200 protein-coding genes, 2 tRNA genes, 4 pseudogenes and 3 riboswitches (2 of these 209 running past the window's edge) are annotated in these 226,580 nt (G+C 67.6%); of the genes and pseudogenes, 112 read left to right on the top strand and 94 right to left on the bottom strand.

What is annotated here, in order from left to right:
- Together ACOQFL_RS14490 and ACOQFL_RS14485 are read right to left on the bottom strand one after the other, a co-directional pair.
- Positions 1 to 754: the 5' portion of a hypothetical protein gene (locus tag ACOQFL_RS14490; RefSeq protein WP_435544667.1), read on the bottom strand. 437 nt of this gene lie to the left of the window's left edge; only the first 754 of its 1,191 coding nucleotides appear in the window; its start codon is at positions 752 to 754; the stop codon falls past the left edge of the window.
- A gap of 558 nt (positions 755 to 1,312) precedes the next feature.
- Complete coding sequence (locus ACOQFL_RS14485) at positions 1,313 to 2,584, bottom strand: SatS C-terminal domain-containing protein (protein ID WP_435544666.1); 1,272 nt, start codon at positions 2,582 to 2,584, stop codon at positions 1,313 to 1,315.
- Between the two features lie 451 nt (positions 2,585 to 3,035).
- Between ACOQFL_RS14485 and ACOQFL_RS14480 the strand changes: the two genes are divergently transcribed.
- Entirely contained in the window at positions 3,036 to 3,617 is a 582-nt protein-coding gene (locus ACOQFL_RS14480; protein ID WP_435544665.1) for an SMI1/KNR4 family protein, read from the top strand.
- Between the two features lie 77 nt (positions 3,618 to 3,694).
- On the opposite strand, the gene ACOQFL_RS14475 is transcribed toward ACOQFL_RS14480, so the two are convergent.
- The 4 genes from ACOQFL_RS14475 to ACOQFL_RS14460 are packed head-to-tail and all read right to left on the bottom strand — an operon-like array spanning position 3,695 to position 6,337.
- Positions 3,695 to 4,438 carry an ABC transporter permease gene (locus tag ACOQFL_RS14475; RefSeq protein ID WP_435544664.1) on the bottom strand — a complete coding sequence of 248 codons (744 nt, stop codon included), beginning with the start codon at positions 4,436 to 4,438 and terminating at the stop codon, positions 3,695 to 3,697.
- Complete coding sequence (locus ACOQFL_RS14470) at positions 4,435 to 5,340, bottom strand: ABC transporter ATP-binding protein (RefSeq protein ID WP_435544663.1); 906 nt, start codon at positions 5,338 to 5,340, stop codon at positions 4,435 to 4,437. Before ACOQFL_RS14470 ends, ACOQFL_RS14475 begins: the two co-directional genes overlap by 4 nt.
- On the bottom strand, positions 5,337 to 5,657 hold the full coding sequence (locus ACOQFL_RS14465; protein WP_435544662.1) for a transcriptional regulator: 321 nt from the start codon (positions 5,655 to 5,657) through the stop codon (positions 5,337 to 5,339). The genes ACOQFL_RS14470 and ACOQFL_RS14465 overlap by 4 nt, the downstream gene beginning before the upstream one ends.
- Positions 5,654 to 6,337 (bottom strand): hypothetical protein, encoded by a 684-nt coding sequence (locus ACOQFL_RS14460; RefSeq protein ID WP_435544661.1) that lies wholly within the window; start codon positions 6,335 to 6,337, stop codon positions 5,654 to 5,656. The genes ACOQFL_RS14465 and ACOQFL_RS14460 overlap by 4 nt, the downstream gene beginning before the upstream one ends.
- 131 nt (positions 6,338 to 6,468) lie before the next feature.
- Here ACOQFL_RS14460 and ACOQFL_RS14455 point away from each other — a divergent pair, with 131 nt between their 5' ends.
- Both ACOQFL_RS14455 and ACOQFL_RS14450 read left to right on the top strand, forming a co-directional pair.
- Positions 6,469 to 6,822 carry a PadR family transcriptional regulator gene (locus tag ACOQFL_RS14455; protein ID WP_435544660.1) on the top strand — a complete coding sequence of 118 codons (354 nt, stop codon included), beginning with the start codon at positions 6,469 to 6,471 and terminating at the stop codon, positions 6,820 to 6,822.
- Positions 6,819 to 7,460, top strand: a complete 642-nt coding sequence (locus ACOQFL_RS14450; protein ID WP_435544659.1) for an HAAS signaling domain-containing protein — start codon at positions 6,819 to 6,821, stop codon at positions 7,458 to 7,460. Before ACOQFL_RS14455 ends, ACOQFL_RS14450 begins: the two co-directional genes overlap by 4 nt.
- A gap of 70 nt (positions 7,461 to 7,530) precedes the next feature.
- Here the strand turns inward: ACOQFL_RS14450 and ACOQFL_RS14445 are convergent, their stop codons facing one another.
- The 3 genes from ACOQFL_RS14445 to deoC are packed head-to-tail and all read right to left on the bottom strand — an operon-like array spanning position 7,531 to position 10,842.
- The gene (locus ACOQFL_RS14445; RefSeq protein WP_435544658.1) at positions 7,531 to 8,424 is read right to left on the bottom strand and encodes an aldehyde dehydrogenase family protein; all 894 of its coding nucleotides are present in this window, start codon (positions 8,422 to 8,424) and stop codon (positions 7,531 to 7,533) included.
- Positions 8,417 to 9,865 (bottom strand): aldehyde dehydrogenase family protein, encoded by a 1,449-nt coding sequence (locus ACOQFL_RS14440; protein WP_435544657.1) that lies wholly within the window; start codon positions 9,863 to 9,865, stop codon positions 8,417 to 8,419. The genes ACOQFL_RS14445 and ACOQFL_RS14440 overlap by 8 nt, the downstream gene beginning before the upstream one ends.
- Positions 9,862 to 10,842, bottom strand: a complete 981-nt coding sequence (deoC, locus tag ACOQFL_RS14435; protein WP_435544656.1) for a deoxyribose-phosphate aldolase — start codon at positions 10,840 to 10,842, stop codon at positions 9,862 to 9,864. The genes ACOQFL_RS14440 and deoC overlap by 4 nt, the downstream gene beginning before the upstream one ends.
- A 238-nt stretch (positions 10,843 to 11,080) precedes the next feature.
- Here deoC and metG point away from each other — a divergent pair, with 238 nt between their 5' ends.
- The 11 genes and pseudogenes from metG (at position 11,081) to ACOQFL_RS14380 (ending at position 25,952) form a co-directional block, all read left to right on the top strand.
- Positions 11,081 to 12,874: a methionine--tRNA ligase gene (metG, locus tag ACOQFL_RS14430; protein WP_435544655.1), complete on the top strand. Its 1,794-nt coding sequence runs from the start codon at positions 11,081 to 11,083 to the stop codon at positions 12,872 to 12,874.
- 133 nt (positions 12,875 to 13,007) lie between these two features.
- Positions 13,008 to 13,853: a TatD family hydrolase gene (locus tag ACOQFL_RS14425; protein WP_435544654.1), complete on the top strand. Its 846-nt coding sequence runs from the start codon at positions 13,008 to 13,010 to the stop codon at positions 13,851 to 13,853.
- 362 nt (positions 13,854 to 14,215) lie between these two features.
- A pseudogene (locus ACOQFL_RS14420) lies at positions 14,216 to 14,467 on the top strand (transglycosylase family protein); the annotation flags it as partial.
- A 548-nt stretch (positions 14,468 to 15,015) separates the two neighbouring features.
- Positions 15,016 to 16,518, top strand: coding sequence for a resuscitation-promoting factor (locus ACOQFL_RS14415; RefSeq protein WP_435544653.1), 1,503 nt, complete (start codon positions 15,016 to 15,018; stop codon positions 16,516 to 16,518).
- A gap of 419 nt (positions 16,519 to 16,937) precedes the next feature.
- Positions 16,938 to 17,816: a 16S rRNA (adenine(1518)-N(6)/adenine(1519)-N(6))-dimethyltransferase RsmA gene (rsmA, locus tag ACOQFL_RS14410; RefSeq protein WP_435544652.1), complete on the top strand. Its 879-nt coding sequence runs from the start codon at positions 16,938 to 16,940 to the stop codon at positions 17,814 to 17,816.
- 203 nt (positions 17,817 to 18,019) lie between these two features.
- Positions 18,020 to 18,109: riboswitch (SAM riboswitch) on the top strand.
- A 217-nt stretch (positions 18,110 to 18,326) separates the two neighbouring features.
- A complete protein-coding gene (locus ACOQFL_RS14405) occupies positions 18,327 to 19,346 on the top strand; it encodes a methionine ABC transporter ATP-binding protein (RefSeq protein WP_092625386.1) in 1,020 nt (339 codons plus the stop codon).
- On the top strand, positions 19,343 to 20,029 hold the full coding sequence (locus ACOQFL_RS14400; protein WP_435544651.1) for a methionine ABC transporter permease: 687 nt from the start codon (positions 19,343 to 19,345) through the stop codon (positions 20,027 to 20,029). The genes ACOQFL_RS14405 and ACOQFL_RS14400 overlap by 4 nt, the downstream gene beginning before the upstream one ends.
- 200 nt (positions 20,030 to 20,229) lie before the next feature.
- Positions 20,230 to 21,039, top strand: coding sequence for a MetQ/NlpA family ABC transporter substrate-binding protein (locus tag ACOQFL_RS14395; protein ID WP_435544650.1), 810 nt, complete (start codon positions 20,230 to 20,232; stop codon positions 21,037 to 21,039).
- A gap of 81 nt (positions 21,040 to 21,120) precedes the next feature.
- Complete coding sequence (locus tag ACOQFL_RS14390; RefSeq protein WP_435544699.1) at positions 21,121 to 22,077, top strand: 4-(cytidine 5'-diphospho)-2-C-methyl-D-erythritol kinase; 957 nt, start codon at positions 21,121 to 21,123, stop codon at positions 22,075 to 22,077.
- 201 nt (positions 22,078 to 22,278) lie between these two features.
- Positions 22,279 to 24,081, top strand: a complete 1,803-nt coding sequence (locus ACOQFL_RS14385) for an ABC-F family ATP-binding cassette domain-containing protein (RefSeq protein ID WP_435544649.1) — start codon at positions 22,279 to 22,281, stop codon at positions 24,079 to 24,081.
- 197 nt (positions 24,082 to 24,278) lie between these two features.
- Complete coding sequence (locus ACOQFL_RS14380) at positions 24,279 to 25,952, top strand: fatty acyl-AMP ligase (protein ID WP_435544648.1); 1,674 nt, start codon at positions 24,279 to 24,281, stop codon at positions 25,950 to 25,952.
- Positions 25,953 to 26,109: 157 nt separating this feature from the next.
- Here ACOQFL_RS14380 and pth read toward each other — a convergent pair whose 3' ends face one another.
- Positions 26,110 to 26,700 carry an aminoacyl-tRNA hydrolase gene (pth, locus tag ACOQFL_RS14375; RefSeq protein WP_435544647.1) on the bottom strand — a complete coding sequence of 197 codons (591 nt, stop codon included), beginning with the start codon at positions 26,698 to 26,700 and terminating at the stop codon, positions 26,110 to 26,112.
- 324 nt (positions 26,701 to 27,024) lie between these two features.
- Positions 27,025 to 27,654: a 50S ribosomal protein L25/general stress protein Ctc gene (locus ACOQFL_RS14370; protein ID WP_435544646.1), complete on the bottom strand. Its 630-nt coding sequence runs from the start codon at positions 27,652 to 27,654 to the stop codon at positions 27,025 to 27,027.
- A 330-nt stretch (positions 27,655 to 27,984) separates the two neighbouring features.
- Here ACOQFL_RS14370 and ACOQFL_RS14365 point away from each other — a divergent pair, with 330 nt between their 5' ends.
- Entirely contained in the window at positions 27,985 to 29,268 is a 1,284-nt protein-coding gene (locus ACOQFL_RS14365) for an Nramp family divalent metal transporter (protein ID WP_435544645.1), read from the top strand.
- Positions 29,269 to 29,389: 121 nt separating this feature from the next.
- On the opposite strand, the gene ACOQFL_RS14360 is transcribed toward ACOQFL_RS14365, so the two are convergent.
- From ACOQFL_RS14360 to ACOQFL_RS14345, 4 genes are all read right to left on the bottom strand, one after another.
- Positions 29,390 to 30,370 carry a ribose-phosphate diphosphokinase gene (locus ACOQFL_RS14360; RefSeq protein ID WP_165400790.1) on the bottom strand — a complete coding sequence of 327 codons (981 nt, stop codon included), beginning with the start codon at positions 30,368 to 30,370 and terminating at the stop codon, positions 29,390 to 29,392.
- A gap of 41 nt (positions 30,371 to 30,411) precedes the next feature.
- Positions 30,412 to 31,911, bottom strand: coding sequence for a bifunctional UDP-N-acetylglucosamine diphosphorylase/glucosamine-1-phosphate N-acetyltransferase GlmU (gene glmU, locus ACOQFL_RS14355; protein ID WP_435544643.1), 1,500 nt, complete (start codon positions 31,909 to 31,911; stop codon positions 30,412 to 30,414).
- A 417-nt stretch (positions 31,912 to 32,328) separates the two neighbouring features.
- Entirely contained in the window at positions 32,329 to 34,065 is a 1,737-nt protein-coding gene (locus tag ACOQFL_RS14350) for a GGDEF domain-containing protein (RefSeq protein WP_435544642.1), read from the bottom strand.
- Positions 34,066 to 34,127: 62 nt separating this feature from the next.
- A tRNA-Gln gene (locus tag ACOQFL_RS14345) sits at positions 34,128 to 34,198 on the bottom strand.
- A 450-nt stretch (positions 34,199 to 34,648) separates the two neighbouring features.
- Here ACOQFL_RS14345 and ACOQFL_RS14340 point away from each other — a divergent pair.
- Positions 34,649 to 35,617, top strand: a complete 969-nt coding sequence (locus ACOQFL_RS14340) for an acyl-CoA desaturase (RefSeq protein WP_435544641.1) — start codon at positions 34,649 to 34,651, stop codon at positions 35,615 to 35,617.
- 358 nt (positions 35,618 to 35,975) lie between these two features.
- The gene (locus ACOQFL_RS14335) at positions 35,976 to 36,584 is read left to right on the top strand and encodes a TetR/AcrR family transcriptional regulator (RefSeq protein ID WP_435544640.1); all 609 of its coding nucleotides are present in this window, start codon (positions 35,976 to 35,978) and stop codon (positions 36,582 to 36,584) included.
- 309 nt (positions 36,585 to 36,893) lie between these two features.
- Here ACOQFL_RS14335 and ACOQFL_RS14330 read toward each other — a convergent pair whose 3' ends face one another.
- Both ACOQFL_RS14330 and ACOQFL_RS14325 read right to left on the bottom strand, forming a co-directional pair.
- The gene (locus ACOQFL_RS14330; RefSeq protein ID WP_435544639.1) at positions 36,894 to 37,433 is read right to left on the bottom strand and encodes an acyl-CoA thioesterase; all 540 of its coding nucleotides are present in this window, start codon (positions 37,431 to 37,433) and stop codon (positions 36,894 to 36,896) included.
- 197 nt (positions 37,434 to 37,630) lie between these two features.
- Complete coding sequence (locus ACOQFL_RS14325) at positions 37,631 to 38,842, bottom strand: PQQ-dependent sugar dehydrogenase (RefSeq protein ID WP_435544638.1); 1,212 nt, start codon at positions 38,840 to 38,842, stop codon at positions 37,631 to 37,633.
- A 282-nt stretch (positions 38,843 to 39,124) separates the two neighbouring features.
- Between ACOQFL_RS14325 and mfd the strand changes: the two genes are divergently transcribed.
- The 5 genes from mfd (at position 39,125) to ACOQFL_RS14300 (ending at position 46,818) form a co-directional block, all read left to right on the top strand.
- Entirely contained in the window at positions 39,125 to 42,736 is a 3,612-nt protein-coding gene (gene mfd, locus ACOQFL_RS14320) for a transcription-repair coupling factor (protein WP_435544637.1), read from the top strand.
- A 278-nt stretch (positions 42,737 to 43,014) separates the two neighbouring features.
- Complete coding sequence (locus ACOQFL_RS14315; protein ID WP_435544636.1) at positions 43,015 to 43,488, top strand: hypothetical protein; 474 nt, start codon at positions 43,015 to 43,017, stop codon at positions 43,486 to 43,488.
- Positions 43,485 to 43,976, top strand: coding sequence for a hypothetical protein (locus ACOQFL_RS14310; protein ID WP_435544635.1), 492 nt, complete (start codon positions 43,485 to 43,487; stop codon positions 43,974 to 43,976). Before ACOQFL_RS14315 ends, ACOQFL_RS14310 begins: the two co-directional genes overlap by 4 nt.
- A 9-nt stretch (positions 43,977 to 43,985) precedes the next feature.
- Entirely contained in the window at positions 43,986 to 46,235 is a 2,250-nt protein-coding gene (locus tag ACOQFL_RS14305; RefSeq protein ID WP_435544634.1) for a putative T7SS-secreted protein, read from the top strand.
- Positions 46,228 to 46,818 (top strand): type VII secretion system-associated protein, encoded by a 591-nt coding sequence (locus ACOQFL_RS14300; protein WP_435544633.1) that lies wholly within the window; start codon positions 46,228 to 46,230, stop codon positions 46,816 to 46,818. The genes ACOQFL_RS14305 and ACOQFL_RS14300 overlap by 8 nt, the downstream gene beginning before the upstream one ends.
- Before the next feature lie 154 nt (positions 46,819 to 46,972).
- Here ACOQFL_RS14300 and ACOQFL_RS14295 read toward each other — a convergent pair whose 3' ends face one another.
- Together ACOQFL_RS14295 and ACOQFL_RS14290 are read right to left on the bottom strand one after the other, a co-directional pair.
- Positions 46,973 to 48,523 carry a glycerol-3-phosphate dehydrogenase/oxidase gene (locus ACOQFL_RS14295; protein WP_435544632.1) on the bottom strand — a complete coding sequence of 517 codons (1,551 nt, stop codon included), beginning with the start codon at positions 48,521 to 48,523 and terminating at the stop codon, positions 46,973 to 46,975.
- 113 nt (positions 48,524 to 48,636) lie between these two features.
- Positions 48,637 to 49,215, bottom strand: coding sequence for a TetR/AcrR family transcriptional regulator (locus tag ACOQFL_RS14290; protein ID WP_435544631.1), 579 nt, complete (start codon positions 49,213 to 49,215; stop codon positions 48,637 to 48,639).
- 17 nt (positions 49,216 to 49,232) lie between these two features.
- Between ACOQFL_RS14290 and ACOQFL_RS14285 the strand changes: the two genes are divergently transcribed.
- Positions 49,233 to 50,846, top strand: a complete 1,614-nt coding sequence (locus ACOQFL_RS14285; protein ID WP_435544630.1) for an FAD-binding oxidoreductase — start codon at positions 49,233 to 49,235, stop codon at positions 50,844 to 50,846.
- 225 nt (positions 50,847 to 51,071) lie between these two features.
- Positions 51,072 to 51,965, top strand: a complete 894-nt coding sequence (locus tag ACOQFL_RS14280; protein WP_435544629.1) for a diacylglycerol kinase — start codon at positions 51,072 to 51,074, stop codon at positions 51,963 to 51,965.
- A gap of 456 nt (positions 51,966 to 52,421) precedes the next feature.
- On the opposite strand, the gene ACOQFL_RS14275 is transcribed toward ACOQFL_RS14280, so the two are convergent.
- Genes ACOQFL_RS14275 through ACOQFL_RS14265 form a run of 3 tightly spaced genes read right to left on the bottom strand, consistent with a single transcriptional unit; the run spans position 52,422 to position 53,298 of the window.
- A complete protein-coding gene (locus tag ACOQFL_RS14275; protein WP_435544628.1) occupies positions 52,422 to 52,829 on the bottom strand; it encodes a hypothetical protein in 408 nt (135 codons plus the stop codon).
- Positions 52,826 to 53,074, bottom strand: a complete 249-nt coding sequence (locus ACOQFL_RS14270) for a hypothetical protein (protein ID WP_435544627.1) — start codon at positions 53,072 to 53,074, stop codon at positions 52,826 to 52,828. The genes ACOQFL_RS14275 and ACOQFL_RS14270 overlap by 4 nt, the downstream gene beginning before the upstream one ends.
- Positions 53,071 to 53,298: a hypothetical protein gene (locus ACOQFL_RS14265; protein ID WP_435544626.1), complete on the bottom strand. Its 228-nt coding sequence runs from the start codon at positions 53,296 to 53,298 to the stop codon at positions 53,071 to 53,073. Before ACOQFL_RS14265 ends, ACOQFL_RS14270 begins: the two co-directional genes overlap by 4 nt.
- A 122-nt stretch (positions 53,299 to 53,420) precedes the next feature.
- Here ACOQFL_RS14265 and ACOQFL_RS14260 point away from each other — a divergent pair, with 122 nt between their 5' ends.
- From ACOQFL_RS14260 to ACOQFL_RS14235, 6 genes are all read left to right on the top strand, one after another.
- Positions 53,421 to 54,275, top strand: a complete 855-nt coding sequence (locus ACOQFL_RS14260) for a helix-turn-helix domain-containing protein (RefSeq protein ID WP_435544625.1) — start codon at positions 53,421 to 53,423, stop codon at positions 54,273 to 54,275.
- Positions 54,272 to 54,469, top strand: coding sequence for a DUF397 domain-containing protein (locus ACOQFL_RS14255; protein ID WP_435544624.1), 198 nt, complete (start codon positions 54,272 to 54,274; stop codon positions 54,467 to 54,469). The genes ACOQFL_RS14260 and ACOQFL_RS14255 overlap by 4 nt, the downstream gene beginning before the upstream one ends.
- Before the next feature lie 684 nt (positions 54,470 to 55,153).
- The gene (locus ACOQFL_RS14250) at positions 55,154 to 56,242 is read left to right on the top strand and encodes an ESX secretion-associated protein EspG (RefSeq protein WP_435544623.1); all 1,089 of its coding nucleotides are present in this window, start codon (positions 55,154 to 55,156) and stop codon (positions 56,240 to 56,242) included.
- An 87-nt stretch (positions 56,243 to 56,329) separates the two neighbouring features.
- On the top strand, positions 56,330 to 57,277 hold the full coding sequence (locus ACOQFL_RS14245) for a SurA N-terminal domain-containing protein (protein WP_435544622.1): 948 nt from the start codon (positions 56,330 to 56,332) through the stop codon (positions 57,275 to 57,277).
- A 61-nt stretch (positions 57,278 to 57,338) separates the two neighbouring features.
- Positions 57,339 to 58,373: a nucleoside triphosphate pyrophosphohydrolase gene (locus ACOQFL_RS14240; protein ID WP_435544621.1), complete on the top strand. Its 1,035-nt coding sequence runs from the start codon at positions 57,339 to 57,341 to the stop codon at positions 58,371 to 58,373.
- A 137-nt stretch (positions 58,374 to 58,510) separates the two neighbouring features.
- On the top strand, positions 58,511 to 59,254 hold the full coding sequence (locus tag ACOQFL_RS14235) for a lytic transglycosylase domain-containing protein (RefSeq protein ID WP_435544698.1): 744 nt from the start codon (positions 58,511 to 58,513) through the stop codon (positions 59,252 to 59,254).
- Between the two features lie 124 nt (positions 59,255 to 59,378).
- On the opposite strand, the gene ACOQFL_RS14230 is transcribed toward ACOQFL_RS14235, so the two are convergent.
- Positions 59,379 to 60,056: a hypothetical protein gene (locus ACOQFL_RS14230; RefSeq protein WP_435544620.1), complete on the bottom strand. Its 678-nt coding sequence runs from the start codon at positions 60,054 to 60,056 to the stop codon at positions 59,379 to 59,381.
- Positions 60,057 to 60,227: 171 nt separating this feature from the next.
- Between ACOQFL_RS14230 and ACOQFL_RS14225 the strand changes: the two genes are divergently transcribed.
- The gene (locus ACOQFL_RS14225) at positions 60,228 to 61,079 is read left to right on the top strand and encodes a lytic transglycosylase domain-containing protein (protein ID WP_435544619.1); all 852 of its coding nucleotides are present in this window, start codon (positions 60,228 to 60,230) and stop codon (positions 61,077 to 61,079) included.
- A gap of 305 nt (positions 61,080 to 61,384) precedes the next feature.
- Here the strand turns inward: ACOQFL_RS14225 and ACOQFL_RS14220 are convergent, their stop codons facing one another.
- Positions 61,385 to 61,768 (bottom strand): tetratricopeptide repeat protein, encoded by a 384-nt coding sequence (locus ACOQFL_RS14220; RefSeq protein ID WP_435544618.1) that lies wholly within the window; start codon positions 61,766 to 61,768, stop codon positions 61,385 to 61,387.
- A gap of 269 nt (positions 61,769 to 62,037) precedes the next feature.
- On the opposite strand from ACOQFL_RS14220, the gene eno reads away from it, so the two are divergent.
- The 3 genes from eno to ACOQFL_RS14205 are packed head-to-tail and all read left to right on the top strand — an operon-like array spanning position 62,038 to position 64,391.
- Positions 62,038 to 63,324, top strand: a complete 1,287-nt coding sequence (gene eno, locus ACOQFL_RS14215; RefSeq protein ID WP_435544617.1) for a phosphopyruvate hydratase — start codon at positions 62,038 to 62,040, stop codon at positions 63,322 to 63,324.
- Positions 63,325 to 63,327: 3 nt separating this feature from the next.
- Entirely contained in the window at positions 63,328 to 63,855 is a 528-nt protein-coding gene (locus ACOQFL_RS14210; RefSeq protein ID WP_435544616.1) for an FtsB family cell division protein, read from the top strand.
- Positions 63,856 to 63,869: 14 nt separating this feature from the next.
- Entirely contained in the window at positions 63,870 to 64,391 is a 522-nt protein-coding gene (locus tag ACOQFL_RS14205) for a DUF501 domain-containing protein (protein WP_435544615.1), read from the top strand.
- Positions 64,392 to 64,806: 415 nt separating this feature from the next.
- Here the strand turns inward: ACOQFL_RS14205 and ACOQFL_RS14200 are convergent, their stop codons facing one another.
- Positions 64,807 to 66,468: an isovaleryl-CoA dehydrogenase gene (locus ACOQFL_RS14200; RefSeq protein ID WP_435544614.1), complete on the bottom strand. Its 1,662-nt coding sequence runs from the start codon at positions 66,466 to 66,468 to the stop codon at positions 64,807 to 64,809.
- A gap of 417 nt (positions 66,469 to 66,885) precedes the next feature.
- Between ACOQFL_RS14200 and ACOQFL_RS14195 the strand changes: the two genes are divergently transcribed.
- Entirely contained in the window at positions 66,886 to 68,208 is a 1,323-nt protein-coding gene (locus ACOQFL_RS14195) for a lytic transglycosylase domain-containing protein (protein WP_435544613.1), read from the top strand.
- A 47-nt stretch (positions 68,209 to 68,255) separates the two neighbouring features.
- Here the strand turns inward: ACOQFL_RS14195 and ACOQFL_RS14190 are convergent, their stop codons facing one another.
- Entirely contained in the window at positions 68,256 to 68,609 is a 354-nt protein-coding gene (locus ACOQFL_RS14190) for a hypothetical protein (protein ID WP_435544612.1), read from the bottom strand.
- Between the two features lie 584 nt (positions 68,610 to 69,193).
- On the opposite strand from ACOQFL_RS14190, the gene ACOQFL_RS14185 reads away from it, so the two are divergent.
- The 6 genes from ACOQFL_RS14185 to ACOQFL_RS14160 all read left to right on the top strand — a co-directional run bounded on the left by ACOQFL_RS14185 (position 69,194) and on the right by ACOQFL_RS14160 (position 76,036).
- Positions 69,194 to 70,147, top strand: coding sequence for a Ppx/GppA phosphatase family protein (locus ACOQFL_RS14185; RefSeq protein ID WP_435544611.1), 954 nt, complete (start codon positions 69,194 to 69,196; stop codon positions 70,145 to 70,147).
- Between the two features lie 207 nt (positions 70,148 to 70,354).
- Positions 70,355 to 72,013: a peptide ABC transporter substrate-binding protein gene (locus ACOQFL_RS14180; protein WP_435544610.1), complete on the top strand. Its 1,659-nt coding sequence runs from the start codon at positions 70,355 to 70,357 to the stop codon at positions 72,011 to 72,013.
- An 83-nt stretch (positions 72,014 to 72,096) separates the two neighbouring features.
- Positions 72,097 to 73,023, top strand: coding sequence for an ABC transporter permease (locus tag ACOQFL_RS14175; RefSeq protein WP_435544609.1), 927 nt, complete (start codon positions 72,097 to 72,099; stop codon positions 73,021 to 73,023).
- Entirely contained in the window at positions 73,016 to 73,975 is a 960-nt protein-coding gene (locus tag ACOQFL_RS14170; protein ID WP_435544608.1) for an ABC transporter permease, read from the top strand. Before ACOQFL_RS14175 ends, ACOQFL_RS14170 begins: the two co-directional genes overlap by 8 nt.
- A gap of 14 nt (positions 73,976 to 73,989) precedes the next feature.
- Positions 73,990 to 75,009 carry an ABC transporter ATP-binding protein gene (locus tag ACOQFL_RS14165; protein ID WP_435544607.1) on the top strand — a complete coding sequence of 340 codons (1,020 nt, stop codon included), beginning with the start codon at positions 73,990 to 73,992 and terminating at the stop codon, positions 75,007 to 75,009.
- Positions 75,002 to 76,036: an ABC transporter ATP-binding protein gene (locus ACOQFL_RS14160; protein WP_435544606.1), complete on the top strand. Its 1,035-nt coding sequence runs from the start codon at positions 75,002 to 75,004 to the stop codon at positions 76,034 to 76,036. Before ACOQFL_RS14165 ends, ACOQFL_RS14160 begins: the two co-directional genes overlap by 8 nt.
- A gap of 202 nt (positions 76,037 to 76,238) precedes the next feature.
- On the opposite strand, the gene ACOQFL_RS14155 is transcribed toward ACOQFL_RS14160, so the two are convergent.
- Positions 76,239 to 77,717: a S10 family peptidase gene (locus ACOQFL_RS14155; protein WP_435544605.1), complete on the bottom strand. Its 1,479-nt coding sequence runs from the start codon at positions 77,715 to 77,717 to the stop codon at positions 76,239 to 76,241.
- 164 nt (positions 77,718 to 77,881) lie between these two features.
- Here ACOQFL_RS14155 and ACOQFL_RS14150 point away from each other — a divergent pair, with 164 nt between their 5' ends.
- From ACOQFL_RS14150 to ACOQFL_RS14125, 6 genes are all read left to right on the top strand, one after another.
- A complete protein-coding gene (locus ACOQFL_RS14150) occupies positions 77,882 to 78,565 on the top strand; it encodes a uracil-DNA glycosylase (protein ID WP_435544697.1) in 684 nt (227 codons plus the stop codon).
- 93 nt (positions 78,566 to 78,658) lie between these two features.
- Positions 78,659 to 79,084: a hypothetical protein gene (locus ACOQFL_RS14145; protein WP_435544604.1), complete on the top strand. Its 426-nt coding sequence runs from the start codon at positions 78,659 to 78,661 to the stop codon at positions 79,082 to 79,084.
- Positions 79,081 to 79,347 (top strand): HepT-like ribonuclease domain-containing protein, encoded by a 267-nt coding sequence (locus ACOQFL_RS14140; protein WP_435544603.1) that lies wholly within the window; start codon positions 79,081 to 79,083, stop codon positions 79,345 to 79,347. The genes ACOQFL_RS14145 and ACOQFL_RS14140 overlap by 4 nt, the downstream gene beginning before the upstream one ends.
- Complete coding sequence (locus ACOQFL_RS14135) at positions 79,341 to 79,523, top strand: HepT-like ribonuclease domain-containing protein (protein WP_435544602.1); 183 nt, start codon at positions 79,341 to 79,343, stop codon at positions 79,521 to 79,523. The genes ACOQFL_RS14140 and ACOQFL_RS14135 overlap by 7 nt, the downstream gene beginning before the upstream one ends.
- 437 nt (positions 79,524 to 79,960) lie before the next feature.
- Entirely contained in the window at positions 79,961 to 81,283 is a 1,323-nt protein-coding gene (locus ACOQFL_RS14130; protein WP_435544601.1) for an NAD(P)/FAD-dependent oxidoreductase, read from the top strand.
- Positions 81,284 to 81,612: 329 nt separating this feature from the next.
- Positions 81,613 to 81,686, top strand: a tRNA-Leu gene (locus ACOQFL_RS14125).
- A gap of 198 nt (positions 81,687 to 81,884) precedes the next feature.
- Here ACOQFL_RS14125 and ACOQFL_RS14120 read toward each other — a convergent pair.
- On the bottom strand, positions 81,885 to 82,574 hold the full coding sequence (locus tag ACOQFL_RS14120) for an endonuclease V (protein WP_435544600.1): 690 nt from the start codon (positions 82,572 to 82,574) through the stop codon (positions 81,885 to 81,887).
- Positions 82,575 to 82,831: 257 nt separating this feature from the next.
- Between ACOQFL_RS14120 and ACOQFL_RS14115 the strand changes: the two genes are divergently transcribed.
- The 4 genes from ACOQFL_RS14115 (at position 82,832) to ACOQFL_RS14100 (ending at position 87,486) form a co-directional block, all read left to right on the top strand.
- On the top strand, positions 82,832 to 83,593 hold the full coding sequence (locus ACOQFL_RS14115) for a DUF3800 domain-containing protein (protein ID WP_435544599.1): 762 nt from the start codon (positions 82,832 to 82,834) through the stop codon (positions 83,591 to 83,593).
- A 509-nt stretch (positions 83,594 to 84,102) separates the two neighbouring features.
- Positions 84,103 to 84,296, top strand: a riboswitch (cobalamin riboswitch).
- A gap of 62 nt (positions 84,297 to 84,358) precedes the next feature.
- Positions 84,359 to 85,387 carry an ABC transporter substrate-binding protein gene (locus ACOQFL_RS14110; protein WP_435544598.1) on the top strand — a complete coding sequence of 343 codons (1,029 nt, stop codon included), beginning with the start codon at positions 84,359 to 84,361 and terminating at the stop codon, positions 85,385 to 85,387.
- Positions 85,384 to 86,421, top strand: coding sequence for a FecCD family ABC transporter permease (locus ACOQFL_RS14105; RefSeq protein WP_435544597.1), 1,038 nt, complete (start codon positions 85,384 to 85,386; stop codon positions 86,419 to 86,421). The genes ACOQFL_RS14110 and ACOQFL_RS14105 overlap by 4 nt, the downstream gene beginning before the upstream one ends.
- A 300-nt stretch (positions 86,422 to 86,721) precedes the next feature.
- The gene (locus tag ACOQFL_RS14100; protein WP_435544596.1) at positions 86,722 to 87,486 is read left to right on the top strand and encodes an ABC transporter ATP-binding protein; all 765 of its coding nucleotides are present in this window, start codon (positions 86,722 to 86,724) and stop codon (positions 87,484 to 87,486) included.
- Positions 87,487 to 87,625: 139 nt separating this feature from the next.
- On the opposite strand, the gene ACOQFL_RS14095 is transcribed toward ACOQFL_RS14100, so the two are convergent.
- Positions 87,626 to 88,225, bottom strand: a complete 600-nt coding sequence (locus ACOQFL_RS14095; RefSeq protein ID WP_435544595.1) for an NADPH-dependent FMN reductase — start codon at positions 88,223 to 88,225, stop codon at positions 87,626 to 87,628.
- 463 nt (positions 88,226 to 88,688) lie between these two features.
- On the opposite strand from ACOQFL_RS14095, the gene yidC reads away from it, so the two are divergent.
- Together yidC and ACOQFL_RS14085 are read left to right on the top strand one after the other, a co-directional pair.
- A complete protein-coding gene (gene yidC / locus ACOQFL_RS14090; RefSeq protein ID WP_435544594.1) occupies positions 88,689 to 90,005 on the top strand; it encodes a membrane protein insertase YidC in 1,317 nt (438 codons plus the stop codon).
- Positions 90,006 to 90,146: 141 nt separating this feature from the next.
- A complete protein-coding gene (locus ACOQFL_RS14085; RefSeq protein WP_435544593.1) occupies positions 90,147 to 90,941 on the top strand; it encodes a Bax inhibitor-1/YccA family protein in 795 nt (264 codons plus the stop codon).
- Between the two features lie 268 nt (positions 90,942 to 91,209).
- Here ACOQFL_RS14085 and ACOQFL_RS14080 read toward each other — a convergent pair whose 3' ends face one another.
- A complete protein-coding gene (locus ACOQFL_RS14080; RefSeq protein WP_435544592.1) occupies positions 91,210 to 92,430 on the bottom strand; it encodes an acetyl-CoA C-acetyltransferase in 1,221 nt (406 codons plus the stop codon).
- 496 nt (positions 92,431 to 92,926) lie between these two features.
- Positions 92,927 to 93,841 (bottom strand): SGNH/GDSL hydrolase family protein, encoded by a 915-nt coding sequence (locus ACOQFL_RS14075; RefSeq protein WP_435544591.1) that lies wholly within the window; start codon positions 93,839 to 93,841, stop codon positions 92,927 to 92,929.
- Between the two features lie 361 nt (positions 93,842 to 94,202).
- Between ACOQFL_RS14075 and ACOQFL_RS14070 the strand changes: the two genes are divergently transcribed.
- The 3 genes from ACOQFL_RS14070 (at position 94,203) to ACOQFL_RS14060 (ending at position 98,599) form a co-directional block, all read left to right on the top strand.
- Positions 94,203 to 95,570, top strand: a complete 1,368-nt coding sequence (locus ACOQFL_RS14070) for a cystathionine beta-synthase (protein WP_435544590.1) — start codon at positions 94,203 to 94,205, stop codon at positions 95,568 to 95,570.
- 222 nt (positions 95,571 to 95,792) lie between these two features.
- The gene (locus ACOQFL_RS14065; protein WP_435544589.1) at positions 95,793 to 97,268 is read left to right on the top strand and encodes an RDD family protein; all 1,476 of its coding nucleotides are present in this window, start codon (positions 95,793 to 95,795) and stop codon (positions 97,266 to 97,268) included.
- Positions 97,269 to 97,459: 191 nt separating this feature from the next.
- Entirely contained in the window at positions 97,460 to 98,599 is a 1,140-nt protein-coding gene (locus tag ACOQFL_RS14060; RefSeq protein WP_435544588.1) for a cystathionine gamma-synthase, read from the top strand.
- A 266-nt stretch (positions 98,600 to 98,865) separates the two neighbouring features.
- On the opposite strand, the gene ACOQFL_RS14055 is transcribed toward ACOQFL_RS14060, so the two are convergent.
- Both ACOQFL_RS14055 and hppD read right to left on the bottom strand, forming a co-directional pair.
- Entirely contained in the window at positions 98,866 to 99,147 is a 282-nt protein-coding gene (locus tag ACOQFL_RS14055) for a hypothetical protein (protein WP_435544587.1), read from the bottom strand.
- Positions 99,148 to 99,745: 598 nt separating this feature from the next.
- Positions 99,746 to 100,891, bottom strand: a complete 1,146-nt coding sequence (gene hppD / locus ACOQFL_RS14050; protein ID WP_435544696.1) for a 4-hydroxyphenylpyruvate dioxygenase — start codon at positions 100,889 to 100,891, stop codon at positions 99,746 to 99,748.
- Between the two features lie 228 nt (positions 100,892 to 101,119).
- Here hppD and ACOQFL_RS14045 point away from each other — a divergent pair, with 228 nt between their 5' ends.
- Positions 101,120 to 101,611, top strand: coding sequence for an Lrp/AsnC family transcriptional regulator (locus tag ACOQFL_RS14045; protein ID WP_435544586.1), 492 nt, complete (start codon positions 101,120 to 101,122; stop codon positions 101,609 to 101,611).
- Between the two features lie 296 nt (positions 101,612 to 101,907).
- Here ACOQFL_RS14045 and greA read toward each other — a convergent pair whose 3' ends face one another.
- Positions 101,908 to 102,396: a transcription elongation factor GreA gene (greA, locus tag ACOQFL_RS14040; RefSeq protein WP_175496626.1), complete on the bottom strand. Its 489-nt coding sequence runs from the start codon at positions 102,394 to 102,396 to the stop codon at positions 101,908 to 101,910.
- A gap of 177 nt (positions 102,397 to 102,573) precedes the next feature.
- Entirely contained in the window at positions 102,574 to 103,041 is a 468-nt protein-coding gene (locus tag ACOQFL_RS14035; protein WP_435544585.1) for a DUF4307 domain-containing protein, read from the bottom strand.
- Between the two features lie 181 nt (positions 103,042 to 103,222).
- Here ACOQFL_RS14035 and mca point away from each other — a divergent pair, with 181 nt between their 5' ends.
- A complete protein-coding gene (gene mca, locus ACOQFL_RS14030; RefSeq protein ID WP_435544584.1) occupies positions 103,223 to 104,104 on the top strand; it encodes a mycothiol conjugate amidase Mca in 882 nt (293 codons plus the stop codon).
- On the top strand, positions 104,101 to 104,604 hold the full coding sequence (locus ACOQFL_RS14025) for a hypothetical protein (RefSeq protein WP_435544583.1): 504 nt from the start codon (positions 104,101 to 104,103) through the stop codon (positions 104,602 to 104,604). The genes mca and ACOQFL_RS14025 overlap by 4 nt, the downstream gene beginning before the upstream one ends.
- A gap of 87 nt (positions 104,605 to 104,691) precedes the next feature.
- Here ACOQFL_RS14025 and ACOQFL_RS14020 read toward each other — a convergent pair whose 3' ends face one another.
- Together ACOQFL_RS14020 and ACOQFL_RS14015 are read right to left on the bottom strand one after the other, a co-directional pair.
- Entirely contained in the window at positions 104,692 to 107,322 is a 2,631-nt protein-coding gene (locus ACOQFL_RS14020) for a polynucleotide kinase-phosphatase (RefSeq protein ID WP_435544582.1), read from the bottom strand.
- The gene (locus tag ACOQFL_RS14015; RefSeq protein WP_435544581.1) at positions 107,319 to 108,698 is read right to left on the bottom strand and encodes a 3' terminal RNA ribose 2'-O-methyltransferase Hen1; all 1,380 of its coding nucleotides are present in this window, start codon (positions 108,696 to 108,698) and stop codon (positions 107,319 to 107,321) included. Before ACOQFL_RS14015 ends, ACOQFL_RS14020 begins: the two co-directional genes overlap by 4 nt.
- A gap of 172 nt (positions 108,699 to 108,870) precedes the next feature.
- Between ACOQFL_RS14015 and ACOQFL_RS14010 the strand changes: the two genes are divergently transcribed.
- Together ACOQFL_RS14010 and ACOQFL_RS14005 are read left to right on the top strand one after the other, a co-directional pair.
- Positions 108,871 to 109,920 carry an endonuclease/exonuclease/phosphatase family protein gene (locus ACOQFL_RS14010; protein ID WP_435544580.1) on the top strand — a complete coding sequence of 350 codons (1,050 nt, stop codon included), beginning with the start codon at positions 108,871 to 108,873 and terminating at the stop codon, positions 109,918 to 109,920.
- A 183-nt stretch (positions 109,921 to 110,103) separates the two neighbouring features.
- Positions 110,104 to 112,149 carry a thioredoxin domain-containing protein gene (locus ACOQFL_RS14005; RefSeq protein ID WP_435544579.1) on the top strand — a complete coding sequence of 682 codons (2,046 nt, stop codon included), beginning with the start codon at positions 110,104 to 110,106 and terminating at the stop codon, positions 112,147 to 112,149.
- Positions 112,150 to 112,234: 85 nt separating this feature from the next.
- Here the strand turns inward: ACOQFL_RS14005 and trhA are convergent, their stop codons facing one another.
- Complete coding sequence (gene trhA / locus ACOQFL_RS14000; RefSeq protein ID WP_435544578.1) at positions 112,235 to 112,918, bottom strand: PAQR family membrane homeostasis protein TrhA; 684 nt, start codon at positions 112,916 to 112,918, stop codon at positions 112,235 to 112,237.
- 174 nt (positions 112,919 to 113,092) lie between these two features.
- On the opposite strand from trhA, the gene ACOQFL_RS13995 reads away from it, so the two are divergent.
- A complete protein-coding gene (locus tag ACOQFL_RS13995; protein WP_435544577.1) occupies positions 113,093 to 113,869 on the top strand; it encodes an isoprenyl transferase in 777 nt (258 codons plus the stop codon).
- A gap of 199 nt (positions 113,870 to 114,068) precedes the next feature.
- Here ACOQFL_RS13995 and ACOQFL_RS13990 read toward each other — a convergent pair whose 3' ends face one another.
- Both ACOQFL_RS13990 and ACOQFL_RS13985 read right to left on the bottom strand, forming a co-directional pair.
- Positions 114,069 to 114,329 (bottom strand): hypothetical protein, encoded by a 261-nt coding sequence (locus tag ACOQFL_RS13990; RefSeq protein WP_435544576.1) that lies wholly within the window; start codon positions 114,327 to 114,329, stop codon positions 114,069 to 114,071.
- Between the two features lie 277 nt (positions 114,330 to 114,606).
- Positions 114,607 to 114,858, bottom strand: coding sequence for a hypothetical protein (locus ACOQFL_RS13985; RefSeq protein ID WP_435544575.1), 252 nt, complete (start codon positions 114,856 to 114,858; stop codon positions 114,607 to 114,609).
- Between the two features lie 313 nt (positions 114,859 to 115,171).
- Here ACOQFL_RS13985 and ACOQFL_RS13980 point away from each other — a divergent pair, with 313 nt between their 5' ends.
- The 3 genes from ACOQFL_RS13980 to phoH2 all read left to right on the top strand — a co-directional run bounded on the left by ACOQFL_RS13980 (position 115,172) and on the right by phoH2 (position 118,986).
- Positions 115,172 to 116,470, top strand: a complete 1,299-nt coding sequence (locus tag ACOQFL_RS13980) for a DUF2268 domain-containing putative Zn-dependent protease (protein ID WP_435544574.1) — start codon at positions 115,172 to 115,174, stop codon at positions 116,468 to 116,470.
- Positions 116,359 to 117,231, top strand: coding sequence for a PfkB family carbohydrate kinase (locus tag ACOQFL_RS13975; RefSeq protein ID WP_435544573.1), 873 nt, complete (start codon positions 116,359 to 116,361; stop codon positions 117,229 to 117,231). The genes ACOQFL_RS13980 and ACOQFL_RS13975 overlap by 112 nt, the downstream gene beginning before the upstream one ends.
- 363 nt (positions 117,232 to 117,594) lie before the next feature.
- Positions 117,595 to 118,986 (top strand): RNA 5'-3' helicase PhoH2, encoded by a 1,392-nt coding sequence (gene phoH2 / locus ACOQFL_RS13970; protein ID WP_435544572.1) that lies wholly within the window; start codon positions 117,595 to 117,597, stop codon positions 118,984 to 118,986.
- 159 nt (positions 118,987 to 119,145) lie between these two features.
- Here the strand turns inward: phoH2 and ACOQFL_RS13965 are convergent, their stop codons facing one another.
- The 3 genes from ACOQFL_RS13965 to ACOQFL_RS13955 all read right to left on the bottom strand — a co-directional run bounded on the left by ACOQFL_RS13965 (position 119,146) and on the right by ACOQFL_RS13955 (position 121,047).
- Positions 119,146 to 119,790, bottom strand: coding sequence for a hypothetical protein (locus ACOQFL_RS13965; protein WP_435544571.1), 645 nt, complete (start codon positions 119,788 to 119,790; stop codon positions 119,146 to 119,148).
- Positions 119,791 to 119,986: 196 nt separating this feature from the next.
- Complete coding sequence (locus tag ACOQFL_RS13960) at positions 119,987 to 120,181, bottom strand: DUF397 domain-containing protein (RefSeq protein ID WP_435544570.1); 195 nt, start codon at positions 120,179 to 120,181, stop codon at positions 119,987 to 119,989.
- Positions 120,181 to 121,047 (bottom strand): helix-turn-helix domain-containing protein, encoded by an 867-nt coding sequence (locus ACOQFL_RS13955; RefSeq protein WP_435544569.1) that lies wholly within the window; start codon positions 121,045 to 121,047, stop codon positions 120,181 to 120,183. Before ACOQFL_RS13955 ends, ACOQFL_RS13960 begins: the two co-directional genes overlap by 1 nt.
- Before the next feature lie 128 nt (positions 121,048 to 121,175).
- Here ACOQFL_RS13955 and ACOQFL_RS13950 point away from each other — a divergent pair, with 128 nt between their 5' ends.
- Positions 121,176 to 121,409: a hypothetical protein gene (locus ACOQFL_RS13950; protein WP_435544568.1), complete on the top strand. Its 234-nt coding sequence runs from the start codon at positions 121,176 to 121,178 to the stop codon at positions 121,407 to 121,409.
- Between the two features lie 98 nt (positions 121,410 to 121,507).
- On the opposite strand, the gene ACOQFL_RS13945 is transcribed toward ACOQFL_RS13950, so the two are convergent.
- Entirely contained in the window at positions 121,508 to 121,714 is a 207-nt protein-coding gene (locus tag ACOQFL_RS13945; RefSeq protein WP_435544567.1) for a DUF397 domain-containing protein, read from the bottom strand.
- Positions 121,715 to 121,718: 4 nt separating this feature from the next.
- On the bottom strand, positions 121,719 to 122,546 hold the full coding sequence (locus tag ACOQFL_RS13940) for a helix-turn-helix domain-containing protein (protein WP_435544566.1): 828 nt from the start codon (positions 122,544 to 122,546) through the stop codon (positions 121,719 to 121,721).
- Positions 122,547 to 122,733: 187 nt separating this feature from the next.
- Here ACOQFL_RS13940 and ACOQFL_RS13935 point away from each other — a divergent pair, with 187 nt between their 5' ends.
- Positions 122,734 to 122,967, top strand: a complete 234-nt coding sequence (locus ACOQFL_RS13935) for a hypothetical protein (protein WP_435544565.1) — start codon at positions 122,734 to 122,736, stop codon at positions 122,965 to 122,967.
- 126 nt (positions 122,968 to 123,093) lie between these two features.
- On the opposite strand, the gene ACOQFL_RS13930 is transcribed toward ACOQFL_RS13935, so the two are convergent.
- Positions 123,094 to 123,573: a MarR family winged helix-turn-helix transcriptional regulator gene (locus ACOQFL_RS13930; RefSeq protein ID WP_435544564.1), complete on the bottom strand. Its 480-nt coding sequence runs from the start codon at positions 123,571 to 123,573 to the stop codon at positions 123,094 to 123,096.
- A 125-nt stretch (positions 123,574 to 123,698) separates the two neighbouring features.
- On the opposite strand from ACOQFL_RS13930, the gene ACOQFL_RS13925 reads away from it, so the two are divergent.
- Positions 123,699 to 124,787, top strand: coding sequence for an FAD-dependent oxidoreductase (locus ACOQFL_RS13925; RefSeq protein ID WP_435544563.1), 1,089 nt, complete (start codon positions 123,699 to 123,701; stop codon positions 124,785 to 124,787).
- A 147-nt stretch (positions 124,788 to 124,934) separates the two neighbouring features.
- Here the strand turns inward: ACOQFL_RS13925 and ACOQFL_RS13920 are convergent, their stop codons facing one another.
- The 4 genes from ACOQFL_RS13920 to kdgD form a co-directional block, all read right to left on the bottom strand.
- Complete coding sequence (locus tag ACOQFL_RS13920) at positions 124,935 to 126,227, bottom strand: Nramp family divalent metal transporter (protein WP_435544562.1); 1,293 nt, start codon at positions 126,225 to 126,227, stop codon at positions 124,935 to 124,937.
- A gap of 365 nt (positions 126,228 to 126,592) precedes the next feature.
- A complete protein-coding gene (locus tag ACOQFL_RS13915) occupies positions 126,593 to 127,942 on the bottom strand; it encodes an enolase C-terminal domain-like protein (RefSeq protein ID WP_435544561.1) in 1,350 nt (449 codons plus the stop codon).
- A 17-nt stretch (positions 127,943 to 127,959) separates the two neighbouring features.
- Positions 127,960 to 129,543, bottom strand: coding sequence for an aldehyde dehydrogenase (NADP(+)) (locus ACOQFL_RS13910; RefSeq protein WP_435544560.1), 1,584 nt, complete (start codon positions 129,541 to 129,543; stop codon positions 127,960 to 127,962).
- A 5-nt stretch (positions 129,544 to 129,548) separates the two neighbouring features.
- On the bottom strand, positions 129,549 to 130,469 hold the full coding sequence (kdgD, locus tag ACOQFL_RS13905) for a 5-dehydro-4-deoxyglucarate dehydratase (protein WP_435544559.1): 921 nt from the start codon (positions 130,467 to 130,469) through the stop codon (positions 129,549 to 129,551).
- Between the two features lie 108 nt (positions 130,470 to 130,577).
- On the opposite strand from kdgD, the gene ACOQFL_RS13900 reads away from it, so the two are divergent.
- Complete coding sequence (locus tag ACOQFL_RS13900; protein ID WP_435544558.1) at positions 130,578 to 131,450, top strand: LysR substrate-binding domain-containing protein; 873 nt, start codon at positions 130,578 to 130,580, stop codon at positions 131,448 to 131,450.
- Between the two features lie 192 nt (positions 131,451 to 131,642).
- Positions 131,643 to 134,255 carry a helix-turn-helix transcriptional regulator gene (locus tag ACOQFL_RS13895; RefSeq protein ID WP_435544557.1) on the top strand — a complete coding sequence of 871 codons (2,613 nt, stop codon included), beginning with the start codon at positions 131,643 to 131,645 and terminating at the stop codon, positions 134,253 to 134,255.
- A gap of 123 nt (positions 134,256 to 134,378) precedes the next feature.
- Here ACOQFL_RS13895 and ACOQFL_RS13890 read toward each other — a convergent pair whose 3' ends face one another.
- The 5 genes from ACOQFL_RS13890 to ACOQFL_RS13870 all read right to left on the bottom strand — a co-directional run bounded on the left by ACOQFL_RS13890 (position 134,379) and on the right by ACOQFL_RS13870 (position 140,862).
- Complete coding sequence (locus ACOQFL_RS13890; protein WP_435544556.1) at positions 134,379 to 134,795, bottom strand: LysR family transcriptional regulator; 417 nt, start codon at positions 134,793 to 134,795, stop codon at positions 134,379 to 134,381.
- 647 nt (positions 134,796 to 135,442) lie between these two features.
- Positions 135,443 to 136,882 carry a GuaB1 family IMP dehydrogenase-related protein gene (locus ACOQFL_RS13885; RefSeq protein ID WP_435544555.1) on the bottom strand — a complete coding sequence of 480 codons (1,440 nt, stop codon included), beginning with the start codon at positions 136,880 to 136,882 and terminating at the stop codon, positions 135,443 to 135,445.
- A gap of 155 nt (positions 136,883 to 137,037) precedes the next feature.
- A complete protein-coding gene (locus tag ACOQFL_RS13880; RefSeq protein WP_435544554.1) occupies positions 137,038 to 137,523 on the bottom strand; it encodes a DUF4288 domain-containing protein in 486 nt (161 codons plus the stop codon).
- A gap of 46 nt (positions 137,524 to 137,569) precedes the next feature.
- Positions 137,570 to 139,105, bottom strand: a complete 1,536-nt coding sequence (locus ACOQFL_RS13875; protein WP_435544553.1) for a diguanylate cyclase domain-containing protein — start codon at positions 139,103 to 139,105, stop codon at positions 137,570 to 137,572.
- 359 nt (positions 139,106 to 139,464) lie between these two features.
- The gene (locus tag ACOQFL_RS13870; protein WP_435544552.1) at positions 139,465 to 140,862 is read right to left on the bottom strand and encodes a class II fumarate hydratase; all 1,398 of its coding nucleotides are present in this window, start codon (positions 140,860 to 140,862) and stop codon (positions 139,465 to 139,467) included.
- Positions 140,863 to 141,002: 140 nt separating this feature from the next.
- Between ACOQFL_RS13870 and ACOQFL_RS13865 the strand changes: the two genes are divergently transcribed.
- Complete coding sequence (locus tag ACOQFL_RS13865) at positions 141,003 to 142,007, top strand: NAD(P)/FAD-dependent oxidoreductase (RefSeq protein WP_435544695.1); 1,005 nt, start codon at positions 141,003 to 141,005, stop codon at positions 142,005 to 142,007.
- Positions 142,008 to 142,409: 402 nt separating this feature from the next.
- Here the strand turns inward: ACOQFL_RS13865 and glpX are convergent, their stop codons facing one another.
- The gene (gene glpX, locus ACOQFL_RS13860; RefSeq protein WP_435544551.1) at positions 142,410 to 143,471 is read right to left on the bottom strand and encodes a class II fructose-bisphosphatase; all 1,062 of its coding nucleotides are present in this window, start codon (positions 143,469 to 143,471) and stop codon (positions 142,410 to 142,412) included.
- 246 nt (positions 143,472 to 143,717) lie between these two features.
- Between glpX and ACOQFL_RS13855 the strand changes: the two genes are divergently transcribed.
- On the top strand, positions 143,718 to 144,341 hold the full coding sequence (locus ACOQFL_RS13855) for a DUF4245 domain-containing protein (protein ID WP_435544550.1): 624 nt from the start codon (positions 143,718 to 143,720) through the stop codon (positions 144,339 to 144,341).
- 11 nt (positions 144,342 to 144,352) lie between these two features.
- Here the strand turns inward: ACOQFL_RS13855 and ACOQFL_RS13850 are convergent, their stop codons facing one another.
- The 4 genes from ACOQFL_RS13850 to ACOQFL_RS13835 form a co-directional block, all read right to left on the bottom strand.
- Positions 144,353 to 144,601, bottom strand: a complete 249-nt coding sequence (locus tag ACOQFL_RS13850; protein WP_435544694.1) for an exodeoxyribonuclease VII small subunit — start codon at positions 144,599 to 144,601, stop codon at positions 144,353 to 144,355.
- A 68-nt stretch (positions 144,602 to 144,669) separates the two neighbouring features.
- The gene (locus ACOQFL_RS13845; RefSeq protein WP_435544549.1) at positions 144,670 to 145,101 is read right to left on the bottom strand and encodes a hypothetical protein; all 432 of its coding nucleotides are present in this window, start codon (positions 145,099 to 145,101) and stop codon (positions 144,670 to 144,672) included.
- Positions 145,102 to 145,221: 120 nt separating this feature from the next.
- Positions 145,222 to 146,445 carry an exodeoxyribonuclease VII large subunit gene (gene xseA, locus ACOQFL_RS13840; RefSeq protein WP_435544693.1) on the bottom strand — a complete coding sequence of 408 codons (1,224 nt, stop codon included), beginning with the start codon at positions 146,443 to 146,445 and terminating at the stop codon, positions 145,222 to 145,224.
- A gap of 148 nt (positions 146,446 to 146,593) precedes the next feature.
- A complete protein-coding gene (locus ACOQFL_RS13835) occupies positions 146,594 to 147,154 on the bottom strand; it encodes a lipid droplet-associated protein (protein ID WP_435544548.1) in 561 nt (186 codons plus the stop codon).
- A 218-nt stretch (positions 147,155 to 147,372) separates the two neighbouring features.
- Here ACOQFL_RS13835 and ACOQFL_RS13830 point away from each other — a divergent pair, with 218 nt between their 5' ends.
- Positions 147,373 to 148,407 carry a 4-hydroxy-3-methylbut-2-enyl diphosphate reductase gene (locus ACOQFL_RS13830; protein WP_435544547.1) on the top strand — a complete coding sequence of 345 codons (1,035 nt, stop codon included), beginning with the start codon at positions 147,373 to 147,375 and terminating at the stop codon, positions 148,405 to 148,407.
- A gap of 132 nt (positions 148,408 to 148,539) precedes the next feature.
- Here ACOQFL_RS13830 and ACOQFL_RS13825 read toward each other — a convergent pair whose 3' ends face one another.
- Positions 148,540 to 149,613: a DUF6542 domain-containing protein gene (locus tag ACOQFL_RS13825; protein ID WP_435544546.1), complete on the bottom strand. Its 1,074-nt coding sequence runs from the start codon at positions 149,611 to 149,613 to the stop codon at positions 148,540 to 148,542.
- Between the two features lie 257 nt (positions 149,614 to 149,870).
- On the opposite strand from ACOQFL_RS13825, the gene ACOQFL_RS13820 reads away from it, so the two are divergent.
- From ACOQFL_RS13820 to ACOQFL_RS13800, 5 genes and pseudogenes are all read left to right on the top strand, one after another.
- Complete coding sequence (locus ACOQFL_RS13820) at positions 149,871 to 151,442, top strand: sugar ABC transporter ATP-binding protein (protein WP_435544692.1); 1,572 nt, start codon at positions 149,871 to 149,873, stop codon at positions 151,440 to 151,442.
- Positions 151,439 to 152,605: an ABC transporter permease gene (locus ACOQFL_RS13815; RefSeq protein ID WP_435544545.1), complete on the top strand. Its 1,167-nt coding sequence runs from the start codon at positions 151,439 to 151,441 to the stop codon at positions 152,603 to 152,605. The genes ACOQFL_RS13820 and ACOQFL_RS13815 overlap by 4 nt, the downstream gene beginning before the upstream one ends.
- A gap of 30 nt (positions 152,606 to 152,635) precedes the next feature.
- Positions 152,636 to 153,646: a substrate-binding domain-containing protein gene (locus ACOQFL_RS13810; RefSeq protein WP_435544544.1), complete on the top strand. Its 1,011-nt coding sequence runs from the start codon at positions 152,636 to 152,638 to the stop codon at positions 153,644 to 153,646.
- Positions 153,647 to 153,872: 226 nt separating this feature from the next.
- Complete coding sequence (locus ACOQFL_RS13805) at positions 153,873 to 156,467, top strand: glycoside hydrolase family 172 protein (protein ID WP_435544543.1); 2,595 nt, start codon at positions 153,873 to 153,875, stop codon at positions 156,465 to 156,467.
- A 144-nt stretch (positions 156,468 to 156,611) separates the two neighbouring features.
- Positions 156,612 to 157,184, top strand: a pseudogene (locus ACOQFL_RS13800) (L-fucose/L-arabinose isomerase family protein); the annotation flags it as partial.
- A gap of 46 nt (positions 157,185 to 157,230) precedes the next feature.
- Here the strand turns inward: ACOQFL_RS13800 and ACOQFL_RS13795 are convergent.
- Positions 157,231 to 158,439: an RNA-guided endonuclease InsQ/TnpB family protein gene (locus ACOQFL_RS13795; protein WP_435544542.1), complete on the bottom strand. Its 1,209-nt coding sequence runs from the start codon at positions 158,437 to 158,439 to the stop codon at positions 157,231 to 157,233.
- 47 nt (positions 158,440 to 158,486) lie between these two features.
- Between ACOQFL_RS13795 and tnpA the strand changes: the two genes are divergently transcribed.
- The 3 genes and pseudogenes from tnpA (at position 158,487) to ACOQFL_RS13780 (ending at position 161,625) form a co-directional block, all read left to right on the top strand.
- Positions 158,487 to 158,906 carry an IS200/IS605 family transposase gene (gene tnpA, locus ACOQFL_RS13790; protein ID WP_435544541.1) on the top strand — a complete coding sequence of 140 codons (420 nt, stop codon included), beginning with the start codon at positions 158,487 to 158,489 and terminating at the stop codon, positions 158,904 to 158,906.
- A gap of 87 nt (positions 158,907 to 158,993) precedes the next feature.
- Positions 158,994 to 159,752 (top strand): annotated as a pseudogene (locus ACOQFL_RS13785) (L-fucose/L-arabinose isomerase family protein); the annotation flags it as partial.
- 370 nt (positions 159,753 to 160,122) lie between these two features.
- Positions 160,123 to 161,625, top strand: a complete 1,503-nt coding sequence (locus ACOQFL_RS13780; protein WP_435544540.1) for an FGGY-family carbohydrate kinase — start codon at positions 160,123 to 160,125, stop codon at positions 161,623 to 161,625.
- 72 nt (positions 161,626 to 161,697) lie between these two features.
- On the opposite strand, the gene ACOQFL_RS13775 is transcribed toward ACOQFL_RS13780, so the two are convergent.
- Positions 161,698 to 162,774 carry a DNA recombination protein RmuC gene (locus ACOQFL_RS13775; protein WP_435544539.1) on the bottom strand — a complete coding sequence of 359 codons (1,077 nt, stop codon included), beginning with the start codon at positions 162,772 to 162,774 and terminating at the stop codon, positions 161,698 to 161,700.
- A gap of 176 nt (positions 162,775 to 162,950) precedes the next feature.
- Between ACOQFL_RS13775 and ACOQFL_RS13770 the strand changes: the two genes are divergently transcribed.
- The 3 genes from ACOQFL_RS13770 to ACOQFL_RS13760 all read left to right on the top strand — a co-directional run bounded on the left by ACOQFL_RS13770 (position 162,951) and on the right by ACOQFL_RS13760 (position 168,607).
- The gene (locus ACOQFL_RS13770) at positions 162,951 to 164,129 is read left to right on the top strand and encodes an exonuclease SbcCD subunit D (protein WP_435544538.1); all 1,179 of its coding nucleotides are present in this window, start codon (positions 162,951 to 162,953) and stop codon (positions 164,127 to 164,129) included.
- Positions 164,126 to 167,131, top strand: coding sequence for an AAA family ATPase (locus ACOQFL_RS13765; RefSeq protein ID WP_435544537.1), 3,006 nt, complete (start codon positions 164,126 to 164,128; stop codon positions 167,129 to 167,131). The genes ACOQFL_RS13770 and ACOQFL_RS13765 overlap by 4 nt, the downstream gene beginning before the upstream one ends.
- 129 nt (positions 167,132 to 167,260) lie before the next feature.
- Positions 167,261 to 168,607: a DUF2252 domain-containing protein gene (locus ACOQFL_RS13760; protein ID WP_435544536.1), complete on the top strand. Its 1,347-nt coding sequence runs from the start codon at positions 167,261 to 167,263 to the stop codon at positions 168,605 to 168,607.
- Between the two features lie 650 nt (positions 168,608 to 169,257).
- On the opposite strand, the gene ACOQFL_RS13755 is transcribed toward ACOQFL_RS13760, so the two are convergent.
- The 3 genes from ACOQFL_RS13755 to ACOQFL_RS13745 all read right to left on the bottom strand — a co-directional run bounded on the left by ACOQFL_RS13755 (position 169,258) and on the right by ACOQFL_RS13745 (position 171,913).
- A complete protein-coding gene (locus ACOQFL_RS13755) occupies positions 169,258 to 169,755 on the bottom strand; it encodes a methylated-DNA--[protein]-cysteine S-methyltransferase (protein ID WP_435544535.1) in 498 nt (165 codons plus the stop codon).
- Complete coding sequence (locus tag ACOQFL_RS13750; RefSeq protein WP_435544534.1) at positions 169,752 to 171,260, bottom strand: DNA-3-methyladenine glycosylase 2 family protein; 1,509 nt, start codon at positions 171,258 to 171,260, stop codon at positions 169,752 to 169,754. Before ACOQFL_RS13750 ends, ACOQFL_RS13755 begins: the two co-directional genes overlap by 4 nt.
- A 299-nt stretch (positions 171,261 to 171,559) precedes the next feature.
- Positions 171,560 to 171,913 (bottom strand): alpha-amylase inhibitor, encoded by a 354-nt coding sequence (locus ACOQFL_RS13745; protein WP_435544533.1) that lies wholly within the window; start codon positions 171,911 to 171,913, stop codon positions 171,560 to 171,562.
- A 305-nt stretch (positions 171,914 to 172,218) separates the two neighbouring features.
- Here ACOQFL_RS13745 and ACOQFL_RS13740 point away from each other — a divergent pair, with 305 nt between their 5' ends.
- The 3 genes from ACOQFL_RS13740 to ychF all read left to right on the top strand — a co-directional run bounded on the left by ACOQFL_RS13740 (position 172,219) and on the right by ychF (position 174,498).
- Positions 172,219 to 172,404: a hypothetical protein gene (locus tag ACOQFL_RS13740; protein ID WP_435544532.1), complete on the top strand. Its 186-nt coding sequence runs from the start codon at positions 172,219 to 172,221 to the stop codon at positions 172,402 to 172,404.
- 106 nt (positions 172,405 to 172,510) lie between these two features.
- Entirely contained in the window at positions 172,511 to 173,344 is an 834-nt protein-coding gene (locus ACOQFL_RS13735; RefSeq protein ID WP_435544531.1) for a pyrroline-5-carboxylate reductase dimerization domain-containing protein, read from the top strand.
- Between the two features lie 74 nt (positions 173,345 to 173,418).
- Positions 173,419 to 174,498, top strand: coding sequence for a redox-regulated ATPase YchF (gene ychF, locus ACOQFL_RS13730; RefSeq protein WP_435544530.1), 1,080 nt, complete (start codon positions 173,419 to 173,421; stop codon positions 174,496 to 174,498).
- A gap of 27 nt (positions 174,499 to 174,525) precedes the next feature.
- Here ychF and ACOQFL_RS13725 read toward each other — a convergent pair whose 3' ends face one another.
- Entirely contained in the window at positions 174,526 to 174,795 is a 270-nt protein-coding gene (locus tag ACOQFL_RS13725; RefSeq protein ID WP_435544529.1) for a tyrosine-type recombinase/integrase, read from the bottom strand.
- 56 nt (positions 174,796 to 174,851) lie between these two features.
- On the opposite strand from ACOQFL_RS13725, the gene ACOQFL_RS13720 reads away from it, so the two are divergent.
- The gene (locus tag ACOQFL_RS13720) at positions 174,852 to 175,322 is read left to right on the top strand and encodes an NUDIX domain-containing protein (protein WP_435544528.1); all 471 of its coding nucleotides are present in this window, start codon (positions 174,852 to 174,854) and stop codon (positions 175,320 to 175,322) included.
- A gap of 406 nt (positions 175,323 to 175,728) precedes the next feature.
- Here the strand turns inward: ACOQFL_RS13720 and ACOQFL_RS13715 are convergent, their stop codons facing one another.
- The 4 genes and pseudogenes from ACOQFL_RS13715 to ACOQFL_RS13700 all read right to left on the bottom strand — a co-directional run bounded on the left by ACOQFL_RS13715 (position 175,729) and on the right by ACOQFL_RS13700 (position 180,725).
- The gene (locus ACOQFL_RS13715; protein WP_435544527.1) at positions 175,729 to 176,565 is read right to left on the bottom strand and encodes a hypothetical protein; all 837 of its coding nucleotides are present in this window, start codon (positions 176,563 to 176,565) and stop codon (positions 175,729 to 175,731) included.
- The gene (locus ACOQFL_RS13710; protein ID WP_435544526.1) at positions 176,562 to 177,680 is read right to left on the bottom strand and encodes a hypothetical protein; all 1,119 of its coding nucleotides are present in this window, start codon (positions 177,678 to 177,680) and stop codon (positions 176,562 to 176,564) included. The genes ACOQFL_RS13715 and ACOQFL_RS13710 overlap by 4 nt, the downstream gene beginning before the upstream one ends.
- A 212-nt stretch (positions 177,681 to 177,892) precedes the next feature.
- Positions 177,893 to 178,657: pseudogene (locus ACOQFL_RS13705) on the bottom strand (transposase).
- A gap of 970 nt (positions 178,658 to 179,627) precedes the next feature.
- Positions 179,628 to 180,725, bottom strand: coding sequence for a helix-turn-helix domain-containing protein (locus ACOQFL_RS13700; protein ID WP_435544525.1), 1,098 nt, complete (start codon positions 180,723 to 180,725; stop codon positions 179,628 to 179,630).
- Between the two features lie 825 nt (positions 180,726 to 181,550).
- On the opposite strand from ACOQFL_RS13700, the gene ACOQFL_RS13695 reads away from it, so the two are divergent.
- The 4 genes from ACOQFL_RS13695 to ACOQFL_RS13680 all read left to right on the top strand — a co-directional run bounded on the left by ACOQFL_RS13695 (position 181,551) and on the right by ACOQFL_RS13680 (position 184,357).
- Positions 181,551 to 181,808 (top strand): hypothetical protein, encoded by a 258-nt coding sequence (locus tag ACOQFL_RS13695; protein WP_435544524.1) that lies wholly within the window; start codon positions 181,551 to 181,553, stop codon positions 181,806 to 181,808.
- 40 nt (positions 181,809 to 181,848) lie between these two features.
- Complete coding sequence (locus ACOQFL_RS13690; RefSeq protein ID WP_435544523.1) at positions 181,849 to 182,286, top strand: DddA-like double-stranded DNA deaminase toxin; 438 nt, start codon at positions 181,849 to 181,851, stop codon at positions 182,284 to 182,286.
- Positions 182,283 to 182,726, top strand: coding sequence for an Imm1 family immunity protein (locus ACOQFL_RS13685; protein ID WP_435544522.1), 444 nt, complete (start codon positions 182,283 to 182,285; stop codon positions 182,724 to 182,726). The genes ACOQFL_RS13690 and ACOQFL_RS13685 overlap by 4 nt, the downstream gene beginning before the upstream one ends.
- A 1,313-nt stretch (positions 182,727 to 184,039) precedes the next feature.
- Entirely contained in the window at positions 184,040 to 184,357 is a 318-nt protein-coding gene (locus ACOQFL_RS13680) for a hypothetical protein (protein WP_435544521.1), read from the top strand.
- 70 nt (positions 184,358 to 184,427) lie between these two features.
- Here ACOQFL_RS13680 and ACOQFL_RS13675 read toward each other — a convergent pair whose 3' ends face one another.
- The 3 genes from ACOQFL_RS13675 to ACOQFL_RS13665 form a co-directional block, all read right to left on the bottom strand.
- Complete coding sequence (locus tag ACOQFL_RS13675) at positions 184,428 to 185,354, bottom strand: erythromycin esterase family protein (RefSeq protein WP_435544520.1); 927 nt, start codon at positions 185,352 to 185,354, stop codon at positions 184,428 to 184,430.
- Between the two features lie 803 nt (positions 185,355 to 186,157).
- Positions 186,158 to 186,535, bottom strand: coding sequence for a VOC family protein (locus ACOQFL_RS13670; protein WP_435544519.1), 378 nt, complete (start codon positions 186,533 to 186,535; stop codon positions 186,158 to 186,160).
- Between the two features lie 188 nt (positions 186,536 to 186,723).
- Complete coding sequence (locus ACOQFL_RS13665; protein ID WP_435544518.1) at positions 186,724 to 186,915, bottom strand: helix-turn-helix domain-containing protein; 192 nt, start codon at positions 186,913 to 186,915, stop codon at positions 186,724 to 186,726.
- 116 nt (positions 186,916 to 187,031) lie between these two features.
- Between ACOQFL_RS13665 and ACOQFL_RS13660 the strand changes: the two genes are divergently transcribed.
- The 3 genes from ACOQFL_RS13660 (at position 187,032) to ACOQFL_RS13650 (ending at position 188,918) form a co-directional block, all read left to right on the top strand.
- Entirely contained in the window at positions 187,032 to 187,334 is a 303-nt protein-coding gene (locus ACOQFL_RS13660; protein ID WP_435544517.1) for a hypothetical protein, read from the top strand.
- A 137-nt stretch (positions 187,335 to 187,471) separates the two neighbouring features.
- Positions 187,472 to 187,708, top strand: a complete 237-nt coding sequence (locus tag ACOQFL_RS13655) for a hypothetical protein (protein ID WP_435544516.1) — start codon at positions 187,472 to 187,474, stop codon at positions 187,706 to 187,708.
- Positions 187,709 to 188,093: 385 nt separating this feature from the next.
- On the top strand, positions 188,094 to 188,918 hold the full coding sequence (locus ACOQFL_RS13650) for an alpha/beta fold hydrolase (protein WP_435544515.1): 825 nt from the start codon (positions 188,094 to 188,096) through the stop codon (positions 188,916 to 188,918).
- A 171-nt stretch (positions 188,919 to 189,089) separates the two neighbouring features.
- On the opposite strand, the gene ACOQFL_RS13645 is transcribed toward ACOQFL_RS13650, so the two are convergent.
- Genes ACOQFL_RS13645 through ACOQFL_RS13635 form a run of 3 tightly spaced genes read right to left on the bottom strand, consistent with a single transcriptional unit; the run spans position 189,090 to position 191,821 of the window.
- Positions 189,090 to 189,863 (bottom strand): SDR family oxidoreductase, encoded by a 774-nt coding sequence (locus ACOQFL_RS13645; protein ID WP_435544514.1) that lies wholly within the window; start codon positions 189,861 to 189,863, stop codon positions 189,090 to 189,092.
- 12 nt (positions 189,864 to 189,875) lie between these two features.
- Entirely contained in the window at positions 189,876 to 191,261 is a 1,386-nt protein-coding gene (locus ACOQFL_RS13640; protein WP_435544513.1) for a GntP family permease, read from the bottom strand.
- Positions 191,262 to 191,296: 35 nt separating this feature from the next.
- Positions 191,297 to 191,821, bottom strand: coding sequence for a gluconokinase (locus ACOQFL_RS13635; protein WP_435544512.1), 525 nt, complete (start codon positions 191,819 to 191,821; stop codon positions 191,297 to 191,299).
- Positions 191,822 to 192,054: 233 nt separating this feature from the next.
- Between ACOQFL_RS13635 and ACOQFL_RS13630 the strand changes: the two genes are divergently transcribed.
- Positions 192,055 to 192,813 carry a FadR/GntR family transcriptional regulator gene (locus tag ACOQFL_RS13630; RefSeq protein ID WP_435544691.1) on the top strand — a complete coding sequence of 253 codons (759 nt, stop codon included), beginning with the start codon at positions 192,055 to 192,057 and terminating at the stop codon, positions 192,811 to 192,813.
- 76 nt (positions 192,814 to 192,889) lie between these two features.
- Here the strand turns inward: ACOQFL_RS13630 and ACOQFL_RS13625 are convergent, their stop codons facing one another.
- From ACOQFL_RS13625 to kduI, 3 genes are read right to left on the bottom strand one after another with little or no spacing between them, the layout of a single operon-like run.
- Complete coding sequence (locus ACOQFL_RS13625) at positions 192,890 to 193,654, bottom strand: IclR family transcriptional regulator (RefSeq protein ID WP_435544511.1); 765 nt, start codon at positions 193,652 to 193,654, stop codon at positions 192,890 to 192,892.
- The gene (locus ACOQFL_RS13620) at positions 193,651 to 194,412 is read right to left on the bottom strand and encodes a glucose 1-dehydrogenase (protein WP_435544510.1); all 762 of its coding nucleotides are present in this window, start codon (positions 194,410 to 194,412) and stop codon (positions 193,651 to 193,653) included. The genes ACOQFL_RS13625 and ACOQFL_RS13620 overlap by 4 nt, the downstream gene beginning before the upstream one ends.
- 17 nt (positions 194,413 to 194,429) lie before the next feature.
- On the bottom strand, positions 194,430 to 195,287 hold the full coding sequence (kduI, locus tag ACOQFL_RS13615) for a 5-dehydro-4-deoxy-D-glucuronate isomerase (protein WP_435544509.1): 858 nt from the start codon (positions 195,285 to 195,287) through the stop codon (positions 194,430 to 194,432).
- Between the two features lie 107 nt (positions 195,288 to 195,394).
- Between kduI and ACOQFL_RS13610 the strand changes: the two genes are divergently transcribed.
- Positions 195,395 to 197,014, top strand: coding sequence for an L-lactate permease (locus ACOQFL_RS13610; RefSeq protein WP_435544508.1), 1,620 nt, complete (start codon positions 195,395 to 195,397; stop codon positions 197,012 to 197,014).
- Positions 197,015 to 197,031: 17 nt separating this feature from the next.
- Positions 197,032 to 198,258 (top strand): glycoside hydrolase family 88 protein, encoded by a 1,227-nt coding sequence (locus ACOQFL_RS13605; protein ID WP_435544507.1) that lies wholly within the window; start codon positions 197,032 to 197,034, stop codon positions 198,256 to 198,258.
- A gap of 169 nt (positions 198,259 to 198,427) precedes the next feature.
- On the opposite strand, the gene ACOQFL_RS13600 is transcribed toward ACOQFL_RS13605, so the two are convergent.
- Both ACOQFL_RS13600 and ACOQFL_RS13595 read right to left on the bottom strand, forming a co-directional pair.
- Positions 198,428 to 198,712, bottom strand: a complete 285-nt coding sequence (locus ACOQFL_RS13600; protein ID WP_435544506.1) for a TM2 domain-containing protein — start codon at positions 198,710 to 198,712, stop codon at positions 198,428 to 198,430.
- 341 nt (positions 198,713 to 199,053) lie between these two features.
- Positions 199,054 to 199,881 (bottom strand): SAM-dependent methyltransferase, encoded by an 828-nt coding sequence (locus ACOQFL_RS13595; RefSeq protein ID WP_435544505.1) that lies wholly within the window; start codon positions 199,879 to 199,881, stop codon positions 199,054 to 199,056.
- A gap of 230 nt (positions 199,882 to 200,111) precedes the next feature.
- Between ACOQFL_RS13595 and ACOQFL_RS13590 the strand changes: the two genes are divergently transcribed.
- From ACOQFL_RS13590 to ACOQFL_RS13575, 4 genes are all read left to right on the top strand, one after another.
- A complete protein-coding gene (locus ACOQFL_RS13590; protein ID WP_435544504.1) occupies positions 200,112 to 200,984 on the top strand; it encodes an AraC family transcriptional regulator in 873 nt (290 codons plus the stop codon).
- 238 nt (positions 200,985 to 201,222) lie between these two features.
- The gene (locus tag ACOQFL_RS13585) at positions 201,223 to 201,726 is read left to right on the top strand and encodes a 2Fe-2S iron-sulfur cluster-binding protein (RefSeq protein WP_435544503.1); all 504 of its coding nucleotides are present in this window, start codon (positions 201,223 to 201,225) and stop codon (positions 201,724 to 201,726) included.
- Positions 201,723 to 202,715 carry an FAD binding domain-containing protein gene (locus tag ACOQFL_RS13580; protein ID WP_435544502.1) on the top strand — a complete coding sequence of 331 codons (993 nt, stop codon included), beginning with the start codon at positions 201,723 to 201,725 and terminating at the stop codon, positions 202,713 to 202,715. The genes ACOQFL_RS13585 and ACOQFL_RS13580 overlap by 4 nt, the downstream gene beginning before the upstream one ends.
- Positions 202,712 to 204,793, top strand: coding sequence for a xanthine dehydrogenase family protein molybdopterin-binding subunit (locus ACOQFL_RS13575; protein WP_435544501.1), 2,082 nt, complete (start codon positions 202,712 to 202,714; stop codon positions 204,791 to 204,793). The genes ACOQFL_RS13580 and ACOQFL_RS13575 overlap by 4 nt, the downstream gene beginning before the upstream one ends.
- A 103-nt stretch (positions 204,794 to 204,896) precedes the next feature.
- Here the strand turns inward: ACOQFL_RS13575 and ACOQFL_RS13570 are convergent, their stop codons facing one another.
- Positions 204,897 to 205,283, bottom strand: a complete 387-nt coding sequence (locus ACOQFL_RS13570) for a hypothetical protein (RefSeq protein ID WP_435544500.1) — start codon at positions 205,281 to 205,283, stop codon at positions 204,897 to 204,899.
- 345 nt (positions 205,284 to 205,628) lie between these two features.
- Here ACOQFL_RS13570 and ACOQFL_RS13565 point away from each other — a divergent pair, with 345 nt between their 5' ends.
- On the top strand, positions 205,629 to 205,844 hold the full coding sequence (locus ACOQFL_RS13565; RefSeq protein ID WP_435544499.1) for a hypothetical protein: 216 nt from the start codon (positions 205,629 to 205,631) through the stop codon (positions 205,842 to 205,844).
- Positions 205,845 to 205,917: 73 nt separating this feature from the next.
- On the opposite strand, the gene ACOQFL_RS13560 is transcribed toward ACOQFL_RS13565, so the two are convergent.
- The 6 genes from ACOQFL_RS13560 to ACOQFL_RS13535 all read right to left on the bottom strand — a co-directional run bounded on the left by ACOQFL_RS13560 (position 205,918) and on the right by ACOQFL_RS13535 (position 209,684).
- Positions 205,918 to 206,334: an excalibur calcium-binding domain-containing protein gene (locus ACOQFL_RS13560; protein WP_435544498.1), complete on the bottom strand. Its 417-nt coding sequence runs from the start codon at positions 206,332 to 206,334 to the stop codon at positions 205,918 to 205,920.
- 33 nt (positions 206,335 to 206,367) lie between these two features.
- Positions 206,368 to 206,676, bottom strand: a complete 309-nt coding sequence (locus ACOQFL_RS13555; protein ID WP_435544497.1) for a hypothetical protein — start codon at positions 206,674 to 206,676, stop codon at positions 206,368 to 206,370.
- A gap of 184 nt (positions 206,677 to 206,860) precedes the next feature.
- On the bottom strand, positions 206,861 to 207,523 hold the full coding sequence (locus ACOQFL_RS13550) for a pyridoxamine 5'-phosphate oxidase family protein (protein WP_435544496.1): 663 nt from the start codon (positions 207,521 to 207,523) through the stop codon (positions 206,861 to 206,863).
- 196 nt (positions 207,524 to 207,719) lie between these two features.
- Positions 207,720 to 208,052, bottom strand: a complete 333-nt coding sequence (locus ACOQFL_RS13545) for a hypothetical protein (protein ID WP_435544495.1) — start codon at positions 208,050 to 208,052, stop codon at positions 207,720 to 207,722.
- Positions 208,036 to 208,275 (bottom strand): DUF397 domain-containing protein, encoded by a 240-nt coding sequence (locus ACOQFL_RS13540; RefSeq protein WP_435544494.1) that lies wholly within the window; start codon positions 208,273 to 208,275, stop codon positions 208,036 to 208,038. The genes ACOQFL_RS13545 and ACOQFL_RS13540 overlap by 17 nt, the downstream gene beginning before the upstream one ends.
- A gap of 515 nt (positions 208,276 to 208,790) precedes the next feature.
- Positions 208,791 to 209,684 carry a Sco1979 family transcriptional regulator gene (locus ACOQFL_RS13535; protein WP_435544493.1) on the bottom strand — a complete coding sequence of 298 codons (894 nt, stop codon included), beginning with the start codon at positions 209,682 to 209,684 and terminating at the stop codon, positions 208,791 to 208,793.
- 223 nt (positions 209,685 to 209,907) lie between these two features.
- On the opposite strand from ACOQFL_RS13535, the gene ACOQFL_RS13530 reads away from it, so the two are divergent.
- Positions 209,908 to 210,747: an SAM-dependent methyltransferase gene (locus ACOQFL_RS13530; RefSeq protein WP_435544492.1), complete on the top strand. Its 840-nt coding sequence runs from the start codon at positions 209,908 to 209,910 to the stop codon at positions 210,745 to 210,747.
- A 222-nt stretch (positions 210,748 to 210,969) separates the two neighbouring features.
- Here the strand turns inward: ACOQFL_RS13530 and ACOQFL_RS13525 are convergent, their stop codons facing one another.
- Positions 210,970 to 212,151: an 8-amino-7-oxononanoate synthase gene (locus tag ACOQFL_RS13525; RefSeq protein WP_435544491.1), complete on the bottom strand. Its 1,182-nt coding sequence runs from the start codon at positions 212,149 to 212,151 to the stop codon at positions 210,970 to 210,972.
- A gap of 85 nt (positions 212,152 to 212,236) precedes the next feature.
- Here ACOQFL_RS13525 and ACOQFL_RS13520 point away from each other — a divergent pair, with 85 nt between their 5' ends.
- The 6 genes from ACOQFL_RS13520 to ACOQFL_RS13495 all read left to right on the top strand — a co-directional run bounded on the left by ACOQFL_RS13520 (position 212,237) and on the right by ACOQFL_RS13495 (position 219,549).
- Entirely contained in the window at positions 212,237 to 213,592 is a 1,356-nt protein-coding gene (locus ACOQFL_RS13520) for an adenosylmethionine--8-amino-7-oxononanoate transaminase (RefSeq protein WP_435544490.1), read from the top strand.
- A 14-nt stretch (positions 213,593 to 213,606) separates the two neighbouring features.
- Positions 213,607 to 214,311: a dethiobiotin synthase gene (gene bioD / locus ACOQFL_RS13515; RefSeq protein WP_435544690.1), complete on the top strand. Its 705-nt coding sequence runs from the start codon at positions 213,607 to 213,609 to the stop codon at positions 214,309 to 214,311.
- Positions 214,312 to 214,452: 141 nt separating this feature from the next.
- Positions 214,453 to 215,415 (top strand): FAD-dependent oxidoreductase, encoded by a 963-nt coding sequence (locus ACOQFL_RS13510; RefSeq protein WP_435544489.1) that lies wholly within the window; start codon positions 214,453 to 214,455, stop codon positions 215,413 to 215,415.
- 119 nt (positions 215,416 to 215,534) lie between these two features.
- Positions 215,535 to 215,644: riboswitch (TPP riboswitch) on the top strand.
- Positions 215,645 to 215,678: 34 nt separating this feature from the next.
- The gene (locus ACOQFL_RS13505) at positions 215,679 to 216,734 is read left to right on the top strand and encodes a thiamine ABC transporter substrate-binding protein (RefSeq protein WP_435544488.1); all 1,056 of its coding nucleotides are present in this window, start codon (positions 215,679 to 215,681) and stop codon (positions 216,732 to 216,734) included.
- A gap of 77 nt (positions 216,735 to 216,811) precedes the next feature.
- Positions 216,812 to 218,437, top strand: coding sequence for an ABC transporter permease (locus ACOQFL_RS13500; protein ID WP_435544487.1), 1,626 nt, complete (start codon positions 216,812 to 216,814; stop codon positions 218,435 to 218,437).
- Complete coding sequence (locus tag ACOQFL_RS13495) at positions 218,437 to 219,549, top strand: ABC transporter ATP-binding protein (protein ID WP_435544486.1); 1,113 nt, start codon at positions 218,437 to 218,439, stop codon at positions 219,547 to 219,549. Before ACOQFL_RS13500 ends, ACOQFL_RS13495 begins: the two co-directional genes overlap by 1 nt.
- A 146-nt stretch (positions 219,550 to 219,695) precedes the next feature.
- Here ACOQFL_RS13495 and ACOQFL_RS13490 read toward each other — a convergent pair whose 3' ends face one another.
- The 4 genes from ACOQFL_RS13490 to ACOQFL_RS13475 form a co-directional block, all read right to left on the bottom strand.
- Positions 219,696 to 221,918, bottom strand: a complete 2,223-nt coding sequence (locus ACOQFL_RS13490) for a terpene synthase family protein (protein ID WP_435544485.1) — start codon at positions 221,916 to 221,918, stop codon at positions 219,696 to 219,698.
- Positions 221,919 to 222,248: 330 nt separating this feature from the next.
- A complete protein-coding gene (locus ACOQFL_RS13485; RefSeq protein ID WP_435544484.1) occupies positions 222,249 to 223,109 on the bottom strand; it encodes an ABC transporter permease subunit in 861 nt (286 codons plus the stop codon).
- The gene (locus ACOQFL_RS13480) at positions 223,106 to 224,089 is read right to left on the bottom strand and encodes an ABC transporter ATP-binding protein (protein ID WP_435544483.1); all 984 of its coding nucleotides are present in this window, start codon (positions 224,087 to 224,089) and stop codon (positions 223,106 to 223,108) included. Before ACOQFL_RS13480 ends, ACOQFL_RS13485 begins: the two co-directional genes overlap by 4 nt.
- Entirely contained in the window at positions 224,089 to 225,219 is a 1,131-nt protein-coding gene (locus ACOQFL_RS13475; protein WP_435544482.1) for a LolA family protein, read from the bottom strand. The genes ACOQFL_RS13480 and ACOQFL_RS13475 overlap by 1 nt, the downstream gene beginning before the upstream one ends.
- Before the next feature lie 267 nt (positions 225,220 to 225,486).
- Between ACOQFL_RS13475 and ACOQFL_RS13470 the strand changes: the two genes are divergently transcribed.
- Together ACOQFL_RS13470 and ACOQFL_RS13465 are read left to right on the top strand one after the other, a co-directional pair.
- Positions 225,487 to 226,194: a response regulator transcription factor gene (locus ACOQFL_RS13470; RefSeq protein WP_435544481.1), complete on the top strand. Its 708-nt coding sequence runs from the start codon at positions 225,487 to 225,489 to the stop codon at positions 226,192 to 226,194.
- Positions 226,195 to 226,356: 162 nt separating this feature from the next.
- On the top strand, positions 226,357 to 226,580 hold the beginning of the coding sequence (locus ACOQFL_RS13465) for a sensor histidine kinase (RefSeq protein ID WP_435544480.1). 1,090 nt of this gene lie beyond the right edge of the window; only the first 224 of its 1,314 coding nucleotides appear in the window; it begins with the start codon at positions 226,357 to 226,359; its stop codon lies beyond the right edge, outside the window.

Below are 226,580 nucleotides of genomic sequence, written 5' to 3'. Positions count from 1 at the left end.
GCGATTCCAGTCGGTCGGCGAGCTGTTGCAGCCGTTCGGTCGGGTCCACAGCCGGACGCTCCGCGAGCGCGTCGAGCTTGCCGTTGACCTTCTCGGCGTTCTCGGACAGGGTCTCGCCGATACCGTTGCGGACTTCCTGAGCCGCGTCGTTCACCGAGCGCTGCAGTGATTCCCTGGTGCCGTCGAGGTGTTCGTGGACACCCTCGTCGATCTCGGCGAATCGACCGCGCAGGCTGGTCTCCATCTGGTCGAGACGCTCTTTGAGCGGTTCCTGAACCGAGCCGGGAACCTCCTGCAGGCGGGAGTCCTGCTGGTCCAGGTGCTGCCCCAGCTCTTCGAGTCGATTGTGGACGTGGGAGAGCCTGTCCTCCAAGCCGTCCATGCGGCCCGTGACGCCGTCGAAACGTCCCGCCATGCCGTCCAGCCTGCCGTCCAGTTGCGCGAACGGCTTGGCCAGCTTGTCGGCGAGACCTTCGACCTGGCTGTTCAGGCCGGAGATCGCGTTCTCCTGGGCTTCCAGTTTGGACAGTGCCTCGTCGAGTCGTTCGGCGAGCACGCTGACTTCGGTGCGATCCGGCAGCTCGGACAGCCGTTTGCGTACGGAGCCGAGGGACTCCAGCGGCGACATCCGGGCGTTGATCTCGTCGAGAGCGTCGAAGATCTGCTGCTGTTCGCTTTCGCGGATCTCCGCTGCCCGCGTCAGCATGTTCCGCATACGGTCGAACGACACCGTGTCTTGGCTGTTCTCGTTCACGGCAAAGGTCGTCCTTCGTCGAGGGGGAGGGAGAGGACTATTGGAGCGTAGCGAGTAGGGGGTCCGTTGGGCATATGCCCCCCGGCATTTTCCACGAATACGGTGGTGATTGTTCCCTCGAACGGAGTAATTACGCCAGTTCTGCGGCTTCCAGCGAGGGACATCGTGCACCCGTATCGCACTGTACGATCCCCTGTACCGGCGTTTCCAACGAGCTGTGATCGCGCAGCGTGATCAATTTTTGCACGAAAGTGGCCGCGGGTTCAACAGTTGGACGGACACGCGGTGCCGACGAGCCGGCGACGAACCGGGCCGCCCGGCTCGAAAGTATGGTGCGGCGCCATTCGTGTGGTGAGAGCTGCTCGTCGAGCGAGGTGCCTCCCGGCCGGCCCGCCGGTGCCGGGACGAGCAAGCTCGCGCTCGCCCCGGGAGGCCGCGGCGCACTCCGGCGGTGGAGGCACGCCGCGGCGCGAGGGTCCATTCACACCTCACCAGCACGAGAACCGACTGAGGGGTTCGACGACAGCGTCTCGGCTCGAGCGGGTCGCGGAACTCCGCTCAGTGCACCCGCAGTCTCGCCTCGAAGCTCTCCACCAACTCGCGCCACGCAGCTACCTCGTCGTCGAACGGCGGGGTGGGAGGCAGCCGGTTCGGGTCGGGGCGCAGCACGTAGGACAGCATCCACCCCAGGCGTTCCGAGGAGCCCAGCGCGTTCTCCACGCTCTCGTCTTCGGCCCAGGAGGCCGCGTCGGTCAGCAGCTCCTCGGCCAGGTCGAGCTGGTTCGGGTCGATCTCGGACGGTCCCTCGGCCAGATCCTCGTCCAGTCCGGTCAGCACGTAGGTGTTGTCCGGCTCGACGTCGATCTCCAGCTCACCCGCGGTGGCCGCGTTCTTGACCGTCTGCCACGTCGCGACCCGTGCCAGATCGGTGTTGTCCACTTTGTCCTCGGCCAGGTAGCGCGCCAGTGCCCTCGGTGAGGTGCAGGCGTCGATGCTGCCGTCCGAGCCGAGAAAGACCGGGTCCTCGCCCAGGAAGCAGCGTAGTGAGTAGTACTCCCGGCCACCGGTGACGATCTTGATCGGATCGATACCGATCTCACGCCAGAAGCCCTGCTCCTGTTCGTCGTTCTCGGTCTCGTCGCCGTCCTCGGTGGTTTCGCCGTCCTCGGTCGCACCAGGCTCCTCGTGCTCGGAGTCCGTGCCCGATTCCGACTCGGCGTCCTCGTCCGGTAGTTCCTCGGCCAGCTCGTTCTCGGCCTCGGAAACGGCGGTGGCATCCACTTCGGGACTCGCCACGACCCCGTCGATCGCGTCCAGCAGCTCGTCCCACCGGTCGGCCACCACGCGGCAGATCCGGTTCCAGCGGCGCTGGCCCTCCTTGCCGCTGAACGGCAGGGTGCCCTCCCCGAGGAGATCGAATCCCTCCGCGTCCTGCAACACCTCGGTCACCGTGTCGAGCTCGCAGACCTCGGCCAGCGAACGCGCCATCTCCACGATCTCGGAGAGCTCGTTGATGGTCCAGGTGTCCGGGGGCTCGGCGATGAGTTCCGGAACACCGACCAGGTCGTACTGATGGTCCTCGTCCGGGCTGAGGTCGACGGCCGAGAGGGCGGGGACGACGTGCCAGGCCGGATGATCGTCCAGGTCGTTGGCCGCGCCGGATCGCACGAAGGCGGCCAGGTGGGCCGGGTCGGAAAACGCGTACAGATTCTCTTCGTGGCCGAGGAAGGCTTCCCACTCCTCGCCGTCCTCGCGCCATCGGGGAGCCCAGAGGGTGACCAGATCGCCCTGCGGCAGCCCGAGCTCGATCGGGACGATGTCCTGCGCCATCTTGCTACCTCCGGTCGCCGTAGCGGACGCTGCCGAAGCCTACGGGATGGGGATTCGATTGCCGATACGGTGTCGTACCGTGTGTAGCCGGCTCGCACCAGGGCCCTTGTTCAATGGCTCGCCCTGGTGGCACCCGAACACTCGGCGAACCGAGTACCCGAGTCGGGACGCATCGAAGCAAGGAACCCCAAGCTACCTCATCGAAGTTCTCCCGTCGGGGCGTCGGGGTGCTCGCTCGGCGGAACCTCCAGCCGGCTCTCGCGCCGGGGCCCGACAACGGGTGGCGACCTCGCGCCTTCCTCCGGCAGGTGGCACGGCGGAGCCGCTCGGCTCATCACCCTTTCCCGCATCGAGTGGTGGGTTCCCTCGCGAGCGAACACGCCAAACGGACCGCTCCCCACCTCACTGTTGGCGGTACCGTTCAGCGGTTTCCGCGTCGACCATGAGGTGAATGGATGTCACGCTGCTGTGGACCAAAATCACGCTTTGGCTCGCCGAGTACGCGCCGACGACCGCCGCCGAACTCAAGCAGGCACTGCCGCCTCCGGAGATGGCCGACCTCGAATCGGAGTTCGAGCTCACGCTTCCCCAGCAGCTCAAGGAGTGGTGGGCCTGCTGCGGTGGGACCGAATCCGGCTCGTTGACCGATGTGCTGCCGCCGTTCTACACGCCCTACGGCGCGTCGGGGGCGCGGCGTGTCTGGTGCGAGTTACGTGAGAGCTGGGCGGCCAACTGGCAGCGGCCCGCCTGTGACTACTACGCCGGTTCGGCGGGAAGAAGCTTCCACCCGGCCTGGATTCCGATCGCGGGGGACGGGTTCGCCGACGAACTGGTGGTGGACCTGCGTCCCGGACCGTTGCGTGGCTGCGTACTGGAGTGGGAGCAGGAGATGAGCCGTGTCGGGCCGCCGCTGTGGGCCGATCTGGCCTCGATGCTGGCCGACGTGCACCGCGCGCTCACCGAGGGCGGTTCCGCCGGTTACAGCAGACCGACGGTGACCGAGGACGGCAGACTGGACTGGCAGATTCGCTGAACTGATCGAACCGCCCACCCGGGGCGCGGCGATTTCGCGCGAAATTCACGCACCCGGGTGGGCGGAGCCGAGCAGGCTCAGCGGAACCGCCTGCCCTCGTCCCGGCGGAAGGTGAACACCGCCAGCGCTCCGAGCGCGGCCGTCCATCCCACGGCGATCGACAACGCGGTCAGCGGTGGCCCGCCTCCGGTCAGCGCGCCGAGTACGAGTTCGCGGGCGGCCCTGGTCGGCAGCGCGGTGGAGACCCCGTCCAGCCAGTCCGGGAACAGGCTCGGCGGGAGGAACAGGCCACCCGCGAACGCCAGCGGGAAAAGTATCAGCTGGACAGTGGGGATGGCCGCCTTCAGCGGCAGGGCATACCCCACCGCGAGTCCCAGGAAGGCGAACGGTATGCCCGCGAGGATCAGTGCGAACACCGTCGTGCCCACCTCGATCACCGAGGCCTCGGCCGCGGTGAACAGTACCGCCGTCAACCCCACCGGTACCAGTGACAGCAGCGCGAAGCACAGCGCGTTGCACAGCCTGCCCCCGAGCTGCGCCATCGGGCCGGTGGGCAGCGTCCGCAGGTAGCTGTGCCACGCCTTGGCGCGGTCCTCGGCGACCCCCGCGCCGAGGTTGAACACGAAAGCACTGATCACCGCGAACATCGACATCTGTCCCGCCGCTTCGGTGGCCGCCACGGTGTTGCCGGAGACCGAGCGGTTGGAGACGACGAACAGCAGCATGAAAAGTGTGGGAAACGCCAGGGTGCCCAGCGCTGCCATCGGGATCCGGACGGTTTCGCGGAACTGGTAACGCGTGTAGAGCGTAACGGCGCTCATGCTCTTCTCCCGGCGTGCTCGTCGATCGGGTTCGTCTCGGCGGTCAACGCGGTGAACGCCTCCTCCAGGGAGGCCCCCGTCACGGTCAGGTCCTCGAAGTCCGCTCCGCTGCGCACCAGATCGCGGACCAGTTGGTCGGAGTCGCGGGTGAACAGCCGATGTGCTCCGTCGTCGAGCTCGGAGCGCACCACCCCCGGCAACTCCGGCAGGTTCGTTCCCCGCACGGTCACGGTCCGGGTGTGCACCCGCGACTTGATCTCCCGCTGCGGCCCGTCGGCCAGTACCCTGCCGCGGTCCATCACCACGATCCGTTCCGCCAGGGCCTCTATCTCGGCCAGGTAGTGACTGGTCAGCAGCAGCGTGGTTCCGCGTTGGTGGTGATGGCGCAGCGCCTCCCACAGTGAGTTGCGCGCGGCCACGTCCAGCCCGGTGGTCGGTTCGTCGAGCACCACCAGTCCGGGGTCGCCCACGAAGGCCAGTGCCACGCTCAACCGTCGTTGCTGGCCCCCGGACAGCGAACCGGCCTGTCTGCGCGCGAGTTCGCTGAGTCCGAACTGTTCCAGCAGTTCACCGACCGGCAGCGGCTTCGGGTAGTGCTTGGCGACGAATTCCACGATTTCGCCCACGCGCAGCGTGTCCGGCATGCCGGTTTCCTGCGGGGTGGTGCCCAGCCGTCTGCGGTTGCGCGGTTGTCGGGGGTCACCGCCGAACAGCTCGACGCGGCCCGCGTCGGGACGGCGAAGTCCGGTGAGCAGGCTCAGCAGGGTGGTCTTGCCCGCCCCGTTGGGGCCCAGCAGCCCCAGGAGTTCCCCGGAGGAGATGTCGAGGTCGATGTTGTCCAGTGCGTTCAGCGAACCGAACCGGCGTGACACGCCGATGGCACGTGCGTGGTGTCGCGTCATGAGTCCCCCTCGTCGCTGACCGGCTCCAACAAGGCCCGCAGCTGCCGCATGTACCGGTCGAAGGCCGTGCGTCCCGCGTCGGTGAGGTACACGTAGGTGGTGCCGCGGCCGGTTCCCGTCTTGGTGCTGTCGGTGTAACCCGCTTCGTCGAGCTTGCGTAGGTGAGTGATCAGGTTTCCCGGTGTCATGTCCAGCAGTTCCCGCAGCCGACCGAAAGCGATCCGGTCCTCGGTGGGCAGCGCCGCAAGAGTGGTCATCACCCGCAACCTGGCCTGGGCGTGGATGACCGGATCGAGTTGGACGTCGGCAGGGTTCATTCCGGTTCTCCGGGCAGGCGTTCGTGACTGGGGGAAGGGTCGGTGCGCGCGTGTCCGCGCAGCGTCAACACCGTTCCCGCCACCAGAAAACCACCGCCGCCCGCCAGCGACATGACCAGGTAGTGGTTCGGGATGCCGGTGAAGGCTCCGGCCGCGTTGATCGCCAGGATCCACAGGCCCACGCCGTACTGGGCCCAGCTCCCGGTCAGTGCGCCGCCGCTGAGGTAGAGCAGCCCCACCAGCAGGCCGGAGCCGCTGGCCCAGAGCATGGCGTAGACCTCCTCGGAGATGCCCATCCGCGAGGTGGCGGCGATCAGCGACCCCAGTCCGACGAAGGCCAGCATCCAGGACCAACCGTGCATCGCCCCCGATTGCTGCGAGGGTCCGCGCAGGCCGCGCAGGCTGTTGGCCAGGTGCCAGGCGGTGATGATGCTCGCCACGGCCAGGCAGCCGAAGAAGATGCCCAGTGCCTGCCAGAGCGGGACGAGCAGCACCGGCTCGTCTCCGATGGTCAGATACAGCTCACCGAATCCCAGTACCCAGGCCGCTCCCCACACGCCGAAAAGCAGTCCGGGATTGATGTCGAGGGCTCGTTCGGCGCGTTGTTGCTGTTGCTCGGTGATGGCCAACATCTCCGCCGGCGAGGGAGTCGGGGTGTCGGTGGTGTGTTCCTCGTCCATTTCCTGCCCCCTGTAGTCGAACTTTGTGACGCAAAGTTTCACTTACTTTGCGTCACAAAGTCAAGACTCGCTCGGTGTCCTTCGTGGATTACTACTTTGCGAGGAAGACTAGTCAGTGTTAGTTTCTAGTCGTGTCGGAGAAGAAACCGGTGGAACGACAGACGCAGTGGCTGCGCGGTGTGCTCGATCTGGCCGTGCTCGCACTGCTGGCCGAGAGCGGGGAGGACTACGGGTACACGCTGGTTCGGCGGCTTGAGGAGGCCGGGCTGCCCGGTATGAAGCCGGGGACGCTGTACCCGCTGCTGAACCGCCTGGACTCGGAAGGACTGGTGCGCAGCGAGTGGCGTGCGGGAGCCGGCGGTCCGGGCCGGAAGTTCTTCCTGCTCACCGAACAGGGCCGTGCGGTGCTGACCGAACACGGGCCGCTGTGGACCGAGTTCGCCAAGAACGCCACCGCCGTACTCGAACGGGGAATGAGCTCATGACCACGGAATCGTCGGAGAAGTACCGCAACGAATTGATGTTCGCGCTGCGAATGCGCGAGGTGCCGGGTGACCGGGTCGGGGATGTACTGGCCGAGGTGGAGACCCACGTGGCCGAAACGGGCCAGGACCCGGTGGAGGCGTTCGGCACGCCGGGGGAGTACGCGGCGCGTGTGGCCGAGGAGTTCGGCGCGTTCGCCGGTTCCCCTCGGCGGGCCGTGCTGCGCCCGAGTGTGCTGCTGGTCGCCGCGTTGGCGCTGTGCGCGGCGGAGTTGGCGGTTCCCGCCGTCACCACGAGTGAGGTCACGCTGACCACCGGCAGCCTCGTCGGGCTCGTCGCCCTGCTGGCGCTGTTGCTGGTGCCGCTGTTGCTGGCGATGCGTGCGGCGACCGAACTTCACGGCGCCGGTCGGCGAGTGTGGTTCGGGCTGGGGGCGCTGGCGACGCTGGTACTGGCACCGTTCGTGGCCAACCGGCTCGAGGGGGTGGTCGGCGCGGAACCGGTGCTGTTCACCATGCCGCGCTGGTCCGCCTTCGCGCTCGCGGGGGTGTTCCTGCTCGGCACGGTGGCCGTGTTGGCCCGGACCATCCGTGGTAACCGGATCGTGGATCCCAGGCCCGGTGGCGTCGGGAGTCGGTGAGTCCGTTGGGTGGTCTTCCCGAAAGACCGCCCGGCCGTCAATTTCTCGCGAAATCGCCGGGCGGCTGGGGTTACTCCCCGATGGGGTGCCATACCGTTTTCAGCTCGGTGAAGGCACGCAACCGTTTCGTGCCGGGGGCGGTGCTCCAGTCCGGCTCCACGAGCGGAGCGTCGAGTACCCGCTTGACGCTCCCGGCGGCGGTCTCTTCCAGCTCACCCCGCAGGGATTCGTCCGTTCCGCTCGGATCCAGGGCGTCCACATCGGAGTGTGATGCCAGCCGCGAAGTCAGTTCGGCGGGATCCCCGGTGAGCACGTTGACCACCCCGTCGGGCACGTCCGAAGTCGCCAGTGTCTCGCACAGGCTCACGGCGGGCACCGCCACTTTCGTGTCCACCAGCACCACCGCGCAGTTGCCCGCTGCCAGCACCGGTGCGAGCACACTGACCAGGCCCAACAGCGAGGACCGCCTGGGCGCCGCCACACCCACCACGCCCACGGGTTCCGGAGAGCTGTGCGCGGTGTACGGACCGGCCACCTGATCGACACCGCCTCGCAGGACGCCGAGCTTGTCGGTCCAGCCCGCGTACCAGAACATCCGGTCCACGGCGGTGTCCACCGCGTGTTCCGCCTCCGGGGTGGCCAGGCCCTCGGTCGCCGCCACCTCGGCGGCGAACCGGGCCCGCGTCCCCTCGAGCATCTCGGCGACCCGGAACAGCACCTGCCCCCGGTTGTGGGCACTGGCACCGGACCAGCCGTCGAACGCCTTGCGGGCCGCGGCCACGGCGTCGCGCACATCCTTGCGCGAGGCCTTCGCCGCGTTCGCCCGGAACGTCCCGTCCGCGTCGGCGACCGCCGCGACCCGGCCCGATTCGGATCTGGCGAAGGAGCCGCCAACGTAGAGCTTGTAGGTCTTGGGCACCGTCACCCTCTTCCGCGTGCTCAATCGCGCCTCGTCGTCAGACATCGAGATAGGCCTCCAGACCCGCTGTGCCGCCCACACGGCCGTTCCCGGACTCGCCGCGCCCGCCGAACGGCGCGGTCGGGTCGAACCGGTGGAACGTGTTGGCCCACACCACACCGGTACGCAGCCTGCGCGCGGTCCACAACGCCCGGGAGCCCTTCTCGCTCCACACGCCCGCGGCCAGCCCGTACGGTGTGTTGTCGGCCTTGGTGACGGCTTCCCGCGCGGTACGGAAGGTCAGCACCGAAAGCACCGGCCCGAAGACCTCCTCCCGCGCCACGCTCATGGACTGCTGCACGTCGGTCAGCAGTGTGGGAGCCATGAAGTCACCGTGCCGCGGCGGCGTCGCCGGGACGGTCCAGCGAGTCGCCCCCTCCGCGACGCCACGCTCCACCAGCTCGGAGAGCCGCTCCACCTCGGCCGAGGAGCCGAGTGCCCCCACATCGGTGTTGCGATCCATCGGATCGCCCACCCGCAACTCCGCCATGCGGTCGCGCAGCCGTGCCACGAACTCCTCGGCCACGGACTCCTCCACCAGCAGTCGCGATCCCGCACAGCGAACCCGCCCCTGGTTGAAGAAGGCGCCCTCGACCACGCCCCGCACCGCCTCCTCGGGCGCCGCGTCGGCGAACACGATGTTGACCCCGTTGCCGCCCAGTTCGGACGTGACTCGCTTGCCCCGGCCCGCGAGGTCGCGCCGCACCTGTTCGCCCACCCCGGTGGAACCGGTGAAGACCGCGTGCCGAACCTCGCGGTGCGCCAGCAGACTCGCCCCGGTCTCAGAGCCGCCGGGCAGAATGTTGACCGTCCCCGGTGGTAGACCGGCCTGCTCGCAGATCTCGCCGAACACCAACGCCGTCAGCGGTGTCCGTTCGGCCGGCTTGACGACCACGGTGGACCCGCAGGCGAGGGCAGGCGCGACTCGCTGTGCCAGCAGCAGCAGCGGGAAGTTCGACGGGACCACCTGTCCGGTCACCCCCAGCGGAGCGGGGGAGGGGCCGAAACCCGCGTGGTCCAGCTTGTCCGCCCAGCCCGCGTAGTGCAGGAACCACGCCGCCGCGTTGGGTAGGTCGAACTCCATCGCCTGCCTGACGGGCTTGCCGGTGTCCAGCGTTTCCAGCACCGCCAGTTCCCGGGAACGTTCTTGCAGTAGCCGGGAGATCCGGAACAGGTACTTGGCCCGGTCGGTACCGTTGACCGCGCCCCAGTGGCGCCGGAAGGCGTCCTCGGCCGCGGCCACCGCTCGGTCCACATCGGACTCCGCGCTGCCCGCTATCTCGGCCAGCGGTTCTCCGGTCGCCGGATTCACGCTGGAAAACACCGTGCCGCTGCCGTCGGTGAACCGCCCGCCGATGAACGGGCGGTAGCGCTCCCGAAGTGCGGCGACCGTCGCGGATTCGAGAGCGGGCGCGTACTCCAGGGGATTCGGGTCGGGCTCCGTCAAAGATCCACCGTCACCTGGTCGGGGCCACTGTAGTGGCCGTGAAGTTGCGTTTCGCGCTGCATCAGCAGGTCGTTGAGCAGTCCGGATGCCCCGAACCGGAACAGGCCGGGAGTCAACCAGTCCGCTCCGGCCACCTCTTGGACCGCCACGAGGTAGCGGATCGCGTCCTTGGTGGTGCGGATTCCGCCCGCGGGTTTGACACCGCGCGCCTGCCCGGTTCGCTCCCGCCACTCGCGTACCGCCCGCAACAGCACGTGGGTCACCGGCAGGGTCGCGGCGGGGGAGACCTTGCCGGTGGAAGTCTTGACGAAATCGGCCCCCGCCAGCAGCGCCAGCCAGCTCGCCCGCCACACGTTGTCGTAGCCGCCCAGCTCGCCGGTTTCCAGGATCACCTTCAGGTGGGCGGGTCCGCACGCGGCGCGGACCTGTTCGATCTCGTCGAACACCCGGCCGTACTCACCCGCGAGGAAAGCACCGCGGTCGATGACCATGTCCACCTCGTCGGCACCCGACTCCACCGCCAGCTCCACCTCGGCCAGCTTGGCGCGCGGCGTGGAGCGGCCGGAGGGGAACGCGGTCGCCACCGAGGCGACCCCCACCCCGGAACCGCGCAGTGCCGTCACCGCCTCGGTGACCAGATCCGGGTAGACGCACAGCGCGGCGACCCGGGGGACGTCCGGGAACCGCGAGTCCGGCGTGCGGGCCTTGGCCGCCAGCGCACGCACCTTGCTCGCGTTGTCCGCACCCTCCAGCGTGGTCAGGTCCACCATGCCCACCGCGCGGTCGATGGCGCGCAGCTTGGCCTCCCCCTTCACGGCGCGCCCGGCCAGCGCGGCGGCCCGCTGTTCGAGTCCCACCGGGTCGATCCCGGGCAGCCCGCGCAGGAAACGCGTCAGTGCCGCTTCGTCGCGGGTGGCCTCGGCCAGCTCGCCCGGCGGTCGCGTTTCCGGTGGGCTGGATGACGGCGAATCGGCCATGCGGGGCAGTCTACGGTGCCGTTCCGCCGTGACCAACGTTCACCACGCTGTCCGCGTCCGGCCCTGGTGGGGGCCGCGTCGTCGTCACCGACAAGCTCGACGACACGCCCGACGGTACGGCGAGCCGATCCGGCGGCGACGCGTTCCGGTTGCCCTGCCGTGATTTCGTAGGGTGTCGAGTTCGTCACGCGACAAACCCGCTCGAGTTCCCGATGCCGGTTTACGTAGGCTGTGAACCATGAGTACCCCCGTCCTTACCGCAGTGGCCTGGCCCTACACCAACGGGCCGCGACACATCGGTCACGTCTCCGGAATCGGTGTCCCCTCGGACGTCTTCTCGCGGTACCACCGAATGGCCGGGAACAAGGTGCTCATGGTCTCCGGCAGCGACGAGCACGGGACCCCGATCCAGGTCCAGGCGGAGAAGGAGGGCATCACCCCGCGTGAGCTGGTGGACAAGTACCACCGGGTGATCGCCGAGGACATGGGCTCGCTCGGGGTCAGTTACGACCTCTACACCCGCACCACCACCGGCAATCACTACCAGGTGGTGCGGCAGATCTTCCTGGCCCTGTACCGCAACGGCTACATCATTCCCAAGAGCACCACTGGGGCGGTCAGCCCCTCCACCGGCCGTACCCTGCCCGACCGCTACATCGAGGGCACCTGCCCGATCTGCGACCACGACGGTGCCCGCGGGGACCAGTGCGACAACTGCGGCAACCAGCTCGACGCGGCCGAGCTGCGCAATCCCGTCTCCCGGATCAACGGGGAAGTGCCGCGCTTCGTGGAGACCGAGCACCTCTTCCTGGACCTGCCCGCCTTCACCGAGTCGCTCGGCAAGTGGCTCTCCACACGTACCGACTGGCGTTCCAACGTCCTGAACTTCACCCGCAACCTCGTCGAGGACATGCGGCCCAGGCCGATCACCCGCGATCTCGACTGGGGAGTTCCGGTCCCGCTGGAGGGGTGGGACGAGCAGTCGATGAAACGACTCTACGTCTGGTTCGACGCGGTGATCGGCTACTTCTCGGCCAGCGTCGAGTGGGCCAGGCGTTCCGGTGATCCCGAGGCATGGCGTGCCTGGTGGAACGATCCGGAAGCGCTGCGGGTGTACTTCATGGGCAAGGACAACATCACTTTCCACGCCCAGATCTGGCCCGCCCTGCTGATGGGACACAACGGAGCCGGGGACCGAGGCGGGAACGCGGGGCCCTACGGCGAGTTGAACCTGCCCACCGAGATCGCCTCCAGCGAGTTCCTGACCATGACCGGCTCCAAGTTCTCCACCTCGCGGGGAACGGTGATCTACGTACGCGACTTCGTGCGCGAGTTCGGGCCGGACGCGCTGCGCTACTTCATCTCGGCGGCGGGCCCTGAGACCCAGGACGTCGACTTCACCTGGGACGAGTTCGTCCGCAGGATCAACTTCGAACTCGCCAACGAGTGGGGGAACCTGGTCAACCGGGCGGTTTCGCTGGCTGCCAAGAACGTCGGCGCCGTTCCCGAACCCCGCGTTCCGGAGGCGGCCGACGAGGAGCTCAAGACGATGGCCCGCGACGCCTTCGACGTGGTCGGCGGACACCTGCGGCGTTCCAGGTTCCGCGCCGCCACCCAGGAGGCGATGCGGGTGGTCTCGGCGGCCAACAAGTACCTGTCCGAGCAGGAACCCTGGAAGCGCAAGGACGACCCGGAACGCCGCGACACCATCCTGCACACCGCGTTGCAGCTGGTCTCGGACGCCAACACGCTGCTCACGCCCTTCCTGCCGCACTCGGCGCAGCAGGTGCACGAGCTGCTCGGCGGTACCGGGACCTGGGCCGCGCAGCCGCAGCTGCAGGAGGTCTCGGATCTGGACGTCGCCGACCGCTCCTATCCGATCCTGACCGGTGACTACGCTTCCGAGCAGGCCAGCTGGCAGTCCCGGCCGATCGGGGTCGGCACACCGTTGAGCAAGCCGACGCCGCTGTTCGGCAAGCTCGACCCCGAGCTGGCCGAGACCGGTCCGGAATGGGCGCCGATCCAGAGCTGACCCGGCGGTGGACTCTCCGCACGCACTTTCCCGACCCGGTCGTTCCCACCGGAGCGGCCGGGCTTTTCGTCTCCGCACGCCCGGCTCGCCGGGGGCCGGGTTGTGACGACCGTCTCACCAGCAGAATGGTGGCGTGAGCAAGGGCGACAAACGAACTCCGCCGCCGGAACCGGAAGCGTTGCCGGCCCCGGTGGTGGACGCGCACACCCATCTCGACGCCTGTGGCGCCACCGAGGCGGCGGACGTTCGCCGCATGGTGGACCGGGCCGAGGCCGCCGGGGTCGGCCGGGTGGTGACGGTGGCCGATGACATCGAGTCGGCGAAGTGGACGGTCTCCGCCGCGGGCTGGGACGAGCGGGTCTACGCCGCGGTCGCGCTGCATCCCACCAGGGCCAAGGATTTCGGCGAGTACGAGCGGGAAACGCTGGCCGAGCTGGTGCGTGATCCCAGGGTGGTCGCGGTCGGGGAGACCGGGCTCGACTACTACTGGGACTACTCCCCACCGGAGCCGCAGCAGGAGGCCTTCCGCTGGCACATCGACCTCGCCAAGCGGATCGGCAAGCCGCTCATGATCCACGACCGCGACGCGCACGAGGACATCCTGCGCATCCTGGACGAGGAAGGCGCTCCCGAAACGGTGATCTTCCACTGTTTCTCCGGTGACGCCGATTTCGCCCGCCGCTGCGTGGCAGCCGGTTACGTGCTCTCCTTCGCCGGTACGGCCACTTTCCGCAACGCGAACGCGCGTGGTCTTCGGGAAGCGGCGGCCCTCGTGCCGGTGGAGCAGATGCTCGTCGAGACCGACGCGCCGTTCCTGACGCCGCACCCGTTTCGCGGCAGGCCCAACGAACCGTACTGCGTAAACTACACCGTTCGTGACCTCGCCGAACTGCGTGAGACGAGTGTCGCGGAACTGGCGGCCGCTCTGACGACCACTACCGAGCGAGTTTTCCAACTCGATCGTGTAGCGGCTTCCTGAGTCTCGGTAACTCTCCGGCCACCTTCTCGATCAGCCGCGGTGATGTCGGCTTGCGCCCACTCCGCGTCCTCCTACCGTCCGAAGTGGAAGCCGGGATGGGAGTCCGACGGCGCTCGCCGGTTCGATCGGTACGCCGTGAACCCCGTTCGGGAACTCCAACAGGAGTTCGTTCGGACCGCTCGGGCGAGCTCTGTCACGGGGTCTCGACGGGCGATGCTCCGCTGCCCGGAACCACGGCCGAGAAGGTGGTCATGACAGCTCGACACGTTCCACGCGGCGCGATCCTGTTGGCGGCGGCCCTGACCGCGACCCTGGGGGCCGGTTCCCCCGCTGTCGCCGCCGAGCACCAGCACACCGCCCCGGGAAAGGTGTGGGACCGGTTGGCACGGTGCGAATCGGGCGGCAACTGGCACATCAACACCGGAAACGGTTATTACGGTGGGTTGCAGTTCCTGCGCAGCACCTGGGCCGCCTACGGCGGTGAGCGTTACGCCCACTACCCGCACCGGGCCGCACGCGCCGAACAGATCGAGATCGCGAGTCGGTTGCGCGACGCCCGTGGCGGTTACGGAGCCTGGCCCTCCTGCGCTCGCCGGCTGGGACTGCCGCGCTAGTCGGGAGGTCACGGCGAGGTACGACCCGTTCCCGGCCCGCTCGGGCCGGGAAACCGCTGTACGGGTATCCGATAACCCTCGATAGTGCGAGGAACCCGATATCGACGAACACGCGCGGTGTCGAGATCTGCGCGTTATGGCACATGGTGGTCAATGGTCGAACATATTTCGGTTCGATCGTGTGAATTTCACCGATGCCCTGTGCGCTGGGGAAGTCAATTTCGCCCCGGTAACTCAGGTCACAGCGATTTCGTGATCCTTGGCAGCACGCGGATCATCACGCTAGAGTCTCGAACTCGTAAACCGATGACCACGGTCACGGATTACGCCCGCAGTCTTCGCCGGTGTACGTCGGGGTAGCCTGCCTTCGCCGCTCGAAACGCGGATCACGGGCGCGAGGGTCGGCTGGCGGCGCTGGCTACGGGAGTCGGATACGGACACGAAGCACGAAGGTAACGTGCTCGCGCGTGTCGGGCGGAAGCCGAAGGGGCGGCTTCCCTCCGGACGGAGCGGGCCCGTCTTTCCCGCCTTCGGGAGGTAACGACCCTGTGAACGAACGCGGCTATTTCGGTGAGCAGCCCCCGGGCCATGGGCAGTACGCCCGCCGGGAGAACACACTCGACGGGACGGACTGGTTCACCCCGGCGGTTCCCGGCGAGCGGCACACCGCCGTCGGCGTGCTGGAGCCCCCCGAGGAACGGACCGGGAACGCACAGCCCTACCCGGCGCACGATCACCCGAGCTTTCCCCCCGGTGCACTGAGCATCACCCCGCAGGACCTCTACGAGATCCTCGGCCCCGACGTCGAGGACCTGATGGCCGACGCCGACCTCGAGGTCAACGAGCTGATCGGGCTGCTCAACGCCGAGACGACGGTGATGCCGCCGTTGCCGTTGTCCGACTCGATCTCCTCCGAGGACCTGGAAGCGCCATCGCCGGAGCTGTCCGAGGCGATCGGCACCTGGAAGCGCCGCTTCCTCAAGAGCGCGGTGGCGGCCGTGATCCTGTCCATCACCGGTGCCGGCGGTGCGGCCGCCGCGATGGACAAGTCGGTCACCGTCGAGGTGGACGGCAAGGAACGCGAGGTCAGCACCTACGAGTCCACTGTGGGCGAGGTGCTCGAGGACGAGGGCATCGAGGTCGACAAGCACGACGCCCTCAGTCCTTCGCTCGGCTCCAAGGTCGAGCACGGCGAGACCATCTCGCTCGACCGCGGCAGGAAGATCGAACTCACCGTCGACGGGCAGACCCGGGAGGAGTGGGTTCGTTCGGTCACGGTGGGCCAGGCGCTGCGTCAGCTCGGCGTTCCCACCGACGGTGCCTCGGTCTCCGCCAAGCGCACCATGCCCGTGCCCGAGGAGGGCATGAGCCTGGAGGTCAAGACCGCCAAGTCGATCACGATCGTCGACGGCGGCAACAAGCCCAGGCAGCTGACCACCACCGCCGTCACGATCGAGGAACTGCTCAACAAGCAGGGCCTGCAGGTCGACGAGAACGACAAGGTCACGCCCGGTTCCGGAAAGCGGATCAGCGACGGCGCCGAGGTGCGCATCGACCGCACCGGTATCTCGACCGTCAACGTTCGGGAGAAGATCGAGCCGCCGGTCAAGGAGATCGTCGACGACTCGATGTTCAAGGGCGAGCGCAAGGTCGAGAAGCAGGGCAGCGCCGGGGAGAAGATCGTCTTCACCCGGGTGACCACCCGCAACGGCGAAGAGGTCAAGCGGGAGACCGTCGGCGAGAAGGTGGTCACCGAGGCCGAGCCCAAGGTCGTGCGTGTCGGTGGCAAACAGCCGCCGAACAGCGGTGTCTGGGACAAGCTCGCCGAGTGCGAGTCCGGTGGCAACTGGCACATCAACACCGGAAACGGCTACTACGGCGGTGTCCAGTTCAACAAGTCGACCTGGGACGCCTACGGCGGCGACCAGTACGCCGCGTACCCGCACCAGGCCACCAGGGAGCAGCAGATCGCCATCGCCACCAAGGTGCGCGACGAGCGAGGGGGTTATGGGGCCTGGCCCTCCTGCTCCTCACAACTCGGCCTTTCCTGATTCGGCACCGCTTCCGGCGCGGTTGCCGGGGTGGTTACGTGGCGGAACCTCTCGCACGGCTCTCGCTGCGGCTCCGGAGACATCGGGTAGTAGCTACACAACGTCTCCGGCGTCCTCGCGAGAGCCGTACGGGAGAACCCGCGGGTGGTCGGTCTGCGAGGGTGGTCGGAGTTCGGTCTGCGAGGGTGGTCGGAGTTCGGTCTGCGAGGGTGGTCGGAGTTCGGTCTGCGAGGGTGGTCGGAGTTCGGTCTGCGAGGGTGGTCGGAGTTCGACCTGGCTCGAAGTGCCGCGGCGATTTCGCGGGAAATTGACGCCCACCTCCGCCGTGCCGCCCCGGAGGACCGGCGATTTCGCGGGAAATTGACGGCGTCCGCCGTCCCGGCGCGGCCGAGGGAATTCGGCCTGCTAGTTTCGACGGCGTGGAGCAACAGCCGTCCGCAGTCCGCCTGCTCGGTCCGGCCGAGGTTCGAGGACTGGCCGAGCGGCTCGAATTTCGTCCCACCAAGAAACTGGGACAGAATTTCGTACACGATCCCAACACCGTGCGACGCATCGTCGACACCGCCGGTATCGACTCCGACGACGTGGTACTCGAGGTCGGTCCCGGCATCGGCTCACTGACTCTGGCACTGCTCGGCACGGCAGGTGCGGTAACCGCGGTGGAGATCGATTCCGTGCTCGCCGACCGCCTCTCTGCCACTGTCGCCGACCACGCGCCCGCGCTCGCCGAACGGTTGCGGGTGATCAACGGTGACGCGTTGCGGCTGGGTGCGGCCGAGTTCGGCGGCCCGGAACGCGAGCCCACGGCCCTTGTGGCGAACCTGCCCTACAACGTGGCGGTTCCCGTGGTGCTGCGGTTGCTGGCCGAGCTGCCCTCGTTGCGGCACGGCCTGGTGATGGTGCAGGCCGAGGTGGCCGACCGGATGGCCGCCGAGCCGGGCAGTCGTCGTTACGGTGCCCCCAGCGCGAAGTGCGCCTGGTTCGCCGAGGTGCGGCGGGCGGGTTCGGTCTCGCGCAACGTGTTCTGGCCGGTGCCGAACGTGGATTCCGGACTGGTGGCTTTCACGCGCCACGAACCACCCGCCGAGATCGACCGCGACCGTGTCTTCGCCGTGGTGGAGGCGGCCTTCGCACAGCGCCGCAAGACGCTTCGTTCGGCGCTGTCGGGTTGGGCGGGCTCTTCGGAACGCGCTGAGCGGTTGCTGCGTGCGGCCGGGATCGATCCGGCCGCCAGGGGAGAGCAACTCCACATCACCGAGTTCGCCGCTCTGGCCGAGATCGCGGAAACCGAACCCTGATCGACAATTCCACGTTTCTCGCCGAACCGGAGTGCGCCGTCGCTCGATTCCGGTCGCGGTTTTCGTATTCGTCCGGCCACCGGTCGTAGCCATTCTTTTCGTTTCGTGCCACCGCAAGGGGGAGTGACGAATACGACAAACGGTGGAAAGTGACTCACATCAACTTGCGTCCAGCGGAATCGATGATGTTTACTCTTCCGCGGAGTCCATCCCGAGCGGCTGAGAGATCTGGCTCGACGACGCCGCAGCAACCACCCGGATCGGGCAGGTGCTACCGCCAGGAACGATGGAGTTGATTTGTCTCTGAGTTCCACCGCAAGCGCCAAGACGCTGCCCGTGGCTATCCGCCTCGGCCTGACGGAGCGTCGTGTTGTCGATCTCGGGCGGCGTACCACGACCGCCTGTCGGCGCCACGTCTGATCCCGTACTGGCCCCTGGTTACTTTCCACCCGGTCTTCGCGTGCGCCCTCGCACGTCCACGGCCGAGGCGAGCTGAAGCGGAGTTCGATCGTGATCACAGTCGAAAACCTGACCAAGACCTTCACCCAGAGCAACACCTCGGTGGCGGCGCTCGACGATGTGAGCCTGCAGGTGCCGGACGGTTCCGTCTGCGGAGTCGTGGGAACCAGCGGGGCGGGTAAGTCCACTCTCGCGCGCTGCATCGCCCTGTTGGAGAAACCGGACAGTGGGGCCATCCGCGTGGACGGGACCGATCTCGTCTCGCTGGAGGGCAGCAAGCTCCGCGCGGCGCGTCGTCGGATCGGTGTGGTTCCGCAGGGCGACTCGCTGCTGCGGCAGCGCACCGCGGCGGGCAACGTTGCCCTGCCGCTGGAGTCGGCGAAGGTGCCTGCCGCCCAGCGCCGCAGTAGGGTAGCCGAGCTGCTCGACCTGGTGGGGTTGGCCGACAAGTCCTCGGTTTATCCGGACCACCTCTCGGGTGGGCAGCGGCAGCGGGTCGCTGTCGCGCGTGCGCTGGCGGCGAAGCCCTCGGTGCTGCTCGCCGACGAGCCGACCTCGGCGCTGGATCCCGGTACCACCGACTCGGTGCTGACCGTGTTGGAGCGCGCTCGTTCCGAGCTGGGTGTGACGGTGCTGGTGGTCACGCACGACATGGCAGTGGTTCGACGTATCGCCGACGACGTCGCCGTTCTCGAAGAGGGCAGGGTGGTCGAGCACGGCAAGGTGCTGGACCTCGTTTCCGAACCGGGCAGCCGGATCGGTTCGACCCTGTTGCCCGAGACCGACCAGGCGAGCACGCTGCAGCTCGATTCCGGCGGGCACGACGTCGTCGCCGAGGTGGTGCTGGTCGGTTTCGCGGCCGTGGGTGCGTTGCTGCCCGAGGCTTCGAGCCGATTCGGGGTGGAGCTGTCCATTCTCGGCGGTGGACTGACGCGGCTCGGGGACACGCCTGTCGCCAAATTCCGTGTCGGGCTGTCCGGTGAACGTTCCGAGTCCGCGCTGAAGTGGATGATCGAGCGCGATGCGCATGTGCGCCGCGCTCCCGTGAGCGTTGATGGAGTTGCCGCGTGAGTGACGTGACCCCCTGGTCGGAGGTCTTGGAACTGGTACGTCCCGCGACCGTCGAGACCCTCTACATGGTCCTGATGTCGACCTTGGTGGGTGTGGTCGGTGGTCTGCCGTTGGGGGTGTGGTTGCACCTGACCTCACCCGTGGGACTGACCCCCAAACCGCTGTTGCACCGAGTGCTCGGCGCGATCGTGGACGTGACGCGTTCGATCCCGTTCGTGGTGCTGCTGGTGGTGGTCGGTTCGTTGACACGGCTGCTGATGGGGCAGGCTTTCGGCAGCAGCGCCGCGATCGTGCCGCTTGCCATCGCCGCGGTGCCGTTCTTCGCGCGGTTGACCTCCAACGCGCTGCGCGAAGTGGATTCCGCGATCGTGGAGGCCGCGGTCACCACCGGAGCGGGCAAGTTCCGGATCGTGTGGACAGTGCTGCTCAGCGAGGCGCGAGCGGCGTTGGTCGGCGCGGTCGGGGTGACCATGCTCGCGTTGATCGGCTATGCCGCGATGGCGGGCGCCATCGCGGGTGGCGGACTGGGTGCCACCGCGATCCTGGACGGTTACAACGCCTATGACGATCGTGTGCTCTACGTCTCGGTGGTGCTGCTCGGAATCCTGGCCTGGGGAATGCAGCTGCTCACCGACTGGGTGACCAAGTTGGTCGACCGCAGGCGTGCCGTCACCAATGTCTGAGCCCGCGGTCCCCGTGGCGTGAGACACGGCGGTTCTCGTTTCTCCCGGTGATTCCCGAGGCTCGACGTGTCGAGCCTGCCCACCGCATCGAGAACTGCCCGAAATAAACCGACAAAACCGAAGAAACCGACAAAGCCGACCGGCCTCACGGGCCGGTAAGGCGGCGAACGCCGCCGAACCGAGATCCGAAAGGACCTTCGATGCGTACCAAACTTCTCGCCTCCGTGCTCGCCGCCTGCACACTCGCGTTAGCGGGTTGCGGTGGCGGCTCGGCCGCGCAGGACGACCCGAACGCGGCGATCAAGGTCGGTGCCACCGCGCAGCCGCACGGCGAGATCCTGCGGTTCGTCAAGGAGAACCTCGCCGCCGAGCAGGACCTGAAGATCGAGATCGAGACGTTCAGCGACTACAACAGACCCAACGCGGCCACGGCCAACGGGTCGCTGGACGCCAACTACTACCAGCACAAGCCGTTCCTCGAGGAGTACAAGGAGGAGCGCGGTGGTGACCTGCACTGGGTCGCCCCCGTGCACCTGGAGCCGCTGGGCATCTACTCCAAGAAGATCGACTCGCTGGACGAGGTCTCCGACGGCGCCACCGTGATGATCCCCAATGATCCCTCCAACCGGGGGCGGGCGCTCAAGCTGCTCCAGTCCAAGGGGCTGATCGAGCTCAAGCAGGGTGCGGCCGAGGAGACCGATGTCCGCGACATCGTCAACAACCCGAAGAACCTACAGATCGAGGAGCTCAAGGCCGCCCAGATCCCGCGCTCGCTGCAGGACGTGCGGTTCGCCGTGGTCAACGGCAACTACGCGCTCAAGGCCAATCTGGACGACCCGCTGGCACTGGAGTCGACCGAGAACAACCCCTACGTCAACGGGGTGGTCACCAACTCCGAGATGCGGGGTGATCCGCGTGTGGACAAGCTTGTCGACATGCTGCAGTCCCAGGAGGTCAAGGACTTCATCAACGAGCAGTACGGCGGCAAGTCCGTTATCCCCGCGACCTGATCGCACGCCCGCCCGGGACCCGGTCGCACGCACACCTGAACGTGCGCGGCACGAACACGTACCCTGGGGGGTGTGCTGTCCGTGGTACCGACCCCGATCACCGTCCGGGTCCCGGCGAAGGTGAACCTGCATCTCTCGGTCGGTGACAGTCGCCAGGACGGTTATCACGAGCTGGTGACCGTTTTCCAGGCGCTGTCGCTGACCGACGAGATCACGGTACGCAGTTCCGACGAGCCTGGCATCGAGGTGCACGGCGAAGGTTCGGAAAGCGTGCCGTTGGATTCCGACAACCTGGCATGGCGAGCCGTACTCGAACTCGCCCGTGCCAGTGGCAGGGATCCCGACGAGACCGGTGTTCACATCTCGATCAACAAGGGAATACCGGTCGCGGGCGGCATGGCGGGGGGTAGCGCCGACGCCGCCGCCACGTTGTTCGCCCTGAACGCGCTGTGGAAGCTCGAACTCGGTCGTGACGAGCTCTCCGAGATAGCGGGGCGACTCGGCAGCGACGTACCGTTCGCCCTGCAGGGCGGTACCGCGCTCGGCACCGGCCGCGGCGAGCGGCTGGTGCCCGTGCTGGCCCGACACACTTATCACTGGGTGATCGCGCTGCACGGTGAAGGCCTCGGGACACCGGAGGTGTACACCGAGCTGGACCGGTTGCGGCGGAACTCGGACAATCGCGTGGGCGAGGTCGAACCGCTACTGGAGGCACTGGCCTCTGGTGACCCGCGCGAACTCGCCCTGCTGCTGGGCAACGATCTGCAGGCCGCTGCTGTCTCACTGCGGCCGGTACTGCGGCGCACGCTGCGCGCCGGGGTGGACGCGGGAGCGCTGGCCGGCATCGTGTCCGGCTCCGGTCCGACCTGTGCCTTTCTGTGCACCGACGGGGAGGAGGCGGTGCGCGTCGCCGCCGAGCTCTCCGGTGCGGGGGTCTGCCGGACGGTGCGAGTGGCGCAGGGACCCGTTCCGGGCGCACGGTTGATCGGCGACGAGCACGTCGATCGTCCTCCCACCCCGCCGCAGGTGCACGCGTGAGTTCGGGGCGGACGTGGCGCCGAGCGTGACCGCGACGCGGTCACCGGGACCCCGTTCGTCGGGAGCCCTTCCTCGGGAGCCCCGGTCGCCGGTGGTCTCAGCCGCACACCGACCCGCCCGCGCAATGAAATCGATGGTCCGGACGCGATGTCCGCGGCCTGTTCCGCGCATACTCGAAGTCGACGGAGTGACCAACACTCGATGGCCAACCTGATCAACCTGGAATCGGTCGAGAAGAGCCACGGGGTCCGACCGCTGCTGGACGGAGTCTCGCTCGGCGTGACCGAGACCGACCGCATCGGGGTCGTCGGTCTCAACGGTGGTGGCAAGACGACCCTGCTGGAGATACTGACCGGCATCGAAGAACCCGACGCGGGGCGGGTCAACCACACCCGCGATCTGCGCAGCGCGGTCGTGACCCAGCGCACCGAGCTGCCCGCCGACGCCACCGTGCGCAACGCTGTGCTCGACCCGCAGGGCTTCACCGCCGAACACGAGTGGGCCGCCGACCCGAAGGTGCGTTCGGTGCTCAATGGGCTCGGCATGACCGGGCTGGGGCTGGAGACCAGGGTCGCCGAGTTCTCCGGCGGTGAGCGACGTCGCGTGGCGCTGGCCGCCGCGTTGGTACGCGAGCTCGACCTGCTGGTGCTGGACGAGCCGACCAACCACCTCGACGTCGAAGGGGTGCGCTGGCTGGCCGACCATCTGCTCTCGCGGCGCTGCGCACTGGTGATCGTCACCCACGACAGGTGGTTCCTCGACGAGGTGTGCAACCGCACCTGGGAGGTCGTCGACGGCCGGGTCGAGCAGTACGAGGGCGGTTACGCCGACTGGGTCTACGCCAGGGCGGAGCGGGCCAGGATCGCGCAGCAGACCGAGGAGAAGCGCCGCAACCTGGCCCGCAAGGAACTCGCCTGGTTGCAGCGCGGCGCCAAGGCGCGAACCTCCAAGCCGAAGTTCCGCGTGGAGGCGGCCGAAGCGCTGATCTCCGATGTCCCCGAACCCAGGGACACCGTGGAGCTCGTCTCGTTCGCCAAGCGCCGGTTGGGCAACACTGTCGTCGAGCTGGAGGACGTCGACCTCCGGGTCGCCGACCGCAAGCTGCTGGACAACGTGACCTGGCGGCTCGGTCCGGGTGAACGGGTCGGCGTGGTCGGGGTGAACGGTTCCGGCAAGACGACACTGCTGCGGCTGCTCGCGGGGGAGCGGGAGCCCGACGGCGGCAAGCGGATCGAGGGCAAGACGGTCCGGCTGGCGCACCTCACCCAGGAGCTGCACGACCTGCCCGGCCAGTGGCGCGTGCTGGAGGCGATCGAGGACGTCGCCAAGCAGGTCACGCTCGGCAAGTACGAGCTGACCGCCTCCCAGCTGGGTGAGCGGTTCGGTTTCGGCAAGGGCAGGCAGTGGACCAGGGTCGAGGACCTCTCCGGCGGCGAGCGCCGCAGGTTGCAGCTTGCCAGGCTGCTGATGGACGAGCCCAACGTGCTCGTGCTCGACGAGCCCACCAACGATCTCGACATCGACACCCTGCAGCAGCTGGAGGACCTGCTGGACGGCTGGCCCGGAACCCTGGTGGTCGTCTCGCACGACCGCTACCTGGTGGAGCGGGTCTGCGACAACGTGGTCGCGCTGTTCGGCGACGGCAACATCACCCACCTGCCGGGCGGGATCGACGAGTACCTGAACAGGCGTCGCTCGCTGCTGGAGAGCGGGGATCAGTCCCTCGGCAGGCAGCAGGACTCCACCGATTCCGAGCAGGGCGGAAAGGCCAAGTCGAGTGGCTTGTCCGGTGCGCAGGACCGCGCCGCGCGCAAGGAGCTCTCCCGGCTGGAGCGCCAGCTCGACAAACTTTCCGACCGGGAGCAGGAGCTGCACAACCAGCTGGCCGAGGCCGCCACCGAACCGGAGCGGCTGCAGGAGTTGAACTCGCGGCTGCGCGAACTGCGGGAGCAGAAGGACGACATCGAGTCCCGCTGGATGGAGCTGGCCGACAGCCTGGGGTGATCCCACCGGAACGGCTGCATGGCATCGGCGCCGGGCTCGGCGTGCGTGGTCGGGCTCGGCTCGCCGCCCCCGGGGCGGCGATTTCGCGAGAAATCGACGCCCGTCTCGCGTCAGAAGCGAGGATGACCGGGGCTTTCGCAGCGCTGTCCGCCAACAGGAGTAGCGGGATTCGGCCCGGCACGAAGTAGGCTGGAAGTGTGAGCCGCTTCACGAAAATGGTGGCCGCCGCGGCCGCCGCGGACCACGGCCCCGCCACTCGAGGCCTGGTTACCGGTGAGCCGCACGCGCCCCGCTGCCGAAGCTGGTGGCAGGTGCGCGAGTGTGCGCTGCGGATGTCGACCACGCTGCGCTTCCCCGGGGAATCCGAGGAGGTGCCGCCGGTGCGCCGTGGTGACGCGGTGGCGGTCCTCGCCGCGAGGCCGGACTCCGTGGTTCCCGCGGTGCAGGCGGTCTGGCTGGCCGGGGCTTCGGTGACGATGCTGCACCAGCCAACGCCCCGCACCGATCTCGAGGTCTGGGCCACCGACACGCTGCGCGTCACCCGGATGATCGGGGCCGACCTGGTGCTGCTCGGTGAGCCGTTCCACGAGTTCGCCCCCGTGTTGGCCGAGCAGGGCATCCGATTCCGCGACCTGGACGAGCTGTCGCGGACGGAGACCGCGCCGAGCGAAGAGGTTCCCACCGGCGAGGACGCCCTCGCGCTGCTGCAGCTGACCAGCGGCTCCTCCGCCGAGCCCAAGGCGGTGCGGATCACGCACGGCAATCTCCACCACAACACCCGGGCGATCACGGCCGCCGCACGGCTGTCCCCCGAGCACGACGTGGCGGTCTCGTGGCTGCCGCTGTTCCACGACATGGGGATGGTCGGCTGCCTGGCCGTACCGATGGCGCTGGGGATGCGGCTGGTCAAGGTCACCCCGGCCGACTTCCTGGCGCGACCCTCGCTGTGGCCGGAGCTGATCGGGCGGTACGGCGGTACCGTCACCGCCGCGCCGAACTTCGCCTACGCCATCACCGCGCGGGGGTTGGAACGGGCGGGGCAGCGGGAGTTCGACCTGTCCACGCTGCGGTTCGCCCTCAACGGTGCCGAGCCGGTGGATCCCGGCACGGTGGAGCGGTTCCTCGCGGCGGGAGCCGGGTTCGGGCTGCGTCCGGAGTGCGTGGTGTGCGCGTTCGGCATGGCCGAGGCCACCCTGGCTGTCACGTTCGCGCCCGCGCACAGCGGCTTGAGCGTGGACACCGTGGATGCGGAGGAGCTTCGGACCTCGCGACGGTCCGTCCCCGTGGAGCCGGCGGAAGAGGGGGCACGCGGGTTCGCGATGCTCGGTCCGCCACTGCCGGGGATGGAGGTCCTGGTGGTCGACGAGTCCGGTGCGCCGCTGCCGGAACGCAGCGTGGGGAGAGTTCTGATCCGCGGTGCCGCCGTCACACCCGGCTATCTGACGGTGCACGGACCGGTCTCGGCCACCGACGGGAACGGCTGGCTGGACACCGGGGACGAGGGGTACCTGGTGGACGGGCAATTGGTGGTGTGCGGGCGCCGGAAGGAAGTGATCGTGCTCGGCGGCCGCAACGTGTACCCCGCCGACATCGAACGGGCGGCCTGCACGGTGGAGGGGGTGCGTGCCGGGAACGCCGCTGCGGTGCGCAGGGACGCCGACACGCGGCGCGAGCACTTCGCCGTGATCGTGGAGTCCCGTTCGGTGGGCGACGAGACCGAGGAACGCCGCCTGCGTAAGGAAGTCGCCGCGAAGGTTTTCGGCGAGGTAGGAGCCCGGCCTTCCACCGTGCTGGTGGTCGCACCGGGTTCGCTGCCCAAAACGCCCTCCGGCAAGCTCCGGCGAGGTGCCGGTGCCGAATTGCTGGCTTGACCATCCAGGTGGTGTTCGTCCCGGTAACCGGAGTCGGTCGATTCCTACTCGGACGGAGCGCGACTCGTGTCGACCCCCACGGCGGCGTCGATTTCTCGCGAAATGTTGTGGGGCTCGGATCGCAGTGCGCCTCCGAAGGCGTGAACCGGGGGCACCCTCAGTGGAACTCGTTCTGCGCCGCCTCCAGGCCCTTGGCCGCCAGGGTCGACACCGCGTCCGCGCAGCGATCGACGAAGAACCCGAGTTCGGACCGCTCGGTGCGCGAGAAGTCGCGCAGCACGTAGTCGGCCGGGTCCATCCTTCCCGGCGGGCGGTCCACCCCGAACCGAACTCGCAGGTAGTCGCGGGTGCCGAGTGACTTGCTGATGGAACGGAGTCCGTTGTGGCCGTTCTCGCCGCCGCCCCGTTTGAGCCGGACGGTGCCGTACGCCAGGTCCAGCTCGTCGTGGATCACGATCACCGACTCGGGCGTGACCTTGTAGAATCGGGCCGCTCCCGCGACGGGGCCACCGGACAGGTTCATCAACGAGCGGGACTTGGCCAGCGCCACACGGGTGCCGTCCAGTCCGCCCTCGGCGATGTCGGCCCCGGACTTGTGCCGTTTGAACTTGCCGCCGACGCGTTCAGCCAGCTCGTCGGCCACCAGGAACCCCACGTTGTGGCGGTTGCCCGCGTAGCGCGGTCCCGGATTCCCCAGCCCGACGATCAGTGCGAGCCCGGTTGTGTCTTCACTGTCCCGTGTAGTCACGACATCCTCGGATCAGCCAATACCGGGGGTGTGGTCACACGAGTCGACCCGAGCGGCCCCACCCGTTGTTCCGTTGGAACTTGTTACGCCTCGACATGCTTGGCGAAAACGGCGTCTCACCCGCGTGCTGCGGCGTGGCAGTGCCGAAACGACCACTGTCAGCTCGATCACCCGCGGGGCCTCCCGTGCGGCTCTCGCGAGGAAGGCCCGACGTGGTGTAGTACCTACCCGATGTCGGGCCTTCCCGCAGCGAGAGCCGCACGAGAGGTTCCGCCACTGAACCGGCTACGAAAACCGGACCGACGAAGTGTCACCCGGAGGTGATCATTCGTTCGAGGTCTCCTCCTCGGAGGCTTCCTCGACAACCCCGGCACCGCTGGTGTCGATCTCGGACTCCATGTCGGCCTCGGTCGGTGCCTCGGAGATGTTGACGACCAGGACGTCCTCGCCGCTCTGCAGCGTGACGCCGCGCGGCAGGGTCACGTCGGGGGCGTGGAACTGGGTACCGGCCTCGGCGTCCTGGATCGAGAGCTCCAGCTGCTCCGGAATGTGCGTGGCCTCGGCCTCGATCTGGATCTCGTTCGCGTCCTGGGTGACCAGGGTGCCGGGAGCGGCCTCGCCGTTGACCACGACCGGCACGTTGACGGTGACCTTCTCGCCGCGCTTGACCAGCAGCAGGTCCACGTGCTCGATGTAGTTCTTGATCGGGTGCGAGGTGATTTCCTTGCACAGGGCGAGCTCGCTCTTGTCACCCGCCACGTCGAGGGTCAGTACGGCGTTACGGCCGTTCTCGCGGACCAAGCGAGCGAAATCCACGGTGGGCAGCGCGAGGTGCTTCGGGTCGGAACCGTGACCGTAGAGCACCGCGGGGATCTTGCCCGCCCGGCGGTACCTGCGGGCGGCTCCCTTGCCGAACTCGTGGCGCTGTTCCGCTGCGAGACGTACTTCGGACACGGTGGCGTACTCCTTGGCTCAGGGATGGTGTGCATCAGTCGCTGTCCTGCGGCGGAGCGACGCGCGACTGGTATGGCGAAGGGGGCGCCGAACGCTCTGCCGAAACCCTGGGAGCCGGAGCGGTGCACAGGTGTTCCACCGGTGACCACCAGCCGCCACGCCGATAACGCCGGGTTCGCGAACCCGACCTCGCCGAGGCAACCATGTCATTGTATGTGGCGACCGTTCCGGCTGGTTAACCGGCCGGGGCGAAGGCCGGGGGAGCGGATCCGGGCGGGTTTCGCCGTCAATGTCTTTCCTGTCCGGCCACGCGATACTAGGTTGACCCGCATGACTGCCGAGACCACCGCGAGTGAGCCAGCGAGCACGGACTGGCGCAGCAGGCTCCGGCGCGTCGGGCCGGGCATCATGGCAGCCGCCACCGGCGTCGGCGCGGGCGACTTGGTCGCCACGCTGGTAGCGGGATCGCGTTTCGGTTATGCGCTGTTCTGGGCGATCCTGCTCGGAACAATTTTCAAGATGGGTATCGGCGAGGCGGTGGGGCGCTGGCACCTCGGTTCCGGCAGCACCATCCTCGCCGGGTGGCGCTCGCTCGGACGCTGGGCCACCGGGTTCTTCGGCGTCTACATCGTGCTGTGGGGATTCGTCTACGGCGCTACCGCCATGTCGGCCACCGGCCTGCCGCTGAACGCGCTGTTCCCGGGGTTGTCGGTGCGCTACTGGGGGATGATCTGCGGCCTCGTCGGTCTGGTGCTGGTGTGGCTGGGTCGGTACCGGCTATTGGAACGGCTGATGACGATCCTGGTCGGCGTCATGTTCGTGGCCGTGGTGGGAACCGCCGTGCTGGTCGGTCCGAACCTCGTCGCGCTCGGCGGCGGGCTCGTCCCCCGGCTGCCGGAGGGATCACTGGCCTATGTGCTGGGGCTGATGGGTGGTGTCGGCGGCACGATCACGATGGCCGCCTACGGCTACTGGACGATGGCGAAGGGGTGGCGGACCCCGCGTTGGATCCCGTTCATGCGCACCGACAACGCGGTCGGCTACATCACCACCGGCATCTTCGTGGTGGCGATGCTGATCGTGGGCTCCGAACTGCTGTTGGGACAGGGCATGGCCGATGGTGACCGCGGTCTGCTCGAACTCGGGCAGCGGCTGGCCGCGGATTACGGGCAGTGGGCGCGGCTGCCGTTCCTGGTCGGATTCCTGGCGGTGACGTTCACGTCCCTGCTGGGTGTGTGGAACGGAGTGAGCCTGCTGTTCGCCGACTGGTGGCGTACCTGGTGGTCACGCGGGGAAACCGGTTCGGCCTCCGGTACGGCTCACGAGAACACGGCAGGGATGCGCAGTTGGCCGTTCCGCGGGTACGTGCTGTGGTTGACCGTTCCACCGATGTCGCTGTTGTTCCTGGACAAGCCGTTCCAGCTCACCATCGCCTACGGGGTGTTGGGCGCGCTGTTCATGCCGTTCTTGGCCGGGACGCTGCTGGTGCTGCTGAACTCGGGACGGATGCCCGCCGCCCACCGCTCGCGATGGCTGTCCAACACCGTGTTGACCCTGTGCCTGGTGCTGTTCGTCGTGCTGGCCGGGGACAAGCTGATCGGCTACGTGTCCTGACGGGGCTTCGTCGCCCCGGTTGTCCGCCGCGCCCTGGTCGCGGCGATTTCGCGGGAAAACGCCGCGACCAGGGCGGAGGATCGGGGTTCGCTCACCCCGGGGCTGGTCAGGCCGGGGCTGGTCAGGCTTGGCCGTTGAACAGCCCGGTCACCGAGCCGTCCTCGAACACCTGGTGCACCGCCTTGGCGATCAGCGGAGCGATCGAGAGCACCGTGAGCTTCTCGAACCGCTTCTCCTCGGGGATGGGCAGGGTGTTGGTGAGCACCACCTGCTTGGCTCCGCTGTTGGAGAGCCGTTCCACGGCCGGGCCGGACAGCACGCCGTGCGTCGCGGCGATGATCACGTCCTTGGCGCCCGCCTCCAGCAGCTGTTCGGTGGCCTTCACGATCGTCCCGCCGGTGTCGATCATGTCGTCGACCAGCACGCACAGCCGGTTCTCCACGTCACCCACCACGCGGTTGGCCACCACCTCGTTGGGTTTGGTCGGGTCGCGGGTCTTGTGGATGAAGGCCAGCGGTGTTCCACCGAGGTTGTCCGCCCACTTCTCGGCCACGCGCACCCGGCCGGAGTCCGGGGAGACGACCGTGATCCGCTCCTCGGAGTAGGCGTCCCTGACGTAGTCGGACAGCACGGTCTGGGCCAGCAGGTGGTCCACCGGGCCGTCGAAGAAGCCCTGAATCTGGTCCGTGTGCAGATCCACGGTCAGGATGCGGTCGGCACCCGCGGTCTTGAACAGATCGGCCATCAACCGTGCCGAGATGGGCTCGCGACCCTTGTGCTTCTTGTCCTGCCTGGCGTATCCGTAGAACGGCAGGACCACCGTGATGCGCTTGGCGCTACCGCGCTTGAGCGCGTCCACCATGACCAGCTGCTCCATCACGGCCTCATTGATGGGGCTGCTGTGCGACTGGATCACGAACGCGTCGCACCCGCGTACCGACTCGTCGTAGCGGACGAATATCTCGCCGTTGGCGAACTCGTAGGCCGCCTGCGGTGTGACCGTAACGTCCAGATGCTTGGCGACCTCCTCGGCCAGTTCCGGATGACTGCGGCCGGAAAAGAGTTTGAGACTCTTCTTCGGAGTCGCAGACATTGCACTCACGGTCATCGTCCCCTCCCGTTGACGGCTGAAAAACTCGAGTGTCACTCGTCGTGCTCGGTGGAGTGCTCACGGTCGGCCAGCGCACGCTGGGCGGCCTCGTCGGCGGCTGTACCGGGCCGTCGTTTGGCGACCCAGCCTTCGATGTTGCGTTGTTTTCCTCGGGCGACCGCCATCGCACCAGGGGGAACATCATCCGTGATGACCGAGCCCGCGGCGGTGTAGGCGCCGTCGTCCACCCGAACCGGAGCCACGAACATGTTGTCGGCACCAGTACGTGCGTGAGAACCGATTACCGTGTGGTGCTTGGCCACGCCGTCGTAGTTGACGAAAACCGTGGCAGCTCCGATATTACTGTTCGTGCCAACCGTGGCGTCCCCGACGTAGCTCAGGTGGGGAACCTTGGTTCCCGCGCCGATGTCGGCGTTCTTCACCTCGACAAAAGTACCTACCTTGCCTTCCTCGCCGAGACGGGTGCCCGAACGGAGGTAGGCGAACGGCCCCACCGATGCCCCAGCCGCGACCTCGGCGTGCTCGCCGTGGGTGGACACGACCTCGGCGCCCGCCCCGATCGAGCAGCCGGTCAGCGTCGTTTCCGGGCCGATGCTCGCGCCGTCCCCCACGGTCGTGCCCGCACGCAGTCGTACGTTCGGTTCCAGCACGACGTCCCGACCGAGCCGCACGTCGCAGTCCAACCACACGCTGCTCGGATCGGTGATCGTGACGCCCTCGCGCATCCAGTGCAGCAGTAACCTGCGGTTGAGCTCGGCCCCCACCGAGGCGAGCTGGACGCGGTCGTTGACCCCCTCGACCAGCCAGTTGTCCGAGCACACCAGGGCGCCCACGCCACGGTCCTCGCCGCGGGCTATCGCCACCACGTCGGTGAGGTACAACTCACCCTGCGAATTGTCGGTGGAAAGTCGCCGCAGCGCGGTGTCGAGGAAACTCGCGTCGAAGGCGTAGACCCCGGAATTGATCTCGTCGATCGCGGCCTGCTCGGGCGTGGCGTCCTTCTGCTCCACAATGGAGGTGACCTCGCCCGCCGCGTCGCGCACGATTCGCCCGTACCCGGCCGGATTCTCCACCACGGCGGTCAACAGGGTTACCGCGTTGCCGGAGCGGCGGTGTTCACTCAGCAGTGTCCGCATCGTGGTGGAATCGAGCAGCGGAATATCACCGTAGGTGACCAGCACGGTCCCGGTGGACTCCCGCTGCTGTCGCCCGCAGCGCACCGCGTGGCCGGTGCCGAGTTGTTCCTGCTGCACCACCGTCTCGATGCGGCGACCGAGTCCGTCCTGCAGCGTTGCGAGATGTTCGTCGACGGCCTGCCTGCCGTGCCCGATGACCACACTCAACTCGTCCGGTTCCGCGCCCGCGGCGGCGCGGACGGAATGCTCGAGCAGCGGCCTCCCCGCGATCCGGTGCAGCACCTTCGGAGTCGCGGATTTCATTCGAGTGCCTTCGCCCGCGGCCAACACGAGCACACTCACGGGGTCGGAGGACATGCCGTCCGAAGGCGGCTGGGCCGAAACGCCCTCGAGCATCGATGCTCTCCCTCGGAGTCCAGCGGTTTCGACGCCGACTCACCGCCACTCGTGGTTACTGCCGGACTCCGCGAGACCGAACCCTTAGCAGCCCCGGTAAGGACGGTGCCTGTACGTCCAATCGGGTGAAGGGTAACTGTCCGGACGCTGTATCGGATCGCTGCCCCGGTATGTACTGACGTGTCGGTGTGCCGGTGGGAGGAATGTTACCGCGCGTGTCCGTTCCGTGCGCGGTTTCGTGTGGTTTCTCGCGTGTTCATCTTCCGCTCGTCCGGGCGTGGACCGCGCTCTCCGGGGCGGAACAGAGGTGTCCCGGAGAGCCCCGACGAAACCGAGGTCTCACGACTCGCTCGCCGCTCCTCCGACGGAGCGAGCCCTGTCCCGGATTTCGGGCACCTCGGCGAACCGGGACGACGACTACTGCTCCGACTCGGGTGGAATCCAGGCAGGCGGTTCGGTGGGATCACCGTGGTGCGCGTCCCCGGACATCGCCGCGACCTGATTACCGCCCCGCCGTTTCGACTGGTACATCGCGGTGTCGGAACGGGCCAGCACCTCGCTGCCGCTCTCCTGCGGCAGCATCGCCACCACCCCGATGGACAGCGTCACCCCCCGGGACAGCGAACCGGGCAACCGGGAAACGGCGTTGACCGTACGGGTCAGCGCGCTCTCGGCGGCCTCCAGTTCCACCCCGGGCAGCAGGACCACGAACTCGTCACCGCCGTAGCGCGAGACGAGGTCGTCGGCGCGGAGCGTGTCGCTGAGCGTGCGCGCGATGACCCGGAGAACCTCGTCGCCCTCGGCGTGTGAGAGCTGGTCGTTGACCTCCTTGAAACCGTCCAGATCGACCAGTGCCACCGACAGCGGCTGCGCGTCGGGTTCACGCAGCATGCTCTCCAGCTTCGCGTCCAGCGCTCTGCGGTTGGGCAGTCCGGTGAGCGGGTCGTGCATGGCCTGCCTGGTGATCGCGTGGTGCTGCCGGTTCAGCCGCTGCCGATCCAGGCGGGCCATCAGCGTGGCGCTGCGCGAGGCGCGCATGGTCCACAGCTCCGATTCGAGCTCCTGGGCGTACTCCTCGACGGCGACGGCGGCGTTGTCCGGATCGAGCCTGGCGCGTCTGGCGTACTCGCGCACCAGCGAGATCCGCAGACTGGGTTCGGAAATGTCCTCGCAGACCCGCTGCCGCGTCTCGAAAAGCACTTTGGTCGCCTCGTCCGGACGTTCCGCGCTGTCGTAGCACCGGGCCAACGCGATCGCTATGATGATCGTTTCCTGCACAGGCAGTTCCAGCCCGGGATCGGAAACCTCCTCCAGCTTGTCGATGTGCGAACCGTCCGGCTCCGCCAGTGCGCAGGCGGCCGCCAGCACGGGCATCTGCTCCGCGGCCTTCCTGCCGGGAACCCGCGGGAACAACGACTCCTGCCACGGCCCGTCCACCGCGACCGCTATCTGCGCCGCGGTGCTGAACCTGCCGTCGGCGTCGTCCTGCTTGCCGATCCGTTCCAGCCGCAGGCCCCAGCCGAGCAGCATCCGGCACCGGTTGATCAGGTGGGTGGCGATCTCGTGCGGCCCGCCGCTCTCGCGGATTCGGTGGTGCGCCCGGGCCATCACCTCGTCGGCGATGTCGAACACGCCCAGTTGGGTGAGTACGAGACCGATGTCGATCAGCGAGGTGGCCAGTAGCCGTTCCCAGGAGCGCCTGCCCAGCGCCGCGTCCGGCACCAGGTCGTCGTCCAGGATCACCAGGGCTTCCGCGGCCTGGTTCAGGGCGTTGTCCTCGTTGCCGTCCAGCAGGGCCAGCCTGCCGCGCAGGGCGTGCGCGTCGGCACGAAGCACGTCGAGTCGGTGTCTTCGTGCGTGTGTCAGCAGCTCATCCAGCAGCGGGACGGCTTGCTCGGCCATGCCCGGCGTGCACAGGCGCAGTGTCGCGCAGCAGCACAGCAGTTGTCCGAGCATTCTCGGATGCCCTCGTCTGCGGGCCTCGGTGAGGAGGTTGTCCGCTTCCCGACGAGTGGCGTCCCGCCCCTGTGGATCACTGTGCTGACCGACGACCTGCAGTTCGCGCGCACGTCCGACCAACCACGCGTCGGACAGTTCACCGAGCGAGGTTGCCGCTCCCTCCCGCGCGTCAACCACGTCGTCGCGCAGCGGCACACACCCCCTGCCAAATCCGGCCGGGCCAGGCCGGTGCGTGTTGTCAACCGGGGTGCCGGTCGCTCCGCCGCCAGGATTCGAACCTGGACTATCGGAACCAAAATCCGAGGTGCTGCCTTTACACTACGGCGGACCGCACGACACGACATCACTTTCCCGCTGACGCGGCGTCGCGTCACCGATGTCCACACCGCAGCCTACCGACTACGCGTCGCGCTGGCGATGTCCGACTGTCCGCTGTCGTATCCGAGCATATGATGTCATGTCCGGTTTCGTTGTTCGTAGCCGGATGGATGTTGTGGGGGCGGCTCGGTCGGCCCCATCCTGTGTGTGGCCCGCCACGTCTCCCGAGTGATCGTTTTCGGTCGGTCCGGGTGGCCGTGGGACACCGCCGGTGTGAGGCTTGGGGATGCGGTGGAAGCCGGGAACTTACGCCGACGTAGGTTACGGTGTCGTAGGCTGAATGGTGCATTCCGGTCGCGCCGGGGCGTCACCCGCGCGGCCGTGGGGTGTGCACGCGGTAGCGGGCCGCTCCGAACGACCGGTAAAACCTCTGTTTCCCGACCCCAGTTGAGGTAGCGATATGACCGCACCAACCGAGAGCGCGGCCGCGGAGCAGCCGCCCCGGCGCGCTGCTCCGAAACCCCTTACCGCGGGAGATCGCCCGCGCATCGCCCAAGCGCTGGTCTACGTGTTCGTGATAGTTCCACTGCTCGCCCTCGTGGCCGCCGTTCCCTTCGCCTGGGGGTGGGGACTCGGTGCGGTGGACATCTCGCTGGCCGTCTTCTTCTACGCACTCAGCGGCCTCGGCGTCACCGTCGGTTTCCACCGGCTGTTCACGCACAGGTCGTTCAAGACCAACCGGGCCGTCCAGGTGGTGCTGGCCATCTCGGGCATGGGCGCGGTGCAGGGGCCGGTGATCAACTGGGTCGCCGACCACCGCAGGCATCACGCCTACTCCGACCGGGAGGGCGACCCGCACTCGCCCTGGCGTTTCGGCGGTTCCGCCGCCGCGCTGGCCAAGGGCTTCTGGCACGCCCACATGGGCTGGCTGTTCGAACGGGACGTGACCAACGCCGACCGGTTCGCTCCCGACCTGCTCAAGGACCGCGTCCTCGAACGGATCAACAGGCTCTTCCCGCTGTGGACCGTGGCCAGCTTCGTGCTCCCCGCCGTGCTCGGCGGGCTGATCACCTGGTCCTGGTGGGGAGCGCTCACCGCGTTCTTCTGGGCCGGACTGGTCCGGGTCTCGGTGCTGCACCACATCACCTGGTCGGTGAACTCCATCTGCCACATGATCGGTGAGCGTCCGTTCAAGAGCCGCGACAAGGCCGCCAACTTCTGGCCGCTGGCGCTGATCTCGTTCGGCGAGTCCTGGCACAACTCGCACCACGCCGACCCGACCTGCGCGCGGCACGGGGTGCTCAAGGGGCAGCTCGACATCTCGGCACGGTTGATCTGGATGTTGGAGAAGCTCGGCTGGGCCTGGAAGGTCCGCTGGCCCAATGAGCAGCGGCTCGCCCGCATCTCGGTGACCGAGGAGCAAGGCTGAGGCCCGCGTTCCGGTAGGAGGGCGTCGGCCCGGTTCGCCGGGGTGATCACGTCGCGGAATCTCTCGCGGGCTCTCGCGCGGCAAGGACCGACATGGTGTGGGATCCCCGCTCGATGTCGGTCTCACCAGCGGTGAGAGCCCGCGGGGGAGCCGGTGGCCGTGAACACGGCCGTTCGGTGCGCGGGCCGCGGAACACCCCGGTGCGAGACCACTGGGTTCGACACCATTGGGAAGGCGTGTTCACGGGCGGGCGTTCCGGTACGTAGGGTGATCTGTCATGGCGGTGCGGCGACGTGGACGGGGCCGATCCGACAGTGCTCCCGGTGGCAACGGTGCGCGGAGTACCGGCCGGGTGCGGATGACCGGCAAGGAACGTCGACAACAGCTGTTGGACGTCGCCAGGGCACTGTTCGCGGAGAGGGGCTTCGACGGTGCCTCCATCGAGGAGATCGCCCATCGCGCCGACGTCTCCAAGCCGGTGGTCTACGAGCACTTCGGTGGCAAGGAAGGCATCTACGCCGTGGTCGTGGACCGCGAGATGCAGACGCTGCTCGACATGGTCGTCTCCGCGCTCTCGGCGGGGCACCCGCGTGAGCTGCTGGAGCAGGCGGCCTGCGCCCTGCTGGACTACATCGACAATTCCACGGACGGTTTCCGGATTCTGGTCCGTGATTCTCCGGTGGCCAGTACCACCGGAACGTTCTCCGGGCTGCTCAACGACATAGCCAGCCAGGTGGAGCACATCTTCGGGCTCCAGTTCAGTGCTCGCGGCTACGATCCCGAACTGGCCCCGCTCTACAGCCAGGCGCTGGTGGGGATGGTGGCACTGACCGGGCAGTGGTGGCTTGAGGTGCACCGTCCCGGCAGGGACGAGGTCGCGGCCCACCTGGTCAACCTCGCCTGGAACGGTCTCTCGCACCTGGAACACGAGCCCCGGCTGCGCAGCCGCGACCACGACACCGAGTGAGAGCCCACGGCCTCGTGCGCGTCGATTTCTCGCGAAATTGACATCCCGATTCGGCGATGCGGCCCCGGCGCCGTCAATTTCCCACGAAATCGCCGCGCCCGAACGACCCAGGCCGAGCCCCGACCACCCTTCGCAAGCCGAACTCGGACCACCCTCGCGGCCGGCACCGCCGCGGGTTCTCCCGTGCGGCTCTCGCGAGGACGGCCCCGACGTTGTGTAGGTCGCTACCCGATGTCGGGGCCCCCGCAGCGAGAGCCGTGCGAGAGGTTCCGCCACCCGCACCGCCACGAAGAACGAGCCGACGACCACTCACTTTTCCCGTTCGAGTTCGCGGGTGTGCTCGTATCCTGCCTTGCTCCACTGCGCCACCCATTCGGGCAGCTCCGGACGCTCCACGGGGCCGGGCAGCAGGTTCGCCACCTGTTCGGGGGTGACTCGCTCACCGGTCTTGGAGAGGAACCGGAGCTGGATCACCGCCGTGGTGGTGAGCTTTCCGCCGCTGACCGCCCGGTGCTCCATGAACAGGTGTCGTTCGTCCCAGCCGATGATCCTGGTGCGCAGCGTGAATGCCCGGAAGGGGCGCAGCGGGCGGCGGAACGATCCGGTCTCGTTGGTGACCACGGCGTACCACCCCTGCGGGCGCAGCTTGCGCAGCAGGCCGGACCGCAGCATCAGGTCGATACGCCCGAGATCGAAGATCGAGAAGTAGACACCGTTGTTCATGTGCCCCAGCAGGTCCAGATCGGTGGGTGCCACCCGGAGGTTCGTGTAGCAGGGGCCGAGCGGGTGCACCCTGCGGCCGAACGCGGTCTTGACCGCGAGCACGACCAGGCGCAGCAGCATGTTCATCGGTGTGTTCCTTCCGTGCCGCGCCGGGAACGCGGTGGGATGAGCGGCAAAAGTTACTGTCGAGTAGACAACGTTAGGTTCGGCGGTCCGCCCGCCACAACAGCCCGTGAACACCGACACACCGTGCTTCGCTCACCGCCGCCCCGCTCGGTGGAACCGACGCCATACCGTCGGAGGCTGGTCAGGACCGCCGAAGGTCAGCCCGGGGTGACCCGCAGCAGTTGATCGCCGGAACCGTTCGACGTGGTCAGGTACAGCGCGTCGTCCGGACCGAGTGTGGCTGCTCGTAACCTGCCGTGGGTGCCGTCCAGTTCCTGCGGCACCCACCGCCGTACCGAGCGACCGTTGTCGGAGAGTCGGAACAGCAGCAGCTTGCTGCCCTTCAACGTCGTCACGGCGAGAGCCCCTTCCAGCGATCCCCAGCGCGAACCGCGCAGGAAGGTCGCGTCGCAGACCGCCACGGTCTCCTCGCCCGAGGTCCACACGGCGGGTACCGCGTCCGGGAACCGCTCCCGGTCGGTCATCGGCACCGACTCGTCGTAGTACCCGCTCCGCCCGCCCCGCGATGGGTCCCAGCCGTAGTTGCCGCCCGGAACCAGCCGGTTCAGCTCGTCGTCCACATCGGGGCCGTGCTCGGCAACGAACACCGCACCGTCGTCGCGCACGGCCACGCCCTGCGGATTGCGGTGTCCGAAAGTGTAGATCAACCGGGTGGCGGGATCCGAGGCGTCGAGCATCGGGTTGCCCGGTGCGGGATCACCGGTGTCCGGCCGCAGCCGCAGCACCTTGCCACCCAGTGACCCCCGGTCCTGTGCAACCCCGGGGCGGGCGGTGTCCCCGGTGCTGACCAGCAGATTCCCGGAGTTGTCCAGGGCGGGCCTGCACCCCGAGTGCCTGCCGCTGGGATTGAGCGGCAGTCCGGTCAGCAGCGTGCCGGTTCGTTCGGCCCGCCGCCCGTCCTCGGACAACCGCCACTCGACCAGTCGGATGTCGCTCACTTCGCCGGGCCGCTGGTGCGTCTGGCACGTCAGGAACCGCCGGTTGTCGCCGAAGTCGGGGTCCACCAGCAGCCCCATGAGGCCGCCCTCCCCGCGCACGAGCAGGTCGTCGAAGTTCGCCCGCACTGTGCTGGTTCTCGAATCGCCCACCACGGCCAGTCGCCCGGGACGCTGCGTGACGAGTGCCGAACCGTCCGGCAGAAAACCCACGTCCCAACCGTGCTCCAACCGGTCGGAGAGCACCTCCACCCGCAGCGACGGCGCGGGATCCGGTGCCGTGGTGCGTTCACCGTCGGTGCCCCCGCCGCCACCGCAACCTCCCAGCAACAACGTGCCCGCCATGCCGGAGAGCGCCGCACGGCGGGAGATCACCGGCCGGTTCGGAAGGGGTGAACGATCAGGTGTGACCATGCCCACATACTGGCATCGTTTTCGGGGCGGGCGCTCCGGAAGAAAGCGCACTTTCGGCGCGATGTCTTGCCGGAGCGGGTAGTGGCCCTACCGGAATGGGGCGGCATCCCACACGGAGTGGGGCGGGCCGCCGGGGAGACACCGTCCGCGAGTCGTACGCTGGTCCGGGTGCCCGCGGGCCGGAGGCAGTGCCCTGCGGCGGGCGAGGCCGCTTTCACGGCGTTCCCACTGTTCGCGGGATCGTGTGTCGACGTTCCCTTCGTCGCGGTGCGAGGTTGTTCCATGACCCAGGCTGGTCCGCTGGCCGGACTGTTCCAAACCCTTTCGCGTGATCCGGCTCTGCGGCGGGTCGCGGCCGTGGCCGATTCGCCACGACTGTCGATGGAGGGTCCCGCCGCGGCACGCCCCCTGGTCGCCACCGCGTTGGCGGCCGGCAGTCGCCTCGACGGCAGCGACCGGCCGGTACTGCTGGTCACCGCGACCGGTCGGGAAGCCGACGAGATCGCGGCGGCCGTATCCTCGCTGCTCGGCCCCGAGGGGGTCGAGGTGATGCCCTCCTGGGAAACCCTGCCGCACGAGCGCCTGTCCCCGCGCGCGGACACCGTCGGGCGGCGACTCGCGGTGCTGCGCAGGCTCGCGCATCCCGAGGAACACCCGCACGGTGCCCCGCGGGTGCTGGTCACCACCGTGCGCAGCCTGATCCAGCCGGTCGCGCCCGGTCTGGGGGAACTGCCGCCGGTGCTGCTCGGGGTGGGCGAGGAGCACGAGTTCGAACAGCTCGCCACCCGCCTGACCGAACTCGCCTACAACCGCGTGGACATGGTCGAGAAGCGCGGTGAGTTCGCGGTGCGCGGCGGTATCGTCGACGTCTTCCCGCCGACCGAGGAACACCCGCTGCGGTTGGAGTTCTTCGGTGACGAGGTCACCGCCATCCGCCCCTTCTCGGTCTCCGACCAGCGCTCGCTGTCCGACGGCGCCGATGAGCAGGATCCACCCCGGCTGCACGCCCCGCCGTGCCGCGAGCTGCTGCTCACCGAGGAGGTGCGCGACAGGGCTCGCCGGCTGTCCGAACACCACTCGGGTGATGCGCAGCTCGGCGAGATGCTCAACAGCATCGCCGAGGGGATCGCCACCGAAGGCATGGAGGCGCTGATACCGGCGCTGTGCGCGGGCAGGATGGAACTGCTGACCGATCTGCTGCCCGCGGGCACCCACGTGGTGCTCGCCGACCCGGAGAAGGTCCGGGCGCGGGCGGCCGATCTGGTGCGAACCGGTGAGGAGTTCCTGGAAGCCTCCTGGATGGTCGCCGCCGACGGTGGCAAGGCCCCGATCGACCTGGGCGCCTCCGCCTACCGTGACCTGGCGGAGGTGGCCGAGTACACCCGTGAACTGGGGCTGCCGTGGTGGACCCTGAGTCAGTTCAGCAGCGTCGAGGACGGCAACGACGAGGCCCTGCGGCTCGGACTCAAGCAGGTCGAGCAGTACCGCGGTGACGTGTCGCGGGCATTCGACGACCTGCGCGCCCACACTGCCGGTGGCGGTGCCACGCTGCTGGTGGTGCCCGGCACCGGGACCGCGCAGCGCGCCGTCCAGCAGCTGGGCGAGGTCGACCTGCCCGCCCGACACGCCGAGCACGGACTCGTCGAAGCCCCGGAGGCCGGTGTGGTCACGGTGGTGCGCGCCGACCTGGAGGACGGCTTCGCCGCCCCCGACGTGGGGCTGGTGGTGCTCACCGAGACCGATCTGACCGGTGGTCGCGGCGGTACCTCCACCAAGGACATGCGGCGGATGCCCTCGCGGCGGCGCAACGGGGTCGATCCGCTCGCGCTCAAACCGGGCGACCACGTGGTGCACGAGCAGCACGGCATCGGCAAGTACGTCGAGATGGTGCAGCGCACCATCGGCGGCGCCACCCGCGAGTACCTGGTGCTGGAGTACGCCTCCAGCAAGCGGGGGCAGTCGGGCGACCGGCTGTTCGTGCCGACCGACCAGCTCGACGAGGTCTCGCGCTACGTCGGCGGCGAAGTCCCCACGCTGAACAAGCTCGGCGGTTCGGACTGGAAGAACACCAAGGCCAAGGCCCGCAAGGCGGTCAAGGAGATCGCCTCGGAGCTGGTCCAGCTCTACGCGGCCAGGCAGTCCGCGCCCGGTCACGCCTTCGGCGACGATTCACCGTGGCAGCGCGAGCTCGAGGACGCCTTCCCCTACACCGAGACCGGCGATCAGCTCGCCGCCATCGAGGAGGTCAAGACCGACATGCGGAACTCGGTCCCGATGGACCGGGTCATCTGCGGTGACGTCGGCTACGGCAAGACCGAGATCGCGGTGCGCGCCGCGTTCAAGGCCGTCCAGGACGGCAAGCAGGTGGCGGTGCTGGTGCCGACCACCCTGCTGGCGCAGCAGCACCTGAACACCTTCACCGACCGGATGCACTCGTTCCCGGTCAACATCAGGGGGCTCTCCCGGTTCACCGACCCCTACGAGTCCGAGCAGACGGTCAACGGGCTGCTCACCGGTGAGGTGGACATCGTCATCGGCACCCACCGGCTGCTGCAGACCGGGGTGCGCTACAAGGACCTCGGGATGGTGATCGTCGACGAGGAGCAGCGCTTCGGTGTGGAGCACAAGGAGCACATCAAGCAGCTGCGCACCCACGTGGACGTGCTGACCATGTCGGCCACCCCCATTCCGCGCACGCTGGAGATGAGCATGGCGGGCATCCGCGAGATGTCCAACATCCTCACCCCGCCGGAGGAGCGCCACCCGGTGTTGACCTACGTCGGCGTCTACGACGAGAAGCAGGTCGCCGCGGCGGTGCGACGGGAGCTGCTGCGGGACGGTCAGGTGTTCTTCGTGCACAACCGGGTGCACGACATCGAGAAGACCGCCCGGCACCTGCGCGAACTCGTCCCGGAGGCGCGGGTGGTCACCGCGCACGGGCAGATGAACGAGGACCGGCTGGAAAAGATCATCCAGGGGTTCTGGGAACGCGAGTACGACGTACTGGTGTGCACCACGATCGTGGAGACCGGGCTGGACATCTCGAACGCCAACACGCTGATCGTGGACCGCTCCGACGCGTTGGGGCTGGCGCAGCTGCACCAGCTGCGCGGCCGGGTCGGCCGGGCCAGGGAACGCGGCTACGCCTACTTCCTGTACCCGCCGGAGAAGCCGCTGACCGACACCGCGCACGACAGGTTGGCCACCATCGCGCAGAACTCCGAGCTCGGGGCGGGGATGGCAGTGGCCATGAAGGACCTGGAGATCCGGGGCGCGGGCAACATCCTCGGCGCCGAGCAGTCCGGGCACATCGCCGGGGTCGGCTTCGACCTGTACATGCGGTTGGTCGGCGAGGCGGTGCAGGCCTACCGCGAGGACGCCGGTGCCGAGCCGGAGGAGCAGGAGGAACTCACCGACGTGCGGGTGGACCTGCCGGTCGACGCGCACATCCCGCACGACTACGTGCCGGGGGAGCGGTTGCGGCTGGAGGCCTACCGCAAGATCGCGGCCTCCTCCGGCCAGTCCGATCTGGACGCCGTGCGCAACGAGCTCACCGACCGGTACGGCACGCCGCCGCAGTCGGTGGAACGGCTGCTCCGGGTCACCGCGTTCCGCCAGCTGTGCCGCGAGTACGGCGTGACCGAGGTGACGCTGCAGGGAACCTCGATCCGGTTCGCACCGCTGGAACTGTCCGATTCGGCCCAGATGCGCATGAAGCGGCTCTACCCGAAGGCGGTCTACAAGTCCGCTGTGCGCACCGTTTCGGTGGCCCGGCCGACCGAGGGCGCGGCGGGCGGCAACATCGGGGCGCCGCAGCTGCGCGACGAGGCGTTGCTGGAGTGGTGCGGCAAGCTGGTGGAGTCGCTGGCCGCAGCGCCCGTCGCGGCCGGGTGAGGTGGGGGCCTCTTCCGATGTGGGGATTCCGTCCGATGTGACGTGCGATCCCGTTCCTGACTCCGCCGAGTCCTGCCCGAGTGATATCTCTCGTCGTGACCCCGTGGGGTGGCGGCTGGAGCACCTGTTTTGTGATCATGGTTTTTCCGCGGTGATCACGACTCCGCCTCACGGGATTCAGGGGATCGGCGGTCGGCCGGAGCGTGTCGCGGGGAGCAGGGGACTTCTTTCCGTGATGAGCACGAAACGGGTCGCAGTTCATGGATCAATCCCGGACAGTGACGTTGCGTGGAACGCTGCCGCTGTCGGTGGCCGACGGGACGGCGGAAGAGGAGCGCGACGATGCCTCGGCCGAGCTGCTAGCGGCCGTCGACGCCGCCCGCGCCGGTAACGTTGACCTCGAGGGGCTGATGAGGGCGTTCCGACGTGCGGTTCTCGCCGTGGAGGTGATCCCCGCGGCAGCGGGGCACACGCTTCGCCAGGTCTGGTACGAGGGACTGTGCTGGTTGCCCGTGTTCTCCGACCTTCGGCAGTTGGCGGGCTTCTTCCACGAGGCGGGCTGGACCGAGGAGGTCGACTACGGGTTGCTGTCCGGTGCGGAGCTCATCGACGAGTGCCTGCCCCAGCTTCCCCACGGTACCGCGATCATGCTCGACGCGGTGGGTGAGCGCCCGTTCTCCCTTCCGCCCGTGGCGGGCATGGTTCCCGAGTCGTTGGCCGTCGCGACACCCGAGGAGGAGCGGAGCAGGTGAGTCAGGAGCAGAACAAGTTCGGAGTGGATCTGGATGCCCTGGCCGATGCGGAGAAGGGCGTCGAGAAGGTCGTGAGCGAACTCCGCGAGATGCTCGGTTGGGGATCGGGGCACCTGGCCGAGCAGGGAGTCGGGCTGCTCAACGGGGTTTCGCTGGATGCTTCCACCGAGGTCGGGCACGAAGGGCTAGGGGAAGCACTTCGCACCTTCGGCGGGAAGTGGCAGTGGGGGTTGCGTCACCTCGTCGACGACGGTGCGGGGGCCGCCGAGGCGCTGGGGGACACCAGGAGCACCTACGAGAAGGTCGAGGACGCCGTCAACGGAACCCTCAAAGGCATCGTGGGAACCGCGGTGGGGGACCCTTCGACGAGTACCACCGCTTGGCAGGACAGGTCCTGGGGACAGATCGGCAGCGGCTTGGTTCCCGGCTCGACAACCTTCGAGATGCTTCAGGGGTCCGACAACAACGGTGACGGCGAGGTCGGCTAGGTGTCCGGGGTGAGTAACCAGAGTTCGATCGGGCAGGACGCCGTCTGGCTCGCCGGCAATTTAGACGATGCCGTGGAGTGGGTTCCGGGGGGCGGTGAGACCACCGCCGACTGGTTGCGTTCGCAGCGGCAAGGCCCCATACCCGGTGAACCGGCCACCCTGCGCGAGACGGCCGATCACCTGAGCACGCTCGGCAAGGCGTGCGAGCGCGCCGGTGAGGGGTTCAGGGCCATCGACGACGGCGGCTGGTACGGCAAGGCCGCCGACGGTTTCCACGCGTACCTGGACCAGGCCGCTCCGAAATGGTTTCGTGCCGCCGACGCGTTGACCGAGGCCGGGAAGGCCGTAACCGACTACGCCGAGACGTTGGAGTCCGCACAACGACGGGCCCACCGGGCACAACAGGACCTGGAGTCGGCCGAGCAGCGCACCGAACAAGCCCGGCAGCGGCACAACGCCGAGGTGGAGAACTACAACGCGCAGGTCCGGCGTGCCAACGGTGGTGGACCGGCACCCGATATGGCACGTCCCGGCGAGTTCGTCGATCCCGCAGCGGACGACAAGCGTGCCGCGAAGGAGACCATCGAACAGGCCAAGACCGAGGTGAACGCGGCGGGCGACCGTGCTGCCGGGAGCCTGAAGCGCGCCTGCGCGGATGCCCCGGACGAGCCCGGTGTGCTCGCCAGGTGGCGCGACAACATGGTCGACTCCTTCCAGGCGAGTACGGACCTGATCCAGGATTTCGGGGGTGGTGTGCTCTCCGGTACGGCCGAGATGCTCAAGGGTATCCGGATGATCAATCCGGTCGACCCGTACAACCTCACCCATCCGGCCTCCTACGGCGAGAACCTTTTCACCATGGGAAAAGGCGTGGTCGGAGCGGTGACGCATCCGTACCAGGCCGTGAAGACCACCCTCAACGTCGAGGGATGGCAGAACAATCCCGCGCAGGCCCTCGGCAAGTCGGTGCCGAGTGCGCTGGCCTCGTTGGCCGGTGGCAGCGGTGCCGCGGCCAAGCTCAGCAGCATGGCCGGGAAGTTCGGCAGGTTCGGCGATGAGCTCGCCGGTTTGGGCAAGCGTGCCTCGGATCTGCCTTCCACGGTGAAGCGTGCCAAGCCCGACGAGGCCGATGCCGGGGCCTCGTCCCCGTCGAAAGACGGCTCGGGTGGATCGCAACAACGGCCGAGTCAGCCATCCCACCCCGGTCAGCACCAGCAGAACCAGCCGAATCAGCCGAGCAATCAGGGGCAGCAGCCGGGAGGTCATGGCCAATCGGCGGGGAATCCGACTCCGCCGCAGCAGCACCCAGCGCAACCGAACGTGCCACAACCCGAGGTGTCGAGCTCGACGCCTCCGTGGGCGAATCAGGACCTGCCGCCGCAGCCGGCCCAACCGCCGCAGCCGGAACCACCCTCCCCAGGATCGGGAGGTTTCGGCGATCCTGCCGGACAGCATGCGGGGACGCATCCTTTCGGGCCGGGCAGTGCGCCTCAACAGGATTTCGGCCCCGGTCCTCGCCCGGACGGCGGGTTCGGCCCGCAGCCCGACGGCGGAAGTTCTCCTGAGTCTCACGGAAGTTTTGGCGCACGAGAGGCGGAGTCGGTCTCTCGTTCCGAGCCGGGTTCCAGGGAGGGTATCCAGGGCGAAAAATCGGCTACCCACCGAGAAGTCTCGGGTGGGAGTGACGATGTTCGCTCCCGAGGTGAATCCGACCGGGAAGACGAAAATTCGGATGTGGCGAAGCGACCCGGGAATGATGTCGACGAGTTGGAAGGGAGCAGGATAGCTGAAGACATAAGCCACACCGCGATTGATCCGGTCGATCCGGCTCAGCTTCCCGATAATACGGTGTGGCGCCAGAGTAACGAGTTGTTGTACCGTGTCGATGATCGTTCCGATGTTTTCGATAATGGGTTCGAGGCGAGAGATACGCGAAATCTGGACCTCGATGACTACGTTGAGAACAATACGGAATCGGGGTATGTTTCTTGGTCTCGCGACAAAGACATTTGGTTGCAGTTTGCCGACAGGAAGTATGTTTACGTGACGGATGCCCCTGGTGGTATTGATGTAAATGCCAGCGTACCGGGGCATCAGTACCAGGCTCAGGAAGAGATAGCCCATGTCGGTGGTACTTCTCCTGAGCGGATAGTTGGTCGTTACGAGATAATTAAAGACCCCGAGTCCGGTCTTCCCGTTCGTTCCGACGTCTTCGAACCGAATCCGAACTACAGTCCGTTGAGGGGAAACAATGAGTAACCATCAAATTCCGGTTCCCGCTGTTACAGAAGGTATGAGGCAGCAAGCTCTCGCCAACCCCGGGAAGCGTGTTTACGTTGTAGATCCGGAATTCGATGCGAACGGAAATGTTCCTGGTTGGGGTGTTCGTGGTGCTTTTCCAGTCTCGGAGGCGGGTGAGATTTTGACGAACGATTACATCGCGAACCCAAAATACTTCCCCGGGCCGAAGGTTCGGGGGTTTCCCGAGCCTCGGAATGCTGTTGAACGAGCGTTGGAGCTGGCTGCCAGCGGGTACGGCTCGGAGGAAGGGCTCGTAGCGGAGCTTGCGGGAAGTGGTGTGGAACTACTGTTTTCGGTCGATACTGAGGATCCGGGCCGTATTCCTGTGATGGCTGATCAGTCGGGAAACCGCCTTGTTCATGCCTGCACTTCCGAGGAGCGTAATGCTTCTGGAGAGCGGTTGATCTCGATTCAGGTAGCCGCGATTCGTGACATGCTCTCTGAAGTGTACCTGGTGCTCAACGCGGGAAGTGTTCCCTCGGTTACTCTTCCTGGTCGAGATATCGTGGCCGCGATGTCCGCCGAATCGGGCAATGGGTGACGAGTCCCATCAGTGATGGCAAGGCTGTTCGATCAAATCTTCACTTTCCGGGGTTGAGTTCCCTTCACGCGTCCTGCCGGTGACTCACTTTTCCACGTCAGTGCTCGCCGGCGCGGAGCTGAGCACCCGCTGATGGCTTTCGGCGGGATCGCCCTCATCCCAGCGCCTGCCGCGCGGCGGGCAGCGCGGCCTCGCGGTCACGTGCCACCACGCCCACGCGGGTTCTGCGGTCGAGCAGGTCGTCGGTGTCCAGTGCGCCCTCGTGCCGCACGGCGAACCGCAGCTCGGCGGGGGTGGTCGACACGCTCCCGGTGATCGGTTCCAGCGCGGCTCGGTCCCCTTCCGTCTGTTCGAGCACGGCCGGAGCCTCCGTGCCGTAGCGCGCGACGAGCTCGCGCGGCGCGCGCACCCGGGACAGCCGCGCCCGGTCGGCCGCTCCCACCAGTGGCAGCCGCCTGGTGCGGCACGGCCCCGCGCTCAGTCCGGCGTGTCGGACAGCCGCGTCCACCGCGTCCTCGGCCATGCGGCGGTAGGTGGTCAGTTTGCCGCCCACCACGCTGATCACACCGTTCTCGCCGGTCAGCACCGTGTGGCTCCGGGACAGGTCGGCGCTGCCGCCCGAGCCCGCGCTGCCGTTGGAGCCGTCGCCGGTGCCGCCGTCCAGCAGCGGACGGAGCCCGGAGTAGGTGTCCAGCACGTCCTCCGAACGTAGCGGTTCGGTGAGCACGGTGTTGATGGTTTGCAGCAGGAAGTCCACTTCGTGCCGCGACGCCTCCGGAACGTCCGGCACGTCTCCGGGCGCCTCCTCGTCGGTGAGTCCGATGTGGATTCTTCCGTTGTCAGCGGGTAGCGCGAACACGAACCGGTTGGTGGTCCCCGGGATCGGCACCGTCAGTCCCGCGTGCAGGCCGGGCAGCGACTCGGCCGCGACCACCAGGTGCGTCCCGCGGCTGGGGCGCAGCTTCAGGTCCCCGGCGATCTCACCGGCCCACACACCCGCCGCGTTGACCACGGCCCGCGCCCGCACCGGCACCGTCCCGCCGCCGAGCCGATCGCGCAGCACGGCCCCCTCGCCGGTCACGTCCTCGGCGGCGCACCTGGTGAGCACCTTGGCGCCGTGTCCGGCCGCGGTGCGGGCGAGGGCGGTGACCAGTCTGGCGTCGTCGGTCAACTGACCGTCCCAGGCCAGCAACCCGCCGCGCAGCCCGTCGTGCTTGACCGGAGGTGCCATGCGCAGCGTCTCGGCGGTGCTGATCCCCCGGGAGTGGGGCAGCGAGCTCGAACCGGTCCGTGCCGCGAGTCGAAGCGCGTCCCCGGCCAGGAAACCCGTCCGCACCAACGCCGCCTGTCGTGTGTTCGTCCCCGGCAGCAGCGGTACCAGCTGCGGCAACGGCGCCGTCAGGTGCGGGGCGGTGTCGCGCAGCAGAATCCCGCGCTCCACCGCGCTCTCGTACGCGATGCCGACATTGCCGGAGGCCAGGTAGCGCAACCCGCCGTGCACGAGCTTGGAACTCCAACGGCTGGTGCCGAACGCCAGGTCGTGCTTCTCGGCCAGCACCACCGACAGCCCTCGGGAGGCCGCGTCGAGCGCGACTCCGGTGCCGGTGACGCCACCGCCGATCACCAGCAGATCCACCCGCTCGGTCTCGACCAGTTCGGACAGTTCGCGGTTCCTGCGGGCGGCGTTCAGCGAGGTGTCGCGCATGGGTCACTCCTTGTCGAGGTTCGATACCGCTGCTCGATGTCGGGCCGCACGGAGCGAGAGCCCGCGAGAGGTTCCGCCAACCGAGCGTTCACGAGAACCGAGTTGACGAACTCCTACTGCGGGGAGTCGGGGCGCAGGTAGTTCTCCAGCATCGTGCGCAGCTGCTGGTCCAGTCGTTCGGCGGGCAGCCGCTCAGCCACCACGCGCGAGGAGAGCGCGGCGGACTGGGTGACCAACAGCAGCATCGCCGCGAGTTCCTCGGGATCGCCGTCGGTGATCGAGCCGTCCCGCTGGCCCTCCCGGATCGCGGCGGCGAAAACCTCCAGTATCTCGCGCTGGCTGGTGCCGAGCCGGTCGAAGGTGTAGGTGATCAGCAGTTCCGGATCGGTCTCCAGGATCTTGCGCAGCAGCGGGTGCTCGCGTATCGCCGCCACGGTGCTGATGATCCGGTCCAGCCCGCGCTCGCGGGCGCTGCCACCGGCCTCGTCGTCGCTCGGCAGCAGCGAACGGAGCTCTCTGGTCAGCAGGTCGGCTGCCAGTGAGCGCATGTCCTGCCAGTGGCGGTAGACGGTCGGTCGGCTCACCCCGGCGCGACGTGCCACCTCGGTCAGCGTCGTACGGCGCATCCCGACGGCGAGGACGCACTCGCGCGCGGCGTCCAGTATGCCGTCTTCATTACGACTTGACGTCATGTGTAAAACTGTAGCGCATGACCGCACCGCAGCACCGCACCCCGGAACCGATGTGGAACGCGTGGGGGACCGCGTCCGAGGCCGAGCCGCTGCCCGAACACCTGCGCGCGCTGCTGACCGACGCGCTCGGAGTGCCCCGCCGCGACACCCCTTCGGTACCCCGTGATCAGGTGCGGATCCGCGAATCGGCGCTGCCGGACGTGGCTCGCGCGTCGATCGAGGACGCGGTCGGTGCCGAACACCTGCACACCGACGAGCACACGCGACTGCTGCACACCGGCGGCAAGAGCACCCCGGATCTGCTGCGCCGCCGTGCCGGTGACGCGGACGAGGCGCCCGATGCGGTGGTGCGGCCCGGCAGCCACGAGGAGGTCGAGCAGGTGCTGCGGGCCTGCGCCCGGCACCGGGTCGCGGTGATCGCGTTCGGCGGCGGCACCAGCGTGGTCGGCGGGGTGAGCCCGGACCGCTCGGCGCTGTCGGTCGTGGCGGCCCTGGATCTTGCCAGGCTGGACCGACTGCTCGAACTGGACACCGAGTCCGGCACCGCCACGTTGCAGGCCGGGTTGCGTGGCCCGGAGGCCGAGCGGCTGCTGCGGGAGCGGGGCTTCTCGCTGGGGCACTTTCCGCAGAGCTTCGAGTACGCCAGCATCGGCGGTTTCGCCGCGACCAGATCCTCCGGGCAGGCGTCGGCCGGCTACGGCCGGTTCGACGAGATGGTGCTGGACCTCCGGGTGGCGACCCCGCGCGGCACGATTCACCCCGGGCGCGCGCCCGCCTCGGCCGCGGGGCCGGACCTGCGGCAGCTCTTCCTGGGCTCCGAAGGCGTGTTCGGCGTGGTCACCGAGGTGACCGTGCGGGTCGTTCCGGCACCCGCCGAGACGCGGCGTGAGGCGTGGTCCTTTCCCGACTTCGCGACCGGCGCGGCGGCGCTGCGGCAGCTGGCTCAGACCGGTTCGCTGCCGACCGTGGCGCGGCTCTCCGACGAGACCGAGACCGGACTGAACCTCGCCTCATCCGAGGTGGGGGAGAGCGCGCACGCCGGTGGTTGTCTGGCCGTGACCACCTACGAGGGCACCGCCGAGCACGTCGAGGCCAGGCAGTCCGAGGTCGCCGAGCTGCTGCGCGCGGCGGGCGGCACCTCGCTCGGTGCGGAACCGGCGGACTCCTGGGATCGGGCACGGTTCCACGCCCCGTACCTGCGCGACGCGCTGCTCGACGTCAACACCCTCGCCGAGACCCTGGAAACCGCCACCACCTGGTCCAATCTGGACCGAACGTACCGGGCCGTGCACGGGGCGCTCACCGAATCGCTGGGGCAGCAGGGGACTCCGCCGCTGGTGATGTGCCACGTCTCGCACATCTACCCGACCGGCACGTCGCTGTACTTCACCGTGGCCTGCGCCCGCGCCGAGGAGCCGGTGGCGCAGTGGCAGCGCGCCAAGCGGGCGGCGGGTGATGCGATCGCCTCGGTCGGCGCGACCATCACGCACCACCACGCGGTCGGCACGGAACACCGCGACTGGATGGTTGAGGAGGTCGGCGAACTCGGCCTCGACGTGCTGCGGGCCGTCAAGGAAACGGTGGACCCCGAAGGGGTGCTCAACCCGGGGAAACTGCTCCCGCCGAAGTGATTACCCCACCCGGGTTCCCGGCGATTTCTTGGGAAATTGACGCGGCACCGGGCCGTGCCGCCTCACCGGCGCGGCGATTTCGCGAGAAATTGACGCTCGGGGTGACCCCGCTCGGTGTGGTGAGGGAGGAAGCGGCCCGGCGGAGGTTCCGCCGACCGTACCCCCGGAAACCCTGAGGGAACACTTCGGTCGGGCAGGTCGGCCGGGCAACCGTTGTAACAGTGAATGAGGGAGCGGCCGGTGCGCGACATCTCCTTACTCGTCAATCCGACCTCCGGGAAGGGCCGGGCGCGCGAGGCGGCCCGCCGCGCCGCCGAACGGCTGCGTCGCGAGGGTGCGTCCGTCACCGCACTGGTGGGCAATGACGCCGCGCACTCCGCGCGGTTGGCCGAACGGGCGGTGGCTTCCGGGACGGACGCGCTGGTCGCCTGCGGCGGTGACGGCATCATGAACCTCGCGCTGCGGGCCGCGGTCGGCACCGCCACGCCGATCGGGCTGATCCCGGCGGGCACCGGGAACGACTACGCGCGGATGTTGGGGCTGCACGGCAGCGGCCCCGAGGACGCCGCGCGGGTGGTGCTCGCGGGTGTCACCAGTGCCATCGACGCCGGTCGATGCGGTGAGCAGTGGTTCGGCACCGTGCTGTCGTGCGGGTTCGACGCCAAGGTCAACGAGCGCACCAACCGCATGTCCTGGCCGCGCGGCAAGTGGCGCTACAACCTGGCGGTGGTCGCGGAGCTCGCCAAGCTGCGGCCGTTGGACTACCGCCTCGAACTCGACGGCGAGTCGTGGGAGACCAGCGCGGTGCTGGTGGCGATCGGCAACGGTCCCAGTTACGGCGGCGGGATGCGGATCTGCCCCGAAGCGTCCTGTGTGGATGGTTTGTTCGACGTCACCGTGATCGGGCCGGTGGCGGCGCGGCGGTTGATACGGTTGCTACCCACCGTATACGACGGCAGGCACGTGGAGTATTCGCAGGTGACCACGTTTCGGGCCCGGCGGGTTTCGGTCGCCACGCCTGGCGTCACCGCCTACGGCGACGGCGAACCGCTGGCCCCGCTGCCGCTTACCGCCGAGTGCGTTCCCCAGGCGGTGAACGTACTGGTGCCCGCCGAGTAGGGCTGCGTGCGGAATTCGTCGGGCGTGGTGCGCCGGGTGGGCGAGCGTGTCCGCTCAGCAGTGGGCAGTGTTCATCAACGCGGTCAAGGCCAACCAGCTCGGCTGAGCCCCAGAGACTGACATAGCGGCTTCGGGCGGGTCGCTCTGGAGGCTGGATCGTCGATGATTCCGGTAGCGGTTCCCGCCATTGTGGATTGCCATACGGGGTCCCCGCCCGGCCGGGTGGGAGCGGGGAGGGAGGCCCGGCCGGGCGGGGTTTTGGTGGTGGCGGTGCGTACATTTCGCGCGAAATTGACGCCGCTGCGTGGGGTGCGCGGCGATTTCGTGGGAAATTGGCGCCCCGCCACCGGGCCCGGGGTGTCTCGGCAGTGTCGGGGTTGGCCGAGTACACGGTTCCGGGCCGGTCTGGGGTGGGGAGATGGATCGTGGGCCACGGACGCTGGCGGATGGTGAGTTCTAGAGGCGGTGTAGCCCGTCGAGGACGCGGCGCATGAGTGCCAGCTCGGGATGCTCCGGTGGCGATACGGGTTCAGGAGAGAAAGCTGAAGCTGCGGGCTGGCTAGTCGGATGCGGCGTTGCCGGTGCCGGTTTCAAAGACGGAGCCACCGGGGCCGGTGGGTCGAGCCGGAACAAATGTGGGTGTTCGTCGGGGTCGCAGAGTGGCCAGCCGATGAGCTCGGTGGTGGGTTGTTCGTCGCGGAAATAGTGCTCCAGCCGGAGTGCGGCCAGCCGTCGGGCGGCCGGGCCGCTGCCGCCCGCGTGCCGGTGCCGATAACTCACCCGGTTGCCCCAGCCACCCAGCACGATCGCGGTTGCGGCCAGCACCACGGCGGTGGTCAGCAGCATCGCCGGATGGGTACTCATTCCGCCTCACCCCGCCTACGGAACTCGTCGGGGTCGATCGAACCGGATTCCGGGGGATTGCCGCCGCCGAAGGCCAGCCCGGCGGCGTAGTCACGGAGTTCATCGGAGAGCCGCTGCAATATTCCGGCCAGTTCGGCGCACTGTCTGGGGGTGGCCTGCCGGGCCGGAATGTCGTAGGAGGCCTGTTCCAGCTTCCACTGCTCGTGAGCCAGCCACATGCCCAACCTGCCCGCATAACTGGTCACCGCGACCCACCCCCGGCCCACCGCACCGCAGCGTGCAGCACATCCCGCAACTCAATGGCCTGCTCGACCGTCCACACCGTCCGGTTGAACACCGTGGGCGTCTCGATCCGAATCACTTCCGGCGTCCACCGCGAGATCCACACCCGCAGCGACGACGACCACCCCGACTCGTTGCCACACCACACCCGCACCCCCCGATGACGCACGTTGTATTTGCTTGGCATGTCACAGATCCCCTTCTGTTGTTTGGTCCCGGTACCAAATAATTCATGTACCGGGACCACAAGATCAATCGCTCGTTCGAGTGATCTGTTTGCGCAGCCTGGGTGCATTAGAGTTTGGTGACATGGCCGAGACCACGAACCCGGCGCCGCGTGCTTACTTGCTCGGATCCGAACTTCGATACGCGCGCACGCAAGCACGTATGACCATGCGTGATCTGGCCGAGCGATTGGATTTGTCCCACTCGGTGCTTGTCAGGTGGGAGAACGGGGCGCGGATCCCCTCCTCGGATTCGGTATCGGCGATCTGTGCTGTGCTCGGACTCTCCAGCTCGGAGCGGGACCGGTTGGCCGAGATGGCACGTGAAGCAGCCGCAGAACCGCCGAACTCGGTGTCTGTGGGCTCGACCGGTGAGCAGGACCAACTCGCCGCCCTGTTGGAGTACGAACGTAATGCGGCCACGATCACCAACGTGTCACCGGTCTTGATGCCCGGACTCACACAAACTTCCGCTTACGTTCGGGCAATCGTCGGGACCGAGACCGAAAACGTGGACAAGTGGGTCAGCATGCGACTGGGCCGCAAGGACATCATCACTCGTCGACGCTCGCCTGCCAACTACGTCGCGTTCATCCTCGAATCCGTACTCCATCAGCGGATCGGCGATCTCGAAACCCAAATAGATCAGCTTTATCATCTCGCTGAACTGGGCAAACTGGAGAACGTCGAGATTCGTTTGATCGCTGCGGAGGCTGGTTGGACTCCGGCGCACACCGGGCCGTTCGTGTTGTTGGAGTTCACCAAGGCCGATCCTGTGGTTCATCTGGAACACCACAGGTCAAGTGCCACACTGCGAGACAAGGAAGACGTCGCAGCGTTCCGCGATGCGAGAGATCATCTTGGTCGGGTGGCAATGAGCCCGGCGGGCTCAGTCGAGCACATCACCACGGTCGCAAACCGATTGGAGAGTACAGCGTGACTTTACCGAAGATTCCACACAGTTGGCGGAAGTCCAGCCGTTCCAGTAACCAAACTGATTGCGTCGAAGTCGGCCGCGTCCGCGACGGTGCCGCCGTCCGCGACACCAAGAACCGCGCCGCCGGACACTTCACCACCACCGGCCAGCAGTGGACCACGTTCATCAACGCGGTAAAGACCGACCGTTTCGACTGAACCCCAGCGCACAACACAGCGCCTCCGGAACATTCCGGAGGCGCTTTTGCTGTCTTCATCCCCGTGCGTGCGGGGCCTACTACCGTGCGGCTGCTGACGGCACCAGCGGCGATGGGTCCATCCCCGCGTGCGCGGGGCCTACGAGGACGGTGAGTGGGACGCGGACACCCCGCTGTGGTCTATCCCCGCGTGCGCGGGGCCTACCGGGACCGAGGGGCGCGAGGAATGGGGCGGGGGGTCTATCCCCGCGTGCGCGGGGCCTACTAGAACCGCAGGTCACACCGCGTGATCCACTCGGGTCTATCCCCGCGTGCGCGGGACCTACACTCACTGCGCTGGGATTCTAGCGTAGCGAAAGCGCTGTGAACACCACTCCGTCAAACCTCATTGGACGCACCCGTCTTATCGAGTCTCGTGCGGTCTCCGCCCTTGCCCTCGCTGCCGACGACCACCGCACCAGAACCGACGGTACCGGCCGGGCCGACCTCGTGTTCCCGCCGAATCCGAGTCTTACCCCATCGAACCTGGTACCGAACCGGGACCAGCGGTGGGGACGGCCCGGGGTGGGCGGAGCGTAAATTTCCCAAGAAATCGCCGGGCCGCCGGGCCGTAAGGGGAGGGGAGCGGAGGTAGCGCCGCTACGGCACCGCTCCATCCTCGTTGCGGCCCCGCTAGGCGTCGTGAATGGCACAATCGTGGGAGTGGGGGCGGCAGGTCGGCAGCGATGAGGTGAGTGTGTCCAGTCCCCGTTCCGAAGGTCCCCGGCCCGGTGGTTTCCCGCCCGGCACCCCCGGCCCCGGTGCCGGTAGTTCCAGGGTCGGTAACTCCCGTGCTGGTAACCCCCGTGCCGGTAACCCTCGTACCGACAACCCCCGGTTCGACGACACCGGTTCCGACGAGCAGGACTTCGAGAGTTCCCGCTTCGACCGGGTCATCACCGAACCGGTCATGCTCAGCTACGCCGCCTACGACGTGCTGCACCACGACGAGTTCGGCGCGGGCACCGCCAAACCGGCCGGGCTGGAGGGCGCTTCCCCCGGTGTTACGCACCGCGAACGCGCGGCGATCGTCGAGGCGGTCACCGCCGAGCTGCGCCGGGCCGGGCTGGCCAAGGGTGACACCCCGACATCGGCCCTGCGCGACACGCTCCGCCTGCTGCGCACGCCGCAGCGCCGCATCTACGGCTGGTACTCCATCCGCACCGACAACGGTGCGACACGTGGCGGCTTCCAAGTCGCCGAGGCCGACGACTTCGCCGTACTCGCCGCCGTGGAGCAGGACCGCGTGCTGCTCGAGCCGGTCGAGCCCGACGCCCTGCCATCCACAGTGGCCGGACTGCTGCCCGACGCGCCGCCGGTGGGCGAGGCACCGACCACCATGCCGCCCCCGCCGCCCCACCAATCCGCACCGGAGCGCGACCGCCGTTCCCGGCCCGAGGAGTCCGGCCCACCCGAGCCGAACGAATCGAACGAATCGAACGAGCCGGATGAGGAGCAGCCGTCCCGGACGCGCTCGACCCCACCGGGCCACCGACTGCTGAACCGGTTGACCGCGCCGCCGCTGGACTTCGCGCTGCGCGCCGTGCGTTCGCAGTACGTCTCGCGCGGCACCGAGCGGGAGTGCGAGTACCCGCTGAACTACTACGCGGGGCCCGAGGGTGCACTGCTCACGGTGATCAAACGCGACGAGGACGACGAGCCGCTGCTGCACCTTCACCCGGCGACCACCGAAGTCTTCCTGCGGGAGCTGCGTGAGCTGGGCCGGTTCCGCTGAATCCCCGGAGATTGTACGGAGGGTGAGTAAGCATGATCACAGCGGGCTTACGGACAGCACCCGGGTGCTCGTGAGAAAGTGGCCCTTGTGAGATCAGTCATCGCCCGCCCACGGTTGATTATCGCGCTGCTCGCGGCCTGCCTGCTGGCCGGTTGTGGTTCCCAGCCGTCCAGGATCGGCTCGGCAGCGCTCGTCGGCGACCAGGCCATTCCGGTGAGCACGGTGCAGCAGCGGTTCGAGGCGGTCGTCGGTGAGCGCCCGCAACTGCGCGAGCAGCTCGAGGACCAGGGCCGCAAGGACGAGCTGGCGCGCCAGATCGCCGCGTTCACCGTTCGGCAGAAGCTCGCCGAAGTGGCCGCGCGGCGCCAGAACCTGCGGGTCTCCGAGCAGGAGATAACCCAGTGGGTGCAGCAGCGGGGCGGTGCGGAGGCCGCCACCGAGGGAACCATCTTCACGGCCGACGAGGTCCGCTCCGTGGCGCGTTCCCTGGTGCTGATGCGCAAGCTCGGCAGTAAGCACCTGGCGAGCACCTCGGTTGTCTTCGACTACACCAGCGCCACCAGTCGCGCCGAGGCCGAGCGCAAGGCGAACCGCATGGCCCGTGGCCAGGAGCGGGCCGCCGAGCTGATCCGGCAGGACAAGTCCGACGGGGTTCCGGCGGGCTCTGGACGCGAGCTCAGCGCGTCGCGCGCGCTCAGCTTCGCCGCCCAGACGCCGCTGTTCGCGGCCGACGAGGGCACGGTGTTGGCCTTCCCCGCCCCCGGTAGGCAGAGCGGCGGGCAGTGGCTCGTCGCGCGGATCACCGAACGCAGCACCGGAAACGGTGAAGGCGAGTCGAGCACACCTTCGCTGGGTAGTCAGGGCGAGCAACTCACGCAGGCTTTCGGTGCGCGGCTGCTGGGTCTGACCGCGCAGCGCGTCGGTGTCGAGCTCAGCCCGCGCTACGGCGTGTGGGACCCGCTGGAACTCACCGCCGCACCCGACAAGGGACAGACCAGCGGATTCCGTATCCCCGAGCGGGAGAGCCAAGCCTGATCGAGGTTTCCGGTCGGCCGAGGGCACACCATGATCGAGTAATGGCTGGAACAATCGGGGTATGAGTGCCGTCGGTGAATCCCGCCCCGCCGTCGTCGACGGCTGCGCGGTGGTGCTGGTGGACGACCGCCTCGGGGACGTCGTGCCCGCCGAGGCGGTTTCCTGGCTGCGCGGTGCCGGGGAGGTCTACGCCGATCCCGGCCTGGCCGAATCCACCCGTGACTCGTTGGGCGCCGCCGCGCCGCCCGAGCATGTCGAGCTGCTGCGCCGGGCTGCCGGTGAGCCGATCGTGCTGGTCGCTCCCGACGATCACTCGGTAGCGGTGCGGGAGCTGCTGGCGGCGGGAGCCCGCGAGGTGCGGGCTGCTACTCCTCCGGGAGTCGAGCTGCTGGACGCGGTGACGGTGATGGACCGGCTGCGTTCCCCCGGCGGCTGCCCGTGGGACGCGCGGCAGACGCACGAGTCGCTGCGCACCTATCTGGTCGAGGAGACCTACGAGCTGCTGGAGGCGCTGGAGGGTGCCGACCGAGGTGCCATGCGGGAGGAACTCGGTGACGTGCTGCTGCAGGTGCTGTTCCACGCCCGCGTGGCGGCCGAGCACGAGGCCGATCCGTTCGACGTCGACACCGTCGCGGCCGAGCTGGTGAGCAAGCTCGTCTCGCGTCACCCGCACGTGTTCGCCACCGACGACTCGGTGCACGATGCCGAGTCGCAGCACGCGCGGTGGGAGGAGCTCAAGCAGCGCGAGAAGCAACGCGAGTCCGCTGTGGACGGTGTGGCGCACGGGCAACCCGCGGCCGCGTTGGCGGCCAAGCTCGTGCAGCGCGCCGAACGGGCCGGGATACCGAGCGAGCTGATCGGCGAAAACTCCCATCCGGGAGCCGAGCTGTTCGACGCGGTGGCGCGCGCGAAACGACACGGCGCCGACCCGGAGGACGCGCTGCGCGCTGCCTCGCTGGCATTCGACCAACGCATCCGGACGGCCGAGGCACGCGCGCGCACGGCGAGAGTCGATCCCGCCCGGCTGTCCGAATCCGATTGGCGCGAATACTGGCCAAAAGCCGACGAAACCGGTGAAATCGACGAACCGGGCTGAGGTCTTTCAACCGTGACCGGCGACTTCACCGGCTCCGGTGGGTCGGGTAACAGTTCAGTGACCTAGGGAGGTCCGCGACCGTGCCGCGACGACGGAAAGCATCCGACTCGCCGCTCGTGCTGTTGAGCGGACTGGCGATGCTCGCAGTGCTCGTGCTGTTGGCCGGACTGCTGGACGGCGGCGGGCCTCGGGACCAGTCCCGGCTGCCCAGCGCCACGGCGCCGCCGCGCGCCGGGGTGCAGCCGCCCGAGGTGCGACCGTTACCCGGGGGCGCCGACCCCGCCACAACTTCCCGACCCCAGCGACAGCTCGCTGACTGGGCCGAGAACTTCTCCGATGAGCTCAACATCCCGATGGCGGCGCTGCAGGCCTATGGCTACGCCGAACTGGCTCTGGAACGAACCAGGCCGGACTGCGGGCTGAGCTGGTCGGTGCTCGCCGGGATCGGCGCCGTCGAGTCCGGCCACGGCCGTTACGGCGGCTCGGATCTGGACAGCACCGCCCGACCCGAGCCGCCCATCAGGGGGATCCCGCTGGACGGTAGCGAGGGCGTGCGGCTCATCCGCGACACGGACGAGGGAAAGCTGGACGGCGACACGGTCTACGACCGCGCAGTGGGCCCGCTGCAGTTCATCCCGAGCACTTGGCGGGACTGGGGACGTGACGGCGACGCCGATGGGGTGGCGGACCCCGACGATCTCGACGACGCGGCGCTCGCCGCCGGTTACTACCTCTGTGACGAGGGCGGTGACCTGCGCCGTGCCGAGCAGTTCCGCGAGGCCGTGCTGCGGTACAACGCCAGCGGCGAGTACGTGCAGCAGGTGCTCGACCACGCCGACGACTACGGCAAGCGCAGCCGCGAACTACTGCGGACAAAGTGAGATTTTCGCCCGGCTTACCGGGTGGCCGCGCGGTGGAGTTCTCGCGGCGGTGATTCGCGTGAGTTGTTCGGCGCCGGGAGTGCCGCCGGAGAGTCCCTCCCCGATGGTTCGCTTCCCGCTCCAGTCAGAGCGTCATGCCCTGCAGCAGATCGGGAGCCGCGACGAGGACGAAACCGGCCACCAGCAGCGGCGGCGTCAGCACGCCGATACGTTTCAGCCGTTCACCCCGCGTGTCAGCCAGGTGGAGCGTGAGCAGCACGGCGCAGCCGCAGCAGAGCAGCAGTAGCAGCTCGCTGCCCGCGAACCCGAACCTCGTCTCCTCGAGCGTGGCCGCGACCAGCAGTGCGATCGCGGCGGCGGTGGCCGCCGAACCCGACCACGCGGGACCGCCGATGGCGGAGAAGACGCCTCCCACCACGGCCCCGGCGAACACCGCGAGCACACACCACATGGCCAGGTTGCTCACCTGGATCCCGATGTCGGGCGCCTCGGGGTAGTAGACGGTGTTGTAGAGCAGCGGTTTGCCGACGTAGAAGGCCACCACCGCGCCGAGCAGGCAGACGACGGTGCGCGGCACGGCCACGCGAGGAGCTCGGCGAGCGCTGACCAGCACGGCCAGCAGTACCCAAAGGGTCAGCGCGTGTGCGAACGGGTTCAGCATGCGGTGGTAGAACCCGAAGGCGGCGAACGCGCCGGAGAGCACCCCGATAGAGCCGACGAGCAGCAGTATCCCGCTGTTCCACATCGGACGGACCTCGCGGCTCCGCGCAGCCGTGTTCGCAGCGGACAGGTCATCCGACACGCGGACTCCTCGGGGGTCGTGGCCGTAAGGTTTTCGTGCTCCGAGTCCCGGGCGCCGAGCACGCTTCAGTCTCCCACACCAAGATCGCCTTCCGGGGTGGTGCGAACAAAGACCCGGACCGCCGCGAGTAGAGCTCGGATACGGTCTGGACAGGTCGCCTAGCCTGTTGCAGTGACCGAATCCGCTTCGTCGAAGCACCCGCGTTCCCGATCGGTGCCGCGTGCGGTGCTGGCCGTCGCCGGACGCGGCGCCCTCGCCCTGGGCACAGTGGTGAGCACCTTGCTCGGTGTGGGTGCTGTGGCGGTGCTCGGGGAACCCGCCGCCGCTCCGCAGGCACCCCCACTCGCGCGGCAGAACGTCGAACCCGCCCCCGTGGAACCGGGGTCGAGCGCGCCCGGCCGGTCCGCGACCGGCTCCGAACCCGGCGGCGACTCCGGCAGCGAATCGGGCGACGATCCGGTGCGCGACTGGGCCAACGAGGTGGCCGCCGTCGTCGACGTTCCCGCCCGGGCGCTGGTGTCCTATGTGAACGCCGATCTGGCCATGCGCAGCCGAGCTCCGAATTGTGGCGTGGACTGGGCGACCCTGGCCGGCATCGGGCGGGTCGAGTCGGACCACGGCCGCTACAGTGGACGCAGGCTCGGTGCCGACGCCGTTCCCTCCAGCCCCATCATCGGAGTGCCGCTGGACGGCGGCGAGGACGTGCGTGCCATCACCGACACCGACGACGGCGTGCTCGACGGCGACACCGTCCACGACCGAGCCGTCGGGCCCATGCAGTTCATTCCCTCCACCTGGGCGAAGTGGAGCACCGACGGCAGCGGTGACGGGGTGGGCGATCCGCACAACCTCGACGACGCGGCGATGGCCGCCGCGCGCTACCTGTGCGCGGGTGGACGCGACATGCGCAGCGGTGACGGTTGGTGGTCCGGCGTGATGTCCTACAACAACTCGGTTTCCTACGCCAGGAAGGTGTTCAGCTTGGCCGAACGCTACGCCCAAGCGGGTAGCCGCGACGAATGACGTATCAGGAGTGCGGCTCGGTCTGCTTGGCGGCGCGGGTGGCGGAACCTCTCGCGGGCTCTCGCTGCGGGTGCCCCGACATCGGGTAGCGGCCTACACAACGTCGGGGCCGTCCTCGCGAGAGCACCACGAGAGAACCCGCGGCGGTGCCGGACGCGGGGTGGTGGGGGTTCGGCTCGGGTGCGCCGAACGTTTGGAGGGCACTTCACGCCCAAGCCGATACAGCGGGATTCCCGGAACACTGCTCGACACGGGGTGGAGCGCTACTCGACGCGGGACTGTCGTGTTGTTGGTGGTGGGATACGTCACTCGGTCGCGTTGACTCGTGCGATGTGCGCTCGGATCTCTCCCAGTACTTCCTGATAGGCGGGATCGGGGTACATGGTCGTGGCCAGCCGCACCTGGGTGTGCGCCTCGTTCAGCCTGCCCTGCCGTTGCAGGGTTCTTCCCAGTACGAGTCGGGCATAGTGGTCGGACGGGTCCAGTTCGATGACTCGCAGGAACGCCAGTTCGGCGCGCTGGAACTGCGCCGAGAACAGATACGCGCGTCCTGCCAGCAGCTGCACACTCGGCTTGTCCGGATCCTCGGCGAGCACCGGACCGAGCGCGCGTAACGCCTCCAGCGGGCGTCGCTGCGACACAAGGGTTTCCGCTTTGCGGAACGCTTCTACGGTACCTTCAGCCCTCATTACCATACCCACGGTACGACTAGATCGACGGTTCCGCCATAGTGCCGAACGGGTGCTTCGCCCGCTCGGTTCTCGTGCTCACGCGTCGGGTCGGCTCCTCCGTCGCACATGCCGGGAGCCCGACCGCGAGCCTGCGGCGGACGATCAGAGCGCCCGGTTAGGCTCGGAGGCAGTCGTCGGGCGTCCGGCCTCCCCCGAACGGGACCGCCGGTGGAAGCATCGCGGCGGGCCGTGGCGTCTCGGATTCACAAAGCTTGTTAGGAGCACACGTGGCGATCATCGAGCAGGTCGGCGCTCGCGAGATCCTGGACTCGCGGGGCAACCCCACCGTCGAGGTCGAGGTGGCCCTGGATGACGGCACGCTGACCCGCGCTGCCGTTCCCTCCGGAGCCTCGACCGGCGAACACGAGGCCGTCGAGCTGCGCGACGGTGCCGCCGACCGCTACGGCGGCAAGGGCGTGGAGAAGGCAGTGGCAGGCGTGCTGGACGAGGTGGGCCCGGAGCTGGTCGGCGTGGAGGCCATCGAACAGCGCGTGGTCGACCAGAAACTCGTCGACCTGGACGGCACCCCGACCAAGTCCAGGCTGGGGGCCAACGCGATGCTCGGCGCTTCGCTGGCCACCGCCAAGGCGGCAGCCGAGTCGACCGGGCTCGAACTCTTCCGGTATGTGGGCGGCCCCAACGCCCACGTGCTGCCGGTGCCGATGATGAACATCCTCAACGGCGGCGCGCACGCCGACACCGGGGTGGACATGCAGGAGTTCATGATCGCGCCCATCGGGGCCGACTCGTTCTCGGAGGCGCTGCGCTGGGGCGCCGAGATCTACCAGGCGCTGAAGTCGGTCCTCAAGAGCAAGGGCATGGCCACCGGCCTCGGTGACGAGGGCGGTTTCGCACCCGACCTGCCCAACAACCGTGAGGCGCTCGACCTGATCGCCACCGCGGTGGACAAGGCGGGTTACAAGCTGGGCAGGGACGTCGCGCTGGCGCTCGACGTCGCCGCGACCGAGTTCTTCTCGGACGGCGTCTACCAGTTCGAGGGCTCCAAGCGCAGCGCCGAGCAGATGATCGGCTACTACACCGAGCTGCTCAACTCCTACCCGCTGGTCTCGATCGAGGACCCGCTCTCGGAGGACGACTGGGACGGCTGGTCCCGAATGACCTCCGAGATCGGCGAGAAGGTCCAGCTCGTCGGCGACGACCTGTTCGTGACCAACCCGGAGCGGTTGGAGGAGGGCATCAACCGGCGTGCGGCCAACGCGCTGCTGGTCAAGGTCAACCAGATCGGCACGCTGTCCGAGACCCTCGACGCGGTGAACCTGGCGAACTCCTGCGGCTACCGCAGCATGATGAGCCACCGTTCCGGCGAGACCGAGGACACCACCATCGCCGATCTCGCGGTGGCCACCGGCTGCGGCCAGATCAAGACCGGTGCGCCCGCCCGCAGCGAGCGGGTGGCCAAGTACAACCAGCTGCTGCGCATCGAGGAGAACCTCGGCGACGCCGCCCGCTATGCGGGCGAGCTGGCCTTCCCCAGGTTCAGCGCGGAGGTGTGATCCATGCCGACCGGGCGACCGGCACAACGCGATCGACGGAACGAGTCGGACGGTACGAGCCGTACCCGGCAGTCGACGCGTGCGCGGCGCCCGCGCGGTGACTCGGACGGCAGGACCGCACCACACCGGAGGTCCGGGTCCCCAGGGGCCCGGACCCCGGCGGGCACCGGTGGCGCGTTCAAGCTCTCCTCCACCAGACGGGCCGCCGTGCTGGCCACCCTCGTGTGCGCCATGGCGCTGAGCGTCTCGGTCCCGCTGCGCACCTATCTCGGGCAGCTCGACGAGCTGTCCGACATGGAGCAGCGGGAGCAGCAGCTGAGCGAGGAGGTTCAGCGGCTGTCGGAGCGGAAGGCGGAGCTGTCGGATCCGAGTCGGCTGGAGGCCGAGGCGCGGGAACGCCTCGGCTACGTCCGGCCGGGCGAAACGCCCTACATCGTCGAGCTGCCCTCCGAGGAGAAGCAGCAGACCGCGGAGAAGGCCGCTCCGGAGCCGAAACCGTGGTACCAGCAGCTGTGGAACACGTTCACGTGAGAAGGGAAGGGACAGTGTCGGGCGTGGACCCGAGCGGTGAGCCCACCGCGACCGAGGACGACCGGCTGGTCGTGCGGCGCCAACTGGGGCGTCCGCCGAGAGGAATGCGCGACGTGGTCACCCGCGACGTCTCGGGCGAACCCACCGTGGTGCGCACCAGCCCCCGGCTGCCGGACGGGACCCCGTTCCCCACGCTGTACTACCTCACCGCGCCGCGGCTGGTGACTTTGGTGTCCACGCTGGAGTCCGAGGGGCTGATGCGCGAGATGACCGAGCGGTTGGCCACCGACACCGAGCTGGCCGAGCGGTATCGCCGTGCGCACCAGGAGTACCTCGCCGAACGCGACGCGCTCGAACCGCTCGGCACCGAGGTCAGCGCGGGTGGGATGCCCGGCAGGGTGAAGTGCCTGCACGTGCATGTGGCCCACTCGCTCGCCAAGGGACGCGGGGTTAACCCGTTCGGGGACGAGACGCTCGACGTGATCGCCCAACGGTGGCCCAACGAAGCACCGGAGCTTTTCCCTTCCTTCGGTTGAGGGGTGCGGCTCGGTTGTCATACGTGGTCGCTTGGCGGAACCTCTCGCACGGCTCTCGCTGCGGGTCCGGCGACATCGGGTAGCGACCTACACAACGTCTCCGGCGTCCTCGCGAGAGCCGCACGGGAGAACCCGCGGCGGTGCCGATTGCGGGCATGGTCGGAGTTCGGCCCGCGGGAGTGCTCGAAGTTCGGCCTGCGGGGGTGGTCGGAGTTCGCCCCTGCGTCGAGGGCGCGGCGATTTCTTGGGAAATTGACGGCAGCCGGGGCCGCGCCGCCGCACTGCGGTGACGATTTCGCGAGAAATTGACGCCGCGCCGAAGTCGGGTGGCGAGCCCTCCCGCACGGCTTTCGTCGTGGTCAGGCCAGGCATCGCGGCGGTGCCCGCTGCGTAGGTGGTGGTAGTTCGGCGGGGCTCAGTCCTTCCGGGGAGTGACCCGGTCCAGCAGGACGTCGGAGCGGGTGCCGGTGGCGCCGAGGGTGTGGCCGTCACCGTCCAGCCGGGTAGCCAGGAAGGTTTCGGCGACCTCAGTCGGCGCGGTACGCAGTAGCAGGCTCGCCTGCAGCGTCAGCACGAGCCGTTCCGCCAGCGCACGGGCCCGTTCCTCGCGCGGTTCGCCCAGTTCTGCCCGCAACCGTCGAAGCGAGCGGTCGTAGCGTTCGTCACTGCCGGCTGTTCGGTCCAGCTCGGTCAGCAGCGTCTCGGCCGTGTCGGGCTGCTTGTGCAGCGCGCGCAGCGTGTCCAGCGCGGTCACGTTGCCCGAGCCCTCCCAGATGGACAACAGCGGCGCTTCCCGGTAGAGCCTGGGCATCCCGGACTCCTCGACGTAGCCGTTGCCTCCCAGGCATTCCAGCGCCTCGCCGATCATCGTGGGGGCGCGTTTGCAGACGTAGTACTTCGTGGCGGGTAGTGCCAACCGCAGCAGGTCCAGCTCGGCCCGGTCACCGCGCTGTCCCCGGTCGATCCCGCTGGCCAATCGCATCGCCAGGCCCACGGCCGCCTCCGACTCCACCGCCAGATCCGAGAGGACGGCGCGCATCAGCGGGGTCCGGTTCAGCGTGCTGCCGAAGGCCTCGCGGTGCGCCGTGTGGTGCGCCGCCTCCGAGAGCGCGATGCGCATGTTGGCCGTGGAACCGAGCACGCAGTCCATCCTGGTCATCGACACCATGTCGATGATGCTGCGCACCCCGCGTCCCTCCTCTCCGATCAGCCAGCCGATCGCGCCCTCGTACTCCAGCTCGGCCGAGGCGTTGGACTTGTTGCCCAGCTTGTCCTTGAGTCGCTGTAGCCGTACCGCGTTGCGCGTGCCGTCCGGCAGCACCCGGGGGACCAGCAGGCAGCTCAGCCCGGCAGGGGTTTGTGCCAGCGTGAGGAACAGGTCGTTCATCGGCGCCGAGGTGAACCACTTGTGGCCGACGATCCGGTAGCTGCCGTCGGCCAGCGGCTCGGCCGTGGTGGTGTTGGCGCGGACGTCCGAGCCGCCCTGCTTCTCGGTCATCGACATCCCGGCCAGCAGACCGCGCTTGTTCGCGGCAGGACGGAGACCGAAGTCGTAGTTCGTGGCGCGCAGCCCCGGCTCGTAGAACTCGGCGAGCTCGGGACTGTGCCGCAGGGCGGGGACCGAGGCGAAGGTCATCGAGATCGGGCAGCCGTGGCCCGCCTCGGCCTGCGACCAGAGGTAGAACCCGGCGGCGCGGTGCAGGTGCGCCCCTTCCGGGGCGTCCGGCGCCCACGGCGCCGCGTGCAGCCCCTCGGAGACCGCGCGTTCCATCAGCCAGTGCCAGGATGGGTGGAACTCCACCTCGTCGATGCGGTGGCCGTAGCGGTCGTGGCTGTGCAGCACCGGCGGGTGCTCGTTGGCGAGCCTGCCGTGTTCGCGTGCCGTTGCCGAGCCCGCCTGCCGCGCCAGCGGACGCAGTTCCTCGATCCGTTCCGACTGCCCGTGCTCGGCCAGTGCCTCCCGCAGGGCGGGATCACAGTCCAGCGGATCGAAGTCGTCCAGCGGGGGCGGTTGGTTGCTGACCCGATGGCTCGCCGGGCTCACGAAGTCGGCTGCGGACTCTCCGGGCTGCGTCATGCCCGCAGCGTAGGACATACCGGTTACCGAACAGTAGTAGCCGCCGCTCTCAGATCGAGCGACGCAACCGCGCGCGAGGGGCCCGGACCGAGTGGCCGTCAATTTCTCGCGAAATCGCCGCGTTGCTACGACGCGGAGCCGAGCCCCCACCCCCCGCGGGCCGCGCTCCGACCACCCTCGCAATCGGCACCGCCGCGGGTTCTCCCGTGCGGCTCTCGCGAGGACGGTCCCGACGTGGCGTAGGTGGCTACTCGATGTCGGGGCACCCGCAGCGAGAGCCGTGCGGGAGGTTTCGCCACAGCACCACCCCGGCAACCCGCACCGGGAAACCACTGCTCATCGGGCGATCTTCACGCCGATGGTGTGCAATCCGGGAGGAGTCGGCGATGCCGCGAGGACCAACTGGGGAGGGCGATCGTGCCGCGTCGGAGCAGAACCTCGCCGTGGCGGCGGCAGGCCCAACCGTCCTGGTGGCCCGGGCATTCCGAATCCGAAACACTTCCGAAACCGGCCGTCCGTCGCGGTCCGCGCAGACCACCGGTCGGTTCGCTGCTGGCGCTGTTGGCGCTGCTCCTGCCGTTCGTGCTGGTCGGTGGTGCCAACGCGCTCACGACCGCGATGTTCGGGGTTCCGGGTGTGGGTGACCGCCCCGGAACCCCGCCGAGACACCTGGGGGTCACCGGGGAGCTGCCCGAACAGCGGGAACCCGGCGTGCGACTGATCCGGGACAGTCGCTCGATGCGGGCAGCTTCCGAACCGGACACCGGCGCGGGGTCCGCCATCCGAGTGCCGGACGGACCCGCCGGGATTCCGGAGCCGATGCTGCGGGCCTATCGGAACGCCGCGGACCGGCTTTCGGAGACCGACTCGTCCTGCGGGCTGCACTGGTCGGTGCTCGCGGCGATCGGGCGTGTCGAGTCCGGCCACGGCAACTCCGGCCGGGTGGACGCTTCCGGAACGACCGTGACCGCGATCCTCGGACCACGGCTCAACGGTGGCGCTGGCTTCGCCGCCGTGCCGGACACGGATGCCGGTGAGCTGGACGGGGACACGGTCTGGGACCGCGCGGTGGGTGCGATGCAGTTCCTGCCCGCCACCTGGGACCGCTACGGCGTGGACGGCAACGACGACGGGATCGCCAGCCCACACAACGCGCACGACGCGGCGCTGGCGGCGGGGAAGTACCTGTGCGCGGCGGGTGGGGATCTGAGCCGCGAGGAGGAGTTGGCCCGCGCGGTGTTCGAGTACAACCACTCGGAGCGTTACGTGCGTGACGTACTCGGCTGGGCCACCGCCTACCGCACCGGCGGGCACCCCACGCCCGCCCCGGACATTCCCGATCTCGGACCGGCGGCACCCGAACGAACCGGCGAGGCGGTGCATCCGCCTGCTCCCGACAACGGGCCGAAGCCGAGTGATCGGCGGGCGCCCGACGAGTTCGCGCCGCTGTCGCCTGCCGCGCCCCCGAAAGACGAGCCCTCGGGGAACGGGCCTTCCTTCGAGCCGATCGTGCCCGAAACGGCGCAGCGGCCGGCCGGGCAATCCACTTCCGGTGGAAACGAACCGGGGAGTAACGCCTCGCCGAGCGACTCACCGGCGCCGACCCATTCGGAGCAAGGGGCCGATGCGGTGGCGGGGTCGGACTCGGCAGCTTCCGGGACCCCCGAATCCCGGTCCGCTGCCGAACCCACGTCGAACACCGAGCCCGACGGCGATCCGTCGGGCGGTTCAGCCGACTGACCGGCGCGTTCCGGGGGAGCCGCGGAACGCGCCCCGCGAGGAGGCCGTCAGTTCTGCTGCTCCATCTCCCGGCTCATCTGCTCCTGGAACTCGTTCTGGAACTCGGGCGACTGGAAGACCGAGAACGCGAGGATCGCCCAGATGATGCAGATGGCCAGGCCGACACCGGACAGGACTGTCCCCGTGATCGCGACCTTCTTGTTGGTGGCCCTGCCCTGCGAGACCTTCCGGATGCCGATGATGCCGAGGATGATGCCGACGATGACGACCGGCCAGGCGATGACCCCGAACACAGGGATCAGCGACAGCACCACCCCGATGATGCCGAGCACGAGCGCGGCGGTTCCGAGGCCGTTGCTCGGCTGCTGTTCGGGTTGCTGTTGATAGTCCTGATAGGACACTTTTCATCCTTCCGTGACGTCATTGGCCGGTGCGCTTCCCGGTTCGCGCGAGACTCCGTTTCGGCGCGCTGCGAACCAGGCACCGAACGGGAAACCCTATAACGCGATTGTTCGTTTTCGGGTGGAGTTGCCCGATTTGGGCCTGCTGTTCACCGTTTCGTTGTACGAGTCGTGATTTCCCCTACACCGAGACCCCGAAACCCGCAGGCAGTTCCGCTCTCCGGGTGCGCACGGTCCCGTTCACGCCGATTACCGAGCCGTTGTCCGGGGTGGGCGTCCGCGACACTTCCGCGCGCTGTCGACCGAATCGGTTCGGGTCGCCCGTGCCGCCCACCCTGCGCTGCAATAGCCTGGACCCGACAAGGTGCTCGGAGGTGAATCTCGGCTCCGGAACGGCTCGACGACTTTCGTCCGGACACGACTGCATCGCGGATGTTTTTCCGCCGGTATTGCCGACCGACGTGATGCATTCGGCGCTGCCAGCGCCGAAACACCCGGCCTCGCAGCCGGCACCGCCGCGCGAGAGGTTCCGCCAAGCGAGCACCCCGTCAACTCGACCGGAAGACTTCGAAACAGGAGGAAGCATGGTGCGCGTTGCTGCGATCGACTGCGGGACGAACTCGATTCGCCTGTTGATCGCCGAGGTGACCGTGCACGACGACGGCACGCGCGAACTGCGCGATCTGCACCGCGAGATGCGGATCGTGCGACTGGGGCAGGGGGTCGACGCCACCGGCAGGCTGTCCGAGGAGGCGCTCGACCGCACCAGGCAGGCGCTGCACGACTACGACGAGCGCATCCGGGAGGAGTCCGTCGAGCGCACCAGGATGGTGGCCACCTCGGCGACCAGGGACGCGGCCAATCGCGAGGACTTCTTCGGGATGGTCCGCGAGACCCTGGGGGTGGAGGCCGAGATCATCACCGGCGAGGAGGAGGCCAGACTCTCCTTCGTTGGCGCGGTGGGCGATCTGGATCCCGCGGACGGCCCATTCCTGGTGGCCGATGTGGGGGGCGGTTCGACCGAGTTGGTGCTCGGCCACTGGGACGGCAAGGAGGCGGAGATCGTCGGATCCCACTCAGCGGACATCGGATGCGTGCGTCTCACGGAGCGTTGCCTACACACCGATCCGGCTTCACCCGATGAGGTGAAGGTCGCCGGTGAGCTCACTCGGGAGGTGCTGGACGAGGCGTTCGCCGCCGTGGACGTCTCCGCCGCGCGTCGTTGGGTCGGGGTGGCGGGCACCGTCACCACCCTGTCGGCGATCGCGCACGGTCTGCCCGAGTACGACCCCGCCGCGATCCACCTCTCCCGCGTGTCCCGGAGGAGTGTTGACGAGACCGCGCGGGAGCTGCTGGCGATGGATCACGACCAGCGTGCCGCGCTGGGGCCGATGCATCCGGGGCGGGTGGACGTCATCGGGGGAGGAGCGTTGGTGGTGAGCGTGCTCGCGGCCGAGCTGGCGGAGCGCGCGGGGATCTCCGATATAACTGTCAGTGAGCACGACATCCTCGACGGTATCGCCCTGTCGATCGGTTGAATTCCGCTATGTGAGACGCTTCATTCCGTCAATTGGGTGATTATCTTGCTGAATCGAGAAAGAAAGTGACGGCTTTGTGACAGCTCATTGTCGTGAACTGTGTCTCGCTTATGTTTACGCTCGCACTCATCCGACGACCCGAGGTCGTCGGCGTGGCGACCCCCGCCTTGATCAGCGGGGAGTCACGTAGACAGCGGGAGGAATTTGATGCGCAAGCGACGCATGGTCGCGCCGGTCGCGGCATCGCTGTCGGCGGTCCTGCTGGCAGCAGGCTGCGGCGGCGGTGGCGGCAGCGCCGTCACCGAGGAAACCGGTACCCTCAAGGACCCGATCACGGTGGACTGGGGAGAGCCGGAGAATCCGCTCGTGCCAGGCAACACCACCGAAGTCAATGGTGGAAACGTCCTCGACGCCATGTTCACCGGTCTCGTCGAGTACGACCCGAAGACCTTCGAGCCGTACAACGCCATGGCGAAGTCGATCGAGGCTTCCGACGACAAGAAGACCTACACGGTCAAGCTGAAGCAGGGCTGGAAGTTCCACGACGGCGAGGAAGTCACCGCCGACAACTTCGTGCGGGCCTGGAACTACACTTCTTATGCGCCCAACGGGCAGAAGACCGCCAGCTTCTTCGACAAGATCAAGGGCTTCGACGACGTCAACCCGCCGGATCCGGACGGGGAAACCGGTCCGAAGGAAGCTCCGGAGCCGAGCGCGGAGAAGATGTCCGGGCTGAAGGTCGTGGATGACCACACCTTCGAGATCACCCTCAAGCAGCCTTTCACCATCTTCCCCACGACCCTGGGGTACACGGCGTTCTCGCCGTTGCCGGAGAAGTTCTTCAAGGACAAGGAAGCTTTCGAGAACGACCCGGTCGGCAACGGCCCGTACAAGTTCGAGAAGCGTCAACCCAACCGCAGCCTCACGCTGACGCGTTACGAGGACTACAAGGGCGAGCGCAAGGGCGAGGTCAAGGCCTTCAAGTTCAAGGTTTACCAGAAGCAGGCGACCGCCTACCGCGACCTCAAGTCCGGGAACCTCGACTTCCAACGGCAGGTGCCCACCTCCGCGCTGGTCGACAACCGCTGGAAGGAAGAACTCGGCGACAACGCGCTCACCCGCGAGGGTGCGCTCGTCACGCCGCTGAGCTTCCCGCTCTACGACGAGAAGTTCCAGGACCCGAATCTGCGTAAGGCCATCTCGATGGCCATCGATCGCGAGAGCATCGTCAAGAACGTTTTCTCCGGCACGCGTGAGGCACTCCGAGGGTGGTCCGCCCCCGGTACTCCCGGCCGTGAGGGCGAGGCCTGCGGGCAGTGGTGCCAGTACGACCCCGCCAAGGCCAAGGAGCTCCTGAAGAAGGCGGGTGGCTTCGACGGTACGTTGACCATCTCCAGCAACGCCGACGGCGGCCACGAGGAGTGGATCAAGGCCGTCGCGGGCAGCATTCGGGATACCCTGGGCATCGAGGTCTCCTACAACCCGGTTCCCACGTTCAGCGAGTTCCGTTCCTCGATCGCCGCGAACCAGATGACCGGGATGTTCCGCAGCGGATGGATCGCCGACTACCCGAGCATCCAGAGCTACCTGGCCCCCATCTACACCAAGGGTGGTTCCTCCAACGACAGTGGCTACTACAATCCCAAGTTCGAGGATCTGATGAGCCAGGCGAACCAGGCTCCTACGGTCGAAAAGGCCAACGAACTCTACGCCAAGGCGGAGAAACTGCTGGCCAAGGACATGCCGACCGTGCCGGTCTACTCGCAGAACGTGCAGTCGGCCAAGTCGGATCGTATCGCCGAGGGACAGGTGACCAAGCGCCGTTCGCTGTCGCTGACATCGGTGAAGATCGCCCAGCCGGAGTGAGTGTGAGTCAGTAGGGCAGTCGCCCGGCTCGCCATTGCCAAAAGCGGTGGTGGGCCGGGCCTGTCCGTGTCGAAGGAGGTTCGGTGGGCCGATACATACTGCGGCGACTGCTGCAGTTGATTCCGGTTTTCATCGGAACGACGTTCATCATCTATTCCCTCGTGTGGGCCCTGCCGGGAGATCCCTTCGCGGGCAAGTGCGGATCCCGTGCTTGCCCGGAGGCCTACGTTCAGATGATGACCGAGAAGTACAATCTTGACGAACCACTGCCGATGCAGTACATCCTGTATCTGGGGCAGCTGTTCCAGGGTAACTTCGGGGAGACCTTCTCGGGGATCGAAGTCAGTACGCTGATCCAGGACGCGTATCCGGTCACCATCAAGCTCGCGGCGATCGCACTGGTCTTCGAGGCCGTGATCGGCATCGCCGCCGGGATCCTGACCGCATTGCGCGGTAAGGGCTTCGTGGACAATCTGGTGCTCGCGGCCACGCTCTTCCTGATCGCCGTGCCGGTTTTCGTCAGCGGCTTCGTGGTCCAAATCGTTTTCGGTGTCCAGCTGGGTTGGATGGACCCCTCGGTCAGTACCGATCCGACCATCGGCGAGTTGATGGTTCCGGGCTTGATTCTCGGCAGTCTGTCCATGGCCTACATCGCCAGGCTCACCCGCACGGCGATGTTCGAGAACAAGCGCGCGGACTACATCCGTACCGCCAACGCCAAGGGACTCAAGCCGCGCCGGGTCGTTTCGGTGCACATGCTGCGCAACTCGTTGATCCCGGTGATCACCTTCATCGGGACCGACTTCGGTGCGCTGATGGGTGGGGCCATCGTCACCGAGGGCATCTTCAACATCCCCGGAATCGGTAACCTCGTCTTCCAAGCGATCGGCGGGCAGGAAGGAACAACCGTTACGGGCGTCGTCACCCTGCTAGTGATCGTCTACCTGCTGATGAACCTGCTGGTTGACATTCTCTACGCGGCTTTGGACCCGAGGATCCGATATGACTGAATCAATCCGAGAGCAGACGGATTCGACGGACACCGGCGACCGGGATGTCTCCCGTTCCGGCGAGCAGCAGCCCAAGCTCGAAAAGCAAGTGGGGCTCTGGGGCGACGCCTGGCGTGACCTGCGCAAGCGCCCGCTGTTCATCGCGGCGAGTGCCATCATTCTGCTGTTGCTGGTGATGTCGGCTTTCCCGTGGCTGTTCACCGCCACCGACCCCAACGAGCAATTGCTCAGCAAGGCACGCCAGGGACCTTCGGGCGAAGCGTGGTTCGGCTACGATCACCTCGGTAGGGATGTCTACTCCAGGGTGATCTACGGGACCAGGTCATCGATCCTCGTCGGAGTGCTCGCGACTTCCCTGACCGTGGTGCTCGGCTCCATCTTCGGGTTGATCTCCGGTTACTTCGGGCGGAAGACGGACGTCCTGGTCTCCCGGTTCGCCGAGATCTTCCTGGGACTGCCGTTCGTGCTCGGTGCGATCGTTATCCTGTCAGTGTTCAACGCGGGGATCGTCAGTCCAGGGGAAATCCGCGTCATGAGCCAGGTGATCGTGACCATCGGCGTACTGGCCTGGCCGATCTCGATGCGCATCATGCGTTCGGCGGCCATCGCGGCCAAGCAGCAGGACTACGTCAACGCGGCGAAAGCGCTGGGTGCCAGCCACAGCAGGATCATCTTCAAGCACGTGCTGCCGAACTGCGTCGCTCCGGTGATGGTCTACGCGACCATCGCGTTGGGGCAGATGATCGGGCTCGAAGCGACGCTCTCCTATCTGGGGCTCGGGCTCAAGGCGCCGGTCGTCTCCTGGGGAATGATGATCTCGGTGTCCCAGCAGTACATCATCAGCACGCCGCACATGCTGCTGTTCCCGGCGGGCTTCCTGGTGATCACGGTTCTGGCGTTCGTGATGCTCGGTGACGCGGTGCGTGACGCGCTGGATCCGAAACAACGGTAGTAAGGAGGGCCGCTTTGTCGGCTACCGACGACAGCACGGGCGGCTCGCCGGAGTCGCGCCTGCTCGAAGTGGAAGACCTGCACGTCGAGTTCCGTACCCGCGAGGCCACGGCGAACGTGCTCAACGGGGTCGGCTATCACGTCGACGCCGGGGAGACCCTCGCCGTGCTCGGCGAATCGGGCTCCGGCAAGAGCGTCACGGCGCAGACCGTGATGGGCATTCTGGACACTCCGCCCGGTTTCGCGACCAAGGGAGCCATCCGTTATCGCGGGGAGGAACTCCTCTCCGCGACGGAGGATCGTCGCCGCAAGTTGCGGGGCGAGAACATGGCGATGATTTTCCAGGACGCGCTCTCCGCGCTCAACCCGGTTTACACCGTGGGATTCCAGATCGCCGAGCAGTTCCGCTTCCGGCGGGGAATGTCGCGCAAGGACGCGATGGCCAAGGCAGCCGAGATGCTGGACATGGTCAAGATCCCCAACGCCAAGCAGCGCGTGAAGGAGTTCCCGCACCAGTTCTCCGGCGGTATGCGGCAACGCGCCATGATCGCGATGTCGCTGGCGCTGGACCCGGACCTGCTCATCGCCGACGAGCCGACCACCGCGCTGGACGTGACGGTGCAGGCCCAGATCATGGATCTGCTGGACGAGCTGCGCCGCGAACGCGGGATGGGGCTGATCCTGATCACCCACGACCTCGGGGTCGTCGCCGAGGTCGCCGACCGCATCGCGGTGATGTACGCCGGTCGGGTGGTGGAGGAGTCCGATGCGGAGTCGCTGTACAAGCGCCCCGCGCACCCCTACACCGAGGGGCTGATGGAGTCCATCCCCCGGCTGGATCAGAAGGGCGAACAGCTGGCCAGCATCAAGGGGCTCCCGCCGAACCTCGCGAACATCCCGGAGGGCTGCCCGTTCCACCCGCGCTGTCACCGCGCCACGGACGAGTGCCGCCGGAAGGTTCCGGAGTTGCGCGAACTCCGCCCCGGGCGCTACAGCGCCTGCCACTTCGCCGAGGAGTTGATCAGCAGTGAGTGAGCCGATCCTGCAAGTTCGCGACCTGGTCAAGCACTTCCCGGTGCAGCAGGGGATCGTGTTCAAGAAGACCATCGGTCACGTGCGCGCGGTGGACGGGGTCTCCTTCGATCTCAACCGGGGCGAGACGCTGGGCATCGTCGGCGAGTCCGGTTGCGGCAAGTCCACACTGGCCCAGGTGCTGATGCGGCTGGAGCAGCCCACCAGCGGCAGCGCGCTGTTCGAGGGTGTGGACATGTTCGGCAAGAAGAGCGCGTCCCAGCTTCGGCAGCTGCGCAGGGACATGCAGATCGTGCTGCAGGACCCCTACACCTCGCTCAACCCGCGCAAGACGGTGGGCGACATCGTGGGTGAGCCGTTCGAGATCCACCCCGAGGTGGCGCCGAAGGGTGACCGGCAGCGGCGGGTGCAGGAGCTGCTCGACACGGTCGGTCTCAACCCGGAGCACGTGCGGCGCTATCCGCACCAGTTCTCGGGTGGGCAGCGGCAGCGGATCGGCATCGCCCGTGCGCTGGCGCTCAAGCCCAAGGTGATCGTCTGCGACGAGCCGGTGTCCGCGCTGGACGTCTCGATCCAGGCGCAGGTGATGAACCTGCTGAGCGACCTGCAGTCCGAGTTCGGCCTGTCCTACATCTTCATCGCCCACGACCTCGGCGTGGTGCGGCACCTCTCCGACCGGGTGGGCGTGATGTACCTGGGCAAGATGGTCGAGAACGGCAGCGAGGAGCAGATCTACGAGCACCCGCAGCACCCCTACACCCAGGCGTTGCTGTCCTCGGTGCCCGTGCCCGATCCCTCGGTGCGCGACCGCAGGGAGGCCATCCGGCTCACGGGTGACGTGCCCAGCCCGGCGAACCCGCCCTCCGGGTGCCGGTTCCGCACCAGGTGCTGGAAGGCGCAGGACATCTGCGCCGAGCAGGAGCCCGAGCTGGCCGTGCGGCGCGACGGTGGCCGCATCGACCTCGAACTGGCCGACGGCCACCCCAGCGCCTGCCACTTCGCCGAACGGAACGACCACGTGGTTTCCTGAGGAGGGCGCTGCCTTCCGAAGAGCACCTCTTCGTGGTGGCGGGGGCGTCGATTTCGCGAGAAATTGACGCCCCCGTTCGGTGGCGCGGTGCTGGCTCCGTCAATTTCCCACGAAATCGCCGCGCCCTCGGGCCTCCCCGCAGCGAGAGCCGTGCCAGAGGTTCCGCCGAGTAACCAGTTACGAAAGCCGAGGCGGCCCTGTTTCACCGAGAGACGAACTCGGCGAGATCGGCGGACTGCTTGATCCGCGAGGGCTCGTGCACGTACATCATGTGCCCGGCGGGGTAGTACCGGACCTCGATGTTGTCGCGCAGCTCCCGCGGGATCTCCAGCTGGGCCAGGGTGTGCTCGGCCGCGAAGTACGGCGTCGCCCCGTCGGTGTGCCCGCAACCCACGTGCACCCGCAGGTGCGGATTGCTGCGCATCGCCTTGGCCAGCTTGTCCGTGGCGGTCACCGCCATCCCCTCGAAGTCCTCGTAGGACCAGGGGTGGACCCGCATCGACAGCACCTCGTAGGGCAGGTCGTTGGAGTACTCCAGCTCCTGCCGCAGGTAGTGGTTGACCCCTGCCGAGTAGGCCCCGAGGAGTCCCGACACGCTCGGATCGTCCGATAGGTGCTCGCCGCCCGCGTCGGGCTCCCAACCGGTGAAGCGTCCGTCCATGCGGCCGACGGTCAGCCGCTTGTCGCGCAGCAGCTCGGTGAAGAACCGCAGGTGCTCGATCCGCAGGTTCACCCGGTCCACGTAGTCCGGACTCAGCCCGGTCAACTCGGCGGTGCGCCGCACCGCCTCGGCGCGGTCTTCGTCCGACAGCCGGGCTCCCTGCCGCAGCGCCCACGGGTAGTCCCGCGACGCGAACTCCTCGGCCTCGTCGAGCACCTCGCGCAGCGGGCGCTCCCCGTGCTTGCCGTGGTGGTGCGCGATGGCCGCGTAGGTCGGCAGGAACAGGCTGTAGGGCAGGTCGTTGCCCTCGGTGAAGCGGATGGTGCCCATGTCCAGCACCGTCGAGATCAGCAGCAGCCCGTTCGGGTAGAGCCCGTGCTTGCTCTGCAGGTGCTCGGCCAGTGAAGCGGCCCGCAACGTGCCGTAGGACTCGCCCGCCAGGTACTTCGGCGACAGCCAGCGGCCGTTGCGCGTGGTCCACAGCCGGATCAGTTCCGCCACCGACTCGATGTCGCGCCGGTAGCCGTGGAAGTCGCCCGCCTTGCCACCGCGCACCGCGCGGGAGAAACCGGTGGAGACCGGGTCGATGAACACCAAGTCGCTGTGCGCGAGCAGCGTCTCCGGGTTGTCGGCCAGACCGTACGGCGGGGCCGCGAGCTGGCCCGCGTCGCCGGAGACCACCTTGCGCGGTCCCAGCAGTCCCATGTGCAGGAACACGCTGGCCGCCCCCGGCCCGCCGTTGAAGGCGAACGTGACCGGGCGGTCGGAGGACTCCGGCGCATCGGCCACGTACGAGGTCACGAACACCTCGGCACCTGCGACGTGCCCGTCGAACTTGCCCTCGGTGTAGCTCTCCTCCCGCAGCACGTACCGGCCCGCGGTGGCCGTGTAGGAGAGCTGCTTGCCGTTGGCCGTGATCGTGTGGTGCGTGCTGACGAGGTCGTCGGTCGGTTCGGCCGAAGGCGTGCTCGACTGCCGGTTCGACTCGCCGGTGTTCTCGGTTTCCTCACTGGCTGTCATGGGCCGTAGCCTAATCGCCTCGACCGGAGGATCCGGTGGCCCGCGTGGGGGCGTTCGGGCGATGTGCCACCGTGACTGTGGTGTACGAGACACATCCCCGATCGCCCGGCCCGGCGTCGGTCGAACCGAGTGCCTCGGCGGGCGAGGCGAGCACGCTCGCCGAGCTGGACGAGGCCGTCACCGACTGTTTCGCCTGTCCCAGACTGGTGAGCTGGCGGGAACGGGTGGCAGAGGAGAAGCGCGCCGCCTTCCGCGGGCAGGAGTACTGGGGCAGGCCCGTACCGGGGTTCGGACCCTCGGACGCCTCGTTGGCAGTGGTGGGCCTGGCGCCCGCGGCGCACGGGGCCAACCGGACAGGACGCATGTTCACCGGAGACCGCTCCGGAGAGGTGCTCTACCGGGCGCTGTTCGACGTGGGGCTGGCCTCGGCACCGCACTCCGAATCGGTCGACGACGGGCTACGGCTTTACGGCACGCGGATCACCGCGCCGGTGCGGTGTGCCCCTCCCGCCAACAAGCCGACCCCGGCCGAGCGCGACGCTTGTTCGCCCTGGCTGGCGCGCGAGTTCGAGCTGCTCCGGCCGACCCTGCGGGTCGTGGTGGTGCTGGGCGGTTACGGCTGGCAGGCCCTGTTGGCGGTGCTGGCGGCCGGTGGCTGGGAGGTACCCCGCCCGAAGCCGAGGTTCGGTCACGGCGCCCGGGCCACGCTGCGCGACCCGTCGGGGAGCGAACTGCTGCTGCTGGGCTGCTACCACGTGAGCCAGCAGAACACCTTCACCGGCAGGCTGACGCCGGAGATGCTGGGCGACGTGCTGGGACGCGCCAAGGAGGCGGCGGGGATCGGGTGAGGCGTTCGGTTCAGCTCGCCGACGCCGGGCCGGACATCGGCGTGCTCGGTGCGTGATCGCTGCCCATCGGTCACGGGGTTATGCTGAGCGGTGATGACGACAACGCCGCGCGAAGCGCTCGGCTGGCTCCATTCCGCGGTGGAGTCGGGTGAAGTCGAGCGGTTGTGCGGCAGATACGATCTCGATCTGCTCGTCGTGCACGGCAGCGCGGTGGAGCGGGAGTCATCGCGAGCTCCGGCGGACCTGGATATCGCGTGTCGGCACCGTCCGGGCACAGCGCTGGACGTCGTCGGGTTGATCAACGACCTGATGGGCCTGACCGGCTTCGACGGTATCGATCTCCTCGATCTGAACACCGCCGGTGTCGTGGCCACTGCCCGGGCACTCGGTCCGCGGAGCCTGTTGTTGTACGAAGCGGAGCCGAGCCTGTTCACCCTGGCACAGATCGCGGCGTTGACCATGGAGATGGAGACTCGGCACCTACGCCTCCTCGACCTCAAGCTGATGGCTGGGCGATGACACGCAACGGCCTGGACGTGGACGTTCTCCGCAGCAAGCTCGAGGCGATCGATCGAGCTACGGCGACGTTGCGGAGCATCAGCCCGATGGACGCGAGCAGACTGCGGTCCGAGCCGGTGACCGCGGCCGCTGTCGAACGGTTGACCTGTCGGTTGGTGGACCTGGCCGCTGACATCAACACGCACATCAGCTCGGTTGTCCTCGGGCGCGCCCCGGAGAACTATCGCGACAGCTTCGACCTGATGGAGCGGCGCGCGTGTTGACGGCGGAGATCGTCGAGAAGATCAAACCTTCAGTGGGCATGCGCAACGCGATCGTGCACGAGTACATCCGCATCAACTACGACATCCTCGCGGCCGCGGTTCCACTCGCGCTCGACGCGTACTCGGAGTACCGCAAGCAGGTCGCCGGGTTCGTGTACGACCGGGCGACCCGGTGAAGTACCGCACTCGGCGGCTTTGGTGTCTCAGAGGTCTCGATTTTGCGCCTGGTTCGAGGGGTGGGCACGCCGCGACCGAAGCGCTGGGAGTGTGTGACGGGCCTCTCGATTCGGTGCTCCCGCGCTCGTTGATCCGAGTCTCCGGTATGGTGGGCGGGGATGATTCGAGATCGACTTCACCCGGTGTTCGCCATTGTCGTAGGCGACCGGTAGCCACGCCGATCGTGCCCGTGTCCTCCCGGTGATCCCGGTTCTTCCTTCGAGGACGCGTGTACCGCACGAGCGGAACTCCCGACGGTTGCGTACCGCGATGAGGCTGTACGCACCGTCCACGGCCGTGCACGGGTTGTTTTTGTGATCAGGAACACCCGCGAGCGGTGTCACATTTGAGGGGGCCGCCGGGGTGGCCCATCGCGTATTGGTGTGACCATAGAGGCATGGCTGGTAAATCCGATCCCACCCGGATTCTCATCCTCGGCGGCGGCTACGTCGGTATGTACACCGCGTTGCGACTGCAGTCCAAGCTCGGCCGCCGTGAGGCTTCGGTGACGGTCGTCGACCCTCAGCCGCATATGACCTACCAGCCCTTCCTCCCGGAAGCGGCGGCGGGCAACGTTGAGCCCCGTCACGTGGTAGCGCCGTTGCGACGAGTGTTGAAGCGGTGTCACGTTCTCACCGCGCGTGTCACGGAGGTCAACCACGAGAAGCGATCGGTCACGGTGGAGGATGCCGAGGGCATCGCCAGTGACCTGGGCTACGACGTGCTCGTTGTCGCACTCGGGTCCGTCTCGCGCCTGCTGCCGATCCCGGGTCTGCCCGAACAAGGTATTGGTCTCAAGACCGTGGGCGAAGCGATCTATCTGCGCAACCACGTGCTCGCGAAGATGGACGCCGCCGCCAACACCACCGATCCGGAGCTGCGCAAGCGCCTGCTGAACTTCACCTTCGTCGGTGGGGGGTACGCGGGTACCGAGGCACTGGCCGAGCTGGAGGACATGGCCAGGTACGCCACCCGCTACTACGAGTCCATCACCCGCGACGACATGAGCTGGTCGCTGATCGAGGCCGCCGGGCGGATCATGCCCGAGGTCAGCGAGAAGATGGGCGTCTACACCGTCAAGGCCCTTGAGGAACGCGACATCAAGGTCTATCTGAACACGTTCCTCAAGTCGGTGGAAAACGGCCACGCCGTGCTCTCGGACGGGACCGAGTTCGACACCGACACCCTGGTCTGGAACGCTGGTGTGAAGGCCAACCCGGTGCTGAAGAACACCGACCTCCCACTGGACGAGCGCGGCAGGGTCAAGGCCACCTCGCACCTGCGCGTCGAGGGGCACCCCGACGTCTGGGTCGCGGGTGACTGCTCGGCCGTGCCGGACCTGTCCAAGGCGGAGGAGGATCCCAACGCCACCTGTGCCCCCTCGGCGCAGCACGCCGTTCGCCAGGCCAATCAGCTGGCGAAGAACCTCATCTCCTCGCTGCGTGGCCGCAAGACCGCCGCGTACTTCCACCGCAACGCGGGTTCCGTCGCGGGGCTGGGGCTCTACAAGGGCGTGGCCGACGTTTACGGCTTCAAGGCAAAGGGCTTCGTGGCCTGGTTCATGCACCGCACCTACCACGTGAGCAAGATGCCGACCTTCAACCGCAAGGCGCGGATCGTCATCGACTGGACACTCGCGTTCCTGTTCCGGCGCGAGGTCGTCTCGATGGGGCAGATCCAGAACCCCCGTTCCGATTTCAAGCGTGCGGCTTCCAGCTGAGCCCGTTCCGGGCTCCTCGGTCGGTGATCACACGATCGGCAACGGGCCGTGCGTCGGGGAACCGGCGCACGGCCCGTTGTGTGTGATCTCCCGTTCTCTTGACTTTCTGTGACCTGTTCACGAGCATTACCTGAAAGTTGTCACCTGTATGGGTGGCTGTGGTAGTGCGTGTGGCGCGGCAGTGTTGATGTTTTTCACACGCTGTGATCGGGTTTGCTCCAGATGGCGGTTTCGTTTCTTCTGGAACCAACGGCAGCATTGGCACGTCTTAACAAGGGGCCCACTGTGGGTCGGTTACCGAAGGCGTGTCGGTGACGAGCCGAGGACGCGCCCCCGTAGCCCAATCGGCAGAGGCGGACGACTTAAAATCGTCGTAGTGTCGGTTCGAGTCCGACCGGGGGCACCGAAAACCGTTGTTCACGGTACGTGTGGATCACTATGCTCAGCGGGATGGGCCGGGGGGCGTCCATTTTGGATTCGGTGTGCCGCTGCCGAGACGCTCTTCCCTGAGATCGTGGACGTGACGTTTGTCCGTCCCCCTCCACTGTCCTCTTTCGTCGCTTCCTTGTCGAACATCGCGACGTGGACAGTCCCGTGCCGATCACGACCAGTGCGCCCAGTGGCCGACCGAGCCCCGGCGCCCCCACCGATCCGCGCTCCGTGTCGTCTCGGGCAGGCGGTAGTGCGGTGCGAGCCGCAGCACCAGTTCGCACGCCGCATCGAGGGTGAAGCGGTGGCCGATCGAGACGAACACCGGCTTCACGCCTCGTTGCGTCCGCAGCGCCCGGCCGACGATCTCCTCGTCGAACCGGATCGGTGACCAATCGCCGCGCTGTTCGTCCGGCGGCTCGTAGTGGCCCATCGCGGTCTTGGCGACGCCGATACTGGGGAGCTCGGTCAGCACGCCGAGGTGGCAGGCCACTCCGAAGCGGCGGGGATGGGCCAGCCCCTGGCCGTCGCAGACGAGCACGTCCGGCTCGCTCGACAGCCGGGTCAGCGCCTCCAGCAGCGGCGGCGCCTCGCGGAATGCGAACAGCCCCGACACGTAGGGAAACTCCGGCTCGCCGCGCACCACCACGCTGTCGGTCACGGCCAGCGAGGCCACGTCGAGCACCGTCACCGCCGCCACGAGCTCGTCGGTCTCCTCGCGGTAGGCCACATCCAACCCTGCCGCCGTGCGCACGACCTCGGGTTCACCGTCGAAACGCACCAGGGGCCGCAGCCGCTGCTGCACAGCGACGGCTTCCTGCTCCGTCATGGGCCACGGATGCGGATCACGGACGCCAATCACCGCCCCATTGTCCGACACACCAGGAACATTACGAGCGACCGCATCGTCCAAGGCGGCTGCATCAGCATCTACTACGGCCGATCTTGCACAAAACTCGCTGTCCGTATTCTCTCGTGCTCGAAGCGATATCATCGTGCGCCGTGTCAGTGGTGATCACGCTGCGGTGAGCCGCGGATCGCCGGAAGTTGGAGCGGAGGTTGATGTTGTCTCCTGGTTCGAGAGCACCTATGCCTCGTACGCCCAGCTGGGCGGGCAAGTTGCCCAAGGTCGAGGTGTATGTCGACGAAACCGGGGACCGTGGATTCGGTAAAGATTCCTCCACGTTCTTCGCGATGACCGCTCTGATGATTCCGGCGGAGAGCGTCTCCTACGCGAGGGCGGTCGCTGCCGGGCTGCGATACGAGATCGGAACTTCACGCCCGCTGCACTGGGTCGAGCACTTTAAGCCCAAGCGGGCGGACCGTCGCCAGCTCGCTACGAGTATGCTCGCCAGCATCCCGGACGCGAAAACGATTCACGTCATTACTCACAAGGCTACGGTCCAGTTCAATGAAGCTCTACGGAGCGACAATGAGAAGTTCTACAACTACACGACACGCTTGTTGTTGGAACGTATCGCGCTGGCAGCTCATGGGTGGCACGGCGGAGCGCGACTGGCGATCCTGCGGTTGGGGTCAGTCAGGCATATGGATCACGACGGAACGGTTAGTTATCTGAATCTGGTTCAAAACATTCCCTCTCCGGTGCATACGCCCTGGGAACACATTCGATGGCCACCGAGCTGGCACGGAACGAGTGAGTATGACGGCCTCCAGCTGGCCGATTTGCACGCGGGCATCCTGTCGGTGGCACTTCGTGGAGCTCCCGACGATGTCCGAGCCGCCCAGCTGCTGATCGAGTGCGGCCACCAGTTGCACCGAGCAAAGGGCAAGCTGCTCAACTACGGAATGAAGATCATCGGCGAGAACGACTTCGTCACCAATCGGTCCTGGTGGCCGAGCCTGCTCGAGAGCACATGACGCGTCCGGACAAAACGGAGCCCCTCAGTGGGCTCGAGGGGCCACAACCGCCTGCGGCGGAGGGATCCGGTTTCCCGGTTCCGGCTCATCCTCGCAACCCCTGAAGGGCTCCGGTTCATTGTCTCACTCGCCAACGACGTTGGCCCTTCCATTATGTCTCACTGTGCGTCAGAGTCAACACTCTTCGGTACCGGCAGGTGAACTACACCTGACAGGGGGAGAGCTGATTGGCTCTCATCCGCTCGGAGCGAGCAGCATTCACCCGGGGTTGGGGGCACTGCGTCTGATTCGGATGACCAACCCATTTCCGGACGATTGGGAACATCGACAACAGGGTGCACCGAGCGAGGTCCTCGTCGCCCGCCGACACGCGCCCAGCGGTTACCCGGAGAGCCCCGCACCGGATCTCCGGGCGTCGAAGCGGCTGTGAGTAGCGTCTCCTGTTGCGGCTGTGTTCGGGCGACGACGTTGCGCCGCCCACACCGAGCGCAGCCACACTCGCCGGGATTGTTAGGTTCTTCCTCGCCAGTCAACCCGCCCGGGCAGTTCCACCGGGCGGCGCAGGGAATCCGGTGCGAATCCGGAGCTGACGCGCAGCGGTGAGAGGGACGCGCGGAGCAGCGGCCACTGAGACGAGCTCTCGGGAAGGCGCTCCGAGTGGACGATCTCGAGCCCGAAAACCTGCTGGCTGTGGCGTCGCCCGACGCGACGCACGGAAACCGCCCGCACGGCTCTCGCGCATGGAGCCCCGACGGAGAAGGACTCATGAAGAGATCGTCCCGTGTCTTATCCCTGACCTGCCTTATTCCGCTCGGGCTCGGAGTGTTGACCGCCTGCGGCGGCAGCGGTTCGGAAACCTCCGCCCAGGACAGCGCCGCGGGCTATCCCAAGACCATCGAGAACTGCGGCGGGGAGATCACCGTCGAGGCCCCGCCGGAACGCACGGTCTCGCTGAACCAGGGCTCGACCGAGATCCTGCTCTCGCTCGGCCTCGCCGACCGCATGGTCGGCACCGCCACCTGGACCGACCCGGTCCTGAAGAGTCTGCGGGAAGCCAACTCCAAGGTTCCCAGGCTCGCCGACAACGCTCCCTCCTACGAGCGGGTGCTGGCCGAGGAACCGGATTTCGTCTCCGCCTCCTTCGAGAGCACCTTCCAGGAGGTGTCCTCCCGGGACGACTTCGCCAAGATGGGCGTGCCCACCTATCTCTCCCCGGCGGACTGCGTCAAGAACAACGAGGGCGACGGCGACGGCGCACGCAGCAAACCACTCGAGATGAGCACCATCTACCGGGAGATCGAGGAGCTCGCGCGGGTCTTCGACGTCGAAAAGCGCGGTGACCAGCTGGTCGAGGAGCTGCGCGGCAGGATGGACAAGGCCTCCTCCGACATCGACGCCTCCGGCGTGAGCATGCTCTACTGGTTCGCCAACAAGGAGTCGCCCTACATGGCGGGCTGCTGCGGCGCCCCCGGCATCATCACCGAGGAGATCGGCGCGAAGAACGTCTTCGACGACACGAAGAAGGAATGGCCCCAGATCAACTGGGAGACCGTGGCCCAGCGCGATCCCGACGTGCTGGTCATCGGCGATCTGACCCGCGAGAGCCAGACCGCGGAGGAAGCCGCCCAGAAGATCGAGTTCCTGGAGAACAACCCGGTCACCAAGCACATGGACGCCGTGCGCAACGACCGCTACATCCGGCTCAGCGGCGCCGCCATGAACCCCTCGATCCGTACCGTCAACGGCGTGGAACGGGTCGCGGCCAAGCTGCGTGAGTTCGGGCTCGTCGAGTGACCGCCCTACTGGCCCGCTCGCGCGGAGGTGCCGCCGCCGTTCTCTGGCTGGCGGGTCTGCTGCTGCTCGCGCTCTCCGTCGCCGTCACCATCACGTTCGGCCCGGCCGACATCGCCGTGACCAACGTGTGGGCGGTCGTGGGCGAGCATCTCGGTCTCGGCGACGCCGGGCTCTCGCTGATCCGCGAGGGGATCATCTGGGATCTCCGACTGCCGCGCACCATGCTGGCGGCGGTGTGCGGTGCCGGGCTCGGACTGTGTGGGGTGGTCATGCAGTCCCTGCTGCGCAACCCGCTGGCCGACCCCTACGTGCTCGGGATCTCCTCCGGGGCCTCCACCGGGGCCGTGCTGGTTGTGGTGCTGGGCATTGGCAGCGGGGTGCTCTCGCTGTCACTCGGCGCGTTCCTCGGATCACTGCTCTCGTTCACGCTGGTGATGGTGCTGAGCCACATCGTCGGCGGCACCGCCGACCGTGTGATCCTCTCCGGCGTCGCGGCCATGCAGCTGTTCTCGGCGCTGACCTCGTTCATCGTGATGTCGGTCGCCGACTCCCGGCAGACGCGCAGCGTGCTGTTCTGGCTGCTCGGCTCGCTGAGTGGAACCGGCTGGTTCGAGGTGTGGTTGTGCCTTGGCGCGCTGCTCGCGGTGCTGGTGGTGTGCACGGCCAAGTCGAGTTCGCTGGACGCGTTCACCTTCGGGCAGGACGCGGCCGCCTCGCTCGGCGTTCCGGTGGCGCGCACCAGGCTGCTGCTGCTCGTGGTGACGGCGCTGCTGACCGCCACGCTGGTCAGTGCCTCGGGAGCCATCGGTTTCGTGGGGCTGGTGCTGCCGCACGCGGCGCGGGCCATCGTCGGCCCCGGCCACCGCAGGTTGTTGCCGACCACCGCGCTGGCGGGGGCGATCTTCCTGGTGTGGATCGACACGATCGCGCGGACCGCGCTGGATCCGCAGGAGATCCCGGTCGGCGTGATGACCTCGCTGGTCGGGGTGCCCGCGTTCGTGGTCATCCTCTACCGCAGCCGCAAGGTGCACTGATGAAGGTGCTCAACCCGCTTTTCGCGGAGCTCGCTTGGCGGAACCTCTCGCGGGCGCTCGCTCCGGGGAGGCCCGACATCGGGTAGTTACTACACCACGTCGGGCCTTCCTCGCGAGCGCACCACGAGAGAACCCGCGGCGGTGTCGGTGGCGAGCTTGGTGTTCGGCGCTGTCGCGCAGGAGAGTGCCGGTGAGATGGACAAGCTCGATGAGCAGCACAACGTGGCGGTAGACCGACAACGAAGGCGGCATCCGACCTGACAAGGCAAGTTCCGTTACGAATCGCAGGGAGCGACGCTCATGAGTCTGCTGGCCGAGGAGGTTTCCTGGCGCACCGGGGGGAAGCTGATAGTCGAGGACGTCAGCATCGCCCCGGAGGAGGGAGCGACCGTCGGCCTGCTGGGGCCGAACGGTTCGGGCAAGTCGACCCTGCTCCGACTGCTGTCCGGGGTTCGTTCGGCGTCGGAGGGTGTGGTCCGACTCGACGGGTCCCCGATCGAACGAGTGGGGCGCAAGAACGTCGCCCGCAGGGTGGCCGTGGTCGAACAGCACGCGGGCACCGAGGTCGACATGAGCGTGCTCGACGTCGTCCGCCTCGGTCGCATCCCGCACCGGCGTGCCTGGGCGGGCGCCACGGCCGAGGACGAGTCAGCGGTGCGCTCGGCCGTGGAGTACACCCGGCTGGAGGACAAGGTCGACCGGTCGTGGCACACCCTCTCGGGCGGGGAACGCCAGCGGGTCCAGATCGCGCGGGCGCTCGCACAGCAGCCGAAGGAGTTGCTGCTGGACGAGCCCACCAACCACCTGGACATCCAGCACCAGCTGGAGCTGCTGGCGCTGGTGGTCCGGATCCCGGTGACCAGCGTCATCGCCCTGCACGACCTCAACCTGGCGGCCATGTTCTGCGATCACCTGCTGGTGCTGGCGGAGGGGCGTGCCGTGGCGGCGGGCTCCCCGGAACAGGTGCTGACCGAGGAGCTGATCGCCGAGGTCTACAACGTTCGCGCCAGGGTGGACGCCGAAGGACCGGACGGACGCCCATCCATACGGTTCTTCCCGGAGTGATCGGAGCTTCCGCCGTCACCTCTCGCGGGGTTTCCACCGTGCGCTACGGGGAGGCCCCACCACCGAGTGGTGGTCCCTTCGGGCGAGGCTGTCCGAGCCAGGCCACCCAAGCAAGGCCGCCCGAGCAACGCGCACCCGATCAACTTCGGTAGGGGCGCTTCTCCTTCGCCTCCCGGAGCGCGGTCGCCCACCAGGACAGGTCGTCGAGCATCATCTTGGCCGCGGCGGTGCTGCCCGCCCTGTCCTTGGGAAAGCCTTCCTCGTCGAAGGCCTGCCCGGCCCACTGGAAGCTCACCGTGTCCCGAACGGTCATGGCGCGGACCTCGGCGAACACCTGCCTGAGGTTCTCCAGGGCGTGCAGTCCGCCCGCGATCCCGCCGTAGGAGACCAGTCCGACCGGCTTCGCGTACCACTCGGACTTGTGGTGGTCGATCGCGTTCTTCAACGATGCCGGAAAACTGCGGTTGTACTCGGCCGAGACCACCACGAAGGCGTCCGCGGCGTCGAGCCGTTCGTGTAGTGACGTCTTCGAGCTCCCCGCGTCGGAGGCGGATTCCGCGCTCATGTCGATCGGCAGTTCCACCTCGGCCAGATCCACCAGATCGACATCGAAGTCACCGTGGCGTTCGGCCTCGGCGGCCATCCAGTTGCCCACCGTCGGGCCGAAGCGCCCCTCCCGGACGCTGCCGATGATCACTGCCACGCGCAGATTGGCGCCGGTCCTGTGGTCGATGGTCATCTCGTCTCCTTCCCTCGCGCCGGAAGCGGCGGTCGTCCCGCTCCGGTTGTCGTTGCCGAGATCGAAGCTACGAGTTAGATCAAACTCGAAGTCAAGTTCCCGATCGGACACTTCCGGATTCGGTTGCCGGGAAACCGGAATCGGGGACTGGGGGCCGTCCGGTTCGCGTACAATCTGGAACCGGAACGTGACACGGTCTGTGCCGTGTTCGAACGTCTTCGCCGAGTGGGTGTGTGGCGCGAGTGATCGAGTAACCGAGCGGTGGCCGGTTAGGGATCCCGGATTCGCATCGCCCCCGAAGCTCGGCATCCGCGCCGGTCGGCCGGTTACCGGCAGTCCCGCCCGCCGTGATCGAATGCGCTCGTGGCACCCTGGCGGGGTTGAACCCTCCGGTTCGTGTCGGAGTGCGGCTGTGCAGGTAGAGCCCGGATGAGCGCGCCGGGCGACGACCAGGAGTGAACGAGTGGAGCAATTCTTCGGCTTTATCCTCTACCCGGTGTCGTGGCTCCTCTGGGTCTGGCACCAGCTCTTCGGCGCCGTGTTCGGCCCGGATCAGGGCATCAGTTGGATACTCTCCGTCTTCTTCCTGGTGTTCACCCTGCGCGTGCTGCTGCTCAAGCCCGCGCTGAGCCAGATTCGCGCGGGGCGCAAGATGCAGAAGTTCGCCCCGCAGATGCAGAAGATCCGGGAGAAGTACAAGAACGACCGCCAGAAGATGGCGCAGGAGATGCAGAAGATGCAGTCCGAGCAGGGGGTCAACCCGCTCGGTGGCTGCCTTCCGGCGCTCGTGCAGATCCCGGTCTTTCTGAGCCTGTTCCACGTGCTGCGTGGGTTCGACCCCACCGAGGACAGCAACTTCGCCTTCGGCAGGCAGGGTGTTCAGTCCTTCGTCAACGCCGACATCTTCGGTGCCAAGCTCTCCAACTGGATCACCCAGCCCGAGCAGCAGTTGGAGCAGTTCGACACCACCCGCGCCGATATGATCATGGTGGGTATCCCGCTGATGATCGTCGCCTCGGTGGCCACCTACTTCACGATGCGAATGTCGATGAAGCGCCAGTCCGACGCGGCGATGGCCAACCCGCAGAGCGCGATGATGGGCAAGGTCATGATGTACCTCGCCCCGATCGGCGCCCTGGTATCCGGTTGGTTCCTGCCGCTGGCGGTGCTGTTCTACTGGCTCGCCAACAACGTCTGGACCCTGGGGCAGCAGCACTTCCTCACCAACAAGGTGGATCGGGAGGAAGCGCGCCAGAAGGAGCAGGACATCGCGGCCAAGAAGGAGGCCCCGCGCCCCAAGCCGGGACAGAAGCCGGACCGTAACGGCGAAAAGAAGGCCGTCGCGGAGCTCGACGAGGACGAGTCGGATGAGGAGTCGTCCGAGGCCACGGCGGAGAACGGCACCAAGTCCGCCGGTGGCTCCAAGACCGGCAGTGGTTCCAAGACTGGTAGCGGCTCCAAGTCCGGTAGCGGCTCCGCGAGCAAGAAGACCTCCCAGCGTTCCAACGGTTCCAAGTCGGGCTCCAGCGCCAAAGCGGGTTCCGGTTCCAAGGCGGGCTCCAGCGCCAAGTCGGGCTCCAAGGCCGGTTCCGGGAGTGCGAAGCCGAGCGCGAGCGCCAAGTCCGGTGATGGTTCGGGTGGCGGCTCGGGGAGCGGTGGTAGCTCCTCCGGCTCTTCCGGGAGTGGCTCGGGCAACAAGAAGGCCCAGCAGTCCAAGAATCGTGCGGGTGGCTCGGGTAAGCAGTCCGCTTCGCAACGGAGTCAGAAGAAGCGCCGCTGAAACCGTGACGTTCCCGAAACAGGTGAGGCACTGGGACCAGTGCCGCGATTACGGGTAAAGTGCGTTTTACGTGGCCGGGAACCGATCGCGGCTCCCGGCCGTTAATACGGGTGACGGCGCACGCACGCCCGGGAGGATGACTTGCGCACAAGCAGCAACCCTGCGTTCAAGAACCTGCCCAAGGGTGGGGGGTACGCGAACTTCAACTACGGCCAGCCCGCCGGTGCCTTCGGTACCGAAGGGCAGGCCACCACCGCTCCGCAGCAGACCGGACGGCCGCTGTCGATCGACGACATCGTTACCAAGACGGCCACCACGCTGGCCATCACGATCGGTACCGGTGCGGCCACCTACATCATCGGCGGTGCCGCTTCCTGGGGACTGGCTCTCCCGGCGGCGCTCGTCGGGTTCGTACTGGCGTTGGCCAACATCTTCAAGAAGAAGGTGAGCCCGGCACTGGTCATCGCCTATGCCGCCGTCGAGGGTGTGTTCCTCGGTGCGGTGAGCCACTTGTTCGCCACCATGGTGAACCCCGGGATAATCATGCAGGCCATCGCGGGCACCATGGGTGTGTTCGCGGCCATGCTGGTGGTCTACAAGACCGGTGCGATCCGGGTCACCCCGAAGCTGACCAAGTGGGTCATCGGCGCGGCGGCAGGTGCCGTCACGCTGATGCTGGTCAACCTGGTCGCCGGTTTCTTCGTGGAGGGCGGCCTCGGCATCCGCGACGGCGGTCCCCTCGCCATCGGATTCAGCCTGCTGTGCATCGGTATCGCCGCGTTCGTGTTCCTGCTGGACTTCGACGAGGCGGACCGCGCCATCAAGAGCGGTGTGGACGCCAGGTTCTCCTGGTACATCGCGTTCAGCCTGATGGTCACGCTGGTGTGGCTGTACCTGGAGATCCTGCGGTTGCTGTCCTACCTGCAGAGCGACTAGCGGTACTCCGCCGCTCCGGTTCTCGTGGGCGCCCGTTCGGCGCGACCGGCCACGTGCCCGCGAGAGCCCCCGGCAGGAGCTCAGGCGAGCAGAGCAGGAGCTCAGCCGAATCGAAGCGGCGCCCGTTCCCTCCGATACGGAAGGGACGGGCGCTGCTTTTCGTGTGACACGAACGACTCCGACAGCCGTTCCGAGAGGCGGCCCTGCGGAGGCGGCCCGTCCCGCGAGGAACCGCGCTCAACGCGACGGGCCGTGCCTCCTAGTGCGGTCAGCTGAGCCGTTCCAGCACCATGGCCATGCCCTGGCCACCGCCGACGCACATCGTCTCCAGCCCGAACTGCTTGTCGTGGTAGCGCAGCGAGTTCAGCAGCGTGGTCGTGATCCGCGCGCCGGTCATGCCGAACGGGTGGCCCACGGCGATGGCACCGCCGTTGACGTTGAGCTTCTCCAGCGGGACGCCCAACTCCTGGTAGGACGGGATCACCTGGGCGGCGAAGGCCTCATTGATCTCGACCAGGTCCATGTCGCCGATGCCCATGCCCGCCCGGCCGAGCGCCTGCCGCGACGCCTCTACCGGGCCCAGCCCCATGATCTCCGGGGAGAGTGCCGTCACACCGGTGGAAACGATCCGGGCCAGCGGGGTGAGCCCCAGCTCTTCCGCCTTGCGGTCACTCATGATCACCAGCGCGGCCGCGCCGTCGTTGAGCGGGCACGCGTTGCCCGCCGTGATCCGCCCGTCGGGGCGGAACACCGGTTTGAGGCCCGACACCGCGTCCTTGGTCACCCCGGCACGTGGGCTGTCGTCGGTGTCCACGACCGTTCCGGAGGGAGTGGTGACCGGAGTGATCTCCCGGGACCAGAACCCGTTCGCGGCGGCCTTCTCCGCGAGGTTCTGCGAACGCACCCCGAACTCGTCCATCTCGTCCCTGCCGATGCCCTTGGCGAGCGCCAGGTTCTCCGCGGTCTGCCCCATCGGGATGTAGACGTCGGGGAGTTCGCCGGACTCCCGCGGGTCAACCCACTCGGCGGCGCCGTTCTCGGCGGCCTGCTGGGTGCGCTGCTGCGCCCGGTCGAACGCCGGGTTGGCGGTGTCCGGCAGCGAATCCGAGTTCCCTTTCGCGAAGCGGGAGACCGTCTCCACGCCCGCGCTGATGAACACGTCGCCCTCACCGGCCTTGATGGCGTGCATGGCCATTCGGGTCGTCTGCAGGCTGGAGGAGCAGTAGCGGGTGATCGTCGTCCCGGGCAGGTGGTCGTAGCCGAGCAGCGTGGCGACCACGCGCCCCATGTTGTAGCCCTGCTCGCCGCCGGGCAGCCCGCAGCCGAGCATCAGGTCGTCGATCTCGCCGGGATCGAGTTCGGGAACCTTGTCCAGCGCGGCCCGCACGATCTGTGCCGAGAGATCGTCCGGGCGCATGTCCAGCAGGGACCCCTTGCCCGCGCGCCCGATGGGGGAGCGGGCGGTCGCGACGATGACTGCTTCGGTCATGGCGGGAACTCCTTCGCGGTTGCTGCGTCTGTTTCGAAACGGCTCCCGTGACGTGTCCGAGCCACGCACGGTGGAATGTGCTCACCCTAGGGGCCTATCCGCTGTTGGCGCGGTGATCGCGCTCACAACGATGTCATACCGACTGGATGGTACGCCTGCACATCACCCGAAAACACCTTTTTGTTGTGGTACTGGACCGTTTCGGTTGTCTTGGGTGCTCGCTTGGCGGAACCTCTCGCACGGCTCTCGCTGCGGGCCCGGCGACATCGGGTAGCGACCTACACAACGTCTCCGGCGTCCTCGCGAGAGCCGCACGGGAGAACCCGTGGCGGTGCCGACCGCGAGGGTGGTCGGAGCTCGGCCTGCGTCGATGACCCGGCGATTTCGTGGGAAATTTACGCCGCCCGAACGGGAACCGACCACGCTCCGGGGATCCCGCGTACGTCGTTCCGAGTCTTCGGAACCTTCACAGTGCGACTGCGGGGGAGTTCCCGGCTCAGTTCTCGGCACGGTGGCCCCACCACAGGTTCAGCCTGGCCACGAACCGGCGGGTCGGTCTGCGGGCCTCGAGCGCCGCGGACCGAGCCGGAGCCCTGGGCACCGGAATGCCGGTCCAGGCGCCGATCGCGTCGCACAGCGTGGGCAGCAGCAGGTCGGCGGCCATCTCGTACCCGGCCCCGGAGGGGTGGAACCGGTCCGGGCCGAACAACTCCACCGGCCGGGTCAGAAACTCGGGGGAGAGCAGGTCGGCCAGCGGCACGGCGTGACCTCCGGAGCGCTCCACCGCCCGGCGCTGTTCGGTCGCCAGGGTGAGACTCCTTCTGCGGACGATCGAACGCAGTGGCTGTGGGATGGGGCGGACCACTCCGAGATCCGGGCAGGTGCCGACGACCACCGCCACCCCCTCGTCGGTCAACCGGGACACCCCCTGTTCCAGCAGCCCCGTACTGGTTCTCACCGGTATGCGGGTCGTCACGTCGTTGGCACCGATCAGCACCAGCGCCAATCGGGGCGGTTCCCGGAGTACCGCGTCGATCTGCGCTTCCAGCCCCCTCGTGGTCGAGCCCACGACCGCGTGCGTGTGCAACCGCACCGGACGTTCCAGTTCCTCGGCCAGCCCGCTCGCCAGCAGTGTCCCGGGCAGCTCGCTGGCGACTTCGACACCGAGCCCGGCGGCGGAGGAATCGCCCAGCACGGCGAACTCCAGTGGCGGTATCGCGGCAGCCGCTTCGCCACCGAAATGCTCGGGGCAGTAGGTCCCGTCCGCGTTCAGCGGGCCGTTGCCGGGCAGCCCGATAACCCGCCTGGCGTATCTCGACTGTTCGTTGAGCAGACCGTACGCCGCGCCGGACAGACCGCCCACGGAGGCGGTGCCAACGGCAGCCAACCGCAGCAGTCGCGCAGCGATCATCGTTGCCTCCCCGACTCTCGCGGACGCCTCGGACACCGCTCTGCCGAATGGTCACGCTGTTCGGGTGAGGGCGCATGTCCGGGGAGTCCGAGTCCCGTCCGGTTGGGCGTGGTGAACCCGCCGAAGGTTCTGTAACCCGAATATCGTTCGTCACGGGCGAATGGTTAATGGGTGCCGAGCGGGCGAACGGGTGAAAATCGCCTGAACAACGGGTTCGTGAGGCTCACGAACCGACTACCCCGCCGCGAGCGCGGTGCGGCAGGTGGGGAGACTGCGGGTGGGCAGTTTTGGCCCCGGGAGAATTCGTGCGGAGCCGCGGTGCCGCCGCACCGCACACGGTTGATACGAGGAAGGAACCGCCGTGGACTACGTGGAGCACGTGGCCGATCTTGTCGGTGACACACCGTTGGTGCGGCTGAACTCACTGACAAAGCCCGGCACCGCCCGGGTGCTGGCCAAAATCGAATACTTCAATCCCGGCGGCAGCGTCAAGGACCGGATCGCCGAGCGCATGATCGAGGCCGCCGAGGAGTCGGGGGAACTCCCGCCGGGGGGCACCATCGTGGAGCCCACCTCGGGCAACACCGGTGTGGGGCTGGCGATGATCGCACAACGCAGGGGATACCGTTGCGTGTTCGTCTGTCCGGACAAGGTCAGCGAGGACAAGCGCAACGTCCTGGAGGCCTACGGTGCCGAGGTCGTCGTGTGTCCCACCGCGGTTCCACCCGAGCACGAGGACTCCTACTACAGCGTCTCCGACCGGCTGGCGGCTCAGGACGGCTACTGGAAACCCAACCAGTACAACAATCCCGCCAACCCCGAGTCGCACTACCACTCGACCGGTCCGGAGATCTGGAAGCAGACCGAGGGGCGCGTGACGCACTTCGTCGCGGGGATCGGTACCGGCGGCACGATCTCCGGTATCGGGCGCTACCTCAAGGAGGTCTCGGAGGGACGGGTCCGCATCGTCGGTGCCGACCCCGAGGGTTCGGTCTACTCCGGCGGGAACGGACGCCCTTACCTGGTCGAGGGCGTCGGTGAGGATTTCTGGCCGAACACCTACGACCGCGAGATCTGCGACGAGATCATCTCCGTCTCGGACGGGGACTCCTTCCGGATGACCAGGGAACTGGCGCGGCAGGAGGCGCTGCTGGTCGGCGGCTCCTGCGGCATGGCCGTGGTCGCGGCGCTGCGGTTGGCGGAACGCGTCGATCCCGAGGACGTGATCGTGGTGATGCTGCCCGACAGCGGGCGCGGTTACCTCACCAAGGTCTTCAACGACTCCTGGATGGCCTCCTACGGATTCCTTCCTCCGGGGCACAGTGGCGGTTCGATCGGGGACGTCCTGCGGCGCAAGGACGGCACCATGCCCGAGCTGGTGCACGTACATCCGAACGAGACGGTCGCCGAGGCGGTGGCGATCCTGCGCGAGTTCAGCGTGTCCCAGATGCCGGTGGTCAAGGCCGAGCCACCGGTCATGGCCGCCGAGGTCGCCGGCGCGATCAACGAGCGCGACCTGCTGGACGAGCTGTTCGCGGGCAGGGCCAACCTGGCCGACCGGGTCGAGACCCACATGTCGCCGCCGCTGCCCACGATCGGAGCCGGTGAGGACATCAACTCGGCCATGCGGGCACTCAAGAACGCCGACGGCGCGATGGTGCTGGTCGACGGCAAACCGGCCGGAGTGGTCACCAGGCAGGACGTGCTCGCCTTCATCGCGGGGCGGTGACCGGCGGTTCTCCTCGGTGGGTTGTCCGGGGTGACGGGGCCGGACCGAGTGGTTTCGTGGGCCGGATTATCTCGTTGCCCCGGGCGACCCGCTTTCGGCGGATACGTGCTGTGCTGGGAATATCGAAGTGCTGTTACACGGTGGCCCCTACGTCCGAGTGCTGTCGGATACCGTAGGTCGCGTACACGCCCAGGTTCACGCCCAAGGGGGTAGGAAAACCCGATGAGCTCTCCGCAATCACCCGAAGGTGGTAACCAGGAGGAGCGGCAGCCGGATTCGTCCTTCGAACAGCAGTCCGGTAACGCCGAGGCCGACGTGTCCACCCCGGACTCGACACAGAAGATCTCCTCACGGATGAATCCGCAGGAGTCGGAGCAGCCGGAGAGCGGGCAACAGGGCGATCGGAGTTCCGGTGCGGATTCGACGCAGGTCGTCAATGCCGCGCAGGCCATGCAGCAGATGGAACAGTCCCCGTCGCCGCAGCCGCCCCAGGAGGGCGGGACCACGCAGGTCGTTCCGCCTTCCATGCAGCAGCCGCAGCCGATGTACGAACAGCCAGGCCTGGGTGGACAGCAGTCGGGTGGTTTCGCGACGCAGCCTCCGGGCGCGCCCCCACCCCAGATGCCGGGACAGCCCGGGCAACAGGCCGTGCCGGGGCAGCCACCCGGCCAGCAGGGGCTTCCCGGACAGCCGGGCATGCCGGGGCAGCCTCCGCAGATGCCGGGACAGCCACCCGGGCAGCCCGGGATGCCCGGCACGCCCAGTGGTGGATTCCCGGCACAGCAGCCACCTCCGCCGGGACAGCCCGGGCCGTTCGGGGCGCCGCAGCAGGGGCAGCCTCCCGGTGGTAACAAGTCCGGGACGGTCGTCCCGGCAGGGCCGCCGGTGGAGTGGGGTGACCGCGCGAAGAGCTACCTCATCGACGGCATCGCCCCCAGCGTGGTCTACGGCATCATCTACCTGATCGCTTCGGCCATGTTGATCGGGGGCGCTGCCGACAGTGTTTCCAGTGGCGGGACGAGTGGCGGTGGTGCCGCCGTGTTCGGCGGAATACTGATGTTTTTGGCCGCAATCGCCCTGCTCGGCTTCATGATCTGGAACTACGGTTACAAGCAGGGCACCACCGGGCAGTCCCTCGGCAGGCGTATGGCCGGGACGATGCTGATAAGCGAGGCAACCGGCAGGCCGGTCGGGTTCGGTTACGCCTTCCTGCGCCACCTCTGCCACATCGTCGACGGCCTTCCGCTCGGCATCGGTTTCCTGGCGCCGCTGTGGGAGGTCAAGAACCAGACCTGGGCCGACAAGATCATGGGCACGGTCGTCGTTCCCGCCGTCCCGGCCGGTCCCGGTGGTCCTGGTGGTCCCGGCGGTCAACCCGGCATGCCCGGCCAGCCCGGCATGGCTCCCGGACAGCAGTACGCCCAGCCCTACGGCCAGCCCTATCCGGGGCAGCCCGGTCAGCCGATGCCGGGGCAGCCCATGCCCGGCCAGCCCGCGCAGGGCCAGCCCATGCCCGGCCAGCCGATGCCGGGGCAGCCGATGCCCGGACAACCCCCCGCACCGGGACAGCCGCCGCAGCAGGGGCAGCCCCCGCAAGGACCCCCGCAGCAGGGCCAGCAGCCCATGCCGGGGCAGCCCTACGGGCCGCCGCCGGGTGGATACCCGCCGCAGCCACCCGGACAGCCCCCGCAGTGGTGACGGCACCGCTCACCACCGGGCAGCCCTCGGAATCCGCTTGAGGTTCGCGGGCGCGCCCACCTCGTACGCGGGGTGAGCGCGCCCGCGAATCTCGTTCCGCCCGGATTCGGGCAGGCGCGAAGGGGGGTGGACCTTCTCGCCGCCCGCGAGCGTGTACGGGGTCCCGGAGGACTACGAGTAGGGTTCCGGGCATGACCGACGGTTTCGCCACTCGCGCCATCCACGCGGGTCAGCACCCCGACAGCTCGACCGGCTCCGTGATCCCACCGATTCACGCGACCTCGACCTACGCCCAGGACGGTGTCGGAAATCAGCGAGCGGGCTACGAGTACTCCCGCACCGGCAATCCCACCCGCACCACGCTGGAGGAGTGCCTGGCCGCGCTGGAATCGGGGAGCTACGCACGGGCCTTCTCCTCGGGGATGGCCGCCACCGACGCGGTGCTGCGTAGTGTGCTGCGCCCGGGTGACCACCTGGTCATCCCCGACGACGCCTACGGCGGGACGTTCCGTCTGATCGACAAGGTACTGACCGGGTGGGGAGTCGACTACACCCCCGTCCGCGTGTCCGAGGTGGACGAGGTGCGCGCCGCGATCCGGCACAACACCAAGCTCCTGTGGGTGGAGTCGCCAACGAACCCGCTGCTCAACATCGCGGACCTGACCGCCCTCGCCGAGCTCGCCACCGAGACCTCCACCCGGCTCGTCGTGGACAACACGTTCGCCTCGCCCTACCTGCAGCAGCCGCTGTCGTTGGGGGCCGACGTGGTGGTGCACTCCACCACGAAGTACCTCGGTGGTCACTCCGATGTGGTCGGTGGTGCCGTGGTCACCTCCGACGAGGAGGTCGCTTCCGGGATCGCGTTCCTGCAGAACACCGTGGGTGCGGTTCCAGGACCGTTCGACGCGTGGCTCACACTGCGCGGCATCAAGACCCTGGCGGCGCGGATGGAGCAGCACAGTGCCAACGCGGCCAGGCTCGCCGCGGCGCTGCGGGAACACCCCAAGGTCACCAGGGTGTTCTACCCGGGGTTGCCGGAACATCCCGGCCACGAGGTCGCGGCGCGACAGATGCGGCTGTTCGGCGGGATGGTGTCGTTCACCCACGCCGACGGGGAACAGGCCGCCGTGGACGTCTGCGCCCGTACCCGGTTGTTCACCCTGGCCGAGTCACTGGGCGGGGTGGAGTCGTTGATCGAACACCCCGGCAGGATGACCCACGCGAGCACGGCGGGTTCGCTGCTGCAGGTGCCCGCCGAACTGGTCCGGCTCTCCGCGGGCATCGAGGACATCGACGACCTGCTGGAGGACCTGCTCGCCGCCCTGAAGTGACACCGCGAGGCCAGGGCTGCTCGCCGCACCGCTGGGGCGGTGCGGCCCGGGGCGTGAATTTCCCACGAAATCGCCGCGCCCGAGGCCGCCTTCGGGAAGCGACCATGCGGGTAAGCAGCGCGGGTGTCCCCGGTGCGTGAGTCGGATGCATTGCAAGGCCGGGCCGCTCGCCGCGTAGGTCGCTACTCAAGAGCCGGCCCAACGCGGCAAGGCGCCGACTCACGTGACGGCTACCCGGCTACGTACGCAGGCCTTCGTTGCGGTTCTCAAGGACGTAGGCCGGGGGCCTGTTGGCTGTGAGCCCCTTCGACCTTCCAGGACGGCGCCGGCACGGCGGGCGTGGTTACCTCTTCGGAATTCACCGGCAGGTCCTCGCGGCTCACGCAACCGCCTACCAGCCGCACGGCCTCACCGTTCGTCTCGTAGCTGCCGGGGTCGCCGCAGCCGGAACTGACCACGGTGAACACCGCGACGGCGCACAGTACCGTCGCCGTTGTAAGTCCCGTGACCAGGGGAAGCGTGCCGGAAGAGGTACTCAGCCGTGGCATGGTGCCTCCAGGGGCGGTATCGGTCGGTACGCTGATGACCCGGTCTCGATGATGTGGCCTCGTCAAGCTTACCGAATCCGTTTTCGAGTGGCGCGTTTCGAGTGAATGGCGCGAGACACTCGGTTACCGGTTTCCGGCGCGGGATTCGCGTGTGAAACGGGTTCGCGAGGATTCCACTGTCCGCTTCGTACCGGCTGTTTCAACCGGCCGGTTTCGTGCCAGCCGTTTCACACCGGCTGTTTCGTGTCGATCGCTTCGAGTCGTCTGTTTCGTGGCGGCCGGTTAGCACTGATCGCTTCGTTCGAAACACCGACGCCCGTCCCCGACCGAATCGTCGAGGACGGGCTCAATCGGTCATCACCCGACCTGAGGCCGATGCTACCCACGTGACCGCGGCTCTTTCGTGGGAAACGGTGCCGAAGCACTCGGTAGAGTGGCAACTTCCCTCCTTCCGGGTGAGATGCTCGACCGCCGAGTCCTCGGTCACGAATCCCGCGAAACGTCACTCGTGCGTCCGGGGTGGGGCACCGTTCGATCTCGTGCCGCCCCACCGGATACCGGGGTCTCGGGTGCGTCACGAGTGAGGAGCGAAGCTCGATCAGAGGTTGCCGCGCAGTTCCTGCTCCCGCTCTATCGCCTGGAACAACGCTTTGAAGTTGCCGATACCGAACCCGAGCGAGCCGTGGCGTTCGATGAGTTCGAAGAACATCGTCGGGCGGTCCCCGATCGGTTTGGTGAAGATCTGCAGCAGATAACCGTCCTCGTCCCGATCCACCAGAATCCCGTGCTCCTTGAGCGTTTCGATGGGCAGCCGTACCTCACCGATCCGGGCACGCAGCTGCGGATCGTCGTAATAGGAGTCGGGAACGCCGAGGAACTCGACTCCGGCGGCACGCATCGCGGTCACACTGGTGATGATGTCGTTGGTGGCCAGCGCGATGTGCTGGCAACCCGAATCGCCGTAGAACTCCAGGAACTCGTCGATCTGCGACTTCTTCTTGCCGAGCGCGGGTTCGTTGAGCGGGAACTTGACCCGGTGGTTGCCGTTGGCCACCACCTTGCTCATCAGCGCCGAGTACTCGGTGGCGATGTCGTCACCGATGAACTCGGTCATGTTCACGAAGCCCATGACGCGGTTGTAGAACGACACCCACCGGTCCATCTCGCCCATCGGCACGTTGCCGACGCAGTGGTCGATCGCCTGGAACACCCGTTTCGGCGCTCCCTCCGGCTTGCGGTACCCACTGTCCTTGGCGACGTAGCCGGGAAAGTACGGACCGGAGTACCCCGACCGGTCGATGAGGCTGTGCCTGGTCTGCCCGTAGGTGGCTATCGAGGCGTAGCGCACCGTGCCGTGCTCGTCGGAGACGTTCGTCGGCTCCTCCAGCACGGTGGCTCCCTGTTCCCGGGCGTGGGACACGCACTTGTCGACATCGGTGACCTCCAGAGAGAGGTCGCACACCCCGTCACCGTGCTCGCGGTGGTGGTCGGCCAGGGAGCTGTTCGGGTCGACCGCTCCCTTGATCACGAACCGCGCCGAACCGGACTTGAGCACGTAGGCCCGGTGGTCGCGGTAGCCGGTTTCCGGTCCCCGATAGGCGATCAGCCGCATGCCCAGTGCGCTCTGGTAGAACACCGCGCTCTGCGTCGCGTTCCCCGAGATGAACACGACCGCGTCCATGGCTCTGACCGGGAACGGGTCACTGTCCGGGTCGTGCGGGACCAGGCCGACCAGTTGCTTCATCTGCTCGAACGTCACGTCGTCGCGTTCGGCGGCCCCGGTGCTTTGGTTGGCGGTCTCGGTCACGGTGTCCTCCCGCTGAATGCGAACTCGATGCGTACGCAAGCCTGCGAGTACCTCGCACCCTGCGCAACAGGAGGCTCCACGGCTGTACAACCTGCTCGATTCGTGGTCGGTTGGGGCAAGGTCGATTGCCCATCCTGTAGCACCGGGAAACGTTCGGAGTGTGTCTTGAGTACCACAAACGGTCAGGAACCCCTCGACGAGCTGGACGCTCGCCTGCTGCTGTTGCTCTCGGACGAGCCCCGCCTGCCGGTGCTGGAGTGCTCCCGCCGCCTGGGCGTGGCGCGTGGCACGGTGCAGGCCCGCATGGACCGGATGATCCACTACGGCATGCTGCGTGGTTTTCCACCGGAACTGGATCTCGCCGCCGTGGGGTACGGACTGACCGCGTTCGCGGTGCTGGAGATCGCCCAGGGGCAGCGCGGTTCGGTGGCCGAGCAGCTCGCCGCGATAGACGAGGTCTGCGAAGTACACGCCACCACCGGTCAGGGTGATTTGTTCGTGCGCATGGTCGCGCGATCCAATGATGATCTACAGCGCGTCATCGACCGGGTGGTGGCGGTCACCGGTGTGTTGCGTACTTCCACTTCCATCGCACTGTCCACACCGGTGCCTCCTCGCGTGCGCCCGCTGCTTGAGCGCCTGGCCGATTCCGAGTGACCGGGCCGATTCCGAGTGACCGGGCCGATTCCGAGTCACCGAGCCGGGCTCGCTGTTCGAGGTGCCTCGCGAAACGACGGGGAAGCCTGTTCACGTGCCGGGGCGGGTTGGCAAGCCGCCCCGCACTGTGTTCCGGGCGGATTCGTGACGGGGGAATACCCGCGGAACCGGAGTGAACCGCCCCTGCGCGGGGGCGGTTGGTGTACGTGGTTTGGCACACCGGCGGTGGTGCACACCGCCGGACGGGATCTCCGGGCCTGGAGCGGCTCCGCCGCAATCCGACCGGAGAACTTCGATTAGCCCTGGAACGGCTCCGCCTTGATCAGGGTCACCTGCATCTTGCCGCCGTTGGGCAGGTCGTACTCGCAGACGTCACCCTCGGCGGCGTCCAGCAGAGCCTTGCCGAGCGGCGAGCTGGGGGAGTAGACCTCCAGATCACCGTGGGCGCCTTCCTCACGGTTGGCGAGCAGGAACTTCTCCTCCTCGTTCTCGCCCTCGAACCGCACGGTCAGCACCGAGCCGGGACGCGCCACACCGGACTCGGTCGGAACATCGCCGACCTTGGCGTTGCGCAACAACTCCTGCAGCTGGCGGATGCGGCCCTCCAGCTGTCCCTGCTCCTCGCGCGCGGCGTGGTATCCGCCGTTCTCCTTGAGGTCGCCCTCTTCGCGAGCTTCGTTGATCTTCGCAGCGATCGCCGGGCGCTCGGCCACGAGCTCGTCCAGCTCACCCTTGAGCCGGTCGTAAGCATCTTGGGTCAGCCAGGTCGCCTGGGTATCGCTCACGGTCACCACTCCTCGTCGACTGCGGTTCCGCGCTCCGCGGACCGATAGCTTTCGCACTCCGAAGAGCTCGGAATGGAAAAACACGGCCCGTGCGGGGCCGTGCTGGTAGCGACAATAACACGAGTAAAGGGGTGTTGTGGGGTATTCAATCGGTACCACCGGAGTGGCGTGACGAGTTCACCCGGATGGCCGTGCACCTTCCCGGAGATAATTCGGCACGTCGTAGGAACAACCGAAAACCTCACCGGTCACCGGCTGCTCCGAGGTCTTCAGTATCGTCTCGACGTAGGTGGTCGTCTCGCCGGGTGGGAGGTAGACCTCCTTGCGTCCCGCCTCCTTGCCCGAGATCCCACGGGAACGCACCACGCATTCCGCGGGTCTGGAGGGGTCGTCGCGGCGTACTTCCAACGTGATGTGCACGGTGTTGTCGTCGCGGGGGTCGAATTGGGAGGCCTCCCCGTCGATGGGGGCGGTCCCGAAGTTTCGGTAGGCCGCTACCGCGAGCACGATGCCGAGTGCCAGTACCAGCGCACCTCCCAGCCATACCGGCCATCGCCGGTCGCTTCCGGAACCGCGCTTGCCGTATCTGCCCTCGGGAACCCCGCGGCCCGTTCCGGGCGAGCCCGGCTCGGATGAACTCGTCACGGTCTCAGCCTCTCGACCTCTCCGGTGATTCGTCCCCCTCGGCAGGGGGCTGCCGCCGGTCGACATCGACGTTCGGGAACAATGGAAAGCGACCTGCGGTTGAGTATCCCTGGGGTGTACCGCCCGGAGTTCGCGGGGGCGGTACAGGTGTCGACAGCCAGACGGGAAGGGAATACCGGACATGGCGGAGAAACTTCGCCTGATGACTGTGCACGCTCACCCGGACGACGAGTCCAGTAAGGGGGCGGCCAGCACGGCTCGTTATGTGGCGGAAGGCCACGACGTGATGGTTGTCACCTGCACCGGAGGTGAAGCGGGCAGCATCCTGAACCCGGCGATGGACAAGCCGGGAGTGGTCGAGAACATGCCGGAGATCCGGCGCCGTGAGATGGCCGAGGCAGCGGAGATCCTCGGTGTGCACCACCGGTGGATGGGGTTCGTCGACTCCGGGCTTCCCGAGGGCGATCCGCCGCCGCCGTTGCCGGACGGGTGTTTCGCCAACCAGCCGTTGGAACTGCCCACCGAGGAGCTGGTGCGGATCGTGCGCGAGTTCCGGCCGCACGTGTTGGTGACCTACGACGAGAACGGCGGATATCCGCACCCGGACCACGTGAAGTGCCACGAGGTGTCGATGGCCGCCTTCGACGCGGCCGGTGATCCCGACCGGTTCCCGGAGGCGGGTGAGCCCTGGCAGCCGCTCAAGTTGTACTACGGGCACGGTTTCTCCAGGCGTCGAATGCAACTGTTCCACGATTCGTTGCTGGAACGTGGGCTGGAGTCGCCCTACGGAGAGTGGCTGAAAAAGTGGGACCCCTCACGTCAGGACCCCTACGAGCGGGTGACCACTCAGGTCGAGTGCGCGGACTACTTCGAGGTCCGTGACGACGCGCTGCGTGCCCACGCCACGCAGATCGACCCGAACAGCAGGTGGTTCGCGGTCCCGCTGGACATCCAGCGTTCCGTCTGGCCCACCGAGGAGTACGAACTGGTGCGATCGTTGGTGGACACGACGTTGCCGGAAGACGATCTGTTCACCGGGGTGCAGGAGCGAGTGCACGCATGACGGTGCTCGGTTACGCGGTGGGGCTCGCGGTGGAGCGGCAACCACTGCTCATGGTGGTGGCGCAGGACTCGGGTCCGGGAGTGCAGGACGAGGGGTTCGGCAAGTCCACCCCGCTCGCGCTGTTCCTGATCCTGGTGCTGCTGATCGCGGTCGTCTTCCTGGCCCGGTCCATGAGCAGGCAGCTCGGCAAGGTTTCCACCCGGTTCGACGAGCAGCGGGCCGCCGCGGCGGCCCCGAAACGCGTCAAACGCGCCGAGGCCGCTCGTCTCGCCAGGCAGCAGGAGGCCGAGGGCACGGCCGGGACCGCCGACGAGGCCGCCGAGCGAACCGAGGGGGCCGACTCGTCCGACGGTTCCTCCGAGGAGTCGGGGCGACGTCCCGACTCCGAGGCTCCCCACTCCGAGGCCGCGACGGACGAGGTCGCCGGAGACGGGGCCGTGGGGGAAGAGGCGACGGGAGACGACTCCACGGAGCGTCGTGGGCGAGGTCGTGCGGACTGATCGGAGCTGTCCCCGGTCGAGGTCGCGGGGACTCCCGGTCACGTTCGCGCGGAACGGCCCACTGCCGGCCCGCTCCGCGCGGAGTGGTCACAACCGGGGGTCCACCGGATCCGATTCGAGCGCCAGTACGGCGGAGACGCACTCGTGCAGCCGCCACAGCGGCTCACCACCGGCGAGGCGGTCGAGCGCTTCGAGCCCCAGACCGTGCTCCCGCAACGCGAGCGATCGCTTCCTGCCCAGTGAGCGCTTCCGCAGCCGCTCCAGGTTGTGCGGCTCGGTGTACTCCGGTCCGTAGACCAGTCGCAGGTACTCCCTGCCCCGCACCTTGACCCCGGGCTGGACCAGGCCGTTCCTGCCGCGCAGCGCCGCCGTGCGCGGTTTGACGACCATTCCCTCCCCACCTTCGGCGGTCAACTCCTCCCACCACTCGGTGGCCGCGGCCACCGAACCGGTGTCCTCGATGTCGACCGCGCGTCGTCGGGTCGTGCGGAACAGCTCCGGATCCGCCTCCGCGAGCCGGTCGGCCGTTGCCAGGTGCCACTCCTGTTCGGTGTCGCGATACGCTCGCCCCTCGCTCGCCAGCACGCGAAACGGTGCGAGCCGCACCCCCTCGGTTCCGTCGACCGGATGACAGTACGAGCGGTAGGCCGCGCGGAAGCGCTCGACATCGGTCTGCCCGGCCTCGAACCGGGTCCGCAGCGCGGCCACGTCGACGCCGCGCCGCTCCGCCTCGCGCAGACTTCGCAACGTGCTCCGCAACGCGCTCTCGGCGGCCGTGGCCGTACCCGCGTACCGCTCGTCGATCAAACCGGCGGCCTTGGCGTTCCAGGGCAGTAACTCCGTGTCCAGCAGTAACCAGTCGGTGTCGAGCTCCTCCCACAGCCCGGTCCGGCCGACGGCGGCGTGGACCCGAGCCAGCAGCGTCGCCGAGGTCGAATCGTCGAAGAACGCCCGTCCGGTGCGGGTGTGGATCGTGCCCGGCGTACCCGAGGGGCGGGGTTCGATGCCGAACCTTTCCCGTGCGGTCCGGTCGTCGCGGCACAGCAGCACCACGGCGCGCGATCCCATGTGCTTCTCCTGGCACACCAGCTCCCGCACGCCCTGGTGCCGATAGTCGGCGAAGGCCCGCTCCGGGTGCTCCAGCAGTTCCCCCTCGGTCACCGTCGAGCAGGGCGGCATCGTCGGCGGCAGGTACAGCAGCAGTCGGGGATCGATCGCGAACCTGCTCAGCACCTCCAGTGCGGCGGCGGACTGTTCGACCCCGATCGTCACCCGACCGTGATGGTTGGTGTGCACCACGCGCCGCCCGGAGACATCCCCCAGGTCAAGCGTTCCGGGTTCGCGTCGCGGGGCCCGCTCGGTGGGGGCGTGCCGTTCGTTCCGGCCGGCCGAGTCGCCACCCCGCAGCGGGCGTGCCGGCTCGCTGTACACCCGCTCCGCCGGTACCGACACCGTCCGCCGCTCCGGGTAGCGCAGCGCGGTGAGCTCCCCGCCGAACACGCATCCCGTGTCCAGGCACATCGTGTTGTTGACCCACTCGGCCTCGGCCACCGGGGTGTGGCCGTACAGCACCGTCGCGCTGCCCCGGTAATCCTTGGCCCAGGGGTAACGCACCGGCAGGCCCCACTCGTCGGTCTCGCCGGTGGTGTCGCCGTACATCGCGAAGGCGCGCACCCTGCCGGAGGCCCTGCCGTGGTAGCGCTCCGGAAGCCCCGCGTGTGCCACGACCAGGTTTCCGCCGTCCAGCACGTAGTGGGCGGTCAGCCCGTCGCAGAAGTCGCGGGCACGTCGTCGGAAGTCCGCCCCCAGCTCATCGAGCTGATCCAGCGTCTCCCGCAGTGACTCCGAGATCCGCACCTTGCGGCTGTCGAGCGCCTTGACCAGTTTGTGCTCGTGGTTGCCGATGATCGCCAGCGCGTTGCCCGACTCGGCCATGCCCATGACCAGCCGAAGCGTGCCCGCGCTGTCCAGTCCTCGGTCCACCAGGTCACCCAGCAGTATCGCGCGCCTGCCAGCCGGGTGTTCGGCGTCGACCGCGTTTCCGTCGGCATCGTGCCGCAACCGGTAGCCGAGCTCGGTCAGCAGCGCTTCCAGCTCCACCCGACAGCCGTGCACGTCGCCGATCACGTCGAACGGGCCGGTGTCGGCACGGCGGTTGTTGAACAGCCTGGTCCACCGTAGTGCCGTCGAGTCCACCTCGGATTCGGAACGGAGCACGTGCACCCGCCGGAAGCCTTCCCGCCGCAGGCCCTTCAGCGAGTCACGCAGTTCCTTGCGCTGCCGCCGCACCACCCCCGGCTCCGGTGCCTCCGGGCGTTCGGCGTTGCGCCGCAGGCAGAGCCTCTCGGGCATGTCGAGCACCACGGCGACCGGCAGCACGTCGTGTTCCCGGGCCAGCCGGATCAGCGACTGTCTGGCGTGGCTGTGCACGTTCGTGGCGTCCACGACGGTCACCCGGCCCGCCGCCAGCCGCTTGCCCGCGATGTGGTGCAGCACGTCGAAGGCGTCCGCCGTCGCGTCCTGGTCGGTGGGGTCGTCGGCCACCATCGCCCGGCAGTGATCGCTGGACAGCACCTGGGTGCGCGGGAAGTGCCTGGCGGCGAAGGTGGACTTGCCGGAGCCGGAGGCACCGACCAGCACGATCAGTGCGAGCTCGGGCAGCTCCAGCTCGGTCCCCGGCGAATCCGTGCTCGCGTCCTCGGTCTCGGTCTCGGTCATGGTGTCGCGTCCCTGTCGGAAAGATCGTTTCGGGTGAACACGGCCAGCTGGGTGGGCTGTCCGAGCCGCCGGTCCGCTTCGCCGACGCCGCTCGACGTCACGGTGTAGCCGTGGGTGCCCGCCACTCGCCGCGTCCACTCCGCGAACTCGGCGCGGTCGAACTCGAAACGGTGATCGGGATGGCGCATCCCATTGGCCAGGTCCGGGTAGTGCGAGTTGTACTCCGAGTTCGGGGTGGTCAGCACCACCCGGGCCGGGCGGGCGTGCCCGAACACCGCGTGTTCCAGCGCGGGCAGCCGCTCCGGGTCGAGGTGTTCGATCACTTCCATGAGCACGGCCGCGTCGTAGCCCGCCAACCCGGAGTCGGTGTAGGTCAGCGCGGACTGCCGAAGTCGGATCCGGCGGTTCTCGCGTTCCGAACGTCGTTCCAACCGCAGCGTGCGCTCGGCGATCCGCAACGCGCGGGTGGAGACGTCCACCCCCAGGATCTCGCCGAACTCCGTGTCGTCGAGCAGATCCCGCAGCAGTTTCCCGTCGCCGCAGCCCAGATCGGCCACCGAGCGGGCGCCGGTCGTGCGCAGCACTTCCAGCACGGCAGCGCGACGCTGCGCCGCCAACGGGCGCGTCTCGGTGGTGTCGTCGTGGTCGGTCTCGTCGCCGGTGAGCCGCCGCCGCGCCTCATCCACCAGCGGTCGCGCGTGCACCAGGTAGCGCCCGCTGATCAGCTCCCGCTCGGGGTGGCTCGCCAGCCAGGCCCCGCCCGCGCGCAGCAACTTGTCGATCTCGTCCTGGCCGATCCAGTAGTGCTTGGCGTCGTCGAGTACCGGCAACAGCACGTAGAGCTGGTTCAACGCCTCGGAGACGGGGTGCTCGCCGCGCAGCGCCAGCCTCCCGTACCGGGTCTCGCCCCGGTCGGGGTCGCGCAGCACCTCGTGCTCGACCTCCCAGCCCAGCGGTTCGAACAGGCGGCGCGGCAGTTCCCGGTCCCGGCCGTGCGGCACGGCGGGGAGTTCGATCCGCAGCGGCGCCGCCCGCGTGACGAGTTCGGGTCGTGCTTCGCAGCGGGCGGCCAGCGCGGTTCGGAAGACCTTGCCCAGCGCCACCGCCAGCAGCGAGGAGGCCACGTAGGGGCGGTCGTTGACGTAGGGACCCAGTGCCCACGAACCGCCCTGACGGGCCTGCCGCGCCAGCTCCACCGGATCGGTCTCCAGCAGCAGCGCCACGGTGCAGTCGTGCTCGTCGGCACGTGGGTAGTACACGTGCGCTTTGCCCGCCGTCACGTCGAAGGACTGCGCCCGCTCGGGGTGCTTGTGCAGCAGAAATCCCAGATCGCTCGCCGGTCGCTCCCCCATGGTGGTGCTCAACGTCAACAACACCGCACCAGCATGCCTCGCGGCGCGTGCCGCACGCAGCCGATTTCCGGTGCCAACCGGGCTGTTGTGCCCTTACAGCAGGTGGTCCGCCGAACCGACGGACGAATCGGAACGAGGAGCGTCGATTCCCGGATCTCGGTATTCGCCCCGAGGCCCGAGATCTACGATGAGGTCGTTGAAGACCGAGAACCTTTCCGGGGCCGAGTCCGGCAACCGAACCGGAACGTGGAAGCGGCGGCTGCGAACGGCGCTCTACCTGTGCGTGTTGGCGGGGCTGGCCTCGGTGCTGTGGGCGGGCAGTATCGGGATCGACCTGTTCACGCCGTGGGCGCAGCTGTCGGCGTTGCGACCCCAGTTGAACGTGCTGGTCCTGCTGTTCGCGGTGGTACCGCTGTGGCGGCGACGTTTCGTCATCTCGGCGCTGACGCTGGTCACCGCGCTGGTTTCCACGATCGGGATGCTGCCCCCGACCTGGGGGACGAGCGGTTCGGTGTCGTCCGGTGCCGGCTCGGTCGGGATAGCTGTCTTCAACGTTTCCGCGGACGGTGCCGACCCGGCCGAGATCGCCGATGAGGTCCGGAGCGCCGATCCGGAAGTGGTCTCGTTGCCAGAGGCATCCAGGGACTATGCCGAAAAGCTGGTCGACAGGCTCGCCCGCACCGGGGATAAGTACGTGTACGAGACAGATGCCCCGCTGGTCGGCGACGTCGAGCACCCGATCCGCAGGCGGATCGGTCCGTACCCCACCTCGCTACTGGTGAAACCGGAGCTCCGACCGGAGTTCGGCACCGAAAAAGTCGCGGGTTTGTTGGGAACACTCGACGCGAAGATCAGGGGCTCGGCGGTGACCTGGCACGTTGCCGCAGTTCATCCCCCGCCGCCGCTCCCGGGAGGGACCTCGGAATGGCGGGTCGGTCACGACCTGCTCAAGGAGTACTGCGATTCGGAGAAGCCGTTCGTGCTCGCCGGGGACTTCAACTCCACGCTGAACCAGGGGCCGATGCGGGAACTGACCTCCAGCGGATGCACGGACGTCGGCCGCACGGCGGGTACCGGGTTGAGCACGACCTGGCCGTCCTCCCTGCCGGAGTTCCTCGGGATCACGATCGACCATGTGCTCGTCGGCGGCAGCGAGGTCAGTGCCGTCGACTACCGGACGGTCGACATCAGTGGCACCGACCACCGGGGACTGATCACCGAAGTGGCCCTGCCGCGACTGAACTGATCCGGTTCCGGTCACCCTCATGGCCGTTCCCGTGCGGCGTCCTGCCCTCGTCGCTCAAGAGCCGTCCCGATCCGGCGAAACACCGACCGCGCGGGCGGGAACCGACCACACGCGGAGTTCCGTCAGGCCTACTCGCGGCGGGGCTTCTCGGTGCGGGGGCCTCCGGCGTGGGACGCTGCGGGTATGGCACAGCGGCTAGCCCAGGCGACGAGTCCTTACCTGCTCCAGCACGCCGACAACCCGGTCGACTGGTGGCCCTGGTGCACCGAGGCGTTCGAGGAGGCGCGGCGGCGCGACGTGCCGGTGTTGCTGTCGATCGGCTACGCGGCCTGCCACTGGTGCCACGTGATGGCGCACGAGTCGTTCGAGGACCCCGACACTGCCGGAATCATGAACGAGGAGTTCGTCAACATCAAGGTCGACCGGGAGGAACGCCCGGACATCGACGCCGTCTACATCCAGGCCACCCAGGCCATGACCGGCCAGGCAGGCTGGCCGCTGACCTGCTTCCTCACCCCGAACGGCGAGCCGTTCCACTGCGGTACCTACTATCCGGCGGCGCCGATGCACGGCATGCCGTCGTTCCGGCAACTGCTCGACGCGGTGATCAGCGCGTGGCAGGAGCGCACCGACGAGGTGCGGCAGAGCGCGAGCAAGATCGTCGAGCAGTTGGCGAGCCAGCGCGCGGCGCTGCCGGAGTCCGCCGTGGACGACGAGGCGCTGACCGCCGCCGTGACCGGGCTGGCCGAGGAGTTCGACGCCGACAACGGCGGCTTCGGCAGTGCCCCCAAGTTCCCGCCATCGATGGTGCTGGAGTTCCTGCTGCGCCACCACGAACGCGCGGGCGACACCGGCACCGGCGCGCGGGCGTGGCAGCTCGCCGAGAGCGTGGCCGTGGCGATGGCGCGCGGCGGTATCAACGACCAGCTGGCGGGCGGTTTCGCCCGCTACAGCGTGGACGCCTCCTGGATCGTGCCGCACTTCGAGAAGATGCTCTACGACAACGCGCTGCTGCTGCGGGCCTACGTCCACCTGGCGCGGCGGCACGCCGCGGGGGTGTCCGGCACCGACCCCGAACTGCTGCGGCGGGTCGCGGGGGAGACGGCGGAGTTCCTGGTGCGCGACCTCGGCACCCCGGAGGGCGGCTTCGCGGCCTCGCTGGACGCCGACACCGAGCAGGGCGAGGGGATCACCTACGTGTGGACCCCGGAGCAGCTGCGCCAGGCGCTCGGCGAGGACGACGGTACGTGGGCGGCGGAGATCTTCGGAGTGACCTCGGAGGGCACCTTCGAGCACGGCACCTCCACGCTGCGCCTGCTCCACGATCCGGACGACCCCGAGCGGTGGCAGGACGTGCGGGAGCGGCTGCTGCGAGAACGCGCGGGACGCCCGCAGCCGGCCAGGGACGACAAGGTGGTCACCGCCTGGAACGGACTCGCGATCACCGCGCTGACCGAGGCCGCCACCGCGCTGGACCGCCCCGACTGGCTCCAAGCGGCGGAGACGGCGGCGCGGCTGCTGCTGGACACCCAGCTACGTAACGGCAGGCTGCTGCGCACCTCCCGGGCCGGTGTGCCGGGCACCGCAGAAGGGGTGTTGGAGGACTACGGCTGCCTCGCCGAGGGATTGCTGAGCCTGCACCAGGCCACCGGTTCGGCGCACTGGCTGGACACGGCGTGCGAGCTGCTGGACACCGCGCTGGAGCTGTTCGCCGACACTGAGAACCCGGGGGCGTTCCACGACACCGCCTCGGATGCCGAGGCCCTGGTCAACCGTCCCTCGGATCCCACGGACAATTCGAGCCCCTCCGGGGCCTCCTCACTCACCTCGGCACTGGTGACGGCGGGGGCACTCGCGGGCTCCGAACGTTCCGGGCGCTACCGGGAGGCGGCCGAGCAGGCACTGAACCGGGCGGGGATGCTCGCACGACGTGCCCCGAGGTTCGCGGGGCACTGGCTGGCCGCGGCCGAGGCGAGCAGGCACGGGCCGCTGCAGATCGCCGTGGCCGGTCCCGCCGACAGCGGTCGGGAGGAGCTGATCGCCACCGCCCGTCGTCACTCGCCGGGCGGTGCGGTGGCCGTGGCGGGGGAACCCGAGGACGCCGAGGTTCCGCTGCTGGCCGACCGGGGACTGCTGGAGGGTTCGGCGGCGGCCTACGTCTGCAGGGGCTACGTGTGCGACCGGCCCGTCAGCACGGCGGAGGAGCTGCTGGCGACGCTGCGCGGCTGATCGTGCCCACTCGTGGCGAGCCTCCCGGGGCGGGAACTCCGGGAGGCTCCCTCGGTCTCCCGGACGACCCGATCGAAAGGTCCGCTCAGGAGTACAGCGCCAGCCAGATGGCGATGTGGTGGCAGATCGCGGCGGCCGAGACCGCGGCGTGGAAGAACTCGTGGTAGCCGAACACCCTCGGCCACGGGTCGGGACGTCGCAGCGCGTAGCAGATCGCGCCGCCGGTGTAGAGCACGCCGCCCACAAGCAGCAGCACCAGCGCCGCCGCCCCGGCGTTGGCAAGCAGGTCGGGCAGCACGAAGACCGCGACCCAGCCGAGTGCGATGTAGACGGGCACCCCGACCCAGCGGGGGCCGTTCGGCCAGGCCAGCTTGAGCACCACGCCGCCGAGCGCGCCGCCCCACACCACCGCCAGCACCACCGTCGCCGTGGTCGGCCGCATCGCCAGCATCGCCAGCGGCGTGTAGGTGCCCGCGATGAAAAGGAAGATCATGGAGTGGTCGAGGCGGCGCATCGTGGTCCGTGCGCCTTCCGTTCGCCACGTCCTGCGGTGATACAGCGCGCTTATGCCGAACAGTCCCAGCACCGTGGCGACGTAGACGGAGGTCCCCAGCGCAGCACGTCCGGACACCGTGGTTCCGGCCAGCGCGATCAGCGCGGCACCCGAGGCCAGTGCGCCGAGCGTGGACCACAGGTGGATCCAGCCCCGCAGCTTGGGTTTGACCGGCTGAGCCGAGGGCTCGCGCGTGTTGCGGCTAGCTGTTGGCACACTTCGACCCTACGGGAAGGAGGTCGCCTCGCCCCGCTCGACATGACGCCGTTCACCCGCCAGGGGCGGGAGGCCCCACGAATCACCCGTCTCGGTGAGCTCTCGGCGGAGCGTCCGTGTCGATCCTCCGGTCGCTTGCCGGGGTCGTCGAGCCTCCGAGTAGTCTCGTGGAACGTGGCGCTGAGACTTCGGCTACGAGAGCTTGTCTATGATCTCTACGAACGGCGGTTGCGCCGTCAGCTGGAGGGGGCACAACGCCCCAGACATGTCGGTGTGATTCTGGACGGCAATCGCCGTTGGGCGAAGGAAGCCGGGTTCGACGCCGACTACGGTCATCGTGCCGGGGCACGCAAGATCTCGGACTTTCTCGGCTGGTGCCGGGAGAACCAGGTGGAAGTGGTCACGCTGTGGTTGCTGTCCACCGACAACCTCCGGCGAGCCAGCAGCGAGGTGGATTCACTACTGGAGATCATCGCCGGTGTCGTGGAGGAGATCACCCAGCCGGGCACGCCGTGGCGGGTGCGCATCGTGGGAGCGATGGATCTGCTGCCCACCGAGATCGCGGCCAGGATCTCGGCGGCCGCGTTGCGGACCGAGAACCGGAGCGGGATGCAGGTCAACGTGGCGGTCGGCTACGGCGGCAGGCAGGAGATCGCCGACGCGGTGCGCAAGATGCTGCAGCGGCACGCCGAGGCGGGAACCACCATCGAGGAGCTCGCCGAGGTGCTCGACGTCGACCACATCGCCGAACACCTCTACACCTCCGGGCAGCCGGACCCGGAGCTGTTGATTCGCACCTCCGGTGAGCAACGGTTGTCCGGTTTCATGCTCTGGCAGTCGGCACACTCGGAGTTCTGGTTCTGCGAGACCTACTGGCCTGCCTTCCGGCGGGTGGACTTCCTCCGCGCGCTGCGAAATTTCGCGGCTCGTCATCGCAGGTTCGGGAACTGAGGAGTTCGCCGCGCGGCGTGCGAACCCACTGTCGGATTCCACGGTAGTGGCGAGAAGTGCCGGTTTCCCGGAAGTGTCGCGGTACCGCGAAGCGCCGCGGCGCCGACAAGAATTCGGAACCAGAAGCGGGGCCGGACCGCTGTGTCCGACCCCGCTCGTTTCATCCCGGTGATTCGGGACGAATCCGTTCAGCCCGTGCTCAGCTGCCGTTGGTGATCGAGGTGGGGTGGTCCACGACCGGCGCGTTGACGCACTTGGAGGGCTGCGAGTGCAGCAGGTTGACGATCGCGCCGGCCACGGCGACGTTGTTGCCGCACAGCTGCACCGGCACGGCGCTGATGTTGTTGTCGTTGAGCACGTTGATGCCGTCGTTGTCCTTGGTGTCGGCGCTGGCCATGGGGGCCATGGCCATCATGCCGGCGGCGGCGATGCCCACGGCGGCGGCGGTCTTCTTCAGCATGAGGGGGTTCTCCTTCGAATTACACGTCGATTCCGACGATCCCCGCCGACTCGTGTTCCGAGGGGCGGGGGAGATTTTGTCGTGGGGTGACTCGGAACGAGCCTGCCCGGACGGAAATCGGATGGCGAATCGTGTCACGCGACAGTGCGGAAGAAACACATCCGGTCTCGTTTCGAGCTCTCCGGGGGTCGTTCGGGTCGCCACTGAATCCGGAGTGGACGGCGGATACGTCGACTCCGTCCACTCCGGCTCCTCGGTTTCCTCGCGGGATCCGAGCTCAGCTGATCGCCTTGGGGTGGTCCACGACCGGCGCGTTGACGCACTCGGTGGACTGCGAGGACAGCACGTTGGCGACCACGCCGAGCACGGCGATGTTGTTGCCGCAGGCCTGGATCGGCAGCACGCTCAGGTTGTTGTCGTTGAGCACGTTGATGCCGTCGTTGTCCTTGGTGTCGGCGCTGGCCATGGGGGCCATGACGATCATGCCGGCGGCGGCGATGCCCACGGTGGCTGCGGTCTTCTTCAGCATTTTCTCGCTCCCTGTCGGTACGGGTGATTCGTGAAACGCGGTTGGCACGACGGAACCCCAGAAAATTCCGCCGTAGGCGCGCACACGAAGAAAACCTATCGAGTGCATGATCGAGAGAAAAGCTAGGTAACACTATCGTGTAAATATCTAATTTGATTTCTAAAGGTATCTTTCGGGTGACACACGAAAGGCTACGTCGGTGATCGAAGCGATCGGCCGGGACTTCCGCTCGGGAGTAATCCGCCGACGGAGCTTTCCGAAAGCGACGGTGCGAACGCGTCACGAAAGTCGTGAACTCCGCTATCCTGCCGACATGCCCGAAACACCGGTCGTCGAGTACCTCTTCCTCGGCCTGCGATTCGGGCGGTTGTCGGGCGGTTTCGTGCAGAGCTACACCGGCGATCGGGCGCTGCGCGGCCGGGTGGACCGCGAACCCGTGCCGCTTCCCGAACTGCTCGCCTCACAGGCACGGGAACTACGTCGAACCGTGCGGCGGGCCGCGCTGGATGCCGATCGAGAGGACTTCCTGCTCGGGCAACTCGCCGCGCTGGACTGTGCCGCCCGTGGTCTCGCCGGTGCTCCCGTCTCGTTCGCGGGCAAACTGCGCGGCTGCTTCCAGATCGAGGCGAACCGGGCTGATCCCGAGCTCTACGCCGCGGTCCACGCCGAACTCGCCCACTGGCTGCCCCGGGGCGCCACACTGTTCGAACGAATGGCGAACTTCCGCGAACGCGAACTTATCCCGGCCCGAGCGCTGCCCGACTGCGTGCGAGCCCTTTCCGAGGCCTTTCGATCCCTGACCCGTGAGGCGTTCCGGCTGCCCGCTCACGAGCGGGTGACGTACCGGTTCCGGCACGACCACTCCTTCGGCGGGCTGCAGCACTACCTCGGTAATGGCCGCTCCGTGGTCACCGTCAGCACCGCCGTGCCGCACCGACTCAGCGACCTGCCCAGGCTGCTGGCGCACGAGAGCTACCCCGGCCACCACACCCAGCACTGCCGCGGCACGCTTCCCGAACACGACATCGCACTCGTCGACACCCCGCAGTGCGCGATCTCGGAGGGACTGGCCGAACGGGCGCTGGACGTGCTGCTCGGCCCGGACTGGGGAGCCCGGGTTCGTGATGCGCTCGGCGGGATCCTGCAGCTGCCCCCGGCGGAGGACCTCGAACGGATGGACGCCGCGCGGCGCGTACTCGCGGGGGTCAGGCGGGACGCCGCGCTGATGCTGCACGAGCACGGCACCGATCCCCATCGGGTGCGCGAGTACCTGCGGCGCTGGTTGCTGCTGGACGACTCGCGTGCCCGGGCGCTGCTGGAACGCCTCTCCGATCCTTCTACCGCCGCTTATGCCGCCGTCCGTCCGGCCGCGTACGAGCTGACCGGCGCCTGGTTGGACGTCGAAGGTCCCGAGCACCGCCGCGCTCGTTACGAACGGCTGTTGGATCGACCGCTGCCGCCACGAACCCTGCGGTCCGAGCTCTCCGGCAGAATCGCCGCATGCGCCGACGTGCCGTGCTGTGTGCCGGAATGGCCACGCTGGATCTGCTGCAACGCGTGGCCGAGTTCCCCGGGCCGAACGAGAAGACCACCGCCGAGCGGGCCGAGCTGAGCGCGGGCGGTCCGGCCACCGGGGCCGCCGTCACCGCTGCCGCACTCGGCTCGGAGGTGAGCCTGCTGACCGCGCTGGGGAGCCATCCGATGGCCGGGGTCGTTACGGACGAGCTCACCGAGTACGGAGTCGAACTGCTCGACGTCACTCCCCACAGTGGGAAACCGCCGGTTGTCTCCGCAGTGACGGTGCACAGCACGACCGGTAGCCGCAGCGTGGTCTCCCAGGCCCCCGCGGAGGCCGATCCGGAACCGGGAGCACTGCTGCGGACCTTCCCCGACGCGGTGCTCGTGGACGGTCACCGGCCGGTGCTCGCCAGAGCGGCCGTGCGGCACGCCGAACGAGCGGGTGCTCCCGTGGTGCTCGACGGCGGCAGTTGGAAACCCGTGCTCGCCGAGATCCTGCCCCGGGTGGACCTCGCGGTCTGCTCCGCCGACTTCCGGGCGCCCGGGACCACGGGCCTCGACGAGCAGCCCACCGCGCTGTTCGAACGTGGCGCGGGGGCCGTGGCGATCACCCGTGGTCCCGAGGACGTGCTCTGGTGGTTGCCGGACGGCGCGAGCGGCAGCGTTCCCGTGCCCGCTGTCGAGGCGGTGGACACACTCGGCGCGGGCGATGTGTTCCACGGTGCGGTGGTCCACGCCGTCGCCGGTGGTGCCGCGCTGTCCGACTTGCCCGACACGCTGTCGTTCGCGGCCGGGATCGCCGCCGACCGGGTCGCCCGCCAGGGCCGCCGGGAGTGGTTGCGGGGACGTCCCTGACTCGGCGAAGTCGGGGCGGGCCGTGGTATCTGTTCCGAGCGTCGTGCGGGGACGAAACAGCCCACCCCCGGTCGGGTGATGGGTTCACTGTAGGGGCCGTACGGGTGTGCACACTGTGGCTTTCGGGTGACGATTCGTTTAATCACCTGTGTGGCCGCCTGCCAACGTCCGATCACACGGGTAGCGTCCGCAGGGACGGGTCGTGCAGTTGCGGCCCGTCCGGGGAGGCCCTTCACCCGTGTCGAAGGTCGGATCGGGCTCCACCGGGTGGCTGCCCACGGCCCGACTCCGACGGGGGTGCGGGGCGGCCCGGCCCGCCGACGAACGGGCACAACCGATCGTGCCCGTTAGGGAGTAGCCGTGATGACACGACGTTCCCAGCAAGCGGAGCCCCTGTCCGGTTCCGAAAGCGTGAATTCCTCAGCTCCTGCACCGCGTCCTTCGGACGCGTCCGAAGGAAGGGGAGTACGTAGCTACGTCCTGGACACTTCTGTGCTGTTGTCGGACCCCTGGGCTTTCACCAGGTTCGCCGAGCACAGCGTCGTCCTGCCACTGGTCGTGATCAGTGAGTTGGAAGGCAAGCGCCACCATCCCGAGCTGGGCTGGTTCGCACGGGAGGCGCTGCGTGGCCTCGACGATCTGCGACTGCGACACGGCAAGCTGGACGAGCCGGTTCCGGTTGGTGAGTCGGGTGGTCGACTGCACGTCGAGTTGAACCACTCCGATCCCGAAGTGCTGCCTCCGGGGTTTCGCACCGACTCCAACGACGCCCGCATCCTGGCGTGCGCGCTGAACCTGGCCGGTGAAGGGCACCTGGTGACCCTGATCAGCAAGGACATGCCGCTGCGGGTCAAGGCCGCCGCGGTGGCGCTCGACGCGGACGAGTACCGGGCGCAGGACGTGATCTCGACCGGTTGGTCCGGCATGGCCGATCTGGACGTGCCGCCCAACGAGGTGGACACGTTGTTCAAGTCCGGTTCGGTGGAGTTGGCGGAAGCCGCCGAACTCCCGGTCAACACCGGGTTGCGGCTGCTCGCGGGAACGAAGAACGCGCTGGGTCGGGTGACCCCGGACAAGACTGTGCGGCTGGTGCGCGGTGAGCGCGAGGCGTTCGGACTGCACGGTCGCTCCGCCGAACAGCGGATAGCCCTGGACCTGTTACTGGACTCCGAGGTCGGCATCGTCTCGCTCGGCGGTCGGGCCGGAACCGGCAAGTCGGCGCTGGCGCTGTGCGCCGGGCTGGAGTCGGTGATGGAACAGAACAGGCACCGCAAGGTGATGGTCTTCCGGCCGCTCTACGCGGTGGGCGGGCAGCAGCTCGGTTACCTGCCCGGCAGCGAGGACGACAAGATGCAGCCCTGGGGGCAGGCGGTCTACGACACGCTGGGCGCGCTCGCGGGGCAGAACGTCATCGACGAGGTCATCGACCGGGAGATGCTCGAGGTGCTGCCGCTGACCCACATCAGGGGACGTTCGCTGCACGACTCCTTCGTGATCGTCGACGAGGCGCAGTCGTTGGAGCGCAACGTGCTGCTGACGGTGCTCTCGCGGCTGGGTGCCAATTCGCGGGTGGTGCTCACTCACGACGTGGCGCAGCGCGACAACTTGCGGGTCGGCAGACACGACGGTGTGGCGGCCGTGATCGAGAAGCTCAAAGGTCACCCGCTGTTCGCGCACGTCACACTGACCCGTTCCGAGCGGTCTCCGGTGGCCGCCCTGGTCACCGAGATGCTGGAGGGTGAGTTCATGAGCTGACGCTCCGGTTCGGGACCGAGCTCTCGGATACCGTGTGGCCGGGCGGCGATTTCGCGGGAAATTGACGCCCGGCCACCACCGGAGCCGGCAAAATCCGAGCACCGATGGTGCCCGGGGCCGGTTGACGATTCGACGGCCGTAGCGGTGGGGAAGCGCGGCTCAGTAGTAGGCGCAGCTGCCGTACAGTGGTTCGGTCGGCGCGGGCGAGGGCTGCTGCTCCGGAGCGCCGCAGCCGGTCCGCACGAACTTCCCCTCGAACTCGAGGTAGGTCTCCCAGTACTTCGGTGCGTCCGCGTAGTTCGGGTCGTAGGTGCTCTGCCGCAGCGCCACGTCCGGACGACCGTTGCCGTCCAACTGACGCAGCGTCGCCCCCGGGGCCCCGCCCCGCACGCTGTCGGTCTCCTCGATGCCGCGATCGGCCGTGAGCAGTGCCGACAACGCACCGGTGCTGTGCGCACCGGTGTAGTAGGTCACCGCGCACCGCTGCGCGTCGCCGTCCCAGCCGCACTCGGCGTCCTGCACGCCCCTGTCGGGCAGCTCCCGGCTGTCGTGCAGCTCGTCCCCGATGTAGTAGGCGAGCACGCTGCGACCCCCGGGAGCCGAGTCGTCCCGCCACCCCGTGAAGCGCACGTCGTAGGGCAGTGACAGGTCGAAGACCTTTTCACAGTCCGTCTCACAGCCCGGCGGTTGCTGCCGGGCCGGTGCCGCCGCGCTCGCCGTGGGCAGCACCGTCCCGGAAACCGCCGCGGCGAGCGCCGCAGCACCGATCCCGGCCGTGGCCGCTCGGACTCGTCGAGAACGCAATGCCAGCCTCCTGGGGGTCGTCGTGTGCCCCGTGCTCAGGGGAGCGCGGGGTCGGAGGGAACTGGAGGTGATCACCATCCGTCACCGGTTGTACTACGACCGCTGTGTGGTGATCGCACCGGCCCGCCGGGGATCACACGTTCTCGACTGATCGGATGAGGTCCTCTCCCGGTTCGGGGGATATCGACCGTCTCCGTCAGAGACCGTCGGTCCTTCCCGCGCCGGTGGCGGTGAGGAAGGCGCGCCACGCGCGGTGGGTGAAGGTGTGGACCGGCCCCTCGGGGTTCTTGGAGTCGCGGACCCCCACGGCGGTGTCCGTTATCCGCACCTCCACGCAGTTGTCGCTTCCACCCGAACTGCGACTGCTCTTGATCCAGCCGGTGTCGCGCATCAGACCTCCTTGAGGGCTCGTTCCAGGAACGCCCGCGATTCCCCGGGAGTGAGCGTCAGCTCGCACACCCGGTCGAAAATTCTGGTGAGCACACCCACGTCCTCCGCATCGTCGAGGTAGACCGAGGGTCCGTGCACAACCGAGGAGAAAGCTATCGGTGAACCCCGGTCGCCGAAACCGAATATCGTGAATCCGCCTCCACAAGCCGGATTCGACACCGCTCCCACCGGCAACACTCGAACTGTCAGGCTTTCGCGGTGATCCAGTAGGGACAGCACGTGTTCGAGCTGATCCTGAAACAGGGAGTCGTCGCTCTTCATGTCCAGGATCGCGTGCTCCGCCAGTACGATGTCGATCCCACTCAGATGATCGCTGTGCAACGTCCTCGACTGGCGGTCCATCCGATAGTCGATACGCTGCTCGATCTCGGCCGGTGCGGAGTTGGTGAAGATTCCTCCCCAGGAGCTTATGACAGAACGGAGGTAGGAAGGTGACTGCAGCAGCCCGGGAACGATGCTCGGCTCGAATGCCCTGATATCGCTCGCGTGGCTCTCCAGGTCGGCGAACCGCTGGTAGGCGTCGGGCAACGAGTCCACGTACGCCCTGCGTTTCTGGCGCTTTCTTGCCGAGGTGGCCAGTGCTCGTACGGTTTTCCGCTCCTGCGGCTCCACCGAGTAGAGGTCGAGCAATCTGTCGAGGCTCTCCGGAGGCAGGGTTCCTTCGCCGTCCTCTACCTGGACCACACGTGAGCGCGCTTTGCCGATCGCCTGTGCCGCGGCGTGTTGTGACTTGCCTGCTTGCTCCCGGAGTCGACGCAAGGTGAGCCCCAGTTGCCTTCGTTCGAACGTTTGGCGGGCTCGGCCCATGCGCTTCCCCTCGAACTCACCCGATCAGATGGCTGTTAAAGACTGACAGTCAGTCTTATCTTGGTGGCGGTGGCCACCTTACTGTCAGCTCGATCAACCACCCTATCGACCAGCGAGGAGCTTGGATCATGAGTCTTTACCGGCAGACGGGGGTATCGGTGGAGTCCTACGTGGAGATGCGCAGGGGAGTGTCGGTTCGGTGTGAGGTGGACCGGCTCAACGAGCAGGCCAGTCTCGCGTTCGGCTCGTCGGAGACCTTCGTGCTGAGCCTGGACCGGCGGGCGCTGGAGCAGCTGGTGTCGTTGGGAGGTCGTGCTCTTGCCGAGTTCGACGTCGAGGGCGAGCCGTTGAAGGTGGTGTGAACGCCCGGTTCGCCGCCGGTGCGCGATTGGTGGGGGAGGGCATCGGCTCCCGCGCGGGATTCCGATGCCCGAACCGATGGTGCTGTTTTCGTCGGCGTTCAACGCTCGTTGGTGGTGGTGATTGCGGCGGCGAGGAAGGCGCGCCATGCGCGGTGGGTGAAGGTGTGGACCGGCCCGTCGGGGTTCTTGGAGTCGCGGACCCCCACGGCGGCGTCGGTTATCCGCACCTCCACGCAGTTGTCGCTGGCTGCCGCGCTGTAAGAGCTCTTCATCCATTCGTGTTGCTCGTCGATCGTCTGTGCCATGTCCTCAATTCTCCTCGGTGAGGCCTTCGACGAATTCCAGCGTGGACTCGTGCGGGAGTGCGAGTTGCCCGAGCTGTCCCGATACCGCGCGTAGGACATCGATGTCGGCTTGGTCGTCGAAGTAGGTGGACGGTCCGTAAACCACGGACGAGAAACCGACCGGTACTCCGCTTTCGCCGAAACCGAAAACCGTGAACCCACCACCCCTCGCGGGATTCGGGGCATCGCGTCGCAACAGTCGCACGGTGGCATCGCGTTGTTCATCGACCAGTCGGAGGATGTGGCGTGCCTGCTCCCGCGCTGTTCGTTCGTCTCCCGGTGTGAGACGAAGCGAGTCCTCGGTGAGAAAGAAGTACAGCGTTTTGCCCGGTTCGGAGTGCAGTGTCCTGCTCTGGCGTTCCAGCCGGAAGTGCAGTCGCTGGTCGAGCTCGTCGCCCTCGCTGTTCCACCATGTCCCTGCCGCTTCCTCCATCGTGGCTCTGATATAGCCGGGTGACTGGAGCAGCCCTGGAACGATGCTGGGTTCGTAGCTGATGATCTCGGTTGCGTTGGCTTCCAGGTCGGCGAATCGCTGATAAGCGCGGGGAAACACGTCAGTATAGGGGCGTCGCGGCTGTCGCTTCCTTGCTTCCGAAGCCAGTGCGAGAGCGGCGTCACGTTCTTCCCCGCTGGTCTCGTACAGATCGAGCAGCTTCTCGAGGTCGGTGGCTGCGACAGTGCTTTTGCCTTCCTCTAGCTCCGCGATCCGTGAACGGGCCTTTCCCAGTTCGGCAGCGGCTTCCTGGCGTGTTCGCAGACTTTCCTCACGAAGCCGTCGCAGTGTCAGGCCCAATTGTCGACGTTCGAGTGTCTGACGTACGCGCCCCACTTCAGCCCTCCCGTGTGCTTTGCTCGACGGCTTCTCACTCGATCAGTGCATTTCCAGGTCCGATATCGGACCATATTCTAAATAAATCCGATATCGGACCAATGATGTCGGCTGTCACGTCAACAGTAGCCAACACGCAGGAGCTTGGATCATGAGTCTTTACCGGCAGACGGGGGTATCGGTGGAGTCCTACGTGGAGATGCGCAGGGGAGTGTCGGTTCGGTGTGAGGTGGACCGGCTCAACGAGCAGGCCAGTCTCGCGTTCGGCTCGTCGGAGACCTTCGTGCTGAGCCTGGACCGGCGGGCGCTGGAGCAGCTGGTGTCGTTGGGAGGTCGTGCTCTTGCCGAGTTCGACGTCGAGGGCGAGCCGTTGACGGTCATGTGATCCCGGCGTCCGCCGTCGCTGCCGTGTGGGTGCTGGTGGACAGCGGTGCCCACACGAGCGGTTCCCGCCCCGGACGCGCGAATTCCGCCCGCCGGGTGGAGCACGCCTCTCCGAAGAGTGCCGGACTCAGTCGGTAGCTCGGTCCGCAGCGACGTTCCGCCCCGAGTCGTCGGTGTCCAGCACGCGCCCCAGCAGCTCGACCAGCGTGTCGCGTTCCTCGCTCGTGAGAGGACTGAGCAGTTCTCGCTGCGCGGAGCGGGCGACTTCTGCCATTTCCCCTGCGAGTTCCACCCCGGCCGAGGTCAGCGTGATCCGATGCCGACGCCGGTCCTCGGGGTGGCGTTCCCGGCGCACCAGTTCCCGCTGCTCCAGCTTGTCCAGGTAGCCGACCAGGTGACTGCGGTTGAACCGGAGCCGATCGGCGAGCACGTGCTGCGTCAGCGGACCGAAGTCCGAGAGCGCGGTGAGCACCGCGAAGTGCGGTAACCGCAGCCCTCGTTCGGCGAGCGCCTCGTCCAGTGCCCGATGGCCGATGCGCGCGACGTGCCCCGCCAGGTAGGAGGGCAGCGAAAGCAGGCTCGGGGGACGTGTCTCGTGCTCGCTCATGAGGTTCAGCCTATCCACTCGCCAGATTCGTGTCATACTGTAACTGTTACATAATGACACGAATTTGCGAGGCGAGCCGTCACCGAGCGAGTGACGGGTGACGGCTCGTGGACATCGGAGGAAACATGACAGCAAGCGTCGTCGTTGTCGGTGGTGGGTACGGCGGTATCACGGCGGCCAGGGCCATCGACGAGTTCGCCGAGGTCGTGCTGGTCGAACCCCGCGACACCTTCGTGCACAACGTGGCGGCTCTCCGGGCACTCGTCGATCCGTCCTGGCTGGACGCGCTCTTCCTGCCCTACGACAACCTGCTCGGCAACGGCAGGGTGATCCGCGACCGCGCTGTGCTCGTGAGCCACTCGGCCGTCGCCCTCGGGTCCGGCGAGCGGATCGAGGCTGACCACGTGGTGCTGGCCACCGGATCGGCCTATCCGTTCCCGGCCAAGGTGGACGTCACCGACAGTGCCCTCGCCGCGAAGAAGCTGCGTGCCACGCACGACGCGTTGACGGATTCGCGAAGCATCTTGTTGCTGGGTGCAGGACCGGCCGGTCTGGAGCTGGCGGGGGAGATCAAGCACGCTTGGCCGGACAAGTCCGTCACCATCGTCGATCCCGCGCCCGAACCGCTCTCGGCGGTACCGTTCCCGACGGAACTGCGCACCGAACTGCGGCGCCAGCTCGACGACCTCGGCGTGGAGCTCCTGCTCGGCAGCTCCTTGGCGGAGCAACCGCCCTCCGAACCCGGTGAAGCGGGGATGTTCTCGGTGACCACCCGTTCAGGCGATCGGGTCGAGGCGGATCTCTGGTTCCGCTGTTATGGAGTGGTGCCCACCACCGGATATCTGGACGAGGAACTCGTGACGGCCCGCCGGGAGGACGGCGCGCTCGAGGTCACCGCCGAACTCCGGTTGCCCGGTCAGGACCACGTGTTCGCCATAGGCGACCTCACTTCGATCCCGGAGGCCAAGACGGCCAAAGCAGCCGAACTGCACGCCGGGGTGGTGGCCGCCAACATCCGGGCACTCGCGAACCGCGAGGGCGAACTCACTCGTTACGAGCCCGCTCCGCCGGGTATATCGCTGCCGCTGGGCCCGGCGGGCGGGGTCTCCTACTCGCCTTCCGCCGGTGTGCTCGGGGCGGAGCGGACCTCGCGGCTCAAAGGGGCGAGTATGCGTCGCGAGGTCTACACGGCACTGCTGAACCTGGACGGTTGAGCGCCGAAGCGGCGATGCTCGTGAAGTGGTGCCCGGCGAACCCACCGGGCACCGCTTCGTCGGAACTTCATTCCCCGTGGAACGGATTCCCGGTGGAAAAACCGGGTTCAGCGCGGAGCCAGCCACGATCACCGAAGTCCGGCCGTGCTAGAACCAGCCCATGACCGCTTTGATGCTCACCCAGATCGCCAGGGCGGTGGTCAGAATCAGAACGGTGTTCTCCGCGATGCTGGCCTTGTGCTCGCCCAGATGGCTCGATTTGTTCACGAGAATCATGAGTCCGATCGCGGTGATCGGTACGACGACGGCCTGCATTCCGGTGACAAAGATCGCCATCTCGACGAAGCCGGGCATCCCGGGGATGGACCAGATGATGGGCGATATCAGGATGAACAGGCTGAACCACTTGAACCACGGGTCGTCGTCGAATTTCCGTCCGAACCTCTCCCGGCGCTCCGGCCTGATCATGTGCAAACAGTCGATGATGATTTTGGGGAAACCGTTCGCGTACCCGATCACGCTGCTGTAGAGGATTCCGAACGCCCCGAGGTAGAAGACGACGGCGCCGAACGTGCCCAGGTGCAGCGACAGTGCCTTGGAGATGTCCTCCAGGCTGTTGACCTCGATGTTGTTCGGGCTGAGGATCTCGGCGCCGACGACCCAGACCGTCAGATTGATCACGATGGCGGCGCAGATGCCGAACAGGATGTCGTTGCGCTGGATCTTCTTGTGGCCCACGCCCTTCCAGCCCTTCTCCTTCACGAAGTAGGGGTACAGGAAGTTGGCCATCGATCCCGCCACCGCTCCGATCAGTGAGAGGGCGACGGCGAAGACCCCGAACGCGCCGGTATCGCTCGGGATGCCGAATCCTACCGTGCCCTTGACGATCCCACCCACATCGGGAACCGAGTAGATCGCCAGCCCCAGGAAGGCGGTAGTCATCAACACCAAGAGGAGTTTGAGTAGCTTCTCGATGGTGTTGTAGACATCGCGCCCGATGACGAACAGGCTGAGCAGGACCACGGCGCACGACCACAGGAATGGATGGCCGATATTGAATATCCAGGCGAGGGCCTCGCCCGCTCCGGTGATCATGTAGGCATTGAAAAAGTGACCACTGACGAGGATGGCGATGCCGATGAACCACGGATAGTACTTGGAAACATCGTTGTAGCCCTCGACTATCGTCTGCCCCTTCAGATTCAGAATCTGATACCTGCCCATGAGGTTCACGATGACGAACCGAACGATCAGGGAAAGGGCGAGCAGCCACATGAGGTTGTACCCGTAGCTCGAGCCCGACACGGAGGCGGTGACGAGGTCACCGGCTCCCATCATGCTCAGGACGGCCACGATTCCCGGGCCGAAATTCCGGATTCGGCCCATGAATGATCTATCCGGGGTGTCCACGGCTGCCTTGTTGCCTTCTTCTTGTTCCATCAGCAAAAACCTCGGTAATTCGTGGAATCGTCACTGCTCGGTCCTGAAGATTTGCGATACTTTCGCGGATCTCCACCGCCGTGGGTGAGATCAGGGGTGTGGCAGCCGCGGCCAACCCGGGGTTGGAAAGCTACCCCTATTGAGCGAGCCGTCGCTCCGGTAGGCATCAGCGCCTCCTGCCCGGTGTTGAACGACCCGGTGGGAAGTGCTTTTCGACCGGCCGGCCGATCGAAGTCGCGTCCCGGCGCCCGTGCTCACCGCTCGCGGAGCACCGGGACACGGCGTGGAGTGCCCGCGCTGGGGCGGGCTTCCGGGGCGGGAGTCGGCGGAGTTCCCGCCGCCGTGAGGTCCCCGGAACGGTTCGGTCACTCCCGATCGAGCGCCGGGCGTTTCGGGTCGAACGTCCAACCGGGAACCAGGTAGCGCATCGCGGTCGCATCGTCGCGGGAACCAAGCCCTTCCCGCTGGTAGAGCTCGTGCGCCGCCTCGACCCGCTTCTCGTCGAGTTCGACGCCCAGACCGGGCCTCTCGGGCACCCGCAGCGTTCCCCGCTCGATGCGCAGCGGGGCGTGGGTCAACCGTTGCCCGTCCTGCCAGATCCAGTGCGTGTCGATCGCGGTGATCTCCCCTGGCGCGGCGCCCGCGACGTGAGTGAACATCGCCAGCGACACGTCGAAATGATTGTTGGAGTGCGAACCCCAGGTCAATCCCCACTCGTGGCACAGCTGTGCCACCCGGACGGATCCGCTCATGGTCCAGAAGTGCGGATCGGCCAGCGGTATGTCCACCGCGTCCGCGCGTATCGCGTGACCGAGTTCCCGCCAGTCGGTGGCGATCATGTTGGTGGCGGTGGGCAGACCGCTCGCCCGTCGGAACTCGGCCATCGTCTCCCGTCCGGAGAAGCCGTTCTCGCCGCCGCAGGGATCCTCGGCGTAGGCCAGCACCTCCCGCAGTTCCCCGGCGAGTTCGAGCGCCTGGTCCAGCCGCCACGCCCCGTTGGGGTCGAGCGTGATTCGGGCGTCGGGGAACCGCTCGGCCAGTGCCCGCACCACTTCGAGCTCCTCGCGGGCGGGCCGCACTCCACCCTTGAGCTTGAAGTCGCGGAATCCGTAGCGGTCCCGGGCGGCCTCGGCCAGCCGCACCACCCGCTCCGGGGTCAGCGCCTCCTCGTGGCGCAGCCGTTTCCACTCGCCGGGTTCGCCGGGTTCGTCGGCGGGACCACGGTAGGCCAGGTCGGTCCGCTCGCGGTCCCCGACGAAGAACAGATAGCCCAGCACCGGCACGTCCGAGCGACGCTGCCCGTCACCGAGCAGTTCGGCCACCGGAACGTCCAGGTGTTTGCCCAGCAGGTCCAGCATCGCCGACTCGATCGCCGTGACCACGTGCACCGTCACTCGCAGATCGAAGGTCTGCTCACCCCGGCCGCCCGCGTCGCGAGCGGCGAAGTGGGAGTGCACCGTGTTGAGCACCGTGCGCACCCGCGCCACGGAACTGCCGACGACGAGCTTCGTGGCCTGTTCGAGGGTGGCGCGGATCGACTCCCCGCCGGGGACCTCACCGACCCCGGTGCGTCCCTCCGAATCGGTGAGTACCACCAGGTTGCGGGTGAAGAACGGTGCGTGGGCACCGCTGAGGTTGAGCAGCATGCTGTCGTGCCCGGCCACCGGGATCACGCGCATTCCGGTGACCGTGGGGCACTGCCGTGCGAGTGTCATGTTCGCCTCCGCCCGCTTCAGTGCCGTCCCGGTTCGCCGTCGACCCGACGCCACAGCTGTTCGGGGTTGCCCGGCGCGACGGAGTCGGGCAGCAGCGCCTCGGGAACGTCCTGGTAGGCGACCGGCCGCAGGAACCGCTCCACGGCCAGGGTTCCCACCGACGTGCCGCGGGAGTCCGAGGTGGCGGGGAACGGTCCACCGTGAACCATCGCGTGACCCACCTGCACCCCGGTCGGCCAGCCGTCGAACAGGACGCGTCCCGCGCACCGCTCCAGCAGCGGCAGCAGCGCGGCGGCCTCGGGGTGGTCGGCGGTCGCGGCGTGCACCGTGGCGGTCAGCTGGCCTTCCAGGTTCCGCGCGATCTCGCGGAGCTGCTCGGCGTCGCGGCACCGGACCACCAGCGAGCACGCGCCGAACACCTCCTGGTGCAGCGACTCGTCGGCGAGGAACTCGCCCGCCTCGGTGGCGAGCAGGGCGGGGCGGCAGGTGTTCGGCCGGTCCGTCTCCGCTCCCCGCGCCAGTTCCTCCACCGAGGGGTGTGCCGCGAGTTCACCCAGCCGTGCCGCGTAGGCGTGGGCGATGTCGGGGGTGAGCATCGTGCTCGGTTCGCTCGCCGTCACCGAATCGGCGGCGGTGCTCAGGAACTCCCGCAGTTCCGGACCGTCGATCGCGACGACCAGCCCGGGGTTGGTGCAGAACTGACCGGCTCCCGAGGTCAGCGAGCCGACGAAACCGGTGGCGATTTCTCCGCCCCGCTCGGTGAGGGCGTTCGGCAGCAGGAACACCGGGTTGGTGCTGCTCATCTCCGCGAACACCGGGATCGGGCGCGGCCGGGACTGCGCCGCCGCCAGCAGCGCCAGTCCGCCCGAACGGGAACCGGTGAAGCCGACCGCCTGGATCCGCGGGTCCGTGACCAGTGCCGTGCCCAGCTCCGGCCCGGAACCGAACAGCATCGAGAAGGTCCCGGCGGGCATGTCGAGCTCGGTGACCGCCCGGCTCACGGCTCGCGCGACCAGCTCGCAGGTGCCGGGGTGGGCGTCGTGCGCCTTGACCACCACCGGGCAACCCGCGGCCAGCGCGGAGGCGGTGTCACCGCCCGCCACGGAGAACGCCAGCGGGAAGTTGCTCGCGCCGAACACCGCCACCGGTCCCAGCGGAATCCGGCGCTGCCTGATGTCGGGCCGGGAACGGGAGCCGTCGGCGGCGGGGGACGGGTCGACGCGCGGCGCCTCGAGGTCGCCCTGCCGGACCAGCGAGGCGAACATCCGCAGCTGCCCGGTGGTGCGGCCGACCTCGCCGGTCAGCCGTGCCTTCGGCAGTCCGCTCTCGGAGTGCGCGCGTTCGACCAGGGGCTCGCCGAGCGCGTCGATGTTGTCGGCGATCCGGTCCAGCAGCGCCGCGCGGTCGTTTCGCGGGGCGGCCCGGTAGGTGGGGAACGCTTCTTCCGCGGCGGCGCAGGCGCGGTCGACGTCGGCGGGGGTGCCGTGACCGAACTCCGGCTCCAGCGCTTCCCCGGTGGCCGGATCCACGGCACGGATCCCGGTGCCCTTGCCGGAGACCTCCGTTCCGGCGACGAGCATGTGTCCGGTGGGTCGCGTCATCGTTCTCACTCCTTCGAGATTCGTTGCACGAGGTTGTCGAGCATCGCCTGTTCGGTTTCGTCCAGATCCACCAGCGGTGTCCGTGCCGGTCCCGCCGGACGACCGATCACCCGCATACCCGCCTTGACGATGCTGACCGCGTAACCGGCCCGGCGGTCCCTGATATCGCAGTAGGGCAGTACGAACTCGTTCAGGTAGCGGTAGACCGTGTTCCGGTCCCGGCGCTGCACCGCTTCGTAGAACCGCAGGGCGAATTCGGGAACGAAGTTGAACATCGCCGAGGAGTACGTGCTCACGCCCATCTCCAGGTAGGGCAGTGCGAACGTCTCGGCGGTGGGCAGCCCTCCGATGTAGGTGAGGCGGTCTCCCACGCGGGAGTAGATGCGCGTCATCCGCTCGATGTTGCCGACGCCGTCCTTGAAGCCGATCAGGTTCGGGCACTCCTCGGCCAGTCGCGCCACCGTGTCGTCGGTGAAGATCGCGTTGGCACGGCTGTAGATGATCACGCCAAGGTCGGTGGCGGCGCAGACGTGGCGAACGTGTGCCGCGAGCCCCTCCTGGTCGGCCTCGGTGAGGTAGGGCGGCAGCAACAGCAGTCCGTGCGCCCCCGAGCGCTCGGCGGCTCGGGTCATCTCCACCGCTGTGGCCGTGCCGTGTCCGGCGGGGGCGATCACCGGCAGGTCCCGCGGTACCTCCTCGACCGCGGCGGTGACCACCGTCTCGACCTCGGTGGGGGTGAGGGAGAAGAACTCCCCGGTCCCGCCCGCCGCGAACAGCCCGGCGGCGCCGTACCCGCTCAGCCAGCGGATGTTCTCGCGGTAGGCGGACTCGTCGAAGCTCAGGTCCTGCCGGAAATGGGTCACCGGGAACGAGAGCAGCCCGGAAGCCAGTCGTCGGGCGACCTCGGGCGGTGAGAGATGGGGCATCGGTTCGTCTTCCTCCGGTTACGAACGTTGGTTGGAGGTGACGCTAGAGTTAACCATCGATGCGCGTCTAACTCTGATTAAGCATTCACCAATACTCCGAAAGTATCGATGTTCACCCTCACCCAGCTGTCCGGTTTCGTCGCGGTCGCCGAGGAAGGCCACTTCGGGAGGGCCGCGCAGCGACTGCGCATGACCCAGCCCCCGTTGAGTCGGCAGATCCAGCAACTGGAGAAGGAACTACAGGTCCCGCTGTTCCACCGGGACAGCCGAACGGTGCGGCTCACCCCGGCCGGGCGTGCGTTCCTGGCGGACGCTCGCAGGCTGCTCTACGAGGCCGACACCGCCGCGCTCTCGGCACGTCGGGTGACCGCCGGGCAGGAGGGCGCGGTGCGGGTGGGCTTCACCGCGACCTCGGCCTACGGCGTGCTCGGCGGGATGCTCGACACGGCTCGACAGCACCTGCCGCACGTCGAGCTCGTACTGCGCGAACTGGTCACCAGGGAGCAGCTCGAACGGCTCTCCTCCGGAGCGCTCGACCTCGGACTGGTGCGACCCCCGGGCAGGCAGGACCTGCGCTCCCGGCTGCTGCGCCGTGAGCCGCTGCTGGCGGCGCTGCCCGTGGCACACCCGCTGGCCTCCGAACCCGGACCGTTGGAGTTGCGCGCCTTCGACGGCGCCGATGTGGTCACCTACTCCCCCTCCGAGGCGCGCTACTTTTACGAGCTGCTGGTTGGCGTCTTCAGGGATGCCGAGGTGCGGCCGAACTACGTGCAGTACGTCAGCCAGGTGCACACCCTGCTGGCGCTGGTGGAGGTGGGGCTGGGTATCACCCTCGTGCCCTCCACCGCCACCCGGCTCCGGCTGGACGGTGTGGTGTTCCGGGAAGTGCGGTTGCCCGATCCGGAACCGGTGGAACTGCACCTGGCCTGGCGGGAGGGCAACGACAACCCGGCGCTGCACGCGCTGCTGGAGTTGCTGTGACGCCTCGCCGACTCGGGGAGCTCCGCTGCCCGCGCGGACGCGGCGCGCGGATCTCGCTCCTCGAACGAGCAACGGCTGAGTCGAACAGCGTGAATCCCGCAGGCGAATGACGCGGGGACATCGTCCCGGCGTCCCGTGTTCATCGCCCGGAGCCGGTTGGTCCGTAACCACGAATGGACTAGAAATACGATCGTGCAGGATCGTGAACCATTCGTGGGTAGGGAAGCCGAACTCGCCGCGGTGTACGAGGGATTGACCGACCCCCGGTGTTCGGTAATCGCGATCACCGGCTCTCGGGGCACCGGCAGATCCCGGATGCTCGACGCCACGCTGCGAATGTCGCGGGAACTCGATGCGTCGGTGGAGCTCGCCCGGGCCACCTCCGCCGCGCGGAACATCCCGTTCGGTGCCGTGGCACGGATGCTGCCGCAACACGTTTCGGGATGGTCGGCCCCCACCGAACTGATTCGCACCATGGTCGCGTTGTACGCGGAGCATTCCTCGCGAACCCGCCAAGTGGTCGCCGTCGACGACGCGCAGCTGCTCGACCCCGAATCGGCGACGTTGTTGCACGCGCTCGCGGGAAGCGGCCACGCGCTCGTCGTGCTGACTCTGGAGACCGACGCGGAGGGGCCGGACACGGTGACCGCGCTGTGGAAGGACCTGGGCGGCAGGTTGGTTTCCCTGCGCCCGTTGCGGATCACCGAGATCTCCACTTACCTGCACGAGGCCCTCGGAGGGCCGGTGAACGGCGTCCTGGTGCGCTCGATCGCGGAGGCCACCGAGGGCAACCTGCTCTGGATGCGGGAGTTGCTGCGCGGTGCGCTGGAAGCCGGAGCCCTCGCACGCAACCAGGACGGTCTCTGGGAGTTGCTCGAAGTCCCACCGTTGTCGGACCGGCTGCAGCAGCTGTTGAGCGACCGGTTGCGCCACGCTTCGCCGGAAGCCCTCGAAGTGGCGACATGGCTGGCGATGGCGGGGGACACGTTGCCGATATCGGCGTTGGAGAGGGTGCTGGAACATCCTGTTCCCTCCGCGGCCGAAGCCGAGGGCGTAGTTCGGTTGGAGGGGCGTGACTCGGTCCGACTGACCCTTCCCCTCTACGGAGGCCTGCTGCGCGAACGAACCCCCCGGCTGGAGCGTCGCAGGCGGCACTCCGCGCTCGTCCGTTCGATGCTCGCTGCCACGCCCATCGCCAGCGCGGAACTGGTTCACGTGCTGTGTGCCAGCGAGGATTGCGGTGAACAGGTCGATACGGAGCTCGTGCTGCGGGCCGCGCGTGCCGCGATGGACGGAGGGGACTACGGAATCGGCTGGGAGCTCAGCCGCTTCGCGGGAGCGGACTCTCCCGAAGCGACCTCCGAGGCACTGGCCATCGCCGGTGAGTGCGGGCTGTGGTTGGGACGCGTGGACGAGGCGGAGAGCTATTTCAGAGAGGCCAGAGGTCGTACCTCGGACAAGGACGTGCGTGCCGACCTCACGTTGGGGCTGGCCGCCAACCTGTTCATGGTCGCCGGCCGTGCGAAGGCAGCCGAGGAGCTGGTGAACGAGATCACCGCACAGCTACCACCCGAGGACTCGCGGCACCAGTACGCGGTGGCGCTGCGGGTGGGCATGGCGGCCAACGCGGGACGGATGCACGCGATACTCGCGGAACTCGCGGAAGTGGACGATTGCTCGATCCCGGCGCTGGCCGCCTCCAGGGTCAGCGCGCTGACCTGGACGGGTCGGTTGCACGAGGCGGTCGATGCCGTTGGCTCCTTGCCACGTGCCTCCGGCCCGGACCAGCGTCCGCCGTCCGATCTCGACCGGATCGTGTCCATTACCGCGCTCGCCTACGCGGGGGAATTCCACGAGGCCCGTCGCCGTGCTCGTTCCGGCTACTACGAGACGCTGCGCAATCGCAGGCTTCCGGAGCAGGCGATGTGGGCCACGGCGTGGAGCGACGTGGAGCTGCTCACGGGGAATCTGCGGACGGCCATGTCGTGTCTGCTGGAGGCAGCAGGCGTCATGCGGCGTCGCCCCACGAGTCTGGGACCGGCCGTGCACGGTTCCTGTCTGGGAAACCTGGCTCAGGTCGCTGCCATGTGCGGAGAGTCGGAACAGGCGGAACGCGCGCTGGACGAGGGCGAGGAGTTGCCCCTGCGGGAGTGTTTCGTGCCCGAGCTCGCCAGTGCCAGGGCGTGGATCGAGAGTGGTGGTACCGGCCTGGGCCGGAGGCGGCAAGAGCTGTGGGACTGCGTTGCCGAGGCGAGGAATTCGGGTGCGCTGTTGGCCGCGGCACGCACGTTGCTCGATATAGCACGCCTCGGCTGGGGGAAGGAGGCGTCTCGTGCGTTGGCCGAGATCGAGGGGGAGCTGCAGGGGGTGGTCGTGGCGAGCTGGATCCGTTACGTACGGGCGATCGCGGCGGGGGAACCGGACGGGCTGGTGCGGGTCTCCGAGGAATTGGACGCCAAGGGGATGCGGCTGTTGGCCGCGGAGGCTCTGCTGCTGGCGGGAGGTGAGTTCCGCGCTCGTGGTCGTACGATCGCCGCCGCGGGCGTGGAGCACTCCGGTGCCGGTCTGGCCGAGTCGTTGGGCGCCAGAAGTCTGCTCACCGCCGCCCGATCGGCCGAAGTGCCGCTGACCAAACGGGAGAAGCAGATCGCGCGTCGGGTGCTCGCGGGGAACTCGTCGGCTGATATAGCCGGTTGCCTGGGGATATCCACCCGTACGGTCGAGTCCCATCTACAGAACGCCTACCGCAAACTGGGAGTGCATTCCAGGGACGAACTCGCGCGGATCTACGGCGATTTCCTGTGAGGCCCTTCCGGTGGGGTGAATTCGGAGAAATTCTCCGCGTGGCGCCCTCGGCTCGATCGAAAATTTTCGCCGCCCCCGGGGTGGAGAATGTCGGGACGAGCGTATTCGGCGGGAAACCGGGAGCTACGAGGAAGCCGGTGTGCTCATCGGAGCGGTCCTCGAACTCGGGGGATCGCTCTTCGCGCCGGCACTCCTCCAACCGTGGGGGAGCGGGTTCCCCCGCTGGTTGTCGCTGGTGTGCGGTTGGTCGAGCTCGGACGTGACCCCGTTGGCCCCGGAATTTCCGCCGACCCCGGAGATCCGCTTCATGCGCTCCATGAGTATCAGCATCTCCCGCGCGGCCGGGAGGCTCCTCGCTCCGGACTCGGTGAGCCTCACCCCTTCCGGTGTTCGTTCGAAGAGCTTCGTCCGCAGCGACTTCTCCAAACACTTGATCTGGTAACTGATTGCCGGTTGCGAGTATCCGAGCTGTTGTGCCGCACGGTCCATACGCCTGGCGTCGGCGATGGTCACGAAGGCGCGGATCTCTCTTTCTTGCATCGCTACAGCTTTCCGTGGGGCGGGTTCGGGACACCGTTCTCGTAACTGCTCGATCGCCTGTTCGCCTACCTGCTGGTGGTAACCATCCTTTTCGGCGCACGCGGCTGTCCGGCGCTCTCGTTCAGTGACCCCGAGCCCGTGGAACGGGACAACCTTCACTCGACATGTGTAGTCGATCGCGACACGGTGTGCATCAGTAATCCGTTACGTAGACTGAACTCACGCGATGGTCCGCTCGCTCCGCGGGCGGGGCGGGCGGACACCGGAAGTGTGCACGGGATTACCAACGGTCAGGGTTTTCGGCATGGCCGTTTCATGATTTTCGCTCTCGTGGCACGAATCCCGGGGTGCCGAGAATCGTGTCTTCCCGGTGCGAACGATTCCGAGTGTTCGCGCGCCGGACGTCGGTACTCGTTCGCGCTGCACCCCGCCCCACACGGGGCCTCGGTGACGTTTCGTCGAGGCGTGATCGGTGACCATGCGCTCGGCAGCGCTCGAGCTGGAGGCCCGGGGCGTCGAAGCGGTGGGCGAGAGCTCCGCCGCGTCTCTCCTTAAAGCGGAGGAACGGAGCCACTCCGGCGCGGGGAGGCTGGGCTCGTTCCGGAGCCGAACGGGGCCGAGCCGGTGTCGCTCGGCCCCGGGAGAGGTCACCAACCGCTGGGCAGCGGCCTGCCCTCGGCGAAACCGGCAGCCGACTGGATACCCACCACGGCCCGGTCGTGGAACTCCGCGAGCGTGCGGGCGCCCGCGTAGGTGCAGGAGGAGCGCAGCCCTGAACTGATCTCGTCGAGCAGATCCTCCACCCCCGGCGCTCTGGGGTCCAGTCGCATCCGCGAACTGGAGATGCCCTCCTCGAACAACGCCTTGCGCGCCTGGTCGAAGCCACTGTCCGAGCGGGTGCGCGCGGTGACGGCGCGCTTGGAGGCCATCCCGAAGGACTCCTTGTAGGCGTTGCCGTGCTCGTCGCGCTGCATGTCCCCCGGCGACTCGTAAGTGCCCGCGAACCAGGAGCCCACCATCACCGAGGCCGCGCCCGCCGCCAGCGCGAGCGCCACGTCCCTGGGATGCCGGACGCCGCCGTCGGCCCAGATTCGTTTGCCCAGCTCGGCCGCGGCTTCGGCGCACTCGGCGACGGCGGAGAACTGCGGCCTGCCCACACCGGTCATCATCCTGGTGGTGCACATCGCGCCCGGCCCGACACCGACCTTGATCACGTCGGCACCGGCCTCGGCCAGGTCGCGCACCCCCTCGGCGGTTACCACGTTGCCCGCCACCACCGGCACCTCGCCGGAGACGGAGCGGATCGCACGCAGCGCGGCGATCATCTTCTCCTGATGACCGTGCGCGGTGTCGGCGACCAGCATGTCCACCCCGGCATCCAGCAGTGCCGAGGTCTTGCCCGCGACGTCGCCGCTGACTCCCACGGCGGCGGCCACGCGCAGCCTGCCCTCGGCGTCCACCGCCGGAGTGTAGATCTCGGAACGCAGCGCACCCCGTCGCGTCATGATCCCGGCGAGCTCGCCCGTGCCGTTCACGGCGAGTGCAACCTCGCTGCCCCGCTGGTGCAGCGATTCGAACACCTCACGCGGTTTGGTCTCCAGCGGCAGCACCACCGGATCGCGATCGGCGACCTCACCGAGCCGGGCGAACCGGTCCACTCCGGTGCAGCAGCGCTCGTCGACCACCCCCAGCGGGCGGCCGTGGTCGTCGACGACCACCACCGCGCCGTGCGCCCGCTTCGGCAGCAGGTTCAGCGCGTCGGCGACCGCGTCGCCCTCGTGCAACACCAACGGGGTGTCCCACACGGTGTGTCGTGACTTCACCCAGGAGACGATCTCGGCCACGGCTTCCGGAGCCACGTCCTGCGGCAGCACCACGAGGCCACCCCGCCGGGCGATCGTCTCGGCCATTCGTCGCCCCGCCACGGCCGTCATGTTGGCGACCACGATCGGCAGCGTCGTGCCGGAGCCGTCGTCGGTCGACAGATCCACGTCGAACCGCGACTCCACCCCCGAACGCACCGGGGCGAGGAAAACGTCGTCGTAGGTCAGGTCCGTGGTGGGCCGTTGTCCGTTCAAGAACCGCACAACCCGCCAGGGTACCCCTTGGGTGGCAGCGGCTCACCCGTACGTGGCCGGGCGACGGCGGTGTTGTGCTGATCCACCGGTCCGAGTTCCCGTGAGCCCGCGACGTTCGTACGAAAGCACCAACCCGAGGCCACCCCCGCGGCCGAGTTGGGCGGTCAGGGCTCCTCGCCCTCCAGGGTGGGTTCGAACGAGCGGTACCGCGCGTAGTTCCGGAAGAACCTGCTGTAGAGCTCGGAGCCGTCGTCGAAGGTCGCGTCCTCGACCCGCTTGACCTCCACGACGTGCTTGAGCCGCCAGGTCACCAGTTGCTGGTGCTCGTTGTGGTAGCTGATCTCCTGCTGCTTGCCGTACTCGCGCGCCTTCTCGTGGGCTTCCTCCTCCGAGTGAGCCGTCAACAGCACGAACGACTCCTCGTACAGCGGTTGGAACTCGGCTGAGTCCGAGGTCGACTCCGTCACCAGTACCGCCACGTAGGTCTCCGGCTCAGCCCCCGCGAAAGCGGAGGTCCTGCCTCCCGTGGTGGGCTCGCCGCCGATGTTGATCGAACGGTCCGCGCCTTCCACCAACTCCTCGGGAAGCTCCACCGGCGGAGGCATGTCGGGAGACTGCTCGGACTCCGGCTCGCTGCCGCGGTTGCTCATACCCCCAGCTTCTCACTAGCGGTGCCGGGCATCGGACGCCCACCCGTTACTGGTTCTCGGCGGTCACGGTCTTCCGGCTCGAGTGCTTGCGGCTCAGCATCGCCCTGTCCGCCGTTTCGAGGGTGCCGGAGATCCCGAACGGTGCCGTCAGGTCGGCCCATCCGATCGTGACCGAGATCGGAGTGCCCGCCACCAGCGCGTCCCAGTCCCCGTCCGCCACCGCGCTCGCTATTCGGGCCCCGATGCGGTGTGCGTCCGAGAGCTCGGTGCGCGGCAGCACCGCGACGAACTCGTCGCCGCCGTAACGCGCGACGAAATCACCCTGCCGGAGGGTCCTGGCGAGGATGGCCGCCACGCGTTGCAGCACCAGATCGCCCGAGAGGTGGCCGTAGACCGTGTTGACCTGCTTGAAACCGTCCAGGTCGATGACTCCCACCGCGGCCTCGCTGTCGTCCTCTGCCAACCGGGAGACGTAGCGGTCGAAGTGTCTGCGGTTGGGCAGCCCGGTGAGCGGATCGGTGAGCGCCTCCGAGGCGTACTGCTCCACCGTGCGACGCAGCGCCTCGTGGTCGAGCCGCGCCCTGGTCCCGTCCACCAGTCGATCACGCAGCTGTCCGGTGCCGCTGGTGGCCGTCCTGATGGCCTCCCGGTCCGCCTCCCTCGCGGCGCGGTGGTTCCCGGCGGCGGCGTGTGCCAGGGCGCGTAACCGGTGCGGTTCGGCGCTTCCCAGCGTGTAGGGGCTGGTCTGGCGGTCGAGGCCGCGCAGTGCCCCGGCGGTGTCGCCCTCGGCGATCGACTCGCAGGCCGCGGCGAGCATCCGCAGGTCGGCCACTTCCCAGCCGTGCTCCTCGGCGGTGAACAGTGCGGGATCCACCTCGGTGGGCTCACCGAGTGCCCGCAGCCGCACCGCCGCGTAGCCGTAGTAGTACTGCTCCGCGGGCCAGAGTCGGCGCGGCTCGGTGCGATCGGCCCAGGTCCGCAGCACCCGGCGCAGCATGTCCGTGCAGCTTTCGGTGTCGCCGAGATGATCCACCGAAACCGCCCAGCGCACCGCCACCTCGGGTAACGCGTGGTCACCGCTGGGCAACCCGAGAGCCTGCCCGGCGCGGTAGCACCGTTCGGCCAGCGGCGCGGCCTGGGCGTGGAACCCGAGGTAGGAATAGGTCACCGCGAGATCGTGGCGGGCGATGACGGTGTCCTCCGTCGGTCCCCGCTCGGTGTCCAGTTCGCGCTCCGCCTGCACCAGGTGCCGCACACAGCGTTCCAACGAGTCGGATGCGGCGATGATCCCCGCCAACGCGTGCAGGTGGCCCCGCAGCGCCGGTGCCCGCCGCTCGGACAGCACGTCGAAGGCCCGGTCCAGCACCGCGGGGCACTCCTGGACACGGCCCAGGTTGAACAGCCTGCCGAGCTTGAGCACCAGGGCCCGACAGATCACCAGCGGATCGGCCGCGGCAGCGGCTATCCCGTCGGCCACCTCGATCGCGCCCGCGTTGTCGCCGTCGCGGGCCAGTGACCGGATGCTGTCGAAGTGCTCGGTGAAGTCCTCAGCAGGACCGACTTCCGTTTCCGGAATCCGCATAATCCCTGTCCCCGCAGCGTCCGACCAGCGGCAAGCCGTACCGGAGTGCCGCAATCGCGTCACGATAGTGCCACGGTCGTGTGAGTACCGTCACGAGTCGGTGCCGTGCGGCTTCGGCGTGTTCCGACTGTTGGGGAGCGCCGCGCTCCCGGTACGCGAGACAATTGCCCGAGTCCGGGGCCCGTAGCCAGAACCACGGCGAGCGGAAGCCCCGGGTGGGCCCGGGGCCGGTCGCGAGCGGATCCGCTGCTGGGGCCGCTACCCGTGGCACGCGGGCAACCGGCACGCGCCACCGTGCGGAACCGGCCCGACGCGGCCCACGGGGGCGTGGCACGGCCGGGCCGGAGGAAAGCGGTCGTTCAGCGCTCGGCCCGTGCCATGCTCAGCACGTCCAGCGCCTCGTCGAGCTGCTGCCGGGTGAGCTTGCCCGCCTCGATGTAGCCGCGCTCCAACACCACCTCGCGGATGGTCTTGCGTTCCTTCAACGCCTGCTTGGCCACGGACGCGGCCTCCTCGTACCCGATGTAGCGGTTGAGCGGGGTCACGATGGAGGGCGACCCTTCGGCGTACTCACGGGTGCGTTCGGTGTCCGCGGCCACCCCGGCGAAGACCTTGTCCGCCAGCAACCTGGACACCGCGGCGAGCAGCCTCGTCGACTCGAGCACGTTGCGCGCGATCACCGGCAGGTTCACGTTCAGCTGGAAGTTGCCCTGCGAACCCGCGAAGGACACCGTGGCGTCGTTGCCGACCACCTGGGCCACCACCTGCATCGTGGCCTCCGGGATCACCGGGTTGACCTTGCCGGGCATGATCGACGAGCCCGGTTGCAGGTCCGGCAGCGCGAGTTCGGCCAGCCCGGTGCGCGGGCCGGAACCGAGCCAGCGCAGATCATTGGCGATCTTGTTCAGGCTCACCGCGACGGTACGCAGGTTGCCCGACGTCTCCACCACGCCGTCCTGCGTGGCCTGCGCCTCGAAGTGGTTGCGTGCCTCGGTCAGCGGAAGACCGGTCACCCGGGCCAGTTCGGACGAGACAGCGGCGCCGAAGCCCTCGGGAGCGTTCAGGCCCGAGCCCACGGCGGTACCGCCGATGGGCAGCTCACCGAGCCTGTCCAACCCGGCACGCAACCGTTCCACCCCGTACCGCACCTGCGCGGCCCACGCGCCGGCCTCCTGGCCCAGCGTGATCGGCACCGCGTCCATCAGGTGGGTACGACCCGACTTGACCACCTCGCTCCACTCCGCGGCACGGCCTTCGATCACCGCCGCGAGCTGTTCCAGCGCCGGGATCGCGTCGGTCAGCACCGCTTCGGTGGCGGCGACGTGGATCGTGGTCGGGAAGGTATCGTTGGAGGACTGCGAGGCGTTGACGTGGTCGTTCGGGTGGACGTCGCTTCCGAGCGAACGGGTGGCCAGGGTGGCGATCACCTCGTTGGCGTTCATGTTCGAGCTGGTGCCCGACCCGGTCTGGAACACGTCGATGGGGAAGTGGTCGTCGTGGCGGCCCTCGGCCACCTCGTCGGCCGCGGCGGCGATCGCCTCGGCCATGTCCGCCTCCAGCACGCCCAGTTTGCCGTTGACCCGCGCGGTCGCGGCCTTGAGCAGCCCCAACGCGCGGATCTGGGCCCGTTCCAGCCCCTGGCCGGACACGGGGAAGTTGTCCACGGCACGCTGCGTCTGCGCCCGGTACAGCGCCTCGGCGGGCACCTGTACCTCACCCATGGTGTCGTGCTCGGTGCGGTATTGCTGTTCACTCATGCGAAAAGTGTGAACCGTGGCGACCGCACGGGTCAGTATGGGTTCGGCCACTCGGTGATCCGCGTGTGCTGATCGCCCAATCGCGCCCGTCCTCGGGCTACGCTGGAAGCCGGGTGTTGTCGTCGCTGCGCGAGGTGGACATGGGTCACGCCACGCTGTCGGGTGAAAAGGTCTCCGCCGAGGTCGACGTGCTGATCGTCGGAGCGGGGCCGACGGGACTCTACGCCGCCTACTACGCCGGTTTTCGCGGTCTCTCGGCCGCGCTGGTGGACTCGCTGCCCGAACCCGGCGGGCAGGTGACGGCCATGTACCCGGAGAAACGGATCTTCGACGTGGCGGGATTCCCCGAGATCAAGGGAAGAGACCTGATCAGCGGACTCGTCGAACAGGCCGATCGCTACGAGCCCACCTATCTGCTGGGCAGGTACGCCACCGACCTCACGGCCGACTCGGAGGGCCTGCTCGTCGGCCTGGGGGACGGCAGCGCCGTGCGGGCCGGAGCGATGCTGATCACGGCAGGAATCGGCGAGTTCACTCCCAGGCCACTGCCCGCCGGTAACGGTTGGCTGGAGCGGGGAGTCGTGCACTTCATCCCCGAGATCGCCGCGCACGAGGGCCGCGACGTGGTCGTGGTGGGGGGCGGTGACTCCGCGTTCGACTGGGTACTGGCACTCCACCCCGTAGCCAACAGCGTCACCCTGGTGCACCGACGCGCCAGGTTCCGCGCCCAGGACGGACTCATCCGGGAAGTGGAGCGTCTCGACGTGCCGCTGATCACCGGTGCCGAGGTAGTCGAGATCCGCGGTGACGAGCACCGGGTTCAGGAGATCGAACTCGAACTGTCCGAAGGGGACACCAAGGTGCTGCGAGCCCAGACCGTGGTTGCCGCGCTGGGATTCACCGCCGAACTCGGTCCCATAGCCGAATGGGAACTCGAGCTGGACAAACGTTCCATCAAAGTGGACACCACGATGCGCACGAACCGGGATCGGATCTACGCCGCGGGCGATGTGGCTTCCTATTCGGGCAAGGTCAAGCTCATCGCCACCGGGTTCGGCGAAGCCGCCACCGCCGTGAACAACATCGCGGTGGAGCTCAACCCCTCGGCGCGACTATTTCCCGGACACTCCACCAACACCGGCTGATTCCGGAACTGTGGCACGGCTCGGGGGCCGTAGCTGGTCGCTTGGCGGAACCTCTCGCACGGCTCTCGCTGCGGGTGCCCCGACATCGGGTAGTTACTACACAACGTCGGGACCGTCCTCGCGAGAGCCGCACGGGAGAACCCGCGGCGGTGCCGATTGCGAGGGTGGTAGGAGTTCGGCCTGCGGGAGTGGTGGGGGCTCGGCCTGCGAGGGTGGTAGGAGTTCGGCTCCCTGCCGCAGTGGCGCGGCGATTTCGTGGGAAATTGACGGTGCGCGGGTGCCGCTGTCCCCACCGAACCGGCGATTTCGTGGGAAATTGACGCCTCGTGTGCTGGCCACCCGCGACGACTCCGGCGCCGGGTTTCCGGAGTCGGTCGCGGGTTTCCGAATTCGGCCGGGTGCTCAGGGCAGCAGGCCGTAGCGCGCCGTGGGTTCGCCGTTCGTGAAGTCGAGCTCCGAGTACTCACTGAGTTTACTCAGCTTGTGCGAGCCCTCGATCAGACGGACCGTGCCCGACTTGGAACGCATCATCAACGACTGGGTGGTGCAGCGCTGCGCCCGGTAGTGCACCCCGCGCAGCAGCGCCCCGTCGGTGATGCCGGTGGCGCAGAAGAACACGTTGTCGCCGCCCACCAGGTCCGAGGTGGTCAGAATCCGTTCCGGATCGTGCCCGGCAGCCCGAACCTGCTCCCGCTCCGTGGCGTCCTTCGGCCACAGCCGGGCCTGCAACTCGCCGTCCATGCACTTCAACGCGCACGCGGTGATGATGCCCTCGGGGGTGCCACCGATCCCCATGAGCATGTCCACCCCGCTGTCCGGCCGCGCGGCGGCGATCGCTCCCGCCACGTCGCCGTCCGAGATGAACTGGATCCGGGCGCCCGCCGCACGCACCTCGGAGACCAGCTGCTCGTGCCGGGGACGATCCAGGATGCACACGGTGACATCCGAGACCTCGATCTGTTTGGCCTTGGCCACCCGCCGGATGTTCTCGGCCACGGGTGCACCGATGTCGACCACGTCCGCCGCCTCGGGCCCCACGGCCAGTTTCTCCATGTAGAACACGGCGGAGGGATCGAACATCGCGTTGCGCTCGGCGACCGCCAGTACCGCCAGGGCGTTAGGCATCCCCTTGCTCAACAGGGTGGTTCCGTCGATCGGGTCGACGGCCACGTCGCACTCGGGGCCCTGCCGGTTGCCCACTTCCTCGCCGTTGAACAGCATCGGAGCCTCGTCCTTCTCGCCCTCGCCGATCACGACGACCCCGTGCATCGCCACGGTCCCGATCAGCTTGCGCATGGCCTCGACGGCGGCCCCGTCACCCGAATTCTTGTCGCCACGCCCCACCCAGCGGCCCGCGGCCATCGCGGCTGCCTCGGTCACCCGCACCAGGTCCATCGCCAGGTTGCGGTCGGGGGCCTCGGGATGACGGGTGGTCTCGTGCGAAGCGGTGCTGGAACTGCTCATGGCGCCTCCCGTGGGCGAGTGCGACTCGCTGTCTCGGTAACTGTCCGCTGCCTTGGTCGTCGGTCGTCCGGCCCCGTCCCGTCCCGACGGGCGAGCCCGGTCGGGCGGAGTGTTCACCGCCCGTGATCCTCTCGATGAGCGGATCTTCGCAGATCCTGGTCCGTGCCGTTCCGGTGAAGTGGCGCAGGCCACGCGCCCGTCCGGCCACGCGGGCGCGTCGCCGCGCGCATCGTGGTGGGTGAGAGCATGCGAGGCGTGGCTGAACAGCGCAACCAGAGCTCGGAGGACAATCGATCCAGTGCTCCGGCGGGCGGCCCGCCCCGTGGGGCTCGCGCCATGTTGTTCGCGATGCTGCCGCTGATACTGGTGGTGCTGGGAATAGCCGGGCTGACCGGACGCTGCTCGTTCAGCCCGCTGGGGCCCTCGATGGACCCGGTGACCACGCCCACCGTCAACGCCTCCGAGGAGCTCGACTCCGCGGCTCGCCGGGTGGACTTCCAGGTGTTGCGCCCCAGCCTGCCCGAGGGCTGGCGTGCGAACTCCGCGGATGTGCGGCAGGTCGCCCCGGGCACCCCCGCTGTGCAGGTGGGTTGGTTGACCGGCCGAACCCACTACGTGCGGTTGTCGCAGTCACCGGCCTCGGAGGCCGAGCTGGTTTCCTTCGAAACCGAACAGCAGCCCAGGGCGTTGGGAACAGTCGACGTGGCCGGTCGCAAGTGGGTGATCTACCAGAGCATCCGCTCGGAACGGGCGTGGGTCAGCGAGCGTGACGATATCCGAGTGCTGATCACCGGCAACGGCGACGAGCGGGAGTTCCGCACGATGGCCAGGGCCGTCTCGCGTGCCTCGATCGTGGCTCCCGGGCAGTGACGCGGCCGGGCTCAATACCCGGTTTCCGCCTGCTCCTCGTGCTGTTCCACCGCCGCCAGGGCCTGGTCCACACGCTGTCGCGCACCGGCGAGGTGTCGTTCGCAGACCTTGGCCAGCGCCTCTCCGCGCTCCCACAGCGCGAGGGAGTCCTCCAGGGAGAGCCCGCCCGCTTCCAGCCGCTTGACCACCTCGGCCAGTTCGTCGCGAGCTCGTTCATAACCCAGTCCGGCGACGTCCGGGTGCTCGGATTCGGGGTGGATTCCGTGTTCGGGAGCGCTCGCTGCGGCCGTCCCCGTGCTCTCGTCGGGACTTTCCGGTTCGCTGCTGGTCACTGCGTGGCTCTTTCCAAGTTCTGCTGTACCGACATGACCGCCTCGGCGATGGCCTGGTCGTAGCCGACGAAGGCCTCGGCGAACTCCTCGCCGTCACCTTCGCGCACCGCGTCATTGATGCGTAGTTGTGCCGAGGCGACCCTACGCCGATACCCCACCCCACGCTCCGACCACCACCGGTCGCCCACGTACCGTGAGGTCGCTTCCGCGAGTGCGCTGAGCTGCGTCGGCAACGCGCGTCTCTCCGGAGGGTGACAACCGCCGAGCAGCGCCGCCCAGCAGCCCGCCGCCACCGTGTCCGTTTCTTCCGCCCGACTCCGGACCACGCGGGCATCACCCACGGCGGGTGTGTCCGAAGCCGTGGCCGCCGAAGTGGTAACGGCGACGGTGAGGGGGAGGAAGGTGGGCTCTCGCCCGTGATTCAGCACCACAACCTCCATGTGCACTTTCAACTGCCGGAAACCTCGTCATCGCGGGGCCGCGCCGCGCGACAGGTCCCGTGCGGGAGCTGTCGCGGCGGGCGTGCCGTCGGATTCCGGTGCGGCCGGCTACTCGTCCTCGGTCACGACGGCATGTATGGTGCCGTCCTCCAGGCGGATCCGCAGGGGCGTTCCGGGGCGAACCTGCTCCGCCGAACGCAGGATGGACGAATCCGGGCCGTCGGCGCGTTGCACGATCGCGTAACCGCGAGCAAGCGTGGCTGCCGGACCCAGCGCCGTCAAGCGTGACCTTGTCGCGGCCAGCTCCTGTCCCTCCCCGGTGATCACCGTCAGCATCGCGCGCCTGCCGCGTTCCCGCAGTGCGTCCACCTCTTCGCTCCTCCGCCGCAGCGGACCTTTCGGGTCCGCGAGCGAAGGCCTGCTGCGCAGTGAGTTCAACAGTCCCTGCTCCCGCTCCACCCAGCCGCGCAGCGCTCGTCTGGCGCGGTCGGTGAGCTGTCCGATGCGTCTGGTCTCCTCGGCCACGTCGGGTACCACCCGCTTGCCCGCGCCCGTGGGTGTGGAGCTGCGCACATCCGCGACGTGATCCAGCAGCGGGGAGTCCGGTTCGTGCCCTATCGCGCTCACCACGGGGGTGGTGCAGGTGGCGACCGCGCGGCACAGCGTCTCGTCCGAGAACGGCAGCAGGTCCTCCACGCTGCCGCCGCCTCGCGCCAGCACTATCACCTCGACGTCCGGGTCGCGGTCGAGTTCGGAAAGTGCCTCCAGGATCTGGGGCACCGCGGTGGAACCCTGCACGGCCACGTTGCGCACCGCGAAGTCCACGGCGGGCCAGCGCAACCGGGCGTTGCTGATCACGTCGTGCTCGGCCGCCGAACCGCGTCCGGTGATCAGCCCCACACGTCCGGGCAGCAGCGGTGGGGAACGTTTCCGGGCGGTCTCGAACAGTCCCTCGGCCGCGAGCAGCTTGCGGAGCCGTTCGATACGTGCCAGCAACTCGCCGACACCCACCGTGCGGATCTCGTCCACCCGCAGGCTCAGGGTTCCCCTGCCCACGTAGAACGAGGGTTTACCGTGCACCACCACTCTGCTGCCGTCGGTCAGTGGCGGATCCATGCCCTGCAACAGGGTGTTCGGGCAGGTCAGTGTCAACGACACGTCGGCGGAGGGATCGCGCAGCGTCAGGAACGCGGTGGTGGCTTTGGGCCGTGCGGAGATCTGGGTGAGTTGGCCCTCCACCCAGATGTTTCCCAACCGGTTGATCCACTCCGCTATCTTGCGGGAGACGGTACGAACCGGCCAGGGTTCTTCGGCACTGGTGGCGGAACTCAGCGGACTCGCTCCTTCGGATGACGACTCGGGTTGGGCCGGACCGTTTCCGTCGCGGGCGCACGTGGTGTCACGAACGACCGGAGTCGCCTCGAGGCTCGTGTTTCCGACCGGGCGTTCGAGGGGCGTTCGACGGAGTGCCCGCGAGCGGTCAGCCGTCGCGTTCGGCGGCGGCGCGCACGTTGTTCAGTCGGTTGAACAGCATCTGCAGAAAGTCCGGGCGCCGGGAATGCGCCCGTTCGTGCTCCAGCAGCCGCACCAGGTCCGACTCGGAGAGCCCGCGTAACTTCCCCCGCAGCTGCGGCAGGGTCATTTCCTCGTAGCCGGGCAGCAGATCCGAGACGTCCTCCGGGGCCTCCTCGCCCGACCACTCGTGCTCCGGGGGCGGATGCGCCACGAAGCGGTCCGTCTCGGAATCGCTCGCTGTCGCCTGCCGCTCGGACCGACTCCGCTCCGGGGCGGTGGGCGGCTCGTCCTCGTCGAACGTCGCCCACTCGGGGTGTTGTTCGGGTTGCCGCACCCCGGCGAGCAGGTCGTCTCCCTTGATCGCCAGCTCCGTGATGTGCTGCTGCACCCGCATGCTCAGCTGCAGGGCCTGACTGGTGACGGTGACGGGCAGACCGATCAGGTGATCGGGCAGCCTGCGGGTCTGTTCGACCACTGTGCCCGCCAGCCCCGCTGCCACCCGAACCGGCAAAGGAAACGATCGCATACCTTCAAGCTTGCCCCACGAGCGTGGCCCTCGTCATCACGTGGCGGAGTGGTACCGCGCACCGCGTGGCCCGGGCAGGGCCTCGCCCTGCCGCCGAGCACCGTCCGCGTGCTCCCGGTGTCACAGCGCGTCCGGAGCGCGTCGTGGCCCGAGTCTTCGCCCCTCGGAGACGGTGCTGGCTGCTGACCGTTCCGCGCCGCATCCGTACCCTGTGCGGTATGAGCACCTCGCCGCAGGCTTCCGACTCCGGACAGGATACGACAGCCACCGACTCCGCCCCGTCGGGTAAACGAATTCTGCTGGCCAAACCACGTGGCTACTGCGCGGGGGTCGATCGCGCCGTGGACACGGTGGAACGCGTGCTGGAGAAGTACGGCGCGCCCGTCTACGTCCGCAAGGAGATCGTGCACAACCAGCACGTGGTGGAGAACCTGCGTGAGCGCGGTGTCGTGTTCGTCGAGGACACCGAGGAGGTTCCGGAGGGCTCGTTGCTGGTGTTCTCCGCCCACGGTGTTTCCCCCGCCGTCCGCGAGGCCGCGACCCGACGCAACCTGCGCACCATCGACGCCACCTGCCCGCTGGTCACCAAGGTGCACAAGGAGGTGAACCGGTTCGCCAGGCAGGATTACGACATCCTGCTCATCGGACACGAGGGCCACGAGGAGGTCGAGGGCACCTCGGGTGAGGCCCCGGAGAACGTCCAGCTGGTGGACAAGCCGGAGGACGTCGACCAGGTCGAGGTGCGCGATCCCTCGCGGGTCGTCTGGTTGTCCCAGACCACCCTGAGCGTGGACGAGACCATGGAGCGGGTCAACCAGCTGCAGGACAAGTACCCCGAGATGCAGGCCCCGCCCAGCGACGACATCTGCTACGCCACTTCGAACCGCCAGGTCGCGGTCAAGGCGATGGCCGAGGAGTGCGATCTCGTGCTGGTGGTCGGTTCGCAGAACTCCTCGAACTCCAAGCGCCTGGTGGAGGTAGCGCTGCAGGCGGGAGCCACCTCCTCCCACCTGATCGACTACGCCAGCGAGATCGACGAGTCCTGGCTGGAAGGAGTGGACACCGTCGGTGTCACCAGCGGGGCCTCGGTACCCGACGTGCTGGTCTTCCAGGTGCTGGACTACCTGCAGGAACGCGGCTGGGGTGAGGTCGAGGAGGTCACCACGGCCAACGAGAAGGTTTCGTTCGCGTTGCCCCGCGAGTTGCGAAAGGACCTGGACGAGAACCCGAACAGTCCGCAGAGCGTGCGCTGAGCACCCCGGTTCGGGCAGCGGGCCTTCCGAGGGTGGTCCGCCGCGTCCGGTTCGGACGGTTTTTCACCGAACCAGGATCACCCCCGGAGTGAGTCCGAGCGCCGGGCGGGTCCGCCCGGCGCTCGTCGCCTCTCAGCCCTCGTCGCGTCGGGGACGCCGCGGCCGTCCCGGCGGTTCGGTCCGCCCCCGACGCTGTGCCGACCTGTCGGGGGAGTCCCCTTCGTGTGGCGGGCGCTTCGCGTTGCCCCTGCCGGGGCGTGCCGGGCGCCTCTCCCGGTTCGGCGCAGAGCTCTCGGTCGGTTCGCCGCTCCGCTGCCCGCGTTCCGACCGTCGATCGTCTTGTCCGTTCGGTGGCTTCCCGCCGTCTCGTTCGCGGCTGCCGGAACCACGGGGCGTCTCGCCGTCGGCTCGCTCCGGTGAGCGCTCGGAGCGCCTCCTCGGTCCGGAGCCACGTCCGGGGGGCGTCCCGCGTGCTCCCGAGGCCTCGGGGGAGTCCGAGCGCTGCTCGCGCGGTCCGGACCGTGTTGACTTCCGTCGGGACGCACGATCGTCCGCGTCCTCGGGGGCCGCGGTTACCGTACCGGCTCTGCCACGGCTCGACGCGCTGTCGCCGCCCTCGGCGGGTTCGCCACGGGAGGCCCGCGCGGAGCCCCTGCCCTTGGAAGCGCGTCCGTCGCCGTCGCTTTCGTCGCCACGAGCCGACTCGGTCGCCGCCGAGGTCCCCGCCCTGTCTCTGCCGCGGTGTTTCCACGGCTGTAGTACGAATATTCGCGTCAGTCCGCCGAGTATCGCCACCGCTGTCGCCGCGGCCATCGCCGGAAAGCTGTTGATCAACGGTGTGGCCAGCGAGAGCATCACCTGGCGAAGGCCGTCCCCCGCGTTGAAACCGACGCCCATCGCCCACACCACGCTCGGGATGACGATCGCCACGACCAGTGGTGGCTGCACCATCGGGCCGAACAGGCTGCCGCGTTGAACCAGCATGACCGCGAGCAGCGCGCCCACGATGCAGCCCGACGTGAAAACGACACCGGGGCCCGACCAGATCAACGTGTCGATCACGGCACCCAGGGCGGCCAGCACCAGCGGTAGCAGAAACGCCGCCCACCACGGGATGCCGCGGGTGGTTCCGAAAGCCGACCGTTGTGCCAACTGTCCGGAACGGCTTTCGGAGCTGTGGATGTTGCGCTCGGATGTCGCGGTCACGGTTGTCACCGTAACGGTCCAGTGCGGTAGCAACGACACGTCCACGACCCCCGATCGGTTCGTTGCTCCGCGTGGGCGGCTTCTCCGTTCGACGGCGGTAGTGCCGTGACCTGTCCGTTATTGCCACCGAATCGGGTGATACACGCGAGTGGAGCGGGCGGACTCCGGTCACATCGTGTGATGCTTGACACAACACACGGGTGAGCGGGCTGGGCGAAGCGATCGGTTATCCGCTCGTGTTCCGCAGGGGGGACGCAATGGACGCCGCACCACCGCTGGTGGAGTTACGGGCGATCACGAAACGGTTCGGTGGTGTACTGGCCTGTTCGGACGTGGACCTGACCGTTCGGGCCGGGGAGGTCCACGCGTTGCTCGGTGAGAACGGCGCGGGCAAGTCCACCCTCATGCGGGTGCTGTCCGGAGACGTCACCGGCCATTCCGGCGAGATCCGCATCCACGGGCAACTCTTCGCTTTCCGTGGTCCGATCGACGCGCAGCGTGCCGGAGTGGCCATGATCCAGCAGGAGTTGGATCTGGTGCCGGCGCTGTCGGTCGCCGAGAACCTCCACCTCGGACGCGAACCCCGCACCGCACGCGGCACTGTGGACCGTTCCCGGATGAACGCGCGAACCCGTGGACTGCTGCGGCGCATCGGGGTGGATCTCGACCCGAGCACTCCCGTGGGGCGGCTCCGCATCGGTGAGCAGCAGCTGGTCACCGTCGCCCGGGCGCTGGCCCGGAACGCCGCGATACTGATCATGGACGAGCCGACCTCGGCGCTGTCCGGAACCGAGGTGGGAAGGCTGTTCGCGGTGATCGCCGAACTGCGCCGCGCCGGTACCGGAATCGTATACATCTCCCATCGGATGGACGAGATCGGCGAGGTCGCCGACCGTGCCACAGTGCTGCGCAACGGCGAGGTGGCCGCCGAGTTCGACGCGCGCAGCGTCACGGCAGCGCAGGCCGCCACCGCCATGGTCGGTGACGATTTCGCCACCGCTTTCACACCCACGCGGCGGAGTCCGGGCGGTGAATTGCTCGCGCTGTCCGATTTCGCGGTGCGCGGCCGCGGGCGCGAGGACGGCAGGAGGAATCCCGCCGGTGTGGACCTCTCGGTGCACCGTGGCGAGATCGTGGGACTGTGCGGGCTGCTCGGCTCGGGGCGCACCGAACTGCTCGAAGCGCTCTACGGCATCGGGCCGAGCGCCGAATGGCGCGGCGAGGTGCGGTTGCACGCCGCCCGCTACCGGCCGCGCGGTCCCCGGCAGGCGCTCCGTTCCGGAGTCGCGTTCGTGCCGGAGGACCGCGCCGGCAGTGGTCTGGTAACCGAACACTCCGTGACCGCCAACACGGTGTTGTCCGTGCTGCCCCGACTCGGCAGGCTCGGGTTGGTCGCGAGGAGGCGGGAGAGCTCGACCGCGCGCCGGAGCGCTCGACGTCTCGGGATCAAGCTCGGTTCCACGTCCGATGCCGTGGGCACGCTTTCCGGCGGCAACCAGCAGAAGGTCGTGTTCGGACGGATGCTGCTGACCGAGCCGTCCCTGCTGCTGTTGGACGATCCCACGAGGGGAGTCGACATAGCGGCCAAGGTCGAGATCTACCGGTTGCTGGACGAGATCGCCGGACAGGGCATCGGGGTGTTGCTAGCCTCCTCGGAGCTCGCCGAGCTGCTCGACGTGTGTTCCCGCGTGGTGGTGCTGCGGGACGGCGGATCAGTGGCCGAGTTCGACAGCTCGCGAACCAGCCGGGCCGAACTGCTGGCGACCGCGATGGGAAACCGGAGTGACGCGGCGGAGCCGGCGGTGGTTTCCACCGGGGGTGGGAAATGAGCTCGCGTTCCACCGAGGAGGAGCCCGCCGACTCCACGTCCACCTCCGGCGGCGGATCGGTGCCGGACGCTGCCACTACTCCGGAAGCCACGGCCGGTACCTCGACGCCGGTCACCTCGAGGTCCGGGACTTCGGCGGCCGGAGCTCGGCCCGCCGGAGCTTTACGGGCGGGGCGGAGTGGTTCGGGTGGCGCCGAAGCGCTGCTGCGATTCCAGAGCCTGTTCGGCCTCGGCCTCGTCTTCCTGGCCTCCGTGGTGTTCTCACCACGCGGCGACGACGGCGAGATCATCTTTCTGACCAGCGAGAACCTGTTCAACCTCGTGCGGGCGATCTCCGAGATAGGCATCATCGCGATCGGCCTCACCTTCGTCATCCTCGTCGGCGGCATCGACCTGTCGGTGGGATCGCTGCTCGGGCTGGCGGCGGTGGGCTCGGCCGTGCTGCTGACCGAGGACAACTTCGGGATGCTCGCCGCGGTCACGGTGGTGCTGCTCGCCGGGCTGGTGTTCGGCCTGTTGCAGGGACTGGCGGTGGCACTGCTGCGGGTGCAGGCGTTCATCGTGACGCTCGCCGGACTGCAGATCGCCAGAGGGCTGGCCCGCCTGTGGTCCGGCGGAGAGACCGTGCCGATCACCTACGGTCCCGGTGCGGGGCAGGCACCGCTGTCGTTCTCGTTGCTCGGAGAGCGGACCCTCGACGGCATCGTGCCCGTCCCCGCGTTGATCTTCGCCGTGCTCGCGGTACTCGCGGTCGTGTTCCTCCGGGGCAGCGCGTTCTCCCGTCATCTATACGCCATCGGCGGCAACGAGAGGGCGGCCAGGACCTCGGGGGTTCCGGTCAACCGGGTCAAGATCATCGCGTTCGGGATCTGTGGACTGTGCGCGGCCCTGGCGGGCATCGTGCACGCGGGCCAGCTCAACACCGGCAGCCCCAATGCCGGGATCTCCTACGAGTTGGACGGGATCGCCGCCGTGGTGGTGGGTGGGACGAGCCTGGCAGGCGGTCGCGGTTCGATGATGGGCACGATCGCGGGCGCGCTGCTGCTGGGAGTGCTCAACAACATCCTCGCGCTCAACACAGTGGACACCGACCTGCAGTTGGTCATCAAGGGTCTCGTGATCGTGGCTGCCGCCGCCGCGCAGCGGCTGTGGCCCAGCCGGTAGCGGAAACCCGGTAGTGGGGGAGGAGCCCGGATGAGTTCTCGGACGCGATCGATGTTCGCGGTGGTCTGCGCCGTCGCGCTGCTCGGTGCCGGATGCGGGACGACGAGCACGAACGCGGGCGCGGCCGGTGGGGGACCGGACCCGTCGGAGGTCTGCGGCGGACCGGGCGAGGAGTACACCATCGGAGTCAGCCAGGCCAACGTCGCCGAGCCCTACCGGGTGCGGATGAACGCCGACATCAGGCGTGCCGCCGCCGAGGTCGAGCAGTTCGACGAGGTGCAGTTCCTCGACGCCGCGCAGGACAACTCCAGACAGGTCAGTCAGATCCGGACCCTGATCACCAAGCAGGTGGACCTGCTGATCGTCAGTCCCAACGAGGCGGCTCCGCTGACCGGAGTGGTCAGCAGGGCCCACAACAGCGGCATTCCGCTGATCCTGCTGGACCGCAAGGTGAACGGCGATTCCTACTCCACGTTCATCGGCGCCGACAACGAGAAGATCGGCCGAAAGGCGGGCGAGTACCTCGCCGAGCACCTGCTGCCCGAGGGCGGCAGGATCGTCGAGCTGCGCGGCCTGTCCGGTTCCACCCCCGCGGCCGAACGTGGTAGGGGTTTCCGCGCCGGGATCGAGGGCTCGGGAATCGAGATCGTCGCCACCGCGGACGGGCAGTGGCTGCGAGCCGAGGCCCGGTCGAAGATGGCGGCGATGCTCAAGGCCCATCCCCGCATCGACGCGGTTTACGGGCACAACGATCCCATGGCCGAGGGCGCCCACCTCGCCGCGCGGGCCGCGGGACGGGCCGGGGGAACGAAGTTCGTGGGTATCGATGGGCTTCCGACTCCCTCCGGCGGGATCAAGGCGGTGCAGCAGGGTCGGTTGTCGGCGACGTTCGTCTACCCCACCGGAGGGGCGGAGGCGATAACCGCCGCGAAACGGATACTGATCGACTGCGAGTCGGTCCCCGAGAAGCAGACCCTGCCGACACAGCTGGTCACCCGGGAAAACGCCGCCGAAGTGTATCGCAGGTTGAATTCCCGGTGACGAATCCGGCGAAGTGCATCGACGATTCGATGCCGCCGAACATCGCGAAAATGTGAAGACCTCTGGTTTTTCGATGTCTTTCCCGTAGTGCCGATTCCCCCGAACGAACGATGTGGACTTCGGTGCGAAATCGGATTCGCTCGTACGACAATTCCCGGGAAGTGGATCGACCCCGGTGCGGTTTCCCGCGGCGTGGTCGCGGATTCCTACCCGGGAGGCGAACACGATGGCCGTGGGAACAAGCGCGGGAATCCGGTCCGGGCCCGCCGTTCGCGGGCGCGTAGCGCGAGTTCTCGTCGTGTTCGTGCTGGTTCTCGGCACCCTGGGGGCCACCACCGGCGACTCCACCTCGCGACGCGTGCGTGCCGCGGAACCCGGCACACCGGGTGGGGCCGGTGAGGGCCGCACGGTCGGCTGGGAGAGCTATCGCACGCTGGACGAGCTGGGCGGACTCCGACACGCTGGTAACAGCGAACAGTTCTCCAGCTTCGCCAGAAGCGGCAGCAACGACGACGGTTTCAACGGAACCCACTCGTGCCTGCGCACCACCGAGCGTGGCTGCGTCATCGCGGAGCACACCGGGGCCGGGGAAATCACCTCCGTCTGGTTCACCCGTGATCCCTGGGGTGATGTCACCGCGACCGGGAACATCCACATCGAACTGGACGGCCGGACCGTGCTGGATGCCCCGCTGGCCGACGTGGTCGCGGGCGAACTGGGACCACCGTTCGTCTGGCCCCTGGTCGGCGACGCGCGCGACACCTCCGGTGGCGCGGTCGTGAAGGTCCCGATGCCTTACCGGGAATCCATGCGGATCACCGTGGACGAGAACCCGTACTTCTACCACGTCGACCACCGTTCGTTCGCCGACGCGGACGGCGTCACCACCTTCGACCCACGCGACCCCGCCCTGGATGTGGTCCGGCGGCTGCGTCGGTTCGGGGTGGCCGATCCCAAACCGGACGCGCCCACGATCGCGGAACGGCGTTCCCGGTTCTCGCTGCTCCCCGGCGAGTCCACCACGCTGAAACCGATCCGCGGACCGGCGATGATCGATGAACTGCGACTCCGCATCCCCGGCGTCGTGGCGGCACCGCGCGTCATCGACGACGGGCGCGCGTTCGGCGCGGGTGGATCCAGCTCCTTCGACGCGCGCGTCGCACCGGACAACGACGGGGTCCGGATAACCCGCCGCTACGACGCCAACGTCGGAGGCCAGGTGGCGCGGCTGCTCGTCGACGACGAACGCGTCGGCACCTGGAACAGCGGCCCGGCGCGGCAAGGGGAGTGGGGGCGTGAGCGGCTCACCGTGCCCGCCTCGCTGACCCGGGGCAAGTCCGAGCTGCGCGTCACCAACGAGTTCCGAGCAGCCGAGGTGGACATCAACGAGTTCCGCTACGAAGTGCACAGCAGGGTGGACGGCGACTGGATCCGCACCGACATCCTCGACGTGGGACCGGCCAACCCCGGCGACGAGGCGGCACACGACTACCGGATCGAGAACCAGGTCTTCCAGCGCCGCAAACTGGTGGCCCACCTGCCGCACGAGCGTGCGAGGGTCGAGGAGTCCGACGCGGTGCTGCGCGACGTGCGGCTGCGGATCACCTTCGACGGACGCACCACCGTTGACGCCCCGATCGGTGAGTTCTTCGGCTCCGGGCTGGGCGAGTACGACGTGCGCAGGCTGATGAGCTCCATCGACGCCGGAGAGGGCTGGTACACCTCCTGGTGGCCCATGCCGTTCGCACGAGGAGCCGAGATCGAGCTGGTCAACGAGGGCTCCGTGCCGATCCGCCGCGCGGTGCTCGAAGCGACCGCCGCCCCGTCGGCGGGCGCGGGACCCGGGACCGGTTCGGGCCACTTCCACGCCACGCACCGCCATGGCCTCACCGAACCCGGTAAGGACTGGAAGTTCCTGTCCACCTCGGGAAGCGGGACGTTCTACGGCGTGACGCACACCATGCGCGGCAGAATCCCGCCCGGTGTGGCGCGCACACCGCGGGGACCGCGTTCCTCGGCATCCCCGCGTGCCAACCAGCGCAACTATCTGGAGGGCGACGAGCGGTTCTACGTGGACGGCTCGGCCAGTCCGGCCTGGTACGGCACCGGCACGGAGGACTTCTACGAGTCGGGCTGGTACTTCCGAGGCGGCACCACCTTCGCCATGCCGCTGACGGGCAATCCCGCTTACGAGTACTCCGGGGAAGGGTGCCGCTACGACTGCACCGGGACCTACCGGCTGCTCGTGTCCGACGCGGTGTCGTTCGACCGTGAACTCGTCGCCGGGATCGAGCACGGACCGGCCAACAACGAGCCGGCGCGCTACAGCTCCACCGCCTACTGGTACGGCAGCCCGATCTCCACCATGCGGCGCACCGACCGGATCGACCTGGGCGACCGGTTCAGCAGACTGGCACACGACTACCGCGCCATCGGTGAGACGCGTGGCGAGCTCACCGCCACCTTCGAGGGCAGGCAAGATCCGGGGCCGTACCGGTACACGACCACCTCGACCACCGGTGAGATCGGGTTCCGGGTGCGCATCGACCCGGACAATTCCGGGGTGCGGCTACGCAGACTCGCCGACCAGGGCAGCAGCCATCAGCGGGTTCGCGTGCTGGTCAACGGTCGTGAGGCCGGGATCTGGTCGCAGCCGTTGGGCAACAGCGCTCACCGGTGGCTGGAAGACGGTTTCGACATCCCTGCCGAGCTCACCCGGGGCCGAAACACGCTACGAGTGCGGCTGCTGCCGGCGGACGACGCGCCACCCTGGTCGGCGGTGCGCTACACCGCGTTCTCCTACCGGGCGGTGGGACGATAGCGCCACCCGCTCCGGACGGGCGGGGCGAACACGAAAAACGATCGAGAACTCCCGCTCTCCGCTATCGAATTGACATCGTTCCGGCGTGGGAATAATTTCCCGCGAAACGATCGACCGTTTCGGAACTTTCCACAGGTGACAGTAATTCGCGACGATACTCGGCATTCTCGCCGGAGTTCGGAGGCTTTCGTAGCTCGTATCGGTGTGCTCGGTATTTCCGACGGCCGGGAGCACGTGCACCAACGAAATGCGGATTTCATTCGGGAAAAGCAGGGCGTTCTGGTGCGCTCGCTACGTGCGGCGGGGCACGAGGTCATCGAGGGCGGTGACCCGGTCGACTCCAATACCGCCGCCACCGCGCAGGCGAGGCGCCTGGCCGAATCCGGCATCGACGTCACCGTGCTGTACTACGCCGTCTGGGCCTTCCCGCACTTCACCATGCTCGCCGCCTCGGTCCTCGACACACCGCTCGTGCTGGCGGCCAGTACCGATCCGACCGAACCCGGGCTGGTGGGCATGTTGGCCGCGGGCGGCGCCCTCGACCAGATCGGACGCGACCACACCAGGACGTGGGGTGCTCCCGACGATTCGGAACCGCTGTCCCACATCGGCGCGAGGGCCACCGCCGCCGCTGCCACCTCGGGGTTGCGCGGCCTGACCTTCGGTCGATTCGGCGGGCGCCCCATGGGGATGAACACGGCCGTTGCCAACACCGACCATTGACGTCCTCACCCGCCTGGAGGTGGGTGATTTTCTACTGCGCCTATGCGGCGCTTCGGTGGGTTCCTGTTTCGTCCCCAGCCGCCCGCGTAGCGGGTCCTACGTCGGGTCCACAGGCGTTTTGTCTCTCCGCCCGTCCGGCGGCGAGGATGTTGCGTGCTGCGTTGCGGTCGCGGTCGTGGACCGCGCCACAGGGGCAGGTCCATTCCCGGACATCGCGCGGCTTCTTCCCGTCCACATGCCCACAGGCCGAGCACGTCTGGCTGGTGGGTAGCCACCGGTCGATGACCACTAGGTCCCGCCCGTATCGTGCGGCTTTCTCTTCCAGCAACCTGCGGAAGGTGCCCCACGCTGCGTCATGCACACTCTTGGCCAGCCGGGTGCGGGCCAGGCCGGAGACTGCGAGGTCTTCCAGCACGATCAGTTGGTTCTCCTGAACGATGCTGGTGGTGGCCTGGTGGAGCCAATCCTGCCGGGTGTCGGCGACTTTGGCGTGCTGACGTGCGAGTTTCTTCCGTGCCTTGCGGCGATTGTTCGAGCCGCGCTGCTTGCGGGACAGTGCCCGCTGAAGGCGTTTGAGTTTACGTTCGGCGCGGCGCAGGAACCGGGGGTTGTCGAGTACCCGGCCGTGTTGGTCGACGGCGAACGCGGACAACCCCAGGTCCAGGGCGAGTTCGTGGTCCTGACCTGCCTCGTCGATGGCGGGTGGCAGGGTTTCGTCGCCGACCTCGACCACGAACGAGCAGTAGTAGCACTCGTCGGCCGTTTTGATGATGGTGACCGACGACGGTGCGGACGGCAGGTCCCGCGACCAGGCAACCTTGATGTCTCCGACTTTGGACAGTCGGAGCTTGCCGGTGGGGCGGATACCAAACCCGTCCGGTTGGAACCGGATGGCCTGCCGGTTGTCCTTGCGGGACTTGAACCGGGGCGATCCCACCCGCTTACCGGCGCGGTTGCCCGTCAGGCTGTCGAAGAAGTTCCGATACGCCTGGTCGCAGTCGCGGATGGCCTGCTGCAGCATGCTGTGCTGAGCACGGGACAACCACGCCCGTTCCGGGGTTTTCTTGGCGTCGGTGATCAACCGTTTCTGCAGCACGGTGCTACTGGGGAACTTCTCGCCCGCCCAGTATGCGTCCTGCCGGGCACGTACGGCGTCGTTGTAGACCACGCGGGCGTTGCCGAACGCCTGCGCCAACGCGATGCGCTGGCCGGGCGTGGGATAGAGCCGGTAGCGGTACCGCAGCCGCATCGACTGATCACCTCCCTTCGAACTGATCTCAATATACACTTGGTTTGATGACTGATCAAAACGACTTCCGCACTGGTCGCCACGTTGTCTACGCGATGCACGCGCACTTGGTTTTCATCACGACGTACAGGCATCCGGTGTTCACCACCAGCCACCTGGACCGGACGGAACAGATCATGCGCGACGTGTGCGACGACTTCGAGACACAGCTCGTCGAGTTCAACGGCGCGGACAACCACGTGCACCTGCTGGTGCACTTCCCCCCGAAGGTCACCCTGTCCAAGCTGGTCAACAGCCTCAAAGGAGTCTCGTCCCGGCTACTGCGCAAAGAGTTCGAGGACCTGCGGGTTGCCTATTGGAAAGGCGCGCGGCTCTGGTCCGGGTCCTACTTCGCCGGATCGGTCGGCGGCGCCCCGCTGGCAACGATGCGGCAATACATCGAGCAGCAAACCCGCCCACCCCGGTGAAACAGCCTCACGACTACTGGCACGATCCCCACCGGCCCAAAGCTCGATACTCCCCCGCGCCCCTGGTGGTTCGAGCAGTACGCGGGCGAGGTGCGCTACGACGGTGACAAGCTCACCCCGGAACTGCTGGAACGCCAGATCGCCTCCTACCTGGCAGTGCGCGAGATCATCGCCGAACGCGGCCTGGACTTCTCCGGTATCAAGGCGCAGCCGGAGTTGACCGAGAACTTCGCGACCATGGACATCACCGAAGCCCTGCTCAACGACCCCTACGACTGGAACGGACCGAAACAGCCCCACATCTGCGCGACCGAGGCCGATATGGACGGTGCGCTGACCATGAAGCTGTTCTCGGACGTCGCCGGAACGCCCGCGCTGTTCGCGGACGTGCGGCACTACCACCCCGACCGCGACGTGTGGGACCTGTGCAACTCCGGACAGCACGCCACCTGGTTCGCCGCGCGCAGTGCCGATCCTGCCGTGAACCTCGCCCGGGTGCGGCTGTGCCCCGAGGTGTTCTTCTTCCCGGCCGGCGGTGCTTCGGTGCGGCACATCGCCGCCCCCGGCACCATGACCCTGGGCAGGCTGACACGTCAGGACGGCCGCTATCGCATGCAGCTGATGCTCGGCGAGTTCCTCGAATTCGACCCCGCCACCACGGCGGAACTCGTCGATCGTTCCACCCCGGAATGGCCGCACGCCTTCGCCCGATTGGACGCGCCCACCGAGACGTTCCTGTCCCGGTTCGGCGCCAACCACATCCACGCGGTACCGGGTGATCACCGCGCCGAGCTGCGTGCCGTCGCCCAGCTGCTCGACCTGGATCTGGAGGAATGGAGTCGGTGAGTTTGCCGTCCGGTTTGCCGGGGTGGTTGCGTGGCGGAACCTCGCGCACGGCTCTCGCTGTGGGTCCGGCGACCTCGGGTAGCGACCTACACAACGTCTCCGGCGTCCTCGCGAGAGCCGCACGCGAGAACCCGCGGCGGTGCCGACTGCGAGGGTGGTGGGAGTGCGACCTGCGGGAGTGGTGGGAGTGCGGCCTTCGTGGGTGACGGAACTATGACACTGCGGTGCCGAGCGCGGGAATGGTAGGAGTTCTGCTTGGGGGCTCCGCAGTGGCGGCGATTTCGTGGGAAATTGACGCCAACCCTCCACGAGGACTCCGAACAGCGGACGGTTCGCCGTGGTTTCGCGACGGCCAGGGGAAGTGGGAGCGATGTCCGAAGAGGTACTGCTGGGGATCGACATCGGCACGTCCAGCTCGAAGGGCGTCCTGACCACCACCAGCGGCAAGATCCTGGCCAGGGCCGAACGCGCCCACGCCACGAGCCGTCCGTCGCCGGGGCGGGTCGAGCACGACGCCGAGGCGATCTGGTGGCACGACTTCCGCGAGCTGGTGGCCGAGCTCCTGCCCGCCGCCGAGCGGCGCGGGATCGCCGGGCTCGGGGTCAGCGGTATCGGACCGACGCTGCTGCCCGCCGACGAAGAGGGCAACCCGCTGCGGCCCGCGATCCTGTACGGCGTGGACACCAGAGCCACCGCCGAGATCGCGGAACTGAACTCCGAACTCGGAACCGAGGAGATACTGCGGCACAGCGGTTCGGCGCTGACCAGCCAGGCGGTCGGCCCCAAGATCCGCTGGCTGGTCAACAACGAACCCGAGACCTACCGCCGCACCGCGAAACTGCTGATGTGCGGCTCCTACCTGGTGCACCGCCTCACCGGTCGCTACGTGCTCGACCATCACTCGGCCAGCCAGTGCGACCCGCTCTACGACCCCCATCAGCAACGCTGGGCCCCCGAGTGGTCCGGCGCGGTGGCACCCGGGCTCGAACTGCCCGAACTGGCCTGGCCCACCGAAACAGCGGGCCGGGTCCACGCCCGCGCCGCCGCCGAGACCGGGCTCCCGGAAGGTCTGCCGGTCACGGTGGGCACCGTGGACGCCTGGGCCGAAGCGTGCAGCGTCGGTGTGCGCGATCCCGGCGACGTGATGCTGATGTACGGCACCACCATGTTCTTCGTGCGGGTGGTGGAGCGGCTCCGGCCCCATCCGGTGCTGTGGGGCACTTGCGGCGTCTACCCGGGCACCCACACCCAGGCCGCCGGAATGGCCACTTCCGGCGCGGTTACCGACTGGCTGCGCGGTCTGTTCGGCGGGGAGTTCTCCGAACTGGTCACCGCCGCCTCCGAAGTGCCGCCGGGAAGTCGCGGGCTGCTGCTGTTGCCGTACTTCGCCGGTGAGCGCACCCCCGTGTTCGATCCGGACGCGCGGGGCATGCTGTTCGGCCTGACCACCGAGCACGGCCGGGCCGAGCTCTACCGCGGCGCTCTGGAGGGAATCGCCTACGGAGTGCGGCACAACCTCGCCGAGATGCGCGGTCCGGAGACCACTACCGAACGGCTGGTCGCGGTGGGCGGCGGCACCACGGGAGGACTGTGGACCCGCATCGTCTCCGATGTGACCGGATGCACCCAGCTGATCCCGGCGGAAACGATCGGTGCCTGCTACGGCGACGCGCTGCTGGCGGGGCTGGCCACCGGCACGGCGGTTTCCCCGGACGAGTGGAATCCGGTGGTCGACCGGATCGAGCCCGACCCGGCCAACACCGAGCGCTACGACGCCTTCTACCGCCACTACCGCACGCTCTACGAGAACACTTCCGAGACGGCGCACTTCCTGGCGGAGCAGCAGCGGATCGCCACCGCCGATTCAGCCTGATCCCCTCCCGGAGCGAACCGGGGTCAGCACGGCGGGACCACCGTGCGGTGCTCGACAGGACCGGAGCACCGGTCATCCCGCCGCGTTCGGCCATTCCGCCGCGCCGTCCCCCGAGCCGTTCGGGGAGCTCACCCCGTCGGTTCGGATCGCCCCGTTTCCCGCACCGGACAATTCCTCGGAACCGACCGACTCCTCCGAACCGACCGACTCCTCCGAACCAGCCAGCCCTTCCGAAGCCCGACGCACCTCGGCCACCCCGGTGGCGTCGGCCAACTCGGCCAACGGCTGTACCGCCCCCCGGAAGTGCTCCAGCGCGTCGAGTTCCCTGCGGCGCGCCGAGACGAATCGCCGCAGGTGGGTTCCGGACAGGTTGACCGCCTCCACCGCAGAACTCGCCGCCCGCTGCGCCTCCACAGCCTGGGCACGGATCCGCTCGATGTCGGCGGCGATGGTGCGTTCGGTCGCCGCGAACAGCGCGGCCGAGGCAAGCACCCCGAACCCGGTTGGTCCACACAGGAACACCCGCTTCTCCAACAGCCACCCCAGCAATGTCGGGTCGGTGTCCAGCGCCGAGACCACCGCCGCGTCGGAGGGCACGAACATGATCGAGCCGTAGATCGCGTCGGCCCAACGCTGGTAGTCCCTGCCCGCGAGTTCCTTGGCACGGGCGCGGATGTTGCGGGCGTGCACGCGCAGCGCCTCGTCGCGCTCCGCCGGGTCGTCGGTTTCCATCGCCTCCGCCCACGCGGCGAAACTGGCCTTGGCATCCACCGGCACGCGCCGGTCCCCGCCCACGTTGAGCACCAGATCCGGCCGGGCGGCGCCACCGCCCGCGAGATCGGTCTGCTGGGTGAAGTGAACCCCCTCCCGAAGCCCCAGCGCGCGGGTGGTCCGCACCAGGGCCTGTTCGCCCAGCTCGCCGCGACCGGTGCTGGAGGCGAAGGTCACCTCGTAGCGCCGCAGCGCCGTCTCGTGCCGCGAGGCGCGCTCCCGCTCCGCCTCCAGCATCCGCAGCGCCTCCTCCGCCCGCCGCCCGGAATCCTCGGCCCTACGGGCGGAGTCGCCGTACAACCGCCAGATCACCAGCAGCGCGGCCGCGAACAGCAGCACCATCACCACCAGCAGACCGCCGAGCATCGTTGACCCCACGAGCGCTCCTCCCTCGTCCGTCGGTTGTCGAACGGATCATCGCCGACGAACGGGAGCCGCGTCCCGTCCCCGTCCGCGACGCGCCGTACCCGCTCGTGCCACACCACCACCGCCCGCGCCACACCACTGCCGACGGGGTGATCGAACAGCCGTGGGATGCCCGATAGCGTGCGGCCATGCGCCTGCTGCACACCTCGGACTGGCACATCGGCCGCACGTTCCACGGCCACGACCTGCTCGACGACCAGCGGCGGGTGCTCTCCGAGCTGGCCGAGATCGTCCGCACCGAGAGCGTGGACGTCGTGGTGATCTCCGGGGACCTCTACGACCGCTCGGTGCCTTCCGGCGAGGCCGTGCAGACCTGTGTCGACGTACTCGAACAGCTCCGCCGCACCGGCGCGCAGTTGGTCGTCACCCCGGGCAACCACGACTCCCCGCAGCGGGTCGGCGCGTTCGCCGGATTCGCGGCGGCCGGAGGGCTGCACCTGCACACCCGCGTCGCCACCCTGCACGAGCCCACCGTGCTCTCCGACGAGCACGGACCGGTGGCCTTCTACGGCATCCCCTACCTCGAACCCGACCCGGCCCGGCAGGTACTGCGCACCAGCCCCGCCCCCGGAGCGGCCGAGGACGTCGAGCGCGGTCACCCCGCGGTGCTGGGTGAGGCGATGAACCGGGTGCGGAGCGAACTGGACAGTCGCGACCCCGACACCAGGTCCGTGGTGCTGGCGCACGCCTTCGTCACCGGTGGCGGCAGCAGCGATTCCGAACGCAACATCGCCGTCGGCGGGGTGGATCGGGTACCCGCCGACGTGTTCGCCGGGGTCGACTACGTGGCACTCGGACACCTGCACGGTTGCCAGCGGATCACCGAACGGGTGCGGTACTCGGGCAGCCCGATGGCCTACTCGTTCTCCGAGGCGCGGCAGCGGAAATCGGTGTGGCTGGTCGAACTGGACTCCGAAGGGCTGTCCGGGACACGCCGGATCGAACTACCCGTGCCCCGCGAACTGGCCACCGTGTCCGGAACCATCGAACAGCTGCTGCACGACCCCGAGTACGAATCCGCCACGGACTGCTATGTTTCGGCCACGGTCACCGACGAGGTCCGCCCCGTGGACGGGATGCGCAGGCTGCAGCAGCGATTCCCCTACGCGGTGCACATGGAGTGGGAACCCGAGGGCGGCAGGGTCCGTGCCTCGCTGAGTTACTCGGAGGCGGTGCGCGGCCGCGACGAGCCGCGGCTGCTGCGGGACTTCGTCGCCAACTGCCGTGGACAGGAACCGTCCGATTCGGAGGGTGAGTTGTTGGATCGGGCGCTGTCCGAGTTGAACATCGCGGAGGTGCGGCGGTGAGACTGCATCACCTGGAACTGTCGGCCTTCGGGCCGTTCCGGGACCGGCAGCGGATCGACTTCGACGAGCTTGGCGCCGACGGGCTGTTCCTGCTGCACGGCGACACCGGCGCGGGCAAGACCACCGTGCTCGACGCCGTCACCTTCGCGCTGTACGGCCAGATCCCCGGTGTCCGCCACCAGGCCAAGGCACTGCGCTGCGACACCGCCCCGCCCGAGACACCGACCCAGGTCTCACTGGAACTGACCGTGCAGGGCTGCCGGATGCGCGTGGAGCGCAACCCGGAGTACGAGCGCCCCAAGAAAACCGGCACGGGCACCACCAAGGAGAAGGCCAAGGCCACGCTGACCTGGCTCGACGAGCCACCCGAAGGTGAGCCGCGGGAAGGGATCACCCGTCCCAACGAGGTCGGTCCGACCGTGGAACGGCTGCTCGGGATGGACGCGGGGCAGTTCTGCCAGGTCGTACTGCTGCCGCAGGGCGACTTCGCGCGCTTCCTGCGCGCCGACGCCAAGGAACGGGCCGACCTGCTGGAGGAGCTCTTCGACACCCGGCAGTTCTCCCGGATCGAGCAGTGGTTCGGCGAGCGACGCAAGCAGCGCCGGGCAGCACTGCACACCGCCCGGGAGCACAGCGAGAAACTACTGGCCCGGTTCGCCCAGGTCGCGGGCAGCGAACCCGAGGACGGCGCGGACCGTGCCGAATGGCTGGACGAGACGGAGCGGAGCTTCGCACGCAGGTACGAGCACGCCCGGGCAGAGGACGAGCGGCTCCGACGGCAGCGCGAACAGGCCGATGAGGCCCTGGCTCGGCAGCGCGAACTCGCGGGCAAGGTGCGACGCGTCCGCGACGCCCGCGCGGAGCTCGACGAACTCGCCGCCCTGTCCGAGACCTACCGGGCCGCCGGTGTCGAACTCGACGCGGCCCGCCGCGCCGCCCCCGTGAGCAACGCGGCCCGGGAACTGGACAACAGCACCACCCGGCTGCGCGAGGCTGAGCAGGAGCTGCACCGGGCCCTGGCCGACTGTCCCGACCACGAATCCGACGGTCCCGCGCCGTCCGGGGAGGGTGCCGGCGAGAACGGTGCCGGCGGGAAGAGATCCGCCGACACCGACGAACTGCACGCCCGCTCGCTGCGCTACCACCAGGAAGCGGCCGTGCTGGCCGATCGGGAGCAGGAGGCCGAGCAGCAGCGCCACGACCGAGCACGGATCACCGAACTCGACGAGAACATCGCCGCCGACCTCGCCACCGACGAGGAACTCGTCCAGCAGCAGCACCAGCTGCCGGAGGCGCTCGAACAGGCCCGCGCGGCTGCCCACGAAGCCGAACAGGCCCCCGAACGGCTGGAAACGGCCACCGCCAGGTGCGAGGAACTGAACGCGACGCTGGAGGCCGCCCGGCGACTCCCCGAGGCCGAGAAGCGACGCGACACGGCACGCGAACGGGCACAGCACGCCGTCGACGAGCACCAGAAGACGCGTGACCAGCTGCAGGACATCAGGGAACGCAGACTCGCGGGCATGGCCGCCGAACTGGCCACCCGACTCGAAACCGACGTGGCCTGCCCGGTCTGCGGCTCGTTCGAGCACCCACACCCGGCCGAGCCGGGCGAGTCGTCCGTCGGCGCCGACGCCGAACGGATCGCCCGCGATGCCGAGGCCGACCGGCAACAACGCAGGGACGACGCACGGGGTGAACTGGAGGAGGCCGAACGGGAACACACCCGACTCCGCGAACAGCTCGGCGAACGCACCGAACAACAACTGCGCGAGGAGTTCGACCGGGCCGCGGTCGAACGTGACCACCTGCGCGAACTGGCCGAGCAGCGGCAGCTTCGAGCCGAACGGTTGACCGAGCTCAACAACCGCGCCGAGCTGCTGAGTGGCAGGCGCACCGAACTCGACAAGCGGATCAGCGCCGCACGCTCCGCTCGGGACTCCCTCGCCGAGACCGTCCACGAACGGGAACAACGGCTGCGCGAGGCACGCGGCGAGTTCGACACGGTCACGGCACGGCGGCAACACCTGCTCGAACTCGCCGAACGCTTCGAACGCGCGGTGCGGGCACGCGGCGAACACGACCGGGCGGTGACCCGCGAGAACGAACAGCGCGAAGCGCTGGCGCGGATCGCCACCGAGAACGGTTTCGACAGCTCCGAAGTGGCGCTGGCGGCACGGCGGGAACAGCCGCGCATCGACGAACTCGCCGACTGGATCACCGAGATGGACCGCCGCGACGCGGCCGCCAGGGCCACCCTCGACGAGCTGCCGAACGTCTCCGTCGACACCGAGGTGGACACCGAAGGCGCCGCCGCGGCTGCCGAACAGGCACGAGGGCTGGCAGACGACGCGACCGCCGTGCTCGGGGACCTCGGTCACCGCAGTTCGCAACTCGCCGAGCTCGGGGAGGAACTGCGGCAGGCGTGGAAGGAACTGGCCCCCCTGGAGGAGGAGTTCGCCGAACTGAACGCCCTGACCGACGTGATCAACGGGCAGGGACAGAACGCCCGTCTGATGACGCTGCGCTCCTACGTGCTCGCCGCGCGCCTGGAGGAGGTCGCCGTGGCCGCCACCGCCAGGCTGCGGCACATGAGCGACGGGCGTTACGCGTTCGTGCACTCCGACGAACAGGGCGCGCACGGCAAACGTGGTGGGCTTGACCTGCGCGTGATCGACGACTACTCGGGGCGGACCCGTTCCACCAAAACGCTGTCCGGCGGCGAGTCGTTCCTCGCCTCGCTGTCGCTGGCTCTCGGGCTGGCCGACGTGGTAAGCGAGGAGTCCGGCGGCGCGATGCTCGACACGTTGTTCATCGACGAGGGCTTCGGCACCCTGGACGGGGATACACTCGACCTCGTGATGGACGCGCTGGACGAGCTGCGCGCCGGGGGCAGGATGGTAGGTCTGGTGTCGCACGTCGACGAGCTGCGGCAGCGTATTCCGGTACGCCTGCGGGTGCGCAAGTCGCGCGGCGGTTCCTCACTGGCGATCGAGGCGTAACTCCACACCGTTTTCACCACCGACCCATCAGAGGCGGGCCGGTGGTGAGCACGGTGTGCCGGTGCGTGAACTCAACCGAGCAGCGTCGATACCGCGGCCCGTCGTAACCGGGCCGGGAAAGGTCGGTTCATGTCCGAGCTGTCCAGCATGCTGGAGACCCACGATCCGGATGCTCGCCGCGAGTACATCGTGAACACCCTGGTGGAGACCTTCTCCGAACTGATGGAGAACAAGCCCGCCGCCTTCCGTACCAAATTCCGCAAGATGGCCGCCTCGCCGTTCGCCTTCTACCGCGGCACGGCCTGCCTGTTCTACTCCGACGTCGCTCGCCTCAAGGACCCGTGGGCCGACGAACGCACCAGCAGGGTCTGGATCCAGGGCGACCTGCACGCCGAGAACTTCGGCACCTACATGGACGGCGAGGGCGTGCTGATCTTCGACGTCAACGACTTCGACGAGGCGTACCTGGGGCACTTCACCTGGGATCTACAGCGGTTCGCCGCCAGCATCGCGCTGCTCGGCTGGAGCAAGGCGCTGCCCGACGAGGACATCAGCGAGTTCATCCGCCGCGCCACCCGCTCCTACATCGAGCAGGTGCGGAACTTCGTGGCGGGTGAGGACGACGCGGCCTTCTCGCTGAACCTCGGCACCACTGACGGGCCGATCCAGCAGGTGCTGCAGCAGGCACGGCTGCGCAGCAGGGGTGGGCTGCTCGACCGCGAGACCGAGACCGAGGGCTACGACCGCAAGTTCCGCAACGGGGTGGGCGTGCGCAGGCTCGGCGAGGACGAGTACCAACGCGTGATCGAGGCGTTCCAGCGGTACCTGACGACGATTCCGCAGGACAAGAAGATGCGCGACATCGCCTACGAGGTCAAGGACGTGGTGGGGCGCAGCGGTTTCGGCATCGGCAGCGCGGGGCTGCCCGCCTACAGCGTGCTCATCGAGGGCGAGAACGAGGCGCTGGAGAACGACCTGATCCTGTCGATGAAACAGGGCAACGTGGCCGCTCCCGCGGCGGTGGTGCCCGACGAGGGGATCCGGAACTACTTCCTGCACCACGGTCAGCGCACCGCGATGTCGCAGCGGGCACTGCAGGCGCACGCCGACGCGCTGCTGGGCTACACCGAGATCGACGGCACCGGCTACGTGGTCTCCGAGGTCTCGCCTTACGTGTCCGATCTGGACTGGGGCGAACTCACCGAACCGGATGACATCCGGCCGGTGGTGGACTACCTGGGACGCGCCATCGCCAAGATCCATTGTGTCGCGGACTCGGACTCGGACCAGACACTGGTGCCGTTCCAGACCGAGGACGCCATCTCGAAGGTGCTGGAAGGTCAGGAGGAGGAGTTCGCGGACTGGCTCTGCGACTTCGCGATGAACTACGCCGACGTGGTGCGTGACGACTACCGGTTGTTCGTGGAGGCGTTCCGCAACGGTGAGATCGGAGGGGTCACTTCCACCCGCACCTGATTGTGATCGTGCTCCACTCGGTCTGCACAGCGGTGCGGGTGGCGGAACCTCCGGCGGCACCTCGCTGCGGGTGCCCCGACCTCGGGTAGCGATCTACACAACGTCGGGGCCGTCCTCGCGAGGCACTCGCCGGAGAACCCGCGGCGGTGCCGGTGGCCAGGGTGGTCGCAAGCGGCCGGGGCCGGTTGCGTACGGGGTCGGCTAGCCGGCACGTGAGGCGGCGCCTTGCTGCGTTGGGCCGCTCTTGAGTAGCGACCTACGCGGCGAGGCGGCCCGGCCTTGCAATGCATCCGCCTCACGCACCGGGGACGATCCCGCTGCCGCGCTCATGGTCGTTTCCCCACGATGCTCTCCGGGGCGTGGCGATTTCTCGCGAAATTGACAGAGCTGGGGCCACACCGACGTATCGGGGCGTCAATTTCCCACGAAATCGTCGGGTGAGGGGACGGCGCGGTGCAGAACTCCCACCACATCCGCAGGCCGCACTCCGACCACCCTCGCAGCAGGAGCGGCCGCGGGTTCTCGCGTGCGGCTCTCGCGAGGAAGGCCCGACGTGGCGTAGGTGGCTACTCGATGTCGGGCCTACCGGAGCGAGAGCCGTGCGAGAGGTTCCGCCAAGCGACCAGCTACGGAGATCGAGCGGTCACCCCTCAACGTTGTTCGTGGTCGAGGAGCTGTCGCTTCAGTTCGAGTCCCCAGCGGAAACCGCCGAGCGAGCCGTCGCCGCGCAGCACCCGGTGGCACGGCACGAACAGCGCCGCCGCGTTGTGCGAACAAGCGGCAGCGGCGGCCCGCACCGCTTCGGGACGCCCGATCAGCGCCGCGTAGTCGCGGTAGCTGACGGACTTGCCGCCCGGGATCTCCCGCAGCACCCGCCAGGCCTCCTCCCGGAACGGGCCGGACCGCTGCGAGACCGGGATTTCGGCCGCCGCGTCCAGCTCGCCCTCGTGGTACCTGCGCACGGCGCGGCTCACCTCTCCGAGATCGGTGGCCTTGCGGATCTCGTGCGGCCGGAGCGGTTCCGCGATGAGCGGCAGCAGCTCGTCGACGGCCCCGGCCCATCCGGAGGCGAGCACCGTGCCCTCGCTGTCGACCACCGTGGTGAACGGGCCGAAACGGGTGTCCATCAGGGACCATTTGGCTGTCATGTCGGCTCCTTCGTCGTGAATTCGGTGTGGTGTTCGTGGTTCGTCGTGCGCGGGCCGCTCCGAGCGGCCCGCCACAGGTGCACCGCCGCGTAGGAGCGCCACGGGCTCCACTTCCGCGCGCGTTCGAGCAACGCGGTGCCATCAGGCAGGCCCAGCAGTGCGGCGCCGCGTTCCAACGAGTAATCGGGTAGGGGAAAGCTGTCGGGCTCACCCAGCACGCGCGTGCTCACGTGGTCGGCGGCGCGTGCTCCCAGCCCCGCCGCGCGCAGCTCCTCGCGCAGTTCCGCCCCCTCGCGTCCCTCGTCGATACGCAGCGCACCGCTGGTCAGTGCGGTGGCCAGCCCGCGGATCGCAGCGGCCCTACCGTTGGACTCGGGCAGCACGCGCTCCGCCCCTTCGGCGAGCGCCTCGGCGGTCGGGAACAGCACGGCCTCGCTCTCGCCGTCGAGTGCGGGAACTCGCTCGCCGAGCTCGGCGGTCAACCGGGTGAGCTCGGCGCCCCTGTTTCCGGTCGGGCCCACCTCGTTCAGCAGTGCCCGCACCGCGGTCTCCGTACCGTCCGCGCTGCCGGGCAGCCGCACTCCCGGCGTCTCCGCCACCGTTCCGGCCAGCGCGGGATCCGAGCCGAGCACCTCGCCGACGGCCACCGGATCGCAGTCCAGGTCGAACAGCCTGCGCAGCCGTGCCACCGCGCTGCCGAGGTCGCGGAGTTCAGTCAGCCGCAGGGTGACCGCCAGGTGATCCGTTCGCGGGGTGAGTTCCGCGACCCCGTGACCGTGCGGCAGTCGCAGCGTCCGGCCGTAACCGTTCCCGGTCGTCCACTCCACTCCCTCGACGGCAGGGCCGAGCCGATATCCCAGCGTGCCCGGGGCGTCGAACGGCAGCCGCATCGGCAGCCGCAGCCGTAACGTGCCCGCCGGGAGGCTTGCGGGACTGCGGCGTCGGGTCGTCCGGGCCCGCAGCTCCGTCGGGTTGGTGGCGAACACCTCCCGAACGGTTTCGTTGAACTGGCGCAGGCTCGCGAACCCGGCGGCGTAGGCGATGTCGGTGAAGTTCAGCTCGGTGGTCGCGATCAGCAGTCGCGCGGTGTGTGCCCGGTGCGCGCGTGCCAGCGCCAGCGGCCCCGCACCCAGTTCCTCGGTGAGTACCCGGGTCAGTTGTCGGGTGGAGTAGCCGAGCCGCGCTGCCAACCCAGGCACGCCCTCCCGTTCGACGAGCCCGTCGGTGACCAGCCGCATCGCGCGTCCCGCGAGATCGGCCCGCAGGTTCCACTCCGGTGAGCCCGGCACGGCGTCCGGCAGGCAGCGGCGGCACGCGCGGTAACCGGCCTGCTGCGCGGCTGCCGCCGTGGCGAAGAACTCGACGTTGCCGGACTTCGGGGTGCGCGCCGGGCAGGAGGGCCTGCAGTAGATACCGGTGCTGCGCACGCCGGTCACGAAGCATCCGTCGAAGCGGATGTCCCGGGATGCCACGGCGCGGTAGGCCTGTTGTGGTGTGACCAGCATGAGTCGAGACTGCCACCAGTTGCGAGCCGTTCACCAGCGGAAATCGGACACGATGGTTGGGGTGTGCGAGGCCGTACGCCCGTGGAGCCGCCGAGGGGGTGTTCCGGTCGCGCGGCGGTCTGGAGCAGCTCGTCGTGAGTCCGCGGCACCCGCACGAGGCGGTGCCCCGGCCCGAGGCGCGGACCGGGGACCTTTCGGGTCGAACGTCGATTCGCCACTCGAATCCTGGCCACCGGACGGCGAACCGGTGATCGATCGACCGAGTGAACGTCATCGAGATTCGGGAGGAGAAATCCGGGTCAGCACAGCACGACCCGGTCCAGATAGGGGCTGACGCCTCGGGACTTGCTCATTCTGGTCTGGCCCGGTCGTATCGAGAAACATCGGCTGTCCGCGCCGCGAGCCATGATGAGCTTAACCCGATAGTAGCGTTTGCATTCGTTGGTAACCCACACCGTCGTGTAGATTTTACCCTTGTCCTCCCGATCGGTGATGCAGTTCGGAGCCGTGCGGTCCGGCGCCGCGTTCGTGGGCACGGCGTTCGTGGATTCGGTGGTCGAGGCGGCCGCCGGTAGTGCCCCCAGCGTCGTGAGTGCTGAGAGGCTCATTGCCGCCGTCAGAACGGACATGCGACGCATCCGGTTGATGGACATTGATGGAATCTCCTTTTGTTTCCGGCCAATTGTGACCGCTCGACCCGGAACGGTTCTCCGGTTTTTCTTCGTGCGGTCGTGGTCGATTTTGCCCGCTGGTTGTTCGTCGGTGGTCGATAATGTGCTGAAACCACTCGATCCGGCGATCGGAAAGGGAGATCCCGCCTCCGTTGAGGTGTCATTCGCCCGGTGGCTGGCCGGATTGCGGAGCGCTCTTGCGGTCGGGGTGTTCGGGGACTCGTGCCCGGAGTCGCTCCGGGCGCACCGCGCCTGCGGATCCCGGGCCGGACATCTATCTTCGGGGCATGATTCGAAAACGAGAACTCGCTCGCTGGTTCGGTGCCGTGGTGGCCGCGGGGGCGCTACTGACGGCGGGCTCCTGCGAGGAGGGCGAGCAGGGCCCTGGTGGCGGGGAACAGCAGGAGCAGCAGGACCAGGAGGACGGCGAGCAGCAGGAACAGGAACAGGAGGAGGACGGCGGCGGTTACTGACACCGCCGCTCACGACGATTGATGACGTTTCGCTCGACGAGCCTCCCGTGTTCGACGGCGTATGCCACGGCCGAGCCTGTCGGGGGTGCGAGGCAGCATGCCGAACATGATCGAGCCGGAACATTCTCGTACCAACGAGTACCGCATCACGGAGTCCGTCGAGGATTCGTCGCCCGCCACGTACGGTTTCGTCGGCACGGGTGAGATCACCGCCGCTCTGGTCGAGGGCATGCACGCGGGCGAAGCCGAACCGCCCGCGATCTTCCTCTCGCCCCGTGGGCGCGATGTCGGGCGGGGCCTGGCCCAACGGTTCGAGGACGTACACGTGTGCGGCAGCAACCAGGAGGTGCTGGACAACGCCACGACGATCGTGCTCGGGGTACGACCACCGGTCGCTCACGGTGTCGTCACCCAGCTGAGGTTTCGACCTCACCACGTGGTGTTGAGCGCGGTGGCCAGTGTGCGGTTGGAACAGCTGCACGCCTGGGCCGCGCCGGCTGGTCGAATCGTCCGAGCCGTTCCGCTGCCCCAATCGGAGAGCGGTCGAGGGCTGACGGCGATGTACCCGGAGAACGCGCTAGCTCGTGAACTGTTCGGCCGGGTCGGCGGTCTTCTCGTTCCCGAGCACGAGGCCGCCCTGGAGGCGATCAGCGCGGCAACCGCGACCTTCGCAGCCCATCTCGACCACCTCACCACCATCGCGGGCTGGCTGGCCGAGCACGGTGTCGATCACGAATCCGCGACCACCTACACGAGGCACGTCTTCGGCCAGCTCGGCCGGTCCTTGCTGCGAGACACCGAATCACTCGCCGAGCTGGCCGACAGGCACACGACTCCCGGTGGGATCAACGAGCAGGTCATGACAGAGCTGCGGAACGAGGGCGTCCCCCAGGTGGTGCGGCAGGCACTGGACCGAGTGCTGACTCGGCTCCGTGAGTAGCCCGCCCCTACGGGCGGGCGCTCGACTCGCCCGCCTCACCGTGATCCGAAACGGGCTCCTAGACTTGGACAGCTGTGACCCTCACTCTCGGAATCGTCGGCCTGCCCAACGTGGGCAAGTCCACGCTGTTCAACGCGCTGACCCGCAACGATGCGGTCGCGGCCAACTACCCGTTCGCGACCATCGAGCCCAACGTCGGTGTGGTTCCGCTGCCGGACCAGCGGCTGGACAGGCTCGCCGAGATGTTCGACTCGGCGCGCACCGTGCCCGCGACCGTGTCGTTCGTCGACATCGCCGGGATCGTGCAGGGGGCCTCCGAGGGGCAGGGGCTGGGCAACCAGTTCCTCGCCAACGTTCGCGAGGCGGACGCGATCTGCCAGGTGATTCGGGTCTTCGACGATTCGAACGTGGTTCACGTCGATGGTCAGGTGAACCCGTCCAGCGACATCGAGACCATCAACACCGAGCTGATCCTCGCCGACCTGCAGACCATCGAGAAGGCGCTGCCCCGGCTGGAGAAGGAAGCCCGCACCAAGAAGGAGCGCAGGCCCGCCGTCGACGCCGTCCAGGCCGCCAAGGAAGTGCTGGAGGAGGGCAAGACCCTGTTCTCGGCCGGTCGCGGCACCGAGGTTCCCGAGCTCGCCGAGCTGAACCTGCTGACCACCAAGCCGTTCCTCTACGTCTTCAACTGCGACGAGGGCGTGCTCAACGACGAGGCCAAGCTCAAGGAGCTGCGCGAGCTCGTGGCGCCCGGCGACGCGGTGTTCCTGGACGCCAAGGTCGAGTCGGAGCTGCTGGAGCTGGACGAGGAGTCCGCCAGCGAGCTGCTGTCCTCGGTTGGCCAGGAGGAGCCGGGGCTGAACGCGCTGGCCAGGGCAGGGTTCCACACGCTGGGGCTGCAGACCTACCTCACTGCCGGGCCCAAGGAGGCCCGCGCCTGGACGATCCGCAAGGGCGCCACCGCGCCGGAGGCGGCCGGGGCCATCCACACCGACTTCCAGCGCGGCTTCATCAAGGCCGAGATCATCTCCTACGAGGACCTGATCGAGGCGGGCTCGATGAACGCCGCTCGCTCGGCAGGCAAGGTCCGCCTGGAGGGCAAGGAGTACGTGATGCACGACGGCGACGTGGTGGAGTTCCGCTTCAACGTGTAGTGGACGCCGTTCCGGCAGCGCAGCGGCCTAACTCGATTCGTCGTTCGTCAGGTGTCCGTCAACGTCTCCCAGGACTTCGGCGCCTGTCCGGGCGGCTGCGTCGCGAGTCCGGTCCTCGGCTGACGGCCACAAGTGCGGGTAGGTGTGCAAGGTGATCGACGGTGTGGAGTGGCCGAGTGTCCGCTGCACGGTCACCACGTCACAGCCCGAAGCGATCAGCCCGCTCGCGTAGAAGTGCCGTAGGTCGTGGCGGCGGACGTCTTCGCAGCCCGCTGCCTCTCCCGTGCCTCGCGCCACCAGTACCCGAGGCTGTGCGGGACGCCGTTTCCGCGTTGACGTGACAGGCGGGAGCCATGAGCAAGCGGGACTACTACGGCGCCCCGCAGGCCCCGGCCGCCAACAGCCTCGTGGTGGCCGGGGCGGTGGTGGTCCGTGACGAGTTCGGCCGTGTGCTGTTGATCGAACGCACCGACAACGACCTGTGGGCGCTGCCCGGTGGAGCGCAGGACATCGGCGAGACCACCCGCGAAGCCGCCCTGCGCGAGGTCGCCGAGGAGACCGGGCTGACCGTGGAGATCACCGACATCGTGGGGAGCTACTCCGACCCGCGACACGTCATCGCCTACGACGACGGCGAGGTCCGCCAGGAGTTCTCGATCGTGTTCACCGCCCGACCGGTTGAGGGGCGACTACGGCCCAGCGGTGAGAGCCGCCGAGTGCACTGGATCCGGCCCGAGGACCTGGATTCGCTGACCATGCACCCCACGATGCGGATGCGCATCGAGCACGCGTTGCAGGAGCGTGCCGAGCCGTATCTCAGCTGACCACCGCTGACTGGATCATCAATCGACCCAGTTCCGGTGTGCCTGTGTGTAGAGTTTCTTTTCTTCATCAAGGGCGGCCCCTGCCGGGGCCGCCTGCCTACTTGCCCAGTGCCTCCGGGGATGCCGACCGCCAAGCGGTGGGCGGGCGGCATCCCCGGACGCGGGAGCGGAAGGCAGGCGACCCAGGCGGCAGGGACCGCCGAGGAAGCTCACCACCCGCACACCGGTACGACCTGGCACCGTGGCCGGTCGGGCACCTGTTCCCGCGAAGTCCGGTCCCGCGGTGGACGCCCTCACCCGGCCACTTCCTACGCCCATGCCACCGATCCCGTGGTGTAGCCACGCACCCGGCTGGACTCTCTGGGGAAGGATGAAATTCATCCAAGCAAAAATTCGATAAGGAAAATCACGCCAGGCAAGGACTATACTTACTACTTTCTCGAAGGATAATTCGCGACGGTGATTCCAGCCCACACCACTCATAGTACATAAGGTACTCGTTTCCAAGTATCATGCCATCTTTGGCAGTAATGAAATCCCGCGAATCATTATCCAAAACAACCCGCTGCTCCTCTCCATTAACAAGCAGGTCCATTTTTATTGACCATCTAATGGCATGTACTTTTGGGGCGAGGTAAAGATAAAATTCGATTTCCTTGGGTTCCCCCGGAGAGAGCGGAAATTCATACCCCTCCAAATCGTACAATCCGCACTCTTTTTTCGATCGAAGGAAGCATGGAACTACACGAGACCCCCAATCCCCCAAAGTTATCTTGGCCGAACGATTCTCATGGAAGATATGAGAATCACTTGCAGAATCTCTCCCTGGGAGGCATACTGCCCTGGCCGGAGAAACGCCAGTGTCAGCATAATTAATTTCTTCCTGGGAGAGGGATACATCTACAATTTTCACAATTGTTTTGCGTGATGTCCGAAATGTGGTTTGCAGTACATCTCCAGAGGTAGATGCGTATCCCGGCTGGTCTCTAATCCAACGCGCTGCGCTTCTGCAAGAATCGATGTTTTCCGGCTGGCTACTCAAGTCCAGTTCTTTGATAGTTACATCCGACCAGGAAGATTGAGGTGCCACCGGAGCATATTTTCCCGTAACAGATATGCTGGACTCGCCACCTGAATTACTCATAGTATAAATCGAAAAAGGAACCAAGAAAATAACTACCCCTATTATTGCTCCTACGGAACAGGGTAGAATATCCGAGCGATGCACATATTTGAATATCACGAATGGCTCCGTGTCCAATTTTTTAGCAACTGCCTCGGAGGCCTGGCAACTATACTAATCGGATTTTCACTAGGAAAAGTAGTACCGCTATCGGTATATATCTTTCTTCTTTCTGCTTTCCAGCCGATCTGGTATCTACGAGCAAGTGGGGTAAGTCGAAAAGGATGAGAACCATTTCGGATTGTTATGTCCATCGGCTCGCCATCCGCCTGTACACTTAAAATGAGCTCCCAATCGACAGCGTGCTGCTGCGCCTGCGCAATCAGGTAGAGTTTGACAGTATCCCCCGGCCCAAGGGTTATTTGCTTGTCTGGATATATCCCCCCAAGCGGTAGCGGTTCCCCCAACTTCGTCTTCACGAACTTTTCTTTGTTCATCATCCTTACTACAGGCTGAGTTGCATCGAGGTTTACCCCGGTCAGATCGATCTCGCTGCGCTCACCGTCTCCGCCAGTACCAAGTGGGATGTAAAGAGCCCCGGAAAGTGGCGGGCGATGTCTCAAGGGGCGTATATGCGCTCCATTTACAATGACTTCTTTGCGAAGACTCTTGATAGTCACCGACATGTCTATTCTATCAATCCAAGCACCGCCATGCTGGAACAACCAATTCCTTGCTTCTAGCTCATTTGTTTCCCTGCTAATTTCTCTGGGAAGCCGTAGTGATTCAGGCAGTGCGATAAGTGTCTGCCGAGCATGCGTTGAGGCGCCTTCAGTGACTCGAATTTCTACGGCATCTCCATTCGAGTCAGGATATTTTTTTCTATATGTCATGCGAGAATAGTACACACTAGGGAACGCCGCTGCTGCAGCAGTTAGTGATCCAAAGGCTGCCAAAGACGCCACTATTAGGTTTCTGCGGCTGAATTTTTCGGCTGCGCCACCAGATGAATATTGATCTCTACCCCTTCTTTCTCTTGCGCCCTCATTAGACCTCGTTTGATTCATTTCTTCAGGTTGTGTGATCATGTCAAAATTAAGGTTATCCCGAACAATGTTATCGATACGCATCATTCCGCGGTAAGCATCGTTGAAATCACGACAGGAAGAAGTGTGAGTCTGCGGTACGCTTGTTAGGTCCTCTTCCGAGTGCTCCTTCGGCGTCTGCTCGTGCACTCCATCGCTCCTCACGCTCAACTTCTTCGCTACACAGCAGGGTGCACACTTAGAGTACATGATCTCGTTCGTACTGTGTTTCTGTTTCAATATCAGAGTCTTGAACCTGCTCGGTGAGCGAACTAACCAATGCGCTAGTCGGCTTGCTCGCGACTGTTTACAGGTAAGCTGGTACGAACTGAGTCAGAAGATCACTGTGCTTAGACCATGTCCTACGTGGTGTGTTTGTGGAGATGTTTGTAGCAGCATAGTGCCGCCGCGAGTCCGAGAAAGCCCAGGTAAAGCCGGGGGTCACGCTCGTAGCGTAGGGACAGTCTCCGGTATCCGGATAGCCAGGAGAAGGTGCGTTCGACCGTCCAGCGATAGCACCCGAGCCGTTGGTCCGAGTCGATTCCTTTCCGGGGCGATCCGGCGAGGTTTGGCGTGGCGCCCTCGATCTGGGCCGTGTCTCGATAGGAGACCGGAGACCATCGGGATCAAGCCGTGGCTGTCGTGGGTGTTGTCGGCTGAGCCACCAAACGACGACGGGCAGTCCGCCCGTCTCGAACAGGATGTGCAGCTTGGAACCCGGTTTGCCTCGCTCCAGAGGACTCGGACCTATGTGTTCGTCTCTTTTTTCGACCGCACATGCGATGTGTCGAGTAGGACGCGGGAGAGGTCCCTCAGTTCGGCGCTCTCCCGCTGATCGAGAATTGCTCGGTGCAACCCCCACGCTCCGGCTTGGGGCCAGCTCCGAAACCGCCGGTGGACCGTGGACTTGGAAGCGCCGAAGCAGGGCGGCACGTACCGCCATGAGCAGCCGCTGACCAGTACGGATCCACGATCGACGCAAATACCGCCTCGTCGTCGGCATTAGGCGTGCCACCACCCTGCGAGCGGGCCCGTACCGCTGGCAGTAGCGGTTCGACGATCTCCCACAGCCCGTGCAGGACGATCCAGTCCCACTTACTACTACGCACACCAAGATCAACGAACATCAACCACGTAGGACACGGCCTTAGAGGATGATTCGTGCCAGTGCCCAGCAGCCAAAGGCGCTGCTCAGCAGACAACGACAAAAAGGGAGCATTGTTCCACGGGTTCAGGGGTCTACCCCCTTGAAGCGTCCCCACTTTACCCCCACAAATCAACGGCAAACGTCCACTGCTACCGCCATGTAACAAGTACTCAGCTAAGCGCTCCGTCCCAGCGCACGCCAAGGACTGACCAACGACGACAGACGACGCGAAGGACCGTCCCCTAATCTCTAGCTAGCAGTGAGACACCTCCTCATCCGCCGTTGGAGGATGGCGGCCAATCCGGGGCGTCAAGAGAGCCCTACGGCTTCAAGAACAACGCCGCGTGAGGTTCGTGACTGGTTGCTCTTGCCCCCCGACTTGCCCGCTGGAAGCGGCTGGGTGTCGGATGAGGGAGTTAGGTAGCTGCTTGCTGTCGAGGCACAGCCACACTTTTCCCACACAAAACGACGACAGACGCCGAGCACCGACGAGTCACAGCGACCGGTTCGGAGACGGCATCGAGCCAGGTGACAGCGGGTATCGGCCCCCACCGGCGAATGACGGCAGGAAACGACCCGCTACTCCACGGGTTCCGAGTTGGGGTGGACTCGATGCGGTTGGGTGTCTGTCCGAACGCGCACCAGTGTTGGGCGAGGTCCGTTCGTCAGGGCATTAAAAATGACCACGAAACGACGAGAAGTAAAGAGCAACGTGGTCAGATCAACTGCCGTAGCTGCGCCATCGGTGCTGGTCACGAAATCCCGGTGAGGAGTTCCGATTCAACGTGTAGCGGAAATTTTGATTCTCATACACTTCTTGGTCAATAAAGTCAAATTTCCAGCTCAGCGATAGGAAACCCGTACTGACAGGCCCGATTTGTGAGTGCGGGTTCCCGTTGTTTCTCGGGACCGTGCTGGCTTGGTGTTGACTCCCGAGCCTTGATCAAATCTTAAGTGGACAGCAACTGTTCTACCGTCTCGAAGCGGGTATTGCTCCGGACGGAGGGCATCTCGGAGCCGTACTGCTTGGCACTGTCGAGCACTTCGCGGGCCGCGTCGAGGTCCCCTGCCCGTGCGTAGGACTCGGCGAGCCAGGAGCGATACAGGGCCACCTCTCGCGCGTGCTCGGGTGGGTAGTCGGCGATGGCTGCCGAGAGCAGGGGTTCGGCCTCGCGAGGCCGGCCCAGTTCGATCATGCAGCGTCCGGCCATGACGTCGATTTCAGCTCGGTTGAGCCAGTACACCCACTCCGGCTCATCGGCTCCACGTCGCTCGTAGGAGTCGTCAACCTGGTCCAGCGCTCTCCAGGTCGCCTCTGATTCTCCTGCCTTCGCCGCGGCCCAAGCGGCACGTTCCAGAAACAGGGCACGCACGACCGGAGTGGCTTCCTGCGCTCCCTGGACAGCGGTGCGAGCCAACAGGGCGGCGTCAGCGGGATTGCCGACATTGGCGATCTGGTAGCTCAGGCTCGACAGGAGCTGTGCTCCGAGCACCCGGTCGTGCGCTTCGTTCGCGGCTGCTACTCCGGACAGGTAGAGCCGCTGAGCTTGTCGGTACCGACCGGCATCACTGGCCACCCATCCGGCGAGCTGGGACAGCTCTCCCACAGCGGTGAACAACCGCTTGCCGACAGGCTCTGTGAAGTTGGCACAGCGAACCAAGGTCTCGGCCTCGCTCAGCTCCTTGGCAATGACCGGCCCCAGTTGTTCACTGCTCATCGTGTCGTCAAGGTGCCTCAGCTCCACCACACGAGCCTCCAGCTCGCTGGCAAGGGAAGTACCGACCGTCCGCCCTGAGCGAGTCTGCACGGCCATCGGAGAGGCTGAGACCAGCCACTCGTGTGCGAGGCGCACCGGATCGTCCTGCGGGGGACTCAGCGGGTTACCGAGGGCCTGTTCATAGGCACTGATGACCTCAGCGGCGATCGAGCGCTTACCTGTCTCGATCATGGACAGGTGGGACTTTGTGAAGTGGGTCAGGCCAGCCATCCGAGCAAGGCTGATCCCTGCCTCTTCCCGGAGTGCTCTGAGGTCCGCTCCCGTCGCCATCACTGCCTCACTTGTAAACCCTTGTGAACGGCTCGACTCTACCGTGCACCGAACGTAGCGACGAGACTACTCACAGGACGGTCCTCGTCGTTGCGGAGATTCCCCGACACGCTCCGCCCCGTCTTCGGCGGGGACTGTCCACCCACACATGAGTAAATCGGAAAGGTGGGAAGTGATGCGGGTTCGCTGTCACGAGGGAGAGGCAGCCGAGCATCAGCGAGTGGTGCACAGAATCGACAAGCGGTTATCGGGATGTCTGTTGCGCACCCGGTGCGGGCTCCGAGTCGAAGCCGATCGGATCGAACGTATCGAGATCGACGGATCCTGCTGCGGGGAGTGCCAGAACGCGACTGTATGGCGCTACCACGGCAGAAACAACGAGGTAACCAGTGACCGAGGGAGCCCTCTCCAGGTCTGCCAGTCGACCAAGCGGGTACCGAACCCTGTTTCAGGGAGACCTCGCAGACGATATTCCCACGCGCCGACACATCCCCATTCCCGGGAGTGCGGGCAGGTGGACACCGGTTAGCGAAGAGATGCTGGCGGCCGTACTGCGAGGCTTGAACAATCTCTAACCACGAAGGAGAAAGGAGTGTTTCACCGATGGGCGAAACGGTGGAGGTAATACCGAGAGTGGAACCGCATCAGGAAGACGCGCAAGCGGGTGCATCTCTGAGTGTCGACCAATGGCAGCAGGTAGCGAAATTCATCATCCGAGAAGGTTTGGACCCGCACGGGGTGACCGTTCTCGAAGAGGAATTCCGAGGATGGGTCAGGGCTCTCGGTGAGTCCTACGACGCCGGAGCGCTCTAGGAGATAATCGCGATGGCAGACATGCAAGAGGTTCTTGCCGCTATCAACGTGGCGATCGAAAAGCTGGACAGCAACGCGAGCGGTAATGCTCTGCGCCAGTACGAAGAACTCGAACAGCTCCTGCAGAGTCTCAACGGCGTACCCGCCTACGAGCAAGCCGCCCAAGCCTACAATGGCCTGATCTCTTCCCTTCGGGAATCGATTTCTGCTGAACAGCAGCTCAAGCAGACCCTGGAGCAAGCGAAGGCCACGTTTCACGGGGGGTTCTAGCTCTTCCCCTGATGGTCCTCCTTCGGCTTCATCGTTACCTGTGTCTCGCTCAGAGCAGGAGTGGGCTCAAGACAAAAGGAAAGAACTTCCCGAACGTCCTGGCGGTCGAGGAAAGACAACAGGGATCTATCGAGACAAGCACGGAAAAGAACACCAACTCATCAGTGAATACGATGACCAGTCCCCGGAGATCAACCGATATCTGTCCGACAGTGCGGCGTTTCCGTATTTTCGCGGGAGTATCGACGTTAGTTCTCATGTCGAGACACGCCTGGCCTGGAAGATGCGTAGGGACAAGCAACGACACACTTCGGTCGTCATCAATAACGAACTATGCGACCGGAAAGTAAGTTCTATGTTCGCTCATTTGGGTTGCAGAAGGGCGGTCCGGGCAATCCTGCCGAAGGGGTACACTCTGGATGTCTGGGAAGAGGGTGCCACCGAACCAACAACTATTCGAGGAGTAGCGGACCAATGATCCTGAATGCTTCCGTGGTCAACAAGGAATTCCAGAGGGCGGAACAAGGGCAGCAAGCCGAAGCTCTCATCGAGGAAATTCTTGCTACAGATCACAGCTCATGGGAGTCACATCTCAGCCTCACCGATGAATCCATCGATCCGGATGGGGTGAGCGAAGACTGGTATCCAGACCACGATGTCACTCTTGCGATCGACCCAACTTCAGGCTACGGAGCGATGCGCTGGACAGGAATGATCGATAGTGTCCTGGTTCCGTTCGTCACGTACAATCCGAACACCGAACCGGATATCGATCTCTTGCGTGACGGCGGCACTCCGCACTTCTTCCCTCATTCGGCGGTGCTGCCCGTGGAGGACATCAGGATGGCTTTGCTGGAGTTCGCGCGTACGGGACAGCGTCCGGAGTGCGTGAGCTGGCAGGAGTTCGACAGGTTGTGATAGGGGATTCTCTCGGGGTTTCCCGTTGTTACTCGGCACCGTGCTGACTTGGTGCTGACTTGAGTCGTATCGAGCCGGCTCCCCGTGGGGTCCAGAGACCTCCCAGAGATCGGGGCTGTTTCCAGTCTCGGACCGCGGCCCCCGACAGCCTCACTCAGCCCCGGTGCCGGGCCGCCGTCCGTTTTTCCTTGCGAGCCGTAGGCGACCCTGGGGCTCGGGTCCCGCGTGGACCCGTAAGGCTGCGAGTCCCCCCTCGATCTCGGGGGTGTCGTGAAACGGACACAGTTCTGCCGGGATCGAGGGGGAGGTGAAGCTTCTCGGTATACCGGAATTGTGACTTTGGAGCTTCACCCCGCGAGCCGGATTAAGGGCTCGCCGAGCCGGGGGTTACGCGCAGTGCCGGGATGATGGCCGGGCTACACGAGCATGAGCGTCAGGGCTTACCAAGGACACGGCCGGGTTCGCCTAGATCGTGCGTTGCCTGACGCGCGGACTTCACGCCCTCTGACGGCGGCCCGCACGGCTGTGAACCGTGGCCAGGACTTGTAACCCTGCCCACGCGCTGCCTGGGGTGCGCGTGGCGGGAAGTCTATTCCGTGCTAGACTCAGCACTGCTCTTTGTACTCTTGGCGGATACAAAGTAGCACGAGCCCTCTGGTTTCGATCAGGGGGCTCTTCTGCGTTCGTGACCGAGCGTGCACATACGAATGCGCCCCGGAGCGGTTCAGAGGGTGCGAAGCTGTTCGGCTGGATCAGTCGAACCGGGGTTCAATCGAGTTCACGAATCCGCTGTGTGGCAGCGTCGCCCTCCCGTCCGGCGAGGGCGCGGTGGTCCGCCGCCCGCTCGGCGCGGGTCCACTTCCGGCATTGTTTCCAGAGATTCCCTAGCGGTCCGGCGGGCCTGCCCGAAGTCTCTGAGGGTGTGGAGCACGAGTCCGTTGTGCCCGTTGAGGACAGGCGGTATGTGCCAGTACGAACCGTCCGGTAGTTCTCGGGGATCGGGAGCGTTCTCGATCAGGCGATCGGCTTGGATGAGCATCCGCGTGCCGGTGTGGGCATCCCCGTGGTAGGCCGCGATCTCGGCATCCTGCAAGTGCCCGTACGCACGTAGTCCCGGATCGACCCGGCTGTCGCGCATCGCCGCTCGGTGCGACTCACGTACTCACCGGGCACGCGAGCCGATTCCGCCGGGTCTCGTGCGGCCTTGAGGTGATCGTTACCGACCATGTTCGCCAGCCTGTCACCGGGCTTCCCCGAGATGACCCCCATTCAGCCACTGTGCTCGAAACGAAACTACGCCGATGCTTTGGGTAATGAATGCGATCAGTGCCATGCGATCCGGCCGCGATCTGGGGCGGGCTGTCGTGAAACGGGGGAACTCTGTGGAGATCAGCGAGAAGACGGGGCGGGTCTTCGTGTCGTGGTTCGTGCCCGAAGGCGACACCCACCAACATGCCACATTGGACGCGATGCCGACTGAGGGCGGTGTGGTGAGCACGCTCGGCGGGCACGACTACGCCGAGGCCCCCGCCTACCAAGACCGTCGCATGCACCACATCCGACCGTTCTGCGACCGCTGCTTCACCGAGTACCTGAAGCTCCACACGGCCCAGCCGAGCTGGAAGGAGTAACCGTGGAAACCACCGGACGACACCGCGAAACGCTCGCACGCGGCAGCTCCGCTCCGCGGCTCCGATGTGGCTACACGGGACTCAGTGGCGTCGTGGCGGTGATCCGCGCGGTGTGGATCAGGACGTCCACGCACTCGTGCAACGGACCCGCCTCGACCCGGGAGTCGCGGTCACGTCTCGGCTCGTAGTGAGGACCGATCATGCGGCTGCGCAGCGGACTGCGCAGCCACTCGGCCACCGGCTGCGGAGGAGCCGTCACATGCTCCAGCTCCAGGAGTGCGACGTCGTGGGGTACCTCGGCGAACGCGTGCTCGGTGAAGTCGTACGGCGGGGGCGGCACGTGGAACGGTGCCTCACCCGATCCCACTGTGAGGGCGGCGACGCCGTAATCGGCTCCGAGTTCGGCGCGCATGATCCCGCCCGCGTTGCGATGGGTTTGATCGGGCGGCACGGTGCGCGGATCACCAGCTATGACGTGGGCCGTACCGCCCAGGTGCACGATTCGCTGCCCCGTCCGAGCATGCCAAGCGAGATCACCGGCGGCCAGGTGCGTTTCGATCTCGGCGAGGCTGCCGGGCTGCGTGACGTGGGCACCCTCGTGCACGATCGATACCGGGTCGTCCGGGTGAGCCTCGGTCCAGCTACGCAGCCACCGCACGAGGTCCAGCGCCTCACGGGTGCGCAGGAAGCCCTGGCTCGCGGCGAGCAGAGCTGCCGGGGCGCCCTCGCCGGTACGGACGTACCGGTCGAGCGCGAAGGCCGTCTCGGTGGTGCCCTCGATGGTTACCGCCCGGAAACCGGCTCGTTCGATCAGCGCTCGCAGCATGGCATGGGAGGCAGTGACCAACTCCCTGGCGGAGCGAACCGACGAGGCCAGACCGATGATCGCGGCTCGCGACAGCGACTCCGGCAGCGGCAACCGCGAAGTCTCGGGGACGGGTGGAAAGGAGTGTGCCCGCGCAGCGATCCATTCGTGAACTCCGGTTGCGGAAGTCATGCCGATGCCTCCTCTTCGGTTGTGTCGGTGGCGACGCTATGACTTCGATCGAGCTTGAGGTCAACCTGCGATCGGGCGCTACCTCATGAGGGGAGAATGAGACCGCTCGAACCGGCCACGTCGTTGAAACCGATGCCGTGGTGAATTTCCGAACGCGCGAGTCGGCGGAAGCCTGACGGGTTGTGAACCGACCGTGCCTGCCGGAACCATTCACCGAGCCGGGTGAAAGAAATTACGCGAATCGAGGGGACGGCCTAGCTCCGTATCCGGTCGCTTCCCCGCTTCACGGGGAGTTCTCCGGAGCGATCATTTTGGATGGTCGATTGTGCTGCTGGTGCCTGTCGGGGGATAGGCGTCGGTGTTGATGGGGCCGAGTACCGGGTCGAACACCGTGATTCGCTCCACGCGCTTCCCGGAATCGACGTTCTGCCGACGGTTTTGCCACAAGTCGAGCTGTGAGTTCTTCGAGCGCGTCCTTCCGTGGTGTTCGCACCGCCCACCGCCGGTGGCGACCGTGCACCGGGTGCCCTTCCGGGTGGTCCCGCCGCACTGCACCGCAGGGTCGTGGATGTGGCACAACCCGGAGGGACGCGCCTCGATGGGGCAGGGCTTACCGGCCTTCGTGGTCGTTCGACAGCGCATGATCGGATCATGCCACCTTCCGAGATCGAACGGACGCACAAGGTATCCGTTGGCGGTGTGGTCGCTGTTTCGGGAGCGAGCACGTCCGTTCGCACCTCGCCGACGATCTGAGCCCTGCTACGAGGACCCGAAAACCGGGTCTCGCGGAATCGACAGGTTCTTCAGGAGCTGTACGGCTGGGTCAGGGCTTCGAGGAAGTGCCCGGCCGGATCGGTGAAGTACACCCCTCGACCACCGTGGTTGTTGTTGTACTGCTCGGGCAACTTTCGCTGTGGATCCGCCCAGTGCGGTACTCCCTCGTGCCGCAGTCGGCCGTACAGCCCATCGAAATCCGCCTCGGTAATCAGAAAAGCGTAGTGCTGTGGCGGGAATTCGATGCCGGGTTCGGCGAACTGGAGCATCGTGCCCCCGTCCAGTCGTACGACGAGGAAGTGGCCACCCGGCTCGGCCGGAGGCAGGTCGAAGACGCGGGTGAAGAACGCCGCCGAATCGTCCTTGTCGTGCGCGGGGATGATCGTGTGGTCGAACAGAACGGTCAACGGGTGCTCTCCCGTGAACTGGACGCCTCCATGCCTGACGCTGTCCGCCACCGGCACGCGACGCGAGTTCGGATTCTGGCGTGTGGCCGGAGAATCCGCAAGCCCCGCGACCGAACCCGCGAAGTAGCCTGCCGTACTTTTCCGAGCTCGCAGGGCCGAGACGGAGCTACGGCCGAGCTCGCGGGGAATCAGCCCTTGCGGCGTTTCTCGTTCAGCTCGCGGAGTTGGCGCTTCACGTCGTCGAGCTCCCAGCGGTAGTGACCACCCGGGGTGGTCAGAGTGGGTTCCAGCTGGCCCGTCCGTGCGTAGTTGGTGATCGACTGATGCGAGATCCCGAGAGCTCGCGCCAGCTCTCCGCTCGTCAGCAGTCGATCGGACATGCCCCGAAGATAGTTCGCTCGATCGGTTGACCGCTTGCTGCTTTAGCAGATTTAGCGGTTCTGTTAGTTTCGATGTGTTAGCAGATTTAGTAGATTTAGCAGCTCGAGGAGTCATGATGACGAGTGAACGTCAGCACTTCTGGATGCCGATCCCGGCCCCCGAGTCGAAGCGGCACGCCTTTCGGGGCAGGCAGTGGGACGGGTCTCCGGTGGCCGAGAGCCTGTGTGGCTCGGCGCTGCCGATGGCGCGCCCCAGCGAGATGGACTGGATCCAGTGCCCCACCTGCTGGCACTGCTGGCAGGAGTTGCTGGAACGGGCTCCCGAACCGGTGTCCACCTGCCAGAACTGTCCCTACCGCTCCGGAAGGCGCGATCCGGAGACCATTCGCGCCGAACTGGAGCGAACCGAATCCCCTTGATTCCGCCGAAGCCGTGGAAAATCCGACCGGTCGGAACGAGCGCGTCGGTATCGGTTAGGAGACATGCACTCGGAAATTCGCTTCACGCGGCGAGTGGACCGCCGAAAACCCGTTGACGGCAGTGGTTAGATGACTCCATGGGTAGGGCTCAGTACAGCAAAACCATCCAACAAGAGATCTCCGGTTCACGACGCAACGCCTACAAGTGCAAGAAGTCGAGGAAAACTGGGAAGGGCCAGGACATCCAGGGTCCGGTCAAGGGGAGACTGAAGCGCCCGCTGGAGCAGGACGCCGCCGATCGGGCCGCCGAGAAATACGGTAACTCGGTGCGAACCAGCTCCGCGGGACTACCGACCAATGGTAAACGTCGCTGAATCTCGCTGCGGCAGAACGCCCGCACTGCCGAAGGCTTTCTGGTGCCGACCGACTGATCCCGCTACTGCATTCGGATGAATTTTCAGGCGGAGCTCGAATCCGATAATTCCAGCAGCTACACCGCACCGCTCGTGTCTTCCGGTGTAGCCGCTGTTGGGCTCCGCCGACCCGTTTCGACCCCACGCGAAACATTCCGTCCCGCGCCGAGACCGGTCCACACGTGCGGTGCCAAGCACGCCCCCGGTTTCCCCCGAGAACGTAACGGGTGACGAAATACCCTGGGTAGCCGTCCCGGCCTGCGTGGAGCGTGTGGCGGTGCGACCGTACGGGCACGCGGCGGCACCTTCCGCCGCGTCCTTCCACGATGATCTCGGGGGACATCGCATGGGCACCATCACCACCAACGACGGCACGGAGATCTACTACAAGGACTGGGGGTCCGGCCCACCGATCGTGTTCAGCCACGGCTGGCCGCTCTCGGCCGACGACTGGGACGCCCAGCTGCTGTTCTTCCTGCACCACGGTTACCGGGTCATCGCCCACGACCGGCGCGGCCACGGGCGTTCCGAGCAGACCGGCGAGGGTCACGACATGGACCACTACGCCGACGACCTCGCCGCGTTGACGGCGCACCTCGGCCTGTCGGACGCGATCCACGTGGGCCACTCCACCGGCGGCGGCGAGGTCGTCCGCTACCTGGCCCGGCACGGCGAGAGCCGGGTCGCCAAAGCCGCGCTGCTCTGCGCGGTGCCACCGTTGATGGTGCGAACCGAGAACAACCCGGACGGTCTGCCCAAGGACGTCTTCGACGGCTTCCAGCAGCAGCTCGCGGCCAACCGCTCGCAGTTCTACCGCGACATAGCCGCGGGCCCGTTCTACGGTTTCAACCGGCCCGGCGCGGAGCCCTCGGAAGCGATAATCCAGAACTGGTGGCGCCAGGGCATGATGGGTGGTGCGAAGGCGCACTACGACGGTGTCGTCGCCTTCTCACAGACCGACTTCACCGAGGACCTGCAGCGGATCACCGTGCCGGTGCTGGTGATGCACAGCCAGGACGACCAGGTCGTGCCCTACGCGGCCTCTGGGCCGGTGTCGGCGAAGCTGCTGCGCGACGCCACGTTGCGGACCTACGAGAACTTCCCGCACGGCATGCCCACCACGCAGGCGGAGACGATCAACGCGGAGCTGCTGGAGTTCCTGCGCGAGTGACCCACCGAACGTCGCGCGAGTGACTCCGCGCCTCTCACGCGACTGGTCGACGCCTGCCACGGGAATGGTCAGCGACGGCGAGGGGACGCCACGCGCGGCATCGCTCGGGGACGAGAGGTGGGGCGGTCCAACACGGGACCGCCCCACTCGAATCGGCCGGAGAACCGCCGATCAGACCACTGCCGTCATGCCGCCGTCGACGAAGAGCACCTGCCCGTTGACGAAGGAGGCGGCGTCCGAGGCCAGGAACACCGCCGGTCCGAGCAGATCGTCGGTGCTGCCCCACCGGCCCGCGGGGGTGCGGCCGGTCACCCAGCCACTGAACTCGGGATCGTCGACCAGGGCCGAGGTCAGCTCGGTCGCTATGTAGCCGGGTGCGATGCCGTTGATCTGCAGGCCGCTGCCCGCCCACTCCGCGGTCATGGCCCGGGTCAGGTTCCGCAGTGCGCCCTTGGCCGCCGTGTACGGTGCGATCGACGGTCGGGCGAGCTCGGTCTGCACCGAGCAGATGTTGATGATCCTGCCGCTCCCGCGCCGCACCATGCCGCGCGCCACCGTGCGCCCCACGAGGAAGGCACTGGTCAGGTCGGTGCGCAGCACCTTGTCCCAGTCCTCGACCGAGAGGTCGAACATCGACTCGCGGTGCTGGAATCCGGCGTTGTTGACCAGCACGTCGATTCCGCCGTGTCGGTCGGCGATCTCGGCCACCCCTTCGACGACCTCGGTCTCGTCGGTGACGTCGAAGCACACCACGTCGCACTCGGCGCCGGGCACCGCCGCGCACAGCGCGTCACGTGCCTCGGCGGCCCGCTGTCGGTCTCGGCCGTTGAGCACCACCGTGGCCCCGGCCTCGGCCAGTCCGTTGGCGACGGCGTTGCCGATGCCGCGACTGCTGCCGGTGACCAGCGCGACCCGGCCGGTCAGGTCGAACAGTTCGGATACCAAGGAGTCCTCCACTCAGGCGACGACGAACAGCAGGGAGGCGATGGCGAAGCCCATCAGTCCGATGGTGGTCTGCATGACCGTCCAGGTCTTCAGCGTCGTCTTCACGTCCATTCCGAAGAACCGGCCCACCAGCCAGAAGCCGGAGTCGTTGACGTGCCCGGCGGTGACCGAGCCCGCCGCCAGTGCCAGCACCAGCGCGGCCAGCTGCACCGAGTTGAAGTCCTGCCCGAGCACCACCGGCTGGACCAGTCCGGCCGCGGTCGTCAGCGCGACGGTTGCCGAGCCCTGCGCGATGCGGATCACCGCGGCGATCACGTAGGCGGCGACGATCACCGGCATTCCGATGTCGGACATCACGTCCGAGAGCGCGTCGCCGATGCCGCTGGCCTGCAGCACGCCGCCGAACATGCCGCCCGCGCCGGTGATCAGGATGATCGCGCACACCGGGCCGAGCGCGGAGTCGAGCAGTTTCTCGATGACGTCCTGGCCGCGTCCCCGGCGGGTACCCAGCACGTAGGTGGCCACGAACACGGTGATCAGCAGCGCGACCGGCGTGGCACCCAGCGTGCGGGCGACCTGGAACCAGCCCGCCTCGGGGTTCGCCCACCCCGCTTCACCGGCGGTGTTCAGCCCGGTGTTGGCGAAGATCAGCAGCAGTGGAAGCAGCAGCAGCGAGATGACGGTGCGTGCGGGGGGCGGGTTCTCGTCCTGCTCCACGGGGCTGCCGCCGTTGAGCAGTTCCGGTACCGGCAGCACGATGCGCTTGCCCGCCCAGAGGCCGTAGAGGTAGCTGGTCAGGTACCACGTCGGGATGGCGACCACGAGAGCCAGCGCCAGCACCAGTCCGACGTCGGCGCCCAGCAGTCCGCTCGCCGCCACCGGACCGGGGTGCGGTGGAACGAAGATGTGCATCACCGAGAACGCGCCCGCCGTGGGCAGGCCGTAGCGCAGCACACCACCGCCGAGCCTGCGTGCCACCGCGAACACGATCGGCAGCATCACCACGAGTCCCGCGTCGAAGAAGATCGGGAAGCCGAAGATCAGCGAGGCGACGCCCAGCGCCATCGGTGCGCGTCGTTCGCCGAACCTGTGCAGCAGCGCGTCGGTCAGTGATTGGGCGCCTCCGCTGACTTCGAGGAGTCTGCCGAGCATCGCGCCGAGCCCGACCAGCAGCGCCACGCTGGCCAGCGTGGATCCGAATCCGCTGGTGAGCGTGTCGACGATGCTGTTGGCCGGAATGCCCGATGCGAACGCGGTGGCGAGGCTGACCAGCACCAGCGCGAGGAAGGCGTGCACGCGCAGTTTGATGATCAGGAACAGCAGCACGGCGATCGCGGCCGCCGCTATGCCGAGTAATGGGCCCGAACCCATTGTCTGTGTCCAGCCATCGATGTTCATTCAAAAGCTCCGTTGCTTTGTGCCGGTTTCGATGGTCATCTCGCGGCGTGGCATGCGCCGGGGTCGAGAGCCGCGAGGGTCTGCCGCACGATTTCTTGCGGGGTATCGACGATGTCGACGGTCAGGCCGGCCTCGTCGGGGTGGAGCGGTTCGAGGTCGTCGAACTGCGACCGCAGTAGTGAGCTGGGCATGAAGTGCCCGGAACGGCTCGTGAGCCTTCCCTCGATCGTTTCGGGCGAACCGGACAGGTGCAGGAACCGCACGTTCGCCGCGGCCTGCCGCAGGACGTCCCGGTACGTCCGCTTCAGCGAGGAGCAGGTCACGATCGTGCTCGTCCCGCTCTCGGAGTGCCGCGTGACCCAGTCACGGATCCGCCACAGCCAGGGCAGCCGGTCCTCGTCCGTGAGCGGAACGCCTGCCGTCATCTTGGCGATGTTGGCTTCCGGGTGGAATTCGTCGGCCTCGGCCGAGGGCCGATCGAGTTGCTGGGCGAGCAGCTGCGCGACGGTGCTCTTGCCCGCCCCCGCCACGCCCATCACCACCAGGCATGTGGCTGTCATACGACTCCCTCGTCGAGCTGTGTCCGGTTCCGTGTCACGTCCACGCGACTGAAAAGTATTACCTTTGGCGGCGAAAGTTATCACCAAATGATGTGACTGGGAAGACATTCGGAGCTCGGTAATCTGTACGGGTAAACCCGTTAGCCGTGGAGCAGGAGAACAACGTGACGAGGTCCGGACACGGACACGAGGGGAGTGAGCAGCGGGCGAGTTCTGCGAACGACGCCGCGTCCGTGCGTGCTTCACCGGCAGGAACGGAGGGAAGCGGTGCCGGGGAATCGAGTGTCGAAGTGCTGCACAGCGGGGTGTTGGACACGCTCGGTCAGGAGATCGCCGACGGTCGGTTGCCCACCGGGCACGTGCTGACGCTCGACATGCTCGAGGAGCGGTTCGGGGTGTCGCGCACCGTGATGCGGGAGAGTGTGCGGGTTCTGCAGTCGATGGGGCTGGTCACGTCCCGGCGGCGGGTCGGTATCACGGTGCAGCCGAGGCGCTCCTGGAACGTGTTCGACCCGCGTGTGATCTGGTGGCGACTCGCGGGCGAGGGACGGGAGGCCCAGTTGCGTTCGCTGACCGAGCTTCGCATCGCGGTCGAACCGCTGGCCACCGCCGACGCCGCGCGCAACGCTTCGGGTGAGGTGAGATCACGTGTGGTGGAGCTGGCCTCGATGATGCGCGCCAAGGGCGAAGCGGGTGAGCTCGACGAGTTCCTGGAGCTGGACATCGAGTTCCACACCGCGTTGCTGCGGACCAGCGGCAACGAGATGTTCGAGGCGTTGGCCGACGTGGTCGCCGTGGTGCTGCGGGGGCGCACTCAGCTGGGGTTGATGCCGCACCAGCCGGTTCCCCGGGCGTTGGACCTGCACGAGCGGGCCGCGCACGCCGTGGCCAACGCGAGATCGGAGGAGGCCGAGGACGCCATGCGCGAGATGCTCGCCGAGGTCCGGGACGCCGTGGTTCCGGTCTGGGGGAATCCTCCGGTGGGGAGGTAGAGCTCCGGCGGGTGGGCCTACGGCAGAGCGGCCGAGGTGCCGAAACCGAGCGAGGGCTCCGAGCGGTCGGCCACGGTCACGGCAGGTGGCCGAGCGCGTTCGAGATGCTGTCGGCGGCGCGCATCACCGTCGGAGCCAGCGTGGCGAGCTCGTCCATGCTGTACTCCAGGGAGAGCGCGGAGACACTGACGCCGCCGATGACCGCCGCGGTGTGGTCGCGCACCGCCGCCCCGACGCACCGCACACCCGGCTCGTTCTCACCGTCGTCGAGGGCGTGGCCACCGTGGCGGACGTCGGCGAGTCGCCGCAGCAGTGCCTCTCGGGTGGTCAGCGAGTTCGGGGTCCGGGCCTCCAGGGTCAGCGTGTCCAGCAGGGTGTCGAGCTCTCCGGTGGGAATCGCCGCCAGCGCGGCCTTGCCTATGGCGCTGCTGTGCCACGGCAGGCGCATCCCGACCCGGGAGCTCATCCGGTACGGCTTGTCCGGTTCCTTCTTGTGGACGTAGCAGAGTTCGTCGCCGAAGCGCAGCGCGAAGTGCACCGTGCAGCCGGTCTCGTGCAGCAGCCAGGACAGCACCGGCTCGGCCTGCGTGGTCGGGTCGAACCGGTCGATCACCCGGTTCGCCAGCCGCACCACCCGGTTGCCGACCCGGTACTCACCGGCGCCGTCGGTGTTGACGAAGCCCGTCTCGACCAGTATCCGCAGCAGACGGTGCACAGTGGACTTCGGAAGCCCCGTGGCGGTCGCCAGGTCGACGACGCGGCTGTGCTCGGTCAGACCTTCGAGCACACGCAGCACCTTGCGTGCCGCCCCGGGGCCTTCGAACGACTCGTTGTTGTTCAACTGCTCATCCAGCCACCGTCGACGACGAGAACATGGCCGTTAATGTAGTTCGCCGCCTTCGAGGACAGAAACACCGCCGCCCCTGCCAGATCCTCCGGGTCGCCCCAGCGTCCGGCCGGGATGCGTGACCTGATCTCCGCCTCTCTCGTGGGGTCGTTCCGCAGTGGGGCGGTGTTGTCGGTGGCGATGTAGCCGGGAGCGATCGCGTTGACCCGGACCCCGTGGGGGCCCCACTCGTTGGCCAGTGCCCTGGTCAGTCCGGCGACGGCGTGTTTCGACGCCGCGTAGCCCGGGACAGTCTTGCCGCCCTGGAACGACAGCAGCGAGGCGATGTTGATGATCCTGCCGTCGCCGCGTTCGACCATCCGCCGCCCCACCAGCTGGCTGAGCACGAACACCGAGTCGGTGTTGATGCTCAGCACACGACTCCAGTCGTCGAGACCGACCTCGGTGGCCGGCTCCCGGTGAATGATTCCGGCGTTGTTGACCAGAATGTCGATGCGGTGTTCGGTCACGAGGGGTTCCAGCACCTCGCGTGCCCCGGCTGGGTCGGTGAGGTCGGCCACCACCCGGTGCACCGTCACGCCGTGCGCGGCGGCCTCGGCGGTGACCTCGTCGAGATCGTCGTGGTGTCCGAGCAGGATCAGGTCCGCGCCCGCAGCGGCCAACCCGAGCGCCACCGCGCGCCCGATTCCGGTACGCGCGCCCGTGACCAGGGCGGTCCGCCCTCGCAGTGAGAACAGTTCGGTACTCGTCATCGTTGCTCGCCCCGTATTCAGCGCAGTTCGTCGATCGCCACGTGGTCCATGTCCCCGAAGTCCTGGTTCTCCCCGGCCATGGCCCACACGAAGCCATAGCTGTGGGTTCCCGCACCACTGTGGACCGACCAGCTGGGGGAGATGACCGCCTGCTCGTTGCGCACGATCATGTTGCGCGTCTCGTCCGGGCGGCCCAGCAAATGGATCACTCGGTGCTCCGGCGGGAGGTCCACGTAGAGGTAGCACTCGGTGCGTCGGTCATGCGTGTGGCAGGGCATCGTGTTCCACACGCTGCCCTCGGCGAGTTCGGTGATCCCCATCACCAGCTGGCAGGAGCGGATCCCGTCGGGGTGAACGTACTTGCGCAGCCTGCGCACGTTCGCGGTGGACTGGTCACCCAGCTCGGCGGGCGTCGTTTCCGCGTGGCGCGCCACCCGCGTCGGGTACTCGGTGTGGGCGGGCGCGGATACCAGGTAGAACCGCGCCCCCTCGTCGCTGCCGAACGACACCGACCTCGTCCCGCGCCCGATGTAGACGCAGTCGCGGTGTCCGAGTTCGTGGGTCTCGCCGTCGACCGTCACCGATCCGCTGCCGAGCGCGAGCACGCCCAGTTCCCGGCGTTCGCAGAAGTACTCGCTCCGTAGCGGTGGTTCGGCGGTCAACTCCAGCGCGGATCCCGGTCGCGGGACCGCGCCACCCAGCACCATCCGGTCCTGGTGGGTGTAGACGGTGCGGACCTCGCCCGGTGCGAAGAGATCCGCCACGAGGTAGTGCGACCGGATCTCCTCGGTGTCGAAGCCCGCGAGCTGGTCCGGGTGGGTGGGATGCCTGATCTCCACGTCGCCGTCCTTTCGGGAGCAATCGATTTCGTCCATGCGGTCGATAGCTCCGGATTGTGTTCGGGGTCACGATGTTGTCGCGGTAAATGGAACCGTGTTCTGTATTTCGGAACAACCGCCATTCGGGGGGCCCGGAGGTCGTAGTGCCGTACCAACAGGAAGCGAATCCGACCGGATCACTGCTGCTCTCGGCGTTGCTCGCACTGCTCCCGCTGGTCGTGCTGCTGGTGCTGCTGGGTGTCTTCCGGTGGAAGGCGCACTGGGCCGGAGTCGCCACTCTCGGGGTGTCGCTGCTGATCGCCGTGGGCGCCTACGGGATGCCGCCGATCATGGCGGTGAACGCGGGACTCTACGGGGCCGCGCAGAGCGTGCTGCTCATCCTGTGGCTGACGTTCAACGCCATCTGGATCTACAACATGACCGTCCACAGCGGTCATTTCGCGGTGCTGCGAAGAGCGTTCTCCTCGGTCGGTGACGACATCCGGATCCAGGCGATCGTCATCGCGTTCTCCTTCGGCGCGCTGCTGGAAGCCCTGGCAGGCGGCGGCAGTCCGGTCGCCATCTGCGCGGTGATGCTCATCGCGTTGGGGGTGCGACCGCTGAAGGCGGCCACCCTGACACTGATCGCCAACACCGCGCCGGTGGCCTTCGGCGGGATGGGAAACCCGATCACGGTGCTCGGCGAGGTCACCGGCCTGCCCGCCGGGGACTTCGGCGCGATGGCCGGACGGCAGGTCTCGCTGCTGGCGATCGCCGTTCCGTTCGTGCTGCTGTTCGTGGCCGACGGTAGGCGGGGGCTGCGCCAGGCGTGGCCGGGCGCACTCGTCGGTGGGGTGAGCTTCGCGCTCGCGCAGTTCGTGACCTCGGAACTGGTCTACCAGCTCGCCGACATCGTCGCCGCGATCGTCTCCGCCGCCGCGCTGCTGTTGTTGCTCCGGGTCTGGCGTCCCGCCGGTGAACCGGTGACGGCGGCTGCGATCTCCGGGGGAGGCGGCGCCGTCGAGGACTCCGGCCCGGAGCGGGATCGGCGCTCCGAGGTAGTGCGCGCCTTCGCGCCCTACGTGATCATCATCCTGGTCTTCTCGCTGGTGCGCATCGACGCGCTGCGCGCGCCGCTGGAGGCGATCGGAACCACTTTCGCCTGGCCGGGACTGGACATCGTCTCGCCCACGGGCGCGGCCGTCGACACCGACTACGCGTTCGCCTTCGGCTCGGCCACCGGAACCCTGCTGCTGATCTCCGGGCTGCTGTCGCTGCCGTTCCTGCGGGTCTCCCCACGCGACGGGGTGCTGGTGTGGGGCCGGACCGTGCGCCAGTTCGGCTGGGCGATCCTCGCGATCCTGGCGGTGTTCGCGCTGTCCTACGTCATGAACTTCTCCGGGCAGATCAGCACGCTCGGCACGTGGTTGGCCGACACCGGGCCGCTCTTCGCGTTCCTGTCGCCGATCGTCGGCTGGTTCGGCGTCACGATCACCGGTACCGACGCGGGTGCGAACGCGCTGTTCGGCAAGCTGCAGACCACGGCGGCCTCCCGGATCGGTGCCGACCCCGTGCTGCTCGGCGCGGCGAACTCCTCCGGCGGCGTGATGGCCAAGATGATCTCGCCGCAGAACCTGGCGGTGGGAACCGCGGCTGTCGGCCTGGTCGGCCAGGAGGGCGTGCTGTTCCGCCGCATCTTCGGCTGGAGCCTGCTGTTGCTGCTGGCCGTGTGCGTCCTGGTGTTCCTGCAGTCCACCCCGGTCCTCGGGTGGATGGTGCCTTGATCGTCGATTGGAGACGGATGTTCACCCGGAGATCCCTGTTGACGGCGGCCTCGACCGGTGCGGCGGCCGCGTCGCTGCCCGGTTCCGCCACCGCCGCCCCCGCTTCTTCCGAGTCGCGGGCCGTCGAGTCGCGGGCCGCGAATTACGCGAGGGCGTTGGACTTCTGCGTCGAACGGATCCGTGCCCTGGCCCCGGAAGTGACCGGATATCCGGAGCGAACCGAGTTCGAGAAGTGGGTGTACAACGATGACGGGGGATGGGTCGGCGGTTTCTGGCCGGGCCAGTTGTGGCTGGCCCACCTGCACAGCGGGGACGCCGAGTTGGGCCGCCACGCCCGGCGCTCCGCGAGTGGCCTGGAGCGGCGTGCGACCGACACCTCCACCCACGACCTCGGTTTCCTGTTCTACCCGTCCTGGGTGACGGCCTGGCGGATCACCGGTGAGCGGGCCTGGCTCGACGGGGCGTTGCGCGCCGCGGACACGCTGACCCGGCGCTACAACGAGCGCGGCCGGTTCCTGCGTGCCTGGGGCGAGCTCGACGACCCACACCGGGCCGGTTGGGTGATCGTGGACACGATGATGAATCTCGACCTGCTGCTGCTGGCCGCCGAGGTGACCGGGCAGCGGCGGTATGCCGAGATCGCCACCGCGCACGCCGACACCACGGCGCGGCAGCTGGTTCGCGAGGACGGATCCACCTGCCACGTCTTCGAGTTCGACCCGGAAAGCGGGCGGCCGCTCCGGCAGCGCACCGCGCAGGGCTACAGCGCCACCTCCTGCTGGGCGCGGGGCCAGTCCTGGGCGGTCTACGGCTTCACCACCGTGTTCCGCCGTACCGGGCAGCGGCGGTTTCTGGACGTGGCCAGGCGGGTGGCCGACCACCTGGTGCGGAGTCTGCCGCCCGAGCACGTGCCGGTGTGGGACTACCGCTCGCCGTACGCGCCGTACGACGTCAGGGACTCCTCGGCCGGGGCCGTAGCCGCCTGCGGGCTGCTGGACCTGGCGACCGTCACCGGTCACGGCAGGTACCGGGCCACCGCCGAGCGGATGCTGGCCGCACTGGAATCGAGCTGCTCGACAAGGGAATCCGACCGCGCCGAGGGAGTACTGGGCAGGGGCACCAGCAATCGCCCCGCGGAGCGGGGGATCGAGGTCTCGCTGCCCTACGGGGACTACTACTACGCCGAGGCCCTGACGCGGCTCGTGCATCCCGAGGAGGCACGCGACTACCTCGGAACGGCCTAGTGCGGCCCTGTCACCTCGGGCCGTCGAGGCGGCGCGACGATTTCGCGCGAAATTTACGCTCGGTCAGGGCCGGATTCCCGGCCGGAGCGCGGTCATGGCGCGGGCCAACCACGAGGGCACCTGCTCGGGCGAGCGCCGCGTCACGACCGCGCGGGCAACGACCGCGTCGTTACACTTTGTTCGTGTCGCGCTGCCGCAGTTCGCCGGCCAGCTCCAGGTTGTGCTGTTTGATCCAGCCGGGAATGAGGAAGGCGTCCACGATTGCCCACACGGCACTGATGGGGCTGGTGATGACGAGCACCGTGCACACCAGCTGTGCGACGGCGGTCCCGACGCGGTTGCCCGCGTAGAACCGGTGGGCACCGAACAGGCCGAGAAAGACCCACAGCACGTAGCTGACCGCCAGCGATTTCTGTCGGGCCTGGTATTCCATCATGTCGTATTCAGCGTTCAACCGGATATCTCCTCATGGGGCGCCTTGGCAGAGCCGCCTCATCCTATGTTCCTCCCGGGTGCTGCCCCGATCGGGGCAGCAGGGTGCGGTCGTATGGTTCACGAGGTGATTTTCAGTGCCGTGACCAGCGGTTTCTGGGTCGCGAGTTCCTGTGGCGCGGGGTGGGGTTCTCCCTCGCGAAGGCGGGCTCGCGCGGGAGGACACGAATTCGTATCCGTCCGGTTTTCCGGTCGTTGTGATTCGTCCGGGCGGAAGGGAGTGTCAGCACCGGAATTCCACTTCGGAGTTGTCGCATCGTTGTTTCGGGTGAATTTCGCGGGAAATTCACGGACCTTGGGACGTCACTCCGGCACCCGAGCCAGCCCGGCGTAGATTCCGCTGGGCTCGGTGGGGCCCGCGATCTCGCCGTGGTGCCAGTGCTGGGCGTAGCGGATTCCCGGCTCGACGAGTCGGGTGCCCTCGAACAGGCTCAGTATCTCCCCGAAGTCCCGCGGGTGTGCCTGGTGGCCGGCCCGGCTGTGCCGGATGCGCTCGGCCAACCCACTCGTGTTCACGTCGCTGTCGTCGGTGGTCAGGTGCGAGATCGCGATGTAGCTGCCGGGCGCCACTCCCGCCCGGTACTTCGCCACCGTGTCGCGTAGCCGATCGGTGTCGGGGAAGTACTGCAGCACGCAGAGCAGCAACACCGCCACCGGCCGGTTCAGGTCGAGCATGCCGCGGGTGACCGGCGAGTTCAGCACCTCCGCCGGGTCGGTGAGATCGCTCCGCAGGATGGTGGCCCTGTCCACCCCTTCGAGCAGCAGCTCGCTGTGCGAGACCGTTACGGGTTCGCTGTCCACGTAGACCACCCGGGACCCCGGGGCGTGCCGGTGCGCGATCTCGTGCACGTTGCCGATCGTTGGTACCCCGGAGCCCAGGTCGAGGAACTGGTCCACCCCTTGGCGACAGCAGTGGCTCACCATGCGGCGCAGCAGTGACCTGTTCTCGCGCGCCATGTTCGCGATCCGGGGTTCGCTCTCGGCGATGTGGTCACCCAGCTCGCGGTCCACGGCGAAGTTCGCCGATCCGCCGAGCCAGTAGTCGTAGACCCGCGCGGGGCTGGGACAACCCACGTCGGTGTCGCCGGAGAGCCGGTAAGCGCGTTCGGGCGATTCGTCGAGGCCGGTCATAAGCTCTCCCACACCGGAGGTTCGCGACGAACACAGCCTACGCCTCGCCCCGAGTCGTCACCGTCCGGAAGTGAATACGGTTTGGAACCGCCTGCCCACGTGGACCGGCGGTTCGTGCGCGGTACCGCTCGCCCGGGCCCACCCGCGGGCCACCCGACCGCATCGGGCACGAAAGGTCGGGTGGACGCGACAGCCGAGGCCCTAGTTTCGAATCCGGAAAGGAGGTCACCGTGCTCGACCGTCTCAACGAGGCCATGGACCACATCGAGCGGCACGTCGCCGCAGACATCGAAATCGAGGTGCTCGCCCGGATCGCCCACACCTCGCCATACCACTTCCGGCGGATGTTCGCGACGCTCGCGGGAATCCCGCTGTCGGAGTACGTGCGCAGGCGCAGGTTGACGCTGGCAGCGGGTGAGGTGCTGGCCGAGCGGCGCTCGCTGCTCGACATCGCCGTGACCTACGGCTACGGCTCCGGCGAGAGCTTCGCACGGGCGTTCCGCGCCGTGCACGGTGTCGGTCCGGCTGAGGCGAGACGTTCCGGGGCGGCACTGACCTCCCAACCACGGATGACGTTTCACCTCACCGTCGAAGGGAGCACACCCATGGAGTTCCGGATCGTCGAGAAGGCCGAGTTCCGGCTGCTCGGCTACCGCACCGAAGTGCCGATGGTGCACGAGGGGCACAACGAGGCCATCGCCGAGTTCACCGCGAGTATCGGGACCGAGCGGTTGGCGCGGTTGAAGCCGCTCTCGGACCAGGAACCGCGGGGCATCGTTTCCGCGGTGGAGCCGCTGGACGGCTCGACGCGTTCCGAAGGTAGCCCGGTCGACTTCCTGCAGGGGGTGGTGTCCTCGGCCGCCGCCCCCGAGGAAGAAGAAGTCGCGGAGCGCGTCGTGCCCGCCGGGACGTGGGCGGTGTTCCACGCGGCGGGCGAACCACCGGAAGCCGCGCAGTACATCTGGCGGGACGTGTACGCCCAGTGGTTCCCGTCCAACCCCTACCGCAGCGTGCCCGGCCCGGAGATCCTGAGTGCCCAGCCGTCCGGGGAGGGCACCCTGATGAACTACGAACTGTGGTTGCCCGTGGAACACACCGGCTGAGCCGGGTTCGCCACTCCGCACGGGGCCGTGCCGCGAGGCATGGCCCCACCGGGCACCCGGGTACGCCGAGGTCGTCCGGCACCGGTAGGTAGCGGTGAATCCCTTCCCGTAACGGGGAACGTTCGACGTGAGTTCACATCGCGGGCGGACCGCGCGCGTACGATGATCACTGAACCCCGCTCTGACACGGGTGTCGTTCGAGATCACCGCCCTACACGATCAAGAGGCGATTTTCGGAATGGACTCGGAGATAACCCTGCGGGTGGACGGACGGCGGGAAACGCTGTCCGTGGACACCCGGACGACTCTGTTGGACGCACTACGCGAACGATTGGGGGTGACCTCCCCGAAGAAGGGATGCGACCACGGGCAGTGCGGCGCCTGCACCGTGCTGTTGGACGGCAGGCGTGCCACCAGCTGTCTGACCTTCGCCGTCGCCAACGACGACAGTGAGGTCGTCACCGCCGAAGGGCTGGCCGAGGAGGACGAACCGCACCCGGTGCAGCAGGCACTGTTGAACAACGACGGTTTCCAGTGCGGCTACTGCACCCCGGGCCAGGTCTGCTCCGCGGTGGGCATGTTGGACGAGGCCAAGTCGGGCTGGCCCAGCTACGTGACCGAGGACCTCGAGGAGCCGGTGGAACTCGACGAGGACGAGATCCGCGAACGCATGAGCGGCAACCTCTGCCGCTGCGGTGCCTACGCCAACATCGTCACAGCCATTCGAGAGGCCGCCGAGTGAAACCCTTCGACTACCAGCGCGCCACCGACGCCGACAGCGCGATCGCGACCGTCAGCCGCGATCCCGAAGCGCGCTACATCGGTGGCGGAACCAACCTCGTGGACCACATGAAGCTGGGGATCACCGAACCGGGAAAACTGGTCGACATCACCCGGCTGCCTTACGACTCGGTCGAGTCGCTGCCCGACGGGCGGGTCCGCATCGGTGCCACGGTGCGCAACAGCGACCTGGCGGCGGAGCCGGTGATCCGGCAGCGCTACCCCGTGCTCGCGCAGGCACTGCTTTCCGGGGCCTCCGGGCAGCTGCGCAACCTCGCGACCACGGGCGGCAACCTGCTGCAGCGCACCCGCTGCTCCTACTTCCAGGACGTCACCACCCCGTGCAACAAGCGCGAACCCGGCTCGGGGTGCTCGGCGCTGGAGGGCTGGAACCGGCACCACGCCGTGCTCGGTGCCTCCGAGCGGTGCGTGGCGACCCACCCCTCGGACATGGCGGTCGCGCTGGCCGCGCTCGACGCCGACGTGCTGCTTGAGGGGCCGGACGGGCAGCGCACCGTGCCGGTGACCGAGCTGCACCGGCTGCCGGGCGACGAGCCGGAACAGGACACCGTGTTGCGCCACGGCGAGCTCGTCACCGCCGTCGAACTCCCGTCGCTGCCCTTCGCCGCCCGTTCGCGCTACCGCAAGGTGCGGGACCGGGCCTCCTACGCCTTCGCGCTCGTCTCGGTGGCGGCGGCGGTCGAGGTCACCGACGGTGCGATCACCGACATCCGGATCGCCTTCGGCGGTCTCGCGCACAAGCCCTGGCGGGCCACGGCGGCGGAACGGGCGCTGCACGGCGCCCCGGCCACCGAGGAGGCGTTCCGCGCGGCGGCCGATGCCGAACTCGCCGAGGCGGAAACGCTGCGCGACAACGAGTTCAAAGTCCCCATGACCCGCAACACCCTGGCATCGGTGCTGCGCGAGCTCACCCAGCAGGAGGGATCATGACCGGAGCGACCCGGGCCACACCGTCGGGTCCGGAACGGATCGAGGGCCGCGCCAAGGTGACCGGCACCGCGCCTTACGCCTTCGAACATCCCGCCACGAACCCGCTCTACCTGCACCCGTTGCGGGCGACGATCGCGCGGGGGCGCGTCACGCGCATCGACACCGACGCGGCCGAACGGGTCGACGGGGTGCACACCGTGCTGACCCATCGCAACGCGGACGCCCTGAATCCCATCGGTGATCCCGAACTGGCCGTGCTGCAGTCCGACGGGATCGATTACCGCGGCCAACTCATCGGAGCGGTGGTCGCCGAGACGCCGGAGATCGCGGCGCACGCCGCCGGGCTCGTCGACGTTCGCTACGAGCGGCTGCCGCACGACAGCGAATTCCGGGACGACGCGGCCATCGTCTACACCCCGGATGCCGATGCCAGTCCCATGCTGTCGCCGGACCTGGAGCGGGGCGACGTGGACGCCGCGCTCGCCGAGGCGGCCCACACGGTGGACGCCACGTACACCACCCCGCCCGAGCACCACAACCCGATCGAACCGCACGCCGTCATCGCGACGTGGGACGAGAACGGACTCACCCTCCACGACTCGAACCAGGGGTCGCACCTGGTGCGGGATCTGCTGGCCGCGCTGGTCGGCCTCGACAAGCAGCGGGTCAGCGTGATCGCGCCGCACGTCGGGGGTGCCTTCGGATCCAAGGGGATGCCGCACGGCCACGTGGCGCTGACGGTGCTTGCCGCGCGCCGGACGGCGGGCAGGCCGGTCAAGTGCGCGCTGTCGCGCACCCAGATGTTCGAGCTGGTGGGCTACCGCCCGCCCACCCGGCAGCGGGTGCGGCTCGGTGCCGACCCCGAGGGTCGCCTCACCGCCACCGAGCACGACTCGCTGGAGCAGACCTCCCGGTTCAAGCAGTACGCCGAGCAGAGCGCGAGCGCCTCGCGGGAGATGTACGCGTCCCCGAACCGGCGCGTCACCAACCGGCTCGCCGCGCTGGACGTGCCCGCGCCGACCTGGATGCGGGCCCCCGGTGAGGCCGCCGGGATGTACGCGTTGGAAACCGCTGTGGACGAGTTGGCGGTTCGGTCCGGGATCGACCCGATCGAGCTCCGGGTGCGCAACGAACCCGAGGTCGCTCCGGTCTCCGGGCTGCCGTTCTCCAGCCGCAACCTGGTCGCCTGCCTGCGGCAGGGGGCCGAGCGGTTCGGATGGCACGAACGCGACCCCCGGGCGGGAACGCGACGGGAAGGTGACTGGCTCGTGGGCACCGGGGTGGCCGCCGCCAGCTTCCCGAGCCTGTTCTTCCCGGGATCGCTGGCCACCGTCCGCCACGAGTCCGCCGGGAAGTACCGGGTGGAGATCGGTGCGGTCGACATCGGGACGGGCTCCCGCACGGCGCTGACCCAGCTCGCGGCTGAGGCGCTGGAGGTCCCGTTCGAGGATGTGGAGCTTCGGCTCGGCAGCACCGAGCAGCCGCATGCCAGCCTGGCTGGTGGGTCCACCGGAACAGCCTCGTGGGGATCGACCGTCGTGGCAGCGGCGCGTTCGTTCCGCACCGAACACGGCGACGATCCGGCCGAGGGGGCCGAGACCACGGCGGGGGCGGCCGACAATCCGGATATCGGCAAGTACGCGATGCACGCCTACGGTGCGCAGTTCGCGGAGGTGCGGGTGGACGCCGACACCGGTGAGGTGCGGGTTCCCCGGATGCTGGGAGTGTTCGCGGCCGGCCGGATCGTCAATCCGCGAACCGCGCACTCGCAGTTCCTCGGCGGGATGACGATGGGGCTCTCCATGGCGCTGCACGAGCACAGCGTGGTCGACGAACGCTTCGGCCACGTCGTCAACCACGACCTCGCCGGTTATCACATCGCGGGCAACGCGGATGTGGGCTCGATCGAGGTGAGCTGGATCGACGAGCACGATCCGCACGTCAACTCGGTGGGTGCCAAGGGCATCGGCGAGGTCGGGATCGTCGGCACGGCGGCGGCCATCGGCAACGCCGCCTACCACGCCACCGGCGTGCGGGTGCGGGATCTGCCGCTGACTCCCGACAAGTTCCTGCACTGACTCCCGCGCGGCACTCGGCACCGGTTTCGCTCGGCACCGGTTTCCCCGGAACCGGTGCCGGGACGTGCCCGGCCGAGCGGGAGACCGAAGCGAGTGGCGGGCGTCACCTGCGGTTCGTGGTGGGCCGTCCGCCGGTGGAGGTGGGCCTGCCGCCAGAGGTGGCTCTGCCGCCCGACCTCGACCCGTTGCCTGACTTTGATCCGCTGCTCGCCCTCGAACCGCCGGCCGACCTCGCTCCGCCGGAGCGGGGCGAGCCGCGGCCCGCTTCCTGGCGCCTGCCCCAGGTGTTGTGCCAGCGCCAGTTGATCCAACCGTCCAGCACCAGGACGAGGACTCCCAGCACGGCCATGATCAGCCCCAGCACCGGCATGATCGCCAGGCCCACGAACAGCGCCGCCACCAGCAGCGGGACGACCGCTATCCAGCAGAAGGGATCGATACTGCCGAAGAACGTCGGGTTGCGTTCGGCTCTGCTCGGTTCACGCGCCAACGGAGTGCTCGCTTTCCAGCGGGTCGGGGGCAGCAGCGATTATCGGCGGTTCCCGCGTTCGAACCGACCGCAGGGGTGCCGTTGTGCTTCCACCCTGCGTCAACTCCCGTGATGTCGGCACGGTTTCACCACAAGGTGTGGAATTGGTCACCCTCGGTTCGAATTCGGCGGTAAGTGCCCAGTCGAAGACTCACCCTATAGTGTGAGTTCTTGATGATCTTGCCGAGTGTTCCTGCTGCCGGTGTAACCGGACCGGTTGCTGGACACGGTCCATGGATTCGGAGGTGGAGTTTGGCTATCGGTTCGTCGCGCACTTCGCGGAGAAGATCGTTTGTTACGGCTTTCGTGACGTGGTCCTTCGTCACGTTGCTCAACTTCGTGACACTGCTGTTCACGTTGAGCCAGGTGCCGGACCGCAACTACTGGGTTCTGCTGATCAACCTCCTCTGCGTCCTGCTGGGCGGCCCGATGGCCGTGCTGTACGGAATGTTTCTCTACCGCGCGAGGCAGCGAGGCGAGGCCGACGGTGGTGCGCGTGCTGACACCCAGCGTGTGTCGTAGTTACCCACGATGAGTCCTGGCAGGAGCGCTGCCTGACCAAAGCGCTGCCGAGGAACGCCGCGCGGTATCGCCGTCAGCCCTCGCAGCCGAGCCCGTCGCCGTCCGAGTCGAACCGATGCGGATCACCCGGCCTTACCCGGAAGTTCTTCGCCGAGAGCTGTGAACAGTCCTTGTCCGGTGGGGGGTGGGAATCGGTAGCCGCCGGAATCGCGCTGCTCGGTGTCGGGCGGTGACTCCGGTTCGGGCCGTGGTTCCTGTCGCGGTCGGGATTCCGGCGGTGTTCTCCGGTACGGGAACGATGCCCGGTCCGTTTGAGTTGGCGGTGGCGCAGCAGCTTAGCGAGTAGCTGGCAGCCGAACACGAGTAACGTGCAACCGAGTCGTGGCCAGGGCGACTCCACCTGCCAGGTGAGGTACAGAAACACCGGCAGCAGCAGCACCGAGAGCGTGTACAGCGCGAGCTGGAGTCCGGTGTGCTTCGGTTCCGGCACGTCAGCACCTCGACAACGGGCGGGTGGCGATCGTCAGTCGGTCCCTTCCGCGGTTTCCGCGGAGCGGTACTTGTTCGGCCGCAACGTCGAGCGATCCGGGACGCCGAACCGCCACTTCTCGGGTTTCATCGGACCCGTGGGGTTCGGTTCCATGGTGGTGAAGCGCCGCAGCACGAGGACCCCGGCACCGCCCGCTGCCACGAGTATCGGAAATCCCGCCCAGAGGGGGATCTCCAGCATGTTCACGACGAGAGTGGCAGTCGGAGCCGCCATGAACCCCACACCCCGCCAGAAGTACTCCCGCTTGGAAAGCGGCTGAAAAATACCGTTGTCGGTTCCCATAACCCGCTCCGATACGAACGTCCCCCACAGTCAGAACACCATGCGGGGAGATCACGGGTCAACGCGGAAGTGTGTCCGATCACGACGCTCATTGTCCCGGTGGTTCGTCGTGGTGTTTCCGCCTGCCCGAACGGACTGGGCGCGAATCCCGGCCGTCACGAGCGGAGAAACGACCGCGAGCTTGTCAGCCGTACAGCTTCTTCGCGTACTCCGCGCCGTAGTAGTGCTCCAACTCGGCCAGGCTCTTCTCCGGTGTCTCCAGCGTTTTGGCGATGGCCGGGCGCGAATCCACCGCCTCGGGGTTCCAGCTCTCCGGGTTCCAGAGCTCGGAACGCATGAACGCCTTGGCGCAGTGGTGGAAGATCTGCTCGATCTCGACGATCAGCGCCAGTACCGGGCGGTGCCCCCTCACCTCCATGCGTTCGAAGAACGGGGCCCACCGAACGATCCGCGCGCGTCCGTTGATCCGCAGCGTGTCGCCCCTACCGGGCAGCATGTAGAGCAGCCCGACGTGCGGATTGCGCAGTATGTTGCGGAAACCGTCCGCGCGGCGATTACCCGGCCGTTCCGGCAGCGCGATCGTGGAGTCGTCCAGCACCAGCGTGAACCCAGGCGGATCCCCCTTGGGGGAGACGTCGCAGCGCCCCAGTTCGTCGGAGGTGGCCACCAGGCAGAACGGTGAGTGTGCCAGCCAGTGTTTGTCCAGTTCGTGCAGCTCGGCGCGTTCCTTGTCCAGGGTCCGTCGCAACGGAGTGCCCAACAGTTCCCGAAGTTCCTCTTCGTCGGTCACTTCGAGCTGCTCGGATTCCGAGTCGCCGTACCCGGAATTCCTCGGTGAGTCGTCCATTCGAGCCGTTCCTCCTCCGACGAGATTTGCCCGCCTCGAGCACGGTAGGCCGTGGCTACGAGGCGGGCAGTGATCCCGGTCATGCCGGACGGAACTTCCGGGCCTGTTACGGCCGCGCGGTTTCGGAAGAGTTTTTCCGGCGGTAAGGGAGGTAGGGCCACCGATGGATCTCGGCGGAACTCCTGTGGGCGCGGTTTCAGATTCCCGCTGCGACCAGCAGGGATCCGGGGGTGTGGTCGTCGGGAAGTTCGAGCAGCCGGTCGAGCACCTCGCAGACCCGGCCGCTGGAGTGCCACCAGGTGATACTCGGTTCGAAGACGTTCTCCTCGTAACTCGGCATTCTGGTGGCCGTCACGCTGTCCTCGGACTCGAGGCGGACCACGTCGATGACGTTGTCGTGCCCCCGCACGCCGACCAGCGCCCGCAGCTCTCCACGGGAGTCGGTGGACTGCATGAACTGAAAACCCCGGGCCATCAGTTCACGCAGTCGCGCGTCCGAATCGCACTGGGCATCAGTTGATGAAGTCATCGAACTCCCCGTCCTTCGCACCCGCCACGAAGGCGGCGATCTCGGCGCGGGTGTAAACGAGAGCGGTGCCTTCCGGGTCACGGGAATTGCGCATGGCGACCTCGCCGCCGTTGAGTGCGGCGACCTCCACACAGTTCCCTATCGCACCGCTGTGCCTGCTCTTGCGCCACCGCACACTCGGCAGCTCGGCCGCCGAGGTGCTGGTGCGGACCCTCTCGCTCATGTGGTCACCTTTTCTGCGTGTTGTGCATCTGCACGTGCACGAGATCTTGCCAGTGGTATACCGGAAAGGCAATGCATCTGCACGTGCAGCTGCACGAATACACACGATCGTGCGAGATTGTTCAGGGTTCCTGTGCGGGGCGTCGTCCGGGTATCCTGCCTGGAAAACCGGCCTCCGGCCAGGTTGTGCCGCGCGAGCCACTGGTGGCGCGTGCTGCTCTGTTCGATACTCGGGATAGCAGGTTTCCCGGTTCGTTTTCGTCGAGCCGCGCGTGTTCGGCGACGCGACTCACTCGAATGGGTGAATTAGGTGGCCGTAAGTGATCGGCGCTCCGAGATATGGCCCATTCCTCGGGAAACCCGGCCGACGGTCCCCACTCGCGGGACCAATGACGCGCCTTTCCCCGGAGCTCAGTGAGGCGCGTGGCGTAGGCGGTTACTCGGTGCGGGCCCTCCCGGGGCGGGGCTCAGCGGGAGGTTCCGCCACGTAACCACCTACGAGCACCGAACCGGGACTCAGAGTTCCGCCCGCACCTTGTGCAACAACTTCCTGGACTCCTCCGGAGTCTCGGCGTCCACGGTCAGATGGTCGAACACTCTGCTGTACTGTTCGATCTCCTCCGGTTTGTCCAGATGCAGCGCGCCCGCCAGATGTTCCACGTAGACCAGGTTCGGAAGTTCCGGCTCCGCGAAGCGCAACATGCTGAACGAGCCCTCGGCGGCGTAACCGCTGAGCCGGTACGGGAGCACCTGCAGCGTGATGGTGGAACGCTTGGTCATTTCCAGCAGGTGGTCCAACTGTTGCCGCATCACGTCCAGTCCACCGATGGGCCGGTGTAACACGGACTCGTCGATCACGGCCCACACCCGCGGGGCCTGCGGCCCGTTGAGCAGTTTCTGCCGCTGCATGCGCAGTGCCACCCTGCGCCGCACGTTCTCGTCGGCCAGCTCCGGTCTGCCGTGACTGGCGATGGCTTTGGCGTAGGGCTCGATCTGCAGCAGCCCCGGTACGAACTGAAGTTCGTAGGCCTGGATCCGCGAGGCCGACTCCTCCAGGCCGACGAAGTCCTGGAACCAGTCGGGCATCAGATCGCTGTAGCGGTTCCACCAGCCGGGCTGCTTGGACTCGCGCACCATTTCCAGGAACGGTCGCTGCTGCTCGTCGTCGGTGACCCCGTAGCACTTGAGCAGGTCGCGGACGTCGCGTTCCTTCAGGCTGACCTTGGCGAGCTCGATCCGGCTGATCTTGGATTCCGAGCCACGAATCTCGTCCGCTGCCTGGGCCCGCGTGATGTCGGCGTTCTCGCGCAGCCTGCGCAGCTGTGCGCCCAGCACGATTCGTCTGGCTGTCGGTTTCGGATGTTCCTCGACGTGTTCGTCATCGGGTTCGCCGGAATCGACGGTGGTCATCCCCACTCCTGTTCGTCGGTGTACACACCGGATTCTCGCTTTCACACTGTAGTCGGCAATGAACTCGTTCGGGGGTAAGGCGATCCGGCATTCGTGCCAATCGAAGTTCTGCCGCACGGTTTCGTGAGGTTACCTCCTCGTGCTTGCATTTACAGCATGCGTTGACACTCCTACGCCGAGTGCACCGTCCGACCCTGACCCCGACCCCCGACACGAGGTTGAGATGATCGAAGCAGGATCCCCGCCGGTGAGCGACACTCCGGTCCACATCGATACGAGCAAGGCGAGTATCGCCAGGGTCTACGACGCATTTCTCGGTGGCAAGGACAACTACGAAGTCGATCGGCAAGTCTTCGAGGGAGTCAAGCAGGCGGCGCCGGAAGCGGCGGATCTGGCCTGGGACAACCGCGAGTTCCTGATCCGGACGATCCGGTTCCTGGCCAGCCAGACCAACCTCTCGCAGTTCCTGGACTGCGGTTCCGGCTTACCGACCGCCGAGAACACCCATCAAGTGGCCCAGCGGCTCAGACCCGAGGCCAGGGTCGTCTATGTGGACAACGATCCGGTGGTGCTCGCCCACGGGCGTGCGTTGCTGGAGGAGAACGAAAAAACCCACTTCAGCCCGGCCGACATCTTCGAACCGCGTGCCATTCTGGAAGACCCGGTGGTCAACGACCACATCGACTTCTCCGAGCCGCTGGCACTGCTCCATGTCGGAACGTTGCACCACCATGTCGGCGAACGCGATCCCGGCGACATCATGCGGGAGTACATCGAGGCGTTGCCCTCCGGATCGTTCGTGGTGTTGAGCCATTTCTTCGATCCGCAGGACGACGGCTACTACACCGCGCTGGCCAACAGGATGGACGAGCGCTTCACCCACAGTCCGATGGGAAGCGGGAAGTTCCGCACCGAAGAACAGATCCGGAGCATGTTCCCGGGACTGGAACTGGTGGAGCCGGGGCTGGTGCGGTGCTGTGACTGGTGGCCCGACGGCCCCCGCTACAAGCAGGAGCCGGAAGTGTCGAACTGCATCGTGGGAGCCGTGGGCCGCAAGCCCTGAGCGAGGTCCGCCGGCACCTGCCCGAACCCGCCCGATGGGTTCTCCCGCGAAACCTCACCCCGGCAGGAGCGGTGACGATTTCGGGAGTGTTCCCGCGGCGCTGCCCTTACGGCGCTCTCGTGCCGGAGGAGCACTCCCGCCACCGGCGCCGCTTCGGGAGGATTCCGGCCGTTCGAGGAGTTCCGACGCTCGGGTTCGCGGCCGTATCCCTCGCGTCCCGTCTCACCTCGCGCCCGCAGGGGCGGTTTCGGCGAGCACGGCCGCGATCTCGGTGATCCGCTCCGGCCTCAGCTCGGCCCGCGCCGTCAGCCGCAACCGAGCGTCCCCGTCCGGAACCGAGGGCGGCCGGAAGCACCCCACTCGTATGCCGCGGCGCAGGCATGCCGCGGCCCACGCCACGGCGGCGTTGGCCCCGCCCACGGGAATTCCCAGCACCGCGGCCCCGGGGCGGGTGGCGGGCACGCCGCGTCGCACCAGCTCCCGGTGCAGTCCTTCGGCCACCCCACGTACCCGTGCGTGACGCTCCGGTTCCTCCCGCAACACACCCAGGGCCGCCGCTGCCGCCGCCACAGCGGGAGGAGCAAGGCCGGTGTCGAAAACGAAGGTGCGGGCCGTCTGCCTGAGGTGCTCGATCACGCGGTACGGTCCCAGCACCGCCCCGCCCTGGGCGCCCAGCGACTTGGACAGGGTCACCGTGCTCACCACGTCCGGTGCGGCGCGCATGCCGAACTCGGTCAGTGCGCCGGCACCTCCCTCGCCGAGCACGCCGAGGCCGTGCGCGTCGTCGACCAGCAGCGCCGCCCCGTTCGCGCGGCAGACCCGCAGTGCGTCCCGCAGCGGTGCGGTGTCACCGTCCACGGAGAACACCGACTCGGTCAGCAGCAGACCGGCCCCCGGCGACTGGGAGAGCTCGCTCGCCGCCGCGTCGGGATCGGTGTGGTCCACGATGCGCACCTCCGCTCGGGAAAGCCTGCATCCGTCGATCAGTGACGCGTGGTTGTGACTGTCGGAGACGAGTAGCGAACGTTCGTCGGCCAGTGCTGTGATCATCGCCAGGTTGGCGGTGTAGCCCGAGGAGAACACCAGCGCCGATTCCGTGCCGTAGAACTCCGCGAGTTCGGTCTCCAGCGTGGTGTGCGACTCCGTCGTTCCGGTGACCAGGCGCGAACCGGTCGAGCCCGCTCCCCACAGCCGCGCGGCCTCAGCGGCCGCTTCGGTGACCGTGCGGTGGGTTGCCAGCCCGAGGTAGTCGTTGCCCGCGAGGTCCAGCGTGTTCTCCCGCGCCGATCTCGTCGGCGGTCTCCTGGTCAGTCCCGCCCGGTCGCGGTGTTCGGCTTCCCGGTCCAGTCGGGCGAACACGGTTTCCGGATCCGGCTCGTCGGGGGTGGTGCTTCGAGGTGGCATGTCGTCAGAGCCTGTGGGAGCGGCGAACCGGTGGCCAGTGGTCGGAAGGTACAACCCCGGTCGCGCGGATTTGTTCCCGCCGCGAATGGGGTTTCGTCCGGCGGCGCGGCAGCATTCCGGTGTGCTCAGAGCCCTGTCGGACATCCCGCTGTCGCCGGAAGAACTGTCTCAACTGGACAGAAATCACGTCTGGCACCCCTATTCGGAGATGCCCGCGGTCGCGGAATCGCTGACCGTGACCGACGCCCACGGGGTGAGGCTGCGCACCCGTTCCGAGCGGTACGGGCAGCGGGAACTCATCGACGGCATGTCCTCCTGGTGGGCGGCGATACACGGCTACCGCCACCCCGATCTCGACGAGGCGGTCCGGCGGCAGCTCGACCGTGCGAGCCACGTGATGTTCGGAGGTCTCACCCACGAACCCGCCGTGCGGCTCGCCGCGAGCCTCGCCGAGATCACCCCCGATTCGCTGCGGCACGTCTTCCTGGCCGACTCCGGTTCGGTGGCGATCGAAGTGGCGGTCAAGATGTGTCTGCAGTACTGGCGCGGTCTGGGGCGTGCCGGGAAACGACGGTTGCTCACCTGGCGCGGTGGTTATCACGGCGACACCTGGCACCCGATGTCGGTGTGCGACCCGGAAGGCGGGATGCACCAGCTGTGGCAGGGTGCGTTGCCCGAACAGCTCTTCGCCGCGGCCCCACCCGCCGGGTTCGACGCCGAGGTCGAACGCGACTACCTCGAACACTTCGAGGAGCTGCTGCGGCGCCACCACGAGGAACTGGCCGCCGTCGTGATCGAACCGATCGTGCAGGGTGCGGGTGGCATGCGGTTCCACTCGCCCGAGTACCCGCGCGCGTTGCGCGAGTTGGCCGACCGCTACGAGGTGCTGCTCGTCTTCGACGAGATCGCCACCGGCTTCGGGCGGACCGGTGAGCTGTTCGCCGCCGACCACTCCGGGGTGTCACCGGACGTGATGTGTCTGGGAAAGGCGCTCACCGGCGGTTACCTGAGCATGGCCGCGACGTTGTGCGCCGGCCACGTCGCCGAGGGCATAACGCGGGGTTCGGTGCCCGTGTTGGCGCACGGCCCCACTTTCATGGGCAACCCCCTCGCTGCCGCGGTGGCCCGCGCCTCGTTGCGGGCACTGCTGGAACGGGACTGGCGCGGTGAGATCGGTGCGATCGAGTCCGGACTGTGGGCCGGGCTGTCCCCGCTTCGGGAGCTGCCCGGGGTGCGTGATGTGCGGGTGCTCGGAGCGATCGGTGTCGTACAGCTCGATCACGAGGTGGACACCACCGCCGCGAGTCGTGCGGCGGTCGAGCGCGGGGTGTGGCTGCGTCCGTTCCGCGACCTGATCTACACCATGCCGCCCTACGTGATCGGTCCCGAGGACCTGGCCACGGTGACCGAGGCCGTTCGTGCGGCCGCGGCGGCGGGGTGAGCACGGTGGGCGGGATTCTTTTCGTGACCGGGACCGACACCGGCGTCGGCAAGACAGTGGTCACTGCCGCGCTGGCCGCGACCGCTTCCGGCTCGGTGGCGGTGCTCAAACCCGCGCAGACCGGAACCGTGGGCGACGGCGAGGGTGACGCCGCGGCGATCGGGCGAATGACCGGTGGGGTCGAGCGAACCACGGGTGAAATCACCACTTCGGAACTCGCGCGGCACCGCGACCCGTTGGCACCCGCCGCGGCGGCGCGCCGCGACGGGATTTCGCCGGTCACACCGGGACGGATCGTCGCGGCGGTCGCACGATTGGTCGCCACGCACGATCTCGTGCTGGTGGAAGGGGCCGGTGGGTTGCTGGTTCCCTACGACGACCACGGCGGCACACTCGCCGACGCGGCGGGCGCACTGGCCGCGCCGGTGCTGGTGGTGTGCCCGGCAGGACTGGGTGCGCTGAACGCGAGTGCGCTGACCGTGCGGGAACTGCGGCACCGCGGGTTGGACTGTCCCGGGCTCGTGATCGGAAGTCGACCGAGCGATCCCGATCTCGCGGCGCGCTGCAACGCGGTCGACCTTCCCGCCGTGACCGGAGTTCCGCTGCTCGGAGCGCTGCCCGAGGGGGCCGGGCTACTGCGGGGTGCCGAGTTCCGCGCCGTCGCGGCAGCGGGGCTGGCGCCCGCACTCGGTGGGGAGTGGGCCGGGGTCGGACAGTGATTCCTCCCGAGTGCGGGGCACTTCCCACGGGCGAACCACGACACCTCCCTTCGCCGGGCTCGTATGTGCCCCGGGCGAGCATCGGTGTCGGTGCCTCCGAAGAAGGTGTCCCGAGTACTCGTCCGGTGTTACCGTCACTTCGTGACTGGTCGATCCTCGGACGTGTTGGTCATCGGCGCCGGTGTTTCGGGACTTACCACGGCCGTGTTGCTCGCCGAGCGCGGCTGTCACGTGCGTATCAGAACCATCGAGTATCCCGACGAGACCACCTCGGCGGTGGCCGGGGCGATATGGGGACCGATCTCGTTGGGGCCCCGGGAGCGCGCCGTCGGGTGGGCGCGACGCTCCCACGGGCTGTTCCTGGAGCTGGCGGGCGATCCGAGCACGGGAGTGCATCTGGCCCTCGGCACGGTGGCCAGCCGTGAGCCGATCGCCGCGAAGCGGCCCGAGGAGACCCGACTGATGACGGATCTTCGTGCCTGCGAGCCGGGCGAACTGCCGCACGGGTTCTCGGCCGGTGCGCGGGCCACACTGCCGTTGATCGACATGCCCCGCTATCTGGACTACCTCACCCGCCGGTTCCGTGCGGCCGGTGGTGAGCTGCTCCGCAGCCCGGTTTCCAGCCTCTCGGACGCCGCCGGGGAGAGCCGGACCGTGGTCAACTGCACCGGGGTGGGAGCTCGGGAGCTGGTCGGCGACCCCGGTGTGCTGCCCGTGCTCGGGCAGCACGTGGTCGTGGAGAATCCGGGTATCGAGGAGTACTTCGTCGAGCTCTCCGAGAGCGGCCGGTGGGCCAGTTACATGCCGCACGGTGACCGGTTGGTGCTCGGCGGTGTCGCGGTGCCGCACGCCTGGGACCGCGTTCCGGACAGGGAGGTCACGACGGGAATTCTGCGCCGTTGCGCCGAGATCCGGCCCGAGCTGCGCGACGCGCCCGTCCGGGAGGAGATCGTCGGCCTGCGCCCCCGGAGCGAAAGCGTACGGCTGAAGGTGGAGCACTACGAAGGCGCCCGCATCGTGCACAACTACGGCCACGGCGGCGACGGGGTGGCGGTCTCCTGGGGGTGCGCGCACGAAGCGGCCGAGCTGGCCACGAGCGAATAGCGGTGCGGCTGCCCACGGGAAGTTCCGCGGGATGAGTCGCCGGCAAGATTGGGCCGACGAAGCCCGACCGGAATGAATCACTCTCGGGTCCGGTCGGGATTGTGGGATGCAGTAGACTTCCGGTTCGCCACGGGAGTCCAGTGCGCTGGGCTGAGAGGAGGACACGGGGTCCTCGACCGTCCTACTTGAACCGGGTAATGCCGGCGCAGGGAGGCGTGCGATCAGCTCGGTGTCGCACTCGTGGTGTGACCACGGGAGGATCGTTGAGACGCAGTATCGCACGTCGAACGCGTGCCGCGCTGGCAGTGGCAGTCACATTACTGGTGGCCGGTTGCTCACTCATGGGCACCGGCCGTGACTCGCAGCGCCCTACAGTGACGCTGGTCACGCACGATTCGTTCGTGATCAGTGATGAATTACGGAACAGCTTCCAACAGGATTCCGGCTATCGCCTCCGGATTCTGCGAAAGGGAGACGCTGGCGAACTCACCAACGAGCTGGTGCTCACCAAGGACGCCCCGATCGGCGACGTCGCCTTCGGTGTCGATTCCACGTATCTCTCACGCGCCGTCGACAACGGAGTGTTCGCCTCCTATCGCCCCGAGGGCGCTGAGCACATCTCGATCAAGTACGCCTACGGCGCCAACGACAGCCCGATACCCGTCGACGCGGGCGACGTCTGCGTCAACATCGATCTGCGCTGGTTCGAGCAGCACGCCCTGGAGCCGCCCGCCGAACTCGCGGATCTGGCCGAGCCGCGCTACGCGGGCCTGTTCGCCGTTCCCGATCCGGCTACCTCCTCGCCCGGGCTCGCCTTCCTGCTCAACACCGTCGCCACGTTCGGCGAGCAGGGGTGGCAGAACTACTGGCGACAACTGCTGGACAACGACGTTCGCATCTCCTCGGGCTGGCAGCAGGCCTACAAGCAGGACTTCTCCGGCTCGTCCGGCGGCGGATCCCGGCCGATCGTGCTGTCCTACGCCTCCTCACCCGCCGCCGAGGTCGACCAGAACGGACAACCGCGCACCAAGGCACTTCTGGGAACGTGCTACCGCCAGGTCGAGTACGCCGGTGTCATCGACGGGACCACGAACCTCAAGAAAGCACGGGAGCTGATGGACTTCCTGCTCTCGTGGAAGTTCCAGCGTCGGTTGCCCGAGCAGATGTACGTCTATCCGGTGCTCACGGGGGTTGAGCTGCCGGAGAGCTGGCAGGACGTCGCCCCGCGGCCGTCCGAGTCCACCGAGATGAAGCCGCAGCGGGTGGAACGCAACCGCGCCGAGTGGATACGCCAGTGGCGGTCCCTGACGAACCGGTGACGGCCGACGGGGAGTCGGGAAGCCGGGCAACGGCGAACGGTGCCTCATTGAACGGTGCCTCATTGAACGGTGCCTCATTGAACAGGGCCAGGGCCGACGGCACTCCGGTTTCCCGTGCACGTCCGCGCGGGCACGCCGCGTTCATCACAGTGGGCGCGGCGCTGGTGCTCGGCTTTCTCGGTGTGTTCTTCGCGTGGCCGGTGGCAGCCATCCTGCGCCTCGGACTGAGCTCGGGCCTCGACGAGGTGCTGACCGCTCCGGAAACCTGGCGGATCGTCGCCTTCACCCTCGGCCAGGCGGCGGCCTCCACCCTGCTGGCGGTCGCTGCGGGAATGCCGCTGGCCTACCTGCTCGCTCGGGTGCCCGTGCCGGGAAAGGCACTGCTGCGAGCCCTGATCACCGTCCCGTTCGTACTGCCCACCCTGGTGGTGGGGATGGCCTTTCGCGCCCTGCTCGGCACCGCCGAGCCGAACGCGTGGGCGATCGTATCGGCCAACGCGTTCTTCAACATCGCCGTCGTCGCCCGGACCGTCAGCGGGCTGTGGACCCAGCTCGACCCGAGAGCGACCGACGCGGCCCGCAGTCTCGGGGCCGGACCGTTCCGTGCTTTCCGCACCGTGACGCTACCCGCGTTGCGCCCCGCACTCTGGTCGGCCGCGGCGGTGGTCTTCCTGTTCTGCTCCACCAGCTTCGGCGTGGTCCTGGTACTGGGCGGCGGACGCTACCGGACGCTGGAAACGGAAATCTACCTGCGCACCGTGCGACTGCTCGACCTGTCCGGTGCGGCCGCGCTGTCGTTGCTGCAGTTCGCGGCGGTGCTGGCCGCGCTGGCCGTAGCCGCGATCGCCCGGGGACGCAGGGAGAACGCGCTCGCACCGCACCGGTCACGAGCCGCCGCACGACGCCCGAGCGGTCTCGAGTGGATACCGGTGGGCTGCGCGGTCGTCGTGCTCGGCGCGCTGACCGCTCCGATCATCGCCCTGCTCGTGCGTTCGGTGAACTCGCGCGGCGGTTGGAGTCTGGCAGGCTACCGGGCGTTGTCCGGCACCGGCGGAGTACTGGACGTCTCGGGATGGCAGGCCGCGTGGAACTCGCTGCGTGCCGCCACCGACGCCACGTGGATGTCGTTGCTGCTCGGAGTGCTCGCCTGCCTGGTGCTGACGAGTCTGCGCAGTCGGTGGGCGGCGGAACTCATGGACGCAGCCCTGATGCTGCCGCTGGGGATCTCCGCCGTCACGGTCGGCTTCGGCTACCTCGTCACGCTGCACGTGCTGCCGGGTGATCTGCGGACCTCGCCGCTGCTGGTGCCGTTCGCCCAGGCCCTGGTGATCACGCCACTGGTGATCAGAACGATACTGCCGGTCCTGCGCTCGGTGGATCCACGGGTGCGTGCCGCCGCCGCGACGCTGGGAGCCGGACCGTGGCGGATTCGGCGGGAGGTGGACCTGCCGCTGGCGGGGCGGGCAGTGGTGACCGCCGCGGGCCTCGGTTTCGTCGTGGCACTGGGCGAGTTCGGCGCCACCGGCTTCCTGGCCCGTCCGGAAGCACCGACACTTCCGGTGGCGATCAGCACGCTGCTCAGCCGCCCCGGCGAACTGAACACCCAGATGGCCTATGCGGCCTGTGCACTGCTGATGCTGGTCACCGCCGGGGCGGTGCTGATCATCGAAACCCTGCGTTCCGATTCGTCGGGAGAGTTCTGATGCGTTCCGTACTCGGGTCCTCGGAAACAACGGCGGTCCCGGAAACCCGCCGTGAGCCGGACGACGGCCTGCGGTTGGAAGGGCTGACGGTGCGCTACGGCGGCACCACGGCACTGTCCGCTGTGGACCTTCGCGTGCCGCGCGGTGAGGTGCTGGCCGTGTTGGGGCCCTCCGGCTGTGGCAAGACCACCCTGCTTCGAAGCGTGGCCGGGCTGGAACGTCCTTCGGCCGGACGGGTCGCCTTCGACGGGCTCGAGCTGTCCGGGGTTCCGGTGCACCGCCGTGGTTTCGGCATGGTCTTCCAGGACGGCCAGCTCTTCAGGCATCGCGACGTGGCGGGCAATGTGGACTTCGCGCTGCGGATGCGATCGGTCGGCAGACGCGAGCGCCGCGACACGGTGAGTCGACTTCTCGAACTGGTCGGACTGGTCGGGTATCAGGATCGACGGGTCACCGAGTTGTCCGGTGGGCAGGCGCAACGGGTCGCGCTGGCACGGGCGCTGGCGGCCGAACCCCGGTTGCTGCTGCTGGACGAGCCGCTTTCCGGGCTGGACCGGAGGCTGCGGGAGCGGCTGGCCGTGGATCTGGCACGTTTGCTCGATCTGAACCGGATGACCGGTGTGCTGGTGACCCACGACCACGACGAGGCCTTCACACTCGCCGACCGGACAGCGGTACTCGTGGCGGGGCGGATCGAACAACTCGACACGCCGTGGCGCCTCTGGCACCGGCCCGCGACCGAGGAGGTGGCCCGCTTCCTGGGCTGCGGCACCGTGCTGTCCGGGCACGCCGACGGCGAGACGATCCGCTGCGAACTCGGTACGGTGCCTCGTCCCTCGGATTGTCCTTCGGGGACCGTCCGAATCGGACTGCGTGCGACGGGGCTGCGGGCCGCGCCCGCTGAGGATGGGACCCCGGATGGGCAGCGGCGCGCCGTGGTGCGGGAACGGGTCCACCGGCACGACCACGTTCGCGTGACAGTGACCGTGCCCGACGCGCCGTGGCTCGACTCGCTGGAAGCCGTCACCTCGCTCGACGACGTGCCCCACGTCGACGAGGAGGTGACGCTGACCCTGGATCCGAGCGGGACGGCCCTGATCACCGACACGTAGTACGGCCCGGTGACTCGGGTCGCTCGGGCTGGAGCGAGTTCACACCGGCGCGATTGGTTTCCGGGGTGTGCCCGGCCCAGCCTTCTGTCGCCAGCGCATCACGGCAGTTCCGACATCGAGTGGGTACAACCGTTGGAAATTCCCGGTCAGGCGATCCGGGCTGCGGCGGTTCCCAGACCGGTGGGTCCGAAGCCGAAACCGAAGGGGTTGGCGATACGCCGCAGTTCGGCCTCGGTGTAGCGCACACAGCGGCGATGCCATTCCAGAATGCCCGACATCCAGTCCCGCAGCTCCGCCACGTGACGCTCCAGCTGGCGGCGCACGTCCTCAGCCAGCTCGAACTGTTCGTACAGGCCGGGCAGCTCGTTGGCGATGATGTGCTGGAACTGGGCCATTCGGGAATTGGCCAGTTCACCCACGACATCCCGTGCACGTCGCTGGTCCACTCCCAGGAAGTTGCGCACCACCAGCACCATGTTGTGCAGTTCGCCCTCGAACTCGATCTCCTTCTGGTAGGAGAACAGATCGTTGACGAAGCAGGCGTAGTCCTGCGCGGCGGTGTCCAGCTCCCGCAGCGTGCGGGTGCGGTAGATCTCCGGCGGGATCGAGTTCTCCGCCGAGAGCCGGGACAAACTCATGGTCATGTCCGAACCGAACGTCCTACGACGCATCTCGATGTAGTCCACCGGGTCCGGTATCCGGTTGGCCGTCTGGTTGTCCAGTTCCCAGACCCAACTGGACGTCATGTCCAGCACGGCCTCGCGGAACTCGCCACGGGCCGCCGGGGACATCGGTGTGGCGGTGCGTTGCCACAGGTCGGCCAGGCCGCGTTCGACAGGGTTGTTCGGCTCCGGTGTGCCGCTCATGTCCAACGGCATGAAGGCCGGGAGCCGTGCGTCCTGGTGCTTGGCAGCCGTCACGTTGCGGGTGGCCCCGAACACCAGCGGGAAGTAGTCGTCGCCGTAGGTCCCCCAGGCCAGCCAGTCCGAGGACAGCTTGAGCTGGTCCAGCTCCGCGTCCGCGTGGATCATCGAGGCGCAGTGCGGCAGATCCAGATTCACGAAACGCTCTTCGTCCCAGACACCACCGAGCTCCACCCCGGGCACCGAGTCGAACATTCCCACACCGCGCGCCCAGTCGACCGCGTAGGCACGCGCCGTGTCGATGTGTCGACTGGTGCGGAAGGCGTAGGGCATGTCCAGTTCGGGGAGGGGGAGCGGTCCCACCCGCTCGAACGGTTGGTGGGAGTGCTGCCGTGAGCGGTGCGCCAATCCGATCACCGCGGTGGAGGTGTGGAGCCCGCTCGCCGAGGTTCCCAGTCCGTTCGGACCTCCCAGCACCCCCAACACCGGGCTGTCCCGGGATTCGAGCTGTTCGTTGGTGTAGCGGCTGGACTTGGCGTGCCATTCGTGGCCACCGGCCTGCCAGTCCTGCAGCCCTTTGACGTAGGCCGCCACTCGGGCCTGCTCGTCGACGGGAAGACCGTGGTCGGCGAACAGCGCGGGCACGTCGTGCAGCGCCGCGTTCTCGAACTGTTGCAGTCGTGAGGTCAGCAGGTCGTTGACCAGCTCGGCCGCCTGTTGGGTGGCGCAGTCCAGGAATCGTTCGAACACCAGCACCGCGTTGGAGTTCTCGCCTTCCTCGGCGACCTCCCGCTGATAGGAGAACAGGTCGTTGCGTAGGTGCACCGCGTCCGAGAAGCTGTCGGACAGCACCTCGATCGGACGAAGAGCGGTGATGTGGTCAGGTAGCTCCGCCTTGACGGCGCACTCCACGAGGTTGGCCGACCACGGTGCACCCCCCACCCTGCGCCGCATCTGCATGTACTCGATCGGATTCGCGATCCTGCCCCTGGTTATGTTGTCCAGCTCCCACATCGACTCGACCATCAGATTGTGGGTGCTGCGGATGAATCGCCTGCGCCAACCGCTAGACATCGACGGTGCGGTGCGTTGCCAGAGATCGTGCAGGCCGGCCTCAGCGGCGTTGGCCGGTTCCGGGGCCTGCTGGTCCTCCTCGGGCATGAACAGGTCCAGCCGGTCCAGGTACCGTTGTGCGCCGCGCGGATCCCGGGAGTACTTGAACTGCTCGAGGAAGTCGTCGTCGAAGAAGAACACCCACACGTACCAGTCGGTGATCAGGTCCAGCATCGGCCCGTCACAGTCGGGATGGGTGTAGGCGCACATCAGCGCGTAGTCCATCTTCTCCAGCGCCTGCCGGTCCCAGATCACACCACCTCCCGGTTTGGGAGCTTCCAACATGCCCATCCGCTCCGCCCACTCGGTGCTGTGCCTGCGGGAACGTTCCAGGTGCGGATTCAGCCGGGCGGGGTGGGGCAGGTAGAACTCCGGGTAGGTGAAAGCGACCATCGGTCCGCCTACTCTGTCGACTGCGGGACGCCGAGGAGCAGGTTGGCAATTCGGAGTAGCGCGTTGCTACGGCCATCCGAGCGATGCTCGTGTTCTATCGGGTGACAACCGGCCGCTGATCGAACCAACTGTCCGCTGATCGAACCAACCGGCTGTTCGTCGGCGACCGTTCCGCCACGGCCGCCGACTCACGACGTCGCTGAGCCTGTTGGGACGGCGTCGATTTTCCGCTCGGGAAATCTTGGGGGATGTGGGACGGTACGGCCCGGTCGTTGTCAATTTCCCGCGAAATCGCCGCCCCACTACGGACAAACCTTCGTCGCGCTCGGGTCAGGTGTCCTTGGTGGCCATCCGTGCAACCGCCGCCGAAAAGCCCACCAGCGTGTAGCAACCCGCGCGCCACAGCCCGTCCACCAGATTGTTCCAGCGGATCGGATCGCTCAGTACATCGCTGATGGAGTACCAGTCGGCGGTTATGAAGATCGGTTTGAGCCACTCCAGAGCCGGGATGGCCTCCAGCACCCCGAACACGATCAACCCCCCCACCGTGGCGATGAGTACCAGCAGCGAGTGCTCGGTGGTCGCGGATATCGCCAGCGCGATGGCGCCGACCGCGGCCATTTGCACCGCGCACCAGGCCGTGGCCAGTGCGACCCTGCCAAGTGCCTCCCCCAGCGGGAGAGTGGTGCCGGACAGGGTCACCAGACCGTCGCTTCCGACGATCAGCAGTCCGGTCAGCACTCCGCTCAACGCGACGACACCGACGGCGAGTACCACCATCAGCAGCACGCCCAGCGCCTTGACCACCACCAGCCGCACCCTGCCGATCGGTGCCAGCAGCAGCCCGCGCAACGTACCGTTGGCCGCCTCGCCCGCCAGTCCGTCGGCGGCCACCATCGCGGTGATCAACGGCAACAGCAGGTTCTGCGTCAGCATCAGAGCCAGTACCGGAAGGACCAGTCCGTTGCCCGCGACCGCCGAGAACAGTCCCGTGCCGCCGGAAGGCCCTCCGGTGATCGCGAGGACTGTTCCGATCAGGACGGGGATCACCGCCAGCCCGAGCAGCGCGAGCAGATTGCGCGGCCGGTGCAGTATCCAACTCAGTTCGGAACCCACCACTCGTCCGAACGGTGCCGAAGCGCGTTGCCGGATGCCGGACGGCAGCTCGACTCGTGCGGCCGTTCCCGTCATGAGTGCTCCCCCTCGGTGAGTCGAGCGAAGATCTCCTCCAGACCCGCACGGTCCCGGCGGGCCTCATGTACCCCGATCCCGGCGTGTACCAGTGCCGCGACCACTTCGGGTGCGTCCGTTTCGGACAGTTCCACTCGTAGCTCCCCCTGCTCCACGCGAGCCGGTATGCCGCTCTGCCGTAGTGCTTCCAGCCCCGAATCGTTGTCGGAAACCCTGAGCAGCAGATTGGGCCCGCCGGACTCCAGCAGGGTCGCCAACTCGCCCTGGGCGATCAGCGAGCCGGCCTGTAGTACGGCCGCGTGGGTGCAGGTCGCCTCCACCTCGGACAGCAGGTGTGAGGAGACCACCACCGTCGTCCCGCTCGCGTGCAACTCCGCGATGATTCGGCGTACTTCCCTGGTACCCGCCGGATCCAGGCCGTTGGTCGGTTCGTCGAGCACCACGAGCTCGCGCGGCACGAGCAGCGCCGCGGCCAGCCCGAGCCGCTGCTTCATGCCCAGCGAGTAGGAGCGGTACTTGCGTCCGGCGGCCTCGACGAGCCCCACCCGTTCCAGTGCCTGCCGCACCGCCGTGGTTACGTCCGCACCGTACAGCGCGGGCTCCATGGCGGCGCAGCGGAGCAGGTTTCGCCTGCCGGACATGAAGGGGTGAAATCCCGGTCCTTCCACCAGGGCTCCCACCGACGGCAGCGCACCACCGCTCTGGTCCGGCATGCGGTGTCCGAGCAGTTCTACCGAGCCGGAGGAGGGTTCGGTCAGCCCCAACAGCATCCGGATCGTGGTGGTCTTGCCCGAGCCGTTCGGACCGAGCATGCCGACCACAGCACCGCGCGGTACCCACAGGTCCACATCGGCGACCGCCACGGTCCCGCCGTAGGTTTTGCGTAGCGAGTTGGTGCGCAGTGCGAGCTCCGAGTCGTCCCGCCCGGAGGCGGGGGCGCTCGTAACCCCCGCCTCGGCGGTGTCAGCGGGTCCGGTCATCAGGAGTCCCGCAATGCCTCGATCAGTACCTGCTGCGGAACCGCACCGGCGGCCACCCGGCCGTCGGACGTCAGCACCGCCGAGCCGACCGAAGTGTTGATCACCCAGCCGTTGCCCCACGATCCGCTGACCGGCGATCCCATGCGTTCGGCCATGGCGCGAACACCGGTTCCGCCTGCTTCGTCCGCACCGGATCCGGACCGTTCACCATCGCCGGCGGACGAACGCATCGCGTTCTCCGGCAGCCGGCTCAGCACCACCGTGTCCCAGCCGGTTCCCTCGATCCGTGGGCGGTTCCCGTCGCCGGATTCGGAGCCCCACTCCCCGGAGGGGGCGGAACCCCGCTCCTCGGATTCTTCGGGCGTACGTACCTCCGCGTTCTCCGGCGGGGTGAACTGGAACAGCTCCGCCTTCTGCTCGCCCGTGCTCAGTTCGGAGAACCCGGCCCGCAGTGCGGGGTCGCTCGAACCGTTGGTGTTGACCTCCACCCGAAGCGGAATCCGATGCTCGGCTCCCACGGCGATCCGGACCTCACGCAGCTTGGTGCGCTCGTTCGGTTTCGGCGTCAGCACCAACTCGTAGGCGTCCCGCCCGGCGACGCTCGCGGTGCCGTCCACCTGCACGGTGCTGGTCTCCCGCAGTTTGCCGACGAGCCGCTGGGCGATTTCCGAGGGGTCCGCCGGGGTGTCCGCGTCCGGACGTTTCGTCCCGGTTTCCTCGCGAGGAGAGTCCGCGTGGGAGTACTTGACCACGGTGCGCTCGGCGGAGTCCCACTTCCAGATCGTGTTGCCGTCGTTGACCACGGTGGTCTCACCGCTGTCGTCGGACATCGAGATCCGTTGCCGCTGCTGGCCGTCGTACCAGACCCGCATCGACTTCTCGCCGCCCGAGAGCAGTTCACCGGCCTCACCCGCTCCGGGGAGTGCGGGTAACCCGAGCTCGTTGTGCACGGTGATCCTGCCCGAGAGTGCCGGTGGATCCGACTCCATCACCGAAGCGAGCAGCTCGTCGGCGGACACCTGGGGAAGCTGGGGGCTCTGCGCGCCCGCGGGAAGCGTCATGGAGGTGAGTCCGAGCGCTCCGGCGGCGATTCCGGCCGACGCGGTAAGCGCGATGTTTTTGCGTCTCATCCGATTCCCTTCGAATTCCTTGCGGTCGATACCCACCTTGCACCTCTCCCGCTGAGATGATCCTGAGAATACGGTTCCGCTGCTCCCGTCGGGAGCGTGTGCCGGGGCCCCGCACGCGGTGGGGCCCGAACGCGGTGGGGCCCCGCACGCGGTGGGTCGGGGCACCCGGTGGGTCGGGCCCGCCATCCGGATCCGGTTCCCCGCGGATCGTGCCGACTTCCGCGATGGAAACCGGGAGTGCGATGCGTTGCCGATGGTGTCGCGGGCATGCTGAGAGTCGTGAACCATGAGAGCACTCCCGTCCGAGTACTGGTGGTCGACGACGAAGCGGGTGTCCGGACCGCGTTGCGTCGCGGCTTGTCCGCCGAAGGTATGGAGGTCACCGTCTGCGCCGAGGGCCACGAAGCGCTCCGGCTGGGCGCGACGGGATCGTTCGACGTCATTCTGCTGGACGTGTTGCTTCCCGGCCTGTCCGGCTACCGGGTGCTGGAGCGGTTACGGCATCGCGGGGTGCACACCCCGGTGCTGCTGGTCTCGGCCAAGGACGGTGAGTTCGACCAGGCCGACGGGCTGGATCTGGGAGCCGACGGGTACGTGGTCAAACCGTTCTCGTTCGTGGTGCTGACCGCACAGGTGCGCGCGCTCGTCCGCAGAGGGGACACCCCCGCCAGGCAGGACAGCCTCCGGGTCGGTGAACTGGAGATCGACCGCTCCGGACGCAAGGTCAGTTGGGCCGGTGATCCGATCGCGTTGTCCCCCAGGGAGTACAAACTGCTGGTGGCGTTGGCGAGCCGCCCGGGCACGGTGCTGACCAAGGAGGACCTGCTGCAGGTGGTGTGGGGCAACGACCAGCAGGTCACCCGCAACGTGGTGGAGGTTTACGTGGGTTATCTGCGGCGCAAGCTCGACGCCGTCGGCGCGGGGGAGTTGGTGGAGACCGTGCGCGGCCACGGGTACCGGATGAACGATGCGTGAGGCACGACGCCGGGCCGGCCCCGGCACCGCTGTTCCCGCCCGCCCTGAAGGTCCCGCCCGTAACGAAGGTCCCGCCCGCCACGAGGGGCGCGTCACCTCATGAGACGCCGATTCCGGTTCGGGGCCGGTCGTGGTCCCGGTGCCTGGTGGAGGCGGCGAACCGTGCAGTTCCGCACCAGCGTCGCCGCCGTGTTCGCCTCGTTGCTCGGGCTGGCCGTGATCGTGTCCATCAGTGGTGCGTTCATCGGGCTGCTCTCGTTGGAGTCGGTGGACACGAGGCTTCGCACCGAGTCACGCACCGCGGCGGAGAGCCTGACCGAGGGCACCGCTCCCGGCCGTGTCGCCGGGGACGGCATCCGGGTGCTGGACACGGCGGGCAGCCCGGT

Origin of the sequence: Actinopolyspora sabaoui (genome assembly GCF_051225635.1) — a bacterium.
In the GTDB taxonomy this organism is placed as follows: domain Bacteria; phylum Actinomycetota; class Actinomycetes; order Mycobacteriales; family Pseudonocardiaceae; genus Actinopolyspora.
The sequence above is the reverse complement of the archived record's forward strand: the minus strand, read 5'-3'. Positions and strand labels throughout refer to the sequence as shown.

What these genes read in the sequence shown, in the direction of transcription:
- ACOQFL_RS13755 (WP_435544535.1), bottom strand. Translation starts at nt 169,755, where the DNA reads ATGACAGCCAAATGGTCCCTGATGGACACCCGTTTCGGCCCGTTCACC.
- ACOQFL_RS13585 (WP_435544503.1), top strand. Translation starts at nt 201,223, where the DNA reads ATGGACTCGGAGATAACCCTGCGGGTGGACGGACGGCGGGAAACGCTG.
- ACOQFL_RS14220 (WP_435544618.1), bottom strand. Translation starts at nt 61,768, where the DNA reads ATGAGGGCTGAAGGTACCGTAGAAGCGTTCCGCAAAGCGGAAACCCTT.
- ACOQFL_RS13650 (WP_435544515.1), top strand. Translation starts at nt 188,094, where the DNA reads ATGGGCACCATCACCACCAACGACGGCACGGAGATCTACTACAAGGAC.
- ACOQFL_RS14250 (WP_435544623.1), top strand. Translation starts at nt 55,154, where the DNA reads ATGGCACAATCGTGGGAGTGGGGGCGGCAGGTCGGCAGCGATGAGGTG.
- ACOQFL_RS13955 (WP_435544569.1), bottom strand. Translation starts at nt 121,047, where the DNA reads ATGGGCCGAGCCCGCCAAACGTTCGAACGAAGGCAACTGGGGCTCACC.
- ACOQFL_RS14285 (WP_435544630.1), top strand. Translation starts at nt 49,233, where the DNA reads ATGACCGCACCGCAGCACCGCACCCCGGAACCGATGTGGAACGCGTGG.
- ACOQFL_RS13780 (WP_435544540.1), top strand. Translation starts at nt 160,123, where the DNA reads ATGTCCGAAGAGGTACTGCTGGGGATCGACATCGGCACGTCCAGCTCG.
- ACOQFL_RS14060 (WP_435544588.1), top strand. Translation starts at nt 97,460, where the DNA reads ATGACCGACGGTTTCGCCACTCGCGCCATCCACGCGGGTCAGCACCCC.
- ACOQFL_RS14395 (WP_435544650.1), top strand. Translation starts at nt 20,230, where the DNA reads ATGCGTACCAAACTTCTCGCCTCCGTGCTCGCCGCCTGCACACTCGCG.
- ACOQFL_RS14470 (WP_435544663.1), bottom strand. Translation starts at nt 5,340, where the DNA reads ATGACGCGACACCACGCACGTGCCATCGGCGTGTCACGCCGGTTCGGT.
- kdgD (WP_435544559.1), bottom strand. Translation starts at nt 130,469, where the DNA reads ATGCCCCATCTCTCACCGCCCGAGGTCGCCCGACGACTGGCTTCCGGG.
- ACOQFL_RS13870 (WP_435544552.1), bottom strand. Translation starts at nt 140,862, where the DNA reads ATGAGTGAACAGCAATACCGCACCGAGCACGACACCATGGGTGAGGTA.
- ACOQFL_RS14065 (WP_435544589.1), top strand. Translation starts at nt 95,793, where the DNA reads ATGAGCTCTCCGCAATCACCCGAAGGTGGTAACCAGGAGGAGCGGCAG.
- ACOQFL_RS13595 (WP_435544505.1), bottom strand. Translation starts at nt 199,881, where the DNA reads ATGACCGGCCTCGACGAATCGCCCGAACGCGCTTACCGGCTCTCCGGC.
- ACOQFL_RS14155 (WP_435544605.1), bottom strand. Translation starts at nt 77,717, where the DNA reads ATGACAGCCAGTGAGGAAACCGAGAACACCGGCGAGTCGAACCGGCAG.
- ACOQFL_RS13520 (WP_435544490.1), top strand. Translation starts at nt 212,237, where the DNA reads ATGGGGTTTCGTCCGGCGGCGCGGCAGCATTCCGGTGTGCTCAGAGCC.
- ACOQFL_RS14180 (WP_435544610.1), top strand. Translation starts at nt 70,355, where the DNA reads ATGCGCAAGCGACGCATGGTCGCGCCGGTCGCGGCATCGCTGTCGGCG.
- ACOQFL_RS13810 (WP_435544544.1), top strand. Translation starts at nt 152,636, where the DNA reads ATGAGTTCTCGGACGCGATCGATGTTCGCGGTGGTCTGCGCCGTCGCG.
- ACOQFL_RS14325 (WP_435544638.1), bottom strand. Translation starts at nt 38,842, where the DNA reads ATGGTCACACCTGATCGTTCACCCCTTCCGAACCGGCCGGTGATCTCC.
- mca (WP_435544584.1), top strand. Translation starts at nt 103,223, where the DNA reads ATGGCGGAGAAACTTCGCCTGATGACTGTGCACGCTCACCCGGACGAC.
- ACOQFL_RS14020 (WP_435544582.1), bottom strand. Translation starts at nt 107,322, where the DNA reads ATGACCGAGACCGAGACCGAGGACGCGAGCACGGATTCGCCGGGGACC.
- ACOQFL_RS13890 (WP_435544556.1), bottom strand. Translation starts at nt 134,795, where the DNA reads ATGCAAGAAAGAGAGATCCGCGCCTTCGTGACCATCGCCGACGCCAGG.
- ACOQFL_RS14235 (WP_435544698.1), top strand. Translation starts at nt 58,511, where the DNA reads ATGCTCGCAGTGCTCGTGCTGTTGGCCGGACTGCTGGACGGCGGCGGG.
- ACOQFL_RS14445 (WP_435544658.1), bottom strand. Translation starts at nt 8,424, where the DNA reads ATGTCTGACGACGAGGCGCGATTGAGCACGCGGAAGAGGGTGACGGTG.
- ACOQFL_RS14485 (WP_435544666.1), bottom strand. Translation starts at nt 2,584, where the DNA reads ATGGCGCAGGACATCGTCCCGATCGAGCTCGGGCTGCCGCAGGGCGAT.
- ACOQFL_RS13675 (WP_435544520.1), bottom strand. Translation starts at nt 185,354, where the DNA reads ATGACTTCCGCAACCGGAGTTCACGAATGGATCGCTGCGCGGGCACAC.
- ACOQFL_RS13865 (WP_435544695.1), top strand. Translation starts at nt 141,003, where the DNA reads ATGGGTCACGCCACGCTGTCGGGTGAAAAGGTCTCCGCCGAGGTCGAC.
- ACOQFL_RS13760 (WP_435544536.1), top strand. Translation starts at nt 167,261, where the DNA reads ATGTCCGAGCTGTCCAGCATGCTGGAGACCCACGATCCGGATGCTCGC.
- ACOQFL_RS13605 (WP_435544507.1), top strand. Translation starts at nt 197,032, where the DNA reads ATGTTCACCCGGAGATCCCTGTTGACGGCGGCCTCGACCGGTGCGGCG.
- ACOQFL_RS14075 (WP_435544591.1), bottom strand. Translation starts at nt 93,841, where the DNA reads ATGATCGCTGCGCGACTGCTGCGGTTGGCTGCCGTTGGCACCGCCTCC.
- mfd (WP_435544637.1), top strand. Translation starts at nt 39,125, where the DNA reads ATGACCCAGGCTGGTCCGCTGGCCGGACTGTTCCAAACCCTTTCGCGT.
- ACOQFL_RS14095 (WP_435544595.1), bottom strand. Translation starts at nt 88,225, where the DNA reads ATGACCATCGACCACAGGACCGGCGCCAATCTGCGCGTGGCAGTGATC.
- ACOQFL_RS13540 (WP_435544494.1), bottom strand. Translation starts at nt 208,275, where the DNA reads ATGAGCGAGAGGGTCCGCACCAGCACCTCGGCGGCCGAGCTGCCGAGT.
- ACOQFL_RS14170 (WP_435544608.1), top strand. Translation starts at nt 73,016, where the DNA reads ATGACTGAATCAATCCGAGAGCAGACGGATTCGACGGACACCGGCGAC.
- ACOQFL_RS14460 (WP_435544661.1), bottom strand. Translation starts at nt 6,337, where the DNA reads ATGGACGAGGAACACACCACCGACACCCCGACTCCCTCGCCGGCGGAG.
- ACOQFL_RS14290 (WP_435544631.1), bottom strand. Translation starts at nt 49,215, where the DNA reads ATGACGTCAAGTCGTAATGAAGACGGCATACTGGACGCCGCGCGCGAG.
- ACOQFL_RS13910 (WP_435544560.1), bottom strand. Translation starts at nt 129,543, where the DNA reads ATGACGCGACCCACCGGACACATGCTCGTCGCCGGAACGGAGGTCTCC.
- ACOQFL_RS13495 (WP_435544486.1), top strand. Translation starts at nt 218,437, where the DNA reads ATGCGTTCCGTACTCGGGTCCTCGGAAACAACGGCGGTCCCGGAAACC.
- ACOQFL_RS14025 (WP_435544583.1), top strand. Translation starts at nt 104,101, where the DNA reads ATGACGGTGCTCGGTTACGCGGTGGGGCTCGCGGTGGAGCGGCAACCA.
- ACOQFL_RS13695 (WP_435544524.1), top strand. Translation starts at nt 181,551, where the DNA reads ATGGCAGACATGCAAGAGGTTCTTGCCGCTATCAACGTGGCGATCGAA.
- ACOQFL_RS13545 (WP_435544495.1), bottom strand. Translation starts at nt 208,052, where the DNA reads ATGACTTCATCAACTGATGCCCAGTGCGATTCGGACGCGCGACTGCGT.
- ACOQFL_RS14130 (WP_435544601.1), top strand. Translation starts at nt 79,961, where the DNA reads ATGGCTGGTAAATCCGATCCCACCCGGATTCTCATCCTCGGCGGCGGC.
- metG (WP_435544655.1), top strand. Translation starts at nt 11,081, where the DNA reads ATGAGTACCCCCGTCCTTACCGCAGTGGCCTGGCCCTACACCAACGGG.
- hppD (WP_435544696.1), bottom strand. Translation starts at nt 100,891, where the DNA reads ATGAAGCAACTGGTCGGCCTGGTCCCGCACGACCCGGACAGTGACCCG.
- ACOQFL_RS14240 (WP_435544621.1), top strand. Translation starts at nt 57,339, where the DNA reads ATGAGTGCCGTCGGTGAATCCCGCCCCGCCGTCGTCGACGGCTGCGCG.
- ACOQFL_RS13835 (WP_435544548.1), bottom strand. Translation starts at nt 147,154, where the DNA reads ATGCGATCGTTTCCTTTGCCGGTTCGGGTGGCAGCGGGGCTGGCGGGC.
- ACOQFL_RS14140 (WP_435544603.1), top strand. Translation starts at nt 79,081, where the DNA reads ATGACACGCAACGGCCTGGACGTGGACGTTCTCCGCAGCAAGCTCGAG.
- ACOQFL_RS13620 (WP_435544510.1), bottom strand. Translation starts at nt 194,412, where the DNA reads ATGACGAGTACCGAACTGTTCTCACTGCGAGGGCGGACCGCCCTGGTC.
- ACOQFL_RS13635 (WP_435544512.1), bottom strand. Translation starts at nt 191,821, where the DNA reads ATGACAGCCACATGCCTGGTGGTGATGGGCGTGGCGGGGGCGGGCAAG.
- ACOQFL_RS13855 (WP_435544550.1), top strand. Translation starts at nt 143,718, where the DNA reads ATGCGAGGCGTGGCTGAACAGCGCAACCAGAGCTCGGAGGACAATCGA.
- ACOQFL_RS13815 (WP_435544545.1), top strand. Translation starts at nt 151,439, where the DNA reads ATGAGCTCGCGTTCCACCGAGGAGGAGCCCGCCGACTCCACGTCCACC.
- ACOQFL_RS13925 (WP_435544563.1), top strand. Translation starts at nt 123,699, where the DNA reads ATGACAGCAAGCGTCGTCGTTGTCGGTGGTGGGTACGGCGGTATCACG.
- ACOQFL_RS14185 (WP_435544611.1), top strand. Translation starts at nt 69,194, where the DNA reads ATGGTGCGCGTTGCTGCGATCGACTGCGGGACGAACTCGATTCGCCTG.
- glmU (WP_435544643.1), bottom strand. Translation starts at nt 31,911, where the DNA reads ATGCTCGAGGGCGTTTCGGCCCAGCCGCCTTCGGACGGCATGTCCTCC.
- ACOQFL_RS13535 (WP_435544493.1), bottom strand. Translation starts at nt 209,684, where the DNA reads ATGACCACCGTCGATTCCGGCGAACCCGATGACGAACACGTCGAGGAA.
- phoH2 (WP_435544572.1), top strand. Translation starts at nt 117,595, where the DNA reads ATGACACGACGTTCCCAGCAAGCGGAGCCCCTGTCCGGTTCCGAAAGC.
- ACOQFL_RS13685 (WP_435544522.1), top strand. Translation starts at nt 182,283, where the DNA reads ATGATCCTGAATGCTTCCGTGGTCAACAAGGAATTCCAGAGGGCGGAA.
- deoC (WP_435544656.1), bottom strand. Translation starts at nt 10,842, where the DNA reads ATGGCCGATTCGCCGTCATCCAGCCCACCGGAAACGCGACCGCCGGGC.
- ACOQFL_RS14450 (WP_435544659.1), top strand. Translation starts at nt 6,819, where the DNA reads ATGACCACGGAATCGTCGGAGAAGTACCGCAACGAATTGATGTTCGCG.
- tnpA (WP_435544541.1), top strand. Translation starts at nt 158,487, where the DNA reads ATGACTGATCAAAACGACTTCCGCACTGGTCGCCACGTTGTCTACGCG.
- ACOQFL_RS13480 (WP_435544483.1), bottom strand. Translation starts at nt 224,089, where the DNA reads ATGACCGGACCCGCTGACACCGCCGAGGCGGGGGTTACGAGCGCCCCC.
- ACOQFL_RS14330 (WP_435544639.1), bottom strand. Translation starts at nt 37,433, where the DNA reads ATGAACATGCTGCTGCGCCTGGTCGTGCTCGCGGTCAAGACCGCGTTC.
- ACOQFL_RS14295 (WP_435544632.1), bottom strand. Translation starts at nt 48,523, where the DNA reads ATGCGCGACACCTCGCTGAACGCCGCCCGCAGGAACCGCGAACTGTCC.
- ACOQFL_RS14280 (WP_435544629.1), top strand. Translation starts at nt 51,072, where the DNA reads ATGAGGGAGCGGCCGGTGCGCGACATCTCCTTACTCGTCAATCCGACC.
- ACOQFL_RS14110 (WP_435544598.1), top strand. Translation starts at nt 84,359, where the DNA reads ATGAAGAGATCGTCCCGTGTCTTATCCCTGACCTGCCTTATTCCGCTC.
- ACOQFL_RS13960 (WP_435544570.1), bottom strand. Translation starts at nt 120,181, where the DNA reads ATGCGCGACACCGGCTGGATCAAGAGCAGTCGCAGTTCGGGTGGAAGC.
- ACOQFL_RS13880 (WP_435544554.1), bottom strand. Translation starts at nt 137,523, where the DNA reads ATGAGCAACCGCGGCAGCGAGCCGGAGTCCGAGCAGTCTCCCGACATG.
- ACOQFL_RS13750 (WP_435544534.1), bottom strand. Translation starts at nt 171,260, where the DNA reads ATGCTGGTCACACCACAACAGGCCTACCGCGCCGTGGCATCCCGGGAC.
- ACOQFL_RS14200 (WP_435544614.1), bottom strand. Translation starts at nt 66,468, where the DNA reads ATGACGCAGCCCGGAGAGTCCGCAGCCGACTTCGTGAGCCCGGCGAGC.
- ACOQFL_RS13820 (WP_435544692.1), top strand. Translation starts at nt 149,871, where the DNA reads ATGGACGCCGCACCACCGCTGGTGGAGTTACGGGCGATCACGAAACGG.
- ACOQFL_RS14210 (WP_435544616.1), top strand. Translation starts at nt 63,328, where the DNA reads ATGCCGACCGGGCGACCGGCACAACGCGATCGACGGAACGAGTCGGAC.
- ACOQFL_RS14055 (WP_435544587.1), bottom strand. Translation starts at nt 99,147, where the DNA reads ATGCCACGGCTGAGTACCTCTTCCGGCACGCTTCCCCTGGTCACGGGA.
- ACOQFL_RS14145 (WP_435544604.1), top strand. Translation starts at nt 78,659, where the DNA reads ATGACGACAACGCCGCGCGAAGCGCTCGGCTGGCTCCATTCCGCGGTG.
- ACOQFL_RS13985 (WP_435544575.1), bottom strand. Translation starts at nt 114,858, where the DNA reads ATGCTGAAGAAGACCGCAGCCACCGTGGGCATCGCCGCCGCCGGCATG.
- ACOQFL_RS13950 (WP_435544568.1), top strand. Translation starts at nt 121,176, where the DNA reads ATGAGTCTTTACCGGCAGACGGGGGTATCGGTGGAGTCCTACGTGGAG.
- glpX (WP_435544551.1), bottom strand. Translation starts at nt 143,471, where the DNA reads ATGAGCAGTTCCAGCACCGCTTCGCACGAGACCACCCGTCATCCCGAG.
- ACOQFL_RS14005 (WP_435544579.1), top strand. Translation starts at nt 110,104, where the DNA reads ATGGCACAGCGGCTAGCCCAGGCGACGAGTCCTTACCTGCTCCAGCAC.
- ACOQFL_RS13830 (WP_435544547.1), top strand. Translation starts at nt 147,373, where the DNA reads ATGAGCACCTCGCCGCAGGCTTCCGACTCCGGACAGGATACGACAGCC.
- ACOQFL_RS14080 (WP_435544592.1), bottom strand. Translation starts at nt 92,430, where the DNA reads ATGACCGAAGCAGTCATCGTCGCGACCGCCCGCTCCCCCATCGGGCGC.
- ACOQFL_RS14335 (WP_435544640.1), top strand. Translation starts at nt 35,976, where the DNA reads ATGACCGGCAAGGAACGTCGACAACAGCTGTTGGACGTCGCCAGGGCA.
- ACOQFL_RS13665 (WP_435544518.1), bottom strand. Translation starts at nt 186,915, where the DNA reads ATGTCCGATCGACTGCTGACGAGCGGAGAGCTGGCGCGAGCTCTCGGG.
- ACOQFL_RS13930 (WP_435544564.1), bottom strand. Translation starts at nt 123,573, where the DNA reads ATGAGCGAGCACGAGACACGTCCCCCGAGCCTGCTTTCGCTGCCCTCC.
- ACOQFL_RS13700 (WP_435544525.1), bottom strand. Translation starts at nt 180,725, where the DNA reads ATGGCGACGGGAGCGGACCTCAGAGCACTCCGGGAAGAGGCAGGGATC.
- kduI (WP_435544509.1), bottom strand. Translation starts at nt 195,287, where the DNA reads ATGGACGAAATCGATTGCTCCCGAAAGGACGGCGACGTGGAGATCAGG.
- ACOQFL_RS13920 (WP_435544562.1), bottom strand. Translation starts at nt 126,227, where the DNA reads ATGGAACAAGAAGAAGGCAACAAGGCAGCCGTGGACACCCCGGATAGA.
- ACOQFL_RS13660 (WP_435544517.1), top strand. Translation starts at nt 187,032, where the DNA reads ATGACGAGTGAACGTCAGCACTTCTGGATGCCGATCCCGGCCCCCGAG.
- ACOQFL_RS13475 (WP_435544482.1), bottom strand. Translation starts at nt 225,219, where the DNA reads ATGAGACGCAAAAACATCGCGCTTACCGCGTCGGCCGGAATCGCCGCC.
- ACOQFL_RS14340 (WP_435544641.1), top strand. Translation starts at nt 34,649, where the DNA reads ATGACCGCACCAACCGAGAGCGCGGCCGCGGAGCAGCCGCCCCGGCGC.
- ACOQFL_RS13555 (WP_435544497.1), bottom strand. Translation starts at nt 206,676, where the DNA reads ATGGGAACCGACAACGGTATTTTTCAGCCGCTTTCCAAGCGGGAGTAC.
- ACOQFL_RS13875 (WP_435544553.1), bottom strand. Translation starts at nt 139,105, where the DNA reads ATGCGGATTCCGGAAACGGAAGTCGGTCCTGCTGAGGACTTCACCGAG.
- ACOQFL_RS13655 (WP_435544516.1), top strand. Translation starts at nt 187,472, where the DNA reads ATGGGTAGGGCTCAGTACAGCAAAACCATCCAACAAGAGATCTCCGGT.
- ACOQFL_RS13915 (WP_435544561.1), bottom strand. Translation starts at nt 127,942, where the DNA reads ATGACACTCGCACGGCAGTGCCCCACGGTCACCGGAATGCGCGTGATC.
- ACOQFL_RS14260 (WP_435544625.1), top strand. Translation starts at nt 53,421, where the DNA reads ATGGCCGAGACCACGAACCCGGCGCCGCGTGCTTACTTGCTCGGATCC.
- ACOQFL_RS13525 (WP_435544491.1), bottom strand. Translation starts at nt 212,151, where the DNA reads ATGCCACCTCGAAGCACCACCCCCGACGAGCCGGATCCGGAAACCGTG.
- ACOQFL_RS14275 (WP_435544628.1), bottom strand. Translation starts at nt 52,829, where the DNA reads ATGAGTACCCATCCGGCGATGCTGCTGACCACCGCCGTGGTGCTGGCC.
- ACOQFL_RS13990 (WP_435544576.1), bottom strand. Translation starts at nt 114,329, where the DNA reads ATGCTGAAGAAGACCGCCGCCGCCGTGGGCATCGCCGCCGCCGGCATG.
- ACOQFL_RS14100 (WP_435544596.1), top strand. Translation starts at nt 86,722, where the DNA reads ATGAGTCTGCTGGCCGAGGAGGTTTCCTGGCGCACCGGGGGGAAGCTG.
- ACOQFL_RS13575 (WP_435544501.1), top strand. Translation starts at nt 202,712, where the DNA reads ATGACCGGAGCGACCCGGGCCACACCGTCGGGTCCGGAACGGATCGAG.
- ACOQFL_RS13470 (WP_435544481.1), top strand. Translation starts at nt 225,487, where the DNA reads ATGCTGAGAGTCGTGAACCATGAGAGCACTCCCGTCCGAGTACTGGTG.
- ACOQFL_RS13735 (WP_435544531.1), top strand. Translation starts at nt 172,511, where the DNA reads ATGATCGAGCCGGAACATTCTCGTACCAACGAGTACCGCATCACGGAG.
- ACOQFL_RS13530 (WP_435544492.1), top strand. Translation starts at nt 209,908, where the DNA reads ATGATCGAAGCAGGATCCCCGCCGGTGAGCGACACTCCGGTCCACATC.
- ACOQFL_RS14465 (WP_435544662.1), bottom strand. Translation starts at nt 5,657, where the DNA reads ATGAACCCTGCCGACGTCCAACTCGATCCGGTCATCCACGCCCAGGCC.
- ACOQFL_RS13640 (WP_435544513.1), bottom strand. Translation starts at nt 191,261, where the DNA reads ATGAACATCGATGGCTGGACACAGACAATGGGTTCGGGCCCATTACTC.
- ACOQFL_RS13980 (WP_435544574.1), top strand. Translation starts at nt 115,172, where the DNA reads ATGCCCGAAACACCGGTCGTCGAGTACCTCTTCCTCGGCCTGCGATTC.
- ACOQFL_RS13485 (WP_435544484.1), bottom strand. Translation starts at nt 223,109, where the DNA reads ATGACGGGAACGGCCGCACGAGTCGAGCTGCCGTCCGGCATCCGGCAA.
- ACOQFL_RS13935 (WP_435544565.1), top strand. Translation starts at nt 122,734, where the DNA reads ATGAGTCTTTACCGGCAGACGGGGGTATCGGTGGAGTCCTACGTGGAG.
- ACOQFL_RS14300 (WP_435544633.1), top strand. Translation starts at nt 46,228, where the DNA reads ATGAGTAACCATCAAATTCCGGTTCCCGCTGTTACAGAAGGTATGAGG.
- ACOQFL_RS13795 (WP_435544542.1), bottom strand. Translation starts at nt 158,439, where the DNA reads ATGCGGCTGCGGTACCGCTACCGGCTCTATCCCACGCCCGGCCAGCGC.
- ACOQFL_RS13900 (WP_435544558.1), top strand. Translation starts at nt 130,578, where the DNA reads ATGTTCACCCTCACCCAGCTGTCCGGTTTCGTCGCGGTCGCCGAGGAA.
- ACOQFL_RS13490 (WP_435544485.1), bottom strand. Translation starts at nt 221,918, where the DNA reads ATGGTCGCTTTCACCTACCCGGAGTTCTACCTGCCCCACCCCGCCCGG.
- ACOQFL_RS13680 (WP_435544521.1), top strand. Translation starts at nt 184,040, where the DNA reads ATGAATGCGATCAGTGCCATGCGATCCGGCCGCGATCTGGGGCGGGCT.
- ACOQFL_RS13975 (WP_435544573.1), top strand. Translation starts at nt 116,359, where the DNA reads ATGCGCCGACGTGCCGTGCTGTGTGCCGGAATGGCCACGCTGGATCTG.
- ACOQFL_RS13720 (WP_435544528.1), top strand. Translation starts at nt 174,852, where the DNA reads ATGAGCAAGCGGGACTACTACGGCGCCCCGCAGGCCCCGGCCGCCAAC.
- ACOQFL_RS13740 (WP_435544532.1), top strand. Translation starts at nt 172,219, where the DNA reads ATGATTCGAAAACGAGAACTCGCTCGCTGGTTCGGTGCCGTGGTGGCC.
- ACOQFL_RS13805 (WP_435544543.1), top strand. Translation starts at nt 153,873, where the DNA reads ATGGCCGTGGGAACAAGCGCGGGAATCCGGTCCGGGCCCGCCGTTCGC.
- ACOQFL_RS14480 (WP_435544665.1), top strand. Translation starts at nt 3,036, where the DNA reads ATGGATGTCACGCTGCTGTGGACCAAAATCACGCTTTGGCTCGCCGAG.
- ACOQFL_RS14265 (WP_435544626.1), bottom strand. Translation starts at nt 53,298, where the DNA reads ATGCCAAGCAAATACAACGTGCGTCATCGGGGGGTGCGGGTGTGGTGT.
- ACOQFL_RS14385 (WP_435544649.1), top strand. Translation starts at nt 22,279, where the DNA reads ATGGCCAACCTGATCAACCTGGAATCGGTCGAGAAGAGCCACGGGGTC.
- ACOQFL_RS13745 (WP_435544533.1), bottom strand. Translation starts at nt 171,913, where the DNA reads ATGTCCATCAACCGGATGCGTCGCATGTCCGTTCTGACGGCGGCAATG.
- ACOQFL_RS13945 (WP_435544567.1), bottom strand. Translation starts at nt 121,714, where the DNA reads ATGGCACAGACGATCGACGAGCAACACGAATGGATGAAGAGCTCTTAC.
- ACOQFL_RS13770 (WP_435544538.1), top strand. Translation starts at nt 162,951, where the DNA reads ATGCGCCTGCTGCACACCTCGGACTGGCACATCGGCCGCACGTTCCAC.
- ACOQFL_RS14365 (WP_435544645.1), top strand. Translation starts at nt 27,985, where the DNA reads ATGACTGCCGAGACCACCGCGAGTGAGCCAGCGAGCACGGACTGGCGC.
- ACOQFL_RS13550 (WP_435544496.1), bottom strand. Translation starts at nt 207,523, where the DNA reads ATGGACGACTCACCGAGGAATTCCGGGTACGGCGACTCGGAATCCGAG.
- ACOQFL_RS14475 (WP_435544664.1), bottom strand. Translation starts at nt 4,438, where the DNA reads ATGAGCGCCGTTACGCTCTACACGCGTTACCAGTTCCGCGAAACCGTC.